The sequence below is a fragment of the Nibrella saemangeumensis genome (genome assembly GCF_039541915.1).
GTDB classification, from domain to species: Bacteria; Bacteroidota; Bacteroidia; order Cytophagales; family Spirosomataceae; genus Nibrella; species Nibrella saemangeumensis.
Map to the genome: position 1 here is coordinate 230685 of NZ_BAABHD010000022.1, position 229496 is coordinate 460180.

153 protein-coding genes, 1 tRNA gene and 1 pseudogene (1 of these 155 only partly in view) are annotated in these 229496 nt (G+C 53.9%); 78 read left to right on the forward strand and 77 right to left on the reverse strand.

Annotation, left to right across the window (positions count from 1 at the left end; genetic code table 11):
• Both ABD949_RS08900 and ABD949_RS08905 read right to left on the reverse strand, forming a co-directional pair.
• Positions 1-438, reverse strand: partial view of an SdpI family protein gene (locus ABD949_RS08900; protein ID WP_345242642.1) — the 5' portion only. Its footprint begins 225 nt before the window's first position; the window shows 438 of its 663 coding nt (coding positions 1-438); it begins with the start codon at positions 436-438; the stop codon falls past the left edge of the window.
• A gap of 12 nt (positions 439-450) precedes the next feature.
• Entirely contained in the window at positions 451-720 is a 270-nt protein-coding gene (locus ABD949_RS08905; protein ID WP_345242927.1) for an autorepressor SdpR family transcription factor, read from the reverse strand.
• A 196-nt stretch (positions 721-916) separates the two neighbouring features.
• Here ABD949_RS08905 and ABD949_RS08910 point away from each other — a divergent pair, with 196 nt between their 5' ends.
• The 4 genes from ABD949_RS08910 to ABD949_RS08925 all read left to right on the forward strand — a co-directional run bounded on the left by ABD949_RS08910 (position 917) and on the right by ABD949_RS08925 (position 5552).
• Positions 917-2110 carry a helix-turn-helix domain-containing protein gene (locus ABD949_RS08910; RefSeq protein WP_345242643.1) on the forward strand — a complete coding sequence of 398 codons (1194 nt, stop codon included), beginning with the start codon at positions 917-919 and terminating at the stop codon, positions 2108-2110.
• Positions 2111-2182: 72 nt separating this feature from the next.
• Positions 2183-3655 carry a S41 family peptidase gene (locus ABD949_RS08915; RefSeq protein ID WP_345242644.1) on the forward strand — a complete coding sequence of 491 codons (1473 nt, stop codon included), beginning with the start codon at positions 2183-2185 and terminating at the stop codon, positions 3653-3655.
• A gap of 14 nt (positions 3656-3669) precedes the next feature.
• Complete coding sequence (locus ABD949_RS08920; RefSeq protein ID WP_345242646.1) at positions 3670-4515, forward strand: hypothetical protein; 846 nt, start codon at positions 3670-3672, stop codon at positions 4513-4515.
• Positions 4512-5552, forward strand: a complete 1041-nt coding sequence (locus ABD949_RS08925) for a S41 family peptidase (protein ID WP_345242648.1) — start codon at positions 4512-4514, stop codon at positions 5550-5552. Before ABD949_RS08920 ends, ABD949_RS08925 begins: the two co-directional genes overlap by 4 nt.
• Before the next feature lie 47 nt (positions 5553-5599).
• Here the strand turns inward: ABD949_RS08925 and ABD949_RS08930 are convergent, their stop codons facing one another.
• Both ABD949_RS08930 and ABD949_RS08935 read right to left on the reverse strand, forming a co-directional pair.
• Positions 5600-6277 carry a hypothetical protein gene (locus tag ABD949_RS08930; protein WP_345242650.1) on the reverse strand — a complete coding sequence of 226 codons (678 nt, stop codon included), beginning with the start codon at positions 6275-6277 and terminating at the stop codon, positions 5600-5602.
• Between the two features lie 241 nt (positions 6278-6518).
• Positions 6519-7088: an SGNH/GDSL hydrolase family protein gene (locus ABD949_RS08935; protein WP_345242652.1), complete on the reverse strand. Its 570-nt coding sequence runs from the start codon at positions 7086-7088 to the stop codon at positions 6519-6521.
• Between the two features lie 242 nt (positions 7089-7330).
• Here ABD949_RS08935 and ABD949_RS08940 point away from each other — a divergent pair, with 242 nt between their 5' ends.
• The 11 genes from ABD949_RS08940 to ABD949_RS08990 all read left to right on the forward strand — a co-directional run bounded on the left by ABD949_RS08940 (position 7331) and on the right by ABD949_RS08990 (position 27979).
• A complete protein-coding gene (locus tag ABD949_RS08940; protein ID WP_345242654.1) occupies positions 7331-8719 on the forward strand; it encodes a BNR repeat-containing protein in 1389 nt (462 codons plus the stop codon).
• Between the two features lie 351 nt (positions 8720-9070).
• Positions 9071-9976 carry an ABC transporter ATP-binding protein gene (locus tag ABD949_RS08945; RefSeq protein ID WP_345242656.1) on the forward strand — a complete coding sequence of 302 codons (906 nt, stop codon included), beginning with the start codon at positions 9071-9073 and terminating at the stop codon, positions 9974-9976.
• On the forward strand, positions 9973-13611 hold the full coding sequence (locus ABD949_RS08950; protein ID WP_345242658.1) for an ABC transporter permease/M1 family aminopeptidase: 3639 nt from the start codon (positions 9973-9975) through the stop codon (positions 13609-13611). The genes ABD949_RS08945 and ABD949_RS08950 overlap by 4 nt, the downstream gene beginning before the upstream one ends.
• 113 nt (positions 13612-13724) lie before the next feature.
• Complete coding sequence (locus ABD949_RS08955; protein WP_345242660.1) at positions 13725-14894, forward strand: MBL fold metallo-hydrolase; 1170 nt, start codon at positions 13725-13727, stop codon at positions 14892-14894.
• A 362-nt stretch (positions 14895-15256) separates the two neighbouring features.
• Positions 15257-15952, forward strand: coding sequence for an RNA polymerase sigma-70 factor (locus ABD949_RS08960; protein WP_345242662.1), 696 nt, complete (start codon positions 15257-15259; stop codon positions 15950-15952).
• Positions 15953-16000: 48 nt separating this feature from the next.
• On the forward strand, positions 16001-17008 hold the full coding sequence (locus ABD949_RS08965; RefSeq protein ID WP_345242664.1) for a FecR family protein: 1008 nt from the start codon (positions 16001-16003) through the stop codon (positions 17006-17008).
• A gap of 26 nt (positions 17009-17034) precedes the next feature.
• The gene (locus tag ABD949_RS08970; RefSeq protein ID WP_345242666.1) at positions 17035-20445 is read left to right on the forward strand and encodes a SusC/RagA family TonB-linked outer membrane protein; all 3411 of its coding nucleotides are present in this window, start codon (positions 17035-17037) and stop codon (positions 20443-20445) included.
• Between the two features lie 53 nt (positions 20446-20498).
• Positions 20499-21977, forward strand: a complete 1479-nt coding sequence (locus ABD949_RS08975; RefSeq protein ID WP_345242668.1) for a RagB/SusD family nutrient uptake outer membrane protein — start codon at positions 20499-20501, stop codon at positions 21975-21977.
• A gap of 34 nt (positions 21978-22011) precedes the next feature.
• Complete coding sequence (locus ABD949_RS08980; protein ID WP_345242670.1) at positions 22012-23472, forward strand: FAD-dependent oxidoreductase; 1461 nt, start codon at positions 22012-22014, stop codon at positions 23470-23472.
• Positions 23473-23695: 223 nt separating this feature from the next.
• Complete coding sequence (locus ABD949_RS08985; protein WP_345242672.1) at positions 23696-23941, forward strand: hypothetical protein; 246 nt, start codon at positions 23696-23698, stop codon at positions 23939-23941.
• A gap of 132 nt (positions 23942-24073) precedes the next feature.
• Entirely contained in the window at positions 24074-27979 is a 3906-nt protein-coding gene (locus ABD949_RS08990; protein WP_345242674.1) for a DUF7149 domain-containing protein, read from the forward strand.
• A gap of 241 nt (positions 27980-28220) precedes the next feature.
• On the opposite strand, the gene ABD949_RS08995 is transcribed toward ABD949_RS08990, so the two are convergent.
• Together ABD949_RS08995 and ABD949_RS09000 are read right to left on the reverse strand one after the other, a co-directional pair.
• On the reverse strand, positions 28221-30152 hold the full coding sequence (locus ABD949_RS08995; RefSeq protein ID WP_345242676.1) for a PAS domain-containing sensor histidine kinase: 1932 nt from the start codon (positions 30150-30152) through the stop codon (positions 28221-28223).
• Between the two features lie 114 nt (positions 30153-30266).
• Positions 30267-32138: a pseudouridine synthase gene (locus ABD949_RS09000; RefSeq protein ID WP_345242678.1), complete on the reverse strand. Its 1872-nt coding sequence runs from the start codon at positions 32136-32138 to the stop codon at positions 30267-30269.
• Positions 32139-32345: 207 nt separating this feature from the next.
• Between ABD949_RS09000 and ABD949_RS09005 the strand changes: the two genes are divergently transcribed.
• Entirely contained in the window at positions 32346-34331 is a 1986-nt protein-coding gene (locus tag ABD949_RS09005) for an acetoacetate--CoA ligase (protein ID WP_345242680.1), read from the forward strand.
• A gap of 193 nt (positions 34332-34524) precedes the next feature.
• Positions 34525-36231 (forward strand): S41 family peptidase, encoded by a 1707-nt coding sequence (locus tag ABD949_RS09010; protein WP_345242682.1) that lies wholly within the window; start codon positions 34525-34527, stop codon positions 36229-36231.
• Positions 36232-36290: 59 nt separating this feature from the next.
• On the opposite strand, the gene ABD949_RS09015 is transcribed toward ABD949_RS09010, so the two are convergent.
• The 4 genes from ABD949_RS09015 to ffh form a co-directional block, all read right to left on the reverse strand.
• The gene (locus ABD949_RS09015) at positions 36291-36743 is read right to left on the reverse strand and encodes a hypothetical protein (RefSeq protein WP_345242684.1); all 453 of its coding nucleotides are present in this window, start codon (positions 36741-36743) and stop codon (positions 36291-36293) included.
• A 16-nt stretch (positions 36744-36759) separates the two neighbouring features.
• The gene (locus tag ABD949_RS09020; RefSeq protein WP_345242686.1) at positions 36760-39150 is read right to left on the reverse strand and encodes a T9SS type B sorting domain-containing protein; all 2391 of its coding nucleotides are present in this window, start codon (positions 39148-39150) and stop codon (positions 36760-36762) included.
• A gap of 102 nt (positions 39151-39252) precedes the next feature.
• Positions 39253-41643, reverse strand: coding sequence for a T9SS type B sorting domain-containing protein (locus ABD949_RS09025; RefSeq protein ID WP_345242688.1), 2391 nt, complete (start codon positions 41641-41643; stop codon positions 39253-39255).
• A gap of 112 nt (positions 41644-41755) precedes the next feature.
• Positions 41756-43075, reverse strand: a complete 1320-nt coding sequence (gene ffh / locus ABD949_RS09030) for a signal recognition particle protein (protein WP_345242690.1) — start codon at positions 43073-43075, stop codon at positions 41756-41758.
• A 150-nt stretch (positions 43076-43225) separates the two neighbouring features.
• Between ffh and ABD949_RS09035 the strand changes: the two genes are divergently transcribed.
• A complete protein-coding gene (locus ABD949_RS09035; protein WP_345242692.1) occupies positions 43226-43789 on the forward strand; it encodes a Uma2 family endonuclease in 564 nt (187 codons plus the stop codon).
• Between the two features lies 1 nt (position 43790).
• Here the strand turns inward: ABD949_RS09035 and ABD949_RS09040 are convergent, their stop codons facing one another.
• From ABD949_RS09040 to ABD949_RS09055, 4 genes are all read right to left on the reverse strand, one after another.
• Positions 43791-44147: a VOC family protein gene (locus ABD949_RS09040; protein WP_345242694.1), complete on the reverse strand. Its 357-nt coding sequence runs from the start codon at positions 44145-44147 to the stop codon at positions 43791-43793.
• A 90-nt stretch (positions 44148-44237) separates the two neighbouring features.
• On the reverse strand, positions 44238-44618 hold the full coding sequence (locus ABD949_RS09045; RefSeq protein ID WP_345242696.1) for a c-type cytochrome: 381 nt from the start codon (positions 44616-44618) through the stop codon (positions 44238-44240).
• Between the two features lie 4 nt (positions 44619-44622).
• Positions 44623-46029 (reverse strand): PQQ-dependent sugar dehydrogenase, encoded by a 1407-nt coding sequence (locus tag ABD949_RS09050; RefSeq protein ID WP_345242698.1) that lies wholly within the window; start codon positions 46027-46029, stop codon positions 44623-44625.
• A gap of 130 nt (positions 46030-46159) precedes the next feature.
• Positions 46160-47830: an amidohydrolase gene (locus ABD949_RS09055; RefSeq protein WP_345242700.1), complete on the reverse strand. Its 1671-nt coding sequence runs from the start codon at positions 47828-47830 to the stop codon at positions 46160-46162.
• Positions 47831-48005: 175 nt separating this feature from the next.
• On the opposite strand from ABD949_RS09055, the gene ABD949_RS09060 reads away from it, so the two are divergent.
• Complete coding sequence (locus tag ABD949_RS09060; RefSeq protein ID WP_345242702.1) at positions 48006-49235, forward strand: NADP-dependent isocitrate dehydrogenase; 1230 nt, start codon at positions 48006-48008, stop codon at positions 49233-49235.
• Positions 49236-49323: 88 nt separating this feature from the next.
• Positions 49324-49716: a Dabb family protein gene (locus ABD949_RS09065; RefSeq protein ID WP_345242704.1), complete on the forward strand. Its 393-nt coding sequence runs from the start codon at positions 49324-49326 to the stop codon at positions 49714-49716.
• 27 nt (positions 49717-49743) lie between these two features.
• Here ABD949_RS09065 and ABD949_RS09070 read toward each other — a convergent pair whose 3' ends face one another.
• From ABD949_RS09070 to ABD949_RS09080, 3 genes are all read right to left on the reverse strand, one after another.
• The gene (locus ABD949_RS09070) at positions 49744-50325 is read right to left on the reverse strand and encodes a Uma2 family endonuclease (RefSeq protein ID WP_345242706.1); all 582 of its coding nucleotides are present in this window, start codon (positions 50323-50325) and stop codon (positions 49744-49746) included.
• A gap of 92 nt (positions 50326-50417) precedes the next feature.
• On the reverse strand, positions 50418-52613 hold the full coding sequence (locus tag ABD949_RS09075) for a S9 family peptidase (RefSeq protein WP_345242708.1): 2196 nt from the start codon (positions 52611-52613) through the stop codon (positions 50418-50420).
• Positions 52614-52687: 74 nt separating this feature from the next.
• Positions 52688-53257, reverse strand: coding sequence for a YcxB family protein (locus ABD949_RS09080; protein ID WP_345242710.1), 570 nt, complete (start codon positions 53255-53257; stop codon positions 52688-52690).
• A 101-nt stretch (positions 53258-53358) separates the two neighbouring features.
• Between ABD949_RS09080 and ABD949_RS09085 the strand changes: the two genes are divergently transcribed.
• Both ABD949_RS09085 and ABD949_RS09090 read left to right on the forward strand, forming a co-directional pair.
• Positions 53359-53868 (forward strand): phosphoribosyltransferase family protein, encoded by a 510-nt coding sequence (locus ABD949_RS09085; RefSeq protein ID WP_345242712.1) that lies wholly within the window; start codon positions 53359-53361, stop codon positions 53866-53868.
• A gap of 68 nt (positions 53869-53936) precedes the next feature.
• Positions 53937-55346, forward strand: a complete 1410-nt coding sequence (locus tag ABD949_RS09090) for a T9SS type B sorting domain-containing protein (protein ID WP_345242714.1) — start codon at positions 53937-53939, stop codon at positions 55344-55346.
• Between the two features lies 1 nt (position 55347).
• Here the strand turns inward: ABD949_RS09090 and ABD949_RS09095 are convergent, their stop codons facing one another.
• The gene (locus tag ABD949_RS09095) at positions 55348-58302 is read right to left on the reverse strand and encodes a DEAD/DEAH box helicase (RefSeq protein ID WP_345242716.1); all 2955 of its coding nucleotides are present in this window, start codon (positions 58300-58302) and stop codon (positions 55348-55350) included.
• Between the two features lie 403 nt (positions 58303-58705).
• Here ABD949_RS09095 and ABD949_RS09100 point away from each other — a divergent pair, with 403 nt between their 5' ends.
• Positions 58706-61429 (forward strand): PAS domain-containing protein, encoded by a 2724-nt coding sequence (locus ABD949_RS09100; RefSeq protein ID WP_345242718.1) that lies wholly within the window; start codon positions 58706-58708, stop codon positions 61427-61429.
• Between the two features lie 232 nt (positions 61430-61661).
• Here ABD949_RS09100 and ABD949_RS09105 read toward each other — a convergent pair whose 3' ends face one another.
• Positions 61662-62294, reverse strand: a complete 633-nt coding sequence (locus ABD949_RS09105; RefSeq protein WP_345242720.1) for a YceI family protein — start codon at positions 62292-62294, stop codon at positions 61662-61664.
• Positions 62295-62424: 130 nt separating this feature from the next.
• Positions 62425-62742 carry a thioredoxin gene (gene trxA / locus ABD949_RS09110; protein ID WP_345242721.1) on the reverse strand — a complete coding sequence of 106 codons (318 nt, stop codon included), beginning with the start codon at positions 62740-62742 and terminating at the stop codon, positions 62425-62427.
• A gap of 195 nt (positions 62743-62937) precedes the next feature.
• Between trxA (ABD949_RS09110) and ABD949_RS09115 the strand changes: the two genes are divergently transcribed.
• The gene (locus ABD949_RS09115) at positions 62938-64101 is read left to right on the forward strand and encodes a zinc-dependent alcohol dehydrogenase (RefSeq protein WP_345242722.1); all 1164 of its coding nucleotides are present in this window, start codon (positions 62938-62940) and stop codon (positions 64099-64101) included.
• A 98-nt stretch (positions 64102-64199) separates the two neighbouring features.
• Here the strand turns inward: ABD949_RS09115 and ABD949_RS09120 are convergent, their stop codons facing one another.
• From ABD949_RS09120 to ABD949_RS09185, 14 genes are all read right to left on the reverse strand, one after another.
• Positions 64200-64688 carry a VOC family protein gene (locus tag ABD949_RS09120; protein WP_345242725.1) on the reverse strand — a complete coding sequence of 163 codons (489 nt, stop codon included), beginning with the start codon at positions 64686-64688 and terminating at the stop codon, positions 64200-64202.
• Positions 64689-64767: 79 nt separating this feature from the next.
• Positions 64768-65766: an alpha/beta hydrolase fold domain-containing protein gene (locus ABD949_RS09125; RefSeq protein WP_345242727.1), complete on the reverse strand. Its 999-nt coding sequence runs from the start codon at positions 65764-65766 to the stop codon at positions 64768-64770.
• Positions 65767-65784: 18 nt separating this feature from the next.
• Positions 65785-65949, reverse strand: coding sequence for a hypothetical protein (locus ABD949_RS09130; RefSeq protein ID WP_345242728.1), 165 nt, complete (start codon positions 65947-65949; stop codon positions 65785-65787).
• A 15-nt stretch (positions 65950-65964) separates the two neighbouring features.
• On the reverse strand, positions 65965-66981 hold the full coding sequence (locus ABD949_RS09135) for a pectinesterase family protein (protein WP_345242730.1): 1017 nt from the start codon (positions 66979-66981) through the stop codon (positions 65965-65967).
• Between the two features lie 24 nt (positions 66982-67005).
• On the reverse strand, positions 67006-68058 hold the full coding sequence (gene pelA / locus ABD949_RS09140) for a pectate lyase (protein ID WP_345242731.1): 1053 nt from the start codon (positions 68056-68058) through the stop codon (positions 67006-67008).
• Between the two features lie 100 nt (positions 68059-68158).
• On the reverse strand, positions 68159-69931 hold the full coding sequence (locus ABD949_RS09145) for a RagB/SusD family nutrient uptake outer membrane protein (RefSeq protein WP_345242733.1): 1773 nt from the start codon (positions 69929-69931) through the stop codon (positions 68159-68161).
• Positions 69932-69950: 19 nt separating this feature from the next.
• Positions 69951-73157 carry a SusC/RagA family TonB-linked outer membrane protein gene (locus ABD949_RS09150; protein WP_345242735.1) on the reverse strand — a complete coding sequence of 1069 codons (3207 nt, stop codon included), beginning with the start codon at positions 73155-73157 and terminating at the stop codon, positions 69951-69953.
• A gap of 329 nt (positions 73158-73486) precedes the next feature.
• Complete coding sequence (gene treF, locus ABD949_RS09155; RefSeq protein ID WP_345242737.1) at positions 73487-75007, reverse strand: alpha,alpha-trehalase TreF; 1521 nt, start codon at positions 75005-75007, stop codon at positions 73487-73489.
• 169 nt (positions 75008-75176) lie between these two features.
• On the reverse strand, positions 75177-75710 hold the full coding sequence (locus tag ABD949_RS09160) for a hypothetical protein (RefSeq protein ID WP_345242738.1): 534 nt from the start codon (positions 75708-75710) through the stop codon (positions 75177-75179).
• 39 nt (positions 75711-75749) lie between these two features.
• Complete coding sequence (locus ABD949_RS09165; RefSeq protein ID WP_345242739.1) at positions 75750-76334, reverse strand: hypothetical protein; 585 nt, start codon at positions 76332-76334, stop codon at positions 75750-75752.
• A 131-nt stretch (positions 76335-76465) separates the two neighbouring features.
• Entirely contained in the window at positions 76466-77242 is a 777-nt protein-coding gene (locus ABD949_RS09170; RefSeq protein WP_345242741.1) for a LytR/AlgR family response regulator transcription factor, read from the reverse strand.
• On the reverse strand, positions 77239-78270 hold the full coding sequence (locus ABD949_RS09175; protein WP_345242743.1) for a sensor histidine kinase: 1032 nt from the start codon (positions 78268-78270) through the stop codon (positions 77239-77241). The genes ABD949_RS09170 and ABD949_RS09175 overlap by 4 nt, the downstream gene beginning before the upstream one ends.
• A gap of 127 nt (positions 78271-78397) precedes the next feature.
• Positions 78398-79462, reverse strand: coding sequence for a sensor histidine kinase (locus ABD949_RS09180; RefSeq protein WP_345242744.1), 1065 nt, complete (start codon positions 79460-79462; stop codon positions 78398-78400).
• Positions 79463-79464: 2 nt separating this feature from the next.
• The gene (locus ABD949_RS09185) at positions 79465-80463 is read right to left on the reverse strand and encodes a sensor histidine kinase (RefSeq protein ID WP_345242745.1); all 999 of its coding nucleotides are present in this window, start codon (positions 80461-80463) and stop codon (positions 79465-79467) included.
• A 282-nt stretch (positions 80464-80745) separates the two neighbouring features.
• Between ABD949_RS09185 and ABD949_RS09190 the strand changes: the two genes are divergently transcribed.
• Positions 80746-81360: a DUF1684 domain-containing protein gene (locus tag ABD949_RS09190; protein WP_345242747.1), complete on the forward strand. Its 615-nt coding sequence runs from the start codon at positions 80746-80748 to the stop codon at positions 81358-81360.
• 4 nt (positions 81361-81364) lie between these two features.
• Here the strand turns inward: ABD949_RS09190 and ABD949_RS09195 are convergent, their stop codons facing one another.
• The 5 genes from ABD949_RS09195 to ABD949_RS09215 all read right to left on the reverse strand — a co-directional run bounded on the left by ABD949_RS09195 (position 81365) and on the right by ABD949_RS09215 (position 85397).
• Positions 81365-81820: a DUF2147 domain-containing protein gene (locus ABD949_RS09195; RefSeq protein WP_345242749.1), complete on the reverse strand. Its 456-nt coding sequence runs from the start codon at positions 81818-81820 to the stop codon at positions 81365-81367.
• A 76-nt stretch (positions 81821-81896) separates the two neighbouring features.
• A complete protein-coding gene (locus ABD949_RS09200) occupies positions 81897-82682 on the reverse strand; it encodes a GNAT family N-acyltransferase (protein ID WP_345242751.1) in 786 nt (261 codons plus the stop codon).
• 33 nt (positions 82683-82715) lie between these two features.
• Positions 82716-83474: a fatty acid desaturase family protein gene (locus tag ABD949_RS09205; protein ID WP_345242929.1), complete on the reverse strand. Its 759-nt coding sequence runs from the start codon at positions 83472-83474 to the stop codon at positions 82716-82718.
• Positions 83423-83686, reverse strand: a complete 264-nt coding sequence (locus ABD949_RS09210) for a hypothetical protein (protein WP_345242935.1) — start codon at positions 83684-83686, stop codon at positions 83423-83425. The genes ABD949_RS09205 and ABD949_RS09210 overlap by 52 nt, the downstream gene beginning before the upstream one ends.
• Before the next feature lie 235 nt (positions 83687-83921).
• Positions 83922-85397 carry a mandelate racemase/muconate lactonizing enzyme family protein gene (locus tag ABD949_RS09215; protein ID WP_345242753.1) on the reverse strand — a complete coding sequence of 492 codons (1476 nt, stop codon included), beginning with the start codon at positions 85395-85397 and terminating at the stop codon, positions 83922-83924.
• A gap of 165 nt (positions 85398-85562) precedes the next feature.
• On the opposite strand from ABD949_RS09215, the gene ABD949_RS09220 reads away from it, so the two are divergent.
• The 5 genes from ABD949_RS09220 to ABD949_RS09240 all read left to right on the forward strand — a co-directional run bounded on the left by ABD949_RS09220 (position 85563) and on the right by ABD949_RS09240 (position 90056).
• A complete protein-coding gene (locus tag ABD949_RS09220; RefSeq protein ID WP_345242755.1) occupies positions 85563-86495 on the forward strand; it encodes an RraA family protein in 933 nt (310 codons plus the stop codon).
• Between the two features lie 14 nt (positions 86496-86509).
• Complete coding sequence (locus ABD949_RS09225; protein WP_345242757.1) at positions 86510-87451, forward strand: RraA family protein; 942 nt, start codon at positions 86510-86512, stop codon at positions 87449-87451.
• Positions 87452-87487: 36 nt separating this feature from the next.
• A complete protein-coding gene (locus ABD949_RS09230; RefSeq protein ID WP_345242759.1) occupies positions 87488-87946 on the forward strand; it encodes a regulatory protein RecX in 459 nt (152 codons plus the stop codon).
• Positions 87947-88298: 352 nt separating this feature from the next.
• Complete coding sequence (locus ABD949_RS09235; RefSeq protein WP_345242760.1) at positions 88299-89834, forward strand: capsule assembly Wzi family protein; 1536 nt, start codon at positions 88299-88301, stop codon at positions 89832-89834.
• 27 nt (positions 89835-89861) lie between these two features.
• Entirely contained in the window at positions 89862-90056 is a 195-nt protein-coding gene (locus tag ABD949_RS09240; protein WP_345242762.1) for a hypothetical protein, read from the forward strand.
• A gap of 77 nt (positions 90057-90133) precedes the next feature.
• On the opposite strand, the gene ABD949_RS09245 is transcribed toward ABD949_RS09240, so the two are convergent.
• The gene (locus tag ABD949_RS09245; protein ID WP_345242764.1) at positions 90134-91123 is read right to left on the reverse strand and encodes a ribonucleoside-diphosphate reductase small subunit; all 990 of its coding nucleotides are present in this window, start codon (positions 91121-91123) and stop codon (positions 90134-90136) included.
• A gap of 381 nt (positions 91124-91504) precedes the next feature.
• Between ABD949_RS09245 and ABD949_RS09250 the strand changes: the two genes are divergently transcribed.
• Complete coding sequence (locus ABD949_RS09250) at positions 91505-92227, forward strand: glycosyltransferase family 2 protein (RefSeq protein WP_345242766.1); 723 nt, start codon at positions 91505-91507, stop codon at positions 92225-92227.
• A 162-nt stretch (positions 92228-92389) separates the two neighbouring features.
• Here the strand turns inward: ABD949_RS09250 and ABD949_RS09255 are convergent, their stop codons facing one another.
• Entirely contained in the window at positions 92390-92782 is a 393-nt protein-coding gene (locus ABD949_RS09255; protein ID WP_345242768.1) for an Hsp20/alpha crystallin family protein, read from the reverse strand.
• Positions 92783-93055: 273 nt separating this feature from the next.
• On the opposite strand from ABD949_RS09255, the gene ABD949_RS09260 reads away from it, so the two are divergent.
• The 4 genes from ABD949_RS09260 (at position 93056) to ABD949_RS09275 (ending at position 96565) form a co-directional block, all read left to right on the forward strand.
• A complete protein-coding gene (locus ABD949_RS09260; RefSeq protein ID WP_345242770.1) occupies positions 93056-93751 on the forward strand; it encodes a polysaccharide deacetylase family protein in 696 nt (231 codons plus the stop codon).
• A 108-nt stretch (positions 93752-93859) separates the two neighbouring features.
• Positions 93860-94783: a hydroxymethylbilane synthase gene (gene hemC, locus ABD949_RS09265; protein ID WP_345242772.1), complete on the forward strand. Its 924-nt coding sequence runs from the start codon at positions 93860-93862 to the stop codon at positions 94781-94783.
• A 3-nt stretch (positions 94784-94786) separates the two neighbouring features.
• Entirely contained in the window at positions 94787-95209 is a 423-nt protein-coding gene (locus tag ABD949_RS09270) for a GNAT family N-acetyltransferase (RefSeq protein WP_345242773.1), read from the forward strand.
• A gap of 105 nt (positions 95210-95314) precedes the next feature.
• Positions 95315-96565 (forward strand): ABC transporter permease, encoded by a 1251-nt coding sequence (locus ABD949_RS09275; protein ID WP_345242775.1) that lies wholly within the window; start codon positions 95315-95317, stop codon positions 96563-96565.
• Positions 96566-96618: 53 nt separating this feature from the next.
• Here ABD949_RS09275 and ABD949_RS09280 read toward each other — a convergent pair whose 3' ends face one another.
• From ABD949_RS09280 to ABD949_RS09290, 3 genes are all read right to left on the reverse strand, one after another.
• Entirely contained in the window at positions 96619-97371 is a 753-nt protein-coding gene (locus ABD949_RS09280; RefSeq protein WP_345242777.1) for a succinate dehydrogenase/fumarate reductase iron-sulfur subunit, read from the reverse strand.
• A gap of 92 nt (positions 97372-97463) precedes the next feature.
• The gene (locus ABD949_RS09285; protein ID WP_345242779.1) at positions 97464-99401 is read right to left on the reverse strand and encodes a fumarate reductase/succinate dehydrogenase flavoprotein subunit; all 1938 of its coding nucleotides are present in this window, start codon (positions 99399-99401) and stop codon (positions 97464-97466) included.
• 94 nt (positions 99402-99495) lie between these two features.
• A complete protein-coding gene (locus ABD949_RS09290) occupies positions 99496-100191 on the reverse strand; it encodes a succinate dehydrogenase cytochrome b subunit (RefSeq protein ID WP_345242781.1) in 696 nt (231 codons plus the stop codon).
• Positions 100192-100492: 301 nt separating this feature from the next.
• Between ABD949_RS09290 and ABD949_RS09295 the strand changes: the two genes are divergently transcribed.
• The 4 genes from ABD949_RS09295 to ABD949_RS09310 all read left to right on the forward strand — a co-directional run bounded on the left by ABD949_RS09295 (position 100493) and on the right by ABD949_RS09310 (position 103090).
• Positions 100493-100882: a thiol-disulfide oxidoreductase DCC family protein gene (locus tag ABD949_RS09295; RefSeq protein ID WP_345242783.1), complete on the forward strand. Its 390-nt coding sequence runs from the start codon at positions 100493-100495 to the stop codon at positions 100880-100882.
• A gap of 49 nt (positions 100883-100931) precedes the next feature.
• On the forward strand, positions 100932-101807 hold the full coding sequence (gene fabD, locus ABD949_RS09300; protein ID WP_345242785.1) for an ACP S-malonyltransferase: 876 nt from the start codon (positions 100932-100934) through the stop codon (positions 101805-101807).
• A gap of 139 nt (positions 101808-101946) precedes the next feature.
• Positions 101947-102017: transfer RNA gene (locus ABD949_RS09305), tRNA-Gln, on the forward strand.
• Between the two features lie 404 nt (positions 102018-102421).
• Positions 102422-103090, forward strand: coding sequence for a TetR/AcrR family transcriptional regulator (locus ABD949_RS09310; protein ID WP_345242787.1), 669 nt, complete (start codon positions 102422-102424; stop codon positions 103088-103090).
• A 72-nt stretch (positions 103091-103162) separates the two neighbouring features.
• Here the strand turns inward: ABD949_RS09310 and ABD949_RS09315 are convergent, their stop codons facing one another.
• The 8 genes from ABD949_RS09315 to ABD949_RS09350 all read right to left on the reverse strand — a co-directional run bounded on the left by ABD949_RS09315 (position 103163) and on the right by ABD949_RS09350 (position 120280).
• Positions 103163-105202 carry a kojibiose hydrolase gene (locus ABD949_RS09315; protein ID WP_345242789.1) on the reverse strand — a complete coding sequence of 680 codons (2040 nt, stop codon included), beginning with the start codon at positions 105200-105202 and terminating at the stop codon, positions 103163-103165.
• 110 nt (positions 105203-105312) lie between these two features.
• Positions 105313-106419, reverse strand: a complete 1107-nt coding sequence (locus ABD949_RS09320) for a hypothetical protein (protein ID WP_345242791.1) — start codon at positions 106417-106419, stop codon at positions 105313-105315.
• A 3-nt stretch (positions 106420-106422) separates the two neighbouring features.
• Positions 106423-107073 (reverse strand): ABC transporter ATP-binding protein, encoded by a 651-nt coding sequence (locus tag ABD949_RS09325; RefSeq protein WP_345242793.1) that lies wholly within the window; start codon positions 107071-107073, stop codon positions 106423-106425.
• A 68-nt stretch (positions 107074-107141) separates the two neighbouring features.
• On the reverse strand, positions 107142-108500 hold the full coding sequence (locus ABD949_RS09330) for a vanadium-dependent haloperoxidase (protein WP_345242931.1): 1359 nt from the start codon (positions 108498-108500) through the stop codon (positions 107142-107144).
• A gap of 99 nt (positions 108501-108599) precedes the next feature.
• Positions 108600-112001 carry a VCBS repeat-containing protein gene (locus ABD949_RS09335; RefSeq protein ID WP_345242933.1) on the reverse strand — a complete coding sequence of 1134 codons (3402 nt, stop codon included), beginning with the start codon at positions 111999-112001 and terminating at the stop codon, positions 108600-108602.
• A 6-nt stretch (positions 112002-112007) separates the two neighbouring features.
• Positions 112008-115442: a VCBS repeat-containing protein gene (locus ABD949_RS09340; protein ID WP_345242795.1), complete on the reverse strand. Its 3435-nt coding sequence runs from the start codon at positions 115440-115442 to the stop codon at positions 112008-112010.
• 221 nt (positions 115443-115663) lie between these two features.
• Entirely contained in the window at positions 115664-117136 is a 1473-nt protein-coding gene (locus ABD949_RS09345) for a RagB/SusD family nutrient uptake outer membrane protein (protein ID WP_345242797.1), read from the reverse strand.
• A gap of 21 nt (positions 117137-117157) precedes the next feature.
• A complete protein-coding gene (locus ABD949_RS09350; protein ID WP_345242799.1) occupies positions 117158-120280 on the reverse strand; it encodes a SusC/RagA family TonB-linked outer membrane protein in 3123 nt (1040 codons plus the stop codon).
• Between the two features lie 517 nt (positions 120281-120797).
• Between ABD949_RS09350 and ABD949_RS09355 the strand changes: the two genes are divergently transcribed.
• Complete coding sequence (locus tag ABD949_RS09355) at positions 120798-123863, forward strand: FAD-binding and (Fe-S)-binding domain-containing protein (protein WP_345242801.1); 3066 nt, start codon at positions 120798-120800, stop codon at positions 123861-123863.
• A gap of 199 nt (positions 123864-124062) precedes the next feature.
• Positions 124063-125907, forward strand: coding sequence for a M1 family metallopeptidase (locus ABD949_RS09360; RefSeq protein WP_425576739.1), 1845 nt, complete (start codon positions 124063-124065; stop codon positions 125905-125907).
• 80 nt (positions 125908-125987) lie between these two features.
• Here the strand turns inward: ABD949_RS09360 and ABD949_RS09365 are convergent, their stop codons facing one another.
• The 6 genes from ABD949_RS09365 to secA all read right to left on the reverse strand — a co-directional run bounded on the left by ABD949_RS09365 (position 125988) and on the right by secA (position 135811).
• Entirely contained in the window at positions 125988-126926 is a 939-nt protein-coding gene (locus ABD949_RS09365; protein WP_345242806.1) for a 3-oxoacyl-ACP synthase III family protein, read from the reverse strand.
• Between the two features lie 212 nt (positions 126927-127138).
• Positions 127139-129451 (reverse strand): M20/M25/M40 family metallo-hydrolase, encoded by a 2313-nt coding sequence (locus ABD949_RS09370; protein WP_345242808.1) that lies wholly within the window; start codon positions 129449-129451, stop codon positions 127139-127141.
• A gap of 40 nt (positions 129452-129491) precedes the next feature.
• On the reverse strand, positions 129492-130607 hold the full coding sequence (locus ABD949_RS09375) for a glycosyltransferase (RefSeq protein ID WP_345242810.1): 1116 nt from the start codon (positions 130605-130607) through the stop codon (positions 129492-129494).
• Entirely contained in the window at positions 130604-131257 is a 654-nt protein-coding gene (gene deoC / locus ABD949_RS09380) for a deoxyribose-phosphate aldolase (protein WP_345242812.1), read from the reverse strand. Before deoC ends, ABD949_RS09375 begins: the two co-directional genes overlap by 4 nt.
• Before the next feature lie 34 nt (positions 131258-131291).
• Positions 131292-132410 carry a hypothetical protein gene (locus ABD949_RS09385; RefSeq protein ID WP_345242814.1) on the reverse strand — a complete coding sequence of 373 codons (1119 nt, stop codon included), beginning with the start codon at positions 132408-132410 and terminating at the stop codon, positions 131292-131294.
• Positions 132411-132427: 17 nt separating this feature from the next.
• Positions 132428-135811, reverse strand: coding sequence for a preprotein translocase subunit SecA (secA, locus tag ABD949_RS09390; RefSeq protein ID WP_345242816.1), 3384 nt, complete (start codon positions 135809-135811; stop codon positions 132428-132430).
• Between the two features lie 284 nt (positions 135812-136095).
• Here secA and ABD949_RS09395 point away from each other — a divergent pair, with 284 nt between their 5' ends.
• The 3 genes from ABD949_RS09395 (at position 136096) to ABD949_RS09405 (ending at position 140351) form a co-directional block, all read left to right on the forward strand.
• Complete coding sequence (locus tag ABD949_RS09395) at positions 136096-137208, forward strand: redoxin domain-containing protein (RefSeq protein ID WP_345242818.1); 1113 nt, start codon at positions 136096-136098, stop codon at positions 137206-137208.
• Positions 137209-137263: 55 nt separating this feature from the next.
• Positions 137264-139729, forward strand: a complete 2466-nt coding sequence (locus ABD949_RS09400) for a DUF5686 and carboxypeptidase-like regulatory domain-containing protein (protein WP_345242820.1) — start codon at positions 137264-137266, stop codon at positions 139727-139729.
• Between the two features lie 160 nt (positions 139730-139889).
• Positions 139890-140351: a CHRD domain-containing protein gene (locus ABD949_RS09405; RefSeq protein WP_345242821.1), complete on the forward strand. Its 462-nt coding sequence runs from the start codon at positions 139890-139892 to the stop codon at positions 140349-140351.
• A gap of 92 nt (positions 140352-140443) precedes the next feature.
• Here ABD949_RS09405 and ABD949_RS09410 read toward each other — a convergent pair whose 3' ends face one another.
• A complete protein-coding gene (locus ABD949_RS09410; RefSeq protein ID WP_345242823.1) occupies positions 140444-144307 on the reverse strand; it encodes a hybrid sensor histidine kinase/response regulator transcription factor in 3864 nt (1287 codons plus the stop codon).
• A gap of 370 nt (positions 144308-144677) precedes the next feature.
• Here ABD949_RS09410 and ABD949_RS09415 point away from each other — a divergent pair, with 370 nt between their 5' ends.
• Positions 144678-148823, forward strand: coding sequence for a MopE-related protein (locus ABD949_RS09415; protein ID WP_345242825.1), 4146 nt, complete (start codon positions 144678-144680; stop codon positions 148821-148823).
• A gap of 85 nt (positions 148824-148908) precedes the next feature.
• On the opposite strand, the gene ABD949_RS09420 is transcribed toward ABD949_RS09415, so the two are convergent.
• A complete protein-coding gene (locus tag ABD949_RS09420; protein ID WP_345242827.1) occupies positions 148909-152937 on the reverse strand; it encodes an ATP-binding protein in 4029 nt (1342 codons plus the stop codon).
• A 251-nt stretch (positions 152938-153188) separates the two neighbouring features.
• On the opposite strand from ABD949_RS09420, the gene ABD949_RS09425 reads away from it, so the two are divergent.
• The 8 genes from ABD949_RS09425 to ABD949_RS09460 all read left to right on the forward strand — a co-directional run bounded on the left by ABD949_RS09425 (position 153189) and on the right by ABD949_RS09460 (position 165958).
• The gene (locus tag ABD949_RS09425) at positions 153189-156629 is read left to right on the forward strand and encodes an NHL domain-containing protein (protein ID WP_345242829.1); all 3441 of its coding nucleotides are present in this window, start codon (positions 153189-153191) and stop codon (positions 156627-156629) included.
• Between the two features lie 163 nt (positions 156630-156792).
• Complete coding sequence (locus ABD949_RS09430) at positions 156793-157965, forward strand: YncE family protein (protein WP_345242831.1); 1173 nt, start codon at positions 156793-156795, stop codon at positions 157963-157965.
• A 36-nt stretch (positions 157966-158001) separates the two neighbouring features.
• The gene (locus ABD949_RS09435; protein ID WP_345242833.1) at positions 158002-159780 is read left to right on the forward strand and encodes an L-lactate permease; all 1779 of its coding nucleotides are present in this window, start codon (positions 158002-158004) and stop codon (positions 159778-159780) included.
• Positions 159781-159801: 21 nt separating this feature from the next.
• Positions 159802-160539 carry a (Fe-S)-binding protein gene (locus tag ABD949_RS09440; protein WP_345242836.1) on the forward strand — a complete coding sequence of 246 codons (738 nt, stop codon included), beginning with the start codon at positions 159802-159804 and terminating at the stop codon, positions 160537-160539.
• Entirely contained in the window at positions 160539-161984 is a 1446-nt protein-coding gene (locus ABD949_RS09445) for a lactate utilization protein B (RefSeq protein WP_345242838.1), read from the forward strand. Before ABD949_RS09440 ends, ABD949_RS09445 begins: the two co-directional genes overlap by 1 nt.
• Entirely contained in the window at positions 161950-162564 is a 615-nt protein-coding gene (locus ABD949_RS09450; protein ID WP_345242839.1) for a LutC/YkgG family protein, read from the forward strand. Before ABD949_RS09445 ends, ABD949_RS09450 begins: the two co-directional genes overlap by 35 nt.
• A 17-nt stretch (positions 162565-162581) precedes the next feature.
• Positions 162582-164477: a malate synthase gene (locus tag ABD949_RS09455; protein ID WP_345242841.1), complete on the forward strand. Its 1896-nt coding sequence runs from the start codon at positions 162582-162584 to the stop codon at positions 164475-164477.
• A 65-nt stretch (positions 164478-164542) separates the two neighbouring features.
• On the forward strand, positions 164543-165958 hold the full coding sequence (locus tag ABD949_RS09460) for a sulfatase family protein (RefSeq protein WP_345242842.1): 1416 nt from the start codon (positions 164543-164545) through the stop codon (positions 165956-165958).
• A 207-nt stretch (positions 165959-166165) separates the two neighbouring features.
• Here the strand turns inward: ABD949_RS09460 and ABD949_RS09465 are convergent, their stop codons facing one another.
• Entirely contained in the window at positions 166166-166798 is a 633-nt protein-coding gene (locus tag ABD949_RS09465; protein WP_345242844.1) for a hypothetical protein, read from the reverse strand.
• Between the two features lie 301 nt (positions 166799-167099).
• Here ABD949_RS09465 and ABD949_RS09470 point away from each other — a divergent pair, with 301 nt between their 5' ends.
• From ABD949_RS09470 to ABD949_RS09495, 6 genes are all read left to right on the forward strand, one after another.
• Complete coding sequence (locus ABD949_RS09470) at positions 167100-171248, forward strand: ATP-binding protein (protein WP_345242845.1); 4149 nt, start codon at positions 167100-167102, stop codon at positions 171246-171248.
• A 225-nt stretch (positions 171249-171473) separates the two neighbouring features.
• A complete protein-coding gene (locus ABD949_RS09475) occupies positions 171474-174323 on the forward strand; it encodes a T9SS type A sorting domain-containing protein (protein ID WP_345242847.1) in 2850 nt (949 codons plus the stop codon).
• A gap of 236 nt (positions 174324-174559) precedes the next feature.
• Positions 174560-175156: an RNA polymerase sigma factor gene (locus ABD949_RS09480; protein WP_345242850.1), complete on the forward strand. Its 597-nt coding sequence runs from the start codon at positions 174560-174562 to the stop codon at positions 175154-175156.
• Positions 175157-175245: 89 nt separating this feature from the next.
• Positions 175246-176271: a FecR family protein gene (locus ABD949_RS09485; RefSeq protein ID WP_345242852.1), complete on the forward strand. Its 1026-nt coding sequence runs from the start codon at positions 175246-175248 to the stop codon at positions 176269-176271.
• A 3-nt stretch (positions 176272-176274) separates the two neighbouring features.
• Positions 176275-179880 (forward strand): SusC/RagA family TonB-linked outer membrane protein, encoded by a 3606-nt coding sequence (locus ABD949_RS09490; protein WP_345242854.1) that lies wholly within the window; start codon positions 176275-176277, stop codon positions 179878-179880.
• Between the two features lie 19 nt (positions 179881-179899).
• Positions 179900-181342, forward strand: coding sequence for a RagB/SusD family nutrient uptake outer membrane protein (locus tag ABD949_RS09495; protein WP_345242856.1), 1443 nt, complete (start codon positions 179900-179902; stop codon positions 181340-181342).
• A gap of 203 nt (positions 181343-181545) precedes the next feature.
• Here ABD949_RS09495 and ABD949_RS09500 read toward each other — a convergent pair whose 3' ends face one another.
• From ABD949_RS09500 to ABD949_RS09525, 6 genes are all read right to left on the reverse strand, one after another.
• Positions 181546-185190, reverse strand: coding sequence for a T9SS type A sorting domain-containing protein (locus ABD949_RS09500; protein ID WP_345242858.1), 3645 nt, complete (start codon positions 185188-185190; stop codon positions 181546-181548).
• Between the two features lie 116 nt (positions 185191-185306).
• Positions 185307-186299, reverse strand: coding sequence for a sulfotransferase family protein (locus tag ABD949_RS09505; protein ID WP_345242859.1), 993 nt, complete (start codon positions 186297-186299; stop codon positions 185307-185309).
• A 24-nt stretch (positions 186300-186323) separates the two neighbouring features.
• Positions 186324-187025: an aspartyl/asparaginyl beta-hydroxylase domain-containing protein gene (locus ABD949_RS09510; protein ID WP_345242860.1), complete on the reverse strand. Its 702-nt coding sequence runs from the start codon at positions 187023-187025 to the stop codon at positions 186324-186326.
• Positions 187026-187049: 24 nt separating this feature from the next.
• Complete coding sequence (locus ABD949_RS09515; RefSeq protein ID WP_345242862.1) at positions 187050-187568, reverse strand: phage tail protein; 519 nt, start codon at positions 187566-187568, stop codon at positions 187050-187052.
• Between the two features lie 41 nt (positions 187569-187609).
• Positions 187610-188236 carry a leucine-rich repeat domain-containing protein gene (locus tag ABD949_RS09520; RefSeq protein WP_345242864.1) on the reverse strand — a complete coding sequence of 209 codons (627 nt, stop codon included), beginning with the start codon at positions 188234-188236 and terminating at the stop codon, positions 187610-187612.
• A 115-nt stretch (positions 188237-188351) separates the two neighbouring features.
• Positions 188352-188876: a hypothetical protein gene (locus tag ABD949_RS09525; protein ID WP_345242866.1), complete on the reverse strand. Its 525-nt coding sequence runs from the start codon at positions 188874-188876 to the stop codon at positions 188352-188354.
• A 271-nt stretch (positions 188877-189147) separates the two neighbouring features.
• Here ABD949_RS09525 and ABD949_RS09530 point away from each other — a divergent pair, with 271 nt between their 5' ends.
• Together ABD949_RS09530 and ABD949_RS09535 are read left to right on the forward strand one after the other, a co-directional pair.
• Positions 189148-191901, forward strand: coding sequence for a glycosyl hydrolase (locus tag ABD949_RS09530; RefSeq protein ID WP_345242868.1), 2754 nt, complete (start codon positions 189148-189150; stop codon positions 191899-191901).
• A gap of 62 nt (positions 191902-191963) precedes the next feature.
• Entirely contained in the window at positions 191964-192986 is a 1023-nt protein-coding gene (locus tag ABD949_RS09535) for a formylglycine-generating enzyme family protein (protein ID WP_345242870.1), read from the forward strand.
• A gap of 1 nt (position 192987) precedes the next feature.
• Here the strand turns inward: ABD949_RS09535 and ABD949_RS09540 are convergent, their stop codons facing one another.
• The 3 genes from ABD949_RS09540 to ABD949_RS09550 form a co-directional block, all read right to left on the reverse strand.
• Entirely contained in the window at positions 192988-194271 is a 1284-nt protein-coding gene (locus ABD949_RS09540) for a DEAD/DEAH box helicase (RefSeq protein WP_345242872.1), read from the reverse strand.
• Positions 194272-194515: 244 nt separating this feature from the next.
• On the reverse strand, positions 194516-195760 hold the full coding sequence (locus ABD949_RS09545; protein WP_345242874.1) for a DEAD/DEAH box helicase: 1245 nt from the start codon (positions 195758-195760) through the stop codon (positions 194516-194518).
• A gap of 258 nt (positions 195761-196018) precedes the next feature.
• The gene (locus tag ABD949_RS09550) at positions 196019-198217 is read right to left on the reverse strand and encodes a B12-binding domain-containing radical SAM protein (RefSeq protein ID WP_345242875.1); all 2199 of its coding nucleotides are present in this window, start codon (positions 198215-198217) and stop codon (positions 196019-196021) included.
• Positions 198218-198393: 176 nt separating this feature from the next.
• Here ABD949_RS09550 and ABD949_RS09555 point away from each other — a divergent pair, with 176 nt between their 5' ends.
• Both ABD949_RS09555 and ABD949_RS09560 read left to right on the forward strand, forming a co-directional pair.
• Positions 198394-199386: a Gfo/Idh/MocA family protein gene (locus ABD949_RS09555; protein ID WP_345242877.1), complete on the forward strand. Its 993-nt coding sequence runs from the start codon at positions 198394-198396 to the stop codon at positions 199384-199386.
• Positions 199387-199464: 78 nt separating this feature from the next.
• Positions 199465-200526, forward strand: coding sequence for a hypothetical protein (locus ABD949_RS09560; protein WP_345242879.1), 1062 nt, complete (start codon positions 199465-199467; stop codon positions 200524-200526).
• Positions 200527-200697: 171 nt separating this feature from the next.
• Here ABD949_RS09560 and ABD949_RS09565 read toward each other — a convergent pair whose 3' ends face one another.
• The gene (locus ABD949_RS09565; RefSeq protein ID WP_345242881.1) at positions 200698-202176 is read right to left on the reverse strand and encodes a Gfo/Idh/MocA family protein; all 1479 of its coding nucleotides are present in this window, start codon (positions 202174-202176) and stop codon (positions 200698-200700) included.
• A gap of 243 nt (positions 202177-202419) precedes the next feature.
• Between ABD949_RS09565 and ABD949_RS09570 the strand changes: the two genes are divergently transcribed.
• Positions 202420-203574 (forward strand): MFS transporter, encoded by a 1155-nt coding sequence (locus tag ABD949_RS09570; protein WP_345242883.1) that lies wholly within the window; start codon positions 202420-202422, stop codon positions 203572-203574.
• A gap of 97 nt (positions 203575-203671) precedes the next feature.
• Here ABD949_RS09570 and ABD949_RS09575 read toward each other — a convergent pair whose 3' ends face one another.
• Positions 203672-203962 carry a hypothetical protein gene (locus ABD949_RS09575; RefSeq protein ID WP_345242885.1) on the reverse strand — a complete coding sequence of 97 codons (291 nt, stop codon included), beginning with the start codon at positions 203960-203962 and terminating at the stop codon, positions 203672-203674.
• 182 nt (positions 203963-204144) lie between these two features.
• Between ABD949_RS09575 and ABD949_RS09580 the strand changes: the two genes are divergently transcribed.
• Together ABD949_RS09580 and ABD949_RS09585 are read left to right on the forward strand one after the other, a co-directional pair.
• Complete coding sequence (locus ABD949_RS09580; protein ID WP_345242887.1) at positions 204145-205764, forward strand: S8 family peptidase; 1620 nt, start codon at positions 204145-204147, stop codon at positions 205762-205764.
• Positions 205765-206085: 321 nt separating this feature from the next.
• A complete protein-coding gene (locus ABD949_RS09585; RefSeq protein WP_345242889.1) occupies positions 206086-207357 on the forward strand; it encodes a hypothetical protein in 1272 nt (423 codons plus the stop codon).
• A 73-nt stretch (positions 207358-207430) separates the two neighbouring features.
• Here the strand turns inward: ABD949_RS09585 and trxA (ABD949_RS09590) are convergent, their stop codons facing one another.
• Both trxA (ABD949_RS09590) and ABD949_RS09595 read right to left on the reverse strand, forming a co-directional pair.
• A complete protein-coding gene (trxA, locus tag ABD949_RS09590; protein WP_345242890.1) occupies positions 207431-207760 on the reverse strand; it encodes a thioredoxin in 330 nt (109 codons plus the stop codon).
• A gap of 24 nt (positions 207761-207784) precedes the next feature.
• The gene (locus tag ABD949_RS09595; RefSeq protein WP_345242891.1) at positions 207785-208339 is read right to left on the reverse strand and encodes an RNA polymerase sigma factor; all 555 of its coding nucleotides are present in this window, start codon (positions 208337-208339) and stop codon (positions 207785-207787) included.
• Positions 208340-208488: 149 nt separating this feature from the next.
• On the opposite strand from ABD949_RS09595, the gene ABD949_RS09600 reads away from it, so the two are divergent.
• Together ABD949_RS09600 and ABD949_RS09605 are read left to right on the forward strand one after the other, a co-directional pair.
• Positions 208489-209151 carry a cytochrome b/b6 domain-containing protein gene (locus ABD949_RS09600; protein ID WP_345242893.1) on the forward strand — a complete coding sequence of 221 codons (663 nt, stop codon included), beginning with the start codon at positions 208489-208491 and terminating at the stop codon, positions 209149-209151.
• Entirely contained in the window at positions 209141-209962 is an 822-nt protein-coding gene (locus tag ABD949_RS09605) for a molybdopterin-dependent oxidoreductase (RefSeq protein WP_345242895.1), read from the forward strand. Before ABD949_RS09600 ends, ABD949_RS09605 begins: the two co-directional genes overlap by 11 nt.
• Positions 209963-210061: 99 nt before the next feature.
• On the opposite strand, the gene map is transcribed toward ABD949_RS09605, so the two are convergent.
• The 3 genes from map to ABD949_RS09620 form a co-directional block, all read right to left on the reverse strand.
• Entirely contained in the window at positions 210062-210820 is a 759-nt protein-coding gene (gene map / locus ABD949_RS09610) for a type I methionyl aminopeptidase (protein WP_345242897.1), read from the reverse strand.
• 410 nt (positions 210821-211230) lie between these two features.
• Positions 211231-212469 carry a carboxypeptidase-like regulatory domain-containing protein gene (locus tag ABD949_RS09615; protein WP_345242899.1) on the reverse strand — a complete coding sequence of 413 codons (1239 nt, stop codon included), beginning with the start codon at positions 212467-212469 and terminating at the stop codon, positions 211231-211233.
• 842 nt (positions 212470-213311) lie between these two features.
• Positions 213312-214331 (reverse strand): hypothetical protein, encoded by a 1020-nt coding sequence (locus ABD949_RS09620; RefSeq protein WP_345242901.1) that lies wholly within the window; start codon positions 214329-214331, stop codon positions 213312-213314.
• A gap of 750 nt (positions 214332-215081) precedes the next feature.
• On the opposite strand from ABD949_RS09620, the gene ABD949_RS09625 reads away from it, so the two are divergent.
• The 10 genes and pseudogenes from ABD949_RS09625 to ABD949_RS09670 form a co-directional block, all read left to right on the forward strand.
• Entirely contained in the window at positions 215082-216404 is a 1323-nt protein-coding gene (locus ABD949_RS09625; RefSeq protein WP_345242903.1) for a Gfo/Idh/MocA family protein, read from the forward strand.
• 215 nt (positions 216405-216619) lie between these two features.
• Positions 216620-217657 (forward strand): Gfo/Idh/MocA family protein, encoded by a 1038-nt coding sequence (locus tag ABD949_RS09630; RefSeq protein ID WP_345242905.1) that lies wholly within the window; start codon positions 216620-216622, stop codon positions 217655-217657.
• Between the two features lie 4 nt (positions 217658-217661).
• Positions 217662-218447 (forward strand): glucosamine-6-phosphate deaminase, encoded by a 786-nt coding sequence (locus ABD949_RS09635; RefSeq protein ID WP_345242907.1) that lies wholly within the window; start codon positions 217662-217664, stop codon positions 218445-218447.
• Entirely contained in the window at positions 218444-219628 is a 1185-nt protein-coding gene (nagA, locus tag ABD949_RS09640; protein WP_345242909.1) for an N-acetylglucosamine-6-phosphate deacetylase, read from the forward strand. Before ABD949_RS09635 ends, nagA begins: the two co-directional genes overlap by 4 nt.
• 55 nt (positions 219629-219683) lie before the next feature.
• The gene (locus ABD949_RS09645) at positions 219684-221003 is read left to right on the forward strand and encodes a sugar MFS transporter (protein WP_345242911.1); all 1320 of its coding nucleotides are present in this window, start codon (positions 219684-219686) and stop codon (positions 221001-221003) included.
• Between the two features lie 273 nt (positions 221004-221276).
• Positions 221277-222887 (forward strand): alpha-amylase family glycosyl hydrolase, encoded by a 1611-nt coding sequence (locus ABD949_RS09650; RefSeq protein ID WP_345242913.1) that lies wholly within the window; start codon positions 221277-221279, stop codon positions 222885-222887.
• A gap of 13 nt (positions 222888-222900) precedes the next feature.
• Positions 222901-224499 carry an alpha-amylase family glycosyl hydrolase gene (locus tag ABD949_RS09655; RefSeq protein WP_345242915.1) on the forward strand — a complete coding sequence of 533 codons (1599 nt, stop codon included), beginning with the start codon at positions 222901-222903 and terminating at the stop codon, positions 224497-224499.
• A 107-nt stretch (positions 224500-224606) separates the two neighbouring features.
• Positions 224607-226460 carry a malto-oligosyltrehalose trehalohydrolase gene (gene treZ / locus ABD949_RS09660; RefSeq protein WP_345242917.1) on the forward strand — a complete coding sequence of 618 codons (1854 nt, stop codon included), beginning with the start codon at positions 224607-224609 and terminating at the stop codon, positions 226458-226460.
• Positions 226461-226621: 161 nt separating this feature from the next.
• Complete coding sequence (locus tag ABD949_RS09665; protein WP_345242919.1) at positions 226622-228091, forward strand: M48 family metalloprotease; 1470 nt, start codon at positions 226622-226624, stop codon at positions 228089-228091.
• 871 nt (positions 228092-228962) lie between these two features.
• Positions 228963-229496, forward strand: a pseudogene (locus ABD949_RS09670) (hypothetical protein); the annotation flags it as partial.

Here is a 229496-nt window from a genome sequence, read left to right on the forward strand (position 1 = left end):
GATACCAACAAAGTAGTTGGGCCGGATACTATACATGACATTGCCGATTCCCGCCAGCATCAGACCCGCGCCGGCCAGGATGTAGCTCAGCAACGACTCGCCGGCCGATTCGGTAGTTATGGCATACCACATAAATGACATCAGCACTCCCCAGAAAACGGAGATCACCAGCCGGATTTTATAATAGGCGGAGGTGTTCAAATTTTGCTTCGGGTCAATAGCCGGAATTAACCGGAAAAGCAGGTATAAAAACACTGTCATTCCCCCAAAGATGCCGACCAAGCCGAGTTTTGGACCAAACCGGTCAGGCTGACCATCGGCCCCAAAATGAAACGGTACACTCTCAGGAAGCTGATTATATAGGAACAGGAGCGTGACAAAGGGTAAGGCCAGCGTCAGCAGCAATACCCACTCGGAGTACATTACATTCTTTTTCATAGTAGTAAACGGTTATTTAGGTTGAGAATCCTGACGAAAATGCAACAGCCACGCCAGCAACTCATCCAGCACCGTGGTGTTAATGGTGTAAAGGATAAACTGCCCTTTTTTGGTGGCCTCCACCAGACCCGCCTGCTTGAGCAGATCCAGATGGTGGGAGATGCTGGGCTTGGTCATGGCAAAGCGGTCGGCAATTTCACCGGCCGTCAGATCAGCCTCCCGGAGTAAGTCCAGAATCTGCCGTCGGGTCGGATCATTTAAGGCTTTAAACAGGACATTCATCATATTGCTATTAAATAATTAGACAAATATCTAAATAACTGTTTGAATTTGAAAGCACTTTTGGTTAAATGGTTTGCCAACCGGATAATTGGTCGTCGACAAACGAGAACTGCGTCTACGCAGATTGCTGTTTGGGAGGAATCATCAGGTACGCTACCATTTTACTACCTTTGTATATATACCTGATCTGGTAATAATGTCGCTTTCGTTTCTGCAACTGGTCCTGGTGTCCGGAGCCCTGCAGGGGTTCTGTCTGGCGGTGCTGCTGTTTACCCGGCCGGTCAATCGTCTGGCCAACCGGCTGTTGGGGGCAGTCATGGTATTGATGTCGTTACAGACCATACTTGTCTCCTTCGACAACCGGGAGTTTTTTATGCGGTTTCCGCACCTGAGCCATGTCGGGTGGCTGCTTCCCAGCCTGTTCGGGCCGCTGCTGTTTCTGTTTACGCAGAAGCTTATCAGTGAGCGGCCACGCTGGCAGCGGACCGACTGGCTGCATTTTGCCCCTTTTGTGCTCCTTCTGTTATACCTGATGCCCTACTACCTGCAATCGGCGGAGGCCAAGCGGGCCTATCTGTCGGATTTTGCCCAGTCGGTGCAGGATGATTTTGGTCCGGTGAACAGCCTGCTGAATGTGTTGCACATTGTGTATATCTCGGCGGCTGTGTACGGGCTGCGCCGGCACGAAAGGCGGGTACTCAATGAGTATTCTGAGGTGCAGCAATTGCGGTTGCGGTGGCTGCAGCAGTTTCTGTCGCTAGTGCTGGTGCTGCTCGTCTCGTCGGTCCTCATCTTCTACGCCCGCAAATGGAATATCCCCGGCCTGGGTGGACTGTATCGATACCACTACCTGGGTGTGATCGTGCTGATCTACTGGATCGGCTACAAAGCCTTGTCGCAGCCGGTTCTGTTCAATCAAAAACCAGTTGGTCCGGCTACCAAACAGGATAAACTGCTGCCGGTCGTACCCGAACCTATTGCCGACGATCTCTCGACCGAAACCGCCGAAAAGTACAAAAAGTCGGCCCTGCCCGACGAGCTGTCCGATCGCTACCAGGCCCGGCTGCTGGCGTACATGGACGAAGAAAAACCGTACCGGAACCAGACGCTGACGATCCATGAACTGGCCGAGGCTCTGAACATCTCCCGACATCATCTCTCGCAGGTCCTCAATGACCGGCTTGGCCGGAATTTCTATGATTTTGTGAATGAATACCGGGTGGCCGAAGTGAAGCGCCTGCTCACCGATCCGCAGTACAGCCATTACACCACCCTGGGCATTGCCGAAGAAGCGGGTTTCAATTCAAAGGCCACATTCAACGCCGTTTTTAAGAAAATGACCGGTCAGACTCCGTCCGAATACGTCGGGAAAGCCGCTAAACCGGTCTGATTCGGTCGGATTAGACGACAGACACCGTATTTAGCCGCAATTTTGTGCCATAAATCAAGTCCACACCACATCATGAAAACGTTTGTACAAATTGCCGCGTGCTGCCTCCTAACGCTGGTCGCTCACGCTCAGACCCACAAAACATCCCAGGAGGAACCACTGCTGACGGTTCAGCAGCTGACCGAAGATTTCACCCGCTTCCGGACCGCACTGGAGCAGGTTCACCCCGAAATGTACCGGTATACGCCTAAGCGGACGTATGACTCCCTGTTCTCTGCAACGGCTGGTAAGCTCAATCAGCCTATGTCGCGGAAAGCATTTTTTGTAACGATGAACCCGCTGGTGGCCGCCCTGCACTGTGGCCATACCAAGTGGCTGGTCTCCGGTCGCGATGAGCATTATCCCTTTCATCAGGACCGGCTGTTCCCCATAAAGTTATATTTTGTGGGAGACAAGGCGTGGGTTGTCGCCAACTATGGTTCAGGCACTATACCGGCCGGGGCAGAGGTAGTGTCGGTAAACGGCCAGCCCATAGCATCGGTGATCCGGCAATTGCTGCCCTGGATGACCTTCGCTGACGGCAATACCATCAACGGTAAATACGCCGACCTCAATGAGTTCTTCTCCGGCTTCTACGCTACGTATATTGGGGCACCGGCCTCGTTTGACATCGTCTATAAATCTAACGGAGGGGAAAAAATAGTAACGCTGCCGGCCATCTCTGAGAAGACAATTAAGGACGCTCAACAAAGCCATAAACCGGCTCCGCAAAAGCCTTTTCGCCTGACATTTACTGATAACCAGACCGCTATCATGACCATTGAACGGTTCTGGGGTATGGGCAAAGCCGAGGATTACAAAACGTTCCTAAAGGAATCGTTTCAGCAATTAAAGGAAAAACAAGTGCAAAATCTGGTGCTCGATCTGCGCAATAATGAAGGCGGAGAGGAGGCTTATGGCGTGCTGCTGTACTCGTACCTGGCCCAAAAGCCTTTCCGATACTATGACCACATTAGCATCCGGCAGAAGGAGAAATTCTCGTTTTCGGCCTGGACGCCAAAGTTTTACGGAATGCTTCGTCATCTGATCAAAAAAACCGATGAGGGGTATGTCTGGCCGTATCATACCGGTGTAAAGGAGCAAAAACCGCAGCGGGACGCCTTCCACGGCAAACTATATGTGCTGCTCAACGGCTCCAGTTTTTCGGTAACCACGGAGTTTGCCGCCCGTACCCATGCCGATGGTCGCGCTACGTTCATCGGGCAGGAAACCGGTGGCGGTTATAAGGTCAATAGCAGCGGGGTGTTTACCATTGTTCAACTGCCTCATTCTAAGCTGGACCTGGGCATTCCCATGTTCGGCTTTCACATGGCCGGCGTAGACCGGTACCCGCATGATGATCGGGGTATCATTCCCGATCATACCGTCGTGCCGACCATTGATGACATCATCAGCGGCCATGACCGGGTGATGCATTATACCCTGCAACTGGTTCAGCCGAAATCCGCTGGCGTCTCTACCGCTAATCTATCCACAACCAAATAACAATCCAGTACATCATGAAAATGCTTTTTTCGACAGCCCTGCTGTCGGTCGGGTGGCTTATTGCCTCCGGCCAACCATCTGCAACCCAGCAGTCTGCCAGTGAACTGCAGGTTGGACTTATCCGGGAAACCGTCAAAACCCGCGATCTACAGACTTCGCCGATGCTGTATATGGGCAACCTGAATGGCCTGCGGGTCGGCTTTACCCAGCGCTGGAACCGGCATCAGCTGCGGGTGAATCTCCGGGCGGCTACCGGCTCGTACGTAGCGCCCGGTTTAGGCGTCCGCTCGTTTAGCTTCGCCGATGAAGCGACGGAGGGCGGTACCCCGGCGCAGCCGCTGGTGCTGATCCCTACGCTGTATCGGGGTGGGGTAGACGTAGAATACCTGTTGCGCTTTCGCGAAACGCCAAACCACCGGCAGACCTGGTGGGGCATCGGTTTCCACGAACAGGCCGGCTATGCCGATGGGGTAGCCATGACGACCTGGGCTATGAACACCGCTTCGGCGAGTTTACTGCACCATACGCGCTGGCCATTCGGTCGCCGGCATCTGGTGGCGCTCAATGTGTCGTTGCCGCTCGTGGCGGCCGTTACCCGGCTGCCGTACAGCAATGTGGTGTCGTCGCCGGATGAGTCAAACGCCAAAGCGTTTATGCAGGGAACCCAGTGGGAAACGCTGCCCCGGTTTATCAATCCGCAGGTGGGACTGAGTTACCGCTTCCGGGTGAGTCCCCGCTGGTCGGCGCAGGCCGCGTACCGGTACAGTTATCTGCGGTACCCTGATCCTGAGCTTATCCGGACGGCTGCTCACACGGCTACTCTTTCCCTTGTTTACCATTTCAACTTTATCCAGCCATGAAAACGAACTATATCCTCAATACCATATTTGCTTTTCTGCTCCTGAGCCTGAGTGCCTGCAACGACCTGACACTCGGCCCGGAGCCGGCCAACAACCCCGAAACGAACTTTGAACAACTCTGGCAGCAATACGATCGCCTGTATGGCCTGTTCGGGGCGAAAAAAGTAGACTGGCCGGCCGTGTACCAGAAGTACCGGCCGAAAGTCACAAACGGCATGAGTGACGATGCTTTTTATACCCTGACAACGCAGGTACTTGATGAGTTGAACGATGGCCATGTATGGCTGCTGGCACCGGGCTCGCCCGCCCGTCGGCACGACAGCGGCCCGGATTACCAGAAAGGCGATTTTAATCTGAAACTCGTCCGTACAACGTATTTACAGGAGGTGCGTGAGTTTAGCCTGGCCGGGGACGTACAGCTTGTGTCGGGGACGCTCCCCGGTAACATCGGCTATATTCACTTCCGGGATTTTGGCCAGAGCCGTAGCTTTTACGAAAAGGCGTTCGAAGAGGCATTATCAGCGCTGCGCGATACCAAAGCGCTCATCGTGGATATTCGCGACCACGAAGGGGGGGATGATCGGGTAAGCCAGTACGTAGCCGGACGCTTTGCCTCTACTCGTAACCTGTTCATGACCAGCCGCCTGCGAAACGGCCCCGGTCACGGCGATTTTACGGAGCCAACGGAATGGTACGTAGCCCCAACCGGCTCCTGGCAGTACACCAAACCGGTTGCCCTGCTCACCAACCGCATTACGGAAAGTGCGGGGGAAACCTTTACCCTGGCCATGAACCAGAACGCCAGCGTGACGCAGATCGGGGATACCACCTATGGCATCTTCTCCGAAATTACCCGCCGGGAGTTACCCAACGGCTGGATCTTCTCCGTCAGCGTTGGCGACTACCGGGCCGCCGACGGCAAAAGTTACGAAGGTATCGGCATAGCGCCCGAAATTACGGTAGTAAATACACCGGCAGACATTGTCGCCGGCAAAGACAAGGTACTGGAGAAGGCATTAGCTGTGCTGGGACAGTAATACGTATGAGCGGGCATTTTGAGGTTCGTCGTCAGCCCGCCCCAGCATCACGGCTTTCTCAGGCCAAAACGTCCCCCGCCCACCGAAACGGCTACGTAAAACCCGTTGGTCGCGTAGGTAGGCAGGGACGCCATCTGGCCCAGATCGCTACTGCTTTTCCACTGGGCAGAACCGGGACTGACCAGGTAACCGGCGCGTAATCCCAGCATCAGGCCGCTGTAGTGTTCACGCTCGCAGGACCAGTTGGTGAGTTTCAGATCGGCGTTGAGGCTGACGTCGGTAGCGTAGCTGAACAGGTGCCGGATGGTTACGGTTCGATTGGGCTCGTGCCGGGTGAGACTGAGGGTTGACAGTCCAGGGCCGATGGCCGGATACACAAACCACCGTTTCCCTTCGTGAATGATATAGCCGAGTTTAACGGTTCCGGTGGATGCGGTGCGTTCGATAGCCTGATCCGCAAACCGGGTCGTGCGGGTTTGCATCGCCATGATGCCCAACCCCACAATGACCCGGTTATGGCGGTAGTAACCTTCGGCCCCGGCCAGGGCAAAGCCATCGCCCATGGCGGGAGACCCGTTGGGTGCAAAATGCCGGGCGGTAGCTCCGGCGTCGCGGAGGTTCATGTAGCCTGTCCGGAAAAAGCCCGCTCCGCCGACCGTAGTCTGGGCGAATGCCGGTGTCAGTCCGAGAAATATACTGAACAGGGTGTATAGTATCTGTTTCATAAGCCGCTGCGCTCCGGATGCTATCGCCGTTGCAGCGGTAAAGGTGCCGGTTATCAGCGGCTTACGGTATGACGCAGGTAGCCGGCCGGCCTGACTGTTGTCAGGTTGGAGCCGGAATGAGCTAACCGCACTTCGTCTGCAACGGCCTGGGAGAAAGACCCGCGAGGGGGCGTACGATGCAAGCTGTCGAACGCAGCAGGATAGGCCTGCCTGATTCCCTGACTTTCCAACCGCAAATCGGTTAATCGGCCAGGTGCGGCTCCAGCACTTTAATCCAGAGCTCGTACCCAGTGCGGTTCATGTGCAGGTTATCTTTCAGGAAGATGTCCGGCCTGGGCTTGCCATCGGTGCCCAGCATCACGGGTCCCACATCCACAAATTTCACCCGCGGGTGCCAGAAGGCATAGCGCTTTATCTTCCGGTTGGCCTTCTGCATAGCGGGGTATTGATTCCAGCGCGACACGCTGGGCTTCATGGAAATATACACCAGTTCGGCCTTCGGTAACTGCGTCTTCATGTTCCGGGCGAATACCTTAAAGCGCTCATACACCTGCTCCGGCGTTTGTTTGGCGGCTATATCGTTCTCACCCGAATACAGAAACACCTGCTTCGGCTGGTATTTGGCTACGATCCGGTCGAAGTAATGATTGGCGTCAACCAACTGGGAACCGCCAAAACCCCGGTTGACCAGAACCTTTCCTGGGAAATCCTGCTGGAGCGAGCGCCACATGGTGACCGACGAGCTGCCGGTAAAAACGATACCGCCGGGTGGCGGCATCAGCAGGCTGTCCTGCTTCTCGAAAGCCTTCATGTCTTTTAGCCAGCGATCCGGGCCCTGTGGTGTCTGGGCGAGTGCCGGTAGTACGAACGCAAAAAGAAATAGGGGTAAAAAAGTAAAAAATCGCACTGGATGCATAACGATGGAATACAGTAGGTCCGGAAACAGAAGTCAGGATTGGCCGAAAGCTACTTAAAGCGCCTGGGCCTTGCTGGCACACAGTAGATTTCACAAGTGTATGTGTCTTACTACCAGAGACTATAACACTGACTGTTTTGAAACGATACCTGCTTCTTTTTGGCCTGCTGCCTGCCCTCCTCCTAAACTGTACCGGATCGCGAACAACGCCCCGGACCGATGCCGGCACTGGGGACAAACAACTGGCAGACCGGCAATCCGGTAAGGCACCACAAGTGGTGGAACAACTCGACATTGCGAAGGTGTGGCCGGGGCACCCGGTCGGCTTTTCGCTGCTGACCCACCCGCCCCACCAGTACGTAGCCTACTACGACCAGGACCGGCACCTGACGGTAGCTTACCGGCGCCTGGGGCAGAATCGCTGGACCTATCAGGTATTGCCCACGCGGGTAGGCTGGGACAGCCACAATTACATCGCCATGGCGCTGGACCGGAACGGGCATCTGCACCTGTCGGGCAATATGCACAGCGATACCCTCAAGTATTTCTATGCAACCCGGCCGCACGACATTACCTCTATCCGGCGTATGCCGGGCATGACCGGGCGGGAAGAGCTGCGGACCACCTACCCGGAGTTTTTCAACGGACCGGCCGGCGAAATGATCTTTGCCTACCGGGATGGGTCCAGCGGCTCGGGCAACCAGATATACAACCGCTATGATCCGGCACAGAACGTATGGAAGCGGCTGCTCGATACACCCCTTGTTGATGGCGAAGGCCTGATGAACGCTTACCTGAAGGGACCGCTGGTGGGGCCGGATGGCTACTACCACCTGGTCTGGGTATGGCGCGATACGCCCGATGCCGCTACCAATCATGATCTGAGCTACGCCCGCAGCAAAGACCTCATCCACTGGGAGAAAAGTAACGGTACTCCGCTGCGCCTGCCCATCACCCTGGCCACCGCCGAAATTATCGATCCCGTACCGGCCAAAGGCGGGATGATCAACGGCAATACCGTGATTGGCTTTGATGCGCAGCAGCGCCCGGTTATCACATACCATAAGTACGATGGGCAGGGCAACACCCAGATTTACAACGCCCGCCGGGAGGCTACGGGCTGGAAGCTATACCAGGCTACCGACTGGCAGCACCGCTGGGAGTTTGGGGGTGGCGGCTCCATCGAAGCTGAAGTAGGCGTGCAACCGGTGCAGGTGAGCAGAAGCGGTCAACTCACCATGGCGTATAAAAGCAAAAGGGCCGGCGACGGCCTGCTGGTATTGGACCCGACTACTCTTAAGCCTGTCCAGACGCTGCCGTTTCCGGTCAAAACACCACCGGCCCTGCTAAACGCCGAAACGCTGTTCCCCGGTATTCAGGTAAACATCCGCGAAGATGATAATACGGTTCCGGAGCCGGACTCCCGTTATATCCTCCGCTGGGAAACGCTGGGCCGTAACCGCGATCGTCCCCGGCAGGGACCGATACCCGAGCCGGGTATGCTGCGGCTGTACCGGCTCCGGTAGGGTGCAGGTTATGACCATCATTGATTCATTTGTTAACCTGGCTCCACGAACCCTTTCGCCAAAGCCGATAGGCACGAGACACGATCCTTACTGAAAACGCCACGGCGTAGGCGGCTGTCGGCATACTTTTCGCTTTCCCCGCAGCGATCGGGAAATAGGTATTCTCCAGCGGGCTGCCCGCCTGGCCGGTCATCCCTAAAATTCTCCGCTCATACCCAAAATTCACCAACAAGACATAAATTTGACAAAGTACCTTGCCTTGCATAGTACTATATTATACATTCGTCCTGGCTGAGGTTAAATCGTGCCCCGCTACACCATTAGTTTGCTTCAGTTAGACGACGAAAAAGCATGGAGTTAAAAATCAATAACATCTCGAAGACCTATCCCAACGGCGTTACTGCGCTTAGCCAGGTTTCCCTCTGCATTCCCAACGGTATGTATGGTCTGCTCGGTCCTAATGGGGCGGGTAAATCTACGTTAATGAGGATTTTGGCAACGCTTCAGGACCCCAGTGAAGGAACCATACACCTGGGCGATATCGATATGCTCAATGATAAGGATGAGGTCCGTAAAACACTGGGCTACCTCCCCCAGGAGTTCGGGCTGTATCCCAAGGCAACTGCAGAAAACCTGCTGGATTATTTTGCGGTATTGAAAGGGTTTTCGCAAAAAAAAGCCCGCCGGGAGGTAGTCGAATCGCTCTTGAAAAAAGTGAATCTCTGGGATGCACGCCGGCAAAAGCTGGGCGGCTTTTCCGGGGGGATGCGCCAGCGTTTCGGCATTGCCGTGGCGCTGCTGGGTAATCCAAAGCTACTCATTGTGGATGAGCCTACCGCCGGACTTGACCCAACTGAACGGGTGAGATTCCTCAATCTGCTCAGTGAGCTGGGCGAAAACAGTGTGGTGCTCCTGTCGACCCATATCGTGGAGGATGTTTCCGAATTATGCACCAACATGGCCATTATCAACAAAGGGGAGATTCTGCTGGAAACGCAGCCGCTGGCGGCCATAAACGCGCTGCGGGGAAAGATATGGCGGCTGATGATTGAAAAAAGTGGGCTTCCGGAGCTTGAGCAGCATCACCAGGTGATTTCAACCAAATTATTCTCGGGAAAAACGGTGGTTCATGTGTACAGTGACATACAGCCGGGAAGTGGATTTGAGATGGTTGAGCCGGATCTGGAAGATGTCTATTTCAGCACCATGACCGGCCTTATGGGAACGGGCAGAAAGAAACAGGAGGCAGCCTTATGATATTCCGTCAGATCTTCCGCTATGAATTCGGGTATCAGCTCAGCAGCCCTTCTACCTGGGTCTATTTTTTCCTGGCTTTCATGGTTTCTTTCTGGTTCACCGCAATCGTACGACCCGGTGATGATACCATTTACCTGAACGCACCTTCATTTCTTGTCTTCGCGACAATTTTCAACAGTGTGATCTGGCTGCTCACGGCCGGTGTCATTGCCGGGCAGGCTGCTGCCCGGGACGTGCAGACCCGGATGTTTCCTCTCGTGTATACCACACCGGTAAGCAAATGGAAGTACCTCTCCGGACGTTTCACGGCTGCCTTTCTGCTTAACGCATTGATTCACCTGGTTATTCCCATCGGGTTTTTTCTAAGCTTTTACCTCCGCACAGGGCAGCCGGGGCAGATAGGTCCGTTCAGTCTGAAAGCGTTTCTATCCGCTTATTTCTACCTCTCATTGCCGCTGGCCTTTTATGTTACCGCCTGTCAGTTTTCTGTGTCAGTGGTACAGCGGAAAGCTATCGCAGCTTTACTGGTAAGTTTTCTCCTGTTTCCCATCCTTTCCCAACTCATCGGTTACTCGGTAGCCGTCTGGCTGGGAAAGTTAGAGCTGTACAATCTGGTTGATCTGGTCGGGGTTTCTCTTATCAAGGAAATCGAAACCTGGACGCCTTTTGAACGGAACAACCGGTTTATTCAGCTTACTGGTACGCTGTTGTGGAACCGGCTGATCTGGTTTGCCATAGCCACCCTGCTGCTGGCCTATAGTTACCACCTCTTTACGTTCACGCACCAGGTTGAAAATTCAGCCCCGAAAAGAAAGAAGAAAAAGACGGCTGCCGAAGTAGCGGTTACCGATCTTCCGGCGGTGGAGTCTACAGCGGCCTCTTTTTTTCTGCCTTCTTTTGGGCGTTCTGCCTGGTTCAGCCAGCTGCTGGCGATAACCCGGTCTTCTTTCCGGTATATCGCCGGGAGCAAAACCGGACTTACCCTTGTCGGTCTGTATGCCCTCCATCTGGTCGTTTTTGCGGGCGAATACCTGAAAGCAAAAGGGGTGCCGCAATATGCCACCCCCATGAACGTACTCCCGATGCTTACCGCATCCCTGACGAATACCGATTCGGGCCTGGTCCTCATTCCCATGCTCCTTACTTTTTTAGCCGGAGAACTGATCTGGCGCGAACGGGAGTCCAATCTGAATGCCATGTCAGATACTATGCCTGTATCGGAGTGGGGGCTTTTTCTTGGTAAGTTTCTGGGTCTGGCCCTGGTGATTGGCCTTTGGATGGGCTTTCTGCTGCTGGCGGGCATAGGGATACAGCTTATCAATGGGCAGACCAGTGTGGCACTCGGGGTATTTATCAAAGCCTTGTTTGGGATCCAGCTCATCAATTACCTGCTGTTTGCGATGCTGGTGATGGCTGTACATGCCCTGGTGAACCATAAATACCTGGGTCATCTGGCCGTACTGATGGTGTATCTGTGCCTGGTTTTTCCCGAAAAACTGGGTATTGAGCACAACCTGTTCCTCTATGGTTCAGACCCTGGCGGGTCCTATACGGACATGAGAGGGTATGGTCCTTTTCTCGCTCCCTTCCTTTGGTTTAAAGCCTACTGGTTTGGCTGGGCTCTGCTCCTGGCGGTAGTGGGCAAGTTACTGCTGGTTCGCACGATGCCGGAACACTTCAGGGGAAGAGTCCAGCTCATTAAGAACCGGTTCACACGGTCTACCACTTTAACCGCCCTGGCCGGGTTGGTCATTGTACTGGTTACAGGCGGCTATATCGTTTACAATACCAATGTGTTGAATGAGTATGTTTCTTCCGGTACATGGGTCGAGCAGAAGGCGGGCTATGAAATCCACTATCGGAAGTATCTCAACCGGCCGCAGCCCAGCGTTACCGGCACAAAAGTAAACGTTGAATTATATCCCCGGGAGCGAAAGGCCGAGATCCGGGGGCGTTATAAACTGGTCAATCTGACCCAGGTACCGGTTGACACCGTTTGTCTGGATATCAAACATGGCGTGGAAACCAGGAATATCCGCTTTAACGTGCCGGCGCGGGCGGTGGTAGACGATCGGTTTCACGGTTTTACTACCTACAAACTGCAAAAACCGCTACAGCCGGGAGACTCCGTGCAGCTGAATTTTGAGGTCGTGTGGCAGTCGAAAGGGTTCCGGAATAAGGGTATGGATGTGTCGGTGGTCGAGAATGGGACGTACTTTATCAATTATGAGAGGCTGCCGACGATCGGTTATAGTCTGAATCGCGAACTCCGGAACGACCCGGACAGAAAGAACTATGGCTTATCCGATTGGAAGCTGCCTTCGTTGTATGATCCCAATTCGCGCCAGGTAAGGTCGGGACAGGAACTGATCAGCTTTGAGGCTGTAGTCGGCACGGAGGCAGGACAGACCGCCATTGCACCCGGAAAGCTGGTACGGGCATGGAACGAGAAAGGCCGGAGCTATTTTCAGTATGCTACCCATGCTCCGATCCGGAATACCTTCTCTATCTTCTCGGCCCGGTACGAAAAATACGCTTCGGTCTGGAAAGACACGGTTTCCGGCAGAAAGCGGGATGTAACGTTCACGATTTATTATCATCCCGGCCATGCTGAGAACGTTAAGCGAATCGCGAGGAGTGTGCAGGCTGCTCTTCCTTATTTTACCCGGACGTTTGGGCCCTACCCCCACGATCATCTTACCATCACGGAACGTTCCGACTCGGAAGGGTTTTTGAATGCGGAGCCCTCCGCCGTTGACTTTGGAGAACCGTTTGTTCTGTTAAATCAGAACGACAATCCGCAGGCACTGGATGTTGTCTTTTTTGCCATGGCGCACGAAGTGGCGCATCAGTGGTTTGGAACAGGGCAGGTTATTCCGGCCGCTTCCGAAGGCGCACCCGTCGTGTCTGAGTCGGTGGCCAACTATTCAGGCTTACAGGTGGTAGAGCATACGTACGGTGAGGAGCAGGTAGGTCTGCTGCTTCAGATGTGGAGAGATGACTATGAAGTCCCCCGAATGTGGTACATGAACAGTTTGCTGCAGGCCAATGATCCATTTCTGGGTTACCGCAAAGGAGTAATGGCCTTGTACGCCCTGACCCGGTATACACATAAAGAAGCGGTAAACGACGCCTTGCGGCAAATGCTTACCAGGCATGGTACCGGAAAGCCACCGCTGCCAAACACCCTGGATCTGTATCGGGAGTTGAAGGCAGCGATGCCCGATTCACTGCATGGGCTGCTGAGCGATTATTTCGAGAAAAACCTGTACTGGCAGATGAAGACGGACCAGGTAAGTGCGGAGCAGATCGATGCCAGAAACTGGAAAGTCACCCTCCGGGTAAAAGCGAAAAAATACATCATTGACAGCACCGGATCGGACATTGCGCAGCCCTTAAATGACTGGATTGAAATAGGCGTTTTTGCTCCCGGTGTAAAAAGTAAGCCGCTTTACCGGCAGAAGCACAAAATCACCGCGGAAGAAACCACCATTACGGTACGGGTATCCGAAAAGCCGGCCCAGGCAGGTATTGATCCGTACTACCTGCTTTTCGATCTTTTCCTGGACGATAACCGGAAGAACGTGACGATCAAGGGGGATGGGGTGGAGAATTTGAAACAGGGCCTGTTGTAACCTTATGCCACAGAAATAAGTTGATACTGAACGAATCAGTAGCCCCCTGACGCAGACCATGTGGCTCTGGCGAAGTTAGTATAATGAAACAGAGCAGTTAGAAGCCATTCCGTATGAGTCAATTGAAGCTGATTCCTATAAAACGCCGGATTTGGGGGTTGCTGGTTGTCGGTATGCTGGCCGTTGTTGTCGTGCTGGCACAGGGTTGCAATCCGATCAGAGCACTGGGTAAAAATCCATCCGGGGAGGCCCTGAAACGAATTGAAGCGCTGCCTAATTACCAGGACGGCGCGTTTCAGAACCTGGATCAGATCGTTCAGAATGTCCAGACGGTGGCGCCGGCCACCACAACGCCGGTACGAAGAGGCCCACGCTGGTTACGGATGCTAAAGTACGTTACGGGGCAACCCAAAGAGCTGCTTCCGGCCAAACCGCTCATAACCGTTAAAACCGATCTGGTCAATGCAACCTACACCAGGCCGACGGTTGTCTGGTTTGGTCACTCGTCGTTTCTGTTGAAAACAGGTTCGGTTAACATTCTTTTCGATCCCAGCTTTAGTGGCTTTGCCGGTCCGTTCAAAGGGGCCATCAGGGCGTTTGACGGGAGCAATGTCTATGACCATGACGATATGCCGGTGATCGATGCGCTGGTCATATCGCACGATCATTATGATCACCTGGATTACCTGACGGTCAAAAGACTGCGAAAAAAAGTCAAACGAGTGATAGTGCCGATCGGGGTAGGTTCTCATTTCAGGCACTGGGGTTTTCCCGACGATATGATTACCGAACTCAACTGGAACGAGTCTGCCAGGCTGTCGGAGGCAATAACGATCACGGCAACCCCGGCTCATCACCGGTCTAACCGGACGTTCAAACAAGTCAGAAAGACCTTATGGGCATCGTACGTAATCAAAGCGGATGGCCATACGGTCTTTTTTAGCGGTGATAGCGGATACAGCCGGCACTTCAAACTAATCGGTGAGCAATACGGTCCCTTTGACCTGGCGTTGCTGGAATGTGGGCAGTACAATGTAAAGTGGCCGCAAAGCCATATGTTTCCCACGCAAACCGCCCAGGCCGCGCTGGATCTGCGGGCGGCTATGACCTTGCCCGTTCACTGGGGCAAATACGCGGAGTCGGAGCATGCCTGGAACGAATCGGTCAATCTGTACGTGAAAGCGGCCGATAGCCTGCACGTTCCGGTGACGGTGCCGCGCATTGGCGAACCGTATACCATTGGCACGGCGGCAAAGCGGACTGCCTGGTGGAATGAGTTCTAGCGGTTCGCTTTGGCTTATAAGGCTAAAATGCTTCCCGTGCGGAGTGCGATACGATTGATGCTTTCCCCACTTGAAACAGAGCAACCGATAGTCTCGGCGAATGCGATCCTTCTAAGTTTTCTGAAGAAGGGCGGCTGTCCCTAACCGGCTTACCTTCTTAACCAATGAGTAAAAGTAGTATTCTTCTGAGCAAATAAGCCTTTCGACGTAAATCCTCCCTGTAGTAAGCGACGAAGGCGTTTACGTTAACTGCAGCTTTTGCTTTTTTTCAAGAAAAAATTACAGTTGAGTAAGGTGATTTTGCGGAAAAGTTGTCTTGTGAATATACGACTGCAAATTCCTGACCTCCTAACTGACCGGCTATGCACATTCGTTCCTTAATGGATTCCACTCCACAACCTTACCAGGCAGACCTGATCGTCATTCGCTCATCCGATCCGCCGGGTACGTCCACGGAGGAGAGCCCGGTCCATACAGAAACGGAACTTTTCATCAGAAAGGCCTTCGCTGAAAATCCCCAGAAGGGATGCGAGTTGCTCTTTCAGCGCTATCACCAGGCTTTGTGCAGTCATGCCGTTCGGTTCGTCTATTCCAGAGAAACCGCCGAGGATTTGGTGAGTGAGGTATTCTGTACCTTTTGGAAGACAAAAGCGTACGAAAGCGTCAACTCATCGTACCGCTATTATTTATTTCGGAGTGTTCGAAATGCGGCCTACAATTACCTCCGGCTGGAATTTCAGCCCTTAGAGGATATTACGCTGGCAGAAAGCCGGGAGGAGATCGCCAGTTTGCGTCCGGATCAGGTCCTGCAGTATGAAGAAGTCTTTCACCGGGTAGAAGACCTGGTGGAGTCACTGCCTCCCCAGTGCCGCCGAGTGTTTTTGCTAAGTCGATTTGAAGGCCGGAAATACCAGGAGATCGCCCAGGAGTTGGGCATCTCCATTAAAACCGTGGAGGTGCACCTGGTTAAAGCCTTAAGCATCATTCGGAAAGGACTTAAGGATCATTGGCTCGTGGTCATGCTGGCTATCGGGCGATTGTTCCCTTTTGATTACTGAGAAGCAGGCGTTGATTCTAAGTTTTCTATCCTCAAGTAATCTGAAATTATGGAAGCTGATATTAATAAAGAGCTAATATTTAATCATTTCGCCCGGAAGTCGTCTCCTCTGCAACGTGAACTGATCGCGCAGTGGCTGCGGGAAAAAGAAAACGAGGAGCAGTATTACCGGTGGCTTGAGGAATGGGAGGCTGCCCACCCGCAATACCTGGCGCAGACGCAGCCGGCGCTGGCGGCTTTTAGTCAGTTTCTGGCGAAGAACCCGCATACGGATGAGCCTGTTGCCGCTATCTCCACGGCTGATCAATACCTGTTCAGGCAACGGACCATCCGGCGCTGGTTTGTGGCAGCCTCTATCCTGCTGCTTTTAGGAATGGGAGGCTTTCTGATGCGGGACCAACTACGGTATCATACGTATGCCACCAGCTTTGGCGAAACCCGTTCGATTCGGCTGGCTGATGGGAGTGATGTCGTACTCAACGCTAATTCTAGGTTACGCGTACCCCGCTGGGGGTTTGGCCGGGAAACACGGGAGGTACTCCTGAAGGGGGAAGCCCTTTTTTCGGTAACCCATACGGCCGATGATCAGAAGTTTATCGTTAAGACCGAGCGAAAGGTGGACGTAGTTGTCCTGGGAACCGAGTTTACCGTATTCGCCCGAAACCGCGGAGCCCGGGTAGCCCTTAACAAAGGAAAAGTAGAGATCCATTATCAGCAAAATAATACCGCGAAACAGGTTACCATGAAACCGGGCGACCTGGTCTCGATTGATAGCCGGAACCAGCTTGCCCATAAGACTACCAAAGATCCCCAGGAGCAGGCAGCGTGGCGGCAGAAACGATTCGTCTTTGAAGAGACAACCTTACAGGAGGTAGCGTATCTGCTGGAAGAGAATTACGGCATACACGTCGACATCAGTGATAGTACGTTAGCCCAACGTAAGCTGATGGGATCATTCCGGGCAGAAAATGTGGATCAACTCCTGCAATCTATTTCAGAACTGTTAGATATTACCGTTGTCCGTCAGGGCAATCATGTTCGGCTTTCCGACCAATAAGGAAGCAATCCTAAACCCTTAAACGTATGAACAAGTATCTGCAAAAAGCCAGTCAGGCCGGGCTTATGGCTATGTTTTTGCTCTTCGGACTGCGAAATAGCTGGTCGCAGTCGGTGGTGCTGGCGCACAATGTCTCACAAACACAGCCGGGCAAAGAAGCTACCCGGCAACTCAAAGACGTTCTGAATGAACTGAAGAGTCAATACGGTGTCGATATCCTTTTCGAAGTGCAGGCGGTGGAAGGGGTATCCGTTGCGAAAGGATTACTCAGCCCAACCGCATCCCTGGAAAAGAACCTCGATCGGGTATTACGCCCTGTGGGTTTCCGTTATAAAAAAGTAAACAGTACCTCCTATCTGGTTATTGCTGAAAAGAAGGAACGAAAAGTGGTAACCAATACCGGGTCAGCGGGGGAGTTGGTACCTGCGTCCCTACCGGCTTCCGGTGCCGGACCCGTTGAAAAAGCGGAGACTACGGCTGGCTTAACCAGTGATAAAATGGTGCGACAGACGGCCATAGACCGTACCATTACGGGAAGGGTCAGGAGTGAAACCGGCGAGGGATTACCGGGTGTGAGTGTGGTCGTCAAGAATACCACCCGCGGTACATCCACGGATGCCGCAGGCGAATTCAGGTTGAATGTACCGGACGACGCCGTTACGTTGGTCTTCTCCTACGTGGGTTATGTGAATCAGGAGGTGGTCCTTGGTACGAGAACGAACCTCGACGTTCAGCTGGTCCCGGATCAGAAGACCCTGGATGAAGTAGTGGTAGTCGGTTATGGTACAGTTAAAAAAAGCGACCTGACCGGATCGTTGTCGCAGGTAAAGGCAAAAGAACTCAACGCCTTCCCGACCACCAATGTGTTACAGGCTTTATCCGGCCGGGCAGCCGGGGTACAGGTGCTGCAAAATACAGGGGCACCGGGTGGGCCCGTCAGTGTCCGTATCCGGGGAACCAACTCTATTCAAGGCAGTAATGAGCCCCTGTATGTAGTGGATGGATTCCCCATATCCGGCAATAACCCTACGGTGTTAAATAACGCTGATATTGAAAATATTGAAATTTTAAAAGATGCCTCAGCCACGGCCATATATGGATCACGTGGAGCCAACGGGGTCATTCTGATTACTACCAAGCGGGGTAAAGCGGGAAAAACACGGGTTGATGTCGAGACCAGTTATAGTTCACAGACGCTTCGCAAAAAGCTGGACCTGATGAATGCCCGGGAATACGCTACCTTTTACAATGAACAGGCCCAGAACGATAACCTGAAGCCGTATTTTACCCAGCAGCAGATTGATGCGTTTGGTGAGGGTTTTGACTGGCAGGATTTTGTGTTCCGAAAGGCCCCTATGAAAACTCTGGCGCTGAATGTAAGCGGAGGGAATGAGAAAACGCAGTTTTCGCTGTCCGGAAGTATGTTCAATCAGGATGGTATTATTCGCGGCAGCGATTATAACCGATACTCGTTGCGCGCTAATATAAACCATGCAATCAGCCGCAAACTTCAGGTAAATTTTGCCGGTACGCTTACCCGGCTTAAAACCAATTCCCAAAACAGTCAGGGGGGTAACCGGGGAGGCTCATTAATTGCCGGCGCTATTTCAGCTCCGCCCATTCTTACTCCGTATACCGACGATGGTGCTTACCGCGTCTTTGGAACCGCCTATTCGTTTATTAACGCCCAGCTCATCAATCCGATCAATTTTCTAAACGAGCAATCCAGTCAGACCAGGGGCAACCGGGTCTTGAGCAATGCGGCCCTGATTTACAATCCGATACCGGAATTAACAATCAAGGTATCGGGTGGCATTGAAAATTCAGACGACCGTACTGACTCCTATACGACGAATAATTTTGTCAATTCCCAGGGAAGTGCCGGTGTAAACACGGCTCAGTTTACCAGCCTCCTGAGTGAGAATACTATCAGTTATAACAAGACCTTTAACCTGAAGCATAGTGTTGCGGCCGTAGCCGGCTTTACCTATCAGGATTTTGTCAGCACGTCCCTAAGCGGCAGCGGTATCGGGTTTCTGAGTAACACCAGCCAAACCTACGACCTGGCGGCTGCCAATACACCGGGTATTCCCAACTCCTCTTTCTCAAAATCAACCTTATTATCCTATCTGGGCAGGATAAATTACTCGTACGACAGTCGGTATCTGGCTACCGCCAGTTTTCGGGTCGATGGATCCTCTAAATATAGCCGGGGAAATAAATGGGGATATTTCCCCTCGGCCGCTCTGGCCTGGCGTATTTCGAACGAAGCGTTTTTGAAGAATAACACGACCATTACCGACCTGAAGCTGCGGGTAAGCTGGGGACTTACCGGCAGCCAGGCCATCAACGCATACGCAACGCTCAATCAGCTTTTCTCCGGAAAGACGGTCTTCGATGATGCCCTCTTTACCACGTATGCACCGGGAACCGTCTTGCCCGGCAACCTGAAATGGGAGACGACCGAGCAAAAAGACATCGGTATCGATCTGGGAATTTTGCAAAACCGCGTTGTCATCACGGCTGATTATTACATCAAAAATACCCGCGATTTGCTGAATACGGTTCAGCTTCCCTCTTCGCTGGGCTTTATCAACACCATCCAGAACATTGGCGAAGTGCAGAATAAAGGTTTCGAGTTCAGTGTTAACACCAATGTGTTAAATGGTCCTTTCAAATGGGATCTCAACGCCATTGTGTCACTGAACCGGAACAAGGTCATGAAGCTATACGGTGGCCAGGACATACTGGGCGGATATGTCGATATAAATACCATCACCGACACCCGGAATATTCTTAGAGAAGGGCAGCCCATCGGCCGGTTCTGGGGGTATCTGGAAGATGGGTATGATGAAAAAGGGAAAATCAGGTACAAGGATTTGAACGGGGACGGCACCATCACCGTGCTGGATAAAACCTATATCGGTAACCCGAACCCAAATTTTATTTACGGGCTTAATTCAAGTATGTCCTTCAAAAATTTTGACCTGACCATTTTTCTTCAGGGAACGCAGGGCAACGACATTTTTAACACCAGTGCTATCAACAATACCGTCGATTACAACAACGGCCTGAATATGCCACGGGAGGTATACCTCAATCACTGGAGCAGCGCTAATCCGACCGCGAAATATCCGGTCATCAGCAATACAAACCGAATCAATGTGTCGAACCGCTTCGTCGAAGACGGGTCCTATTTAAGGCTGAAGAATATTCAGCTGGCCTATAAAGTTCCGGTGCAGAACTGGGGGCTGAACTGGATTCAGAACGTACAACTTTACGCCAGCGGACAAAATCTGGTAACCTTTACCAGGTACTCCTGGTGGGATCCGGAAGTTAATTCAAACGGAGGATCGAACTCCACCGCGCAGGGGTTTGATCAGTTTAGCTATCCTACCGCTAAAGTAATAACGCTTGGTTTGAGGGCCGGTTTCTGAACCAGACGTTAATTCTCCACGGCATATATTGGTCAAATTATTCAGGTAAAATCATGAAAGACACTTATTTCTCCTGCGGCTTATGGCCCTATTTAAGCAGGCTTCTTTGGGGAGCGCTGTTGCTAATGAGTACCTCCTGTGAGGATATTCTGGAAGAAGAGACAAAATCGCTCGCCGTTGAAACCTTTTACAATACAAAGGCTGAGGTAGAAGCCGCTGTCAATGCCATTTATACTCCGCTTCGGAGCAGTAACACCAGTGGGATGGGGGTGTACATCGCCGTACTGGAAGCCCATATCGATTATGCCTACGGACGAGGCAGTTATACCGTACTCAATAACTTTCAGGGGCTTGATAATGTGAACGTCAGCCGCACCGCAGGGGCCTGGGAGGGATTTTACCTGAGTATCCGAAATGCCAATCTGGTCATAAAGAATGCGCCTAATGGTAAAGCGGTCAGCAAAGCCGATATAGCCCGGTACGTCGCCGAAGCCAAGTTTCTGCGTGCGTTCAATTACTTTCATCTGGTCAGAAACTGGGGAGCCGTACCGCTCCGAACCGAGCAGAATATGACCGAGATTAATGCCAAACGCAATCCGGTAGCCGAAGTATATGAGTTGATTGTGGCTGATCTGAAAGAGGCCGAAGCGAATCTGTCCGATCAGGTTCCACAATCCGGCCGGCCTTCTAAATGGGCAGCGAAAACGGTTCTGGCAGACGTTTATCTTCAGTTGGAGAAGTTTGCGGAAGCCCGCGATAAAGCCAAAGAAGTTATGGACTTGAAACGGTTTGCGCTGGTGCCGGTTGCCTCTACGGACGATTTTCAGAAAATTTTCGGCCCGGCTGTCATTACAACACCGGAAGAAATTTTTTACCTGAAGTACTCCCACCAGACGGGGCAGGGTAATTTGTGGCCATGGCTGACAAACCATCCCGGCACCCGCCTGCATGGGGGTGGAGGGGTTTATGGTCATCATAGTGATACCAGTAACCCCTTATATCAGAAGTGGGATAACAAAGATCTGCGGAAAGGCCTTTGGTATCCCTATAACATCGGTATAGGCACTACCTCTCTGTTAAACAAAAAATTTATTGATCCCGATGCTATCGGAGGTTCCGGAGCCGCTAACGATGCTCCCTGGTATCGTTACGCCGATTTACTGCTGATCTACGCCGAAGCCGCCGGCCGTACGGCAAATGGCCCAACGGCCGAAGCGATGGAAGCGTTGAACCAGGTACACCGCCGGGCGTATGGGCTGAATCCCACTACTCCGTCGGCCATTGATTTCAAACCGGCAGACTATAACGCGGCTACGTTCCTGGATTTGATCATCAAAGAACGCGGCTATGAGTTTCAGTATGAAGGCAAGCGGTGGCTTGAACTGAAGCGTACCGACAAAGCACAGGAACTCATCATGGCTACCAAGGGCAAGACCATCGCAGAAAAAGCGTATCTGTGGCCTATCGCCGTTTCGGAGCTCGGCTATAACAAAGCCATCGATCCGGTAAAAGATCAAAATCCTGGCTATTAATTATTTATTCCCTGATCCTTAACTTTCTGAATGCATGACCAGCAATGATTTGCAGAATGGCCTTTCAGCCATGTTTAATCTGAATCGACGGAAATTTCTCCAAACGAGCCTGGCCGGCGCGGGAGCCGCTGCCTTACCAACTCTGTCGCACGGAATGGATTCACCGGCAAAGGGAAGTGCGGAGTTCAAAGAGCCTGCGCGTAATCTGCCGATAAAAGCAGATGTTGATGTGATCGTATGCGGAGCCGGCCCGGCCGGTGTTTCGGCGGCTATAACGGCGGCCCGGGCGGGAGCTAAGACCCAGCTTATTGAGGTTCACGGTTGTCTGGGTGGCGTCTGGACCGCCGGGTTGCTAACCTACATTTTTGACTTCAATAAACCGGGCCTTACTAAGGAAATTAAGGAAAAACTGGACGAACGCGATGCCCGTCGCAACAAGATTGGCGATCAGTTTGTGTATCATCCGGACGAGATGAAACTACTGCTGGAAGAAATGTGCGCCGAAGCCGGCGTAAAATACCGTTTGCATACCCGGGTGGCAGCGGCTTACCGGGAAAAGAGCCGCCTGACCACCGCCATTACCGAATCGAAATCGGGGAGGGAAGCCTGGCGGGCCAAAGTGTTTATTGATGCCACCGGTGATGGCGATCTGGGGGCGCAGGCCGGTAATAGCTGGGAAATCGGGAAAGGAGGAGATACCTGCCCGTGCCAGCCCATGACGCTGAATACCCTGGCGGTGGTGCGCGATGCCTCCGCGTTGAAACGCTTTATCTCCTTTTACACCAACGAGGGGGATCGCAAAGACTGGCATGTGCCCGCCGTACGGGCCTTTGCGGAGGAAATTAAACGGACAGGAGTTTCACCTTCGTACGGAATGCCTACGCTGTTTCTGATTCGGGATAACCTGGTCATGATTATGGTCAATCATGAGTATAATATCAAGGCCTTCGACGCGGATGAGATTACCGAAGCTACCGTGCGAGCCAGGGCCGAGGTCTACAGCATTGTGCGGGGTTTGAATAAGCTCGGCGGACCCTGGGAGGGTATGCAGATTGTGGCTACTCCCGAGCAGATCGGTATTCGGGATGGGCGTCGTATTCATGGGCGGTATATGGTGACCAAAGAGGATCTGGTGATTGGTGCCCGACATGAAGATGCCGTTGTTCGTCCCACGTTTGGGGTTGATATTCACGCTACAGACCGCAAAACCAATGAGGTGGAAACCATTTCTAGGGGGGGAATCAAAATGATTCCGTATGATATCCCGCTCCGGGCGCTGATCGCCAAAGATGTAGATGGACTGATGATGGCGGGCCGTTGTATCAGCGGAGACTTTACGGCACATGCCAGTTACCGTGTTACCGGTAATGCGGTGGCTATGGGCGAAGCTGCGGGAGCGGTAGCCTCTATTGCCGCAAAAACCAACCGGCTTCCGCACGAAGTCCAATGGGGCGAAGCGTCACAATTGCTTAGTCAACTTAAGATGAGAACCTGATATTGGTGTAAAAAAAATTGAAGGATGGATGGCAGCTGAACGGTGTCGTACTGGCTGAACGGCGCGGCACCGTTCAGATTAATTTGGATGGTAGAATAAAACTTCTCCGACACCCAGTCGGCGGTCTTGTCCATTAACCGTTTTTAAATAGTCATTTAAGGCCTGCTTAATTTGCCCGATAGGTCTGTGGTCTACCTTTGCTTTAACAAAAACGACGACGATTATGAGACAGTATTGGGCCGTGTTCGCAGATGAGGTAAGTTCACACCGGTTGGATTTTGATACGCTGGCTTCCGCCATCAATTATCTTAATTTTCTGTTTCTGACCCGCCAGGGCACATCCGGCTACCAGGCCGGTATCTATGATCTGGTCAATGAGCGGCTGGTGCCTGTTCACGAACTCACCGGAGCCATGATTGCCAGCCGGACCACTACCCATACCTTACTGGATTCGCTGTCGTTCGAGTAATACCGCTGCCTGTGGGTAGCCTGCTTATTGACTGATGTTGACCTGCCCCGATGATCCGGGGCTTTTTGTTTGGTGTCGGTTTCGGAATTAGCCGTATTTTGCAAATCTGTTTCCGACTTGCCGTAACCGTTCATGAGTACCGCCAAACCATACAGTTCTCCCCGTCAGGCGCTCAACAAGGCGTTTCGCATCCGCCCCGTTGGTCGTGACGAGCTGGAGCAGTTTAAAGCGCAACTGCGCCTGCTGCTGAGCCGCATTGACGAAAACGAGTCGGAGGAGAACGTAAAAGGGCATTTAGCCGATTTTCTGAAAGATACCGGCTTCAAACCGGACTACCTGATTGCCACCAAAGACCATAAGGATCTGGTGATTCATACCGGACCGGAGGCCGACAGTGCGGTGGGTGTCATCTTTGAGGTAAAACGGCCGAAGAATCTCAACGATATGCCCACGCCTTACCAGCTTAACTCGCGGGCCATGCACGAGCTGATGCTGTATTACCTGCGCGAGCGGGTGCTCGACGGCAGCAACGACATCCGCCGGCTGGTCATTACCAATATCTACGAGTGGTATATCTTTGACGCTCACGATTTTGAGCGGCTGTTCGGGGTAAATACGCTGCTGGCCAAGCGCTTCCGGCAGTGGCAGGCCGGGCAGACCAGCAGCGCCAGCACCGAGCATTTTTACAACGAAATTGCCCGCCCGTACCTGCGAAACCTCAAAAACGATACGCTGCCGTTTACGTACTTCAACCTGAAAGAACACCTGAAGGCGCTGAACAGTACGGACCCCGCTACCGACAGTTCGCTGATTCCGCTGCTCAAAGTGTTCTCGCCTACGCACCTGCTGAAGCACGCCTTCGGTAACGACAGCAATAGCCTGAACCGGGAGTTTTACCACGAGCTGCTGCACATCATCGGGCTGGAAGAGGTTAAGGAAGGCGGCAAACGGCTGATCCAGCGGAAGCAGCAGCCCCACGAAGGCTCCATGCTCGAAAACACGATTACCATTCTCGATTCGGAGGTTAATCTGGACCGCCTGCCCGATCTGGCGAAATACGGTGACAGCCGGGCCGAGCAATTGTATACCCTTGCCCTGTCGCTGTGCATTACGTGGATCAACCGCATTCTGTTTCTGAAACTGCTGGAGGCCCAGCTTGTCAACTACCACCGCAACGATACGACAAAGCAGTTTCTGCGGCCCGACCAGATCCGCGACTACGATGTGCTGAACAAACTCTTTTTTCAGGTACTGGCCAAACGGCCCGAAGACCGCCCGGCCAGCGTGCAGAAGCAGTTTGGTTTTGTACCGTACCTGAACAGCTCCCTGTTTGAGATCAGTGAACTGGAGGAACAGACGCTGCGCATCAGCAGTCTGGACGATAGCCTGGTGATACCCTTGTATGGGCATTCGGTGCTTGGAAAAAACACCCCTCTTAATCCCCCCTTGTTTAAGGGGGAAGAGGGCAACGCCGACGCTATGGGCGTCCGGCGGGCGGGTGGGCAGGTTAGTACGCTGCATTACCTGCTGAGCTTTCTGAACGCCTACAACTTTGCGTCGGAAGGTGCGGAGGAGGTGCAGGAGGAGTCGAAGACGCTCATCAATGCCTCGGTGCTGGGGCTTATCTTCGAGAAGATCAACGGCTACAAAGACGGTTCGTTCTTTACGCCCGGCTTCATTACCATGTATATGTGCCGCGAGACCATCCGGCGGGCGGTGGTGCAGCGGTTCAACGAAACCTACGCCTGGAACTGCGCCAATTTCGAAGAATTGCAGGACCGCGTCGAATACGCCGATAAGACGGTACGCCAACAAACTAATCAACTAATTAACAAATTAACCATCTGCGACCCGGCGGTGGGTTCGGGCCATTTTCTGGTGTCGGCGCTGAACGAACTCATTGCCATCAAAGCCGATCTGCGCGTGCTGAGCTACCGCGACACGGGCGAACGGGTACGCGGCTACGACATCAGCATTGAAAATGATGAACTGGTGATCATTGAGCAGGAGACCGGCCAGCCGTTTGCCTACCGGCTCAACGAAAAAGGGCAGCCCATCACCGACCGTCAGCGCCTGCAGGAAACGCTCTTTCACGAAAAACAGACCCTCATAGAAAACTGCCTCTTCGGCGTCGACATCAACCCCAATTCCGTCAAAATCTGCCGCCTGCGGCTGTGGATTGAGCTGCTGAAGCATGCGTACTACAGGGCATGGGGCAAGGGGCCGGGGGCAGGGGGTATTGGGCAGGAGGAGAATGCACCCTCTTTGCCCCCCGCCCTCGAAACGCTGCCCAATATCGACATTAACATCCGGCAGGGGAACAGCCTGGTGAGCCGGTATCCGCTGGAAGCGCCGTTTGAGACGGCCGGCCTGGAACGGCGGCTGAACGATTACCGCAGCTTTATTCAGGAATACAAAAGTAACGCCGAAGGAGAGCGTAAACGGGGACTGCGCCAACTGCTGGCCGACATCCGCAGTGAACTGGTAAAGCAACTGCCCGACGAGGCCAAACCCCTGCGCGACAAACTCCGCAAGCTGGAAGTGGAGCTTTACCAGAAGTACGAAACGGGTACGCTGTTTGGCACCAGCCTGACTGCAGCCCAGCAGAAAGACCGCGCCCGGCTGGAACGGGAAATTGCGGATACCCAGCAGAAAATCCGGCTGATTGTCGATAATCCGCTGTTCCGGAATGCATTTGAGTGGCGGTTTCAGTTTCCGGAAGTGCTGGACGAAGCCGGGACTTTTGCGGGCTTCGATGTGGTGATCGGCAATCCGCCGTATATCCGGCAGGAGGAAATCAAAGACAGTAAGCCGCACCTGGCGCAGCAGTACCGCACCTACGCCGGCACCGCCGACCTGCTGGTGTACTTCATCGAAAAGGGTATCTGCCTGCTGAAGCCGGGCGGGCATTTCTCCTACATCATCTCCAACAAGTTTACCCGCGCCGGTTTCGGCAAGCCGCTCCGGCAATGGCTCCGGCAGTGGCAGCTTACCGAGCTGTACGACTTCGGTGACCTGCCCGTGTTCGACGAAGCGACCACGTACCCGCTCATCCTGTCGGCCCGGAAAACGGCTCCGACCCAGCCGATCCGGGTGGCCAACGTACAAACGCTGAAGTTTGGCAGCCTGGCGGGTTACCTCAACGAAAATGCCTTCCAGACCGCCCCGGCCGCCCTGAACGACGACGGCTGGATGCTGACAGATTCGGCCGTACACGACCTGCTCGAAAAGATCAAACGGCAGGGCGTACCGCTGGGTGAATACGTGCAGGGCAAAATCTATTACGGTATCAAAACCGGCCTGAACGAAGCCTTCGTCATCAACGACGAAACCCGCCGGCGGCTCATCGTCGAAGACCCCCGCAGCGCGGAGGTAATTAAGCCATTTCTGGCCGGGCGGGATGTGAAGCGGTATCAGGTGCCCAGACAAGGTACCTATCTGATTCTGTTGCCCAGCGGTTTTACGGTCAGGCGGTACGGCAAATTGCCGGAGGCCGAGGCCTTTGCCCGTTTAAAGCAGGATTTTCCGGTTATCAGCAGTTACCTGGAGCCTTTTGCAGAGAAGGCCCGCAAGCGTACGGACAAAGGAAATTACTGGTGGGAGTTGAGGGCTTGTGATTATTATGATGAGTTTTCCAAACCCAAACTGGTGTTCCCCGATATAGCGGTTGCTATGCAGGTTTGTTATCTTCCTAAAGAAGCATTCTTTGCGAACACTTGCTATATGATCCCGTGCGATGATAAGTATCTACTGACGGTCATGAATAGCTCACTCATGCTTTTTGTTTACCAGAGCTTAAGTGCATCCATCCGGGGTGGGTATATGCGCTTTTTCAAACAATACGTTGAGCAGCTACCAATAAAGAAACTATTGCCAGCGCCTAAAAAACCTTTCATCGAAAAAGTAGACGCTATTTTATCGGCGAAGCAGCAGGACCCGTTGGCGGATACCTCCGCCCTTGAAGCCGACTTAGACCAGATGGTGTATGCGCTATATGGCCTGACGGCGGAGGAGGTCGCGATTGTTGAAGGGCGGTAAGCGGTGCTGGTTAGGATTTCCGAATCGCCGGGCGACCCGCCTGACTCCAGCTCGTCCGCGTTTATAACGCGAGACGGGCGAGGTGCGCGATTGTATCGCGATTTTAATCAATAGGCGCACGACTCACTCGCGAGACAGACGCGAATCTCGCCCGTCTCGCGTTATAAACGCGGACGAGCGGACGCGTCACAGACCCGGACGAGCCGGGAACGGGTATGGTGGTTGCGGGGCCTTAACTCAATCAATTTTCCTGATAAGGCAGGTATACCGTAAAGGTTGATCCCTGGCCGGGGGTGCTTTGGGCCTTGATGGTGCCGCCGTGGAGCTCGGCTACTTTTTTGCAGAGTGCCAGCCCAATGCCGGTGCCGTCGTACTGGTTACGGCCGTGCAGGCGCTGGAAAAGCTGAAAGATACGCTCATGGTGCTTCTCCTCGAAACCGATGCCGTTGTCGGTAACGTCAATAACCACCCACCGGCCTCTGCTCTGGTCAATGGTGAGCATAGTCAGGTCTCTGGCATCGGTTATCTGGCAGGTAATGGTTACGGCGGGTGTTTTATCGCGTTGCTGGAACTTCAGGGCATTACTGATCAGGTTGCGGAAGAGCTGCTGCAGTTGGGTGGCATTCCCCTGCACAATGGGTAAGGAGCTGAAGCTGATATGAGCCCTTTTTTCGCGGATGATCTCATCCAGATCGAGCAGTACCTCGGTGAGTATCCGGTTCAGCGGCACACTGCGCATCTGTTCGTTGCCGACCGTCAGCCGGGAGTACGCCAGCAGGCTCCGGATAAAGGTTTGCAGCCGGGCCGACGACTTGCTGAGCCGGGCCAGGTAATCGCGGGCGGTTTCGTCCAGCGAAGCTGCGTAGTTCTGAGTCAGCAGATTGCCGAATGCTTCAATCTTGCGCAGGGGCTCCTGCAGGTCGTGAGAGGCTATATAGGCAAATTGTTCGAGGTATTCGTTGGAGCGTTTCAGTTCGCCGACCATCTGCTCCAGCCGGTGCTGCATAATCCGGCTCTCCGAAATGTCCATATATGAGAGTACCAGCGTATTCTCGTCCATGCGGGAGATTGCCAGGTCATACCATTCCTGGTAGCCATCTACGTTGTAGAAAAACTGCTTACGCTGCGACTGCCCGGTTTCCAGCACCTGAACGTACACATCAAACAACTGGAATTCCTGGGCGGAGGGAAAAAGCGCACGCAGGGAGCCGCCAATCAGTTTCTCCTTGGCAATGTGGCTCATCTGACACGCCATCTGATTGGCCATAACAAACCGGAAATCCTGCACTGCGCCGTTGGCGTCGCGTACCGGTTCCATCGCCAGCATGCCATTGATCGCCCCATTGAGCAGCCCTTCTACCCGTTCAGTCTGTTTAACCGCCTGCCGGACAGCAAGCCGGGTCGCGGTAATGTTGACAAAAGTGATGACCAAACCGTCGCCCATCTTGACGGCCGAAATCTCGTACCAGAGATTCTGGAGCGGGTAATGTCGTTCGGTGTGGTGCGGTACGCCCGTCTCTACAACCTGGACATAAGCCTTAAACAGGCCCTGCTCCTTACTGGCTGGATAAACCTCCAGCAGTGTACGGTTAAGAGGATCATACCCGAATTTTTCCAGCAATTCCTGGCGGGCTATACGGTTGCATTGCACGACCCGGAAATCGGCAATCTGGCTGGTAGCATCCCGGACCGATTGCATGACATAGATACCATTCAGCGAGGAATCGAATACCTGCGTCAGCAATTGACTTTGCTCCTGGAGCGCCAGCGAAACCTGTTTGGCATCGGTGACATCCTTAACAACCGTCAGCAGGCCATCATTCAGTTTGGTGGCTGTAATATCATGCCACCGTGTGTGTCCGTTAAACTCGTAGGCCCGTTCAGCCCGGTAGGGCGTGCCGGTTTCGATCACCCGCACGTAATTGGTAAATATCTCCTCGGTGACCATCTGGAGCTGTTTCAGCGAATGGCTCACCAGCACCTCATGCGTTAAAGAAAAAGTATCAAGAATGCGCGGGTTGTATAACGTCAGCCGGAAATCGACAATGGTTTCGGAGGTATCCCGAATGGGTTCCCACAACAGGATATAGTCGATGGAGCTGTTCAGAATGCTCTGGAGGATGTCTGTCTGGGGCTTAGCAGCCGTATGAGAAGAGTGGTTGCTTTCGACCATGATGAACGGTAATATCGGCTGCGACTTTGCGTAAAAACAGTTGAATATCAGAATTATTTCTGAATAAATTGCCTGTCAAAAAAGAAAACCCCGGCCAGAGCGCCGGGGTAGCTTTTAAATCAGATATTTTAATTTGACCACTTCTTTGGGCTCCAGAAAGCGCCACTTCCCGCGCGGCAGGTCTTTTTTGGTCAGGCCGGCGTACATGGTCCGGTCCAGCTTGGTTACCTCATAACCGAAGTGTTCAAAGATCCGGCGCACGATGCGATTGCGGCCGCTGTGAATCTCGATACCGACAACCTGAGCATCCGGCGTTACCAGCCCAAGATCATCGGGCTTGATAAGTCCATCTTCCAGCTCAACACCGGCCTGAATGGCTTCAAAATGCTCTTCGGTGATTGGCTTATCGATTTCTACCTGGTATATTTTCTTGATGTTGTGCGACGGATGCGTCAGTTTTTCGGCCAGTTCACCGTCGTTGGTCAGCAGCAGCAGACCGGTCGTGTTGCGGTCGAGCCGCCCCACCGGATAAATCCGGAACGGACCGGCATCGGCTACCAGTTCCATCACGGTTCTGCGCTCTTCCGGGTCATCCGTGGTGGTGATGTAATCTTTCGGCTTGTTCAGCAGCACATACACCATCTTCTCCGGATTCAGCACTTTGTTGCCGTATTTAACCACATCAGTGGGCTGTACTTTGTAGCCCATTTCGGTTACGACCTTGCCGTTCACCTGGATGTCGCCCCTGGCAATCAGATCGTCGGCCTCCCGGCGGGAGCAGATACCGGCATTGGCAATGTAGCGGTTCAGGCGGATCACCCCATCGGCTTCGGCGGCTGTCTGCCTTTTAGCCAGCGCCGTCTGCTTCTGTTTCTTCCTCGCCAGCCCTTCACGGATGGCGTCCAGATTATAGGTAGGGGCCTTATCGAAGCGTCCTACACGCCGTTCGCGGCTGTCTTCCCGGAACTTGTCACGGTTGTCTTCGCTACGACGGCTATCGCTACGCTGGTTGTCGCCCCGGCGGCCAGATCGATCATCGGCACCCGGCCGGCGGTTGTCTCCTCTACCGAAAGGACGTTCCTCATTCCGGTTGTCACGTGGTCCGTCATTACGGCCAAACCGGTTGCCACCGTCCCGGCGGTCATCCCGATCAAAGCGGGGACGGTCTGGTCTATCGGAACCTGGTCTATCGCGACCCGGTCCGTCGAAGCGCGGTTTGTCATGGCGATCATCCCGGCGGTCGTTGCCACGCTGGAAATCCGTTCTGTCGTTATCTCGGCGGCTGTTGAAGCCTCGGGCGTCGTCACGTCGGGCGTCGCTACGCCGGTCATCACCAAATCGTGGTCTATCGTGTCTCGGTCTGTCGTCGCGTTTGAAACCCGGTTCATCGCGACGGTCAGAACGGTTAGGCCCACCAAAGCGCGGACCGTCGTTGCGTGACCCGCCACTGCGTGGTCCGTCATTGCGTGGTCCGTCATTACGGTTGTCGCCAAAACGGGGTCTGTCGTGACCCGGTCTGTCGTGACCCGGTCTGTCTTCCCGGTCTCCGCCAGACCGTGAGCCACCAAAGCGTGGTCCGTCACTGCGTCGGTCTGATCCGCCGGAGCGCTCATCATCGCGCCGGCTGTTTCCGAATCGCGGACGATCTTCCCGCGGTCTTTCGTGACCCGGTCTTTCGTGACGCGGTCTATCGCGACGCGGTCCGTCGTTACGGTTATCATCCCGGCTGAAGCGGGGGCGGTCATTATCTTCCCGACGATTTTCTCCACCAGTAGGGGCGTCGCGACGGTCGTCGTCCCGACGGCCAAAGCCTCCGCGGTCGTTGTTGCTGCGGGCGTCATCATCACGACGTCCGAAAAAAGGTCGTCCACCTTCCCGGCGGTCGCCACCACGACGGTCATTGTCATCACGGTTCTCTCCGCGGTTATCACGGGAGTCATCGTCGCGCGGTCCGCCGTCGCGGTTAAAAGGATTGTTTTTCTTCATGAAAAAGTACAGTAATCACTACTGTAAAAATATACTAAACGTGTTATTTTCAGAGTTTTAAGGGAGCGGCAGGGATAAAAAGGGCTGCAAAGTTACAGCTTTTAATGCTGGTATTCGTTATCGTCCCGGTTGATAACGTAATTTGTCCTGAAAGAATTCAGGATACCGATTCGTCGTTAGTCGATAGTTATTCACTTCTCTTTTCTCATGACTCCTACCTCTATCCGTCCTTTATGGAAACCCGACCAGCGGTTTATGGAACAGTCGATTATGAAGCAGTACATGGACTGGCTGTTTGTCAAAAAAGGACTTTACATCCGTACCTACAACGACCTGTGGGATTGGTCGGTAACTGATCTGGAAGACTTCTGGGAGAGTATCTGGCAATTCTTTGATGTGCAGAGCCATACCCCTTACCGGCAGGTTATTATCAAACCCGACCGGGGCATGATCGGCACCCAGTGGTTCGACGGAGCCACGCTGAACTACGCCGAACACATTTTCCGCCACAAAACAGCCCAGCGGCCGGCCATTCTGTTTCAGTCGGAGCGGCAAACGACTACCAGGCAGATCTCCTGGGCCGACCTCGAACGGCAGGTAGCTGCCGTATCGGCTTACCTGCGGCAAAACGGCATCGGCCCTGGCGACCGGGTGGTGTCGGTGCTGCCCAATATTCCCGAAGCCGTCGTCGCCTTTCTGGCCACCAATGCCGTGGGCGCCGTGTGGTCGAGCTGCTCGCCCGACTTTGGTACGTCCAGCATCGTCGACCGGTTTCAGCAGATCGAGCCCAAGCTTTTGTTTGCGGTAGATGGCTACACCTACAACGGCAAGCCCATCGACAAAACCGATGCGTTCCGTGAGCTGCGGCTGGCGCTGCCTACGCTCAAAAAGGTAATCTGGCTCCCGTACCTCGACCCGGAGAGCCGCCTGGAGCGGGCCACCCTGTGGGAAGAAGTATTGTGGACGAGCCCGATGGGGCTGGAGTTTGAGCCCGTGCCGTTTAACCACCCCATCTGGGTACTGTACTCGTCGGGTACCACCGGCAAGCCCAAAGCCATTACGCACAGCGTGGGCGGCTGCCTGCTCGAACACCTGAAGGCCCTGGCGCTGCACCAGGATGTCTGCGCCGGGGACCGCTACTTCTGGTACTCGACCACCGGTTGGATGATGTGGAACTACTCGGTAGCCTCGCTGCTGGTGGGCGCTACGCTGGTCCTCTACGACGGCTCGGCCGGGTCGCCGGACCTGAATGTGCTCTGGAATCTGGCCGAACGGGCGCAGATCAACCATTTTGGCGGAGGAGCCGCCTACTATCTGTCGTGCATGAAAGCCGGAATTGAGCCGGCCAAAACGCACAGGCTGGGAGCCCTCCGCTCGATTGGGTCCACGGGTTCACCGCTGCCGCCCGAGGGGTACCGGTGGATCTACGAGTCGGTCAAAAAAGACGCCTGGCTGATTTCGCTGAGTGGGGGTACCGACGTCTGCAGTGGTTTTGTGGGAGGCTGCCCGCTGCTGCCCGTTTACGAAGGAGAGATTCAGGCGCGGCTGCTCGGCTGCAAGGTAGACGCGTTCAACGAGGCCGGCCGGCCGGTGCGGGACCAGCTCGGCGAGATGGTCATTCTGGAACCCATGCCGTCTATGCCTATCTACTTCTGGAACGACCCCGGTCATAAGCGTTATTTCAGCAGCTATTTTGAGCAGTATCCGGGAGTCTGGCGGCATGGCGACTGGATCAAGATCACCGAGCGCAACAGCGTTATTATCTACGGCCGTTCGGATGCCACGCTGAACCGCGACGGCGTCCGGATCGGTACGGCTGAAGTGTACAGCGCTGTAGAAAATATTCCCGAAGTAGCCGATAGCCTGATTATCGGTATCGAGAAGCCGGGCGGGCAGTATCTGATGCCGCTTTTTGTGGTGCTGCGGGAGGGGCAGACGCTGTCTGACGAGCTGGTTGCCCGCATCAAAAAGACCCTGCGTATGCAGTGCAGTCCCCGGCACGTTCCCGATGTCATATACGCTATTCCTGAGGTACCTTACACCATCAGCGGCAAGAAAGTAGAAGCGCCCGTCAAGAAGATCCTTTCCGGTGCCGATGCGGCCTCGGCCGCCAGCAAAGACACGCTGCGAAACCCGGCTGCCCTCGATTTTTTTGTAAAAATGAGTGCCGACGGATTAGAACAAAGTGTGTAATTTTAACAACAGTCGCTGGGTCAGTTTTCCGCAATCCTTTCCTGTCAGCTATTTTATCTACCTTTTAGGTAGATAAAATAGCTTCTGGCATAGGTTTAGCAGGGATAAATGGTGAAACGCGTCTGCCGGCAAACACTATTCACGAAACAGCGCGTTTTTACGTTTTATCCAACTTTGAACTATTGATTGACCTATGGCAGAGAAAGAGGAGTTCGGCGGGGCCGCAAAGAAGCGGATTCAGAACGACAAGGCAACGGTTCGTTTGCCGATGATACTGGGGGTCACACTGGCCTCGGGTATGCTGATCGGAGCGACCTTTTTTGGAGGGACCAAAAGTTTGACGAACATTGGTCGGGGTTACACGAAATACAAGGAGATTCTGCAACTGATTGAAAACAACTACGTTGATACCGTTAATACCGAGGAACTGGTCGATTACTCGATCGCCAAAATGCTGGAGAAGCTTGACCCGCACACGGCATACCTGAATCCGCAGGAAGCCGTGGCCGCCCGCACCCAGCTCGAAGGGGGCTTCGACGGCATTGGGGTTGAGTTCAATATCTACAAAGATACCGTGTATGTGGTAACGCCCCTGGCCGGCGGTCCTTCCGAAGCGGCCGGCATCCAGAGTGGTGATAAGCTCATCAAGGTGAACGACACCCCCCTGACCGGCGAAAAAGTGGATAACGGGGTGGTGTTTAAAACGCTGCGCGGCCGGCGCGGTACCGAAGTGAGCCTGACGATTATGCGGAAGGGTGAGAATGAGCCCCGTACCATCCGGGTCATGCGCGACCGCATCCCAACCTACTCCGTGGATGCTGCCTATATGATTGACGACAAGACCGGATACATCAAGGTTAACCGGTTCTCCGAAACTACATACGATGAATTTAAGAATGCGCTGGCTTCGCTGAAACAGCAGGGCATGACCCAAATGATGCTCGACCTGCGCAACAACCCCGGCGGTTATATGGACCGGGCCACCAGCATGGCCGATGAGTTTCTGGCGGGGAACAAACTGCTGGTATACACCGACGGCAAAGACGATCGCTACGACCGCCGGATTCACGCCCGCATTGCCGGTCAGTTTGAAGAAGGCCCGCTGGTGGTGTTGGTAGACGAAGGGAGTGCCTCGGCTTCTGAAATTGTGGCTGGTGCGCTGCAGGACCACGACCGGGCGTTTATCGTGGGTCGCCGGTCGTTCGGCAAAGGGCTGGTGCAGATGCCGGTTCAGCTGACTGATGGCTCCGAACTGCGCCTGACGATCTCCCGCTATTTTACGCCGAGTGGCCGCAGTATCCAGAAACCCTACGTACCGGGTAAGGAAGGCGACTACGAAAAGGAACTGGAGTTACGCTCGAAGCGGGGTGAATACTTTATTGCCGACAGCATCAAGAATGATCCGAAGCTGAAGTTCAAGACATCGGCCGGCCGGGTCGTATACGGTGCCGGTGGCATTACGCCCGACTACTTTGTGCCCCGCGATACCCTCTGGCAGACCAACTACCTGGCGCAGTTGCTGGCCAAGAACATCACCCGCGAGTATGCCCTGGAATACGCCAACGACAACCGGAAGAAACTGGAAAAAATGGCGTTTGCCGATTTCAACCGGTCGGTCAGCATCACCGATGCCATGCTGCAGCAACTGGTTAAAGATGCTACAGAGCAGGGAATCAAGTTCAACGAGAAAGAGTATAACCGCTCGAAAGACTTTATCCGGACACAGGTAAAAGCCTACATAGCCCGGTATGTTTACCAGAGAAACAGCCGGAATGGTCAGCAGAATGAGTTCTTCCAGGTCATGGGCGACGCCGATGATACCTATCAGAAGGCCCTGACCCTGTTTGACCGCGCCCGCATGCTTGAGCGGGGCATCCTGACTACGCAAGCCAACAAATAACGGGATACACCCAAACGTAACCGGAAGCGGATGCCCTGCTGGCGTCCCTTCCGGTTTTTTTATTCTTTGGGGCCAAATTGATACACTACGCCCAGGTACGAGTACAGAATACCGCTTTTGAAGTTCCGGCGGGCGAACGGCGACATTTCAAACGCTACCCGCAGGTTAGGAATCGAAGCGATAGGTGCTATCCGCACCCCGGCATGCAGGGAGTACCCTTCCAGCACCTGCTCGTTCACCAGCGTATTGAGCGCGTTGAACCGGATGCCGGCTCCGGCATAATAAGCTGCCGACTTCTGCCGGCTGATGGTAACCATGGGGGCCAGGGTAGTGCTGAGTGAGCCAAAGAGGGTATTGGTCTGCACACGGGCATCGAGCCAGAGCTGCCGGTTGGGGTTTGTGCTGACTGAAAAGAGGGAGTTAAACGGGTAATAGGCAACCGAAGCCTGGCCAAAACCGGAAAAGGTAACGAAGAAGAGCAGTACGGTGAGCACCGAAACGGTTTTTTTCATGGCGCAAAGATAGCCCTCAGTACAATACCGTAATGTTGCCCCGGTACTGAATTCCCTTGCGGTTCGTATCAATCCGGAACGGATAGGAACCGGGCTCTACCCGCTCACCCCGGTAGGTGCCGTCCCAGGGTTGCTGGTAGCCTTTGGAGTAAAAGATAACGCTGCCCCAGCGGTTGAAGATATACACGTCGCAGTCGGGGAGGTACTGGATACCCCGTATATCCCAGGTGTCGTTGGTACCGTCGTTATTGGGCGTAAAGGCCGTGGGATAGAGGAGTTGCTCCATAACCGTTACCTGTATTTTTTCTGCGGCCCGGCAACCCAGGGGTGTAACTACCTGAATGGTATAGATTCTTGAATCGACGGGATTAAGCGTTGGAAGCAGGCTATCCGGATCACTCAGGCCATCGGGTGGCGACCACACCGCCTGTTCCACAGGCGTGTTAATCGTTACCGGCATCACCCTGGAATCACCCCGGACGATGACCATTTCTTCCGGCATACTCAGGCCAATATCGTCCTGAACCGCAATGATGCGCGTTTGCTGATTTCGACATCCGTTGGCGTCGGTATAGGTATAGGTAATTGCGTGCCGGCCGGCTCCCGCTGCGGTCGGCACGAACTGATCACCCGTAATGCCCTCGCCGGTAAACTGTCCGCCGGTGGGTGAAGCGGTCAGCGTAACACTGCGCTGCACATCGCAGATGGGGTACAGGGTGTCGAACACGATGCCGGGGAGCGGGGTTTGGGCCAGGCTGAACGGGGGGGAGGTTGCCTGACAGCCATGCTGGTCCTCAACCGTAACCTGATAGGTGCCGGGCAGGGTAGTGGTCACTGTTTTCTGGGCGGTCAGTAACCAGGGCGAGCCGTTGCGCGACCACGCGAACTGAACGCCTGTATTACCATCTGCGGTAAGCTGCACCGGAAGGGTGTCACAGATTACTTTCTGGGGGGATACCAGAATCGCTGCTTTTGGAAGCGGATGAACCGTTACCCGGAGGCTATCCCGGGCGGGGCAGACGTTGCCGGTTTCGGTAAACTCGACGGTATACATACCACCAAACCGGGCCGTTACGGTCCGGGCGTCTGGCTGGTCGAGGCTGACGGTATCCCGAAACCAGCGGAGAGTACCTTCTGTTGCCTCGGCTTTCAACTCGACAGAGCCACCTTCGCAAAACGCCAGCGGACGGGCCGCGGTCAGTTTCACGGTCGGGTAGGGGAAGAGGGTAACCTTTACCCCCTGGGAGGTAGTGTCTCGGGCGCATATATCCGCCCGGCTTTTTACGACGGTATAAACACCCGGCTCCCGAATGGTGATTGTGGCGCTGGTAGCCCCGGTGATGTTTATGCTGTCCCGCTGCCACTGGAGCGACCACTTCGGATCGGGCTGTGTTTCGAGCTGGATACTGCCACCCGTGCAGAAAGATACCGCATCGACGGGCTTATCGTTGCTGGTAATAATCGGGGGAGGGGGTGTGGCCGGGTTGCACTCCTTAACCAGTAACTGGAACTCCCGGCGAACCATACCGATCTGGACGCCATTCCGCAGCTCGGTAACTTCTACGGCAAAGACAAATAAACCCTCCTGACTGGCCCTCAGGGTTAGTTCGCCCGTGCGGGCGTCTATCTCCAGCGGAACCGGTCCCGGTATCATTATCGCATCACTGTAGCCGGGGTTCCAGACCGCAGCCGGGTAGGTAGTATGGGACTGCGGACTGGTCACGACACTTTGGCCGGTTTTGGTGTATCCAACAAGCGGGGTCACCAGTCGGTAGCGCAGTTCATCTTTGTCCGGGTCCGTAGCCCTGAACGACATCTGGAAGGGCAAGTTGACGCAGGCGTATTTTCCGTTCGGCAAAACAAAGTCCGGCGTTGAATTTATGAAGTTTTTGTTATTCTGGAGCATGGCCGGAAACTCCAGGTAAAAGGCCATACCCACTTCGGCGGGTTTGGCAATATTGTTGATAACGGCATTCCGGCAGCATCGCTCCCAGATAATGTAGTAGCCATCGGGATCGGCGTAGCGGGTTACGTCGAATTTAACATCGGCCGAATAGCGCACTTCCGACGTCAGGAGGCCCTGGAGTTTGGCGCAGACAGGATTGTCGTAGGTGAAATTCTGTTTACTGGTCCGTTTGAGCGTAAACTCATCCATGAACTCACGGGTGCGTAAACTGAATACATAAATGACCAGCTCCGTTTCGTACTGGTCGACGTTACCGCTTTTGGCAATACCGTCTTCGTCCCAGAACTGATTTACGGTGATTTTATATTGCCCTAACCGGCCCAGATGGATCATACTGATGTCGCCACCCACAATATGATTACCTGTTGCCTGTTTTGCCGATAACAAACAACCGAAGAGGAGTAATATACCAATCCATTTCTTTTCAATAGAAATGTCCATACAAACGCTGCGTCACTACTTAAGAGGTGTATAAGGTGACTAAGATAAGAAGTGACATATAAATAAAACGGCCAGAAGCTGTTTTTTTATTATTCCGGCATTTCAGTACAGGACCGTAATGTGCCCCCGGTACTGAATTGACTTGAGGTTCGTGTCGATCCGGAAGGTGTATGTGCCGGGCTCTACCCGCTCACCCCGGTAGGTGCCGTCCCAGGGCTGCTGGTAGCCTTTGGAGTAAAAAATGACGCTGCCCCAGCGGTTGAAGATATATACGTCGCAATCGGGGAAATTATGGACACCTCTAAGCTCCCAGGTATCGTTGGCACCGTCGTTATTGGGCGAAAAGGCCGTGGGGAGGAACATCCGCTCAACTACTTTGACGTGGATTTTCCCTTCTGCCTGGCAACCCGACGCTGTCACCACGGCGATCGTATAGGTTTTTGAATCCTCAGGTCGGGTGGTCGGTTGCAGCACATCCGGATTATCCAGATCATCGGGGGGCGACCACGTAGCCTGCACAACGGGTATCTTAACCGTAACGGGCATTACGCCGGATTCTCCGCGCAACACGACCAACTCCTCCGGCATATTCAGCCCTACATCTTCCTGGACCAGAACAATCCGGGTCTGCTGGTTTTTACACCCGTTCGCGTCGGTATACGTGTAGGTGACGGTATGCTGGCCGGGACCGGCGGCCGCCGGGTCGAACTGGTTACCGGCCGTGCCTGTACCCGCATACTGGCCACCGGTGGGCGTAGCGGCCAGGGTAACAGCGTTACGGGTGTCGCAGATGGGAGCGATTGAATCAAACCGGATGAGGGGGAGCGGGGCCTCGGTTATGTCCAGCGAAGCCGAGGTGCCCCGGCAGCCGTTGCGGTCGGTAACGGCTACCTGGTAACGCCCTTTCCGGGAGGTAGCTATCGCAGGCTGGGTGGTCTCTTGCCAGGGAGCGCCATCGCGCAGCCAGGCGTACTGTACACCGGAGGAACTGGTAGCGGTAAGCTGAACGGGGGTGGAACCGCAGACAACAGGCCGGGGCGATGCCGCAAGCGACGCTGTTGGTGCCGGATTAACCAGGAGACGGACACTGTCCCGCCCTGGGCAGGCGTTACCCGTTTCGGTATATTCAACCAGGTAGGTGCCGCTAAGCTGAGCCGTAATGGCGGGAACGTTTGGCTGATTAAGATCGGTTTTGTTGTGAAACCAGCGCAGGGTTCCCTGGGCCGGGCTGGTTTGGAGCCGGACAGATTCGCCCTCGCACAGTGACAGGGAGCCCGACGGGGTCAGCTTCACCCTGGCCGCGGGCGTGAGGGTGGCGTTAACCTGCTGGGAGACGGTGTCTTTGGCGCAGACATCCGAGAGGCTTTTAACCACCGTATAAACGCCAGGTTCCCTGACGGTCAGCGTTGGGCCGGTTGCGCCGGTAATATTCACTTTGTCTTTCTGCCACTGGAGTAGCCATTTGGGGTCGGCCTGGGTTTCGAGCCGGACGCTGCCGCCGGAGCAGAACGACACGTCTGTAGCCGGCAGACTGTTGCTGGTGACGACCGGGGCCGGGGCCGTAATCGGATTACAGTCCTTAACCATTAATTGAAATTCCCGGCGTACCAGCCCGATGGGCACGCCATCCCGGAGTTCGACCGCTTCAACGGCAAAGACAAACAAGCCCTCCTGGCCGGCAGTGAGCGTGAGTTCGCCGGTACGTTCGTTGATTTGCAGGGGGACAGGCCCCGGAATCATAACCCGGTCGCTGTAGCCGGTTCGCCAGGTGGCCGTGGGGTAGGAGGTACGCGACTGCGGAGTGATTACCAGACTTTGCGTGGATGAGGTGTAACCGACCAGCGGGGTAACCAGCCGGTAGCGGAGTTCATCGCCGTCGGCATCGTTGGCTTTAAAAAGCAATTGAAACGGTTTGTTTACGCAGGCGTACTTACCGTTCGGCAATACAAAATCAGGCGAAGAGTTGATGATGGTGCGGCTGTTGGGACGCATGGCCGGAAACTCCATATAAAAGACCATACCTACCTGGCCGGGCGTGGCAATGTTACTGACGGCGGCATTGCGACAGCAGCGTTCCCAGACTATGTAGTAACCGGAGGGATCCGTGTAGCGGTCGGGGTTGAACCGTACGTCGGCGGAATAGCGTACCTCGGAGGTGCGTAGTCCCTGCGAACGGGCGCAGGTGGGGTTTTCGTAGGAGAAATCCTGCTTGCTGGTACGGTTAAGCTGAAACTGGTCCATCAACTGCCGCGTACGCAGGCTATAAACAAAAACGGTCAGATTTGCTTCATAATTACCGTTATTACCACTCAGGGCAATCCCTTCCTCGTCCCAAAACTGGTTCAGGGACAGACGGAAATAACCCGGCTGGCCCAGGTTGACCATGCTGATATCACCGCCGACAATATGATGCCCGAATGCCTGCTTTACAGGAATCAGATAAGCGAGTACGAGAAGTAAACAAACCCAGTTAGGTCTCGTAAAAATGTTCATATAAACATTATATACTTTTGCGCTATAGGATTACTATACTAATGTACTCAATATATAACAAAATAGCGGCCTGAAGCCGCTATTTTGTTATATAATCTGTCGGACGGACTGCTTAGCGCATCATTTTGTTCAGCTTGCCGGATGCCTGCATCTGGTTCATCTTCTTCATCATTTTGCGCATTTCATCAAATTGCTTCAGCAGATTGTTGACCTGCTGGATGGTGGTACCGCTACCGGCGGCAATCCGGCGTTTGCGGTTGTTGTCAATCATGTCTGGCCGTTCGCGCTCCTTGGGCGTCATGGAGTTGATCATGGCTTCGATGGGCTTGAAGGAGTCGTTGTCGATGTCCAGGTCCTTCACCATCTTGCCCATGCCCGGAATCATACCCAGCAGGTCCTTGACGTTACCCATCTTTTTGATCTGCTGCAGCTGCGACAGGAAGTCGTTAAAGTCGAACTGGTTCTTACGCATTTTGGCGTTGATCCGCTTGGCTTCATCTTCGTCGAAAGCCTGCTGCGCCCGCTCGACCAGCGATATGACGTCGCCCATCCCCAGAATCCGGCTGGCCATCCGGTCGGGGTAGAACACGTCGAGCGCTTCCATTTTCTCGCCGGTGCTGATAAACTTGATCGGCTTGTTCACGACCGTCTTGATCGATAGGGCCGCCCCACCTCGGGCATCACCGTCGAGCTTGGTCAGCACTACGCCGTCGAAGTTCAGCCGCTCATTGAAGGTTTTGGCCGTGTTGACGGCATCCTGTCCCGTCATAGAGTCTACCACGAACAGCGTCTCCGAGGGAGCCAGCGCTTTTTTGAGGTTTTCCACCTCCTGCATCATGGCTTCATCGATGGCCAGACGACCGGCGGTATCGACAATCACCACTTTCTTACCCGTTTTGCGGGCGTGGGCCAGGGCGTTCTGCGCAATCTGAACGGCATTTTTGTTCTCGGGTTCGGCGTATACCTCTACGCCTACCTGCTCACCCAGTACTTTCAACTGGTCGATGGCCGCCGGGCGGTAAATGTCGCAGGCGGTAAGCAGGACGTTGCGGCCCTGTTTTTTCAGGTGAGCCGCGAGTTTGCCGGAAAAGGTTGTTTTGCCCGAACCCTGCAGACCGGCGATCAGAATAATAGCCGGATCGCCTTTGACGTTGATGCTTTCGGCTTCACCGCCCATCAGCTCGGTCAGTTCCTCCTGCACGATTTTTACGAACAGCTGGCCCGGCTCTACAGCGATGAGTACCTTGCGGTCGAGTGCTTTCTGCTTGACGCGGTCGGTTACTTCTTTAGCCACTTTATAGTTAACGTCGGCGTCGGTCAGTGCCCGGCGCACCTCTTTCACGGTGGTGGCGACGTTGATTTCGGTAATCCGGCCCTGCCCTTTGAGGGTCTTGAAGGCCTGATTTAACTTATCCTGAAGATTCTCAAACATACAATGCTGTCTTGTCTATGCCTCAAACAGGGCGAAGTGCCTTATTTGAATCGTAATCGCAAAGTTAGTGATTTTTGGCGGGACGTTGTGAATCCTAACGGGTTAAGTTATCTTTGGGATATACCCGTTAAACCCGTTGTTTCTAAAGTTATGGCTGTTGCGTTGGGCGTGAAAAAGATGACCGTACACGAGTTCCGGAATCTGGAGTTCGCAGAGAACGACAGGCACTGGTATGAACTCTTAGATGGTGAACTTGTGAAAAAGAAGGCCCCAACGCCCGCCCACCAACGCGTCGCCCGGAAGCTTACCCTGGCCCTGGACGCATTTATCAGTCAGAATAATCTGGGCGAGTTGTTTTTCGCTCCGGTTGATGTTTTTCTGGATGATACCAATTCTCCCCAACCTGACTTAGTGTTTGTGGCGACCGCAAACGAGGCAATTGTCACTGATAACGGCATCGAAGGTGTTCCCCAACTGGTAGTCGAGATCATTTCGCCAACCTCGGTGGTGCGGGACCGGTTCACGAAGAAAGACCTGTACGAACGATTCGGCGTTAAGGAATACTGGATAGTAGACCCCTCTAACCAGGAAATAGAAATTTATACGCTCAACAACGAGCGGTATGAACTGCTGAGTGCCGCTTCGGTACTGGAAGGCGAACTCAAGTCCGCTGTGCCGGATGATCTGGTACTGGATGTAAAGACGCTGTTTTAACCTACTGCTGCGACCGAAGCCCCAGCCGGTTGCCTTCCGAATCTTCGAACAACCCCATAAATCCCTGTTCCGGGCTAATCTGCGTTTTCGTCCGGATGACCTTACCACCCGCCGGCTCTACCCGGTCGAGCAGCTCCGCCAGATCATTACCCCCGTCGAAAAACAGAAGCACACCTTCGTGGGAGGGCTTATAGGCGTGGTGTTGTACCAGCGCTCCCTGACCACCGGCAAGCAGGCCCATTTTCAGATCGCCCAGGTCCAGATGCATTACGGGGGTGTCAAACAACTTACCGTAAAAACCGGCGGCACGGGCCAGGTCCGACACGGGTATTTCGAACCATTTTACAGAAGGCTGCATACGTTTGAGTGATTAATTGAAATACTGCTTTAAGTTACTGTTTTCCACTGGAAAGACGGGCTTTTCGCCCGTCTTTCTAGTGTAGAAAAACTATCGTTTTGCCATATTTGCGTATTCGTTATTCGTCCGCATGGCTTTCAGGTAATCCACCAGATCGTCCAGCTCCTGTCTGGATATTTTGTTTTCCTTGAAAGACGGCATCTTCCCTAACCCCAGCGAGAACGCCTTGCTGCGGACGCGGAACTTGTAGGCAACGCCCGGAAGGGGCACCTGCGGGAATGGCCACCCGGCCGCTCCTTCGCCCTGCGGATGACACGGCTGGCAGTGCATCATATATACCTGCTGGCCATGAACTGCTTTATCATTCAGGGCCAGTGGCTTTCGGACAGGCTGGCGTTGCCGGTAGCTGCAGGATGACAGTGACAGGAGCAGAACGGTTACTATCAGTAGGATTTGTTGTCTTAGTCTCATGGTTTTACTGTTTAGTGATTCGCCAGATAACGCCGGTTTGTTTTTTAGGAGCCGGTCCGCTTTTCGTAATTTCCATCACCCCAAAATCGGCGATGTACATAGCGCGGTCGTCGGGCGAGAACTTTACATCGACCGGCCGTTCCAGACCTCCGCTTTTCTGCCGGGATGCGGGTCCATTCTTCCTACCTTTGTTGACGGCGAAGTCGGTGATCACGCCCGTGCCTGGGTTTACCCGCACTACCTTATAGCCAACATGCTGATAGATCTTGCCGACATCCGGTGCCTGATCGCCAAACTGGGCCACAAACACTTCTCCCCGGTATCCGAAGGCGTCACTATCGGAGAAGTCCATACCCACCGCCGACGAATGACAGCCAAACCGGGCCAGTGGGGTCGGCACCTGATTAGGCTGCGAAGCCAGTAGCTGGCCCTGCGGTTGCACAGAGAAATCGGCGGCATGGTCGGGCCAGCCGTACCAGCGGCCCCGCTCTACGCGCCACAGGAAGTCGGGCGCGGCCCAGACGGGCCGGCTGCCCCGGTCGTCGAAGCCATTGTCAGTCAGGTAAAGCTGGTTGTTGTGGAAGAGCAGGCCAAAGGGGTTACGGAAGCCCCACGCCACCAATTCTGGCTGCCCGCCTTCCAGCGGTATGCGCATGACGGCTCCACTGCACGGTATCTGTCCCTTGATTACCTGATTGGGCGTGGATGGCGTACCGTAAGGCAGAAACGCGCCGGTGGTTACCTTACCCTCGGCCAGCACGTTCTTTTCGGTGTAGTTCCGGCCGGTTAGCGTGATATCCTGACAGGGAATATCGTGGAAGTTGGGATGGCGCTTCAGCCAGCCGAATTTGAAATTGTCTTCGCCCACTATACCACTGTTCGTAGCGGTGCCGGTAGAAAAGTACAGGTAGTTGTCATTACCGATGACGGGGCCGTTGGTGTGATGGTCACCCATAGTGGGCAGGTTGGCGATAAGTACCCGGCGTTCGCCGGTGCGGGAGACGCGAACAATATTCCCACCGGCAGTTTCGCCCCCTTCGGCAATGTAGAAGTAGCCGTTGCGGTACGTGACACCATTCCAGGGAGCCGTTTTGGGGTCACCCTCCAGAATGGTCTGCTTGCTGCCGTCGGCATTGATTCGGACAAGGCGGGGTGTCTGAAAGTCTTCCCCGTAGCTGTAACCTGCCTCAATGACGTAGAGCGTCCCGTTTTCATCGAAGGTAATTGCAGAAGGGTAGGTGAGTCCCTGGGCAACGGCCTCTAGTTTGTAACCTTCCGGCAGGGCTACATCGGCCGGATTGATCGTTCGGGTGACGGGGTTAAAATTCTTATCGCCGTAAGGACCAATTCGGATGCAGGAGGTACAGGCGGTAAGTAAACCAATAAAACTAAATAGTCTATAAAGTCTCATACACAACTAGGAAAAAAGTATGAGACCGTAACGCGTCGTTAAAGTCGATGGTTATCCATCGTATCAAATACCTGATGGAATGGTCTGAAAACAGAAAAGCGGGTGATTGCCCGCCTTGCTGTTTTCAGACTTACTTACCTTTTGATTCTTTCTGTTTTACCAGTTCGGCCCGCTGGTCGTCGCGTAGCGTTGGGTATTTGATTCCTAACTGCTCCAGATACGTCTTATACTTGCTGGGGTCGTAGTAGTATTTTTTTAGCTCCGGTTTGAATTTGGCCATGATCTCGCGATTCAGGTACACGGCCGGTATCTCCTTCGGTGAAATCAGCGGAGTGTACTTCACCTCTTTAGTTTGCTCTTCCTTGTAGTAGGCCCAGGCGTTTCTGATGAGGTCCGGTTTGGTAAGCAGGTCGAGCAGCGTCATGGCTTCGGCCTTGGCCCCGGCCACGATCCCTTTGTGGGCAATGGGTGTCGCCATCGAAATGGCGTTGGACCAGTGGTGGCCGGGCAGCCCCGGAATGTTGGAGGGATAACGCAGCACCACCGTCGGCAGCGACCAGGAAATATCCGCAATGTCGTCGGAGCCACCAGCCATGACCATCATGGTTTGTCCTCCCATCATTACCGTTGGGGAGGCTGCTGGAAGCCCAATAGAGTCTAATCTCGTGTTTAAACCTGCTGTTTTGGGGGCCTGAATTTCGAGCTGAATAGCTTTTGCCAGCAATTGGTCTTCTTCCGACCAGGTAGGCAGACCTACCTTTTTTATATTTTCGAACATAGCTTCAGCAATGGGCTTATTAAAGTGCTGTGGCCATGCTGATCCTAGTATTTCATACGTAAACTTAGTGTCTGTCATCAATGCGGCTCCTTCAGCTGTCTTGAGGCCAGTTTCAAAAAGTTTTCTGATTTTAGGATACGACCGCTCACGGAAGTAATACCAGACAGAGGCTTTGGATGGCACAACATTAGGTTGATCTCCACCATCCGGGATGACATAGTGCGATCGCTGACTTAACTCCAGATGCTCACGGCGAAAATTCCAGCCAATGTTCATTAATTCTACTGCGTCTAACGCACTACGGCCCCGCCAGGGAGCTCCAGCAGCATGGGCAGCCTGTCCTTCAAAAGTAAATTTTGCTGAGATCAGTCCAGTAAAGCTTGCATCGCCGTACGATACGCCTAAGTTGTTGTCAACGTGGGTGAAGATGCAGGCGTCTACGTCTTTGAAGTAGCCGTCGCGGACGTAGAAGGCCTTGGCGGCCACGAGTTCCTCCGCCACACCGGGCCAGAGCATCAGCGTGCCCGGAATTTTCTCCCGCTCCATCAGTTGCTTGACGGCCAGGGCGGCTACGATGTTGAGCGCCTGCCCCGAGTTATGGCCTTCGCCGTGGCCGGGGGCTCCTTCAACCAGTGGCGAATGATAGGCGACACCCGGTTTTTGATTTGCTTTTGGGATGCAGTCGACGTCGCTGCCGATGGCGATCACCGGCTTGCCCGAACCCCAGGTGGCAATCCAGGCGGTAGGCATGTTGGCAATGCCTTTCTGCACGGTAAAACCTTCTTTCTCCAGCAGGGTGGTCAGGTACTTGAACGTTTCTTCTTCCTGAAAGCCCAGTTCGGAGAAACTGAACAGCATATCGTTGATCTGCTGGCCCAGTTCTTTTCGTTTTTCAACTTCAGCGATGGCTTCCTGTTTCAGCTTGTCGAGGCCGCGGTCGGCGGTTCTGGCTTTTTTTGGCTGGGCGATCAGCAGGCCTGGGAGCAGGGTAAACAGCAGCAGCCCTTTGGTAAAGATTTTCATGAAAGGCCAAATAATAAGAGGTCGTTGGGGATGTATTACCGATAAATATACGGAAAACTGCTAAGATGGTAGCAAACGGTAGAACTTGGGAATATTGTTTTCCCCGTTCGGGCATAATTACTACTTTTGCGCGTTGATTCCCGAATCGTTTCATCTGATTTACAAATCGAAGCACATGGAGAAAATTAAAGTGGCCAACCCGGTAGTCGAGCTGGATGGCGACGAAATGACCCGCATTATCTGGAAGTTCATTAAGGACAAGTTGATTCTCCCCTACATCGACGTAGACATCAAATATTATGACCTGGGTGTTGAGTATCGTGATGAGACCAACGACCAGGTAACCATCGACGCGGCCAATGCGATCAAGCAGTATGGTGTTGGTATCAAATGCGCCACCATTACGCCCGACGAAGACCGCGTGAAAGAATTCAATCTGAAGCAGATGTGGAAGTCGCCGAACGGTACCATCCGGAACATCCTGGACGGTACGGTATTCCGCGAGCCGATCGTAATTCAGAACGTACCGCGTCTGGTAACCAACTGGAAAGCGCCGATCATCGTGGGCCGTCACGCCTTTGGTGACCAGTACCGCGCCACGGATTTTGTGGTGCCGGGTCCGGGTAAGCTGACCATCAAATTTGAGGGTGAAGACGGTCAGGTACAGGAGTACGACGTCTATAACTTCAAAGGTGCCGGTGTGGCCATGGGTATGTACAATACCGAAGATTCGATCCGTGGTTTTGCTAAAGCGTGTTTCAACATGGCCCTGCAGAAAGGCTGGCCGCTGTACCTCTCCACTAAAAACACCATCCTGAAAAAGTACGATGGTCGTTTCAAAGATATTTTCCAGGAGATTTACGAAGCCGAATTCAAAGAGAAGGGCGTTCACTACGAACACCGCCTGATCGACGACATGGTGGCTTCCGCCCTGAAGTGGGAAGGTAACTTTGTTTGGGCCTGTAAGAACTACGATGGCGACGTTCAGTCGGACACCGTAGCGCAGGGCTTTGGCTCACTGGGTCTAATGACTTCCGTTCTGGTTACGCCGGACGGCAAAACCATGGAAGCCGAAGCGGCCCACGGTACCGTAACGCGCCACTACCGCGAACACCAGAAAGGTAACCCAACCTCTACCAATCCCATTGCCTCGATTTTTGCCTGGACCCGTGGTCTGGCGTTCCGGGGTAAACTGGATGGCAATCAGCAACTGATCGACTTCTGCCACGCGCTGGAGCAGGTATGTATCGAAACCGTAGAGAGCGGTAAGATGACCAAAGACCTGGCAATTTCCGTATATGGAAACGACGTAAAGCATGGTCTGCACTTCCTGTATACTCAGGAGTTCCTGGAAGCTTTGGATGCTAACCTGAAAGAGAAACTGGGACAGCCGGCGGAGCAGTAATGCCAGTATATTGGCCTGATCTGATACTTTTTGAAGCGCTGCCCTGTTTGGGGTGGCGCTTCTCATATCAAATCTACCTGTATAACCCATGAAACGAATTGTTGCGCTACTGGCTTTTACCTGCCTGTTGTCTGTAGGCGCGTATGCCCAAACCGGAAAGAAAATGAATGGAAATGTATTGCAGCACGTGGTGCTGTTTAAGTTTAAGCCGGAGACGACGCCGGAGAAAGTAAACGAGATTGTAGCCGCTTTTGAAGCGCTGCCCTCCAAGATCAAAGAAATCAAAGGCTTTCAGTGGGGCACCAACAATAGCCCCGAGAAGCTTGATAAAGGTCTAACCCATGCCTTCATCCTGACCTTTGACAATGAGAAGGATCGGGATACCTACCTGCCACACCCCGCCCATAAAGAATTTGGTAAAGTGGTTGGCCCGTGGCTGGCGGATGTAACAGTAGTTGATTTTACGAATAAGGGGAAGTAAGTAGACCGGAATTGTATTCCGGTCTACTTACGATTCAAATACCTCTTTTACATTTAACTCAAAACCTTCCAGCACACCTTCTCCAGATAAGGCTTCAGCGAAAGAACGCATTTCCGGCTCTTTACCAGGACGGTAGATATGCGTTTGCTCCGTCTCTGGATCAATCAGCCAGGCCAGACGAACGCCGTTCTGTAGCCACTTCTCCATCTTCCGCTGCAAATCAATCAGCGTATCTGATTCAGAACGGAGTTCGATAACAAAGTCGGGGCAGACGCGGGCAAACTTTTTCAGGTCATCGGGTGGTACAGTTGCTAAACGTTCATTGCTTACAAATCCTACATCTGGTGCCCGCATAGATGTGTCGGGCAAGGTATAGCCGCCGTTAGAGTCGGTTACAACTCCTGCTTTTTTGCGGTGGTTCCATTGCCAGACGGAACTCCCTAAACTCATATTTCGGCGGCTACTCTCAAGTCCGGTGGGGGGCATAATAATGATTTGTCCGTTTTCGTCGCGCTCGATGCGGAGGTCCGGGTTTGCCTGACAAAAGGCATACAACTCCTCATCCGAGAACACATCAATCCGCCGGGGTATCTGCAACGTGACCTGCATAAAGGAGAAAGGCTGTTTAGACAAATATAACAAAAGACGTTGGACAATAGACATCAGACGTTAAACTACAAACTGTCTGGTCCAACGTCTTCTTACAAATTCTTCTCCACAAAATCCGTCATCATCCGGTACAGGTGCAGGCGGGTATTGCCGCCGGAGATGCCGTGGGCCCGGTTGGGGTAGTAAAAGGACTGAAACTGTTTGCCGGCCTTGATCAGCGCATCCTGAAACGCCACGGCGTTCTGGAAATGGACGTTGTCATCGCCGGTGCCGTGGATGAGCAGGAAGTTGCCTTTCAGTTTGGCCGCGTGGGTCAGCGGAGAGTTGTCGTCGTAGCCGGACGGGTTGTCCTGCGGGCGCTTCAGGAAGCGTTCCGTATAAATGGTATCGTAGAAACGCCAGGTAGTAACCGGGGCAACTGAGATACCCGCCTTGAAGTAGTCGGCTCCGATAGTCATGCAGAGCGCCGACATATACCCACCGAAACTCCAGCCCCAGATACCAATCCGGCTTTTATCCACGTACGGCAACGTACCCAGGTATTTAGCCCCTTCGATCTGATCCTGCGTTTCCAGTTTACCTAACTGGCCATAGGTAACTGTCCGGAAATCTTTACCCCGGCCGCCGGTACCCCGGTTATCAACGCAGACCATCAGGTACCCTTTCTGCGCCAGCGTCTGGTACCAGAAAAAGTCACGGGCCTCCCACGTATTGCGTACCTGCTGGGAGCCGGGACCGCCGTACACAAACATCAGTACCGGGTACCGGCGGGTGCTGTCGAAATTCACGGGGCGAATCATCCAGCCGTTGAGCGAGACGTTTTCGGAGGTGGTAAACTGAAAAAAGCGCTTTGGCGAAATGCTGTATTCCTGCAAACGGGCTTTTAACGCATCATTATTTTCGGCGGTCCGGACCAGTTTGGCGGCAGTTTCCTTCCCGCGGGGAGCCTGCTGCACACTTACCGTATACGGCGATGCCGTAGTGGTATGGTATTGCAGGTAGTAGCTGTAATCCGGACTCATATTGATGCTATGCGTCCCGGCCTGCGGGGTCAGTCTGATCTTATTTTTACCGTCGAGTCCAACTCGGTACAGGTGGCGCTCCATGGGCGACACTTCTGTGGAGGTGAAGTAAACCACCTTGCTAGTCTCATCGACGCCCAGCACATTATCTACCTCCCAGTTACCGGTTGTGAGTTGCCGGATCGCCTTGCCGCTCATGTCGTGCAGGTAGAGGTGCTTGTAGCCGTTGCGTTCGCTGGAGTTGAGGAAGGTTTTGCCGTCTTGCAGGTACGTCAGGTCATCGGTCAGTTCTAGGTCCACGTAGGTGGGGCTTTTTTCGGTCAGCACAATTGACGTTTTGCCGGTCATGGCGTCGGCGTGGAGCAGATCCAGCCGGTTTTGCAGGCGGTTTAACCGGCGGACTGACAGTAGATTCGGGTTCTGGGTCCAGCGAATGCGGGGCAGGTACATGTCGGTTTCGGTGCCGGTATCGATCTGTACTTTCTTTTGCTTATCCAGGTCAATTACCCAGATCGTTACAATAGCGTTGGCTTCGCCGGCTTTGGGGTACTTGAAGCGGTAATCGGCCGGGTAAAGTGAGCCCCAACGCTGCATGTTGAATTCCGGTACGCGGCTTTCATCAAAGCGCTGCCAGGCAATCCGGCGGCTGTCCGGCGACCAGTCGAAGGCCCGCGACATGCTGAATTCTTCTTCGTACACCCAGTCGGCCGCACCGTTGATGATTTCGTTCCGCTTGCCGTCGGTGGTGAGCTGCGTCTCTGTCATGGTGCCGAGGTCGGTCACAAACAGGTTGTTGTCGCGGATAAAGGCGACTTTGCGACCGTTGGGGGAGAAGGTTGCATACATCTGTTTCCCTTTGGCCGACAGCCGGGTCAGTTTTTTTGTGTCAAGGTCGTACATGTAAAACTCCGCCTTGGACGACCGGCGGTAGATTTGTTCTTCATCGGTGGTGATCAGCAGCTTCCGTTCGTCGGCGCTGAGCTGGTAGTCTTCTATCTGAATGGCCTGCCCGGCTTCCGTTTTAGCCTGTTTTTCATCAAACAGCGTCTCAGCGGCCTGGCCTGAAGCAATGCTGTAGCGGACTACCCTGCCGCTTTCCAGGGAGGTATAATAGCCACCGGCTTTCATCCAGTTGACACCGGCAACCGTTTTCTGGGCGAAAGCATTCTGGCCCCAGACCTCATCCAGGGTAATCTGTCTTTTAGTTTGGGCGGTAACCGGCACCGTCAGGCTCAGCCACAGCCACGCAACAGCAAGTTTTCTCATGGGTAAAAAATCGCCCCTGACCGGGCGGATCGCAGGTCAGGGGCAGATACAGGGTTTGTATGAAGAAGTATAGGTTATTTCTCGGTCTCGGCCAGCAGCCCTTTCCGCTTCAGCAGGATATCCATAAAGCGGAGGTCGTTTTCGGTGGTGAAAATGCTGTAGGGCAGGTATAGAAACTGGGCGCGGGCCATTTGCTTCGCCAGCGCTTTCATGAAGAAGTTCATCGACAGCGACGAGATGGCGTCTTCGTTGGCGAGCATCAGCACATAGGCGTCTTTCTCCTTTTGAACTCCCCGGATCTGGTTCCATTTCAGAATGCCGCCTTCTTTGGCGTTGATGCGCATCAGGATCTGGCGGCTGTCAATTTCATATACGTACTTCTGGAACATCGGCTTAAACTGCTCCGACTGCGTAACCCCCGTAAACTGAATGGCCCAGAACACAACATACAGAATGGTGAGCAGGACCACCACGATGTAGATCCAGATGTTGGGGTAAACGCCGGTTACGTTCAGAATTACGTTCAGGATAATCAGCCCTAGCGGGATAAAACCCCAGTACCAGTTTGTTTTTAACCAGTTCCGAATGGCCAGACTGATGTACGTTTTGGTGTCTAAGGCGTATTTTTTGGTTTTAATAATCATAATCACTCATCAACCGACAGGTACCTCGGCAGCCTCTTTAAAATGAAGGCACAAAAATAGACAACTTCGGTGTAATTTGCAGCCAAATCTTTTATGAGCGCATGAGTTCGCAGCCTACGCAGATCCTGACTGCTGAGCAGTTACAGCAGAAAATCCGGCGCATTGCCTTTCAGATATATGAGAACAATTTTGAGGAGTCGGCGCTGGTGCTGGCGGGCGTATCGGGCGAGGGGTATGTATTTGCCCAACTGCTGGAGAATGAACTGAAACAGATCGCTCCGCTGGCCGTGACGCTGCTGCATCTGGACCTGGACAAAACCAGAAAAGCCCAGCCCCCGATCCAGATTGACAATCCGGCGGCTAACTACACAGATACCGTAGTGATTGTGGTAGATGATGTCTTGAATTCCGGCCGGACGCTGGCGTTCAGTCTGCAACCCTTTCTGACGGTTGCCGTGCGTAAACTCCAGGTGGCTGTGCTGGTCGACCGCAACCACCCCCGCTACCCGGTGGCCGCCGATTACATCGGCTATGAACTGTCGACGACCTTGACGGAGCACGTTGAGGTCGTGTTAAGCAATGAGAGCCGGATTGGGGTCTACCTGCACTAAGTGTCCGGATTTGATTCGTTTGCCGGATTTGTGTAACATTATTTCATTGTTGACAGAGAGTTTACGCCGTGCTGCTGACCACCCTTCGATACTGCCTGCTTATTCTCCTGGCCGGGGCGGGTTCGGTAATGGGGCAGAATCTGGTGCCAAACCCGGGTTTTGAAGACATCAAAAAGCCGCAATGTGATTTTACCCGCCAGAATGAAAACGTCAGTGAATACATCGTCGATTGGTATGCGCCCACGGCCGGTACGCCTGACATCTGGTCTGCTGCCGGCATATTACCGCAAAACTGCCAGCAGCGTTTAGATCAGGTTGAACCCCAACCCCGTACCGGTAGTAAATGCCTTGGGGTTTACACCTACGTGGCCCGCACCGGTTCGTACCGGGAGTATATACAGGTAAAGCTGAAACAACCGCTGAAACAGGGCGCTACTTATTATGCCGAGATGTACGTATTGCTGCTTGACCGCTCCCCGGGAGGGACATCGACGGAAGTAACCAGCAATACGGCTTCCAACAACCTGGGCCTGTTTTTCTCGGTCAATCCGGTGGGTATCCGGACGGGGCCGGTCAATTTCGGCTATGTGCTGACCGGTACACCGCAGATCAACCGGACCGAATTGGTCAGGGATACCAGACAGTGGGTAAAGGTTTCAGCCTGTTTTGTTGCCGAAGCTGCCTATAGCTACCTGACGATCGGAAACTTCTTTGCTGATGCGCAGACCCGGCTTCAGGTGGTGACGGCGGATTTACCCCGTAACGCAGCCTACTACCTGATTGATGATGTGTCGGTGACTGAGGTTTTCGACAGGATTCCGGTAGCTGACCTAGGCGCAGATACGACCCTGTGTGCCGGGCAGTCCGTGGCCCTGGATCTGCCCGATTCTGTAAATACAGCCTTTCGCTGGCAGGATGGCACCACCCGGGCCCGCTACCTGATCCGACAAACCGGGGTTTATTCCGTCACGGCGACCCGTGGTATCTGCAGCGTCAGCGATAGTTTACGCGTGGAGGTGGAGCCGGCCATTTCGTTACCGGCCGATACCGTGCTGTGTCAGGGAGAGCAACTGGTACTCCGCGCTAATCACCCGCTGGATGCGTACCTGTGGAGTACCGGTTCTACGTCCTCACAACTGAGCGTCACCACAAAAGGGGAGTACGTCCTGACGATTCCGTCCCGGTACTGCCTCATCACCGATACCATCCGGGTTGATGTGGTGGATTGTCCGGGCCCAATACCGAATGTGTTTACGCCCAACGGCGACGGACGCAACGAAACCTTCTACATCGATAACATTCAGTTTCTTCCCTGGCGGCTCTCCGTCTACAACCGCTCGGGGCAGCGCGTGTATCAGACTGAAGCGTACACCAACGACTGGGACGGTGCCAACCTGCCCACCGGGCTTTACTATTACCGACTGCAAAACACAAGGCTTAGGCGGGAACTAAAGGGGTGGGTGGAGTTGATGCGGTAGCTTATTCGAGCAGTGCCATTACATCTTCCTTTGTTAGTGACTTCACGAAGCTTTCTTCGCTGGAGATGAGGTCGCTGGCCAGCTTTTGCTTGGAACGCTGGAGCGCCAGAATCTTTTCCTCGACCGTATTTTTGGTAATAAACTTATAGGTGAATACCGTCTTCTCCTGCCCGATACGGTGCGCCCGGTCGACGGCCTGCGCTTCAATGGCCGGGTTCCACCAGGGGTCCAGGATAAAGACATAATCGGCGGCCGTCAGGTTATGGCCCAACCCGCCGGCCTTGAGCGAGATCAGGAATAGTTTGATGGAGTCGTCGGTCTGAAACAGTTTCACCTGCGACTGCCGGTCCTGCGTAGAGCCGTCGAGGTAGGCATAGCTGATCTGATTTTCTTTGAGGTACTGCCGGAACACGTTAAGGTGTTTGATGAACTGGCTGAACACCAGAACCTTGTGGTTGTCAGCCATGGCGCTTTCCAGACGCATCAACACATCTTCGAGCTTGCCGGAGTCCCCCGCATACGCTTCGTCGATCAGGCGGGGGTGGTTGGCAATCTGCCGCAGTTTGGTCAGGCCCTGCAGCACCACCATCTGTGATTTGGCCATGCCGTTCTCTTCAATCTGCTCCAGTATCAGGTTGCGGTAGTAGGATTTGGCTTCTTCGTATTTATCGGCCTGGTCGCCGGTCATCTCGCAGTAGTGAATACTTTCCACCTTTTCGGGCAGGTCGGTGGCCACCTGGGCTTTGTTGCGCCGGAGCATAAACGGCTTGATGAGGCTGTAGAGCCGTTGCGTCTTCTGCTCGTCATTGCGCTTCTCAATCGGCACCTGGTATTCGTTGCGAAAGAAGGTCTGGCTCCCCAGCAGGCCGGGGTTGATGAAGGTCATCTGGGCCCACAAATCCATGGTACTGTTCTCCAGCGGGGTACCGGTCAGAATAAGCCGGTGCCCGGAGTTGAGTTGCATGACCGCCCTGGTGATGTGTGAGGATGGGTTTTTGATGGCCTGCGACTCATCCAGAATGACGTAATTGAACCGGTACTCTTTTAACAGATCAATGTCGATCCGGACAATGCCGTAGGAGGTCAGGATCAGGTCGTATCCGTCGAACTGTTCGGTGTTTTTGTCGCGGTACGTGCCGGTGTAGACCATGACGCGCAGATTGGGGGTAAACTTGCGGGATTCCAGTTCCCAGTTGTACAGCAGGGACGTAGGCATGACCAGCAGCGATGGCTCCGGTGCGCCGGCTTCCTTCTGGGCCTGCAACATGGCTAGTGTCATGACGGTTTTACCCAGACCCATATCGTCGGCCAGGCAGCCACCAAAGCGGTACTGGTTCAGGAAATTCATCCAGTCGTAACCGGCTTTCTGGTAAGGCCGCAGCGCTCCCGCAAAGCCGCCGGGTAACGGATTGCTCTCGATCTCCTCGAAGTTACGCAGCCGTTCGAGTTTGCGGCTGATCACGGTGGTGGCCAGACTGTCGCGCTCCAGGTCCTGCACCAGGGCCAGGTGGTGCTTGCGCAGGACAAGCTGGTCGGTGCCGTCGGGGTGTTCCAGAAACGCCAGCAGCTCCGAGTATTTGGTAAACCAGGTGTCGGGGATTACGGCGATCTCACCATTGGGCAGGGTAAACTCCCGCTTCTTGTTGAGAATCAGCGAACGGAGCTTAATAAACGGAATCTCGAATTCTCCGAAACAGACCTTGGCGTAGATATCGAACCAGTCGCGGCCTTCCTGAATCGACACTTCAATCGACGAATAGCCTAGGAAATAACGTTTGGCGTTGGCTACCGGTTGCCGGACCACAAAGCCGGCATGATGCAGGGTATTGCCGCGGCTGGATAGCCACTCAAAAGCTTCTCCTTTGCCCAGGGTGATAAAGCCCTGCTTCAGGTCAAGGCCATTCTCTTTCAGCCAGAGCAACTTTTGCGTTTCGGTGCGGGCATCGCGTTTTACTTTGTAGAAGATGTACTCGTCTCCTTTTTTTTCCAGACTTACGTTGGCCGTGGCTGATGGCGAATTGTCGTACCGGAACAGAAACGTGCCATACTGGAAGAAAAGCTCAAACCGCATCCGGTCGGAGTCCTGCCGCTCCACGTCGTCTTCCTCCTCACCAGACCCGGCAAACAGCGCGGTCGTGACCGGCTGGCTGGTTGTCGGCTGCTCGGCTACGGTCAGTACCGGTACCGGGGCCAGCGTTTCGGTCCGGATTTCGAACCCTTTGGCGAAGACATCATACGAAGCAATGAGCGGGGCCACAAACCGCTGATAATACTGATCCTCAATATTTTTGGGGATAACAATGTGGTTTTTGTTCAGAAATGGCCGTAGCTTTTTGCCATCTACCTGTTTATCGAAGTGATAAAGGCGGTTGTTGACCATCATCCAGGCCGGGTCATCACACAGCAGCAGGGCGTTTTTGAACTGAAACTCCACGCGGGTATCCTCGTAGCGGATGATCGGGAAGTAATGCGTGGAGTCGGCATTCCGTACAAAATGAAAAAACACCCTGGCGGGTTCGGTCATCCATTCGACCGGCTGCCAGGCCGGGTTGCCGTCGTTGCCCATGATGTACAGCGGCTTACCGACAATGCTGGGCAGGATTCTGGCTTTCATCCGTTCCAGATAATCGGCAATGGCCTCCTGAATCAGTTTATCGCCTTTGTGCGGATCATACGTCTTCAGGAAAAAGTCTACGGAGGGGAGCTTTCGGGTATTGTACTTTTTTAGAATAACATCCTGCTGAATGGCTTCAATAAGCCGGACCGATTCAAAATCCCGTTCATCCAGCCCATCGGCAAACTCACCCGCGTTCTGAGTCGACAGCGTCTGGTTGAGCAGCGTGAGTTCGCCCCGGCCGTTCAACTGAACAACAAAAGCTTCGATCAGGTAGCCCAGAAATTCATGTTCCAGCAAGGAGTAAACAATCTGATACGGTTCGGTTGGTGAGACCTTCATAGAGAGTAAGGATGATAACGGTCAAATAATCAACAGAATGCGCACCAGAATAAACCACTATTCAACTTTGGACAAGCACACGGACAGGCAGGCAGCGCAATGAATGAAATTGCTTAAAACGAGCAGAATTGCCAACGTTTTGAAAAGCAACGATTTCAAATATACAAACCTGAATCAAAAGCACAAATGAAGAAAAAAGGAAAAAACAGAAAGTTTACGTTTCGGGTACACTTTAAAAGGAAAAACTACCCTACCCCTGCGTTCATCTGCCACGCCGAAATAGTTGTTCATCTGGGGATTACCCTATCTTTACCTGCCCGTTTCGTTGTTAAATGGAAGAGGATACAGTTTTATCAGAGCGGCCGCAGGCCGCGAGCCGTTATCCTATAAACGATCTACCCTTATGAATGCAGTGCCAGTAGCTTTGGTGACCTTGCCTTTCCCGTTACCCGTCAGTGGAACCATCACCCTGAGGGCTGTAAGAGACAAAGAAGGAGGGATTGCCGACCTGATCCTGGATGGACTCAACCCGCCGGCCGGACCGGAGTGGGCGGGGGATAGTCCGTTTGTATCCGGTGCAAAGCTATCTGCTTTTAAAGAAACCGCCGGGTGGGCACCGGTTGCTTCCTGGTTTGTCCGGCAGGCAGACGAAGTGATCCGGACCCAGCGGCCCGCCCGTTTCCCGCAGGGTTTTGGCACGCAGGATGGGGCGCTGCACTATGACCTGTCCGTTTTTCCGTTAGCGGATGGCATTATGGTCATGTATCAGCGCTGCCCCTTACAAGACACGAGGGTGACGGATGGGCTGCTACGCCAGATGCTGGAAACCGCTACCTGTGGGCTACTCTTTAGTAGCCCGTTGCGGGATGCTGAAGGCCAGATCATCGATTTTCAGGGCGAGGAGTGTAATCAGGCTATGTATGCCCTGGCCGGGTTTTCCCGCGAGCAGATGCTGACCCAGACGATGCTGACCTGCGACCCCGACGGACGGGTGAGTGGTATCTTTGACCGGTGGGTTCAGGTTGTTGAAACCGGTATTGCTCAGGAGGTAGATCATTATTTTGCGCAGCGGGGGCGGTGGCTGCGGCAACACCTGACAGCGTACAATGGTGGGGTACTGGCCTGCTTTGAGGATGTTACCGATCAGCGCAGGAACCAGCAGGTTGACCTGCTCCAAACCGTGATTGATAACATTCAGGCCGGGTTGCTCCTGGTTGATGCGGTACGGGAGCCGCAAACGGGCCGGATAACGGATTTTCGCTACCGGGTTACCAATGCGTATAACGCCCGGCTGGCCGGCAAAACCGTGGAGCAGATGAACGGGCGGCTAATTCATGACGTCTTTCCCGGCTGGCAGCATTCGGATTTGTTCCGGAGCATGGTGGCGGTGGTGGAGTCGGGTCAGCCGCAGAAGGCCATATTTCCCTATAGCGATTATGGCTGGAACGGGTGGTTCGATGGGTCGTTTATTCCCGTCGGCGATGGTCTCCTTTACACGTACATTGACGTCACCCAACTAAAGAAATCGGAACTGGAGGCCCGTCAGGCAGAGCGGGAGCGGCAGTATCAGGCCGAGACGTTTCAGGCGGTACTGGCCTCTATGCTCCACGCCATCGCTATTCTGAAAGTGGTGCGTGATCCTGCCGGTAAGCTGGAGGATCTGTATTATGAGTACATCGGCGACAAAGGTTTACGGGAGACGGGAATGCGCCGGGAGCAGATCGTGGGTCAATCCATGCTGCGGCTGTTTCCGGGTGTCCGGCAATCCAGGTTCTGGGCAGCCTACGAAGCCGTGCTGGAAACAGGTGAGCCGCAGCAGTTTGAGGAACACTACCAGCACGATGGCTACGACAATTACCTCAACTGCCAGGTGGTGCGGCTCGATGATGACCGGATCGTATCCATGTACCAGGTGATCAATGACCTGAAAAAGGCACAGCGGCAGACGGAGGAACAGGCCCGGACGCTACGAACAGTGCTGGACGGCTCCCAGAACGGAATTATCGCCTTCGAGGCCGTACGGAACGAGCGCGGAAAAATCATCGATTTTCGCTATAGGCTGCAGAACGAGGCCAACCGACAGCGGGTGAGCCGGACGGATGAACAGCTGCTTGGTCATACCATGCTGGAGTTCTTTCCGGATGTTGCAGCTAATGGATTGCTCGATAAATACATTGCGGTAGTGGAAACCGGAGTGCCCTTTCGGGAAGATATAGAGTATGACTATGGCCAGGGTAAAGGCTGGTATAACCTGTCGGTGGTGAAGCGCGACGATGGTATGGTGCTGACGGTTATGGACAAAACGGCCGAGAAGCGGGCCGAAGAAAGCCTGCGGGCCAACCAGCGTCAATTGGAAGCGGCCAACGAGGAGCTGCGCCAGTCGAACGAAAACCTGCAATCGTTTGCCTACGTGGCGTCGCACGATTTACAGGAGCCGCTGCGGAAGATACAAGCCTTTGGCGAACTGCTGGTAAACCAGTATGCGTCGCAAATACCCGCCGACGGCCAGGATCTGATCCGCCGAATGCAGTCGGCCTCGGCCCGGATGTCGAGCCTGATCCAGGACATTCTGGCATATTCCCGCATATCAACGCACGGTCAGCCGTTTGCCCCTGTTCCATTGAAGGAAGTGTTGCAGCAGGTAGAAGGCGATCTGGTGCCGGTGATCAATCAGGCCGGGGCGATTCTGGAGGTTGATCCGCTGCCGACCGTCTGGGGCGATCCTAGCCAACTCTGGCAGTTGTTTAATAACCTGTTGGGCAATGCATTGAAATTTACAAAGCCTGGTCAGCCGCCTTACATCCAGATCAGGGTCCGTGCTCTTCGGCAAGGCGAATTGCCTCAGGCTCTTCGAAAGCGGTCCGAGCCGGTATGGTGGGAGATCAGCGTCAGCGACAACGGCATCGGCTTTGAGGAGAAGCACCAGGAGCGCATCTTTCAGATCTTTCAGCGCCTGCACGGCCGCAGCCAGTACCCCGGCAGCGGCATTGGGCTGGCCATTTGCCGCCGGGTTGTCGAGCGGCATCAGGGCCTGCTCACCGCCAGCAGCCAGCCCGGCCAGGGTGCCACCTTCCGGATTTATTTGCCGGTCATGAGCGAGGAAGCACCCGCTCGTCCGCGTTTGTAACACTGTTCGTCCGCGTTTGTAACGCGAGACGGGCGAGGAGCGCATTTGTAATGCGCGTGTACTGGCTGGTAGCAGAAGTACGGAATCAGCGCGTCACAGACGCGGACCTCGCCCGTCTCGCGTTACAAACGCGGACGAGCAGCCGGTAAGGCAACAAAAAAGCCCAGGCGACCAACGGAAGCCTGGGTAAGTGTACGGTGGGTAAATTAGTTGGTGCTGAGCAATCGTCGGATTACTTAGCCGATGCAGTTGATACGGTGCTACCTGCTTTGCTGGCAACCAGATCAATGTTCAATTCGAAATCATTGTTGATGGCCTTGTCGCCGAGGTTGTCGAAGAAGCTGCCGGAACCGTATTTGATATCGTATTTGGTACGGTCAACAATCACTTTTGCTTTACCACGCAGTTGATTGCCATCCATTGTAATGGTAGCGGGGAACTCAACAGGCTTCTTGATACCCTTGATGGTCAGGTCACCGTTCACTTTGTACTGATTCTTACCCGTCGGTGTTACTTTGGTCAGCACCAGTGTTGAGGTGGGATACTTATCGGTGCTGAAAAAATCGTCTGACTTCAGGTGGCCTACCAGTTTCTGGTTGTAACCAGCATCGGTTAGGTCAGCGTTGGTGATCGAGCTCATGTCGATGGTAAAGAGACCGCCGATGATGGTGTTGCCTTTAGTGGTCAGCTTGCCGTCGGCCAGGTTGATCGAGCCATTGTGCTCGCCGGTTACTTTCTTACCTAACCAGGAAATTTTGGTTTGCTGCTTGTCCGCTTTGTACTCAACCGCTTTCGGGGTATTCGGCGTGAAGCCCATGGCCGTTACGGCTACTGCAGTCGACAGGAAAATGTTACGTAGATTCATAACTCTAAGTGATAGTTGGGTTAAAATTTTAATACTGTGTGTTTGCACATCTAATGTATATACATTTAATTTTTCCGAAAAATTCCCGGCTTCCAAAATTTTTTGATAATTTTTGGAAGCCGGGAAAAAGTCAATCGGCGTGCTGTTTGACCAGGGCTTCCAGCTTATGCAGCGGCTGCACGCCCGACTGCCGCCAGACGATCTTTCCTTTGTGAAACATAATCAGTGTCGGCACACTCTGGATCTGGTATTGCGTAGCGGCCGCCCGGCTCCGGTCAATGTCTACCTTCACGATCCGGACCTTATCGCCGGCCCGTTCGGCCAGTTGCTTCAAGGTTGGGGCCATCATCTTACAGGGGCCGCACCACTCCGCAAAGAAATCGACCAGCACCGGCTTGTCCCCCCGGATGATATCCTGAAAAGACTCTTTCTGCTGTGTATGGCTCATCGTTATGCGCTGCTTATGGTTGAACAGGTTGTTATCATCTGTAAAACAAAGGCGAACCGCAGACAGTTCGCCAGGTTTCAGATGTGATTCTCCAGTTAATCTGTCGGATAATCATTTTTGTTAAACCACCACTGATTTTCCGGGTTAACCTTCGTATCCGATAGACCGGAACAATCTCTCCAAATCATTTTCTTTATGAAAGCAGCAGTTTTTCACAAGCCTAAAGACATTCGCGTGGAGACGGTAGATGATCCGCGCATTGAGCAATCCCGCGATGCCATTCTCCGTGTTACATCCACTGCCATTTGCGGCTCCGACCTGCACATCTATAACGGCATGGTGCCGCAGCCCCGGAGTATGGTGCTGGGCCACGAGTTTATGGGTATTGTTGAAGAGGTAGGCCCCGGCGTTCCAAATCTGAAAGTAGGCGACCGGGTGGTGGTGCCGTTCCCGATTTCCTGCGGAGGGTGTTTCTTCTGCACGAATAATCTGCCTACGCATTGTGAAAACTCCAACCACAAAACCTACGGTCCTGAGGGGGAACTGATCAAAGCGAAGGGTGCCGGCGCTGCCTTGTTCGGCTATACCGATCTGTACGGCGGCTACGATGGCGGTCAGGCCGAGTACGTACGGGTTCCCTACGCTGACTACGGTCCGCGCAAGGTGCCCGATAACCTGACTGATGAACAGGTACTGTTTCTGACCGACATTTTCCCAACTGGCTGGGCTGCTATCGACTGGGCCGAACTGAAGGGGGGAGAAACCGTTGTGGTATTCGGCTGCGGTCCGGTCGGTATCATGGCTATGAAATCGGCCTGGATTCAGGGGGCTGGTCGGGTAATTGGTGTCGATATTGAGCCGTACCGGCTGGAGATGGCCCGCAAATCAGCCAATGCTGAAGTACTGAATGCCGATGAGATGGACGTAATTGAGGTGATACGCGCAATGACCGGTGGCTACGGAGCCGATGTGTGCGTGGATGCCGTAGGTATGGAAGCGCACCGGTCTGCTTTCGAAAAGGCTATGAACGTAGTGCAGATGGAAAAAGGCTCGATGAAGGTGCTGGAGATGTGTCTGGATGCCGTCCGGCGTGCCGGTGTGGTCACAGTCGTGGGTGTCTATGGTTCGCCTTACAATAATTTCCCTCTGTATAAATGGTTCGACAAAGGTATTAAGATGATGGGTGGTCAGGCGTGGGTTCATCGGTACATTGACCACCTGATCTCGCTGGTGCAGGATGGTAAGGTGGTGCTCAACGACATCATTACCCACGAAGTACCGCTGAGCGAAGCCTCCCGCATGTATGATATCTTCAATAAGAAGGAAGATAACTGCGTAAAGGTGGTGCTGAAGCCTTAAACTAATAGCCTTCTGCTATACGCTTAGAAGCCCCGACCAGCACTGGTCGGGGCTTCTGTATGAAGAAAATCACCACAAGCAAAAAGCAGCTGATTTCCCTATTGTTGCAACTCCCGAAGCAGACTTTCCAGATTTAGCGGCCGGGTAAACATATCCAAACCGCCTTCATCATTCACCGGCCATTGGTCGCGGGGACGATCCCAGTACAGCTCGACGCCATTCTGGTCGGGATCATTCAGGTAAAGCGCTTCGGAGACGCCATGGTCGGAGGCACCTGTCAGCGGATACCCGGCTTCGTGCAGGCGCTGAAACACTACTGCCAGGTCTTTGCGCTCCGGGTAAAGAATGGCCGTATGGAACAATCCGGCGCTTCGCACGGGTGCCGGCGGGGCATTCTTGCTGTACCAGGTATTGAGCCCGATATGGTGGTGGTAACCACCCGCCGAAATAAAGGCAGCATCTTTGCCGTACATCTGCGTGAGCGTAAAGCCCAGCAGATCGCAGTAAAAGGCCAGCGCACGGTCCAGGTCAGCTACCTTCAGGTGGACGTGACCAATGCGGGTCTGAGCAGGTATTGTGTAGGACATAGTCTGTTGGCTCACGAAATAGCCTCGTAAACCGCAGCTGCAAACTACGAATACATTGGGGATTCAGACGCAGCATTGCCTATTTCTTACTGAATACCTTATTCAAAAAGTTAACCGTGTAGCTCACTGTTGGCTCAAACCAGGGATGGAACAGCCAGAACGGGTGTGGCGCATCGGCAAAGGTGTGGACTTCGGAATAAATGCCCAGTGCGTTTAGCTTGCCAATCATATCGTCACGGCCGGCGTGCATGCGGTCCACCGAGCTGTTCAGGAACAGAATGGGCGGGGTGCTTTTATCGACGTAGGTAAGCGCAGACGCTTCATGCCATAGCTTCGGCTTTTCGGTTTTGGACGCGCCGAACCAGTAGGTAGCGGCTGAGGTGGAGCGGCTATCATCGCCCTCACCGGACTCGGGATGGATAAACGCCAGAACGCCATCCACATCCACAATGGCCTGCACGGCGCTGGATTGTTCGGTGTGGCAGCTGGTACCTTCCAACTCCTTGCGGTTACCGGTAGTGCCGAGCAGAGCCGCCAGCTGTCCACCCGCCGAGCAACCCAGTATAGCAATCCGATCAGGATCAATGTTGTATTCGCGGGCGTTGGTGCGCAGCCATCGGATAGCCGCTTTCAGATCGTGTACGGCAGCGGGGTAGAGGGCTTCGGTCGACAGGCGGTATTCAGCAGTGACGGCCACGTAACCATTGGTGGCCAACTGCTGCGCCATCGGAATCTGCTGCGACCGATCACCCGAACGCCAGCCCCCGCCATGGATAAGCAGCACTGCCGGGAGTTGGTTGCGATTAGTTGATTGGTTAACTGGGTAAAAGGCGTCGATGTGGAGGTCACGGCCGTTCTGGTTGCAGTAGACCACATTTAGGTTAGCCTGTACAGTTGGCGGCAGGGCAGGGGCGGCAATGCGGATATCGGGATGGGTTTTCTTCGCTTTTGAGTAGGCGCTGTGTACCGTAAATGAGGTGTCAGGTACGCCGATCAGCCCACTGGTGCGCTGCCCCATCGTCAGACCAGGACTCAGCCAAAGATAAAGCGAACCAGCAATAACCGCGATCTTACTCATTCCTGATTAAAGAGGTATTTAGTTGTTCTCCGGGGCCGTCAGTCGGTCGGAGAGGTCAAGGTGTAAGGCCCGGATATTTGCCAACACCAGCAGGTCTGTGTGGACTGGACAGACAGTCGGTTGGGTAAGATGCGGGGTATCTTCCAGATTGTCGGAGATAGTTGATTCAATACCTGGCTCCACGGGTTTAGGGTAGATTTAAAAATTGGCTTTGGTTATTTTCGATAAAGGCTTCCACTGATCGTCGCCGGCCAGCACGTGGTTCCGGTCGTAGCGCTGGACTTCTGCTTTGGTCAATTGCTTCGACCAGGCTACCCGCGTCTGCGGAGAGGCTCCCGGTCCTTCTGAGTTGTATTCAGCGTAAAAAGCAGTTTTTTCGGCGTCCGGCTTGCTCCAGTTGTGCCATCCTTCGGGCCGGATGTGTTCGCCCATGCGGGTGCGGATAAAGACGGTCTGCGCAAAGTTGCGCCAGGGCCGGCCCAGATACACACTCGCTTTGGGCGCGTCACCTATGAGGTTACAATCCACGAAAACATACCCGAACGGTTTGCCTTCCGGCGTTGACGCGGCCGTGATGTATTGGCCGCCTTTTTTGCTGAAGATGGTGCAGGTTTCGAAAACCGCCGTAGCCGAGCCAAAGATGAAATCGGTGGTACCCTCAATGTAGCAGTCCTTGTAATACTGGCGACCGTAATGACGCGGACTGCCGGTATATAGCGTGTCCTGAAAGCCCAGAAATCGGCAGTTGATAAATACCGCTCGGTCGCCGGTGACAAAGGCGGCTACGGCCTGTCCTACCGGTCCGGCGGTGTTTTCAAACGTGAGGTTCTCGGCCCGGAAGTCGTTGGCAAAGATGTAAAACGAGCCGGAAGTGGAGGTGGTGAGTTTCGTGCCATCGGCCAGCGTTTTGCCGGAGTAATCGTCGTACGTCAGGATGGTCGACGCTTTATCTTCCCCAATCAGGGTGACAAAATGCTTTGTGGAGTCGAGAGAGAGCTTTTCTTTGTAAGTACCCTTTTTAATTAGGATGGTGATCCGGTTGGGGTTGTTCTGTGGAATGGCATCCAGGGCAGCCTGTACCGTTTTGTAATCGCCACTGCCGTCCTGCGCTACCACCAATTGCTGTTTCTGCGCAACAGCAATTGAAGCAAATATAGTGCAGCAAAGCAGCAGAAAGAGCGGAAGGCGAATAGTGCCTGGGTTTACACGAATCATAGTCGGGAATCTGGTTGGAAAAGGTTAGTGTCCCCACTTTTTTACCCAATCCGGATACTCTTTTGCGAGGAGTTTTGCCGGCCAGGTGCCATACCAGGCATAGCCGGCCCGGCGCTCATTTTCGATTTCGGCCAGACTTTTCTTCTTCACGCCATCGCGGCCGGAGAAGAAGGGGGTATTGGTGTCAAGATCGTAGAACCGGGCCCAGAGGGTGGAGGAAGGATCCTGCACCACAATGACGTCCTGACCTTTGGGCTGCGACGGGTCTTTTATGCGCTTAGTAGCAATGCCGGTCAGCTTCACCGATTCCAGCCAGGCTACAGCCGCATGAACAGCCTGCCGAACTTCCGGTGAGGGGTTGTCCAGGCTCATCAGAAATTCCACGATACCTACACTCTCACTGCCACTAAGGGAGGCTAATTCAAAGGCACGGGCGTTGGCCGGCAGGAGCGTTTTCCGGTCGTGCTGGGCACACCAGGCGGTCAGTTTGCCTTGCTGTTTGTACTGCGTTTTGAGGATGCATTGTACTCCCCAGTTGACGGCCTGACGAGCCTGAGGAATTAAAGCCTTATCGATTGCCTCAAAGCCATTACTGGCGTCGGCGGTGTACTTCATCACCCACATCACATTAATCATTGCCTGATCATTGTAGGTGATGTGCTTGTGATACCCGCTGGTATCGGGGTAAAACTGCCCCCAGCCACCAGCGGCATTCTGGGCCGTAATCAGGTAACGAATGCCCCGTTCGGCGGCCTGGCGATACGCCGGATTCTGCGTTTGCTGAAACGCCTGGACTAAATGATTTATTTCCCGCGTGGTGGCCTGGTCGTCGATGGTCGCGTCCAGCTTTCCCTTCTCTTGCCTGAGCTTGTTCTGCTGGGCTTCCGTCAGCGGTTTCCGGTAATTGATGGGATCGCCACCCGGCTGCGGCCAGCCCCCGTTTTCCCGCTGAAACAGCAGCATCCGCTCAGCTACCGAGTCAATTTGTATCTGAACTTCAGGTCCGATAGGTGGCGACCCATACGACAGACCGTACTGTAGAAGGAATACAAGCGTAATCCAGATTCTTTTCCTCACTTGTTGATAGCTTCTCATCTCTCTTATCCAGTACGGCCCATCTGATGGTTCCTCTTTTAACGCTCAATTGCCGGGCAATCGCGTCTTAACGCATTACCCATTAGTACCCGTAATCTTGCTTCAGCTTCGGATTGGCATCCAGAGCAGCCTGGTTGATGGGAAACAGCTCACTCTTGTTCGGGGTGAAGTACTGCGCTACACTGTTGACGTATGTTGTGGTAATGTTCTGCCGCCAGTCTACGCGGGTCCAGCCGGTGGGAGCGGTCGTCAGCGTCGTTGGCTTGTACAGCGAGTTCAGAAAGACCATCTCCTCACCGTTGTTGCGGTAGAACAGATACCGCGGTACGTTGGCGTATTTACCGGTGGCGTTCAGCATATCGGTCAGGTTGGCGCGAGTTTCCTTGATCTTCGCGTCCAGCAGGTTCCAGCGGATCAGGTCGTACTTGCGGATGCCTTCACCCCCAAATTCCAGATAGCGTTCGTTAGCTACGGCGTTAAAGAACTCCTGTTTAGTCGTGGGCGTCACCCCGATCTTGCTGGCGTCACCTTTGAAGGCCCGCTTCCGGACTTCTTCGTAGGCGGCAATAGCCTCGGCAGTGGGGCCGTTCTTGAGTTCGTTCTCGGCTTCCGCAAACATCAGCAGCACGTCAGAGAAACGGATCAGCGGCCAGTTGATTCCCAGGTTTTGGGCCGAGCCAGACAGCAGCGGACTACGCCAGTCCCGACGGAACTTACCATCGGTGATGGTAGTCAGACGCTGCGGACTCTTCAGGTTATTGGCCGCCACCTGGTAGATCGTGATGGTTACATCCCGGCGCACATCCGTCGAGTCGAAGGCGTAGAAGTACGTCGGTAGCGCATTGATACCGCCCCCGCCCTGACCATAGCGTGAGTTTGCATCGAGCCGAGGACCGTTGTAGTAGCCCAGCTTGCTATCCGACTGCGCACTGTTACCGGCTGAACCTACTTCAAACATAATTTCGTAAGCCGGATCGGGTTGTAAGCCGTTCACGTATTTCTTGAACAGGTCTTCGTAGCTGGCGTTCAGGGTGTGCTGATCCCGGCGCTGCATCAGTTCGTGCGTTTCGTCGCGGGCGATTTGGTAGTATTTCTGGTGATCGGCTCGGCGCTCCATCTGTTTGGTGTCGCGCCGGAGCGAGTAACCGCCCCGGTACAGGGCCATCCGCGCCCGCAGGGCTTTCACGGCTCCTTTGGTAATCCGCTCATTACGCACCCCGGCATCCGTCCGCCAGGGAACCAGCTCGGTAGCCGTTTTCAGGTCGTCGAGCAAGAGGTCGTATACCTTGTCGCGATCTTCTTTCTCCAGAAACAGATCCGGCTGCTGGTACGAGGGTTTCAGCGGAGCCGGTACATCGCCCCAGGTACGAATCAGTTCAAGGTAGTATTGCGCCCGCAGTGTCAGAGCCTCACCGTGCAGCCGGCGCAGTTCCTTTTGCTCTGCGGCTGTGCCGTTGGTGTACAGCGACATCTGCGGGATTTGTTCAATGCACAGGTTGGCCCGCTCAATACCCCGGTAGAGCTCATTCCAACTGGAGGTAAGCTCCGTATTTCCGGCCCGGAGGTCGTACCGGCCGATACCCCGCCGACCATTGTCCAGGTTACCGCTGGTCATCATCTCATCGGAGTCGTACGGGTAGTACATGCTGATGCGGATACCATATCCGGCATCGCCCGAGAGGGGATCATAGGCTCCGAGTACGGCCAGCGTTGCGTTGCTGACGTTGGAGAAAACCGCCTGGTTGTCGAATTGCGAGATCGGTTCAACGGCCAGGTATTCTTTGCAGGCCGACAAACCACCCAGGGAGAGGACAGCGGCCAGGGCCAGTATTTTATAGGAACGAGTTGATTTCATTGCGTTTCGGGGTTGGAAATTAGAACGTGATATTGACACCCATGACGTATGTACGCGTTTTCGGATAGGCCGCAAAGTCGACACCCGGGGTCAGCGGGTTAAACCGGCGGGCGTTTACCTCCGGATCGAAGCCGGAATAGTTCGTCAGCGTAGCCAGGTTGTTGATCGTCCCAAAGAATCGGGCGTTCTGCATCTTTACTTTATTGATCAGCGTTTTCGGCAGGGAGTAACCCAGCGTTACGTTATTGATCCGCAGGAACGAGCCGTCTTCAATGGCCCATGAGTGCAGGTACGGCCGGTTGTTGGTAATGGGCTGCCAGATGCTGGCGTTGGCGTTCAGCGCGGCTAGTTCGGCCGGGTCGGTCACCACCTGCCCCTGTGCGTTTACAGTCCTCCACCGGTCGGCCATCACATCCAGCATGTTCACATTGCGGTAGAAGCCGGAGGTTAGTTCGATCTTGTTGGCGTTGTAGATGTCGTTGCCGTACACCCAGTTCATAAATACGCTGAAGTCGAAGTTCTTGTAGGTGAATTGGTTGTTGAAACCACCGATATGCTTCGGGTTGGCATCGCCGATGATCGTCCGGTCGTCTTCCAGCCGGATTACCCCGTCGCTGTTCAGGTCTTTCAGTTTGATAGTGCCGGGCTGCGGAGCACCGAAGATGGCGGCTGCCGTTGGTACGCCTTCTTTCAGCGTATACGTGCGGGTGGCCGCGTTGTAGTTGAAGTCATCCACTTTGTAGAAACCATCCGTGACGAAGCCGTACATCTGGCCCACCGGCTGACCCACCTTCAGAATGTAGTCGTCGGCTCCGTCGCTGCCTTGCCAGCCTGAGTTGGTCGTTTGCTGCTGCACCGGTCCCAGGTCTTCAACGCGGTTCCTGTTGAACGAAACGTTGAAGTTGGCAGTCCAGTTGAAGTCACGCGTCCGCATCACGTTGGCGCTTACTTGTAGTTCGACACCCCGGTTTGAGGTAGCACCCACGTTCTTGATCTGCGAGGTATAGCCGGAGGTAGACGGGATCGGAAGGTTGACCAGCAGATTTTTCGTCAGGTTGTTGTACACGTCGGCCGACAACTGCACCCGACCGCTCCACAGGCTCACATCCAGACCAATATTGCGGGAGTAAGTCGTCTCCCACGTCAGGTTCTGCTGTGCCAGCGAGGCCGGTGCAAACGCGGGCAGCACCGCATCGCCGAGGGCATACTGGCCGCTGGTGTTGTATAACTGCGCGAACAGGAAGTCACTAATCCGGTTGTTACCGGCGGCTCCGTAACTCAGGCGGAGTTTGGCGTCGTTGACAAACGCCAGGCCCTGCATAAAGTTTTCCTGCGAGAAACGCCACGCCAGCGATGCCGACGGGAAGTAGCCCCACTGATTAGCCGGTGCGAACTTAGACGAGCCGTCGGCCCGCATCGTGACCGTAGCCAGGTACTTCTTGTCGTAGGCGTAGTTAATCCGCCCAAAGAAGGACAGCAACCGGCTCTGCGACTCGGAACTGGTCGGCTGCGGCTGCACCGAACCCGGCGGAGGTGAGCCCAGGTTCATGTTGGCCAGCGCCTTCCCGGCAGAAATGTCCGATGGGAAGTACCGGGTCTCCAGACCCGTAGCGCGTGAACTGGTCTGGTAAATTTCCTGCCCTAATAAGGCGTCGATGTCATGCTTCCCCGCAATACCAGACCGGTTATACGTCAGCACGTTGGAGTTGTTGATGGTGACGCCGTTGGCGTTCCGGATCATGGCAACGGGTAGCCCAGAGTAGTTGCGGGCGGTACCCGTTACCTTGCTGTAGAACAGGTCGTCCCGGCTCACGTTGTTGTCGTAACCCGCCGTTACGCGCAGGGACAGACCCGGAATAAACTGGTAGCTGAAATACCCGCTGATGTTGGTCGCGTTGGTGTACCGCTTCTGATACTCGGCTTCCGTCAGGATGACCGGATTGCTCAGCCGGGTAGCGTTGTAGTAATCTTCGTCGAAGTCCATAACCGATGCGGCACCCCGGCGATTCAGTTCCAGCGGCTGGTACTGAATGGTGTGGCGGAGTCGGTTGTTACCGGCCGACCCGCTGCTGGAGGTACCGGCACCGTCGACCCGCTGACCGAGGTAGCGGACCACAAAACCTACTTTGGCCTTGTCGGAAATGGTATGGTCTAATTTGAAGTTGGCCAGTTTCCGGTCAAACGCCGACTGCAGCATCACGCCTTCTTCGGTGTTGCTGGTCAGACTCAGGTTGTAACTGGTGGTCCGGTTACCGCCGTTGATGGAGATATTATGGTTCTGGTAAGCGGCTTTCCGGCCGAAGATCTCATCCTGCCAGTTGATAAACGGGGCATTGCGGTAGTTGGACAGTGTATCCCAGGAGGAACCGTACTGGTTGGCAAAGCTGGTACTGTCGGTAGCGTTATTACGGGTTTTTTCGTACTGGTAGAGCACGTAATCGTACGGCTTCAGCACGCCCAGGTTTTTGAGGTTCTCCCGGAAGCCAAACGAGCCGTTATAGTTGACGGTGGTGCGGCTGTTGGTCTTTCCCGATTTGGTGGTGATGATGATAACTCCGTTCGCACCCCGTGCGCCGTAGATGGCGGTTGCCGACGCATCTTTCAGGACGTCGATGGTTTCTATATCCTGCGGGTTCAGGGTGTTGAGCGCGTTTTCTAACTGAATACCGTCTACTACATAGATCGGCGAGTTATCCTGCGTAATGGAGTTGCCCCCGCGTACGCGGATGCGGATATCGGCACCCGGTCCACCTTCGGAGGTCGTGACCTGCACCCCCGCCAGCCGGCCCGTAATGGCTTCGGCGGCATTGGTGATGGGGATATCCCGTAACTGTTTGGACCCCACCGACGATACTGATCCGGTCAGGTCCCGGCGATTTACGGTTCCGTAGCCAATCACAACTACCTCATTCAGCGTCTTTTCGTCGGGGCTCAGCGTAATATCAACCGCGCTGCGGTTGCCAACGGCTACCTCCTGGGGCGTATAGCCGATAAAGCTGAACGTCAGCGTAATGTTGCCGCGCTCGGGAACACGGAGCGTGTACTTGCCGTCGGCGTCGGTCGACGTACCAGTGGAGGTGCCTTTCAGAACGATGCTGACACCGGGGAGGGTTCCGCCGGAGCCGCCGTCTTTTACCTGACCCGTGATCGTCCGGGCCTGCTGGGCGTAGACAACGACAACGCAGCCAAGTAGGAGCAGGGTGAGAAATAGTTGTTTAATTTTCATAAGGTAGAACGTAAACAGTTAGACATAATCAGATCAAACTGTAATAGAAATTTTTTAAGATATAATAGGTTGGTTGTTGTTGCTGGTATAAGGAAGTACCGCTATGAAGCTATAGACGTATTTTGGAGGGAGCAAGCAAAATACAGACTCTTTTTACGCAATCGTTACCGGGAACGTTGTCATTCGGTACAATTTCGAGTAGGTGTTGTAACGTGCCGGGAAAATGGCTGGCAAGAAGGTAGGGTTAGACGATAGATAGCGCCTGGCTGACTTACAATTATTTTTTGGACAAAAGGTAGAATGCTTTAGCGGAAAGCAGAGGGAATAGGTTACTCCGACAGCAGGCGCAGGTAAACGCCGTTGGTCCAGCCGAAGCCGTCCTGGTTCGGGTAGTTGCCGCCCCCGGCCAGTAAGGTGGTATCTACGACGTTGTATTTCTCCATCATCTTGCCCGTTTCTTTGTAGACCTTATCGTTCAGGGCCAGCCAGCGGCTGCGAACTTCCCGCGCCGTTTCGGTGAAGCCATAGTTCGTCAGGCCCCGGTACGCCATCCACTGCAACGGTGCCCAGCCGTTGGGCGCATCCCACTGCTGGCCGGAGTTAACCAGCGTAGTAACGAGTCCACCGGGCTGCAAAAATTCATGCCGGAGCCGTTGGTGTACATGATTGGCCTGTTCCTCGGTAGCGATCCTGAAGAACAGCGGATACACGGCGGCTACCGTTAGTGAAGAAGTTGGCTGGCTGGTAGCGTGCTCATAGTCCGCGAAGAAATTAGTGTCAGTATTCCAGAACACAGTCTGAATAAGACGCTTCCGTTCTTCGGCAGCCTGCTCAAACTGGTCGGCTTTGTCCGGATTGCTCGTTTGACTGAAGGCAGTAGCCAGCGTGAGTTCCAGATAATACAGCAGGCAGTTGAGGTCTACCGGCACCAGATCGGCCGCCCGAATGGTAGTCATGGATTTCCCGTCGGCAAACCAGCGGCTGCTGAAGTCCCAGCCCGATTCGCACGCAGCCCGGTTGTGGCCATAAAATACTTCTGTTGGCATGCCCAACTCCTGGGCCTGTTGTTGAGCAGGTACTTCTTTGGGGTAGGCTTCGGGCCTTGGTGTTCCCTTCGGATCCCAATGGCGGTTCAGCACCGAGCCGTCCGGCAGTTGTACCACCCGCCGACAGACAGGGTTTTCGGCTGAAAGCTGGTCGTGGCCGCTCATCCAGAACTCGTATTCCTGTTCCAGTTGGGGCAAGTACTTTGTCAGTATGTTGCGTCCATCAACCTCGGCCAGCAACTGCACCATCAGGGCAAAGAAGGGCGGCTGCGACCGGCTCAGAAAGTACGTTCTATTACCATTGGGTATAAAACCATACAGGTCGATCAGGTAGGCAAAGTTGTTGACCATACTCCGGATCAGGCTAACCCGCCCCGACTGCTGCAGGCCGAGCATGGTAAAGTAGCTGTCCCAGTAAAATATTTCCCGGAAGCGCCCGCCGGGAACTATATAGGGGTAAGGCAGAGCCAGCCGCGAGCTTCCTTCTACGTCTGGATCGGGTGGGCGGGTCAGGTGGTCCCATAGCCGTTCGATATGCTCGGCGGTGGAGATGGACCGGTCGCTGACGTAGTCCGACGCCGGCTGGCTGGGGAGGGTGAAGTGTTGATGAACAAACGCCGATAAATCAAAGTCGGGTTTTGCTTTCTGCTCGTTGTACAGGGTTACAATATCGGCCGGGGCCATCATCGGAACACTGTCTACAAAGGTTTTAGTATCACCCAAGACCCGGCTTTGCTGAACAGCCTCGAATAAAGGCCCGTAGAGTTCGTCGGGCGTAGGCGTATAAAGTGACTGGATTATCATGCCGTCTTGTAAGGGTAACCAGGCAGGCGTACGTTCCGCTGCTTTCTGACAATAAACCGCCCACTGGTTTGGATGTTCATTCACCCGGAAAAGAAAAGGTGAGCCGTATTGCGGCTCACCTTTTCAACTACCAAACAGTTTCTCTCCGTTTCTTTTCAGAATCTGCTGCTTACCAGCTCGTCGCCTTCAGGGTCATGGCCTGCGTGTCAGACGGTGTATCTTTGATCAATAGTTTCTTCTGGCCGTTTTGTACAACTACTTCGTAGTAGAATGTACCCCCTTTTAGTTCGCTCTGTTTTGCATCACGCTTGAAATTTTTGCTAGGTGCGCAGGAGTAGTTACCCCGGTAATTACCCGATTTGGGCGTTAGCGTAAACGTCTGCTCATCTTCGTCAAACTTCACCTTGCCTTTGATGTACGTATAGGCTTCGGTGCGGCAGTTGTAGCTTGTGGTGGCGTTGATGACGTACTGTTCGTACTCGCCGTTCGGCTTGAAATCAAACACGACTGATTGCTCATAGGGATTGCCAGCGTATTGGCCTTCCTTCCAGAAGTTACTCATTGAGAACGTACCCCACATCCATTTGCCCGATACGTCGCCGGGTACTTTACTCTGGATGGCAGGTTCAATCTGGTTGTCTGGATTCGTGCAGGCAGTAGCCAGGAATGACAGCGTAAGCAGTGATAGAATTAACTTTTTCATGGTTGTGTGGATAGAATTGTGGTTGAAAAAAAGAGGTAATTAATAGGCTTGATAAATCAGGCGGCCGGTGGTTGCCTGCTTCAGGTTCGACTCGATCAGGACGCTGATGGCCAGCAGGCTCCAGGCGATAGCCGAGTAAAAACTACTGATGGTACCCACGGTGCCCACGCGACCCAGGGTGATCATCAGGACAAGCATGGTTGGTAACCATAGCCCGACGAAGAGGGGAACGTACCGACGCCAGCCTGATAAACCTTTTTTGACAATAACGGTAATCCCAATGACCAGCATAAGCAGGTTGCTGATGGGCCAGAATGCATCGAGTATGATAAACAAGAGGGGTCTGTCACCGGGGAAGAGGCCGGCATACACGTTCGAGAAATTGGCCAGAATCAGCGAACCAATCGCAATCTTCAGAATGGCTTTGCCGAAACGGCTGCTACCGGTCGCCTGAAGCCGCTGCATGACAAGAAGGCTACAAATCCAGGCCGACATGTACACGATCCCCCAGACTCCGTAGAACCAGGTGTTCTTCAACTGAGGATAAACACTTTCGAGGTATGAGCAAATGCCCAATGTGGGGGCTCCAATGAGGGCAAGTAGCCCTAGAACGCGGTTGTTCATTGTTGTTTTTGTTTGTGGTGTGAATAGATGTATTGAAAAAAGGGTATTGACGAATTCAAGACCGGGCTAAAGCCGCAGTGGCGGACCACCGGGTGGCGGACCACCGGGTGGCGGACCACCGGGGGCCGTTCTCAGCCGCCCAGCCATTCTTTAAAATCACGGGCGCGGTCGCGGCTCACGTACAGGGCTTCGTCGGAAGCGGGCTTCAGCGTTACCTTTAGCTTGCCGTTCAGGTGAACGTATACCGCTCCGATAGCTCTCCGGTCAACCAGGTGCTGGCGGCTTGCCCGGAAGAACTGTTTGGTATCAACCTGATCCTCCACATCATCCAGTGAGAAGTCGAGCGGGAAATACCGGTTGTCGTGGGTTTTCAGAAACGTTACCCGGTCTTCGCTGTAGAAGTAGGCCACCTCGCCGATGCCGATGGAGATCAGCCGCTGCCCCTGCCGTACCAGAAAATGCTCGCGGTGCGTAATGGGAGCCGGTGCTGACGAACGACGTAACTCCTGAATCAGCGACTCTACATTGAGCGCCGGGGCCGCCTGGAACATACTGCGCAGTTGCCGGAATTTGGCGATGCTTTTCTGCAGGTCATCTTTCTGGATGGGCTTCAGCAGGTAGTCGATGCTGTGTACCCGGAACGCCTGGAGGGCGTACTCGTCGTAGGCCGTCGTGAAGATGACCGGGCAGGTTACCTCGACCTCCTGAAAGATCTCGAAGCTTTGCCCATCTACCAGTTCAATATCCAGCAGGATCAGATCCGGCATTGGCCGGGTTTGCAGAAATTCCACCGTATCCTCAATGCTGTCGGTGCAGCCGACAATCTGCGCGTCGGGTGCCGTTTGCTGCACCAGTTCCTGAATGCGCTCGGCTGCTACTACCTCGTCTTCGACAATTAATACCTTCATGGCGTGGTCACTTGAATTAAGGGTATCTTTACGTTGAAACGCTTGGGCTCTTCCGTGACGACAATGTCGGGCTGGTTGAGCAGTTTATATTTGGTGGCGATGTTGGATAGTCCCATGCCGTTGGTTGGCACCGCTACCCGCTTCCGCTGAATGTTGTTCGTTACCACGAGCCACCGGTTCTGCTCGATCAGAACGTTCACCTGCAGTGGCTTCCGCACCGAAACCTGGTTGTGCTTCACCGCATTTTCTACCAGAATCTGGAGGGTCAGCGGTGGAATCAGCGTGTCCAGACAACCATCCGCCACATCTACGTTCAGCGCTATGCCGTTGCCGAAGCGGGTTTGCAGCAGGAAGAAGTAAGCCTGGGTGAACTCCAGTTCGCTGGTCAGCGAAATCAGCTCCTTCTCGTTACTCTGCAAGAGGTACCGGTACACTTTCGATAGCTCTGCGATGAACTTCACCGCCTGATCCGAATCCTTTTCCACGAGTGCCGTCAGCGTGTTAAGGCTGTTGAACAGAAAGTGTGGTTTTACCTGATTTTTCAGCGAATCGAGCTGGCTGATCAAGTTGGCTTTCTTCAGTTGCTCCGCTTCCTGATTGGCTTTCTGCCAGGCTTCAATGAACAGCAGCATTTTGTAAAAAGCCGCCACCAGTGTACTGTACAGAAGTGTATCCAGCAAGCCGTACAGCATAAAGCTGATCGGCGTGGGGTTATCCAGATGCGTTACCTCATACGCGAACCGATGCACACTGAACAGTGCCGTGGTGACCAGCAGCAGCGTCAGCGCTTCCGCCGTAAACCGACGCCGGGAAAGCTGCTCTGTCGGGTACCGTCGCTGGAAGTACACCACTACCAGCCGGCTGGATTCCCAGATAATCACGGAGGCCAGGAGAATGTGGTCCAGCAGACCCAGCAACGGAGCTGTTTCTTCGCCCCCGGCCCTTGCCGCCTGCATCAGCCCAAACCGGTGGATGGCAATCACCAGGATGCCTATCAGTCGGATTCGGAAATCGGTGGCAAGTTTCACGTTCTTATCTCAGCAGGTACGTTACAAAGTAAACAGATTGATTTTGGCTGCGAAACAGCCGGTTGCCCGACTCGTTGGATGGAGCTACCGACTCGTAGGTATCGGTGCCCGACTCGTCGGCAATGGGTCACGAATTTACCTGCTCCAGCAGGGGCACCGTGACGATAAAATGGCTCTCCGTCTCCCGGATTTCCATCTCATCTTTCGACAGGAGCTGGTACTTGGCGGCAATGTTCGATAGGCCCACGCGGTTCGAAGCGACCGGCGTGCGTTTGCGCTGCAGGTTATTACGGATCATCAGCCGGCCCTCGGGTGTTGACTGTATCTCGATCAGCAGCGGCTTATTGCTTTTGACAATGTTGTGCTTCACCGCATTTTCTACCAGCAGTTGCAGCGTCAGGGGAGGGAGGTAGCGGTTCAGGTACCGGTCATCAATAGCAAGGTCCATTGAGACACCATTGCCGAAGCGGGTCTTCAGCATATGGTAGTACGACTGAATAAACTTTAGCTCTGTTTCGAGGGTGGTCGTCTCGTAATTGTTGGTCTGCAACAGATAGCGGTATACCTGCGACATCTCGGTGACGAACTCCTCGGCTTTGTCGGGATCTTTGGAAATCAGGGCCGTCAGGGAATTCAGGGAATTGAACAGAAAGTGCGGATTGACCTGATTTTTGAGCCCGTCGATCTGGCTTTGCAGATTAGCCTTCCGGAGCTGCTCTTTCTCAATGGTACTGGCTTTCCATTCGGTAATGGAATAGATGCCTTCATAGATACCCACCGATACCACATTGGCCAGCAGATTAAGCAACAGGATCTGTTTGATGGCGTTGTAATCGGCTACATAGTTGAGGATACTGAAATGCGTGTACACCCAGAACGTGGAGATGATCACCGAGGAGGTCACGATGGCGAACGCCAGAAACATGAACAGGATACGCCGACCCGTTTGCTTCATGCCCGAAAAACGGGTGGAAATGCCCAGTACCAGCGCATCCATGGTGAAAAACGTGATCGTCGCTACCGACAGGTTGATGGCCGTGGCGGTGAAAAAGACACGCGGCTGGGTCAGGTACGGGTTGCCCAGCAGCAGATAGCCGATCAGCGGAATAAACCACGGGAACAATAAGCCATAGACCCATTTACAATGAGCGCTGAACCGGATCTGTGGCAATCGACTTCGGTAAGATTCCATAGTCAGGCGTTAGTCGGGTTAGGGGTAAGTAACGGTAGCTGCACGATGAACTGATTATCTTTTTCCAGAATAAGAGGCTCTGCTTCTACTAATTGACGGTATTTGGCGCTGATGTTGACCAGCCCCATACCGCCCGAGGATACCCGCAGGTTTTTACGCTGCAGTGTATTGCTGACGGTGAGTTGATCCTCTTCGTCCGTGCGAATAGTAATCGTCAGGGGCGACGCGGCATCCACAATGTTGTGTTTGACCGCATTTTCGATCAGCAGTTGCATCGTAGCCGGAGGCAGGCAATAACCAAGATGGTGTTCTTTTACTTCGTATTGAAACAGGATACCCTGCCCGAACCGGATACCGAGCAGGTGGGCGTAGGAGTGAACATAGTTCAATTCGGCTTCCAGCGTGGTGAGTTCGATATGGTTGGCCTGAAGCTGGTAGCGATAGACTTTTGATAGTTCACCCACGAATTTCTCGGCTTCTTCCGTGTTCTCCCCAATCAGTGCCGTCAGCGTGTTGAGCGAATTGAACAAAAAATGCGGGTTCACCTGTCCCTTGATCTTATCAAACTGCTGTTGCAGCGCGGCCCGCTTTAGCTCCTCTTTCTCCTGCAGATTGTCCTGCCATTTGGCATACATATACGATACACCCAGAAACAGGCAGTAAACGATAGCAAACACCAGACCCAGGGTGCAGATGGCACGGAGGGTAGGCCAGTCGAAGCGGGTGCCAAAGAGTGGGATCTGGCTGTAGAGAAAGGTATAAACGACACAAACGGTCAGTGTCAGCAGAATCAGGGAGACCAGCATCACCACCGACCGGATAAACGTCTGATGCATCTCCGGAAACCAGCGAAAAATTTGCCGGACGTTAACCGCCAGTAAGGCCAGGCCAATAACGTAGAGTGGTATAAGCAGCAGCGTAGCCAGCACGAATACGGTAAGGTTGGAGAAGAAGCGGGGGCCAATAAAGATATAATTGCCGATCGGAAGAAAGACCGGCATAATCAGCAAGTGGTACCAGAGTTCAAATCTGGCATTGGCCAGAAATTTTGCAAGGTTGGTTAAGGGCATACCTCGAATCGCAGACCGTCATCGCGCACCCGGCTGTATTTCACGGTTACTGTTGACCGTCGGGTGGTAAATACACAGCTAATTTCGAAAAATTAAGGCACAAAGTCCACCTGATTTGTTAGCTATTGTATAAACGGTCATCTGATAAAACCTATGTGGCTTTTTCCGGCTTTACATTGTAGCTTTATCGGTCGGTCTATGCGCATTTATTGTATGAAGCTTTTGTGGTGTTTGTTTCTGTATAGCCTGGTGTCTGGCGTATATGCTCAATCCAAACCGGAAACGTACGCCGGCCAGATCCGGCAGCATCGGGAGGAGTATAAAGCGGGCTTTCTGAAGTCGCCCAACAGTCCGCTTAAAACCGAAACCGACGTATCTTACCTGCGGTTTTATGAGCCAGACTCGACTTATCGCTTTGAGGCAGATGTCCGGCTGACACCCGAAGCCGAGCCGTTCGATATGCCGACATACGAAGGATTGCATAAACCCTACGTTCAGTATGCCGTACTAACGTTTACCCATAAGGGTAAGCCATACCAGTTGGCGTTGTTCCGAAGTTTGCAACTGATGCGGACTCCCCAATACCGTGATTACCTATTTTTACCGTTCAAGGATATAACCAACGGAGAGGAAACCTACGGGGGCGGCCGCTACCTCGACTTCAAATTGGGTGATATAAAAAACGGCAGACTCACCCTTGATTTCAACAAGGCGTATAACCCGTACTGTGCCTTCAGCGACGGGTATGCCTGCCCGGTGCCACCCAGAGAAAACCGGCTGCCCATTGCTATTACGGTGGGTGAGAAGAACTACGGCAAACCGCATTAACTCCCTACCGCACCCGCGTCCAGACCGATGTTTTCCCCAGAAAACTCATCCCCATCAGATACCCCCTGATGTGAAGGGTATTCGGGTCCTTAAGCAGCAGTTCGCAACTGTAAGTTCGACCATCCTCCGGATTGTAAATCTGGCCATTACCCCAGACGTTTTCCCCTTCAAAGGTGAAATTGGTCATTATATCCAGGTTCAGTAACGGACGGTTGCGGAGTTTTTCGTTGGGGTTTTTCAGATCTACTTTAGGTCTTTGAGTAGCCGGGTCATGCGAATCCTGCATCCAGACCAGTCTGCCAAAATACCGGTCTCCCCGCTTATACACCTGAACCTGATTCTTTTTTCGGGCGCTCAGCCAGGTGCCAACCACCGCATCGGAATGGTTGGCCTCGGGCGCAAAGCCAGTCGAAAAGACCAGTATGAGTAGCATCCAGAGGCTATACCGCAGTACGTTCATGAGTAATGTTGTTCTGTGTTTTGTAGTCGTCCGTATATAAACGCAGTTTAGCCCGAAATAAGTTTACGCCGGCGCGTTACTGATGCCTTAAAACGATTGGCGGTGCGCCGGAAACAGAAAAAGCCGGCGCGACTTTGGTGCCCTGTCGGGTGGTGGCATGCCCCCGCGTTTGCTCCTGACGGCACAGCGAGGCAACCTGTAATGCCTGTTGCAGAATTTGATGGGGCGCATCGATCACGCTGGCTACGACGGCCACACTGGGCAGCGTAAATGTAAAGCCGAGGAATCCATTTTTCTCCGGGCGCTGATCCAGGTAACAAAGGGTGGGTGTGATACGTGCATAGCGGCCTAACGCCTGCGCGGGGCAGGAGTAGAGTACCGAATCGATCCCATCCAGATACGTTAACCCCATAGCGGCCAGGTAAGCCAGGTAATAAACTCCACTATGCCGGAACTCTTTCAGCACACAGATCCGGCTGAATTCAGCCTTTGGGTCCAGATAGCTCTGTCTGGTGCCGGGCTGGTAATCAAATACAGCTTCCGAGGGTAACCCATATCCGGTGGCCGGGCGCACAGAAAGGTCCCACTCCGCCCGGATCTCATCGAGAGCATAGGCTGTCTGAGGAACAATCTGGCGCTTCACGACCCGTATGCCGGCGATCTGCCGCCCCTTATGGAAAATTCCGACTAAGTGAGAACGCCAGTCGTACGGGTCCAGATCCAGATTACCTTTCTTGTCGTCAATGCCAAACGCATCTTTAAACAAGGTGTACCGAAGCCGTAAGTGCTCAACAATATTTTCTTTTTGAGTCAATTCACGTATTTCCAGCGTTTCCAGCATGGATAGAATGTCGTAGTACATGGTTTTGTTGGTGTGGTGTGGATAAATGGTGTATCACTTCTGAATGAACTCCCGGAATTTGCTGGTAAACGACTCCGACCGGCGGTTGAGGAACCAGGAGAATTCATTGGTGTTTTCGTGGCCCAGTTCAGGCGTGTAGCGCTCAATATGCTGCTGCGTCCTGGGCAATTTGTACCAGGGCACCCACGGGAACAGGTGGTGCGCCGTGTGCATGTTGAAATTGAGCAGCACCCAGTCGGACCAGAAGGGAATGGTGTCGCAGGAGTGGGTCGTTACATCCTGCTCCCACAGCGCCAGGGGCTTCTGCGTGTCGATGTGCGGAGCGTCGATATGGTGCGGCAGGTTAATATTTTCTTCGATCACCAGTAAGAGCAACGAAGCGGGCAGAAACCAGATCAGGAAGGTTGTGAAGATACCCAGTTGCCAGATAGCCAGCCCAAAGCAGGCGTAAGCGAGCAGGTAGCCGATCTGATAGGTGATTTCCTTCTTTGTTCCTTTGCTGCGGTCACTTTGCTGCCACTCTTTAAACGGCAGCATCCAGAGCGCGAGCCGTTCGTTGAAAGCGATGAACGGAACGTAGATCGACCACATGAAGTTGAAGCGCTGCAACTTGGCGTCGGAGGCACTCGACAGGTAAGCGATCATGCGCTTGTGGGTGGGGTCGCCCATACTGCCCGACCAGCTGTGGTGATCCAAATGCGATTGCCGACGCGGCAGGAAAGGCAGGCCAATAAACAGGCTCAGAAAATGGCCCAGTGCCTCGTTGTGCGCTCTCCGTTTAAAGACCGCCAGATGACAGCATCGTGGTGAATAACATACAAATGAATCAGCGCAACGATCAGTAACAACTGACCAATCAGCCAGCTCATCCATTGGTAGTGAGTGGTAAGCTGCCAAGAAGCGGTAAGTAGGGCCGCATCAACGAATAAAATGAGCAGGCTGGGCAGCGCTGTGTAGGATTCTTTGACTTCAGCGCGAATCTGAGTCCAGGTAACTTTGTTCATGATAAACAGGTGTTGGCGTGGATGATGTTGTAAAGGTATCATCCAGCCACACCCTGAGCCAAGCGACCGCAGCCCCACTCGTTGAACCGGGCGACCCACTCGTCAAATTCAATTGCCAAATCGTAAAAAAGCCCCGACACCAAAGCGCCGGGGCTGATACTGCTAACTTCAAGCCGGAGTGAACAACCTGCTTACCGGAGCACCGGCCGCTGCAAATTGCCCACTGCCCGGTGACTTAACTCCATTCGCGGTCGTTGGAGTCGCGGGTATTCCAGGAGTCGGTCGGGGCGAACCACTGCGTATCTTTCTTGAGGAACTTCTTGGCGGCTTCTTCGTTTAGTTCGACGCCCAGGCCCGGTCTGTCAGGTACCCGAACAAAGCCTTTGTCGGCTATGGGCTTCAGGCCAGTAACGATGTCTTCCCAACCGGCCACATCGACGCCATGGTGTTCCAGCGCCACAAAGTTTTCGGTAGCGGCCGCGCAGTGTATGTTGGCCATCATTGAGATGGGCGAGCCGGCAAAGTGCATCGCCATCGGAATACCCCGCTCTTCGGCATAATCCCCGATCTTCTTGGTCTCCAGAATACCGCCCGACGAAGCCAGATCCGGGTGAATCATATCAATGGCCTTCGCGTCGATCAATTTGATGAATTCTTCTTTCAGGTAAATATCTTCACCGGTCAGCGTCGGTGTTTCAATAGCGTCCGAAATCTGTTTCCATTGGTCGGTGTAGAACCAGGGCACCAGGTCTTCGAGCCATGCCAGCCGGAACGGCTCCATCGCCTTACCAATCTGAATAGCCGTGTTTACGTCGAAGTGACCGAAGTGGTCGGCCGCCAGCGGTGTTTCGTAGCCGACAATTTCACGAACTCGACCGACATGCTCTACCAGTTGGTCCATGCCTTTTTTGGTCACCTGAATGCGGGTGAAGGGGTGCTTGGTATTCGCATAATTACCAAACTTGCCCGGAGCGCTGTCATTCCACTGCTGCCGGACACTCCACTGCTTGGCACCGACCAGCGCATCTTTCTTATCTGCCAGCATCCCGATACCGAAGTCCATCTTCAGGAAGGTAAAGCCCTGATCCCGGCGTTTTTCCATGTTTTTGGCAAACTCCTCATACGTTTTACCTTCCGGGGTATCGGCATAAATCCGGATGAAGTCGCGGAATTTGCCGCCCAGCATCTGGTAGACCGGGACATTATAGGCTTTACCGGCCAGATCCCACAGCGCCATTTCAACGCCACAGACACCCCCGGCCGCCCGGCTATGGTTACCAAACTGTTTAATCTCCTTAAAAATTTTCTCTACGTTACAGGGGTTTTTACCCAGCAGCCGGCTCTTGAGCATGAGCGCGTAGTTCGGGCTGGCTCCGTCGCGCACTTCGCCCCAGCCAACAAGGCCCTGGTTGGTATCAATACGGATAATCGGACTGCCGAAGGGTACACCCACCAAATGGGCAATGCGCAGGTCGGTAATCTTCAGGTCGGAGGGCTTGGAAGCTTTCTGTACCTTCTGGGTCAGAAACTCCATTTCCTGCTCCACCTTACCGTCGAACAGCATCCCCAGCGAAAGGCCACCCAGCGCCGAGTTGCGCAGGAAACTACGGCGGTCGCCCGCGGGCAGGTCAGTATCAGCAGCTTGTTTGGTGGAAGTACCTGGCCCCGGATGGTTCTTGGGTAACTGAAACAGGTGCTTGAAATTTTTCATGGGTCTATAAGGGTTTTTAGGGAATTAGCGCTACTTCAACAAAAAAGCGGAAAAATATCGAGATATAATTCTATTAATCGTGAAATTTATACATTTACCTGCTTTACTCAAAAAAGTGGCGTGCCTGATTGAATCACGTAAACTCCTTAAACCTTTATAAGAATTATGAATAAGAAAGCACTACTGGTGCTGGCATTGATGGTCAGTGGATTCTGCGCCAGTGCCCAGCGTGTAGGTTCAAGTCCTGAGCATATTCAGGCGCTAACGTCTAAGTGGCAGGGCGAGCGGTTTCCGGATGGGCGCCCGAAAGTACCTGATATCGTTGTGGAACGGCTGAAAAATTGTACGCTGGAACAAGTCTGGGGGTATATGGAGCGGAAAGGCTACCGCAACCAGGTTGAGCGCGACTGGATTATCCTGAAGCCCGGTGAAACCATGACCGGCCGCGTGGTAACCGCTCAGTTTATGCCTACCCGTCCCGACCTCGACAGCCTGGTGCGGGCGCAGGGCAAAGCCGAAGGCCGCTCTCAGAAAGGGGGCATCAACATCTGGCCCATCGATATCCTGACCAAAGGCGATGTGTACGTTGCCGATGGCTACGGCAAGATCAAAGACGGTACGCTGATCGGCTCCAGCCTGGGTAACGCCATCTACGGCAAAACCGGCAATGGCGTGATCTTCTACGGCTCCATCCGGGATATGCAGGAGCTGAGAGATACCAAAGGCTTTAATGCCTGGGTAAAAGGTCATCACCCTTCGTACATCAAAGACATGACGCCTACCGCCATCAACGCGCCCATCCGCATCGGCGAGGTGACGGTACTGCCGGGCGATATAGTGTTCGCCAACGAATACGGGGTTGCCTTTGTACCGGCTCATCTGGTCGAAGGGCTGGTTTCCGCTTCGGAAATGACCGCGTTGCGCGACGAATTTGAGCGTTACCTGTTGCAGCAGAGTAAATACCCGTCGGGGGAGATCCACGGCGACTGGTCCGACAAGATCAAAAATGAATTCAGAACCTGGGTAGGCAAATACCCCAAAAAGCTGGCGGTAACCCAGAAAGAGATTGAAGCCTATCTGGCCAAAGATGGTCATTAATTCAAGAGCTGACGATGAATGTAAACCGGTTTTCTATTGCAGTCGTATTATCACTCCTCTTTACTACGGTAGGAGGAGTTTCTTTATTTGCCCAGACAATTTCCAGAGACGAACTGGTCTTCCTGACCTCGGAGTGGAAAGGGGAGCGGTTTCCGGATGGGCGCCCGAAAGTGGCGGACAACCTGCTGGGGCGGGCCAGAAACATTGGTATTGCCGATGCCTGGACGGTGCTGAAGAACGAAGGCTACCTGAACCAGTACGAAGGTAACTGGAAGATGGTGCGCGACGATGTGCCGGTAGTCGGGCGGGCTGTTACGGCCATGTTTATGCCCAGTCGGCCGGATGTTGAAAAAAACATCAAGGAGCGCGGTATTAGCAAACAGGGCCGCAAAGGCAACACCAACTCCTGGCCGATTGATGTCTTGACCAAAGGCGATGTGTACGTAGCTGATGGTTTCGGCAAAATCGGCGGAGGAACGCTGATTGGGGCCACCCTGGCGAACTCCATCTTCAGCAAGTCCGGCAACGGCGTTATTTTCAACGGAGCCGCCCGCGATCTGGCCGAAATCCAGACCATTCAGGGCTTCAATGCCTTTGTCCGGGACTTCCACCCATCTTTTCTGGAAGAAATGGTGCTGATGGGCCTGAACACGCCCATTCGGATCGGCAGTGCGATGGTGCTGCCCGGTGATCTGGTCATGGCCCAGCGTGAAGGCGTGCTGTTCATCCCGGCGCACCTGGCCGAGCAGGTTATCAGCACCTGCGAGTTTGTGACCCGTAAGGATAAGTTTGGGTTTGAAATGGTGAAGTCCGGCCGCTACACCGCCGGCCAGATCGACAGCCAGTGGAACGACGATCTGAAAAATGAATTTCTCAAATGGCTTGCCCAGCACCCTGAACTCGGCAGCATGAACCGCGCCGACCTGGACAGAGTAATGAGTAAGCGAACGTGGTAAACCGAACTGGCCGCCTTTCCCGTGTGTTTTACAAGTATGACTGATCGCTTAAAAGATGCGCTGCGAAAGGCGGCTTCGTTCTGTGCCTATCAGGAGCGTACCCAGCAGGAGGTGCGCGAACGGCTCGATGACTGGGGGATTTACGGCGACGATGCCGATGAGGTAATCGCTGAACTGATTACTCTGAATTACCTGAACGAAGAGCGATTTGCCAAAACATTTGCCGGTGGAAAGTTCCGGGTGAAGCAGTGGGGAAAACGAAAGATCCGGCAGCATTTGCAGCAGCGCGGCATTACCGGCTATAATTTGGATCAGGCAATGACCGAGATCGGGGCAGACGACTACCGCGAAGCGCTGGCGGCCCTGCTCGATAAAAAGCGCCGGAGCCTGCGCGACGATAATCCGCTTGTAATAAAGCAGAAACTGGCCCGCTATGCCATGAGCAAAGGCTACGAATCCGACCTGATCTGGCAGGTGCTGGGCGAGGCAGAATAACCAACATCCCTCCTAAAGTCTACTGTATTCAATTGCCATTCCGGGCTTATCAACCGGATGTTTTCCCCTGGGTGCTTAAAAACCGATACCTGCGTCATAATGCATTTTATCACCCTGTAAACGTATACTCCTACCGTTAATACGGCGGCTTTATCCCGCTGAATCAGTTTTCTGCTTTGGAAAGTCCGTACATGCTGATTGCCTGAACAAGGTAACACTTCATGCGTTAATATAAAGATTTGCTACTATCTGAATGCCCGCCGGTTCCGGCAGCGTGTTTAGACTCTGCCTCAGTTCATCAGCTTATACGTTTTACCACCTGACTATGCGTGCAACTATACTACTATTTGTTATGGGGCCTTTGACCGCGTACAGCCAACAAACCCTGCCGTCTCTCAGGCCCACGCACCTGTTTGGCGAAGTTGGGGGATTCTTCGCGCCGGCTAAACCTACCCCTTTCTGGTTACAGGCCAATCAGTACGGTATTGTACCTGACATCCTGCCGCAAAGTACGTTTCGCCTGGGTTTACGGCATGACGAGGGGCATTTGTACAAAGAGCCGGATGGTCGCCAGCCTAACGGTGTTGTTCGACGATCCTTTTTCCGGCTGGGCTACGGGCTGGAGGCCGTGGTGAACAGCCATGCAGGTAAGAGTCCCCAATTGATACTGCCGGAGGCCTATGTGAAAGCGAGAGCAGGCGTGTGGGAAATATGGGCCGGCCGCCGGCGGGAAGTGATTGGCCTGGCCGATTCAACGATTGGTATTGGGCCCTATAGCTGGTCAGGAAACGCCCTGCCGATTCCGAAAATACAGATTGCCCTGCCGGAGTATACGGCAATCCCTTTTACAGGGGGGCTGTTGGCGGCTCGTGGTTTGTACGCCCATGGCTGGTTTGCAAACCAGGGATATGTCAGGGGGTCAAGGCTTCACCAGAAGGCGTTGTATATTCGGTTTGGTAAACCTGTCTGGCCTGTAAAGTTTTATGGTGGCATTAACCATCAGGTGCAGTGGGGGGGACAAACAGAGAACCTGCCGGGCGGCTACATTCGTAACGGACAATTACCTTCTGGGTTTGGTGACTACATCGATATTGTGACGGCAAAAAGCCTGGGGGCGCGGCCGAATGTTGATACGCTCAAGTACAGTCCCTTTGACCGGGAGAACCGCATCGGCAACCACCTGGGTACTGTTGATGTCGGTGTAGAATTTACGAATACCAACTTCTCTCTATCGGTGTATCGCCAGTCGATCTACGAAGATGGCTCACTGGTTTACCTGACCAACATTACCGATGGGCTGCATGGGCTGCGCTTTGTAAATAACCGTCCGGCACAGGGACTCTTCACCGTTCAGCGGGCGTTGCTGGAGTTTCTCAACACGACAAGTCAGGGCGGTGCCGTGTTTCAGGACTCGCCCGCCAAATTACGAGGCAAGGATAACTATTTTAATCACGGGCAGTACCGCGATGGCTGGGCGTATCAGGGGCGCACCATCGGGACCCCTTTTATAACACCCGCCTCGGCAACCCTTGCCGGACTGCCGCGCCACTGGTTCAGCAATAATACCCGGGTAATGGCTTTCCATGGTGCGCTGGTAGGCTCAATAGCGTCCAGATATACCCTTACGTTCAAATGCTCGGTCAGCGAAAACCTGGGCACGTATGATACGCCCTTTTCGGAGCCGATCTGGCAACTATCGTCGATGATGTCGCTTCAAGTGCCCCTGGCCCAGAGCGGCTGGCAGATCAATACAGCGTTTGGGCTTGATCGGGGCGCCCTTTACGCCAACAGTACAGGGCTTTATATTGGCGTCCGCAAGAGCTGGGAGAAGAAGGTATCCGTCGATAAAAAGTCTCCCAACTACTTTTTACGGGGTAGAGGTTTTTAGTCAGCCGTCTGTTACTAACATGGAGCTATGCCGTACTATGTGGTCGAGGTAGGGACACCCGAGGGCGAATGGCTACCTATTGCCGGGTTCGGAGAGGATCATTCTATCCTTCTACCGGATTCGCACCAGCGAATGACTTTTGAGGAGGCCAATCGCCGGTACCGGCAGTTAACCGCTACCTTTCCGTTCGAGGAGTTCAGGATAAGCCGGAAAGACGAATAGGTTACCTTCCGCTTCTAGTAGTAAAAAGCCCCCGACTGCTCGGAGGCTTTTGGATATTGAAACAAGAAACAGACTTTTCAAAAGTCCTCCTCAAGCGTAAACTTCGCCGTTTCTCGCTCGTTCAGATTCGACATCACACCCGCTTTTTGGTATTCGCCGACGCGCTTCTCGAAGAAGTTGGTCTTGCCCTGCAATGAAATCATATCCATGAAATCAAACGGGTTGGTTACGTTATAGACCTTCTGCAGCCCCAGCGAGACCAACAGGTGATCGGCGACAAATTCAATGTACTGCTTCATCAGGTCGGCGTTCATTCCGATCAGCGATACCGGCAGTGCATCGCTCACAAACTCCTGCTCGATGTCGACGGCATCCTTGATGAGCGTGTATACCTGCTCATCCGGTAGTTTGTTCCGGATGTGATCCGTGTAGAGCAGGCAGGCAAAATCGCGGTGGAGCCCTTCGTCGCGGGAGATCAGCTCATTGGAGAATGACAGGCCGGGCATAAGCCCCCGCTTTTTCAGCCAGAAAATAGAGCAGAATGAACCCGAGAAGAAAATACCCTCTACGGCCGCGAAAGCCAGCAGGCGCTCTACAAACGAGCCATTGTCAATCCAGCGAAGTGCCCATTCGGCTTTCTTCTGTACGCAGGGAATGGTGTCGATGGCGTTCAGCATCTTGTCTTTCTCGACCGGATCTTTAATATAGGTATCGATCAGCAGCGAGTAGGTTTCCGAGTGGATGTTTTCCATCATGACCTGGAAGCCATAAAAACATTTGGCTTCGGCGTATTGCACCTGCGACAGAAAGTTGACGGCCAGGTTTTCGTTGACGATCCCATCGCTGGCGGCAAAGAAAGCCAGGACATGGGAAACGAAATGCCGTTCGCCGTCGCTCAGGTTTTCCCAGTCTTTGAGGTCTTGCGAAAGGTCTATTTCTTCGGCAGTCCAGAACGAAGCCTCGTGCTTCTTGTACATCTGCCAGATGTCGCCGTGCTGGATGGGGAACAGCACAAACCGGCCCTTATCCTCTTCAAGGATTGGCTCAATCGCATTATTCTGTATCATAAAAACGAGAGTTTACAAATAGCGCTTTACGATTTCCAAAAACCGTAAATGGTCATTAGTAGGCTTGCTGACCAGCCAACAAAAATAGCCGATTCAACAGGATAGTCAAGGGTGAAAACTGGTCGTTTGCTAAGTAGTAAACTTACTAAACTGGTAACGCCTACTGTATCAGCGAGTTGGGTGTTTTGCCGGAAAGCAAGTTCTTTGTTTAGTGCTATAAAATTATAAGGCGTTGATTATCAAGAAGCTTATACGTTCTCAATCTCAATCTAAATAACTCAGATGCCCTGGGACTACCTCTTTATTTTCTCCAATTCCTGTGTATTTTTGCTTATTTCCTTTACATCGTAATCCATCTTGACTATTCCTATCTCTGCTGTAATGATCACGTTCAACTCCGAGCGTGTGTTGCCTGATGTGCTGCAGGCTTTGGCCTGGTGCGACGAAATTGTGATTGTTGATTCGGGCAGTACCGACTGCACCCTGGGTATTGCCGGGCGGTTTGGCTGCCGGGTTATCCATCGTGCCTTCGACGGGTTTGGTGCCCAGAAAGGCTTTGCCGTGACTCAGGCCAGCCACGACTGGGTGTTAGTAGTTGACGCCGATGAGATAGTGACCCCTGAACTGCGTGACGAGATGCGGCAACGCGTCGGGCGCGAGAAAGCGGTAGGCTACGCGGTTCCGATCTCGCTGGTATTTCTGAACAAACTGATGCGCTACGGGGGGGAATACAAGATGCCCCATCTTCGGTTGTTCAACCGGCAGTACGGCAACTACAACACCAACCGGGTACACGAAGATGTAGTGCTGAACGGCCCGGTAGCCCGGTTGCAAAACCATATGCTGCACCATAGCTATGGCTCGTTGCACGAGTATTTCGAGAAATTTAACCGCTATACCACCGCCGGCGCCAGGGATCTGGCCAGCCGGCAAAAGAAAGGTTCACTTGTGCAGGTTGTATTCCGGCTACCTATTACCTTTTTCAAGGAGTATATTCTTAAACTAAACCTCCTGAACGGGTATCCCGGTTTTCTCTGGTCGCTGTTTTCGGCTATGTACCCGGTGGTGAAGTATGCGAAACTGCGGGAGATGCAGAAGGGGTAGACCGGTCTACAACTAAAAAAGGCCCGATTCCGTAGAAGCAGGCCTTCGATATATGTTGACAGAGCCAGAGAGCGGCTCCGGATACGGGAAGAAAGAATTCAGGAGTATAAACTCTTCAGTCGGATAAAACGCTGGTCAGTAAATTGACAGAGACTCCCGAATTTAGAATAAACCTTCAATGTCGATCCGGCGGTTGAGGTGCTCTTCATTCTTGAAGGGCAGCGACACCATTACCCGGCCGTGTTCGTGAACGGCTTCAATCTGCTCGGCGTCAACAAACGTCGGAATGTCCAACACCCGTAAAAACATCGGCACAGCCAGACGCTGACCTACTGTATCGTTATCCTGTACCAACAAGGTGTATAGTACAAGCTTATTTCCTTCAATCAGGACGTTAAACGCATTGGCGTCTACGCCTGGGGCAGATAGTGTAATGATTAAACGATCTTCTTCGCGCTGAACATCCATGGTTGTCATACTCGAACCACCGTAAAGCGTGTTCAACAGATCTATCTGACCTCCCGTTCCACTGAATACATTCTCTATCGCTCTCATGGTATCTGTTGTTTACTGTTCAACTTAAGTTTTACAAAACCCGTGCCTACTTTTTAAAATGGTGTGTGTAAGCCAAGCTGTCAGTTGATGTAGGCCAAAAACTGTGCAAACCTGTCCTTTTGACTTAAAAATTTTCTAAAAGTTTAATATAATTGCCAAATTTGTCGTATAATGGGGATTTTGGGCCTTCTAGTATCATCAGCTATCCTGTTGCTCATTGGGGCATATGTGTGGTTCAACTTCCACAGGCAAGTCAACAGTTTGCGGGTGTTAATGTACCACAAAGTGGACCCGGAGCGGACAGACAGGCTTACGGTAACCGTATCGCAACTACAGGAGCAGCTTACCTATCTCCAGTCAGCCGGATACCATTTTGTGCCTCTACGGGCCGTATTGGCCAGTTTGGCCTCTCCCGGCGCTGCGTTGCCACCCCGCTCCGTGCTGCTTACCTTCGACGATGGGTACCAGAACAATCTGACGTATGTCCTTCCCATTCTACAGTCTTCCACAATTCCGGCTGTCGTTTTTGTCCCCACCGATTTTATCGGTAAGACCAATGAGTGGGATGGGAGCCCAGACCCACTGATGACTGTGGACGAATTGCGCCACCTGGTTAGCCACGGTGTGGAATTGGCGTACCACTCCCACCAGCATCTGAACTACAAACACCTGACGGCCGCCGAGATCCGGATGGATTTACAAGCCAGCGTGACAACTGCGCGGCAACTTGGCTTACCCTTATTGCCGGCATTTGCCTATCCGTACGGCGGGCGCCCCAAAGACGCGGCAAGTTACCAGAGCATGCAGGCCGCCCTGCGGGAAGCTGGTATCCAGCTGGCGTTCCGGATTGGTAACCGGATCAACCCACTACCCTTCCGGAAGCCGCTGGAGGTAAACCGCATCGATGTGCGGGGAACGGATTCATTCACGGCGTTCAAACGGAAGGTGCGCTGGGGGCGTTTATTCTGATCGTGTTACTGAAAACTCCCGCCGGTAGTTTCTTTTTTCCTAATTCCAACGGAAGTTTGCACCGGCTTAGCCATAGCCGGGTTACTGACTTATAGAAGAAGGAGAAGTATGCACATAAAAATTGGAACACGAAGCAGCCGGCTGGCCTTATGGCAGGCGGAACATATTCAGGCGTTGCTGGGCAGGGAGGGAGTAAGTTCTGAGTTAGTGCTGATTGAAACAAAGGGGGATAAAATATTGGACCGGTCCATTGCCAAGATCGGCAGCAAAGGCATTTTCACGCAGGAACTGGAAGATCAGCTCCGGGCCGGTACCATCGATATTGCGGTACATAGCGCCAAAGACCTGCAGTCATCGCTGCCGCCTGATCTGGGTATCATTGCTTTTACAGAGCGGGAGCAGGTGAATGATGTTCTGGTGAGCCGCAATACGAACGTCTCGCTGACGAGCGGACAGCCGTTTATCATCGGTACGTCTTCCACCCGGCGCGTGGCCATGATCAAACATTTCTGTCCGCACCTGACTACCGTTGATATGCGGGGGAACTTACAAACTCGGCTGCGCAAGCTGGATGAAGGGCAGTGTGATGCCCTGCTGCTGGCGTATGCGGGGGTCCACCGGATGCAGTACGACGACCTGATTGTGGCGTATCTGCCCGTTAGTGAGTTTACCCCGGCCGTCGGGCAGGGGAGCGTAGCCATTGAAGCGGCCATGAGCCTGCCTACTGATAAGCTGCAAACCATCCGGCGGCTGACCAACCACGAGGCAACAGAAGCCTGTCTGAAGGCGGAGCGGGCGTTTCTGCGCCGGCTGGAAGGGGGGTGTAGTATCCCGGTCTTTGGTCTGGCTACCTGGGCCGGTGACGAAATCAGCCTGACGGGCGGTATTATTAATCTGGAAGGTAATCAGATGCTGCGGGAGACCTTCACGGGCGCACCGGCCGTGGCTGAGCAGTTGGGTCACCAACTGGCCGAAAGCATTCTGGCTCAGGGTGGAGACGAGATTCTGCTGACCATCCGCGAAAAACTATAATCCATGGTAAAAATAGCCACGACCGAAGCCGACATCCGGCGCTGTCTACCGGCCATGCTGGCGCTGAGGCCTCACCTCTCAGAAGAACAGGCACTAACCCAGATTCCGGTGCAGCAGGAAGAAGGATACACACTGGCATTTGTTGATGCGGGCGAGCGGGTTCCGGCGGTGATTGGCTACCGGATCATGCACCTGCTGCATACTGGTAAAACCCTGTATATCGATGACCTGTCGACGCTGCCGGAGGCTCGCGGAAAAGGGTATGCCGGTATGCTGCTGGATTTTGTGATTGAGCAGGCCCGGCAGGCCGGTTGCGCCTATGTTACTCTGGATTCAGGGCATAGTCCGCAGCGGTACGATGCCCACCGCTTGTATCTGACCAAGCGGTTTAATATTGTCAGTCACCATTTTGCGTTGCCGTTGTAGCGCTGTCCGGCTCTGCGCCCGGCTGGCCTTTAGCTAAATGAAGGCCCGTTCGTATATTTGTTCGCCCGCGCATCAGCAAGGATGCTGATGCCGACACCATTCACTATGAACCTATTCCGAATTAGCTGGAGTAACCTGAAGGATAAACCGCTGAGCAGCTTTCTGAGCGGGTTGCTGATGACGCTGGGAATTACCATTATCTCGCTGCTGCTGCTGCTAAACAAGCAGCTGGATGAGCAGTTCGCCAAAAACATCAAAGGCATTGATATGGTACTGGGTGCCAAAGGAAGTCCGCTGCAACTAATCCTGTCGAGCATTTACCAGATTGATGCGCCTACCGGCAATATACCGATGGCCGAGGCTGAGCGGCTGACCCGCAATCCCATGATCAAAACGGCCATTCCGCTGGCTATCGGCGATAATTACCGTTCTTTCCGCATTTTGGGCACGAACAAAAAGTATCTGGACCATTACGAGGTCACCGTTGGTCAGGGCAAGCTGTTTGCCGACGATATGGACGTGGTCATTGGTCCACGGGTGGCGGAAGTAACAGGGCTGAAAATTGGTGATACGTTTTCCGGCTCCCACGGGCTGGACGAAGAAGGGGAAGCCCACAAAGAGGCAGAATACAAGGTGGTTGGTATCCTGAACCGCAGCAACACCGTTACCGACCAGCTTATCCTTACTAATATTTCCAGCGTTTGGGCCATCCACGAACACCACGAAAACACGCCGGGTACCCCGGCCGGTAGCGAAGAGGCTCATGAACACGAGGAGGGAGAAGACCATGACCACGAAGCTGCCGCCGACGAAGATCGTGAAATCACCAGCATGCTGATTCAGTTCCGGAACCCAATGGGCATGATGCTGGCGCGGGGAATTAACAATAATTCGAAGCTTCAGGCAGCGCTGCCATCTATTGAAATCAACCGCTTATTCTCCTTATTGGGTGTTGGTGTAGAAACGCTCAGGGGACTGGCCATTGTCATTATGCTGATTTCCGGCATCAGCGTTTTCGTCTCCCTCTACAATTCACTGAAGGAGCGACGGTATGAAATGGCCCTGATGCTCTCGATGGGGGCTACCCGAACGCAGCTGTTCGGTATGCTGCTGCTGGAAGGACTGGTACTGGCGCTGATCGGCTTTGGGCTGGGAATACTGTTCAGCCGCATTGGGCTGATGCTGTTTTCGGCCAGTGTGCAGCAGCAATACCACTACAGCTTTGCCTCCTTCAACATTCTGCCCGAAGAATGGGCTTTGTTGGGCGTTGCCGTTCTGATTGGCCTTCTCGCAGCTGCTTTACCCGCGATCGGCGTTTACCGGATGAACATCTCGCGGACGCTGGCGGAGGAATAAAAAAGTTTCAGCGGGGCCGCCCGGCGGCTCCGCTGAAACCTGAAACAATAAGATTATACGTTCGTCGACGTCAGCTTCGCACCCAGGTACTCACGGTTCAGGCGGGCAATGTGGTCGAGAGAAATTGACTTGGGACATTCAACGGAGCAGGCACCGGTAAAAGAGCAGGCACCGAACCCTTCATCGTCCATCTGCGCCACCATCTTCTCGGCCCGCATCTTCCGCTCCGGCTGTCCCTGCGGTAACAAAGCGAAATGCGATACCTTAGCCGCCACAAACAACATAGCTGAGGCATTTTTACAGGCCGCTACGCAGGCTCCGCAGGCAATACACGCTGCCGCATCCATGGCTTCTTCCTGTACCTCTCTTGGTATCGGAATCTCGTTGGCATCGGGTGCCGAACCCGTATTTACCGAGATGTATCCGCCCGCCTGTGTGATCCGGTCGAACGAGGTACGGTCGGTTACCAGATCTTTGATAACCGGAAATGCCCGCGCCCGCCAGGGTTCTACTACAATGGTGTCGCCGTCGTTGAACGAGCGCATATGCAACTGGCAGGTTGTGGCACCGGTTTGCGGACCATGCGCCCGGCCGTTGATGTACATTGAGCACTGGCCACAGATACCTTCGCGGCAGTCGTGGTCAAACGCTACAGGTTCTTCTCCCCGATGGGTCAATTCGGCGTTCAGTACGTCGAACATCTCCAGGAAAGACATATCGGGCGAGATATTATCCAGCTGGTACTCCACCAGCTTGCCCGGTGTCTGATTATTCTTTTGTCTCCAGACTTTCAGTGTTACTTTCATGGTTGTAAAGCCAGTCTACAGTGGGCAGTTTTCAGTAGGCAGTATGCAGACTTGTTCTGCATACTGCCTACTGAAAACTGCCCACTGTAGACTTATTTATAGCTACGCTGGGTTAGCTTCACGTTTTCGAATACTAAGTCTTCTTTGTGCAGTTCAGACTGCTGGTTTTCACCTTTATACTCCCAGGCGGCAACGTAGGTAAAGTGAGCGTCGTCGCGCAGGGCTTCACCTTCTTCCGTCTGGTATTCCTCCCGGAAGTGACCTCCGCAGGATTCGTTCCGGTGCAGGGCATCATCCACCATCAGTTCGCCAAGCTCCAGGAAGTCGGCTACGCGTCCGGCATGTTCGAGCGACTGGTTCAACTCTTCGTTTTCGCCCATCACCCGCACGTTCATCCAGAACTCCCGGCGCAGTTCCTGAATCATCCTCTTGGCTTTCTTCAGGCCTTCGGCGCTTCGCGACATACCACAGTACTCCCACATGATGTGACCCAGTTCGCGGTGGAATTCGTCGGTAGTTTTGTCGCCTTTGATGGCCAGCAGCCGGTCAATCATATCTTTTACACTCTGCTCTGCTTCTTTGAAAGCCGGGTGTTCAACCGGGACCTTGTCGCCGGGACCAATCGTAGCCAGGTAATCACCAATGGTGTACGGAATTACGAAATAACCGTCGGCAAGGCCCTGCATCAGCGCACTTGCACCGAGCCGGTTGGCACCGTGGTCGGAGAAGTTCGCTTCACCCAGGGCATAGAGTCCCGGAATATTGGTCATCAGGTTATAATCAACCCAAAGGCCACCCATGGTATAGTGTACAGCCGGGTAAATCATCATCGGCGTCTCGTACGGATTGTCATCAACAATCTTTTCGTACATTTCGAAGAGGTTACCGTATTTAGCCTCAATCGTCTTTTGGCCGTCGCGCTTGATGGCATCGGCAAAGTCGAGATAAACGGCCAGACCCGTTGAGGCTACTCCACGGCCTTCGTCGCAGACGTATTTGGCGTTGCGGGAGGCTACGTCGCGGGGCACCAGGTTACCGAATGAGGGATACCGGCGTTCCAGGAAGTAATCCCGGTCTTCTTCCTTGATATCCGTTGCCTTCAGCTCGCCTTTACGAACACGCTCCGCCATTTCCTTCGTCTTGGGTACCCACACCCGGCCGTCGTTCCGCAGCGACTCCGACATCAGCGTCAGCTTTGACTGATAGCTGCCTTTTACCGGAATACAGGTCGGGTGAATCTGCGTGTAGCAGGGGTTACCAAACAGGGCTCCTTTCCGGTGGGCTCGCCAGGCTGCCGTTACATTGCAGTTCATGGCGTTTGTGGACAGGTAGAACACGTTGCCGTAGCCGCCGGTACACAGCAGCACGGCATGTGCTGAATGCGATTCGATCTTACCGGTAATCAGGTTACGGGTGATAATACCGCGAGCTTTACCCCCTTCGACCACTACATCGAGCATTTCGGTACGTGGGTACAGCTTTATCTTACCGTTTGCAACCTGCCGGCTCATGGCATGGTAAGCACCAATGAGCAACTGCTGGCCGGTCTGACCACGGGCGTAGAACGTACGCGATACCTGCGCACCCCCAAAGGACCGGTTGGCCAGCAAGCCGCCGTACTCCCGCGCAAAAGGAACTCCCTGCGCTACACACTGGTCAATGATATTGACGCTGACTTCAGCCAGGCGATACACATTGGCTTCGCGGGCACGGTAGTCACCGCCTTTAATGGTATCGTAAAACAGCCGGAAAACGCTGTCACCATCATTCTGATAATTTTTAGCCGCATTGATACCGCCTTGTGCTGCAATACTGTGCGCCCGGCGGGGGCTGTCGTGGAACGTAAACGCTTTTACGTTATAGCCCAGTTCAGCCAGTGAGGCTGCGGCCGAGGCACCAGCAAGGCCGGTGCCGACAACAATAATATCGTACTTACGCTTGTTGGCCGGATTTACCAGCTTCAAGCTGAACTTATGCCGCGGCCACTTTTCTGCGAGTGGGCCTTCAGGGATTTTTGAATCCAGTTTCATAAAGCTAAACAGCGAAAGAGTGATTGAGCGAAACCGGGCAGCCGGTGCGGAGTGATCAAGCGAGCGTATCGTCGCTCATTCACTCGTTCGCTCTTTAAATAATACCGTTAACTTTCAAAAAAATGTAAACAGGCATGGCCGCAAATAATGCCGGAATCAGAATGGCAAATACGTACATACCAAGGGCCTCAATGAGCGGAGTGTATTTTTTATGACGAACACCCAGCGACTGAAAGCCGCTCTTGAAGCCATGCACCAGGTGATAGCCAAGTGCTACCATCGCCAGCACGTAAAACAGCACATACCACCAGTGTGAGAAGGCTTCAACCACGACTTTATACAAGTCTTTATACTGCTGTCCATCGTACTCCGCCATCGGAATTGGGCCGAAGTGCATCGTGTACCAAAACGTTCGCATGTGGATGACGATGAAGATAAACAGGACGGTACCCAGAATACCCATATTGCGTGACGACCAGGGGCTGTTAGCCTCCGGCCGGGCAAATGCGTACTTTACCGGCCGCGATGCCTGATTGTGGCGCGTTAGAATGAGCGACATCAGCGCGTGAGCCAGAATGGATGTGTACAGCAGGTACGATACCGTCATGATAAGCGGATTATGCGTCATGAAGTAGCTGTACTCATTAAATGCCCGACCTTCATCCCCTTTAAACAACTGGAGATTACCGGCTGCATGAACTACCAGAAACGTACACAAAAACAGCCCCGTCGCAGCCATAATTACCTTGCGGCCGAGGGAGCTGGATAGTGTTTGAGTTACCCAAGACATACGGTCTATTGCACGAAATTTTAAGGATAAATGTTAAGTAAACAGCCGTTTAAGCTGTGGTTTTCAACCCGAGGGCCAAAACTAAACCACAAACCCGAGGCAAACAACTAAGTACTTTCTTTTTTCAGGTTAGCCGGCCTATTTTGTAATTACTTCCTCTTGGATGTACCCTCTGATTCACTAACAGAGCGTTTTAAATTTTTGTTTGTCGTATATACTTAAAAATTTATAACAATTTAAAGTCTAGTTAAAGATCTGATAATCAGTATATTTTATTTAAATTTTTGTTGTTTTTTGCACGATGGATATTGTACTTTTTGACGGTGTATGCAATCTCTGCAATGGAGCAGTCAACTTCATCATTGACCACGATCCGCAGCACCGGTTCCGCTATGCATCGCTGCAATCCGAAACCGGAAAACAACTGGTAGCCCGGCACCCGGAACTGGCCGGTATGGATAGCATTGTGCTGCTGTCAGGCGATCAGGTTTTAAGTAAGTCAGGGGCTGTATTACGGATTGCCAGTCTGCTGTCAGGCCCCTGGCGGTGGCTGGCTGTATTTCGGATCGTACCCCAGTCCCTGCGCGACATTGTGTACGACTGGGTGGCCCGCAACCGGTACCGCCTGTTTGGCCGCACCGATGCCTGCCGGATACCGACGCCTGAACTTCGGGACTTGTTTTTGGAATAGTCGCCCCGGCCCGGTTATTTTGCGCCCACCTTATTTAACCTCATTTATTATGAAGGCATACGTATTTCCCGGCCAGGGCTCCCAGTTTAAAGGAATGGGTCAGGACCTGTATCAGCAGTCCGACAAAGCCCGTGCGCTGTTCGACCGGGCCGATGAGATTCTGGGCTTTAGCCTGACGCGGGTCATGTTTGAGGGCACCGACGAAGAACTGAAACAGACTAATGTAACCCAGCCGGCCATTTTTCTTCACTCAGTGGCTCTCGCTCTGACAACAGACTCATTCTCGCCCGATATGGTAGCCGGCCATTCCCTGGGCGAGTTTTCGGCGCTGGTTGCCGCCGGTGCATTGTCGTTCGAGGACGGACTGAAACTGGTGTCACAGCGGGCATCGGCCATGCAGCGGGCCTGCGAGATGAACCCCTCCACGATGGCCGCCATTCTGGGGCTGGACGATGCCACTATTGAGCGTATCTGCGCCGACATTGAAGGCGAAGTGGTGGTGCCGGCCAACTATAATTGTCCGGGCCAGGTGGTAATCTCGGGAACTAACGAGGGCGTACGGATTGCCTGTGAGCGGCTAAAAGAAGCGGGTGCCAAGCGGGCGCTGCCCTTGCCCGTAGGTGGCGCTTTTCACTCACCCCTGATGGAACCGGCGCGCGAAGAACTGGCTAACGCGATTGAGAATACCCCCTTCCGCCAGCCGGACTGCCCGATCTACCAGAACGTAAATGCGCAACCGTCGACGGATGTTGACACCATCAAAGCAAACCTGATCGCGCAGTTGACCGCTCCGGTGCGCTGGACCCAGTCCGTTGAGGCCATGGTATCTGATGGTGCTGCGCAGTTTGTGGAGTGCGGACCCGGTAAAGTGCTGCAGGGCTTGGTGAAGAAAATTGCACCTTCGGCGGAAACACAAAGTCTGTGACAGAGAATCTGATAAATTTTTTGTCTTTTTTTGAGACTGAGAATTAAGGATTTGTCGGCTGATTGCTTCAGAAATGACAAAAGATTTTAAAAAGACTCTTGCGTAGTGCTATCGGATCAGCTATCTTTGCACTCGCAATTGCCGGATCGTCTAAGGGTAGGACGACAGATTTTGGTTCTGTTTGTGAGGGTTCGAATCCTTCTCCGGCAACTGTTCAGGCCAGCCTTTTTACCGGGGCTGGCTTTTTGTTTTAGCGCCCACAGCACACCCTTCTCCTTTCCGGGAACTTGCGGCCCGGCCCGCGTCTCTCCAATTTACCGTTCAGTAAATACATTGCTTAATATTTACGTAATAACAACAATTTAAGTTACCCTAAGGTAACTTGGTTTGCATAGTAATTTTTTCCTATTTAATTTGTATCTTAAATACCGGATAAGGAGCGTTGTATTTATGTATTCGGCTTATTTTCAGGTTAGCAGCGGAATAAGTGTAGTTCAAAAAAATAGGTATTTATCCAGAGTTGATTTATGGATCATCTGATTGCCGGAAGCTAACTTAAGTGACTATTTGAATATAAAACCGTCAAATTTATACACCGTCATAGCATATCATTTATGGAGAAAATAAGGAGAAATCGGGCAAAGACCACCCAACGGATTATTGACGCACTGGAAGAAGTAATAGCTGAGCGTGGCCTGGAAGGGATAGGCGTAAACCGTATTGCCGAAAAGGCGGGGGTCAGCAAGGTGTTGATTTATCGCTATTTTGGCGGATTGGACGGCTTGCTCGAGTATTATGTGAAAATGGGCAAACTCTTTCCGATGTTTACCCCTGCCGTGCTGGACCAAATCCGTCCCCTTCACGAATCTGACCTCGCCAGAGTATGGTATCGGCAGGTTATTCAAACGTTCCGCTTTTTCAGGACGTTTAAAGCCGCCCGTGAGATTCTGAAGGCTAATATCATTGAGAATGACACCACGGCCGAAGTGACCAGCAAAGCCCAGGATGAGGAACTGACCCGACTGGTGGAGCAGTTATCGTTTGTAAAAGGCGCTGATGTGCAGGCGGTATCGGCCGTCATGATCGGAGCGATGTCTTATCTGACGCTCCTGGCTCAGAACAACCGGACGATGATTGGTATTGACCTGCGGAGCGAAGAAGGCTGGAACCGGATCGAAAATGCCGTAAAGACCATTTACATCGCCCTGAACAAAATTGTCGTGCAGTCTAAAGACACTACGCTGGAACTACAGTCATCCGGGCTGCCGACCGGCTATTGGTAAAACCTAAACTAAACGTCTGTAACCGAAAAAAGCCTCCGCTGACTCGTGGAGGCTTTTTTCGGTTACAGACGTTTAGTTTACCTGCACTGTCTTCTGCTGCGTACCGACTCCCTTTATGGTAAGTGATTTCCACTTCTTTGGCAATCGGGTCTTTAACTGGACAATACCGTTGTCGTTAATATCAATGCCAGCAAAGCCGTTTAACAGCGTTTGCAGCATACCACCCGCGCCGGTGGCGAAGTAGGGATTCGTTCCGCCGGCCGTCTCCGCCAGTACGCCGAAGGGTGGGACCTCGTTAGGCTTGTAGCTCTTCACAAACAGATCATAGGCTTTTTCGGGCTCACCCAGCCGGGCATACAGCGTAGCCAGTACGGCATGGCCCATCGCGGGGCCATCCTTCGACATTCGGGGTTCGTAATACTTCAAATCTCTCCGGATCTGGGCTTCTTCGGCAACCAGTCGGAGCGGATAGGCTAGCAGGTTGGCATCGGCCTGCTTGATCTCTACGCCATCGTAGGTGCGGTTTTCTTTCGTGACACCGTCCGGGAACTTCAGAATTGGAATGTTATCAGCGACGTGTTTCCAGTCGGGATCGGGCGTCATGCCGAGTTCCTGCGCGGCCTGGACGGCAAAATTCAGGACCGTTTTGGCCATGCCGTTGGTGAAGGCATTGTTATCGATGTTCTCCTGCCATTCGTTGGCCCCGATCACATTGTTAATGTCGTATTGGCCGGGCCCTTTGCGCTCGACCCGGCTTGTCCAGAAATCGGCTACTTCTTTCAGCATCGGATACCCCCGCGTCCGGAGCCATTCTTTGTCCTTCGTTACCTGGTAATATTTCCAGAACGCCCAGCCGACACAGCCCGTAATATGGTGCTGAAACGGTCCCGTCAGGGCCCAGACCGGGGTGGCTTCCTGGCCGTCGGCATCCGATTCCCAGGGGAACATAACGCCCTGGTAGCCGTGACTGAAGGCGTTTTGCCGGGCCATCGGCATCCGCTCGAAGCGATACTCCAGCATCGACTTTGCCAGTTCCGGTTTCATGACCAGCACAGCGGGGTACATCCAGAGTTCAGTATCCCAGAATACATGGCCGTTGTACCCTAATCCGGATAACCCCATCGGCGACAGGCTATAAGCGGTACCTTCCCGCGCAAAAGAATACAGATGGTACAAGGCCGACCGGACTGCCTTTTGCGACTGCAGATCGCCTTCGATAACAATGTCACTCTGCCAGAGCTTGGCCCACTCGGTCTCGTGGCGCTGGAGCAGCCGGGGCGTCCGTTCCAGAGCGGCAAAGATGGTGAGCCGTTCGGCTTCGTTATGCGGGTCTGGCGTACTGGCGGTGGAGGTTACCGAACCGACGACGCTAAAGCGGTATGTTTGCCCTGCCTTCAATCGCTTCTTAAACTTGGCCAGGTGCATGTTGTAGTCCCAGTCTTCGTGGATGACGTCGGGCTCCTGGCCGTGGGGTTCCTCAAAAATAAAGCTGTTGGACGCTGCCACAGTTAACCGGCCGGTAGGGCTTTTGGCCACGGAGGTAAGCAGGCGTATTGTCACGTGTGGCCGGTCGATTTCCGAGTAAAAGTTTTTTACCTCCTTCAGGTTCTCCGGCGATTCAATGACACTCATCGGAATGATTTCGCAGTCCTTTTTCGCGGTAACCTCAAAAGTTGACAGGGTGGTGTAGGGCAGGTGGCGAAGCGCCATCATGGTCTGGCGAACGCTGACCTTATCCCGGTAGTCAAATGTGGTCGTCAGGGCCGCTTTCTGCATGTCGAGCGTCTGGCGATAATTGGCTATGTCACGCGGACCGAGCCGTTGGCCGTCGACATCCAGGTTCATGTTGGCGAAGTTGAACACCTTCAGGATGTTGGAAACACGGCCACGTCCGTAGGTATCAAATGCGCCATTAAGCACTACATCGCGCACTTTCATCGGCTCCGGCGACGAAACCAAACCAATGATACCATTGGCGACGGTGATGCCGTAATAATTGGCGGGATTGATATTCTGGCCGACAATGTGCCAGGGCGAGTTGGTTAAATCCTGCTGGGCCTGGGTTGGGAGGGTGGCAACCAGACAGAGTAATGTAAATAGCCTTTTTTTCATAAATACATCATAGGAAAATTAAGACTTAAATTTAGACTTTTTGCCCATATGGGTCGACTACCCTCCGCATTTTGTTATAACAGGGGCGGTGCCTGAGAATGGGTCAACCTTCAGGATCCTGCTCCTGAAGACCAGGCCGCGTTGTAATAGTAGCGGATAAAGAGACCAGCCGCAGCGGCATAACAGGCGAGAGCCAATCCCCAGATTGGCAGTCTGTACATGATCAGGAAGAAAAAGCCAATGACTGCCCAGAACACCACAGGCATAAAGCGGTCAGGCGGGCGGTGATGCATGAACAGCACCGGGAAAAGGCCCAGTAGCAGACTATGGGCAAATACCCAAACGCTGAAAATAGCTGCCAGGGGGACATTGGCCGGGCTATTGCGCAACAGGATAAAAAGCTCCGGCAGGATAAGAAGCGCGAGCACAAAGGCGTATTGGGCAAATCGGTAGCCTAAAGGAACGGGCAGGTTGCGGAGCAGGGGTAGTTGCGTCAGGTCAAACTGGTATAACTGATAGACCACCGCCCCATGAAAGGCACCCGTCAGCAGTGCGCCCAGGGCGAGCAGTCGAATGTCGTACGCATCGGTGGGGTAGAGCCAGCATAAACCCATCAGCAGGAGGCAGGTGCCGCCTTTTGTCAGTAACAGCAGTACCGGCTGACGGTGAAGCAGATGCCGGATGAAGAATAGGTTATACGGTGTGGTAAATCGGTTCTGAATGGTCAGACGAAGCGCACTCAGCCGCCGGTCAGGATTAGGATGACGCAGGGTATGCTCAACCCAGGCAAGCGGAGCGGTGGTTAGTACGAACAGGCTGGCGATAATCATAACGGTGGCTGTAATCGTATGCGCCTGCAGGCTGAGCGATAGCACAAAACCGGCATAGGCCATGATAGGTACCAGCAGCGACACCTGGCTAACCCATAACGCGGCCAGCCGATTGGTAGCTGGTTGCAGGCGCAGCAACAGCAGGAACTCATTAGCGCGGAAAACGCCCACCATAAACCGGGTGGCATGAACGGTGTATACTGCCCAGAGGCCTATATAGCCCAGTAGCATACCTGGTGAGTGGATGGCATACGTAGCCAGGGCAATGTGTTCGGTGGAACGCATAAAGCTACCAGCAATAAACAGCACAACCAGCAGCAAACCGGCATTCTGGCGGTAAAATGCCTGCACAATCGTTTTTCGCAGAACAGTCAAGACTGGGTTCATCGGTCAGACGGTCTGGGAAACAGAAGTAAGGGTCTGCCGGGCCACCTGCCAGACAGATTCGACCGGCAGACCCGATAAACTGAAATCCTGGTGGGAGGAGAGCAGGAAATTGACGCCCTGTTGTCGCCCGGTTTGAATAAGATCCGCAACGGTATGTGTTGCGTTCTGGTCGAGGGTGATCAGCGGTTCGTCGAGCAGGATCAGTCGGGGGTTGCCCAGAAAAGCCATAATCAGCGATACCTTTTTCAGCATTCCGCTGGAGTACGTACCAACCGGCGTTTTCAGGAAGTCCGCCACGGCAAACCGCCCGATCAGTTCGCTAATCTGGCTTTGGGGAGCCTGTTTGGCCGAGGCAACCCAGTTTATCAGCTCCCAGCCGGTTAGAAACTCCGGATAGAAAGGCTCCGCTTCGCCGTAATTAACCCTAAGCCGGTACGCCACCGGATGCCGGCGCAGGTCATACTGACCATCCAGCAGCACCGTGCCATCATAGGGTAACAACCCGGCAATAATCTTAAACAGGGTGGTTTTGCCGGAGCCATTCTGACCTTTCAGCCAGTGAATGCCGGGAGCAAAGTCGATGGCTGGCACCGACAGCACTAACCGGCCACTATATGATTTATTCAGGTTTTGAACGGATAGAATAGGGGGCATACCAAAGTTAGTTCACATAAAAAAGCCGGAAGAGATTCTTCCGGCTGATGAATGTATGTCAAATCTGGTTATTTTGAGGCAATGGTGCCGTCTTTTTTGGCTTTCAACTTGTGAAAAACGTAGGCACCCAACTGCTGGCCCTGTAGGTTTCCCAGCTCCAGGGCATCGCGGAAGTGGATACCACCGTAAAGCCGGCTGTACGATGCCTCAACCGCAGCTTCCCGCAGCGACTTGAACGAACGTACGCCATGGCCGTATGGATGCTCAGTTGAATCAGTAAATGCTACATTATCGCCGAACAGGTTTGTTAATACCTCGGCGGCTGCGGCCGAAATTACGCTGTGGCCGCTGGTATACTCGGGGAAGGCCGGCGTTTGCAGGTAAGGCGTCCATTTCGGGTCAATGTACTTATTGATGACCGTCTCCGGCCGGACGCGGTTGGTGCGGTATTTTTCGTCCCAGCAACTGATAAATCCGTCGGATAGAGCAAACGATGTCAGGGCGTAGGCCTCCACCGTCTGACCGAAATCCGCTTTCTTCTGACGGGCTATTGTTTGCGTAATGGCCAGCCAGTGCCCACCGGGCGTCATTTTCTTGGAAGCGTATGACACGTGACCGGCTACGTTCATAACAAAAGCGTTGTCGTCCCAGAAATAGGCGATTTTTTTCTGCTCTTCGGTCAGGTTTTTGCCAAGTTCGTATACCTCTTCGGTAAGCTTACTAAAGGGGCTTCCTTTCTTTACATTATAAGCGGCCGGACGGGGCGGCATGAACTGGGAGCAGGTATCCATCACCCAGCAGCGGATTTTGGCCCACTGCGGCTCGGCGGCATCCATGTAGGCGGGTGGCGTTGGTACCCAGGTCCCTTCTTCGTTAGTCACCGTATGCTTAAAGCCCCGGGTTTGCTTATAGGTATCTTTGCTGGCGAAATCGAGAATATGTTTGGCCACGGCATCGCCGTACGCAACCGAGCGCTCGTAGACTTCGTCGGGCATACCATCCTGCCTGTACTGCTCGTAAAAGTTCTTTTCAAAGTCGTCAAAGAAGTTGGCGGAGAATGTCAGCGCCCGGCCTACGACCAGAAAGGCCCGCGTACTGGCAAGCGGATAGCAATACTCCTGACCAGCTTCCGGCTTTGGTGGGGTGTCGTATTTCTTCAGCTTGCCGGCCATCGATTCGTACTTTGGCTGACCGGGCAGCATAGCTTCATAGCCTGCGAGATTGGCGTACGAATAAATCCGGCTGGCAACGGGAGGGGAGAAAATATCGTGGATGACAACCTCCGTCAATTTGTTAAGGCACTGGTTGTAGCGCTCCGGGTTAGAGGCTTTAGCATTGTACTCGTCGGGGGTGGCTTTCTTCTGGCAACCGGCTGCGCTCCACAGGACAATGAGCAGCAACCAGCCAAGCTTTCGGTACGTATTCATCTTCATCATACAAGTTGTCCTTAAGCGGAATACAAATTTACCCTAAAAAAACTATATTATCTTGGTAGGGTACTGATTAAAATCAACTTAAAGGCTGATTTATGGACGCCAGGCTGCCAACAGGTTGGCTTGTCTGAGGGTCTGAAACACCTGTAAAGGGGCTCCATTCCGGGCTACCAGCCACAGGGGACCTGCCGGTGTTCTCACGGGTTTTATATCCCGGATTTCCCCGTCGAGCCAGAAGCCTGAGTCTGCCGGCGACAGGGCCGAGAAGCCTCCCTTGCCGTTGTTGCGGAGTATAAGACCGTAATTGGCATCATACCGGCCCTGGTAGGTGCTGACACCGTAGAAGTTACCGCCCGCCAGGATGTCGAGGTAGCCGTCATTATCGACATCTGCGGCCTGTAAGGCGAACAGTTTAGACACCTGCGCCAGTAATGGCAGTTCATGGACCACAAATTGCCCACCCTGATTTTCCAGATACACAGAGGCAAACTGATTCACCTGGTATTCTTCGGCGCTTTTGAGCTCATCTCCTTTAAAGATGTCATCGATTGGTTTACCGGCAATGGATTTGTAATCAGTAAACCGTTTGTTGATAATGCCCGGCATCTGTTTACCCAGCTCATCTTTGAACGCAACCGGGTACCAGCTGCCGTCAATATCGTAGGCCAGTATCTGCTCCAGGCTCTGATTATTATCCACATCTTTTACCCACATCCGCAGTTGAGAGTCCGGCCGTTTGCGGAATTTGGTGTTGGTGCCCAGGTTACCGGCAATCAGGTCCATGTCGCCGTCTTTATCGAAGTCAGCCGCCAGCAGGCTCTGATAGAAGCCGTTGAGGGGTGTCTTATCAGCCACCAGGTTTTCAACGGCCTCCAGTTTTCCGCCCTGATTGGCGAAGATGCGGATGGGCATCCAGTCGCCGGCCAGAATCAGGTCGAGGTCCTTATCGCCATCGTAATCGGCCCAGACCGCATCGGTAATCATGCCGGCCTTGCGCAGGTCGGGGGCCCGTTGGTCCGTCTGGTCGGTAAAGCGTCCCTTGCCGTCGTTAATCAGCAAATACGAATCCGGAATCCGGCCGTACTGGAAGGCAATGACCCGCCCGCCGACAAACAGATCCAAGTCACCATCCCGGTCAATGTCTACCGGTCGAACACAGCTTTTGTGGACATACATGGGCGGCAGGCCGTTGGAGCGGCTGAAATTACCCTTGCCGTCGTTCAGGTAGAGCCGGTCGAGCTGCTCGGGCATTTTGTCGTAGAACTCATTGCCACCAGACACTACGTACAGGTCCAGATCTTTGTCGCCATCGGCATCAAAAAAGGTCGCATCCACATCTTCGTAAACCGAATCGGCGGCAAATACCGGCTGGGTAGCGGCCACAAAACGGCCGTTGGCCTGCTGGAGCATCAGACTTCCTGCCTGCCATTTGGCTCCGCCGGCGTAAAAATCCTCCAGACCGTCGCCGTTGACATCGCCCACCGCCAGCTTCGGCCCTTCGGTCGAAATTTTAAACGGTATCAGCGACTCGCGGACCATATCATAATAGGCGACGTTTTCCTTATGGGTATAACTCATACCTGCCTGACCGGAAATATCGGCAAACAACGGCTGCTGCGCCGGAGCCGTGTAGCGGAACCCTTTGGCGTCCAGCTGCGCATCGGTTTGTTTCAGCGTCAGCGTTTGATTAGTCTGTACATTGGTCCGGACCTCCATCCGCTGGTTAGGCCAGATCACGATCAGTGAATCAAAGGTAGCCGTTTCGCCCATCCCGAAGTTCAGCACCGGCTCTACCGACGATTCAAATCCACGTGTCGGCATCAGTTGCTGCACCTGTATACCGACTTTCGTCTTGATAACCACCTTCGCGCCAATGCCAAACGTATTCGGAGTTTCACCGGCCAGGCGAACTTTCAGGAAGCGGTTGTTCGGGAACAGCGTACTGGCCTGATTCTGGTGCAGACCGGCGGGGTCGTTGATGTTGTTCGTAACCAGATCCAGGTCACCATCGTTGTCCAGATCGGCATAAACGGCTCCGTTGGAGAACGTCGGCATATCGAAACCCCAGACCTGCGACTTGTCTTCAAACCGGAGACTGGCTGTGCCCCGGTACAGGTAGTTATGGACCTTCCCCTCCGGCATCATGGCGATTGCCCGCTGGTCGAGCGAGTTGGAGGTCTCCATGGCGTACCGCAGCGAATCGTCGGAGGCAAACTTGGTGTAGTCGAGGTTATTGGGCCGGTGAACAATGCCGTTGGAGACAAACAGGTCTTTATGGCCGTCGTTGTCGTAGTCGGCCAGCAGGGGAGACCAGCTCCAGTCGGTAGCGGCAATGCCCGCCATTGAGCCCACTTCCATGAACTTCTGGCCCGACAAACTAAGCTGCAGACAGTTCCGGCTGTACTGGTTCATGTAGCCATAGGCCAGCTTGTACTGGTAGATGTCCAGCGGATCTTCGCCCATGGATGATTTCTCGACGGTTTCATCTTCCGGGTACATATCCAGGGTCACTATATCCGGGTAACCATCATTGTTGACGTCGGCAATGTCGTTACCCATCGAAAAGCGGCTGACGTGGGCAAAGGCCTGGCGGCTGGTTTCGGTAAAAGTACTGTTGCCGTTATTGAGGTAATAATAGTCGTCTTCGTGGAAGTCGTTCGATACGTAAATGTCTTCCCAGCCATCGTTGTTGATGTCGGCAACCGAGATTCCCAGGCCATAGCCCATGGCCGCGCCATAGATCCCACTTTTCTCGCTCACATCCACAAACTTTACCGGCTTCTTACTGGCCAGAGAGTCCTTGCCGCCTGCCATTGGGTTCATAAATAACCGGTCCCCCGACTCATTATGCCGTAGGTGACGGGTCGATACGCGGTCGTAGCTGCGGGAGGTGTGTACCGCATGGTTGAGCAGGTAACAGTCCAGATCACCATCGTGGTCGTAGTCGAAGAAGGCAGCCTGGGTAGAGAAGCCGGTGAAGTCCAGCCCATAATCGGCGGCTTTTTCGGTAAAGGTTGGCGGACCGCCGTTGCGGGAACCGTTGTTGATATAGAGTTCATTAGACCCCTCCAGGCCCCGGAAATTACCCACCGCCGAGACATAGATGTCCAGCAGGCCGTCGCCGTTGACGTCGGCCATGGTTACGCCGGTCTGCCAGTCGGAGAAGCCCTCCACGCCGGCTTCTTCGGAAATGTCTTCAAAGGTAAAGTTCCCCTTGTTCAGGTAGAGCTTGTTTTTACCTTGGTTGGAGACAAAATACAGGTCAGTGAGTCCGTCGTTGTTAATGTCGCCGGCTGCCACCCCGGCCCCGTTGTAGAAGTACAGGTAATCCAGCAGGTTTAGTTTCTCCGTTTCCTTAAGCTGATTGACAAAGCTGATCCCGGTCTGGGTGGAATCGAGGGTTTCAAAAAGCGGTTTTTCAGAAATTGATCTCAATTGCTGGCACCCGACGAGCAGCAGGGCTCCGGCGGTTACCACACTTATAATACGTTTCATCATAGGTTAGTTGACGTTACGGGCGGCTATCAGCCTTTCCTGGTTACGCAGGGTAAGCACCTGCACCCGATCGTTATTTTTTGCAATGATCAATTGCCCCTGGGCCAACCGCTTCAGGTGCCGTACCTGCCCCCGGATCAGTAAGCCGGACGTTGCTGGCGTCATTACCTCAAATGAGGGTTTCCCCCGGCTCCCGGTGCTGCGTAGTAGTAGGCCGTAACTGGCATCGTAACGGCCTATTTCGGGCAGTACGTCATAGAAGTTGCCGGCCAGCAGCAGGTCAGTGCGTCCGTCGCCGTCGTAGTCCAGCATTTCCACCCCACATACGGGCGAGAACTGTACCTCCGTCGGCAGGGATGAGAACGTTAACTGACCCTTGCCGTTGTTGAGGAGTATCGCCGACTCGCCGGTGAATGCCTGTTGTACAACGGCCTTGCTTAAGGCATTTTCATCCACAATGTCCTTCAGCTTCTTGCCTGAGTAGTCGGCGTACTTGATGTATTTTTTCTTAATAGCGGGCATGGTCTTTTGCAGATCCTGCTTCAGCACCATGGGGTAAAGTTCACCCGTTTCGTCGGCGCAGTTGATGATCTGTTCGTACACGCCATTTCCGTCGAAATCATTGGTGTACAGTTCGGCCGGTACAGATTGCGTCGCTCTGATGCGGGAGTTCTGCCCCAGGTTACCCACTACCAGGTCCATATCGCCGTCGCCGTCCATATCGCCGGCTTTCACGCAGTTCCACCAGCCGTTGGTCTTCAGGGTTTCGCCGTTCGGGGCCTGAATGGCCAGGGCCGGATTCAGGCTTAGCCTGCCCCGCTTGTTTTCGAATACCTGGATGGGCATCCAGTCGCCCACCACAATCAGTTCGGGATAGCGGTCGCCGTTAAGGTCAGCCCAGGTGGCGGCCGTCACCATGCCCAACTGCTCCGCTTCGGGGAGGTAGCGTTTGGTATAGTTTTTAAAATTGCCCGTACCGTCGTTGGTGAGCAGGTAGCTGGGCGGATTGTAGCCGTACTTTCCTGGTATCAGCCTTGAGCCTACAAACAGGTCGATATCGCCATCCCCATCGAAATCGGCGGCTGCTACGCAGGAGCCGCTGGCTTTCAGGCTCGGCAACCGCGTATCCGGCGTAAAGTTGCCCTTGCCGTCGTTCAGGAACAGCCGGTCGAGCAGTTCATCGGCTTCGCTATCGTACTCGTTGCTGCCCGTGACCACATACAGGTCAAGGTCCTTATCGCCGTCGGCGTCAAAGAGAACGGCGGCTACGGCTTCGGCCGTGGTATCCTGCCGGATGGCCGCTGGTGTTTTCTCGGCGAAGGTGCCCCCCGGCTGTTGCAGGTAAAGGCGGCTGGGTTTGCCGTTGGCTCCCCCAAAAAAAACATCATCCAGGTTATCGCCGTTTACATCACCCGTTGCCAGGGCCGGCCCCTGGGTGGAGATCATCTGCTTGAGCAGTGGGTCGCGGTTGTAATCGACAAAACCGCTTTCCTGGTGTACAAACGAAAGACCGCTTTGCGACGAAATATCCCGGAAAGGCCCATCGGTAGTCGGATTGACTGGTTGCCAGATAGCCCTGGCGTCCTGGTGACGAAGGGTTAGCTGCTGGTTCGCCTGTGGCTGGCGGATAACCTGCATCCGGTCATCGGGCCAGATCACCCGCACGGAATCGATCCGGCTGTTGTCGCCCAGGCCGAATACCAGATTCAGGTCTACGGAGGACTGAAAGCCCCGGTTGGGCATTTGTTGCAACACCTGTAACTGATCCGCCTGGTACACATACACTTTGGCCCCAATCGCATCCGGATTTTTGCCGGCCCCGGCCAGTTTTACCCTCAGAAAATTGGCTTTGCTGGTTTGCTCCGTCCGGTTCTGAAAGATAGATACAGGGCTATTGACGTTGTTGACAATCAGGTCCAGGTCGCCGTCATTGTCGAGGTCACCGTAGGCAGCTCCGTTGGAAAAGCCGGGTTCGCCCAGTCCCCAACCGGCGGCTTTGTTGACAAAGGTCAGATTGCCTTCGTTTCGGAACGCGTAGTTGGGTATGGGTTCTGAGGGAGCCTTATCCAGAAACTCTTTAAAGTTGAACTGGCGCTGCCGGGCAATCTGCGCCATATTTTCCCGGTCGGCCAGAAAATTGACAAAGTCCTGATTGGTTACATCTTTGGCAATGCCGTTGGCCACGAAGATATCTTTCCGGCCGTCATTGTCCATGTCAAAGAGCAACGCCCCCCAGCTCCAGTCTGTCGAGTGAACCCCCGCAAAGCGGGCCACATCGCTGAAGATGGGCGTGGCACTTGGGGCCTGGGATGAGCCAGTTTTGACGCCCTGCCTGCCTGCCGGACCGCTACGTTCCCCCGCATCCTGCACCACCCCCCGGTTTAGGTGCAGCATATTCTGCATGTACTGGTAATGGAAGTCCCGTTCGAGCTTGATCTGAACAAGCTCATGGCTTTCAAACGTAGAAACCTTTTTGAGCCGCTGGTCGTTGCCGGGCAGCATGTCTGTTACAAAGATGTCGAGCAGGCCGTCGTTATTCACATCCGCCACATCGGCTCCCATCGACGACAGACTGATATGATTCATGGCGTCCTTTACCGACTCCCGGAAGGTGCCGTCCTGGTTGTTGATGTACAGGTAATCGCGTTCGTAGAAGTCGTTGGAGATAAAAATATCGGGCCAGTTGTCTTCGTTGACATCACCGATGGTTATGCCCAGCCCGAAACCAATCAGGCTGCCGTAGATACCGGCCTTTTCGCTGACATCCGTGAACAGCTCCCCATCGTTGCGAAACAGTTTGTCGCCACCCAGGGAGTCCCGCTGCGCCCGCAGGTTAGCGTAGCCCAGCCGGCCTACTGGTGTGAAGCTGTTATTGAGCAGGTACATGTCCAGATCGCCGTCGCGGTCATAGTCAAAGAAGGCGGCATGAGTTGAGAAACCGTGATCATCCAGACCATACTCTTTAGCTTTCTCCGTAAAGGTGCCGTTACCGTTGTTGAGGTAGAGTTCATTGCCGCGTTCGTCGCCCGGACGGATACCAGCATTGCAGACGTATAAATCCAGCAGGCCATCACCATTGACATCGGCGAAGGTAGCGCCGGTACTCCAGTCGTGTTTGCCGGCTACCCCGGCTTTGGCGGTGATGTCTTCAAACGCCAGGTTGCCTTTGTTGAGGTAGAGCTTATTGTCGCCCATGTTGGCGATCAGGAAGACATCCGGCAACCCATCCTTGTTGATATCGCCGATGGCTACGCCACCGCCGTTATAGAAGTTGCGGTAATTGAAGATGTTGAAATCTTTGTCGTCGGTAACGGTATTGGTGAAGTGAATATGGGTCTGCTCAGCCGAAAGCTGTTTAAAAAGCTGGTCATCGGAGGTAGTTTGCCCGAACCGGCAACCTGCCGCAACAACCAGAAGGAAAAAGACAAGCCGGTGACGCATGTATCGCTTTATAGGGTAAAACAAATTCAAATTTACGGAATATTAGCGGGTAATAAAGGACTTGTACTGACAATCAGCGGGGTCCCTTTCAGATAACGCTGGCAGTGGACGGAATAATGAGTTCTAACCAATACTTAATGTGCCGGCTGATGGCATGACCGGTAATCAAAAAGCCCTCCCCGACCGGGGAGGGCTTTTGAACTGACATTCGGGAACCAGGCTTAGTAGCCGGGGTTCTGCTTAAGCTTTGGGTTCAGCGACAGCTGGTCCTTCGGAATCGGGAACAGTTCGCGGAACTTCTGCGAAGCCGGTTTAAACTGCCATGCTCTTGTATACTGATCAAAGCGAATCAGGTCCTGACGACGGTGGTATTCCCACGCCAGCTCCCGGCCCCGCTCGGCCAGAATATCGTTCAGGGTCAGTGCTGAGAACGCCTGAACACCTGCACGTGACCGAATCCGGTTGATGTCTGCAAGGGCATCCGCTGTTTTGCCTAAACGGAAATTTGCTTCACCCCGCATCAGGTAGGCGTCGGCCAGACGATAGATCACAAAGTCATTGCTCTGATCGTTGGTCGTGTTATTCCGCTGAATCTCATACTTCTGACTACGGGCCCCTGCCAGACGGGCAACAGGGCCAGCCGGCATTTCAAAGGCGGGAATTTCCGGGGTGATCACCAGGGGTAATTCGCCATCCTTCAACGGAGTGCCGGCTGCATCAAATTGCTGGCCAACGATCCACATTTTCTTCCGGGCATCCTGATCGGTAAAGGTGTTGTAGAACTCAGCAATGGTAGCGTAACCATTCCAGGGACTTGCAGGCAGATTGTAGGTCAGTTTATGATCATAATGCAGCGTCCGCATGTGAATATTCATACCGCCCCGCTTGGAGTTGTCAAAAGGAGTAGCCAGAATAATCTCCGGTGAGCCCTGGTTCTGCACCTTAAAGTTATCAAAGAAATCACCAGACAGCGAGAACTTGCCTGAGTTAATAATGGTGTTCAGCCGGTCGATAGACTTCTGCCACTGTGGCGTGCCGGTGTACACCTGCGCGTTCAGGTACATCTTGGCCAGGATCATATCGACCACGTACTTGTTGAAACGACCGTAGTAGGCACCACCTACCGTTTCGCTCAGCTTAGGATAAACCTCCAGCAGTTCCTTTTCTACCCAGTTGAATACCTCTGTACGGGATTTCTGATCAGGCGAACCCGTGCCAACGTTTTCGGCAATAATGACATTGCCGAACAGATCCATGGCCACATAATGGAAAAAAGCCCGAAGTGCCCGTAACTCAGCGCGGGTATTTTCATCGGTGATCGTACCTAACTGCTGGTTGATGGACGTAATACTGTTGTAGATCCAGTTCCAGCGGCCGTTGAACTGATTATTGTCAGTAATCGGGTCCCAGGTATGGGTATACAGACGCTTCCAGTTATCGCCATCTTTCCAGTCACCACCCCGAGTCGGCACAATCTGCTCATCCGTAGTGGCATTCAATTCGTTGTAATTACCAAAATATTCCCCCAAACTGTTGTACAGGGGACCGATAAGGGCAGCTTGTTGTTCAGGCGTGGTCCCAAACTGATCCGTTGGGATAACGTCGAATGTCTTTTCATTCAGATCTGTACAGGCCTGCCCGGCAAGGAGCACAGCCGTACAGCCGGCAAAGACTAGTATGTTGAAACGAAACATAGGTTTGTGTTTATTGATAAATTAGAATGTCAGGTTAACACCCAATTGGAACGAACGCGTTTTCGGGTAGATACCACCCGCATCCATACCAATGCTTTCCGGTGCACGACCCCGGCCGTTGTCTGAGAGATTCCCTCTCACTTCCAGTTCCGGATCAACACCTTTATACCCCGTCAATACAAACAGGTTGTTACCACCAGCATAAATCCGGGCGTTGGTAATGTACTTACCAGGCGTTAGCGGTACATTGTAACCGATCTGCCAGTTGTCCAGACGCGCAAACGAGCCGCTCTCCAGCCAGTAGGTCGACAATACGTTGGTGCTGTACTCTTTCGGCAGCGTGGTTACGTCGCGCAGCATATTAGTCTCCAGGATCGAGCCGGGAATCATCAGGTTCGAACGCAGGTTGTTCAGGATCTTGTTGCCGAACACTCCGCGAATCTGGAAGTTCAGGTCGAAGTTACCAAACCGGAAGCTGTTGATAAAGGCACCCGTCAGGAACGGCTGGGGATTACCCTGGTTCAGCGGGTTACCGGCGGCAAAGCGAACAGCTGCGTCAGCCTTGCTCACATCAGTTACCGGCTGATCGCCACTACCCGATACCAATAATACTTTGCCATCTGATGAGAAGCCAGCAAAGGTTGGTACGTTGTTGAACGTGCCCAGCGGACTACCCGGCTGTACAATAGACGCAAATACGTCTGACAAACCACGACCACCAAAGGCATTGAATCGAACGATACCTGAATCGAACTGGTCATTCTTCAGGGAGACAATCTCGTTGCGGTTCAATGATCCAACGATGCGTGCCGTCCAGACAAAGTTCTCTTTGGCAATCACATCACCACCCAATGAAAGTTCAATACCCTGGTTGCGCATCGAGCCTACGTTGGCCGTAATGCGGTCGGTAAAATAGCGAACACCATCGGCGGGTACAGTATAGTTGTAGAGCATGTCGCGGGTCAGCTTGTTATACACCTCCAGTGTACCCGTCAGGCGGCTGTTGAACAGCTGGAAGTCGAGACCAACGTTGGTCTGCTCGACCACCTCCCACTTCAGATCCGGGTTGGCGTTCTGGGTGATACCATAACCCGGCAGGAAGTCGCCAATAGAACCGTTGTAGTACGTACCACGCGGACCATACAACTGCAGCGACTGGTATGGGCTAATCCCTTCGGTGTTACCCGTCTGACCCCAGCCGGCGCGCAGCTTCAGGAAGTTCAGCACGTTGCCTTTGGGGAAGAAGGACTCGTTGGTCAGCGTCCAGCCGGCAGCCAGGGATGGGAACAATCCCCACTTGTTATTAGCACCCAGTTTAGAGCTGCCATCCCGACGCAGGGTAGCCGTTACGTTGTACTTGTCGCCCAGGTTAACCGTTGCCCGACCGAAGAACGAAGCCAGCTTGAGCTGGTTACGGTACGACGACGCATAATCAGAACGCGGACTGGTCAGTGAACCGGCACCTAATCCCAGGTTATTATAGCTGATCGCGTTGGTGAGGAACTGAGAGTTGTAGGCTCCGAAACCATCATAATCCACCTGCTGGTACGAATAACCACCCAGCACCGTAAAATTGCTGTTGTTCTCACCAAAGCCACGGGTATAGTTTGCGGTCAGTTCGAGCAGGCGGTCATTGGTGGTGTTCAGGTAACGCTCTGCACCACGTACTTCACCCGCATAGGCCTTAATGTTCCGGGCCCGGAAACGACTGGTTGTGTTATTTTCATTCCGGTATTGGCCATTAACGCCAAGCGTCAGGCCATCCAGAACTTCGTACCGCACGTTCATACCCCCAATAATCTGCCGGTTCGACTGATCAAAGTTTTGATTTTCCAGCATGGCAACCGGATTGAACAAATCGAAGCTGCCAGGAATCTCATAATAAGATCCATCGGCATTACGTACCGGTAGGGTAGGCAGGAAGGTAACAGCACGCCCAATAATGCCCCAGTCAGCCAGTTTACTTTCGCGGCTCTGTACTGACAGGTTATAGGCGATGTTCAATCGGTTGTCCAGCGCTTTCTGATCAAGGTTGATCCGGCCGGTTAACCGGTTGAATCCGGTGTTCTTTACAGTACCCTGCTGGTTAATGTAGTTTAATGAACCCCGGTAACTGAATCCCTGTGAACCACCAGAAACGGCCAGATCATGGTTGTTGGTATAAGCCGTCCGGGTGATTTCTTTAACCCAGTCGGTGTCATAGTTACCATCCGGGAAACGCTGCTTATCGCTCAGGTTGGTAGACCCTTTAATGGCGGTTACAGCATCTCGGTAACTAGGTCCATCGAGCAGATCGAGCCGGTTCGAAATGGTTTCCATACCCACGTAGTTATTGAAGTTAACCACGGTCCGGCCTGATTTACCCCGCTTGGTCGTAACGATGATAACGCCGTTGGCCGCGCGTGAACCGTAGATCGCAGCCGCCGAAGCATCCTTCAACACATCCATTGACTCAATGTCTTCCGGCGCGATGGTGTTAATTGGCACACCAATCATGCCATCGACCACGTACAACGGATCAGAGCCACCGGCCAGTGAGGTATAACCCCGCAAACGAACGGTTGGGTTCTGGTTGGGGTCGCCGGAAGGCCGGGTAATAACCAGACCGGCTACTTTACCCTGAATGGCCTGCAGCGGGTTCGGGTTGATACCAGGGTTAAAATCCTTAGCGCTCACCTGAACTACGGAACCCGTTACATCTTTACGACGCTGGGTACCGTAACCCACCACCACAACTTCCTCCAGTGCTTTAGTGTCGGAGGAGAGGTTAACATCAACCGTCGAGCGGTTACCCACGGCTACTTCCTGCGTTGTCAGACCGATAAAGCTGAACACCAGAGTAGCGTTATCGGGTACGTTACTGAGGGTGTACACCCCTTCTCCGTTGGTGGTGGTACCCCGATTGGTACCTTTGATCTGGACCGTTACACCGGGCAGGCCCGTGTTGTCTTCTGCCGAGACAACTTTACCGGTAACGGTTCTGTCCTGAGCTAAGGCCACCTGGTTACCGAGTAGTAAAAACAAAGCAAAAACCGTCAGCAAGCCGGAGAAAAGGCTTTTCTGTCCGGTTCGCCGGTACCAGGGAACTCTGGTCTGACCTACTTGGCCGCATGAGCGAAACATCCTGTAGGATTTGTGCATCATAGGATTAGATTAATTGGTTAGTAATATATGTGAAAAAAGCGGGGCGCTTATGTAGCCTACAATCAACCGTGACGCGGAACGTCCATAGCCAAATCCAGTCAACGTATATATTGTGCGAAGGAGTAACTGTCTGCAAATCAGTTCGTTTATATGGCGCCTTGACGGGTAATTATAGAATATCAACCTGACCCCAGCCGGCAAATTACAAAAATTAAACTCTATAATACAAATGCCATTTTGCAAAAATTTAATTAGATTTTGGTTAAATAAAGTCAGTTAAAATCAGTAGATGCGTCGCTCATCGCGGACAGAGATTCTGTGAGCAGCACCCAGGGTATAAATAAACCTGATTATCAAAGCGGTAAAGGCTCGATAGGCGGCCAGTAGATGCGCCCCCAGGCCGGTAAAAGGTTGTGGGTTTCTGCCCCCATTTACCGATAATTTCTTATTTTTAGGGCTTAATTGGCGGGCTTCTCCGGCTGCTTTACTTTCTCTCCTGCCTGTCAGGTAAATGCTTATGACTTCAGATGCGCTCCGGCAACTGGCCGGACAATTGGAGGGTACACTCTACGATGATACCACCATGCGGACGCTCTACGCCACCGATGCGTCGGCTTACCGCGAAATGCCTCAGGCGGTGGTGGTGCCCCAAACAACCCGCGATCTCAAAACACTCATCGCGTTTGCGACCCAGCACAAGACGTCGCTGATCCCCCGCACCGGCGGCACCTCGCTGGCCGGTCAGGTAGTCGGCAATGGCATTGTGGTCGATCTTTCGGTGCATTTTACGCAGATTCTGGAGCTGAATCAGGCCGAAGGCTGGGTAAGGGTGCAGCCCGGGGTGATCCGCGATGAACTGAACATGTTCCTGAAGCCATATGGCCTCTATTTCGGGCCCGAAACGTCGACTGCCAACCGCGCCATGATCGGGGGGATGGTCGGCAACAATTCCTGTGGTTCCAACTCGGTGGTTTATGGCTCTACACGGGAACATCTGCTGGAGGTGAAGGCGATACTGGCGGATGGGAGCGAGGTTGAATTTAAAGAAATTAAGACGGGGTCGACCGGCGATGAAGCGTTAAGAGTTAAGAGTCAGGAGAGCACGCTGGAGGGGGCCATTTACCGGCAGGTGGTGAATGCGCTGGCGGAGCCGGCCACGCAGGAGGAGATCCGGCGGAATTTTCCGAAGCCGAGCATCGAGCGCCGGAATACCGGTTACGCGCTGGATATGCTGCTGGGTTGTGAGCCCTTTACACCGGGCGGGGAGCCGTTCAACTTCTGCAAGCTCATTGCGGGTTCAGAAGGTACGCTTTGCTTCCTGACCGAGATAAAACTGAACGTGGTACCCCTGCCGCCGAAAGAGGGCGGGGTGGTGTGTATCCACTTCAACACCATTGATGAGTCCTTGCGGGCCAACCTGATCGCGCTGAAGTACCAGCCTCAGGCCGTGGAACTCATAGATCATTATATTCTGGAATGTACCAAAGACAATATCGAGCAGCGCAAGAACCGCTTCTTTGTACAGGGCGATCCCGGCGCCATTCTGGTCGTCGACCTGTCGAGTGAAAACCGCGCCGAGATTGAGCGCCAGGCGGCCCAGTTGGAAGCCGAGATGCGCGAAGCCGGGCTGGGATACCATTTTCCGCTGCTCTTTGGCGACGACGTTAAAAAGGTGTGGACGCTGCGGAAAGCGGGCCTGGGCCTGCTGGGCAACCTGCCCGGCGACGAAAAAGCGGTAGCGGTGATCGAAGACACCGCCGTAGACGTGCGCGATCTGCCCGATTACATCCGTGATTTCAACGCCATCCTGGCGAAGCACGGCATGTACTCCGTCCACTACGCCCATGCCGGTTCCGGCGAATTGCACCTGCGGCCCATCATCAACCTGAAGACTCAGGAGGGCCATCAGCAGTACCGGATGATTGCCGAGGAGATTGCTATGCTGGTTAAGAAATACGACGGCTCGCTCTCCGGCGAACACGGCGACGGCCGGCTACGGGGCGAATTTATCCCACAAATGGTGGGCCCGAAGAACTACGAACTGATGCGTCAGTTGAAGTATACCTGGGATCCGCAGAATATCTTCAATCCCGGCAAGATTGTGGATACGCCCCCGATGGATACCTTCCTGCGGTACGAAGCGGGGCAGTCGTCTCCTCAATTTAATACGGTGTTCCGCTACCACGACCAGACGGTGCTACAGCATGCCGAGCAGTGCAACGGCTCCGGCGACTGCCGCAAAACCCAACTGTCCGGCGGTACCATGTGCCCCAGCTACATGGCTACGCGTAGTGAACGCGATACCACCCGCGCCCGTGCCAATATGCTGCGCGAAATGCTGACCCGCTCGCCCAAAGAGAACCGCTTCGACCATGAGGAGATTAAAGACGTAATGGACCTCTGCATCTCCTGCAAAGGCTGCAAGTCAGAGTGCCCGTCGGGCGTGGATATGGCGAAACTAAAAGCTGAATTCCTCCAGCATTATTACGACGCAAACGGCGTGCCCGTCCGCTCCCGGCTGATTGCCAACTTCGCCCGGCTGACGAACCTGGCGTCGCTGGTACCCTGGGCCTACAATGCCATATTTGATACCGAGCCGCTCCGGCGCATCGCCAACCGGGTGGTCGGCTTCCATCCCGACCGCACCATGCCGCTGCTGCATAAGACGACGCTGCGGAAGTGGTTTGCCGGCAGGCAGCACACCCCCCCGGCCCCCCTTGACAGGGGGGAGGGCCGCTTCGTTCCTGCGGCTTCGGATCAGGAGCATATACCAACCGCTGCTATTCCAACTCAGGGTGTCAATAGCCCTACTCATCCCATGCCGGGGACGCCTTTCCCCCCTAACAAGGGGGGCAGGGGGGTGTACCTCTTCTGCGATGAGTTCACCAACTACAACGACGTTGAAATCGGACAGAAGGCCATATTGCTGCTGGAGAAACTGGGCTATAATGTAATCATTCCCGAACACGGCGAAAGCGGCCGGGCACCCATCTCAAAGGGCTTGATTCGGTATGCCAAAACGCTGGCGGAGCGGAATGTGCGGGACCTGAAAGACCTCATCACCGTTGAAACACCCCTGGTGGGTCTGGAGCCGTCGGCGATCCTGACCTTCCGGGATGAGTACCCCGACCTGGTTGATCAGTCACTGCTGCCCGACGCCCGACGGCTGGCCGAAAACTCTCTGACGTTCGAGGAGTTTATAGCGAGAGAGATCGACAAGGGGAACATTACCAAGCAGCAGTTTACGTCGGAGAAACGATTAATAAAACTGCACGGGCATTGCCAGCAGAAAGCGGTATCGTCGCTGGTGCCGGCCAAGAAGATGCTGTCGCTGCCGGAGAACTTCACGGTGCATCTGATTCCGTCGGGCTGTTGCGGTATGGCGGGTTCGTTCGGGTACGAGGCCGAGCATTACGAGGTATCGATGAAGATTGGCGAACTGGTGCTGTTTCCGACGGTACGGCAGCAGCCGGACGATGTGATCATTGCCGCACCGGGAACCAGTTGCCGGCATCAGATCAAAGACGGAACCGGTCGCAAGGCAAAACATCCGGCCGAGATTTTATACGAAGCCCTGCGGTAAGGCAGAATACCATTTCGGGCAAGAGCGCGTTTATTGTAACATATATTTTAGCTATAGTTTTCTTAACGACCACTTCATGAGAAAAGCAGGTATCTGGGCGGGGCTTCTTTGCCTTAGCATCAGTATCGGAGCCTGGGCCCAGTCCGGCGCATCCACAGCCAAATACGATCCGAAAGAACTCTTTCACCCGTTGTTCAATATGCAGCCGGGCAACGATTACCGCACCGGCAGCGGAGCCCCCGGTCCCCGCTACTGGCAGAACCGGGCCGACTACAAAATCAACGCCAGCCTGGACGATGTGCAGAACGTGCTGACGGGCAACGTAGAAATTACCTACACCAATAACTCACCGGAGGATCTGCCGTTTCTGTGGCTGCAGCTCGACCAGAATGCCTTTGCTGATACCTCACGGGCTGCCAAGACAACGCCCGTGACGGGTGGCCGCTTCGGTAACGCGAACTTCGCCGGAGGGGTGGTCATTACCTCCGTTACCGTAGAACAAGGCAAGAGTAAACCGGTTGCGGCTTCGTACACCATCACCGACACCCGGATGCAGTTGCGGCTGACGGAACCCTTAAAAAAAGGGGGCGATAACCTGAAAATCCGCATCGCCTATTCCTTCCGGATACCGGAGTACGGCTCCGACCGGATGGGGCAGCAGCGTACCCGCAACGGGATTATCTACGAAATAGCCCAGTGGTATCCGCGTATGTGTGTGTTCGATGACGTTGAAGGCTGGAACGTGCTGCCCTACCTGGGCGCGGGTGAGTTTTACCTGAATTACGGCGATTTTGAATACGCGATCGATGTACCCTGGAATCATATCGTCGTTGGCTCAGGTGAGTTACTGAACCCGAACGAAGTGCTCACACCGGAGCAGATCCGGCGGCTGGCGCAGGCCCGGCAGAGCGACAAAACCGTCATTATCCGGGGTAAAGATGAGGTAAATGATAACACCACGCGGCCTAAGCAGTCGGGCCGGCTGACGTGGCGGTTTCGCTGCCAGAACGCCCGCGATGTGGCTTGGGCTACCTCTAAGGCGTTTGTGTGGGATGCCGCCCGTATGAACCTGCCGAGCGGCAAAACGGCGCTGGCTCAATCAGCCTACCCGGTCGAAAGTGCGACCACCGATTCGTGGAGCCGGTCTACCGAGTACGTGAAGGGCTGTATCGAGTTTTATTCAAAGTACCTGTACGAATATACCTATCCCGTGGCCACGAATGTAGCCGGCATCGTTGGTGGTATGGAATATCCGGGTATTGTCTTTTGTGATTTCCGGGACAAAAAGAGCGCGCTCTGGGGGGTAACCGACCATGAGTTTGGCCATAACTGGTTCCCGATGATCGTGGGTAACAACGAGCGGAAGTTTGGCTGGATGGACGAAGGCTTCAACACCTTCATCAATATGCTCTCGACGGCCAATTTCAACAACGGCGAGTACCACAATGAGCGGGCAACCATGCACGATGTGGCCCCGGCGCTGTTTGGCCCCGTTGAGCCGATTATGACCCTGCCCGACGTGCAGCAGTCGCGTAACCTGGGTATTCTGGCGTACTACAAACCCGGTATGGGACTCAAACTGTTACGCGACGTTGTGCTGGGTCCGGAGCGGTTCGATTACGCCTTTCGGGAGTATATGAAACGCTGGGCGTTCAAACACCCGACACCGTACGATTTCTTCCGCACCATTGAAGACGCAGCCGGTGAAGACCTGGGCTGGTTCTGGCGCGGCTATTTCTACGAAAACTGGCGACTGGACCAGAGCGTAAAAGAAGTGAAATACGTGGAGCAAAGCCCGCAAAAAGGAGCATTGATTACGATTGAGAACCTGGAGAAAATGGCTATGCCGGTGACGGTGGAAATTCAGGAGAGCAGCGGCAAAAAAACGCGGATCAATCTGCCGGTTGAAGTCTGGCAGCGGGGCGGCACCTGGACGTTAAAACACAATTCTACCTCACCCCTCCGCGCCGTCATTGTCGACCCCGACAAAGTCGTTCCTGACATCAACCCGAAGAACAACGTCTGGCGGAGTGAAGCGAATTAACTGATTGTTTCAAGTTCCAGGTTTCATGTTAAGCGGCTAGTGTTAGCCATTCTAACTTGAAACCTGAAACCTGGAACAATTTAAACTTCTACAAGCATCGCCCCATACGAATACCCCCCGCCAAAGACGGTAACGATGATGCGCTGGCCTTTTTGGAATATATCCCAGTTTTCGGAGAGGCCGATGGCACAGCCGGCGCAACCGGTATTACCCAGCCGCTGAATGTTCGAGATGAGTTTTTCTTCCGGCAGACCGAGCGTCTGCATCACGTTGCGGCTGATGCGCAGGTTGGCCTGGTGGGGCAGGATGTAGTCGACGTCGTGGAGCGTCAGGCCGCAACGGTAGAGCACCTGCTGGCTGACCTTCGGCATGTATTGGCAGGCGTTGCTGAAAACATCGCGGCCGTGGGGCATGATAACCCCCCGCTCCAGCGGCTTCAGCACCACGGCGGTGGTGGCCTTACCGCTGGTGGCGGCTCCGCCGGTAATAACGCAGTGAATCGTTAAATCTTTCGGACTCTGGCGGTCTTTCGTCAGCAGCAGGGCCGCCGAACCATCGCCCCAGAGGTGACCCGATACGGTGTCTTCCTCGTTGTAGTAAGCGGTGTTATGTTCAGATACCACAACCAGCGCCCGGCGAGCTTTTTTCAGGGCGAAATACCCTTCTACAATCTCGATGGCGTTGAGCAGCGACGAGCAGGCGGAGGAGATGGAAACCACCGGAATATCCGGAATATGCAGATGATGCTGCACCACATGCGCCAGCGTAACAATGGTATCGTGCGGAGTATATGTAGCCCCGACAATTAAATCGACTTCCGATAAATCGACCTTTTCCTCTAAGGCGCGAACCGCTTCGACAGCCATGGTATTGGCGTTTTCGTCGGGACCGGCTTTGCGCCGTTCCTCAATGCCGGTTCGCTCGATAATCCATTCGCTGGCGAGGCCGTTAAGTTGAGTGAAGTGTTCATTACCAACTACCTGCGCTGGAAGGTAGTGGCTGACCGCATGAATATACATTATGCCAACGGTTAAGGCTGGTGGCGGAGACCGCATTTCAGGCCGCAAAGGTACTCAATTTTTGACCCATCCGGACATTTTTGCCGGAATAATACAAAGATGGCTCAATAAAGTGTAAGGTATTAGCGCAGGCCACTTTTAAATAGCCTTGTCCGTCAACCGATTGGACCAATCTGTATAGATTCGGCAGCGTGTGCGCTTTTCGGTTGAGATTAAAATTGATACGCTTTCCTGACCACGGTGATATTACTGGTTCGGCCCTGCTCCGGGATCACGTGAGCAGGCATAGGCGTTTTAACCAACTGCTGAGGCAAACCAATAGACTGGTCATACAGCAGCAACCGCAGCGGACTGTCCTTCTTCAACTGTACCAATAGCGTTACCTCTTTGGACACGGGTAAGCCGTTAAACAGGATATAAAAGGCCGGTCCTTCGGGCGTATCGGTGAATTTGCGCAGCAGCCGTTCGCCATTCATCGTTACGGCAAATACATCGCTTTCCTGTTGGGGCAACAGTACAATCTGCACATGCGCGGCCTGCCGGGGTGAGTGCAGGCGGATGGTCAGCACGTGGTCCTGCCCGGCTGCGGAGTCGGATATAAGTTGGGCAACGGGGGGCTGAACAGGGATGGGCTGCGCTTTATCTTTCAGGTAAACCGCCGATGCCATGGGGTAAAACTCTGCGAGGGTACCGGTAGTCGGATTGGGGAAGAATTGCCTGTTCCAATCGTCGGTGGTCTGGTAATCCGACGCCCACCAGGCCTGCCCGTTGTCGGCATTCAGGTAATAGCCAACATGGCTGTGGAGCGGGTGTTCCGGGCCAGGCTGCTCCTGTTGGATGGCCCAAACGGTTTGTAGGACTCCTGCCAGCAGGAGCAGCAAAGAAAGTATCGGTATGCGTCGCCAGTTTGTCTGTCGCTCTGACACCATCAGCAAAGGGAAAGCCAGTCCCAACACAAGCAGAAACAGGCCTACCGAAGCCACCGGTAATTGCAGCGCGAAGATCACGGTTAACAGCCGGACAATCGGCATCAGCATAAAGATGGCTGGCAGCAGTGCGATCAGCAGAATACTCACGTATGGCAAAGAGGTCTCCTGCCGGTGCCGGTTCTGGACAAAGACAATCAGGGTACCGACCAGACAAAACAGGAGGGGAAATAAAAAAACAAAGGTAGCCGACGGAACAAAGGCAAACAGGGTGAGAGTCAGCCCGTACAGCAGCAGATACACGCCCATCGTGAGCGAAAATACTCGGAGCCGGCGCAGGGCAAGCCGGCTTACCAGCAGAAACAGGCCCGTTGCCACTAAGAGGTACGCGACCCAAAAGAGATTGGAGCTATATACGCCATTAAATGGATGGGTGTAAGGCAGCAGGCGCAAGATGAGCCTATTTATCAGGAAAATTGACCCGGCGACAATGACCAGCATTACTAAATAAAGGAGAAAGCCACCGAGTACCTGCGGCAGGGTAATGGCTTTCCTACGCAGTCCGGCAATCAATACACCTATTAGCAGCCCGGTTACCAGGGCAATCCACAGCCCGTTCAGCGTCATGGGGTATTGAACCAGCCAGCTGCCCGCCGGATTGAAAAACACTTTATCCGGCGCTTTGGTCTGGGTGAGGGAAATGGTCCCGAAATGCCGCGTCAGCGCCAGCATATTGTCACCATGGTGCTGGAGGCTATTCTGATTCAGATTATCCGGAGAATCCGTGAGTTTATGGTAGTGAACAAACCCATCAGCAAAAGCGGAATTGACGCCCGTATACCCTGCCTCCCGGAAGACCGAGAAATCGGTATCATTAGGTAAGGCGCGGTAGACTTCATACATCAGTGAACTGGCAAACGGGTACGGTGCCGCCTTCGCGAACTCTTCAATCACCCAGCCGTTTTCAGGGCTTATTTCAAAGGTCATGCTCGGGCCGCTATTGCCCCTGGCTTCCAGGTTTATAACAAGCCCAACGTCTTTGGCGAGCCGGTGGCGAAGAAAGGCACTCGCGCCGAAGAGACCATATTCTTCGCCATCGGTGAGCAAAAAAATGACGTCGTTTTGCAAGGGAGGGCCTTGCCGGAGTGCCCGGGCGGTTTCCAGGATGGCGGCTACGCCGGCCCCATCGTCGGCGGCACCGGGTGTATTGGGCTGGGAGTCGTAGTGGGCCATCAGGAGTACGGCTTTACCGGCTGTACGCCCTTTCAACCGTCCGATGATGTTGTAGACATATCCCGTCCGGCTGGCCCCAAAAGCTTCCGCGCTCACGGTACGCTCCTGCACCTCGGGCTGTAAGCCAAGCCGACGCATTTCATCGACCAGATACCCCCGTACCTGTGCATGTGCCGGCGTACCCATGGCGTGGGGTACAGCGGCAATCCGGCGTATATACTGCATCGCCCGCTCCGCCGAAAACTCGTTGGCCAGGGCCGAAGCCGGACGGGCTTCCGGCGGTCTGACCAGCAGCGTACTCCAGACGGAAAAACCGGTTAAGGCTAGCAGGACGAATATCGCCAGGAGAAGACGGGGCTGTGGCATGCAGTGAAGGGGGTAGCCTGATGTCGATAATGCGGGTAAATTAACGCAAAGACGAGTAGAGGTCAAGCAATTTGCGGGCTTCCGTATCCCAGTTGTATTCCCGCAGCACGGCTTCATAGCCGCGCTGGCCCATGGCTTCGGCTTCGTCACGGTGTTCGATCAGCCAGATTAGCCGGTCGGCAACGGCTGTGGTGTTGGTGGGGTCCACGCAGAAACCGCACTGGTGCCGCTCGACTACATCCTGGTAGAGGGGAAAGTCGGAGGTGAGTACCGGCAGGCCGAGCGCCATGTACTCAAACATTTTGGTGGTGTACGAGTCCGGGTAATCACCGACAGGCTTGAGCAGGGCAATACCAGCAACGGCGTTGCTAGCGTAGGGCAGGGCTTCCGGTTGGTCGGTATATCCGTAGAAGATCAGATCTTCTTTGACGGCATGGTAGGCCGGAATGCGTTCCAGATCTTCCTGGGTAAATGTCTGCCGACCAAATAGATGGACTTTGAAGGAAGGATATTGCTTTTTCAGGCGTACAAAGCCTTCGAGCATGGCATCAAAGGCGCGCTCGAAGGTTAACCAGCCGATGTAGAAAAAGGTGATGGGTTCCTGCGACTGGCGATAGGGACGGCGATAGGGGAGGATGTCGTCGAGCAGAGGGTAGTTGTAAATGACGGCGTAGGGTTTGACCAGATTGGAATAGGTATCCAGGTAACCGTGTTCGGTAAAAATGAGCGTAAAATGCTGCCGCGCCAATTGATCGAAATACCGGAAGGCCTGCTCCAGCAGCCAGCCCCGGTTGAAGGTCTTCAGGTGCATTTTCTTGTATAGATTCTCCTGTACCTCATAAATGACCACGGCACCCAGCCATTTGAACAGAAACGCAAAGGGGATGAACTCCGGTACGTAGATATGAATTACGCGGGGCCGGATCCACAGGCAGCGCAGCACGATGAGCGGACAGGTAAGCAGGGTGCGCCAGATTACCCGTTTAAAATACGGCAGCCGGATAAACCGAATCTCCGGTGCTACACTCGGTATGGCGTTCGGGATGGCGCAGTAGACATCATAAACTTGCGCCAGCGTGCGGCATTGTTTATACACGACCCTGGGGTCGGTGGGTTGGTGAGCGGTACTGATGTGCAGGATACGCCCTTTCTTCATACAGTTTGCTGCACAATAGCGACACCCGATGAGGTACCGATGCGGGCTGCACCGGCTTCTATGAAGGCCAGGGCCTGTTCGTAGGTTTTGATGCCGCCGGAAGCTTTTACCTGCATGGTGTCCGGCAGCAATGACCGGATCAGTTTTACCTGCTCAATCTCCGCCCCGGCCGGGGCAAAGCCGGTGGAGGTTTTTACAAAATCAGCGTTGGCTTCGACGCATAACTCGCAGGCAATCCGGATTTCGTTGTCGTCCAGGTAAGCGGTTTCAAGAATGACCTTCAGCAAGGCGCCCTGGCTCTGGGCCAGACCGGCCAGCGTACTGATTTCCTCCCGCACGCTCAGATACGCCATGGACTTGAACCGGGTCAGATTGATGACCATATCCAGCTCGGTCGCGCCATCTTCCAGCGCCTTCTCGGATTCAGTCACTTTTACCGTCAGGCTGTTGTACCCCAGCGGAAACCCGATGACCGTGCAGACGGTAACCGGCGACCCCGCCAGGATGTCACTGGCATATAAGACATAAGAAGGAGGGACACAAACCGTCCGGAACCGATGCTGATACGCTTCAGCGCAGAGTTGCCGGATGTCCGTTTCGGTAGCGGTGGGCTTTAGATTGGTGTGGTCGATGTAGGTTTCAAGTTTCATGTTTCAAGTTGATGGAGCGGTGCGATAGGCCTCATTACTTTATACTATATTTCCGTAAATCGGCATCAATCCGTTGGTTCCAGCGCTCCTGGACCGACTGATTAATGCCGTGATTCGTTTCACCGTCGTACTGCTCCTGGAGCCGGTTCATCTCCCGGAACGCTTCCAGGTATTGGTATTGAATGATGCTGTTGTAATCGTCGATGGTCAGGCTGTCGGCGGGTACCCGCTGCTTGAACCGTTCGGCTACGATCTTGACAATGTCGAAGTGCCGCTGCTCGTGGTTAAGGGCGTAATCATTTCGGGCCACTTCTTTCACCCAGGACGAGCTTTTCAGGACATAGACTTTCAGGATCAGCTTTACATTCAGCACCCCGTTTACCGTTTCGCTGCCGCCTTCGTAGCCGAAACTCGGAAACACGGCGGCTGCGTACCGGCTGATCCCCGACGGTTTGGCCCGGAAATCATTCCAGGTCAGCGGGCGGTTGACGGCGTAAAATACCGAATCGGTCTCGGCCGTGTTCACATAATCCGTGAAGGTAACCTTCAGGTCTTTAGCCAGTTTCTCGTTCTGATTTGCCTGCTGGTTCATCCAGGTGTTCAGGAACTTCAACGCATCCGTTAATGACTGCCGCAGCGTCGGCTCAATGGACGTAAGCTGACTGGCCGGCCGGTTATAACGCGCTCCACCCTGATACTCCACCAGCCGGACCGACTCGCCATCGCGCAGGATGTCAAACGCCATGCCTACCACAATGCGGCCTTCAACCCGGTTGCCGGTGGCCGCCGTCTCGGTGATTTTGCACTGTTTCAGCCGGATGGCAATAGCCCGCAGCGACTGATTCTGCCGCAGACTCTGGCGGACAAACTGCCGGAGGGCCGGCACGGTACCGCCCTGCAAATCGACCCGCTCCGCTGGCCGGCCGGGTGTTGTTATCAGGTGACCTATCCCTCCACGCTCCGGGCGCTCATCGATAACGTCGGCAATATAAAACTCTTTCGGGGTAAACGGCAGCGGCTCCGCCTTCAGGACAATCGGTTCGGCCGCAGGCTTTAAACCCACAAAGAAGTAAACCGTAAAAAAGGCCGAAAGCCAGACGGCCACACGCTGTTTTCGCTTCGTATGACTACCTGACTTCCGGCTTCTATTCATGGCTTCTATCAACGTCTCTATTCAATTAACACCGCCCGACCGGTCATAATGTCGTTTTCGACGGTCTTGTATTTAACGTCGCGCTTCACGGTGCCGTCGGCGTACTGTACACTCACCTTCTCATTGCGGTTGGCAATTTTGGTGACGCGTACCGGAGCCTGGCGCTCGGGTGGCCGGTTGTTGGCGGCCATCCGGCGGGCGTACTCTTCCGGTCCGCCGGCTACCGGCTCATCGTGGTCTTCCTTGTTGGTATGCAGTTCGGGCTGCGGCTCCGGACGATGGGCCGGGGCCTGCATTACTTCCTGCCGCACCTCCTGAGGCTCCTGCGCTGGAATATCAGCTTTACTCAGGAAGCTGATCGTATCGAAGTTAACCTTGTTGAGAAAGCGTTTGAACAACTCCACCGACTCAAACTTATACACCAGCAGCGGATCTTTCTGCTCGAACACGGCATTTTGTACCGACTGCTTCAGGTCGTCCATCTCGCGCAGGTGTTCTTTCCATTCCTGGTCAATGATAGAGAGCGTAACGGCTTTCTCCATCTCGGTTACCAGTTCGCGGGCCTGTGTGTCAACGGAGCGCTGCAGATCGCAGACGACCGTTAGTTCGTGTACACCGTCGGTAAACGGCACCACAATGTTCTTAATGATGGCACCCTGCTCCTGCAGTACCTGCTGAAGCACCGGCAAGGCCTTTTCAGCAATGGCGTGGTTCTTTTCGTGGTACTTTTTCTCGGCTTCTTCGTACAAGCGCTGCACTTGCTCCGGCTTTTTCAGCTTGGCAAATTCTTCGCGGCTGATCGATACGCTTACGCCCATCGCGGTCAGCATTTGCAGCGAGATCTCGTCGTAGTTACCTTCCGTATTGGTAACGATTTCGTCGCAGACATCGTACATCGTGTTGGCAATGTCCAGCGGCAGACGATCCCCGAAGAGGGCGTTCCGGCGACGCTTGTAGATCGCTTCCCGCTGGTAGTTCATCACGTCGTCGTATTCCAGCAGGCGCTTCCGGATACCGAAGTTGTTTTCTTCTACCTTTTTCTGCGCCCGCTCAATCGACTTGGTAATCATCGAGTGCTGAATCACCTCGCCTTCTTCCAGACCCATCCGGTCCATGACGCGGGCAATGCGATCGGAGCCGAACAGACGCATCAGGCTATCTTCCAGCGACACAAAGAACTGCGTGGTACCGGGGTCACCCTGACGACCCGAACGACCGCGCAACTGCCGGTCGACCCGACGTGACTCGTGGCGTTCCGTACCGATGATGGCCAGACCACCGGCACTCCGCGATTCAGGGGTCAGTTTAATGTCGGTACCCCGGCCGGCCATGTTGGTGGCGATGGTTACCGCTCCCGGCTTACCGGCTTCGGAAACGATTTCGGCCTCGCGCTGGTGGTACTTGGCGTTGAGGACCTGGTGCTGAATCTTCCGGAGCATCAGCAAACGGCTGAGCAGCTCGGAGTTTTCAACGGAGGTGGTACCTACCAGGACCGGGCGCCCCTTCTCGACCAGACTCACAATCTCGTCGACAACGGAATTATATTTCTCCCGTACCGAGCGGTATACTTTATCTTCTTCATCCTTCCGGACGATCTGTCTGTTGGTTGGAATGACTACCACATCCAGCTTGTAGATCTGCCAGAATTCAGAGGCTTCCGTTTCGGCCGTACCGGTCATGCCGGCCAGCTTGTGGTACATCCGGAAGTAGTTTTGCAGCGTAACGGTGGCGTACGTCTGGGTCGCGTCTTCCACCTTCACGCCTTCCTTGGCTTCTACGGCCTGGTGCAGACCATCTGACCAGCGACGACCTTCCATAATCCGGCCCGTCTGCTCGTCAACGATCTTTACCTTCCCGTCCATAATCACGTAATCGACATCCTTCTCAAACAGGCTGAAGGCTTTCAGCAACTGGTTGACGGTGTTGATGCGCTGCGTCTTGACGGAGTAATCACGGATAACAGCCTCTTTGTGCAGGATTTTTTCCTGTTCCGACAACTCGCTGTTTTTATCAACGGCGTTCAGGTCGATAGACAGGTCGGGCAGGATAAAGAAGTTCGGGTCTTCGCCGGAGCCGGTGATGTAGTCGATTCCTTTCTCGGTCAGGTCAATGCTGTTGTGCCGCTCGTCGATGGTAAAGTACAGGGGAGCATCGGCTTCCGGCATCAGCTTCTGGTTTTCGGCCAGGTAAATAGATTCTGTTTTCTGCAGAATCTGCTTCATACCGGTTTCGCTCAGGTACTTAATCAGCGGCTTGTATTTGGGGAAGCCCCGGTGCGCCCGAAACAGGGCCACGCCCCCTTCCTTCTCGTCGCCGGCGGCAATTTTCTTCTTCGCTTCGTTCAGCAGGTCCATCACCAGCTTGCGCTGGGCTTCGACCACCCGGGCTACGCGGGGTTTCAATTCAATAAAATCCTGCTCGTCACCACGGGGTACGGGACCGGAGATAATCAGGGGCGTCCGGGCATCATCGATCAGGACGGAGTCAACCTCATCGACCATGGCGTAGTGGTGTTTCCGCTGCACCAGTTCTTCCGGGGTGCGGGCCATGTTGTCGCGGAGGTAGTCGAAACCGAATTCGTTGTTGGTTCCGTAGGTGATGTCGGCCAGGTAAGCGTTCTTGCGGGCTTCGGAGTTCGGCTGGTGCTTATCAATACAATCGATGCGCAGGCCGTGGAACTCAAACAGCGGGGCCATCCACTCGGAGTCACGCTTGGCAAGGTAGTCGTTTACCGTCACGACGTGTACACCACGACCGGCCAGGGCGTTCAGGAAGGCCGGGAACGTAGCCACGAGGGTTTTACCTTCACCCGTAGCCATTTCGGAGATCTTGCCCTGGTGCAGCACCACCCCACCGATGATCTGCACATCGTAGTGGACCATGTCCCACTTGATGAGCGTACCGGCGGCTTCCCACTGGTTGGCCCAGTAGGCCTTGTCACCGTCGATGGTTACGTTCTTTTTCCGGAGGGCTAGTTCTCGGTCGAGCGGAGTGGCGGTAACGTCGAGTTGCTCGTTCTGCGAAAAACGGCGGGCAGTTTCTTTAACCACGGCAAACGCTCTGGGCAGGATGTCCAGCAGCACACGCTCCAGTTCTTTGTTGCGGTCGGCCTCCAGTTTATCGATCTGGTTGAAGATCTGTTCTTTCTGGTTGACATCCATGTCCGGCTGGCTGCTTACCTGGTGGTTCAGGTCAGCCACTTTGGTATCGATGTCCTGCAACTCGCGGGCGATCTGCTGCTTCAGTTCGGCCGATGCATTCCGCAGTTCGTCGTTGGAAAGGTCCTTCAACCGGTTAAATTCGGTATTCACCTTTTCCACATACGGGTACAGGTCGCGCAGGTCCCGTTGTGACTTGGTGCCGAAAAACTTGGTTATACCTTTAGTGATAAGATTAATCATTTTCTGGGATAATAGGCATTTGTCAGTGTCAGGCCGCCGGGCGGTCGCCACTGACTATATAGTTTACGTAATTTTGCACAAAATTAGTTCATTACGTCGGTACTGCAACAAGCCCGTCTATTGAATTCTACTTCCTTATTAGCAAGTGCTTCGCAAAGCCGGCGGAAAACAAAGAATCAACTATCAGACCAGGCCGCGGTGCCTGAAGGTTTTACGCCATAATGGCAGATAAATTTGTATCTTTCTCTTACAAAAGCAATGTATTTCCTAACCCTGCTTCCAATATGAAACGGCTGCTACTCCTTTTGATCATGGGGTCGCTGGTGGCGAATACCTACGCTGAAGAGCCCAAAACGCTGGCGATTGGCGCAAAAGCTCCAGATTTTAGCCTGCCCGGCGTTGATGACAAAACGTACAGCCTGGCCAGCTTCGCCAAAGCCGATGTGCTGGTTATGGTCTTTACCTGTAATCACTGCCCCACGGCCCAGGCGTACGAAGACCGACTGATCCGGTTTACTACCGATTACAAAAACAAAGGGGTACAGGTCGTGGCGATTTCGCCCAACGCGCCGGAAGCGGTCAGCCTCGACGAACTGGGATACTCTGACCTGGGCGATACCTTCGAGGAAATGAAAATCCGGGCCAGCGGGAAAGACTATAACTTTCCATACCTCTACGATGGTGCTACCCAGGCTACTGCCCGGGCCTACGGTGCCGTGGCTACCCCGCATGTATTTATCTTCGACAGGAGCCGGACGTTGCGGTACATCGGGCGGTTTGATGATGTGGAGAAACCAACGGGTAAACCGAACCACAACGACGCCCGCGAGGCTGTAGAGGCTCTGCTGGCCGGCCGGCCTGTTGCCAACCCGACGACTAAATCGTTCGGTTGTTCGATCAAGTGGAAAGATAAAACGGAGTGGATTCAGAAGACCAGGGAGCGATGGGCCAAAGAAGAGGTGAAGCTGGAGAGCATCAACGAAGAATCGTTGCGGAAGTTGCTGAAAAACGATACCGATAAGCTGCGGGTGGTCAACGTCTGGGCAACCTGGTGCGGGCCCTGCGTGGTGGAGTTTCCGGATCTGGTGGATACCTACCGGATGTACCGCGGACGCGATTTTGACTTCGTCAGCATCACTACCGACAAACCCGAAGCACGGGAAAAGGCGCTGAAGTTCCTGAAAAGCAAACAGGCGTCCAATGCCAATTATATTTTGGAGGGGTTAGACATCTATACCTTCATTGAACTCGTAGATCCCAAATGGCAGGGTGCCCTGCCTTACACATTGGTGATTGAGCCGGGCGGCAAGGTAGCCTACCGCAAACAGGGGGCTGTCGACCTGCGCGAATTCCGCCGGGCTATTGTCGATAATGCTGTAATTGGGCGGTATTACTGACCTCGTATACGAAACGGCCTGCCAGTGCGTATTAGTGATAGTAAACACATTACTAATGAATCGGATTGGGCTTTTCCTCTGTCTGCTGTTGGGGCTGCTGACGCCGGGATACGCCCAGCAACTATACAAAGGGGTGGTGCGCGATGCCCGCACCCGCGAGCCGCTGGCGTTTGTGAGCCTGGCGGTGCAGGGTACAAAACAGGGTACGCTGACGGACCTCGACGGACGTTTTCAAATTAAAGCTACAGCGGGGCAGACGCTGCTGGTCAGTTATGTAGGGTATCAGCCCCGAGCTGTCAGGCTGGCAGATGAAGGTGATCTCCTCCGCATTGACCTGGTGCCAACGGTGACGCAGCTGAGCGAAGTAGTGGTGCGGCCGGGCGAGAATCCGGCCTGGGCCATTGTCCGGAACGTGCTGAAGAACCGGTCGCGCAACGATCCCGAAGCGTATTCAACCTATACCTGTAAGACCTACAACAAGTCATATTACACTATTGATAACTTCGTTACGGATACCTCTACTGAGGCTTATCGCAACCAGGTAAAACGGCGGCCGTACAGCCCCATGCTGATGGAAGCGTTTACGAGCCAGATGCACGTCTGGCTCAAGGAGTCCGTCACCGAGATCCGTTACCAGCGGCCAAACCAGCGCAAGGAGATCATTCTGGCTACAAAATCTTCGTTTCCTGGTGATTTCTCAATGGGGATCACGCCGACCGATTTTCAGCCGTTCGGGTTTTACCAGGAAATCATTCAACTGCCAATAATGGAGCGCAATTACCTCAACCCCATCGCCGAGGGTACCTTTTCCCGCTATGATTTTGCAATTGAAGATACCTTGTTCCACGAGCACGACAGCACCTATGTCCTGTCGTTTCAGCCGTTTCCGAACAAGCACTTTGAAGGGCTCAAAGGCGTGGTGTACATTAACACCGACGGCTACGCCATCGAAAACATCATTGCCATGCCGGCAGACACGAATCAGAAGGTCTGGTTCCGGGTGCAACAGCAGTACCAGCGGCTGGGTGGGCGCTGGTTTCCCGACTGGCTGCAAACCGACCTGAAGATGCCGCTGGCCAAAAGTTCGACCAAACTGGATGTGCTGATCCGCAACCGCAGCCAGGTCACCGAGGTGCAGATCAACCCGATCCTGCCCATGAAAAGTTTTGACCACCTGACCCGCGAGCAGCGCCCTGGTGCAGCCTCTACTCCCGATTCGGTCTGGCAGCGGCTGCGGGCCGACTCGCTCGACCATCGCGAGCGGGCGTCGTATGCCATGTGGGACTCGCTGCCCCAACTGCGCCGGATTGGCCGGTTCCTGCACGGCTTCAGCGATGTGATGCAGGTATTGACTACCGGTACGCTTGAAGGGGGGGCGGTCGATCTGGTGGTGGCCGACCTGCTCCGCTGGAACCAGTACGAAGGCACGCGTTTAGGGCTGGGGGTGCAGCTGACCCCACCGCCACTACCCTGGGCGAAACTGTACGGTTACGCTGCGTTTGGCACGGCGGATAAAGCGCTCAAGTACGGTGGGAGTCTGGAGGCCAATCTGCTACCCCGGCGTGACCTCCGGCTGGGCGTCAGCTACCGGCAGGACATTGCCGAACCGGGCCAGCTTACTTCATTGAGTCAGTCCCTGATTGTGCTGGGGCGGCCGCAGCCCCGCAACTGGCTGCGCAGCCGCATGGACAGTGTGCAGGCCTGGCGGGTCGACGGCTATTTTCGCCCGCTGCCCCATGTGCAACTCAATCTGTATGGCTGGCGTGAATACCGGCAGGTGACGTCGTATCCCTATCAGTTTTCGGTGGAATCGGTTAATCCCCATCGCTTCTATAACAGTGAACTGGGTCTAAACGTCCGGATTGCCCCCCGCGAGCAGATGCAGAAAGCGGGTAAGCTGGAGACCATTCTGGCAGGATCCTTTCCGATAGTGGATGTGCAGGTCGCTATCGGGATACCTGCGCTGGGTGGTCAGTTTACCTACACCAAAACCGTTGTTCAGGTCGACGATGAGGTGGTGAGCAAGGCGCTGGGTACGTCCCGGTTCCGGCTGCTGGGGGGATGGCTCAACGGCACGGTGCCATATCCGTACCTGTTTGGCGCACCCGGCAGCAGCGCGGGCGGCAACGGCTTTTACTACTACTCGCCCAATACCTTCCAGACGATGGGGCTGTACGAGTTTGCCTCCGACCGCTTTGCCTACCTGTTCTGGGAGCACAACTTCGGCCGGTTGCTGTTCCGGCTCAAAACGAAATACAGCCAGCCGGAAATCAGCGTCTCGCAGCATGTGGGTTTCGGGCAACTGAGCAACCGCAAACCCCATGAGCCGCTGGTGTTCCGGACGCTGGAGAAGGGCTATTACGAAAGTGGTTTGTCTGTGTATAACCTCCTGCGGTTCCCCTTTATGCAGTCGCTGTACATGGGATTGGGCGGCAGCGTTTTCCGGCGCTGGGGCCCCAATCAGTTCCCGCTCGCCCGCGACAATTATGCCTACCGGCTTACCGTAACGCTGTCAATCTGAAAGCAGGTCTGCCGGATAATAAACTTTTTCTGATTTTTTGTCGGAGAAGTTTCATATAACCGTATATAGATTACCTTTAACGGTCTGTTTATTACCGGGACTAGCGGGAGCCAGGCAACATCCGGTAAACTTACAACCCTCTCTCAAAACCTTCGTTCGTATGAAAACCTCTAACGTACTTGTGGCGGCCGTTGTCGTTACCGTTTCCACTCTGTTTACTGCCTGTGTTCAGGATCACCAGGTACCGCTTATCCGGGTAGCCAACGTGACCCTGAGTCCGGATCAGGAAGTGCCACCCAAAAATAGCCCGGCTATGGGTACTGCCAATGTGGTCTTTGATCGAATCACCCACGTGATGAGTTACACCGTTACCTGGAATAATCTGACGGGCAACCCTATTGGGTCTCACATTCACGGGACTGCACCACGGGGTAGAAATGCCGGTATCAGACATGATTTTACCACACCACTGCCTAAAACAACCTCGGGCACTTTCTCCAATAGCGTTATGGTGGATGGCGTTGCTATCAAAGAAGATAGTCTATTGGCCGGCTTTTATTATTTCAATATCCATACCCCTGCCAATCCAGGTGGTGAAATCAGAGGGCAAATAGAATTCTAATTTACCTTACTATACAACGCAAAAGCGCCCGACAGTCATTGGGCGCTTTTGTCTTTAAGCAACTGGCTGGTTTTGCCGTGTAACCCTATGCGTTACTTTGATGGTCGTTCTGACTGCTGTACTACGTAGGATGACGGGGTACAATCGTACAACTCTTTGAAACAGGTCGAGAAATATTGTGGACTCTCAAAGCCTACAGCATAAGCGGCTTCGGCAATGCTGGTACCCGACCTGAGCAACTCGGCCCCGCGTTGCAGCCGGTAGTTGCGGATCAGTTCATTAGGCAGCAAATTACTGACCGCTTTGAGCTTTCGGTTTAACGTCATCCGGCTCATGTTCAATTCCTCTGCCAGGGTATCTACCCCAAACGAAGCATCGTCCAGGTGCCTGCCCAACAGGTCATAAATCCGCTGGAGGAACGGATCGTCTAACCGGGCAGGAATCACATCAGCCGTCAGCGTTTGGCGGATATGGTCGCGCAGCCGCTGCTGGTAGGTTAACCGGTTCTGGATGCGCAGCAGCAGTTCTTCGGCCCCAAAAGGTTTGGTGATGTAGTCGTCGGCACCGTGGCGCAGGCCCGTCAGCCGGCTATCAGGAGCCGAACGGGCCGTCAGTAGCAGCACGCCGATGTGGTTGGTACGCTCGTCCTGCTTCAGGTGCTCACAAAGTTCGAAACCGTCCATTTGCGGCATCATCACATCGGAGACGATCAGGTCGGGAATATTCGTCTGAGCGATCTGCAAGGCATCCTGACCATTATCGGCCCGCCAGACGCGGTAATCGACCTGCCGCAGCAGGTTTTCAATAAAGTCGGCCAGTTCGGTATTATCCTCCGCCAGCAGGATCATCGGACCTTCGGCCAGCGTAGCCGTTTTTGAATTTTCTGTAACGGCGCTGCCCGGTGCCAGATCGGGTTTCTGGCGTATCGGAAGCGATTGGTTTTCAGAAGGACTTATCACGGCCGCTGCCGGTTGTGATAGTAGCGGCAAGCGAACGCTAAACGTAGTGCCTTTACCAATTTCGCTGCTAACCTGCACCTCGCCTTTCAGGAGATCCACCAGTTCCTTCACCAGCGCCAGACCAATACCAGTACCCCGGTAAAGTCGGGTAGACGAGTCATCGCCCTGGTAGAAGCGGTCAAAAATGTGGGGTAACTGCTCCGGGCGGATACCAATGCCGGTGTCGTGGACGGTCAGCATCAATTGCCCATCTGCCCGGCGAGCCTGTAGGTGTACTTCGCCATGAGCGGGGGTAAACTTCAGCGCATTGGCCAGCAGGTTAAACACAATCATTTCCAGCTTTTCCCGGTCAAACCAGCTCTCGTTGACAGTGGGCTCCATATCGGCAGTCAACCGGATCGATTTCTGTTGGGCCTTCGGCTGAAAAGGCTCCACCAGGGAAGTCAGAAACAATCCCAGATCTCCTCTGGACAGGGTTACGGTCATCGCGTCCGCTTCCAGTTTGGCCAGATCCAGCATCTGGTTAATCAGGCGCTGAAGCTGATGGGCATTGCGCTGAATTGTCTCCAGATTTCTGACCTGCTGCGGTTCCCGGATTTCGTTCAGCAACTGCTCGGTAGGGGCTTGAATGAGCGTGAGTGGAGTGCGGAATTCGTGGGTGATATTGGAGAAGAAGCGGGTTTTAATATCATTCAGTCGCCGGAGTTGTTCGGCTTCCCGGCGCTGGAACAACGCTTCCTGCTGTAAACGGGTTTGCTTCAGGCGATACGTAATAAAGCCGTACAAACCAGCGCCCGCTAGCAGCACATAGCCCAGGTAGGCCCACCACGTAGCCCACAACGGTGGCCGGATCGTGATCCGCAGCGTCTTAATGTGAGAACTCCAGACGCCCAGCGTATTGGTAGCGTTTACGCGGAATGTATATTCCCCGGGTGGCAAACCCGTAAACACGGCTGTGCGGGCTTCTCCGGCCGGAACCCATTCGGTATTATAGTTTACTAATTGATAACGATAACGAGTAGCCGAGGGGTCATTGTACTGCATGGCCGCAAATCCCAGGCTGAGGAAATTCTGGTTGTGGGGTAGCGTTAGCTGGTCAGTTTCGTTGATTAAGTGTTGCAGGGGTGAGTTTTCCTGATTGGGTTCTGCCACCTGGTTGTTGATCCATAGTTCCGTTAGCGCAACGGTAGGCTGGTAGTGGTCCTGTTTTTGAATCAAACGTGGTAAGAAACGGGTGATCCCGTCGACCCCACCCATGAAGATAGTTCCGTCGGGCATTCGTACCCCGTGATAGCGATTGAACTCATCGCCCTGCAGCCCATCTTCGGCATAAAATGTAATAACCTTTCCGGAAGCAGGGTCGAAGCGACAAATACCCTTTTTCGTACTCAGCCAGAGAAAGCCAGCTTCGTCGGGTATAATGCAGTAGACCACATCATTAGGCAGGCCATTCTGGGTAGAGTAGCGTGTACATCGTCCCGTTCGTTTGTTGAAATGGCACATGCCCGATTCGGTCGTGGATAGCCAGAGGTAATCGGAACGCTTTGGGTCCTGTACCACCATGAGCAATTTATCGGAGGGCAGTGAAGTCGGTGAATCGGAATGCCGGTACCAGCGTGTCTGACCCGTTCGGCGGTCATAAGCCCACAGACCAGAACCCCAGGTAGGAGCCCAGCAGGTTTGAGCATCTACACTCAGATACATCCGTACAGTGGGAGAAGGTTCTATCGGTAGTAATTGCCATTTCCTGATGTCAGGCTGATAGGAGAACAGGTAATTATCCTGGACTCCCCATAGCGTTTCCTGTGGATCTGACGCTAGGCTGAAGGAACCCAGATTGTCGGCGTTAGGGGGTGGGTTAGGAATTGGTGGCAGACTGATTTCTTCGAACGTTCGGGTTTGGGGACGGTAGTGGTACAGAAAACTTGGATTCGACAGCCACATACTACCGTCGCTTTGTGTCAGGTACCGGATCTGATAAGCCGAGGTCGATTGAAGCCGAGCGGGTATTTGCTCTGGCTTTAAACCGAAATAGCTTGTCAGCAAGTCGGTATGGAAATTTACCTGGTATGGTCCTGGCTGAAACTGAGGTTCCCGCAGGTTAATATAGACCAGACCATAGCCTATTGTCCCGAGCCAAAGCCCCTCGGAGCGGTCGAGCAACAAGCTGGATACGAGTTTAAAGCGGTCACTCTCGTTTGGTAAAGTACCTTTAGGTTCCCAGTTTATCTCTTCCAGGACGGGCTGGTCCCGAAACCGGTAAAGCTGATTGTTGCCGTAGATGTAGGTGTATCCGTGCTGATCATGGGCAATCTGAGTGACTCGTCTGGCCCGCTGGTTGTGAATAATGGGCTTTTCGGGCAAGGTTATGTCCCATTCGGCCATGCCTTGCCGGGACAAAACGACTACCCGTTGCTTCAGACCGGCTACCAGCCGACCGTCCGGCCGGCGCGAAACTCTAAAGACGATGGGTGACGTATTGCCGGGTAGCGGAACAGGCTGAAAACTTCCCTGGTCAGACCGTCGCCTGAAAAGTCCCTTCTCTGTACCAACCCAAAGCGTGCGGTCTTTGTCCTGCCAGATGCCCCATACCGTGTCGGCGGGAAGGGCATTGGGCGATGGCCGGTGAAATGAGGTCAGGTAGGTACGGTCGGGTGAGATGTACTGTAAACCGTGTGAAGCCATACCCAGCCACATGCCGCCGTCCAGATCCGGATGCAGGCAGTTAATGTTGGTTGGTGTACTGAAAAGCTGATTCAACCGGGGAATGTCTACGGACCGAAAACGACCGGTGGCATTGTCCTTAACTGCTAATTGAGTTGTCTCACTCTTAACCCAGAGCTGCTGATGCGCATCCTCCACCAGCATACCAATGTTGCTAAAGGGCAGTGAGGTAGAGTCGCCGGGTACATGGCGGTAAACTTTCACGGTATGCCCATCGTAGCGGCACAACCCATCCTGCGTAGCCGCCCAGATAAAACCACGATGATCCTGCATCAGATTAGGGACAAAGCCCTGGGGTAGCCCGCTGCGCGTATCGAGCAGCCGAGCCGAATGAAACCGTACCTGATTTTGGGCAAGCGCTGGGTAACTAAACAGCAGCCAAAACCACCAATGCTTAAGAAACGAAAAAGCCACAGACCAGACGTCGGAAAAAAAGTTACAAGTACCAAGGCATTCTTACTCGGTAGTTAGCCGGTTGGAGTAGCCGAAGGAGAGTAGTAAGATACGACAAATCCGATACCCTACCAAAGGCCATTTTTTTGGTCTGTTACAAATTTGAACAGATCTGTTACGATTTTGAACGCCCTTTTTCGATTTGAAACAGACCTTTAGGCCAATCATTCAACTAAAGCTCACATTGTATATGACAGGACAATTTACTCAACCGAAGTTGTCTAAGCCCGTACTCCATTTGTACGTCAGAGTTATCCTAAAACGGGTTTTTCTATTCGGCTGGCTACTCACTTTACCGGTATTGGCCTCCGCTCAAACCATCCGCTACGTTAAGGAGGGTGGTACCGGTGATGGTACCAGTTGGGCCAGTGCATCGGGCGACCTACAGGCAATGATCGATGTCTTAGCAGGTACTACGACAGGCGGGGAGGTATGGGTAGCGGCTGGCACCTATAAGCCCACCACCGGCACCGACCGCACCGTGAGCTTTCGGATGAAGAACAATATAGCCATCTACGGGGGCTTTGAAGGAACCGAGAAAGCCCTCAGCCAGCGCCCCGCCATTAATCTAACAACCCCTTCATCTACTACCCTTAGCGGAGACATCGGCACAATAGGGGACAATTCGGATAACAGCTATCATGTTATTTATAACAGTGGAATAAGTAATGCTTTGATGAATGGTTTTGTCGTTACGGCGGGCAATGCTAACCAAAACTTTACTATCTATGGTAATGGGGGAGGTATATACAATAGTAATTCCACTCTAACTGTGGCTAACTGTGTGTTTACCTTTAATCAAGCAGTCGCAGGTGGAGGTATGTACAATAGCAGTGAACAGGGTAATTTTCAGCGCCCTATTGTGTCTAATTGTAGTTTTATCTCGAATAATGCATCGTCGCAAGGTGGGGGCATGTACAATCTCAATTCAATCCCCAGAGTGGATAACTGTAGTTTTAAAGCTAATACAGCCAGTCAAGGTGGGGGGGTAAAAAATGAAAATAGCCATGGAATTTTCTCAAACTGCAGCTTTACATATAATGGTGGTAATGGTGGCAACGGTGGAGGAATGCACAACACTGTTTCTAATCCGGAATTGAATAATTGTGACTTTATCTCGAATACAGGTGGTCTAGGTGGAGGAATATGTAATATTAATTCTCCTTCAAGGCTCACGAACTGCAGCTTTACACTCAATTCGGCTGGTTCTGGCGGAGGGATATACAGTTATCAGAATGGTGTCGATTTTATCTTAACGAACTGCAGCTTTACACTCAATTCGGCTGGTTCTGGCGGAGGTATGTTCAATACTAGTTCCATGGCATCCCTTATTAATTGTGGCTTTATATCCAATACAGCTAGCCAAAATGGCGGTGGAATCTTTAATCGAGCAACCAGGGCTAACTTGACTAATTGTAGTTTTACATCAAATGACGCTGCGTATGGCAGTGCTATATCGGGCGAGTATGATTCGTTTTACCCACCTCCTGTCATGACTAACTGTATCGCCTGGGGAAATGGGGGCAGCCGCACATTTCATAACTCATTGACATCTATGCCAACAACGGTAAGTTATTGCCTGTTTGATGATGCGGTAACAGGTTATACTGGTTCAAATAACATTATCACCACAACTTCGCCTTTTGCCAGCGACGCAGACCTTCGTCTCCGGGCCTGCTCTCCGGCCATTAATGCGGGCAATAATAACTCCAACAGAACCTCAACCGATCTGGCAGGTAACTCTCGTAAAGTAGGTACGATTGATCTGGGAGCTTACGAGTATCAGGAAACCTCCGGCGTACCTATTACCTTTTACGCGGATACAGATGGGGACGGCTATGGCGATGTGTCTCAGACTACTCGGGATTGCTCAGCGCCTGTGGGCTATGTAGTTCAGGCGGGTGACTGTGATGATAATGACGCCAGTGTATATCCGGGAGCTACAGAGGTTTGCGATGGTAAGGATAATAACTGCGATGGGCAGATAGATGAGGGAGCTACGTTAACATTCTATGCCGATACGGATGGAGATGGCTACGGCGATGCTGCTAAAACTACTCAGGCTTGTTCAGCGCCAGCAGGCTATGTGGCTCAGGCAGGTGACTGCAATGATAAAGATGCCAGCATCTACCCAAGGGCTCCGGAAGTTTGTGATGGCAAGGATAATAACTGTGATGGACAATTTGATGAGGGGGTAACGCGCACTTTCTATGCGGATGCGGATAGAGACGGCTACGGCGATGCCAACAATACCATCCAAGCTTGCTCAGCGCCTGTGGGCTATGTAGTTCAGGCGGGTGACTGTGATGATAATGACGCCGGTGTATATCCGGGAGCTACAGAGGTTTGCGATGGTAAGGATAATAACTGCGATGGGCAGATAGATGAGGGAGCTACGTTAACATTCTATGCCGATACGGATGGAGATGGGTATGGTGATGCTGCCCAAACTACTCTAGCCTGCTCAGCACCTAGCGGGTATGTAGCCAATTCTGGGGACTGTAATGATATGGATAAAACCATTTATCCGAATGCCCCCGAGCTTTGTGATGGCAAGGATAATAACTGTGATGGACAGGTAGACGAGGGGGTTAAGCTTACTTTCTATGCCGATACGGATAGAGATGGTTATGGGGATGCCAACAATACCATCCAAACCTGCTCAGCGCCTGTGGGCTACGTAGTTCAGGCGGGTGACTGTGATGATAATGACGCCGGTGTATATCCGGGAGCTACAGAGGTTTGCGATGGTAAGGATAATAACTGCGATGGGCAGATAGATGAGGGAGTTACTATAACCTATTACGCAGATGCCGACGGAGATGGCTATGGCGATGCTGCCAAAACTATCCAGGCCTGCTCAACTCCTGTCGGTTACGTGTCCAATTCGGCAGACTGTAATGATACAGATAAAACCATTTATCCGAATGCCCCCGAGATTTGCGACGGAAAGGATAACAACTGCAATGGGCAGATTGATGAAGGTTTGCCCGGACCAGCCATTACTCTACAACCTGCTAGTACCTCAACTATTTGTGCCGGTTCTACTGCGAGTTTGGTGGTGGCAGCCACAGGTATTGATCTGAAGTATCAGTGGTACAGAACCGGTAGCAGCAACCAACCGGTAACCGGAGCTACTTCTGCCTCTCTAACGTTGAGTAACGCGCAAACGGGTGATGCCGGTACCTACTACTGTGTAGTCACGGGTGCGTGTGGCAATCCCATCAGTACTACTTCCACTGGCTTTACCTTAACGGTTAATTCAGCTACTAGTATAACTATACCACTCCCCGGGACGGCTGTTTTCTGCCCAGGTTCCAATGCAACGTTAACCATCATGACAATGGGTACGAATTTACAGTACCAGTGGTTTAAGGATGGTAAGCGTATGGTTGGGCAGACCTCAGCGACACTGACGTTGCCTAACTTCCAGAACAAAGATGCTGGCTCGTACAATTGCACCATCACAGGCAGTTGCGGCTCAGTGACATCTACCGCCTGTATGCTGTCACTAGGGTCCCCAACGGTAATTACTACTCAGCCCATTGGCAGTATTGCCACCTGCCCCGGTAATACGGTCACCGCTTTGGTCAGCGTCAGTGGTACAGAGTTGCAGTACCAGTGGTATAAAGATGATTTATCAGATGCGAACAGAGTGGTAGGTCAGACTACGGCTACCTTAAGCCTAACCAATATACAGCCCACACAGGCAGGCACCTACTACTGTGTAGTAGTTGGGAAGTGTGGCAATGCAATAGCTTCTACTGGTGTTGTGGTAAGTTTCAAACCAGCTACTTCTATCGCTACTCAACCCGCCAGCAACTCAACTGTTGCTCCCGGATCTTTAGTCACGATTTCGTTAATGGCATTAGGCACAAATTTAAAGTACCAGTGGTATAAGGATGGAGCAAAGATAGGTGGACAGACTACGGCTACACTTAAAATAACCAAGGTGACTAAGAGTGATGAGGGTAACTACACTTGTGTGATAGTAGGAGATTGTGGTACGGTAACCTCATCGGCTTTTGCACTGGCCGTGAGCAATTCGGCTACTCGTATAGGTGTCAATGAGGTTGCCATCCCATTAGAGGTAGACGTGTATCCTAACCCGGCGGTGACCAATACAATTTTGGTACATATCCAAGGGGCGGCTCAGAAGCAGATTTGGCTGCAAATAGTTGATCTGACAGGCAGAGTACTGGCGGAGCATAGCATCAAGGTACAGACGCATCTGCATACCGAAAAGCTGGATATTAGCGGCTCACCAACTGGCATGTTCCTGCTACGGGTAAGTACATCGGAGCAGAGTCAGACCAGGAGGCTGCTCAAACAGTAACTAATAAATTTTACCCGTGTTGTAAACAAGCCCCGCATCTTATAAGGTGCCGGGCTTGTTTTACGAAAAGTATGGGGGTGTTCTATTACTCCACTGATTTCTCCGACCATTTCGCTACGTAAGCAGAGGGGGTACAATCATATAAGTCCTTGAAACAGGTGGCAAAGTACTGCGGACTCTCGAAACCAACAGCATAGGCCGTTTCCGAAATACCCTGGCCCGCCTTCAGCAGCTCAACAGCCCGCTGCAGCCGGTAATTGCGGATCAGTTCATTCGGCGATAAATCGCTGACGCCTTTCAGCTTGCGGTATAGGCTGGTCCGGCCTACCCCAAGTTCTTCGGCTAACTGGTCTACGCCAAACGTACTATTGTCCAGGTGCCGGCCCAATATGTTGTATACCCGCTGTAAAAACGGATCTGCCAGTTGGTTCGGTACAACATCGGCGGTGAGGGTTTGTCGCAGGTGTTCGCGCAGCCGCTGCTGGTAGGTTAACCGGTTTTGGATGCGCAGCAGCAGTTCTTCGGCCCGGAAAGGCTTGGTAATATAATCATCCGCACCCTGCCGCAGACCGGTCAGGCGGCTGTCGGGGGCGGAGCGGGCCGTGAGCAGCAGCACCCCGATGTGGTTGGTGCATTCATCCTGCTTCAGATGCTCACAAAGCTCGAAGCCGTCCATGCGGGGCATCATCACGTCGGAGACGATCAGGTCGGGAATGTTGGTCCGGGCAATTTCCAGCGCATCCTCGCCGTTGTCGGCCCGCCAGACGCGGTAGTCGGCCTGCCGCAGCAGACTCTCCATAAAATCGCCAAGCTCGGTATTATCTTCGGCCAGCAGGATCATCGGTCCTTTGGCCAGCGTGGCCGGGTCTGGGGCATTGGCCCTATCCTTACCGGAAAGAGCCACTATGGATTCCGGCTGGAGGGGAGGGAGAACCACACTCTCGGGCAGCGTCGGCAAGCCTTCCGGGGCATGGGTCAGTATAGGGATGCGAACGACAAAAGATGTACCCTTGCCCGGTTCACTGCTAACCTGCACTTCGCCGTTCAGTAAGTCCACCAGTTCTTTCACCAGCGCCAGCCCAATACCTGTTCCCTGGTACAGTCGGCGGACAGAAGTATCGCCCTGGTAAAACCGGTCAAAGATATAGGGCAACTGCTCCGGGCCGATACCAACGCCCGTATCACGGACGGTAAGCGCCAATTGTCCGGACGTTTGGTGTGCGGTGAGGTATACTTCGCCGTTGGCGGGGGTAAACTTTAGGGCGTTCGACAGCAGGTTATAGACAATCCGTTCCAGCTTCTCCTGGTCAAACCAGCTTTCCTCAGGCGTGGGGGTAATGTCGACCTGTAGCCGGATCGATTTCTGCTTCGCCTTCGGCTGGAAGGGCTCCGCCAGACTACTCAAAAACGTACCCAGGTTACCTCGCGACAGGCTCACCGTCATGGCCTTGGCTTCCAGCTTGGCCAGGTCCAGCAGTTGATTAATCAGCCGCAGCAACTGGTCGGCGTTGCGGTGGATGGTACCAGCCAGTTTCCGACGGGCCGGTACCGGTATGTCGGCTTCCTGCTCCAGGGTTTCGGCCGGGGCCAGAATGAGCGAGAGTGGAGTCCGGAATTCATGGGTAATGTTGGAGAAGAAACGGGTCTTCAGCTCATCGACCGCCCGGAGCTGTTCGGCTTCCCGGCGTTGGAACAGGGCTTCCTGCTGCAACCGCGTCTGCTGGAGCCGGTACCGGATAAAACCGTACAGGGCACCAACGGCCAGCAATGCATAGCCCAGGTAGGCCCACCAGGTAGCCCACCAGGGCGGCCGGATGGTAATCCGCAGTGTTTTGACATGTGGACTCCACACGCCCAGCGTATTGGTGGCATTGACGCGGAAGGCGTACTCGCCCGGTGGCAGGCCCGTAAACACGGCCGTGCGGGATTCTCCGGCCGGCACCCAGTCATCAGTATAGTTTTCCAACTGGTACCGGTAGCGGATCGCCGAGGGATTATTATACTGCATGGCCGCAAACCCGAGGTTGATAAAGTTCTGATTGTAGGGCAGCGTGATTCGCTCTGTTTCATTAACCGTCTGCCGGAGCAGCGAACCTGTGGACTTTGGTTCCACCAATTGGTTATTCACCCATAACTCAGTCAGCGAAACGGCAGGCTGGTAGTTGTCAAGTTGCTGAATGCTGCGGGGCGAAAACCAGGTGCTGCCGTCGACGCCACCCATATAGATAGTACCATTCGGCATGCGCAGGCCGTGAAAGCGGTTGAACTCATTGCCCTGCAGCCCATCTTCGGCGTAGAACGGAATGACCTGCCTGGTAACAGGGTCGAACCGGCAGATGCCTGTGTTGGTACTCAGCCATAGGAGACCAGCTTCATCGGGAATGATGCAGTAGACCACATCGTTGGGCAGGCCGGTCTGGGTCGAGTAGCGGGTACAGGCTCCCGTTCGTTTGTTAAATTGGCACATACCCGCTCCGGCCGTAGCGATCCAGAGCAAATCGGGCTGTTTGGGGTCCTGTACGAGGCTCAGCAGATTATCCGAGGGCAGCGAGGTGGGCGAGGCCGACTGCCGGTACCATCGGGTCCGGCCGGTTCGGCGGTCATAGGCCCATAAGCCGGAGCCGGCGGTGCTGACCCAGCAGGTCTGGTCATCTACGACCATATCCAGCCATTCGGAAGGGGGTGGACTTACCCGAATAAACTGCCACTGACGGGTGGTGGGCCGGCAGGAAAACAGGTAACTGTCTTTAAACCCCCAAAGCACGCCCTGCCGGTCTGTGGTCAGGGTGAGCGTACCAAAGCCCCCATGGGCATGCCTTGTTGTTGGGTCGTCGGCAGGTTCAAGCAGTTCAAAGGTTCGGGTGTTGGGCCGGTAGTGGTAGATGGACCCCCTCGATGATATCCACAGGCTGTTATCGGGTTGGGGCACGTACCGTATGTTGTAGGAGTACGCTATCTGAAGCCGCTCGGGGATTTCGGCCGGTTTCAGATTATAGTACTTGGTCAAGAGGTCAGTATGAAAATTGATGGTATAAGGTTTCGACTGAAATAAGGGTTCCCGCAGGTTTATATAGACCAGGCCGTAGCCGATGGTGCCGATCCAGAGCCCTTCGGAGCGGTCGATGAGCATACTGGCCATGAGCTGAAAATATCCTTTTCCGGCCTGTGCAATACCCTGGGGTTCCCAGTCTACTTCTTCCAGTGTTTGCGGATTCCGAAACCGGTAGAGTTGCCGGTCGTTATAAATATAGCTGTACCCCTGATGATCGTTGGTTATGGCACTGACCCGGCCAATATTATCTGTACCAAAATGATTCACCTTGATACTGCTGGGGAGTGACGCCGAAGGCGAGGCCGGCAGGCTGATATCCCACTCGGGGCGGTTCTGTTTGGATAGCACCAGAACCCGGTTTTTCATACCAAGCACCAGACGTCCGTCGGGCCGGCGGGCGAGGCTAAAAACGGTCTGCCGGCTGTCGCCCGGCAACGCAAGCCGGCCAAAACGGGTCTCGCCCGGTTTACGGCGAAACAATCCCCCGTCGGTTGCGGCCCACACGGTTCGGTCGGTGTCCTGCCAGAAGGCATTTACCCCCTGATCTGGCTCCGGCGACAGGGAATGGAGCGTCAGGTGCTTTTGATCGGGTGAGATGTACCCAAAGCCGTGCGGCCGTACATCCAGCCACATACCACCGTCGGCATCCGGGTACAGGCAGTTGCTTTCGGCTTTAGTGTCCTGTATTTGCTGCAGGCGGGGGATAGTAACCGGCCGGAAACGGCCAGTTTCATACTCCATCACCGCCAGTTGATGGGATTCGCTCTTCACCCAAAGCCGGTGCCGGGCATCCTGGACAACCATCCGTACATTGTTGAACGGTAAGGAAGTTGAGTCGCCGGGGATATGCCGGTAGACCGTAAACGTATGGCCATCGTAGCGGCACAAGCCATCTTTAGTAGCGAGCCAGATAAAGCCCCGGTGGTCCTGGATCAGGCTGGGAATAAAACCCTGAGGGAGTCCGCTGCGGGTATCGAGCAGCCGCGCCGAATGAAAGCGTATCGGACTTTTCGCCAGGCTGGTATAGCTAAGCACCAGCCATAACCACCATACGTGCCTCATAGATCAACCAGGATTTTGCTAAGTAAAACTGACAATAAAAGTCCGGAGTTTTATGAACGTAATCGCAACCTGAAAGCCGTGCAATCGGCCCCTATCAGCAATATACGAAAGTTTTGGCCGAAACAACCCCGTAAGTAGATTCCTGTATTTCAGCCAGTGGTACAATTTTGAACAACTCTGGAACGCGTTTGAACGCCCTTCTGCGGTCGGAACGGGACCTTTAGTCTGTTCTTTAACATTTTTTTATCGCTATGAACAGACAATTTACTTCCTCCCGGCCGGCCGGTCGACTCGGTTCTTTTAACCTCAAGCATTTCTTATTATGCGTATTTCTGCTGGGGTGGCTATTCAGCATTCCTTGCGGTGTTTCTGCTCAGATTATCAGTACCTTTGTCGGTGGAGGAGTTGGGGACGGAGTAATCGCTACAGGTGCCGTAATAAACAATCCAACCGGCGTAGCGGCAGATGCCTTCGGAAACATATACATCGCCGACAAGGGAAATCACCGTATACGCAAAGTAGATGCCAGCAATGGAACCATCAGTACCATTGCTGGTACAGGAGTACCTGGCTTCAGTGGTGATGGCGGATACGCTACCAGTGCTCAACTGAATAATCCAATCGGTGTGGCGATAGATGGCGCTGGTAATCTCTATATCGCGGATAATGCCAACCATCGCATTCGTAAGGTTAGCACCTGCGGTATTATTACCACCGTAGCGGGCACGGGTACGGCTGACTTTGGGGGTGATGGCGGAAATGCCACGCAGGCGACACTGAACGGACCTGTAGGCGTTGCCTTGGACATAGACGGTAACATGTTCATTTCCGACATCAATAATGGACGTATCCGCAAGGTCAACACTAGTGGTATTATCAGCACGGTAGCCGGTGGAGGCACTACACTCGCTGATGGAATAGAGGCCACGACTGCCAAGCTGCAAAGCCCTTCAGGGATTGCTCTTGACGCTACTGGAAATCTCTTCATCGCCGATCAAGTCAATAACCGCATTCGTAAAGTCAATCCGAGTGGAATTATCAGTACTGTAGCCGGTAGTGCACCGTTTACGCCTGGTTTCAGCGGTGACGGTGGAAGCGCTACCAGTGTACGCCTATTCTACCCGATAGGTTTAGCTGTCGATGAAGCTGGCAATGTTTTTTTTGCCGACTATGGTAATGAGCGTATTCGTATGGTCAATACCAGCGGGATCATCAGTACCATAGCTGGTGGTGGCAGTAGTACTGGTGATGAAACAGCTGCGACCAGTGTAAGCCTGGCAGGCCCTACCGCCGTAGCTATTAATGGAACCGGGAGACTGCTTATTGCAGAGTTAGATAATAACCGAATACGCAGGTTTACCATTGGTGGTATAATTAGTACGGTTGCCGGTAATGGCAGCACTACGTTTGGGGGAGATGGGGGCAGTGCTGTTGAGACCATTTTAAACAGTCCGGTTGCCATAGCCGCCGATGCCGCCGGTAACTTCTTTATTGCGGATGGAGCGAACAATCGAATCCGTAAGGTAAACGTGAGCGATGGTACCATCAGCACCGTAGCTGGTACGGGATCAGCCACCGCCAGTGGTGATGGAGGCAGTGCGCTCAATGCCGGGCTGAGACCAAGCGGTCTGGCTTTCGATGCCGCTGGTAACCTGTACATTGCTGAGCGGTTCAACCACCGTATTCGCAAAGTCACAATCGATGGAATCATTAGCACAGTGGCGGGCACCGGAACAGCCGGTTTCTTGGGTGATAACGGACTCGCTACCAGTGCCCGACTAAATGAGCCGCTGGCCATTGCGGTGGATGGTGCCGGTAACCTCTACATTGCCGACCGGGCAAATAACCGCATTCGTAAAGTTGATAAAGATGGATTCATCAGTACCATAGCCGGTACAGGGACAGCTGGCTTCAGCGGTGATGGGGACAAGGCCAAATTGGCTCAATTAAACAAACCTAATAATGTAGCGGTGGATGGTGCCGGTAATTTGTACTTCTCCGATGATGCTAACAATCGTATTCGCAAGATTAATGCCGATGGAGCCATCAGCACTGTAGTCGGAAATGGAACAGGTGGATTTGGTGGAGATGGCGGAGAGGCCCTTAGTGCAAGTCTTCACAGCCCTTATGGGGTTGCGATAGATGCGTTAGGGAATATATTTATTGCCGATCTGCAAAATCACCGCATCCGCAAAGTTCTGATCCATAATAACAGGATCAGCACCGTAGCGGGTAAAGGTGGGCCTTCATTCAGTGGTGATGGTGGAGCAGCGACTAGTGCGAATATCAACCAGCCAACGGGAGTATTCGTTGATGCCGCCGGTAATCTCTTTATTGCTGACAGGCTTAACAATCGTATCCGCAAAGTTACAGTGGGTCCAGCTCCGACAATTATCATAGGGACAATTCCAGGTATATGTCCGGGCTCAGCCTCCTTCCAGATTCCATTTACCAACACCACCAACGATCCTGATCAGTATCGGGTAACGGGTGTGGGTATCAACAATGAGCAAACCGGTAGTTTGTCGGGTTCGTCAGGAGTTATCACCGTTAATATTGATCCAACCACATTTACAGGGAGCTATACCCTGCTGGTTAGCAATACTACTACCGGTGCTATTTCCTCTCCTATTTCCGGTAGTGTGGCTATAGAGCATTCGCTTGCTGCTGTTACCAGTATTGTAACCGGTACTAATCCGCAGGCGATTTCTACTCCGTTTGCGATTACGGCTACGGTAAGTAGTCCGGGAAACAACGAAAGCGTTACCGTTAACTGGGGAGACGGGACTTCCTCCGTGGCGAGTGTTTTGCCGGACGGGAGAGTTTCTGCGACGCGTAGTTATTCGGCTGCGGGTGTGTACGTAATCCAAATTACTGCCAAAAACGTTTGCGGAGTAACTGTACCCGAAACGTTTAAATATGCAGTGGTGTACGACCCCAGCGCTGGATTTGTCACCGGTGGCGGCTGGATTAACTCGCCAGCCGGGGCCTATAGTGACAATCCGGCCTTGACGGGCGTAGCCACCTTTGGCTTTGTAGCAAGGTACCAGAAGGGGGCCACCAAACCAACCGGTAACACTGATTTTCAGTTTGAGGCCGGGGCGCTTAGCTTTAAGAGTACAGCCTATGAATGGCTGACGGTGGCCGGTGCCAGAGCCCAGTTTAAAGGAACGGGTACCATCAACGGGGCGGATATCTATAGCTTTATGCTGACGGCCGTTGATGGACAAGTCAACGGGGGCGGTAATAAAGATAAATTTCGGATCAAGATCTGGAACGGGGCTGGTGTGTTCTATGATAACAAGATGGGTGCAACAGATGACTACGACATAACGCAGGATAACAATCTGCTAATTGGTGGCGGGTCTATTATGGTGCATACTACTGACAGCAAAAAAGCACGGGAGGGACTGGAGCCGGTGCTGACGGCAGATGCCCTGGTGCTCCGCAACTATCCGAATCCGGTCGAAGGACAGACTAGCATCGAATTCATGCTGCCGCAGGGGGGCGCGTACTCGCTGGATATTCAGGATTTGAAAGGGGCACTGGTGCGGCACCTAAAGGCCGGACAGGCACAGGCAGGTGAGGTACAGCAGGTGAACTGGGAAGCCCGGCAGAAACCAGCCGGATTGTACATTGGACGACTCACAACGGAGCATGGGGTTAAAGCGATCAGGATGCTGGTGAAGTAATCTTAATACCAGCAAAGAGTCGGTAAAAGCAAAAAGGCTATTCACCTGCCGGGTGGGTAGCCTTTTTGCTTTTGTGCCGAAAAGGGGGTAGTTTAAGACCAGTTTGCTCTTATAGTAACAATACCATTTTATCGATAAAAAAGACTATTTGCCTGACCCTGCTATGAACGTAATTAAAACTGGTTTGCTACTGATCTGTGGTGCGTTACTGCTGCTGACCACCCCGGCGTGGGTAGTTGTCAAACAAGGAAATCCATCAACGCTTTCCGACAAACCTGCCCCCAGGGTAAAACGCTATCTATATGTGGTGACCCCTGGTGTCCGGAACTACCTGGGTTACGGCGGTCATGGTATTCAGGTGTTCGACATCGACAATAATCACCGCTTTGTCAAGTTCATTCCGACCGGTGGCTTGCGGAAAGACGGAACCCCGTCCAACGTCAAAGGCGTGGATATCAGCTTGGCTACCAACTGCATTTATATCAGCACCCTGGAGGCCCTGCAGTGCATCGACCTGACCACCGAGAAGCTTGTGTGGGAGAAACAATATGAAGGCGGGGTGGACCGGATCTCTATTTCGCCGGATGGCAAGATCATCTACATGCCTTCCCTGGAAAAAGAGTTCTGGACGGTAGTGGACGCCAAAACCGGCGACATCATCAGCAAGATTGTGACCAATTCCGGCGCACACAATACCATATACGGTCCCGATGGCAACTTCGTTTACCTGGCCGGCCTGAAATCGACTTACCTGAACGTAGCCGATACCAAAACGCATACCGTAACCAAACAGGTTGGCCCTTTCAGTGCGGATATTCGGCCGTTTACCATCAATGGTTCCCAGACGCTGGTGTACGTCAATGTCAACGGCCTGCTGGGCTTTGAAGTAGGCGACCTGGTCACGGGCAAGAAACTGCACCGGGTGCAGGTGCAGGGCTTCAATATCGGGGAAGTAAAACGTCATAGCTGTCCAAGCCACGGCATTGCGCTAACTCCCGACGAGCGGGAACTGTGGCTATGCGACGGGGCTAACAACCGGGTGCATGTATTTGATAACACGGTAATGCCGCCGGTTCAGCGCACCACCATTCAGGTGAGAGACATGCCCGGTTGGATTACCTTCAGCGCCGACGGGAAATATGCTTATCCGTCAACCGGCGACATCATCGACGTAAAAACCCGCAAAATCATTACTACGCTCGAAGACCAGCACTATAACAGTGTTCAGAGCGAGAAAATGGTGGAAATTCACTTCAGCGGCAAGAAACCTGTTTTTGCCGGGGATCAATTTGGCATTGGACAGGTAAAGCAAAAGCAGGTAGCCTCCCGCAACTAATTCGCCTTTTTTCTAACCCTTCTCCATAAAGCTGCCATGAAGTGGACGCAACTGGTAAACCCGCTCGACAATATTGCTTTATCAGCTTTAGTGGCGGTCGCCCCCATCCTGTTTATCTTCTGGGCGCTCATCATTCGCCGGATGAAAGGGTATAAGGCCAGTCTGCTGACGCTGCTTTTGGCGTTGCTGCTGGCCATTTTTGTGTACAACATGCCGGTTTACCTGGCGGTGATGTCGGCGGTACACGGTGCCTTGTACGGCCTGTTTCCTATCTGCTGGATTATCATCGGGGCCGTTTTTCTATACAACATTACCGTACAGAGCGGGCAGTTTGAGATCATCAAAAGTTTTATGGCTTCGGTGACCACCGACCGCCGGTTGCAGGCGCTGCTGATCGCGTTTTCGTTCGGGGCGTTTCTCGAAGGGGCCGCTGGCATGGGGGCACCCGTGGCCATTACGGCGGCTATGCTGGTGGGTCTGGGCTTCAATCCGCTGTATGCTGCCGGTATCTGCCTGATCTCGAATACCGCGCCGGTGGCGTTTGGGGCGGTGGGTACGCCGATTATTATTGCCGCTCAGGTGTCGGATCTGCCCGATATGGCCATTTCGCAAATGGTGGGCCGCACGCTACCCATCCTGTCGGTGGTGGTGCCGCTGTATCTGGTGGTGATTATGGCGGGTTTTCGCAAATCAATGGAGGTGCTGCCGGCCATTCTGGTGTCGGGTATCTCCTTTGCCTTCTTTCAATGGCTGACAGCTAATTACCTGGGACCGATGCTGCCGGATGTGATTGCCGGCCTGGCCTCCATCATCTGCCTGACGGTATTACTGCGGTACTGGAAACCTAAAGCGAACTGGCGCTTTCAGGAGGAGCCTCCGCAAACGATTGAAACCAGCCGGCGTTATTCGGCCGGGCAGGTGCTGCGGGCCTGGTCGCCGTTTCTGATGATGACCATCATGATTATTGCCTGGGGCCTGCAGCCGGTGCGGGATGCGCTGAATTTTGTTGGCCAGTTGAAATTTTACGTCCCCGGTTTGCAGGATGGACTGCTGAAAGCCGATGGCAGCCCGCTGGTGATCAAGCCTTTTGACTTGAACTATCTCTCCAATTCCGGAACGGCCCTGCTGCTGACGGGCATTATCTCCCTGCCGCTGGTGGGCATGAGTTTCCGGGAAGGGGCGAAAGTGTACCTGATGACGCTGAACCAGTTGAAGTTTCCCATCATCACGGTAGCCTCGGTAGTAGGTTTTGCGTTTGTGGCCAACAACTCCGGCATGTCGATTACCATGGCCATGGTGCTGGCGAGTACGGGCGTTCTGTTTCCGTTCTTTTCACCGATGCTAGGCTGGCTGGGGGTGTTTCTGACCGGTTCTGATACCTCCTCCAACGCCTTGTTCTGTAAGCTACAGCACACGTCGGCCACCGCCATCGGCATTGATCCGGTGGTGACGGTAGCGGCCAATGCCTCGGGTGGGGTAACGGGTAAGATGATCTCCCCACAGTCCATTGCGGTGGGTGCGGCTTCGGTGGGGCTGGTGGGGCAGGAGTCGGCAATTTTCCGGTTTACGGTGAAGCACAGCTTTATCATGCTGTTTGTAATCTGTGTGATTACCATGCTTCAGGCTTACGTCATCACCTGGATTATTCCTGCGTATCAGGTAGTTGAAACGGCAGCTAAAACGGTGGCTACTGATCTGACTACCGGCTTTGCCTATCTGTTGTTGCTGACTGCGGTGATGCTTATGCTGGCGCTGATGGTTTACCTGCTCAACCGCCGGCAAACCAAAGATTCCGTAGCAACGCTTAATTCTTAACTCATCACCCTTAACTGAAAAATGACTGTCGGTTTATTTATACCCTGTTACGTTAACCAGCTATACCCTAAAGCGGCCATTGCGACGCTGCGTCTGTTGCAGCGGTTGGGCGTGGATGTGGTGTATCCGCCCAAACAGACCTGCTGCGGACAGCCCATGGCCAACTCCGGTTTTGAGCACCTGACGCAGGGCTGCAACGACCGGTTTATTGAAAACTTCGCCGGGTTTGATTATATCGTGGCTCCGTCGGCCAGTTGCGTGCTGCACGTAAAAGACCACCTGCACGCGCAGGGCAACCAGGAGGAGGCCGAGCATATCAGATCCCGCATCTATGAACTGGTTGAGTTCTTAACCGATGTGCTGAAAGTAGAAAACCTCTCCGCCCACTTTCCACATAAAGTGGGTATTCACCAAAGCTGTCATGGTCTTCGCGGGTTGCACCTGGCTCAAATGAGCGAACTGAATGCTGAGCCTTTTTCCAAACCGGTTCACCTGCTCAATATGGTGGAGGGATTGGAACTGGTACCGCTGGACCGGCCCGACGACTGCTGCGGTTTTGGCGGCACTTTTTGCATTGCCGAAGAAGCCGTGTCGGTGAAGATGGGGAAAGACCGGGTGAAGGATCACCAGAAGAACGGAGCCGAATACATCACCTCGGTGGACATGTCCTGCCTGATGCACCTGGAGGGTATCCTGCACCGCAACCAGAGTGCGGTGAAAGTTGTACACATTGCCGAAATCCTAAACGCTGGCTACTGATGAAAACCCTGACCAAAGACCATCCTGCCTTAGCTGAAGAATTTATCAAAGACGAAGAGCGCACCGACTGGCACGATGGTGCCCTGTGGTGGATTCGGCAGAAGCGCGATATGGCGTCTAAACAGATTCCCGAATGGGAAGCCCTGCGTGATGCCGCGTCACGTATCAAGAGCAATGTACTGTCTAATCTGCACGACTACCTGCTGGAGTTTGAAGCCAATCTGATCAAAAACGGCATTACCGTCCACTGGGCCGCCGATGCAGAGGAGCACAACCAGATCGTGTACTCGATCCTGAAAGAAAAGGAGATTACGCAACTGGTCAAGAGCAAATCCATGCTCACCGAAGAGTGCCACCTGAACGAATACCTCATCGAGCGCGGGGTAGATGTGATTAACTCCGATCTGGGCGAGTACATTCAGCAGTTGGACAACGAACCGCCGAGCCATATTGTCTTGCCCTGTATCCACAAGCGCAAAGAAGAAATCGGCGAGATTTTCCACGAACACATTGGTACCCCCAAAGGCGAATCTGACCCGACTACGCTGACGCGGTTTGCCCGCCGGCACCTGCGCAACGTATTCATGACCCGCCGGGCCACGCTGACCGGTGTAAACTTTGCCGTGGCTGAAACCGGCGAATACGTGGTCTGCACCAACGAAGGCAACGCCGATATGGGGGCTCACCTGTCGGATGTGCAGATCGCGTCGATGGGCATCGAAAAGATTATTCCACAGAAGCAACACCTGGGTATATTCCTGCGGCTGCTGGCCCGCAGCGGCACTGGTCAGCCGATTACCATTTACTCCAGCCACTTTAAAAAGCCCCGCAAAGGGCAGGAGATGCACCTGATTCTGGTGGATATGGGCCGCACACGCCAACTGGGGCGCCCCGACTTCCGCGACTCGCTGAAGTGCATCCGCTGTGGGGCCTGCATGAATACCTGCCCCGTGTACCGCAAGAGCGGAGGGCTCAGCTACCACAATACCATAGCCGGTCCCATCGGGGCAATTCTTGCCCCCAACCTGGACATGCAGAAACACGCCGATCTGCCCTTTGCCTCCACGCTCTGCGGCTCCTGCTCCAACGTATGCCCCGTTAAGATTCCGATTCATGAGCAGTTATATAAATGGCGGCAGGTGATTGTGCAGGAGGGCTATGCGGCCAACACCAAAGTGCTGGGCATGAAAGCGATGGCCTGGACGCTGTCCTCGCCCGCTTCGTACCTGACCGCCGGTAAAGCGGCCCGGTGGGTGCTGAACAACATTCCGGTTGCGATCAACAACAAGCTGAATCCCTGGTACAAACAGCGCGATATGCCCGACAGTCCCAAAGAATCCTTCGGCGAGTGGTACGCCCGCAACCAGTCCAGCAGCTCAGTGAACCACCGCGACGGCGGACCGTTCACCAATGAACCAGTTAACCAGCCCACCAACCATGAATAGCCGCGAGAAGGTACTGGCCGCCGTGTTGCAGAATCAGCCGGCGCTCAGCCCCCTGCCGGATATGTCCATTTTCCGGGGCGAGCCGGCGGATCTGGCTGCCCGGTACTGCGATATGGGTACCTATATCGGCAGCAAGGTCTACCGGGCAGGGAGTCTGGCGGAGGTTGCCTCCCTGATTCAGGCAAACTTTGACACCGATAAGCGCATCATCACCACGCTGCCGGACCTGAGCGATTCGTTTGAACTGCTATCGGACACGGCTGATCCGCGTACCTTTAATGATGTCAATCTGGCCATCATCAAAGCCAAATTGGCCGTAGCCGAAAACGGCGCAGTCTGGCTGACGGAGCAGCAGATGGGTCAGCGCATCATTCCGTACATCTGCCAGCATCTGGCCGTGGTAGTGTTGGAAAGCAGCATTGTACCGACCCTGCACGAAGCCTATGCGCAGATTGGGGCCGGCGACTACGGCTTTGGGGCGTTTATCGGCGGCCCTTCCAAAACGGCCGATATTGAGCAGGCGCTGGTGCTGGGCGCGCACGGCCCCATTTCCATGAGCCTTTTTGTTGTAAACGATTAACCCTGAACGATCCCGCTATGACGGCATCCACCCTCACGATTCGCGATAACCTGAAAGACACCTATTCCGACGTTTATACCCCCGAAGCACTTGCCGCTTTATCCGCCCTTGCTCTCTTCAATAAACCCATCAAAAAAGTTATGGCCGCCCGCATGCAGCGCCGGGCCGAACGCCAGCGGCTGAAGGAGCGTATTACCTTTCTGGACCCGGAGAGTTCTATACCCGGTACTCGGATCCGGGTGCAGGATGCCCGCGACGGTAACTTTGAAGGAGCCGTGATCCCGCCCGATTTGCAGCGGCAGTGGATTCAGGGCACCGGACCGGCTGCCAAACCCAACGCGCCCGTCGAAAGCAGCATCCGCAACGTTGCCTACGCCCTGCTCTCCGGGGCCGACGGCTGGATGTTCGACGGTGAAGATGCGCTGGGACAGATTACGACCATGTCCCTGGATAACCAGCGCAACCTTAAACTGGCCATTCACCGCGACCCCTTGTTTCTGAAGGTAGCGGAGCAAGTAGCGGGCGAGATGAATACCTGGGCGCGGGGCTTTCTGGGCCGCGAAACCATTACCGACTGGCAGAAACAACTGGATTTTACCACCAAGATCTTTCGCGCCCGCGGTCTGCACCTCGACGACCGCCACATCCGCGATGCCGATGGCGTTGCCATGGCAGCCTCCATCGTAGACCTTACGCTGTATGTCACCAACAACTACCAGGCTCTGCAACAGGCCGGCTCATCGGTGGTGCTGTACCTGCCCAAGATCCAGAAAGCGAGCGAAGCGGCCCTGTGGAATGAGATGCTGACGGCACTGGAGCATCATCTGGGCATGGCTAAGGGCACCATCAAGGTCTACGTGCTGGTAGAGCAGTTAGAAGCTACTTATCAGCTGATGGAGATCCGGGCCGCATTGAGCCGGCATTTTGTCGGCTTCAATACCGGTCGCTGGGATTACATCAACAGCGTCTCGGATGCGATGGCGTGGGACAGCAGCTTTATTAACCCCAACATCGAAGCCATTACCATGACATACGGCTACATGCGTAACTACGAGGACCGGGTTCGTCGGGCCGTAAACACCCCCGACCGCAACGGCAACTACGCGCTGTGGCAGGGCGGTATGGAACCCAATATACCAGTAGGTTCATCCGAGGGCGTAGCCGCCAGCATGAAAAAAGCCGTAGCCGGTGCCGAGCGGGAGCAGCGCGAAGGAGCCAGCGGCAAGTGGGTGGCCCACTGGAAAATGGTGCATATTGTCCGACCGGTTTGGGAGAAGGTGGGTGCCGCCAATCAACTGGGCCGTGAGTTCCCCCGGCTGACCTATACCCCGGCCGATGCCGACGGCCTGATCCAGCTGGAGCCGGCTCCCAGGGACATCCGGGGGGCGCGCAACCTGCTGAGCGTAGCCTTGCAGTACGGCAACGCCTTCGGGCAAGGGATGCAGGCAGCCGCCCTAAAAGCCGCCGACTTCTTCGGCAACGACGACATCCTGTACCTGATGGAGGACATGGCCACGGGCGAAATCCGGCTGAGTATTCTCTGGGAGTGGCTGCACAAAGGCGCAACCCTGACCGAGAGCGACCCGGCCACCGGCGTTCAGGCGGGCGATACCTTTACCGAATCGCTCTACCGCCGGCTGCTGGACGAAGAATACGACAAACTGCTGAAGGCCTCCAGCAAAGACGTTTTCGACTCGTCCAAGACCACCACGCTGCCCATTGCCCGTGCCATTGCCGATACCTACATTCTGAGCGCCGTAAAGCCGCCCTGGTTCATCGACCTGCTGAACATTAACCTTAACAATCTCGACCTGGCCGAAGCCAGCCGCCGAATTAGCCTGTATATGGATACGCTGAATCGGGAGGGTACACGCATTACGGAGAATCTGGATTTTAAACCAGTGGGGCAATAGGTCTGAGGGAGGATTTTGGGCTGGCAAAGAGTAGCATACGTTTTAGACTTTTAATTCTGACACCCTTGAAGCGAATCACACTGCTGGTTCTGGTTATCGCTACCGCCACCGGACTCCGCCCGTCGAATCACCAGCGGGTTATGCCTGCGCCGGCTCCCAACATTATTTTTCTGCTCGCCGACGATCAGCGCTGGGATGCCCTGGGGGCGGCCGGTAACCGGATTATTCAAACCCCAAACCTTGACCGGCTGGTGAGCGATGGGTTTTATTTCCGGCGGGCCTACGTCACCACGCCGATCTGTGCCATTAGCCGGGCGAGTATCCTGAGCGGTCAGTACGCCCGACGCCACGGTATTGTCGATTTTGCCACGCCTTTTTCCGATTCAGCGCTGGCGCAGACGTACCCCGTATGGCTACGAAAGGCAGGGTACCGGACCGGGTTTATCGGTAAGTACGGGGTAGGAGATGAGATGCCGGTCGGCGAATACGACTACTGGCGGGGTTTCAAAGGCCAGGGCAACTACGCTGCCCGCGATGCCCAGGGGAACCCCATTCACCTGACCGATCTGATGGGCCGGCAAATGGAAGAGTTCATTCAGACAAATCCGGCCGGGAAACCCTTCTGTCTGTCGGTAAGCTTTAAAGCACCCCACGCCCAGGACGCGGCCAATCCTGAATTTCCGTACGCGGAGCGTTTCGGCGAACACTACCGGGAATCTGTGCTGAAGCGGCCGGCGGCAGCCGATGACCGGTATTACCGGCAATTTCCTGACTGGTTCCGGCAGAACGATCGCAACGAATCCCGTGTACGCTGGAGCCGGCGCTTTGCCACCGATTCCATGTTTCAGCAAACCACCAAATCCTACTTCCGGCTGATTACGGGAATCGACGATGTAGTGGGTCACCTGCGCCAAACCCTGCAGGCGCTTGGGCTGGCCGACAATACCATCCTGGTCTACACGAGTGACAATGGGTTCTACGTGGGTGAATACGGTTTCGCCGACAAATGGTACGGCCACGAACTGTCTATCCGGGTACCGCTTATCGTCTATGACCCGCGCCGTTCCGATTGGCATGGCCGTGTCACCGACCGGTATACCCTCAACATCGACATCGCCCCGACGCTGCTCACCCTGGCGGGCGTACCGGTACCGGCAGGTATGCAGGGCCGCTCCCTGACGCAGTTGATGGATACCCGAAACGGCGAGATGTCCCGGACGCCCTGGCGTACCGAATTCTTTTTCGAGCACCTGTTCAATACCCCCGCCGTGTTTATTCCCCAATCGGAGGGCGTGCTCAGCGCCGACAGAAAGTACGTCCTGTACTTTAACCTCCGGCAGCCGGGCGACAGCTACGAAGAGGTATACGATTTGCGCAAAGACCCGCAGGAGCTGAAGAATCTGGCCGCGCTGCCCGCCGGCCAGCCACTAAAGAAAGCCCTGCTCCCCGCGTTCAAGCGGTTGAAAAAACAGGCACAATGAAGTTAAGGGAGCATTGGTTACATGATGGAAAATGCAATGCTATTGGTACTGACTGGGGATAATGCTGTAGATAATGCATGGAAAATAATTCGTCAGGCATAACGGAATACGCATCGCAGCAACGTATCGATGCTATACAACAGGAAGCTTCCAGGAACGGGTTAACCCCTGTCTAGTAGACGAATTGCTAGGGGACAATTTACAAGCCTACCTGCCGCAATCTGCGTGCGCGTTGTAGCCTTTGGCGGTTTTAACCGAAAAGCTTCTGACAAACTGCCGCTTGCAATTGTCATCGTAGGTAGGTTCAATCACGCTTTTCGCTTCAATATCGTCGTTCTTCCAGGTGTAAATAAAGAACTTCTCCTGAAACTTTTCTTTTTTTCCGGGGCCTGAACATTCTACTTCCCGCTCTTCAATGGTACTTTGCGGGGCACCGTACCGCGAAGGCATCGCTTCCAGAATGTCCGGCGTAATCTTGGCCTCCAGTTCCACCAGCACATCATTGTGGAAGGTCAGGTAAGCTTCTTTGAGATTAACCCCCGAGAAGGAGTAGTCGCCTACCCGGTACACCTTCGATTGAGCGCACTTGCTGGCACGGGATGGTTTATTGGCTTCGCTCGGGTCATACACAACTTTGTATATTTTTCCCTTCTCAAAGTCTTTTTCGGCCAGAAATGCCTTCTGCTCTACTACCTTGGCGTTCAGCTCTTTCGTGAGTTCGTCAATTACATCAACGGTCGTGCTGCCCGGCTTGAATTTTCCCAAACCCTCTACTTTGGGCGGACGCTGGCCAACCAGGCAGATCGGCGCTAACAGAAGCAGGCAAACTAATGTTTTCATTGTACTGGTTACAAATTGATTCAGTTCGATGGATCGTTCCGGCATCTGGTCTCCTGGACAGTACCCGCAATTGCGTACCCACCAGCCCGAACGATTCGGGCTGCAAAATAACGGGAAGTTAGTGATAAAATGCGTTAAAAAACAATCTAATGAGCAAATGGTATGAAGGCTGTGGCCAGACCGGCAGACAAATTTAAAGCAGGCGGGTGCCTGAGTTATAATCCTGTTGTCCTTAGAAAAAATACTTAAAGTCTGCCTTTTCTGCGTATCTTTAAAACTATTCTTTACTCTTGGGCTTCTTTTGAGATTTGCAGTAAAAATTTTTATCTTTTCTGTTGTCCTGTTGATGGGCTTGTGTACGCTGGCAACCGCCCAGTCCTATACAGCCTCGGTGAAACACTATGGCCCGGAGCAGGGGCTGGCGCACCGGGAGGTGAATGCTATTCTTCAGGACCGCCAGGGGTTTATGTGGTTTGGTACCCGGTTTGGACTGAACCGCTTCGATGGTCAGAAATTCCGGGTCTACACAAAAGCGAAAAACGAACTCGATTTCGATGATGTGCAGTCGATTGCGCAGGATGCCGATGGTATACTGTGGCTGATGGGGTCACACGATGAATCAAAAATTTCCCTGTTCAATCCGCTGACCGGTACGGCAATCTCCTTCGCGGAAAAGTTTAAGAAAAAACTATCACCCACCGCCTATAATTTTCCGTCGCGGTTGTTTGGCAGCGACAGCGGAAGCATCTTTTTTGCTACTTACCAACCCGCTGCACTCGTTTCTTACCACCCTAAGTCAGGGCTGAGGTCTGTTTCCCTCCCCCAGTTCAAGACACTAACGGTCGAACGGGTAACCGCCCGAAACACGGTATGGGCCATTGCCAATGACAATATACTGGTAGAACTAACGCCGGATGGGCGTGTGCTGCATCAGTTCTCTCATCCACAAAGCGTGGTCAGGGTTTGTTACGGGCAGCGAAACGCCGGAATCGACTTGTTCTATTTTACGTACGGCAGCGCATCCCGGCCCGAATCTTTTTTTAGTGTTGATGAACAGGGGAATCGCCGTGAATTGCCTTACTCTTTTCTCAAATCCCTCGCACAGTACCTATTGCCGGTTTGCTACGCCTACGATACCAATGGACTTGTTTGGGATGGTATCCATCTGCGCGACATCCAGAAGGGTACGCTGCTGGACATTACCCCTCAGACCGGGGGAGAGTCTATCACCAACCGGAGTTTCTTCCGGGACCGCCAGGGACGCTTCTGGCTAGGTACCAGTTTTGGCATTTATCAGGTAAAACTAACCAGGAATCATTTCCAACGCTTGTTTTACGAACCCTCAAACCAGGGAGAAAAGGTGGCCGCCGTCCGGGGTATCCAGGTTATTGGGGATGAGGTATACGCCAATCTGGAGAAGTTGGGCCTCTACAGGAGCAGCCGTTCGGGCGGACCGGTGCAGTCAATCTATCAGCAAAATGTCTTCGCGTTTGCCTACGGCCTGGGTCAGCCTTATCCGGGTAAATTAGTTGCCGGAATCAGAAATCAGCTTCTCCAGGTCAACCTGGCCAGCCGTTCGGCTACCGAAATTGTTTTACCGAAAGGATTGTCGTTATGGACTTTTTATCCGGTAAACCAGGAACAGTTTCTGATTGGCGGGCGTTTGGGGTTATGGCTGTTTCAGACCAGGGATAACCAGGTTGTTACGTTTACCCGCTATAACCAGTTTTCTGAACTTGCCCAGGCGCATGTGCTGCATATCGGGGCCGACCGGCAGGGTGCTATCTGGGTATGTGCGAATACCGGCCTTTATACGCTCGATCCGGCCAAAGGCGTTACCGCCCGCTATTGGAGCGGTGGCAAGGGACAGTTCTTCCTGCCTGCCGATGATTACCAGCACATCTACCAGGATAAGCAGCAGGTCTACTGGCTGGCTACCGCCAACAGCGGCCTGATTCGCTGGGATCGCCGGCAGCACCAGTACCGGCAGTTCCGGCGCAGCGAGGGTTTGTCCAATGACAACATCTATGCCGTGTACCCCGCGCAGGGACACCTTTGGCTAAGCAGTGATTTTGGCCTGATGCAGTTTGATCCCCTTCGCCTGACTACGCGAACGTACTTCGTGGAAGATGGCATTACCCATAACGAGTTCAACCGGATTGCGCATTATCAGGATGAGCGCGGCCGAATCTACTTTGGTGGTTTAAACGGTGTAACGGCCTTTGATCCGCGTGATTTTCAGGGCGAGAAACCGGTGGAGGGTGCCCCCTTGCGTATTACTTCGTTTCGCCAGTATGACCCTGCTACGAAAACGATTCTCGATAAAACCGAGGAGGTGATTAACACCAATACCCTTACCATTGAGCCGGATGACCGTTCCAGTGTGCTGGATTTTGCCCTGCTGAATTATTCGAGTGCCGAGAAAAATATATATACGTATCGGTTTACGGATGTCGATACAAACTGGACCTACCAATCGGAACCCTCGTTACGATTGAGCAATTTGCCGTATGGTCAACACCAGTTGCTTATTAAGGCGCAGGCGGCCAACGGGCAGTGGTCGGCCAATACCCTGGCTATTACCTTGCTTGTTGAGCGCCCCTTTTACCTGCGTCTCTGGTTTCTGCTGGTTCTGGCTCTGCTGGCAGGTGCTGGCATTCGCTGGCGTATCTGGCGGCAGAAACTCAAGCAGGTTCGGCTGGAAACCGAGATCCGGCAGGCCACCGCCCGAATCGAACAGGACAAACAAACGATAGCGCAGGATAAAGAAATTATTGCCGGGCAGGCTAGTGATTTGCTGCGGCTCAACGAAACCAAATCGCGTTTTTTTGCCAATATCTCGCATGAGTTTCGTACCCCGCTCACGGTCATTCTGGGCATGGCAACCGAACTCAGAAAAAAGCCGGACCAGGGCCCTCGGACCGTCGAACAATTGGCCGGTCTGATCGAACGGAACGGGACCAATCTGCTGCGGCTAATCAACCAGATTCTGGACCTCTCGAAGCTCGAAGCCGGCGAGATGCACCTGCACCCGGTGCGTGCCGACCTGATCGGCTTTATTCGCTACGTGGGCGAATCGTTCCACTCAATGGCGAAGGACAGGGATATTCAGCTTCATTTTCTCTTTGAGGAGGATCAGGTTGACGCTGACTTCGACCAGGAAAAACTCCAGCATATTATCGCCAATCTGCTGGCCAACGCCTTGAAGTTTATCCCCGCCGGCGGGCATGTGTACTGTCAGTTGAAGACACCTGAGCGCTGGCAGCCACTAAGCCCGCGTGGATACTACGAAGAACTTGTGCCAACAACCCATCTGGATGGCCCCTGGATTCAGTTCAGCGTCAGTGATACCGGTCCCGGCATTGATCCGGTGAGTCTGCCCAGAATCTTTGACCGGTTTTACCAGACGGAGACTCAGGCCGGAGGGACAGGTATCGGTTTGGCGCTGGTGCGTGAACTGGTGGTGCTGATGCAGGGCGGATTGGCGGTTCGGAACCGCTCCGGTCAGGTCGGACAGGGAGCCGAGTTCGTGATCAGCTTACCGTTCACCCGTCAGGCTGACCCGGCTACGCATGGCCCAGGCGAAGGCCTGTTACCCGCCCCCCGCCTGGTTGGCTCAACCCGTAACGATTGGGCGGACCCTGATCGGGAAGTGGTCGGCCATCAGCCTGTCTTGCTGCTGGTAGAAGACAACAACGACGTAGCGGACTACATTTATTCCTGTGTGCAGGCCGATTACCACGTAATCCGGGCCGAAAACGGACAGGCGGGTATTGACCTGGCGCTGGAGAAGGTACCGGACCTGATTCTGAGCGACGTGATGATGCCCGTGAAAGATGGCTTTGCTTTATGTGATACATTGAAAAATGATGAGCGGACCAGCCATATTCCCATCGTGCTGCTGACGGCCCGGGCGGCTGTCAGTGACCGGATTGCCGGTTTACGGCGGGGGGCGGATGCCTATCTGGTAAAGCCGTTTGAGCGGGAAGAGTTACTGGTGACGCTGACTAATATGCTTCAGACCCGGCAGCGGCTCCAGTCGTATTTCAGTCAATTGGCGCTGGGCCGCAGCCGGCTGGGTATGGCTGCGCCAGGGCCGGATCCGGCGGATGCGGACCAGGCCCTGGAAGACCAGTTTTTGGTCAATCTCCGAACGACCCTGGAAACTCATTTTACAGATCCTGACTTTTCCATCGATACCCTCTGCCAGTTAGTGGGGATGAGCCGCCCAGTCCTGAATCAGAAACTAACGGCCCTGACCGGCATGTCAATCAGCCGGTATCTTCGTTCACTGCGACTGCACAGAGCAAAGGAATTATTGGCGGCCTCCGACATGAACATTTCGCAGGTAGCCTACGCTGTCGGTTTTGAAGATCCCAAATACTTTAGCCGCCTGTTCTCGGAGGAGTTCGGCATAGCGCCCGGTACTTTCCGGCTTTCGACTAAATAGGAAAAAAAACACTCCGGGAGGCCATTTTTCCACCATCCTGTCTATTTCTCCACCATGTTCTAACCGGTTCTCCACCTTTTTGCTGAAGATCTCCACCTGGTTTATAGGTGAATACGGGTAAAATTGCCTTGCTATTGTAAGGTATTTTTTAACTAAATGTAACGTATGAATTTGAACGCTACTCTTTTACGCGGGCTACTCTTTTTAACCTGTTGCTGTATAAGTGTGACAGCAGTTTGGGCAACCACCTTTCCTGTCACCACTACGGCTAATACTGGTCCCGGTTCACTGCGGCAGGCAATCTTAGATGCCAATGCCGACAATACGGCCACCGCCGACAACCCGCATGTAATTAACATTACCAGCACGGGGACCATTACACTGGAAAAGCCGTTTCTGGTGCTCACCAACCACATTACCATTCAGGGGCCGGGCCAGACCAGCCTGACGATTAGCGGGGCTAATGCCACCCGTATTTTCTGGCTTCAGAACGGAACCATCACCATCAGGGATGTAACCATGGCCGATGGCCTGGCCAAAGGTGGCGACGGTGGGGGTGGCGGTATGGGCGCGGGCGGAGCCATCTTCATGCACGAGGGACGGGAAGGAGGCAGCGGTTCGCTTAGTGTCAAATTGATTAATGTTACCCTGAACAATAACAAAGCGGTGGGCGGAACAGCCATCAGTAGTTCGGATGGTTACGGGCCTGGTGGCGGTATGGGCGGAGACGGTGTCCGCTCAGGCGGTGGTGGCGTTTTAGGCATGGGTGGCGGGGGTGGGGGGGGAAGCGTAGAAGATGCTTCCAATTCGGCGCCTGGCGGCAACGGGGGCATCCCTATCTTTGGCAATGGTGGCTGGTACGGCAGTGGAGCCGGCGGTTTTGGTGGGGGCGGTGGCAACGGATTGCAGGCACGGTCTGTGGAAACAAGTGCACCTAGTGGCGGAGCCGGTGGTTTTGGCGGGGGCGGTGGCGAGGGGGGTATTGGCTACTATGAGTATTTTATGGGTAACCTCATCCTCCATAAACCAAATGGAGCGGGCGGAATTGGCGGCTTTGGCGGGGGTGGTGGTAATTCTCCGGGCCTACATGCCACCGCCGGCGGCCGTGGGGGTTTCGGCGGTGGTGGCGGTTATCCTTACGGCAGTGCAGGCTTCGGCGGTGGCGAAGGAGGGGGGAGATCTGACGGACGCTTTGAGGATGTATCCGGCGGGGGCGGTATGGGCGCGGGCGGAGCCATTTTTGTTGCCAGTGGTGCCCTTCAACTCGTCAATGTTAGCTTTACGGGCAACACTGCTATAGCTGAATACAATCCTTACGGAGGTGGTGGCAGCGCCTTTGGCGGTGCTATCTTTATTTTCAATAAAGCCGATAACTACGGGTATCCTGCGCCGGGTACCACTAATGATCCCACCGTATCAGGCTGCAATTTTACCTTCACCAACAATGAAGCACGGGAGGGATATCAGACTAAATCAGATAATACGTACGGCACGATCAGTGGTTATACCGGAAGCGCTATCACACAGCAACCCCTCAGCGGTACCGCCATCTGTCCGGGAGGAAGTGCTACCACTTCCGTCAGTGTAGAGGGGACCGGCCCATTCAGTTACCAATGGTATAAAGACGGACAGAACCTGGGAGCCGCCCAGCGTACGGCAACCCTGTCGCTGACGAACCTGCAGGCCAGTCAGGCCGGGAGCTATTCCGTGGTTATAACCGGTGAGTGTACCAGTTTAACCTCTACCGCTTTTAGCCTGACGGTCAATTCGGCTCCCGTACCAACCCTGTCTGTTAGCGGCACACTGACTTGCGCCCAGACCAGCGTGACTTTAACCGTAGGTGGGGGGAGTTCCTACCAATTCAGCGGCCAGGGCATTCTCAACCAGAATAGCAGTTCGGGTGAAGCGGTCGTTAATGCAACAGGTACTTACTCGGTAACGGTAACATCAGCCAATGGCTGCACGGCGGAGACAAGCGTTACCGTTAGTGAGGACATCACAGCCCCTCAGCCCCTCATCAATCCCAGCTCGTACACACTTTCCTGCGCCACGCCATCGGTAAGCCTGACAGCCTCGGGTGGGGTGAGCTACCGCTGGGAGAATGGGAGTAGCAATCCTGTACGCACGGTGAGCAAGGCGGGTACCTACTCGGTAACGGTAACCTCGGCCAATGGCTGCCCGGCCGTGGCGAATGTCCAGATCAGTGGCAGTACGGCCCCGGCCAGTGCCTCCATTACGGCTTCCGCTATCTGGGTGAGCACCGGTCAGTCCGTAACCCTTACGGCCAGCGGAGGTACTTCATATCAGTGGAATACCGGAGGGCATGGCAACACCGTCACGGTGATACCGCCTACGGGTACTTCGGTCTACTCAGTGACCGTCACCGATGCAGCCGGCTGTTCGGGCACGGCTTCCATCAGCATCACGGCCACCGAGCAAATCCAGGTAACCGGACCTGCCAGCTTGTGTGTAAAGACGTCTCCGCCGGCAAGAGACCAGGTTAGCCTGCCGCTAACAATGACGGTAATAGGGGCACCCGCAGCCTACGTGTATACCTGGTCGTACAAAACGCCTAAATCGACCAAATATAAAGCGATCGAAGTGGGAGGGACCTCCATTGGGACGGTTGAAATGCTACCCGTAGCAGGCGAGCCTGAGCTGACTATCAAAGGAGCAAAGGGTAATCTCAATTCGTTGCAGGGCTATCGGGTTCGAATGACAGTTACCCTGGCGGGACAGATGGTTGGTAGTGCAGAGACGCTGCTGGATGGCAGTTGTCCGGTAGGCAGCAGTAATAGTCGTCTAGGTGCACTCTCGGCAGAAACGGTTCAGGTCCTTATCTATCCGAATCCGGTAGCAGATCGGTTGCAGGTCGAGATACGCGGCCTCGGCCAGACCGCTAAGGTCGGCATCTTTGATCTGCAGGGTCGTCAGCAGGGCCAGTGGACAGTAGAGCCGGTCGAAGGGGCAGGACAACTGAACACCCCGTTATCAGACCTGCCCGGAGGGCTGTACCTGCTACAGGTCGAGACGGCCAATGGCGTGTTGCATCGCCAGCGCGTGCTCAAGCATTAGTAAGTATAAAGTAAATACATTCACGAAGATAAGAGGCTGCTCTGCTGGTAAAGAGGGCAGCCTCTTATGTCGTGAATAATCTTCTGGAATGTTGTCAACTCTGTTTTTGTACTGCAAGTAGAAGGAACTGACCTTTTTGTTTATACCTTAGCTATTCAGTATGGCGATAGCTCGTGCAGCTGTCGCTCATATACACAGGCTATAGTCGTAACGACCAACCGCCATAGGTATGTGTCATGAACAAGACGCCGGTTAACGATGCGGTGTGGGAGGCCTTTCAACAGGGCAGCGAACCGGCGTTTCGGGCGTTGTATGTCGCGCATTACAAGTTACTGGTCAACTATGGCCGCCGGTTTGGGGCGGAAAATGCCCTGATCGAAGATGCCGTCCATGACCTGTTTCTGGAACTATGGCACTACCGGCGCACCCTTACCAAACCACAATCCATTCAATCGTACCTCCTGAAGTCATTCCGCAACCGACTGCTAACCCAACTGGCACAGCAATACCGTTTTCAGAGCAATGGTGAAGAAGACGCCGGCTTTGGTTTATTACCAGCTGAGCCTTCTGCCGAAGACCGGCTGATTGAAGCGGGGCTGAGCCATGAACAGCAGCTGCGGGTACAAAAAGCCATGGCGTTGCTGTCGCCCCGGCAGCAGGAAATCCTTTACCTTCGCTATTTCAGCGACTTCGATTACGAGCAGATCTGCGCCGTTATGGGCATTACCTACCATACCGCCCGAACCCAGATGCATCAGGCGCTTACGGCACTGCGGAGACGCTTACAGGAAAACTGGCTGGTCTGCCTTCTGCTGATGCTGACAGCTCAGTAGGCTGAAGCTGGTTGCAGAAAAATTTTTTCTGCCGTCATACTACAAATCGTTGGCCGCTATCTCTTATAGGCGATTATCATCTCTGCTGCATGAAATCGCTGGACTACTATGCATCGTTAACTGCCGATGACCTGGCCGCCGAACCAGCGTTCCGGGTATGGGTTTTGTCGCCTACACCCGCTCTGAATCTGTTCTGGGAATCTGTCAAAGCCATCAATCCGGTCGGTATCGAGCGGGCTCGCCTGCTGGTATATGGATTAGAGATGGCCTGGGATGAGATGCCGGAGGAGGCTGCCGACGCTTCGTATACGCGGTTGCGTGAACGTTTGTCTGAACAGCCGCCTACCGTTCGGCCACTGTCGGCGACCCGGCCCTGGTTTTATCGGTACAGTTCCGTGGCTGCGGCCGTAGTGGTACTGCTGCTGGCCGGTGTAGGGGGGTGGCTGCTGAGCCGCCCGCCCGAAACGCTGACCTACCAGACTGCCTACGGGAAAATTCAGACGGTAACGCTGCCCGATGGTTCCGTGGTAACCCTCAACGGTAACTCGACCCTCCGCCTGACCGACAATTGGGCAGCGCAGGGTCGCCGGGAGGTCAACCTCACCGGAGAGGCTTTCTTCGAGGTAAACAAACAGCCCAACGGCCAACGAATGACCTTTATCGTTCATACCAGCACGATGGATGTGGTGGTGCTGGGAACCCGCTTCAGCGTAGCAACCCGCCGGAAAAAAACGCAGGTGGTTCTGCAGGAGGGTAAGGTGAAGCTGCAACTGGACCGCCAGCCCGACATTGTGATGCGCCCCGGCGATCTGGTTGAGGCCTCCGCCGGTCAGCAGACGATTCGCCACACCCGTGTCAACGCCGACCGCTACATAGCCTGGCGGGCGAATCAGCTAATCTTTGACGACGAACCTTTACGCACCATCATCCAGCGGATGCAGGATCTGTACGGCCTGCAAATTTCTGTGACTGATAGCTCCCTGCTCGACGAGCGCTTTACCGGGGTAACCCCCACTGACCAGCCGGATCTCCTGGTTCGCCTGCTGGCGGAGACATTTAAATGCCAGGTTACCCGGCAGGGTAATGACATTGTATTTACGCCTATAACCAAGTAAACCATGAAAAAAGTATTTCCTAACCTGATGGGTTTAGCCTTCTGCCTGAGTGTGGGGAGCCTGTGCTCCACCGCCGAAGCACAGGGGCTGGCATCATCGTCTTTGTACGCACAGGCACGCCCAGGGGCTGATCGTAACCAGCCTGATAACAGCAGGGCCGGCCGCCCGGCCTCCAAAACCCTGAGTGACGTGCTGCGCGTTATGGAAAACCGGTACGGAATCCGGTTTGCCTTTCAGCGCAAAACGGTTCAGGATAAAGTGGTGCGGATGCCGCTGCTGGCTTCCGCCGACCGGGATGCCGTGCTGCGATCGGTGCTAAAGCCACTGAACCTGACCTACCGGAAAGTGGATGAACAGTATTACGTTATTGTGGAAGCCGATGAAGAGAACAGCAAACCAGCGGCTCCGGTTACTCAATCGCCGGTATCGGACGAGCGGGTATTGCCGACGCGGCCGGTCAACGGCAACGAACTCCGGGAGAACAGCCTGGTCGCGTCTATGACACTGCGCCAACCGGTTGAAGAACTCCGGCAGGAGCGACGGATTACCGGAAAAGTGACGGCGGACGAAAACGGCCAGGGCCTGCCCGGCGTCAGTGTGACCTTGAAAGGGACCAGCCGGGGAACTTCCACGGATGCCGACGGTAATTACGTGCTGAACGTTCCCAACGGGAGCATCGCCACCCTGGTATTCTCATTCATTGGTTATGCGTCGCAGGAGGTAACCCTTGGCAGCCAATCGACCATCAACGTTACGCTGAAGGCATCCGACCAGACACTGGACGAGGTAGTGGTGGTGGGGTACGGTACGCAGCAACGGCGCGATGTAACAGGGTCAATTGCTTCGCTGAATACCCGCACCATCCGCGATCAGCCGGTGCCGAATATCGTTGAGGGGCTAACCGGGCGGATGCCGGGTGTCTTAATTCAGCAGAATACAGGTGCGCCGGGCAACAGCCCTTCCATCAAAATACGAGGGTTAGGCTCCATCAGTGCCGGCAACGGCCCTCTGGTTGTGATTGACGGGCAGCCCCTGGATTCGGGATCGCTGACTAATGGCGGTGGGCTCAACCAGCTCAACCCCAACGATATTGAGAAAATCGATGTCCTGAAAGATGCATCGGCCACGGCTATTTACGGTTCGCGGGGTGCTAATGGCGTGGTTGTGGTAACTACCAGGCGGGGGAAGGCCGGACAGACCCGGCTAAACCTGGACTACTACACCGGTGTGCAGGAGGTAACCAAAAAGATGGATATTCTGAACGCCCAGCAGTTTGCGGAGTTTTCCAAAGAAGCGTTCAACAATGCTTATCTGGAGCGGGTATCGGGTGCTAAAATTGAAGACCCCAACAGCGCCCGTCCGGCTGGCCAGCGCTATCGCTATCCCCGTGGGGAGGTGGGCGGTATTAATTTTGATAACCCGTCCAGTCTGACTTCCTACGACTATCAGGATATGATTTTCCGGAAAGCTCCGATTAGCAGCTATCAGCTTACAGCGTCGGGCGGCTCTGAGAAAGTGCAGTTTATGGTGTCTGGCAACTACCTGAGCCAAAAGGGTATTATTAAAAAATCAGGGCTGGATCGCTACACCGTCCGGACCAATGTCGACGCCCAGATGACCTCTTTTCTGCGCATGGGGGTTAGTCTGAGTCCTTCCATTTCGGTCGAGGACCGGGTAAATACCGATGGGCACTGGGCCAGCAATGGCGTCATCAACTCAGCCCTGAACCTGCCGCCCTTTATTCCCATTTATCAACCCGGAACTACGGTTTATAATTCTCAGGCTTTTTATGCCGCGCCGTACGACTGGCCGGGGATTACCAACCCTGTAGCCAACATCAACGAAGTAGATAACAAATTCCGCACCACCCGCTTGCTGGGTAATGCTTATATGGAACTGCAACTGCCCCTGAACATCCTGTATCGGGGTACCATAGGCGGAGATGTTCAGCACCAGCGGCAAAATAATTTCCTGACTTCGGCGCTGCCACTGAACCAGCTGCTGCCCCCGACCGTCAGCACCGGTCTGTCCAATACGTTCCAGAGCATGAACTGGGTAACCAACCACACGCTGACCTATAGCCGGCAACTTGCCGAGACGCACCGGATTGAAGTGCTGGCGGGTCTGGAGAGCCAGAAGAATGACTTTGAGAGCAACCGGGTCAATGCCAACAACTTCCCGAACGATATTGTCCGGACCATCAACGCCGGCACCATCACCGGGGGCGCTTCTTTCCGGGATCAGTGGTCGCTGGCGTCTTATTTTGGCCGCGTAGCGTATTCGTTTCAGGACCGATATTTGTTCAATGCTTCGTTCCGGCGCGACGGCTCCTCGCGTTTCGGCCGCAACAACCGCTGGGGTACGTTCCCCTCGGCATCGGTCGGCTGGCGGGTATCTGAAGAACCTTTTCTGCGGAACAACCGGGTTGTCTCCGAGCTGAAACTGAAAGCCAGCTATGGGTTGTCGGGCAACAACGCCTTTACCAGTAATTACCCGGCTATCGGCCTGTTAGGCAGCGACAACTATGTGTTTGGGAATGTGCTGGCGAATGGCCTGGCGGTAAGCTCCATCGGCAACGATAACCTGACGTGGGAAAAAAGCCGCCAGACGGATATCGGTCTCGAACTGGGTATCCTGAACAACCGGGTTTTTCTGACCGCCGACTACTACAGCCGCATCACCACCGACCTGCTGCTGGCCGTGCAGGTACCGACACTGACGGGCTTCTCCTCGGCGGTGCGGAACATCGGTAAAGTAGAGAACAAAGGGATGGAGTTTGCGCTGAATACCCGGAACCTGACCGGTGCCTTTACCTGGTCAACAGACCTGAATATCTCGTTTAACCGCAATAAAGTCCTGGCACTCGGACCTACCGGCGACCCGATCCGCAGCGGCACCGGCGTGGGCGAAACCAACATTACCGTTATCGGCCAGCCGCTCGGTAGTTTCTATGGATACCGACAGTTAGGCGTTTTCCGCGATCAAGCCGATCTGGACAGTTACCCGCACTTTGCTGATACCCGTCCCGGTGATGTAAAGTACGAGGATGTAAACGGCGATGGCCGGATCAACGCCGACGACCGGACCCTCATCGGCAATAATCAGCCCGATTTTATCTATGGCTTCACCAACAGTTTCAGCTATAAGGGTATCGATCTGGGCATCGTTATACAGGGCGTCCAGGGGGGCGAGATCCTGAACCTGTCGCGCCGGTTCTACGAGAACCTGGAGGGTAACTCCAATGCGCTGACGACCGTGCTGGACCGCTGGCGGTCTCCGCAGGATCCCGGCAACGGCAAAACACCCCGTGCCAATACCCGGACGACCGGTAATAACAACGCCATATCGACGCGGTGGGTAGAAGACGCCAGTTACCTGCGGGTGCGGAATATCACCATCGGGTATAACCTGCCGAAGGCCCTGACGCAGCGTGCCCGGCTCCAGGGTGTACGGGTATATGCCGGGGTACAAAACGCCCTGACGTTCTCGAAATACCTGAGTTTCAATCCGGAGGTGAGCGGCTACGAAGGTCCGCTAACGGGTGGGGTTGACTACGGAAGCTACCCGCTGGCGCGTACCTACACGATTGGCGTTAATATCGGACTCTAACCCTCAATCTTTGACCTCTATGAAACGAACATACTTGCTGGCCGCCCTGCTAACGGCCGCGCTCACCGGTTGCAAAGAGCAATTCCTGGATTTGTCGCCAATATCACAGGCCAATACCGGCACGTTTTATAAAACCAGTGCCGACTTACTTAATGCCCTGAATGGTGCCTATGGGGCGCTTCAGTTCGGCGGGCAGTACGGTAGTTACTATGTTGTGTCTGAGATACCGTCGGATGATACCACCCCGGTTTTGTCGGGGTCGGTGACGGATCAGGATGAATTCGATAAGTTCTACCTCCGCACCACCAATCCGTTCCTGGCCTCCCGTTGGTCAGACGGCTACCGGGGTATCTACCGGACCAACGCGGTGATTGACCGCAGTGCCGGCATTCAGATGGACGAGGAACTAAAGAAGCGGATCGTGGGTGAGGCCAAGTTTCTGCGGGCGCTCATGTATTTCAACCTGGTGCGGGTGTTCGGCGATGTGCCGCTGGTGGTAAAAGAAATTACCGATCCGCAGGAAGGCTATACGTTTGGCCGTACCCCGGCAGCTGAGGTTTATAACCAGATTATTAAGGACCTGACCGAAGCCGAAGCCGCACTGCCGGCCACCTATACCGGTGTCAATGTAGGCCGGGCTACCCGCGGAGCTGCCAAAGCGCTGCTGGGCAAGGTGTACCTGACGCAGAAAAAATACGCCGAAGCGGCCCAGAAGCTGAAAGAAGTGATTGATTCCGGTACATATGAACTGCTGCCAAATTATGCCGATGTCTTCCGGGCGTCGAATAAGAACCATAAGGAATCTATTTTCGATGTGCAGTACAAGAAAGGTAACATTGGCGAAGGCAGCGGTTTTGCCAATGCCTACGCGCCCGAAAACTCTGGCAATGCGGTGATTCAGTTCGGTGGGGGTGGCAACAACCGGCCCACTCCGGATATGGTTCAGGCCTATGAGCCGGGTGATACCCGTAAAGATGTATCGCTGGCTACCAGCTACGTCAATGCCAGTGGTACAAAGATTGACTACAACTTCGTTCGGAAGTTTCGGGATACGCCCGTCGTGAACGGCGATTCGGAAGACAACTGGCCGGTGCTGCGTTACGCCGACGTGCTGCTGATGTACGCCGAAGCCCTGAACGAGCAGGGCCGCCCGGCGGAGGCCCTACCGTACCTGAACCAGATTCGCAAACGGGCCGGGCTTGCCGAAAAAACACTGGCAGACACAGGTGCCCAGGCGGCTATGCGGCAGGCCATCGAGCAGGAACGGCGGGTAGAACTGGCGTTTGAAGGCCACCGCTGGTTTGACCTGGTGCGGACTGGTCGGGCGCTGGACGTCTTGAAAGCCAAAGCCCAGGCCATCGGCATTAAAACCGACCTGAAAGAAAGCAACCTGATCTTCCCGGTGCCGCAGAGCCAGATTGATATTAACCCGACGCAGATCAAGCAGAATCCGGGGTATTAAGTCATACGATTAACCAGTTAAACGGCCTTACATCATGTGTTAATGATGTAAGGCCGTGTTGTTAGGGCCGGCTTGGGTAATACTTCGGCGCGCAGGCGAACGACTGACAAGCCTGCGTAAGCTAGATTCGTTTACTCACCAGCAAAAAGGCCGCCCTGCCTGTAAGCAGAACGGCCCTCCTGATTCAGGGAATACAGTAGTGATTATCGCTGCTTCAGGACCCGCTGGCGGTGCAGTACGCCTTCGGCCGTTTCTACCTGCAACAGATACAGCCCTTCTGATAAATTGGTAACGGAGGTCTTTAACTGACCTGTACCCTCTACCGGCTCCACTGCCCACTTACCCTGTTGTATACCCCGCAGATCAAATAAACTGACTTTTGCCGGTTTGCTTAACCCCCGAATCTCTACCTGCAACTGATCTGCAATCGGGTTCGGATATACCCGCACCTGAACATCCTCCGAGGTAATTACCCCTTCACGGGCATTCGGGATCGCCAGCGGACAACTGCCGTCCAGCAGCGTCTCAAAACTGCCAAGAACGGTGTTGCCCAGCTTCACGGTGAGCCGGATTACGTTGTTTTGCAGGCTGTTGAGATTCCCCTTGGTACCTGTTATCAGGAGCGTAGGCTCTCCCGGCACAGGTTCCAGTTCTACCTTACCAATAGAAGTACCTTTCGGTCCGATGTCCTTGTAGTTCTTTGATTTGGCGGCTTTATACGACCAGCTATAGGTATACGCGGGTGAGGCTCCCACTACCGTCATGGTTAATGGCAAAGTAACCTCGCCATCTAACGGTGGTGCGGTTTTCACACACAGACTATTGGGCCCTGATACCGCTACTCCCGTCAGGGTCACTGAGGCTGTCTGGCTACAACCGGCGGCATTGGTTACCGTTACCGAATAGACTGTACTAGCCTCGGCTGCGGACACCGTTATTCGATTACCCGAATCTCCGGTACTCCACTGATACGAGTCTCCTCCGCTGGCCGTTAATGTCACGGATTGACCCACGCTTACCGCAGTTGCTGAGGCTACTATACTAACTACCGGCAGAGGATTTACGGTTACCATGGCCGTAGCCGTGTTGGAGCAGCCGTTGGCCCCGGTCACCGTTACGGAATAGGGCCCGGCGGCACCGACGCTGATAGACTGGCTGGTGGCCGCATTGCTCCAGACATAACTACTGCCTGCGCTGGCCTCCAGCGTAACCGACTGCCCGGCACAGATGGTGGGCGAGACCGGATTGATGCTGACGCCTGGCAACGGGTTCACCGTCACTGTAGCGGTGGCCGAACAGCCGGAACCGTCAGTGAGGGTTACCGAATAGCTGCTGCTGGCCGTTACACTGATGGAAGCCGTTGTTTCGCCGGTACTCCATAAATACCCGGTACCGCCGGTGGCGGTCAAAGTCGCCTGCTGCCCGGCACAGATGGTGGTACTGGAGGGCGTAATGCTGACAACCGGTGCGGGACTCACCATCACCATCGTGGTGGAGGTGCAGGCGTTGGCATCGGTCGCCGTGACGGAGTAGACGCCGGCAGTGAGTACCGTAGCGGTGTTACCTCCGGAGCCTCCCTGCTGGGTAGCGCCCGCACTGAAGCTGTAGCTGGCAAAACCGACGGTAGCCGATAAGGTAACGGGTGCGCCGGTGCAGGGTACCGGACCGCTGACAACCAGATCCACCGGCTGACCAGTGCTGCTGCCGGTGACGGTCACCATCGTGGTAGAGGTACAGGCATTGGCATTCACGGCGGTCACTGAATAGGTGCCGGCTGTGCTTACACTGGCGGTGTTACCGGCCGGGCCGCCCTGCTGGGTAGCGCCTGCGCTGAAGCTGTAACTGACAAAGCCCGGTGTGGCGGCCAGGGTAACCGTAGGCGTTGCGCAGCTAATGGCACTACTGGCCCTCAGGTCCACCGGTGTGGGTGTACTGCTGCCAGTGACTGTTACGCTGGTGATGGAAACACAACCGGTCGCATTGACGGCCGACACTGAATAAGTACCTGCCAGTGTGACCGTAGCGGTATTGCCGCCGGCACCGCCCTGTTGCGTAGCACCCGCGCTGAAGCTGTAGCTGATAAAGCCTGGGGTAGCCGTCAGGGTTGAGGTGGGCGCTGTGCAGCTAACAGGACCGTTTGCGGAGAGTTCCACCGGTGGCGGAGTGCTGCTGCCAGAAACAGTCACTATGGTGGTGGATGTACATCCATTCGCATCGGTCGCCGTTACCGAATAGGTACCCGCCAGCGTGACTGTGGCGGTGTTGCCCCCTGAGCCCCCTTGCTGACTAGCTCCAGCACTGAATCTGTAGCTGGCAAAACCGGCGGTGGCGGTCAGGGTAGCCGTTGGTGCTGTACAGGTGATGGGAGCGCTGACAACCAGATCCACCGGCTGACCAGTGCTGCTGCCGGTGACGGTCACCATCGTGGTAGAGGTACAGGCATTGGCATTCACGGCGGTCACTGAATAGGTGCCGGCTGTGCTTACACTGGCGGTGTTACCGGCCGGGCCGCCCTGCTGGGTAGCGCCCGCGCTGAAGCTGTAACTGACAAAGCCTGGTGTAGCGGCCAGGGTAACCGTAGGCGTTGCGCAGCTAATGGCACTACTGGCCGTCAGGTCCACCGGCGTGGGTGTACTGCTGCCGGTGACTGTTACGCTGTTGACGGCGGTGCAACCGTTGGCCGCGGTAGCGGAAACGGAATACACCCCGGCAGTCGAAACCGTAGCGGTGTTACCGGCCGGACCACCCTGCTGCGTGGCCCCGGCACTAAAGCTGTAGCTGACAAAGCCCGAGGTAGCTGTCAGGGTTGCGGTGGGCGCTGTACAGCTAATAGGACCGCTGCTACTTAGCGTGAGGCCTGGCGCATTGGGGTTGGTTAGCGTGATCGGGGTAGCGAGTGAGCCGGTACAGCCGTTGTAGGTTATTGAAAAGTTAATGTACGTACCGGCGGATAAGCCTGTCAGACTAAAGGTATTACTGCTGACCGTTATCTGGCGGGGACTGCCCGCGCCGGTATACGTGAGGGTGTAACTGCCGTTGGGAACATTGGTCGTGGTGAAGGCAATGCTGCCGTCGCTACCCCCGCAGGTAGTGGGGTTGGTCTTCACCCCTGCCGTTAAAGTAGGGGAGGGCTTCACCACAACCTGCGTGCTTGCCGTTGCGCTGCTCGGGCCACTCGTAGCCGTAACGGTAATCAGGTAAGTCGTAATGCCGCTCACACTCGGTGCATTCTGGGTCAGAATAGCACCGGAACCTGAAATGCCGGCTGGACTACTGCTCCAGGCATAGGTGACCGGCGAGGCCAGGTCGGTTGGTGTGGCGGTCAGGCTCACGGGCGAACCGGCGCAAATGGTAGCGACCGCCGTTGGTGTAATCCGGACGGTGCCGCTTATCACTGTCACGGGGGCACTTCCCTCACAGGTTCCCACAACGCCCGTTGTTACCGCTACCCAGCCCGACGTAGGAGGTACTGTAGCCGTAGACGGATTGGACAGGTATGCCCCTCCATCAAACGTCAATACCCAGGCCGGTCCGGCGGGTTCGTAAAAAACGGCCATAGCGACACCATCGTACGTGGTTCCGCCAATACTAACCGTACCCGTCCCTGAATAAGCCGGACGCCCGGTACCCTCGTAGTTATCAGCATATTTGGTTAAAACGTAGGTGTTACTCAGGCAGGCCCCCGAAACGGTGATGGAAGCGGGGGCGGTCTGGGCGTTGACCTGGCCGCTTAACGCGATAAAAAAGAGGAGCGTACCCCAGACCAGCCACAGTGGGTGGTTTGGGTTTCTTGCGTTAGCCAGGCAGACTTTTCCGCCTGTAGCCAATAGTGAGTATTTGTGGTTCATAAGAAAGAAGGTAAAGGTTAAAAAACGCTGTGAACTTTGTTGCTGTGTTAAACGCCCTGGGTAAGGCTGAACAATAGTATGGAAACCAGAATAGCGTCCTGCCTATTGGCGTATCATTAATGGCATAAAGAGCTGACCGGCTGTAGTCGCTTCTCTTCCAGTTGGTGATACAGCAATAAGGCAGGTTGCAGGTAGGTAGAGAACTCCGCTACCGGGTTCTCCGCTGTGAATTCCCGATCAGGGTATTTTCCATGGTAGCCACACCGATCCTCCATGGCGGCATAGTCAGCTTCGGTTAAGGTCAGTTGAAGGAAGGGTATCAGTTCATGCATCATGGTCATGCCATCGGCCTGATAGTTGATCAGTAAGCAGTTGGCATCTTTTTCCGCCACCGCCAGCATGGCCTCAAAATAGCGCTGTAAGACATAAGCCATGTAAACGTCTAAGTCCATGCCGGTGACCAGGCCTAGCGGTGAACCGATAAACTCAGCCGGTATTAAGCCGGGAATGGCCTGCATGCCGCGTTGATTCCGGTGCGAACGAAGGACCGCATCCGGAGCGCGGTATAGCAGAACAAAGGGCGTAGTTGGATAGAGCCGCCGGATGGTTTCGTAAGCGAGAATATGCCAGCTATCCAGCTTCACAAAAACATGCGTTTCCTGACCCGTGCGCGGCTGACTCAGCAACCGAAGGATAGCCTGAAATGCCTGCCCCTGTTGACGCGCCGGTACATTTTTTTCGTTATCAGAAAGCCGCAGTACAGTGTCCAGCAGGGGTACTTCAGATAATACAATATGGCGGTTGTTTAAACTCAACAATTGGGCCAGCAACGTGGAGCCACAGCGCGATACGTGGAAGATAAACGCCGATGGCGCTACCGACGGGACTGTCTGTGCCATATTGATCAGCCCATCCAGCGAACTGATAACGGCTGGCGAACCGGCATTAAACGGATGCTGTAAACACCGTTGCCGGGTGTCCTCAAAAAAAGGAGCGTTCAGCGGCTCATCCGCCAGATACAGCCAACGGAAGAGCAGTTGCCCCTCGGATGACAGTAATTTGTAGGGTATCCAGTGTCGAAGCGGATGGGGTTCAGGACAATTTACCATAGATGGGCCTGGTTGAAGAGCCGTTCAGGCTAATTCGCCGAGTTCCTGCTGAAGCTGCACAACTAACTGGCGGGCCGAGTCTGACTCCATCCGGGATAGTTCGTCGATCATCAGGCGTTTGGTATCCCTGGAATAAGCCGCCTGGCGGGCTTCTTCGTCAAAGTCGTAACCTGCCTGCCTGAACAACGCGTCGGACCAGGCATTGCGCTGGCAGTCCAGAACCAGATGAATCCGCTCAATCGGACCGGCATTGTGTACGCTGTGCGGGAGATGAAAATCAGCATACCAGCATTCACCCGGTTGCATGGGCAGGTCGGCACCGGCCACCCGAAATTGTACGGCATCGGCCGTCTGGATCGGGATATGCAGGCGAAATACGCCGTACCGATAGCCGGTGCCGGGATCGGTGTGTTCCCTGATCAGGCTGCCAGGTGCCAGCGACATTAAACGAATCGATTCTTTTTCGCAGGCAAACCAATCGCAAACCTGGCGGAAATAAGTACATTGGTCAAGCAGGGGCGTGTCGGCGTACGTGGTGAGGGTCGGGTGGGCATATATATCGTCTTCACGTCCCGAGGCCGAGCGCAGAGCAATACTGGTCCACCGGCCCACATAATCTTTCTGATTAAAATGCAGCCCCCATTGTATGCGCAGGCAGGTAGTCAGATCCTGAACCAGCGCAGCTTCATTGAACGTGACGGGTAGTTTAAAATAGCTGTTTATCATACAGAAGCAGACCAGATACGCTGATTAATTGCGGGACGGGAAAATCCCCTGTAAACAGATTATGTAATTAAGGGCCAGGTAAGGCTGTATGTTGTTAAACGGCTGGTTACCCCCGGTCATACCAATGGCACCTGCCGCCATTGGTATCTCGGAGCCCGTTGTCCGGTATTCAGGATCGAGTCCGCCTGTTGCCGCCAGAAAATTACTCTGAGGTGAGGCTTTATCACCGTTTTCAGAGAAGGCTTTGAGGGTGTGGGTGTGAGCAGGTAAGTTTGCTGTCAACAGCGTTGTTGTCTCAAAACCACCCATTTGTCCCAGACTGTAGGGAGAAAGGCCCGGACCTTGTCCCGGATGGATGGGCACCCGGCCCCGCAAATCGGGTAAAGCAAAGGTTGTCTGGCCGTTGCCGCCGTACGTTGTCCCGAGAAGGGCAAATAGGGCGGTGTTCTGAGCAATAGACAGGATCTGTCCCTGACAGAAGGCCCAGCCCCGAGGGGCATAAGTACCACCGAAGAGAATGATTGAGGCAATAAATGCTTCCATAGACGTAAAAAGGTTAAGAAAATGAGTGATAAAAAGATTGGTTAAAGGGATCGGCACCGAATACCCAGCGTTCGTTCGACGCGGATAATCTCCCGATCTGCCAGATGTTCATTGGGCAGGCAAAAGAAAGCTTTTATGGTTTGGGCGTGTTGTCGTGTAAGCCCCTTGAGGGATGTCAGCGCGTTCCCACTTACGTAAACTTCCCGCAGGTGGGTTAAATTGCGGATAGGTTCGAGTGAGTCGATCTGGTTGGCCTGCGCATACAATTGCTCCAGTTGGGTTATGCCATCTATTCCTGCCAGACTCCGAATAGCGTTGTCACTGACAAACAGACTTTTCAGCTTAGTGAGATGGGCCAATTCCCAAATGGATTCAATCGCGTGATTGGTGAGTACCAGCGTCTCCAGCCTGCTCATGCCTGTCAGGCCCGAACAATTAGTCAGCGCAAAACGCATATTTGGGAAGGGAGCCGTGGGTCCGGCAAGCCGAAGCGCCGGCGTTTGCCGGAGGTTTTCCAGTTCCTCGTCGGCTGGCGGATTGGTATGGCCCAAAAAAGCGGCCTGAAAAGCGGCCTGCCACTGAGGTTCCAGCCCGGACCACCAGGTCTGGTGGTTGGCCGGAGTATCCGCTACGGGCAGAGGAGATTGGGCAGGCGGGGTATCGTTCATCGTTCATGAGTTTATTCGTACTGGGGTAAACCAAACCATTGACGGAGCAACGCGTCAGCGCCGGAAACCCTGTCCAGCTGTTGCCCGAAAGAAAGCTGAGGGATTACTATACATCCTATACGACCCGCACGAGTTGCCCCCGTAAATTAATCAGTTGGTAACTCCCGACGTCGATCGCAATTTGCAGAACCCCCTGGCTTCCCATAACCCGCAGCGTACGGGTGGGCTCAGTCGCCTGATGGCTAATGCGGGCCAGGCACTGCCAGGTCATGGTCATGCCGGCCTGGTAAAAACAGGTTGAATACGAACCAAACAGAGACGATGATGACTCTACAAAGAGAGTGTCGGGATCAGGCGACAGGTTTGTTCTCAGCAGGCGACCCGCCAGGTCGAAATCCTGGCCGGCCATCGCCCGTAAGGTGGGAATAGAGGTAAGCTCAGGACTATAGATACGCGAAATAGTTAAGCGTTGAGGAGTGCCAAGACTCCCATCCCATATTATCTCAGATGCCTGGTCCAGCCAGGATGCCGATGGCCGGTTTGGCGGGACTATTGAGGCAGAACCGGCTAGGAGAGAAGCTGGGATAAATTGAAGGGCCAATCCTGCCGTGAACTGGCCAACAAATGTACGACGTTTCATAAGTTAAGGTTAAGAAAATCAAGTAAATGGTGACGTAATTTGGTAGTAACGCTTTTCGGTGGGCTGCACAATAGTAGGAAAAAATATAATATAAAATACAATGTTTATAGTGAGCGGTAGCCAAATAAATAATCCAAAAATTTTAGTTAGGTGATCCGGTTTGGCTTTACAGGCCTGATCACATTTTCGCTGCCGTACGACGTCTCCCGGCATAGGTAGGACATACCCCACTTATGCCTTTCTATAAGGTACTCACCCACTGTTTTCCAGCATGCTTTCAGCTTTTCGTTGGCTTTGCCTTTTCGGCTTACTCTTTACTTTCGTATACATCGCACAGGCACAGCCCAAACCCAATACAACCCGCACAACCGTCGACACCGCCAGGCCCTGGGCGTACTGGTGGTGGATGGGTAGCGCTGTTACGGAGGACGGTATACGACAGAACCTGCAGGATTATGCCAAAGCAGGTTTGGGCGGGGTGCATATAATTCCCATCTACGGTGTCAAAGGCTACGAGAAGCAGTTTGTGCCGTTTATGAGCGACCGCTGGCTGCAACTGCTCGAATATACCCTTCAACAGGCTGCGACCCTGAGGATGGGCGTTGACCTGACGCTCGGCACCGGCTGGCCCTATGGCGGTCCGCAGGTAACGCCCACGATGGCGGCTCAGCAATTTCAGGTTGAGGAGTACCCGTTTCAGCCGGGGCAGACGATCCGCCGGGCCGATCTGAAAGGCAAAGGTGAGGTTTTGGCGATTACCGCTATTATGACCAACGGCGATACCCTGGTTGTGCCGAAACCGTTCGGGCCGGAGGTACTGTGGCAGGCAGAGAAACGAACAGGGAAGGTATATGTGCTGCGAATGACACCCACGGGGCAGCAGGTGAAGCGGGCTGCTCCGGGTGGCGAAGGACCTGTACTGGATCATTTCGATACACAGGCTGTGCAGACGTATCTTCAGGGCTTTACTAAGCTCAAAACCTATTTCGCCAATAAACCAGACAAAATCCGGGCGGTATACAACGACTCCTATGAAGCGTACGGGGCCAACTGGACACCTGGGTTCCTGAACGAATTCAAACAACGGCGGGGCTACGACCTGCGCCAGTACCTGCCTGTTCTTCAGAAAGAAGGCCAGCTTTCGCTGGCGGAAAAGCGTGTTCTAGGCGATTACCACGCCACCATTGCCGATCTGCTGCGCGATGCCTTTACCAAAACCTGGACGAACTGGGCAAAGCAACAGGGCTATCTGGTTCGTAACGAAGCCCACGGCTCACCCGGTAACCTGCTCGATCTGTATGCGCTATCCGATATGCCCGAAACTGAGTATTTCGGCAGCAAACCCTTCGACATTCCCGGCTACCGCATGGACCCCTCGTACGAAGAGTCTCGGTTTGGCCGGCCCGATCCCATGATTCTGAAGTTTGCGTCGTCGTCGGCCCACGTAGCCGGAAAGCCACTGGTGACGTCGGAGACCTCGACCTGGCTGGCCGACCACTTCAAGGTATCGCTGGCGCAGATCAAGCCGATCATTGACGAGTCGTTTATCTCGGGCATTAACCACGTCTTTTACCACGGCATCCCGTATTCACCGCCCGGCGAAGCCTGGCCGGGCTGGCTGTTTTATGCCTCGACCAACTACAACCAGCAAAGCCATTTCTGGCGCGACTTCCCGGAACTGAACCGCTACATCACCGATTGCCAGCGGCTCCTGCAAACCGGCAAGCCGGATGGCGACGTATTGCTCTATTTTCCGATTCATGATCTGTGGCATTCGCCCGGTACGTCGGGAGGCACCCACGCGCTGGATGTACACGCCAACGCCAACCGCTGGCTGCTGGGACGTCCCATCGGGCAGACGGCTGCCGACCTGCAACGGCAGGGTTTTCAGTACGACTACATATCGGACCTTCAGTTAACCCAGTGCCGCCCGGCCACCAACGGTAGCGTCACCACCAGCGGAGGGGCGAACTACAAAATGATTGTGGTGCCGCCAACGGAGTTTCTGCCCCTGGAAACGCTACAAGCCCTGGATAAACTGGCGAAGCAGGGAGTAAAGGTGCTGTTTGTGAAGAACCGCCCGAGCCTGGTAGCCGGCTATCATCAGGTGGTTAACCGGCAGAAAGCGCTGGAAACCCTGAACCAGCAGATGGCCAGTCGGAGCCGGGTGGCGGACGATGTAGTGCAAGGTCTGAATGGCTGGCAAATTCGCCGGGAGCCGCTGGTGGATAACGGCCTGGCGTTTATCCGCAAAAAGCAGGCGGATGGCTGGCAGTATTTTGTAGCAAATCTTCAAAACAAGTACAACACCGGCCGCATCCGGCTGGCGGTAAACGCGAATAGTATTGAATTGGTGGACCCGCTGCACCAGCGCCGGGGCTTTGTGCCGAAGGAGCGGGTTGGAGCGGGTATGATTGAGATCCCGCTGACGTTAGCGCCCGGCGAGTCGGTATTCATCAACGCGTTTGAATCTATGCGTAAGGGCAGTCCGTGGCCGGGGCAACCGCTGGCGACAAATGGCTATTCGTTGACTGGTAATTGGTTGATTCGTTTCATAGATGGGGCACCTTTTATTCCAAAGCCCGTGTCTACCAGCAAGCTGGTTTCCTGGACCACGTTGGGCGATACAGCAACGCAATGGTTTAGCGGTACCGCACGCTACAGCCTGAACTTTACAGTACCCGACAATCTGCGCAGCCAGCCGAACCTGTGGCTGGACTTAGGCGATGTGCGTGAAGTAGCCGAAGTGCGGCTGAACGGGCAGCCAGTGGGCAAAGCCTGGTCGCTACCCTACCGCCTGCCGCTGCCGAACGGCTTGCTGAAGCAGCAGAATACGCTGGAGGTGGATGTGCGCAACCTGTCCTTTAACCGCATGCGCTACCTGGACAGCCAGAAAGTGCCCTGGCGGAAGTTTTACGACATCAACATGGTTGATATTCAGTATAAGCCGTTCGATGCGTCTAAACGGCCACCTGTTGAATCAGGGCTCCTGGGGCCGGTGCAGTTGGTGGGGGAGCAGCGGTAGGGGTATGCTGGAAAAGCGGTGGAATTTGGGTAAATTCGGGAAAAAGGTAAATAAGACTAAACATGAAATTCACAATATACATACTTGCCATCCTGCTAATCCTCTCCGCCTGCGGCAGCGAGTCGGGCTCCGACCGGCTGTCAGAACATGAGCATTACCACGAAAGTGGTGCGGCAGAAGCTACGCTGCCCGAGAACATCAAGCCGTATCAGTTTTCGGACGGGGTGACCATTCTGGGTGCCATCAAGCCGGAGGAGGAAAAAACAGAAGCGAAGCCAGCAACTGCTCCGCCCAAAGGGATGGTGTTGGTGCCCGGTGGGTATACGCAGATTGGGTCGGCCGAGGGGCTGGCGCAGGAGCAGCCGGTATTTTGGGTGGAGGTAAAGCCGTTTTTCATGGATGAGCATCCCGTTACGGTCGGGGCGTTCCGGCAGTTTGTGACGGCAACCGGCTACAAAACCGAAGCGGAGAAATTTGGCAATGCCGGAATGATCGACGAGAGCACCGACAAGCAGTGGATTCTGAAAGAGGGCGCTAACTGGCGCTACCCGCAGGGACCGGACTTTCCACCTGCGTCCGATAATCACCCCGTCACGCAAGTCTCCTGGAACGATGCACAGGCTTATTGCAAATGGGCTAAAAAGCGCTTGCCAACGGAGTTTGAGTGGGAACATGCCGCCCGCAACGCCCGTAATGATCGCACCATATACCCCTGGGGCAACGACATCGATAAAGCGGGAGCCTACAACGCCAATATCTGGCAGGGTAAGTTTCCGGAGCACAACTACGTGACCGATGGCTATAAATTTACCTCACCCGTGGGCAAGTTCGGAAAGACGCCGTTGGGATTGACGGATATGTCGGGGAATGTCTGGGAGTGGTGCGACAACTGGAAGCAGGAGTACCGCGACGTATTGACCCAAACCAAAATGGACGTAAACGAGAAGGCGGAGCGGGCGCAGCGGGGCGGTTCGTTTCTGTGTGAGCCCGGCTGGTGCCATGGCTACCGGGTATCGGGGCGCTCTTCCTCCACACCGGAAACCTCGCTCATGCACGTCGGCTTCCGGTGTGTGAAAGATGTATAGCTTACTGCGCCTGTGGTTTCGGACGGCGGTTGTTGTTGCGGTTAAACGGCCGTGAGTTGCCGCTGCCGCTGCTGCTCCGACGGTTAAATCCATTGTTCCTCTGTTCTCTCAGCGCCTGCTGGGCCTGCGCCGGCTCGGCCACCGAAATACCCAGCGGGTAGGGATGATCGCTGACAGCCGGAATCTGCTTGCCAATCAGCTTGTGAATGTCCTTCAAATACGGTTTTTCTTCGGCATCGCAGAACGAAAACGCAATGCCGCTGGCACCCGCCCGGCCGGTCCGGCCAATCCGGTGAACGTACGTCTCCGGAATATTCGGCAGTTCGTAGTTGATTACGTGCGAAAGCTCGTCGATGTCGATACCCCGTGCGGCAATATCGGTAGCCACCAGCACCCGGATCTCCCCGGATTTAAAGTTGCTCAGCGCCCGTTGACGAGCGTTCTGCGACTTATTGCCGTGGATCGCTTCGGCTTTGACACCGGCCTTGACCAGGTCTTTCACCACCTTATCCGCCCCATGCTTCGTGCGAGCAAACACCAGCGCCGACTGAATGGCGTTGTCTTCCAGCAAGTGAATCAGCAGCTTTTTCTTGTCGTTTTTGTCGACGTAATACAGCAACTGCTGAATCGTGTCGGCCGTTGACGATACCGGAGTGACCTCTACCTTAGCGGGTTTCGTCAGGATGGTATCGGCCAGTTTGGCAACGTCCGGCGGCATGGTCGCTGAGAAAAACAGCGACTGCCGCTTCATCGGTAATTGCAGAATCACCCGCTTCACATCGTGAATAAAGCCCATATCCAGCATCCGGTCGGCTTCGTCAAGGACAAAGATCTGGATGTGCTTCAGGGAAATAATGCCCTGGCCCATCAGGTCGAGTAGCCTACCCGGTGTAGCGACCAGAATATCAATACCCGATTTAATGGCGTTCACCTGCGCGTGCTGCGATACCCCGCCGAAAACGACGGTATGCTTCAGACTCAGATTACGGCCGTACGCGGTAAAGCTCTCGCCAATCTGAATGGCCAGTTCGCGAGTTGGAGTCAGAATCAGACACTTAATGCGCCGGGGGCCTTTTTGCGGTCCGGCTTCATCTTTGAGCTGTTGCAGAATCGGAATGGCAAAGGCGGCTGTTTTGCCGGTGCCGGTCTGGGCGCAACCGAGTAAATCTCTGCCCTGGAGGATAATGGGGATAGCCTGAGCCTGAATGGGTGTAGGGGTCGTGTATCCTTCTGTTTGAAGAGCCTTTAGGATGGGCTCAATCACATTTAATTGTTCGAATAACATGTATATGTTTTGAGGAAAGCTGATGTGTGCATCCCGCAGGCGCGGGCCAACCAAAAAATCAGCTTCTGTATGACTGCCGGGGACTGTGGATGGATGCGAAATATCACCGGCATTGTATGATAACGTAAAAATCGGCAAATAAATCCGTATTGCTGCTTTTTATATGAGATCAGCAGCATAATAGTGATTTAGCGGTAGCTGGTATGATCCGGCTTCGGCACCTTAAACAAACGAAACCTGCCCTTTATTTCTTTTTCTTTTTCCGGTTCTTACGCTCCAGTTCGGCCTGCTCGGCTTCGCGCATCAGGGCGTCCAGATCGTAATTGACGGTCTCGTTGCTGAAGTCGATGGTGGCTGCGTACTCTTTTTTGCTGATATCGACGACGTGGATTGGCTTCGTCAGGTACTGCTCGATTTCTGCCAGCAGCGGTTTTTCCTCCGTGCTGCAAAACGATACGGCCAGCCCTTTCTGCGTGCCCCGGCCCGTGCGACCGACGCGGTGAACGTAGTTCTCCGGTTGCTCCGGCAGGTCGTAGTTGACTACGTAATCGACGTTGGGAATATCAATGCCTCGGGCGCTGACATCGGTGGCAATCAGAATTTTGGTTTCTCCGCTGCGGAACTGCTGCATGACCTGGAGCCGGTCGTGCTGCTCTTTGTCGCCGTGAATGGTCATGCTTTTGATACCCACTCGCTCCAGCGCTTTGTAGACGCGCTCGGCCCGGACTTTGGTGCGGACAAAAATCAGGATCTTACTGTCGGGATTCTCGTTGATCACCCTCTCCAGAAAGAAGCGTTTGTCGTCCATCTCCACAAAAGCAACGGAGTGGGTAATGTTTTTGGCAACCGGGTCTTTGGGCGAAATCTGGATTCGGATGGGATTATGCACCAGCGAATAAGCCAGTTTCTTAATAGTCTCGTTGATGGTAGCCGAAAAGAACAAGGTCTGCCGCTTGCGGGGCAGGAATTTGATTAGGTCCTGAATGTCCCGGATAAAGCCTAAGTCCAGCATATGGTCGGCTTCGTCGAGGATCAGGATCTCCGTCCGTTGCAGCCGGATATATCCCTGACTGACCAGGTCGAACAGCCGGCCGGGCGTGGCCACCAGAATGTCAATGCCCTTTTCGAGCCGGGCAATCTGCGGCCCCTGTTCTACTCCGCCGAAGACGCAGAATGTTTTTACCCGCGTATGTTTCCCTATTTGCTCGAAGACCCCGGTAATCTGAATGGCCAGTTCCCGCGTGGGCTCCATCACGACGCATTTGATCCCCTCGGTGCGGCTTGAGCTTTTGCGGTCGTGTAGCATGCTGATGACCGGAATGGCAAAGGCGGCCGTTTTGCCGGTGCCGGTTTGGGCAATTGCCAGCACGTCCTCACCCTTGAGAATGGGAGGGATAGACCTGAACTGGATATCCGTCGGGCGCCTGAAGCCCAGCGTCTCCAGATTTTGTTTTATCTCCGGGGCAATGCTATAATCGTCGAACTTCATAGGGACACAGGTTAGCAACAGGCAAAGATACGGTCGGGGCACTTGTAGGGACGCAAAATTTTGCGTCCCTACAAAAGGAAATTATTGGATGAACTCTTTTTTCTGGCTACCTTTCTCCGTAAACTAAACTCCTGTAGCTATGTCAAAAGATAAAGGTTCAGCTTCTAAGGGAAGTGTTAAAAAGACAGCGGAAAAAACGCTGAAAGAAAAGCGAGCCGCCAAACAGGCAAAAAAGAGCAGCAAGAGCGATTATTAATTTTACACGATCAGCAGCCCATTCGTCCGGAGCTCCTCCCACGTGGAGGAGCTCATAAAATCCTCAAAACGGCCCGGTCCAGCCTGCTCAAAGGCTGCCTTTACCTGCTGGAAAGACCGCAGTTCCTGCTTGCCAATCCGTAACTGCGCCAGGACTTCTGTCAGCCATTGACCTATGGGCAAACTGGTTTCCAGCACCCAATCCTGCTGTTTGTTGTAAAACGTCAGCTCGGCTACCTCAACTATCTTCTTGCCCTTCTTCAATTCAACAACCTCCAGCGCCGGTACATTGCCCAGCCAGATGGCCAGCGCATTCGGTCGGGGTGCTTTGTCAGGTATCTGTTTAAGGCACTTTTCGATGTAGCGCGGAGGAATGGTCGTGGGCGGTATCTTAAAATCGAACCACTGCTGCAGCGGGTACTCAAAGCAGACGCCGTGCATGTAGTTGAACAGCGATTTGCGCAGCCCTTCGGCAAACAGATCATGGTTGGCACCCAGTGGGTCGTCGTGGTCCAGGTCGTTGTCGGCAAAGCCGCCGAAGTCGGGGTCTATGCGCATCACATCGAATTCAGCCGGATGCATACCCACCGGACTGTGGGCCGTCATGGCAAAGCGGTGCCAGAACCCCGACTGCACCACCCCGTTCAGAAAAAGCTGCCGAACCATCTCCAGCGAATCTACCGTTTCCTGCACCGTTTGGGTCGGAAAGCCATACATCAGGTAAGCATGGACCATGATACCGGCCTGCGTAAACGCATCGGCGACGCGGGCTACCTGTGCCACTGTCACCCCTTTCTTCATGCGTTCGAGCAGCCGGTCGGAGGCTACTTCCAGGCCACCGGATACGGCGATACAGCCCGACGCTTTGAGCAATTGGCATAAGTCATGCGTGAAGCTGGTCTCGAACCGGATGTTGGTCCACCAGACCACCGTCAGCTTCCGGCGGATGATCTCCAGGGCCAGATCACGCATCAGGGCCGGGGGAGCCGCTTCATCCACAAAATGAAAACCGTTCTGGCCCGTCTGTTCAATAATTTCTTCGATACGGTCGCAGAGGAGAGAGGCCGTTAATGGTTCATAACGTTTAATATAATCGAGCGAGATGTCGCAGAAGGAGCATTTGCCCCAGTAGCAGCCGTGGGCCAGCGTCAGCTTATTCCAGCGGCCATCGCTCCACAACCGGTGCATGGGGTTGATTACTTCAATGACCGATAGGTAGTGGGGCAGCCGCAGGTCGCGGTAGTCGGGTGTGCCAGTTTCGCGCTGGGGCACGTCGCGTTCTTTCGCGCCGTTGTAATAGGTAACGACGCCGTTGGTGCGGGCAAAAACGCGTTTCAACTGGCTTTGGTCACGCTCGCCGGATAGATACTCCAGCAGGTTCTGCAACGGTGCTTCGCCATCATCCAGACTAACGTAATCCACGTAATCAAATACCCGAGGCTCTTTGAGCGTTCGGAGTTCCGTATTGGCATAGCCGCCACCCATGACGACGGCGATATGCGGGTAGTGTTGTTTAAGGTATTGCCCGCATTTCAGCGCACCGAAGAGGTTGCCCGGAAACGGTACCGTCAGGCAGACCACATTCGGCTGCCACTGCTGTATCTGCTGGTCGAGTAGCCGCACGAGCGTAGCGGAAATGAAGGTATTGGGAGCCTGTAAGGCTTCGTGTAATTCATGAAAATGGGTGGCTGAACGGCCCAGGCGTTCGGCGTAGCGGCTGAACCCGAAGTGCGGGTCAACGGCCTCTTTAATAAGATCAGCCAGGTCTTCGAGGTAGAGGGTTGCCAGGTGCCGGGCTTTGTCGTGGATACCCATGGTACCGAAGGCCCAGTCCAGTTCTTCCAGATCGTCGAAGCGGGATGCTTCGGGCAGGTAGGTGCGGTCGCAGATGCTGTGGGCGAGCGTCGGGTTTTTGTTTTGGAGGAAGCGGATAACCGGGCCGATGGTGGTGATATAGTCGTCTTTCAGGGTATAGATCCGGTAGCTGTTTTCGGATAGCTCAGCTTCAGCGGCTTCCAGCGCATCAAACAGTGCGGTTAAACCTTTGGCAGAAAACACCTCCAGAATCACATCGATGCCCAGATCAGCCTGGCGGGATTCGTAGCCCTTCGTGTTCAGAAATCCCTTGAGGTAAGCCGTTGCCGGATACGGGGTATTCAGTTGGGTGAAAGGGGGCGTAATCAGGAGAATTTTCGTTTTCAAAGCCGCACCGGGTCATTAGTCTGAACAAAGGTAACGTATGTTGGGGGTAGCCGGGTTCCGGGGAGGGAAGTGAAAGAGCGAATGAGTGAAAGAGTGGGGCGCGTAGCTCTGCATGATTGCGCACTGAGTAGATGGTCTTGGCAGGGCTGCTTTTTCGGGTATTAGTATCAAAATCTATGGAAACAGTACGTTGGGGGATTATCGGCTGCGGTGATGTCACCGAGGTGAAGAGCGGCCCAGCATTCAATAAAATAGCGAATTCGTCACTGGTCGCGGTCATGCGCCGAAATGGCGACAAAGCCCGCGATTATGCCGAACGGCATGGCGTGCCCAAATGGTACGACGATGCTGAACAGCTCATTAACGACCCGGACATCAACGCTATCTATATTGCCACTCCGCCTTCGTCGCATGAGGCATACACGGTTGCCGCGCTGGCAGCCGGAAAGCCGGTGTACGTGGAAAAGCCGATGACGGTCTCCAAAGCCTCGGCCGAACGAATGCTGGCAGCCGCGCAGCAGTACAACCAGAAACTGTGCGTAGCGCATTACCGCCGGGAGATGCCCATGTTCCGGCACATCCGGCAACTGGTGCAGGATGGAACCATCGGAGCGGTTCGCTGTGTCAACCTGCGGCTGCTGCAACCACCTAAACCGGCGCTGGTGGCGAATACGGAAGAGAACTGGCGGATCAATCCGACCATATCCGGAGGTGGTTACTTCTTCGATCTTGCTCCGCACCAGCTTGATCTGATGCGCTACTACTTCGGGCCGGTGAAGGAGGCTTACGGCCTGTGTGCCAATCAGGCTGGGCTGTACGATGCGGAGGATATCGTCACTGGCGTGATGCGGATGCAGCGTGGGGTGGTCATCAACGGTATATGGTGTTTTACCATGCCCGAGGGCATTGCGGAGGATGTCTGCGAAATTATCGGCTCGGAAGGCCGTATCCGGTTTACGGTTTTCAGTAATCAATACACGGTGTGGGTCAACGGCGGAGAGCAAGCCGTGACGGTACAGCATCCTGCGCATGTGCAGCAGCCTATGATTGACGCCGTGGTTCAGTATTTTCTCGGCAAAGGACCGAATCCCTGCCCCGCCGAAGAAGCGATTGAGATGATGGGTGTGATGGAGACGTTTGCCGACGCTCGGGGTGTGGCTGTGGTATAAGTAACCGTTTAATATACTGTCACTACCGTTTGCTAAAGCACGCTTTGTTCCCGCTGCGTAATTAAGTAGCATTATGCTATGCGAGAAAACATAAGAATCGTAGCCCTCTGGGTCGCGCTAATCTGGTTACAGGTAGCCTGCCAGCAGGATCATCCAGACGCTTTTGAGTCCCTGCAGGTTACCCTCATCGGGCAGGGACAGAGCACGTTACCGTTATCAGACAATCTGTCGGATGGCATTAGTCCTATTCGTCAGGATAGTCTGGGCGGCTATTACCGAAGCCAGCTGAGGTTTACTGAAACGCAACTTTCGCAGATACGTCAGACGCTAAAGGAGCCGGTAGTGCTGCGGGTTGCCCTGGGCGTAAACGATAGTGTCCTGACGGCAGACGTACATCCCCTGCCGCTGAATACCCTGGTTGACCTACCCGGCGAGCAATTGATTCCGCTGGGGGCCGTCACGCTGATGTATCGGGTGCTGGACTATCAGGGGCTACCTCAGTTGAATCTCCAGGATCAGCAGATCCTCAAAACGTATTTGTCGGTGCGACCTTACGGAAATCTACTTGTGCGTTTTCCATTCAAGTTTTCCTGCTATATAACCGAGACGCAGATTTGCGCCCGGGAGCGGTGCTTGAGTTTTCCATCTGAGTTCAATTTTGAACGTATCGAAATTCTGAATAAAGACGGGGGTATCCTCAAAACACTGACTTCCGAGGATTGTGCCGTAGGCTTATCGGCTAGTCTGGCCTCCAGTACGTCTGGTCCGTTGGCAACCTTCAATGTCCGGGCTTATATAAAACGGTTGAACACGGCTCCGACCGGACCAACGCCCACCTATTCCCTGCGCTATGCAAATGTATCGGCTCCGTCGCGTGAAGAAGCCTCCAGTATGGTTACGGGTGACTTTTCCAGCCTGGCTACGCTGGCGGTAGGTGCGACCCAAATGCTGTCGTTTCAGCTGAGTTGGAACCTGGGCATGGGTTCAGTTATCGGACCAAAAGACTTTTTCGTGGTCAATAATGCCACCTACGATGCTATCCTGGCCAAGGGTGGTTGTACCTCGCCCAATACAATGCAGTATTATGCCGAGGATCGGTTTCGGTTCAATGTAAATGGGGCACCGGGCGGGTGCCTGTAATCTTCGTCAGGTTCGCACAGCTATTGGTGGGATTTAATGACAGAAGCGGGTGCAAACATTGGTTTATTGTTTGCACCCGCTTCTAAAATGATGGACGTGTATTTCGGCTTTAACATCCAGTCTTTCTGGAAAGTTGGATCTAAGCCGGAGTACACTTCCGGGATACGGGTCCTACTTCTTTGCCGTGGCCGCTGCCGCCGGTTTCTTCGCCGGCGTAGTCGACTTTTTGGCAGCCGGAGCCGCAGGACCTGTTTTTTGGGTCATGGTTACGGGGTCCCAGTACACCACTTTGTTCGAGAAGTAGCTCTCGTTGCAGGCCAGCACGGGGGCGGCTGCACGGAAGCCGAAGACGGGGTCCTCAATGGTGCCCTGGCTACCGGCCCGTACGTTGGTAAAGAAATCACCGAAGTGCCTGGCGTGCGCATCATCGTCTTTTGGCGCTTCAAAGCGTACTTCTTTCGCTGGTTCGGCCTGCCGGGTTTCGGGCGGGTATTGGGCGTCATACTGTTTCACGAACTCCTGCTGGACTTCCGGCGTAAAGGTGAAATAGCTGTCGTAGTTGCCGTAACCGGGGGCAGTCGCCAGCTTTTTCTTGGTCAGGATCAGGTTATTCTCCGAGAACTCGATCTGGCCTTCATTGCCGATGATACGCGTTACGTTCTGAATCTTACCGGCATTGGCAAAGTTTACCCGTAACACCATCTGGAAGGCTTCGTGCTGGTCGGTCTTGGGATAATCCATAATGCTGGTCATCACATCGGGTACGTCGCGGCCGTCTTTCCAGTAAGCCAGGTTCCCCGACGAGAAGATGCGGTTCGGTCCCAGGGAGTTTGTGACGAAATGGACACCCGTAATCAGGTGGACGAACAGGTCACCGGCTACGCCCGTGCCGTAATCCCGGTAGTTCCGCCAGCGGAAGAATCGCTTGGCGTCGAACGGTCGTTTGGGCGCATCACCCAGAAAGCGGTCCCAGTCTACGGTTTTTGGCGACGCATCAGGCGGTATAGAATAGTTCCAGGCACCGATGGCGTTGAAACGGTCGTTGTTGGATTCGATGTAGTTGATGGCACCAATGTCGCCGGCCTGTACCATGCGCTTGGCTTCCTGAAAAGCCGCGCTGCTGATCCGCTGGCTACCCACCTGCATCGTCTTGCCCGACTTTTTCCAGGCGTCAATGACGGCTTTACCTTCGTTGATGTGGTGAACCATCGGCTTTTCGCAGTACACGTGCTTACCGGCTTTAAGGGCCGCAATGGTGATATGGTCGTGCCAATGGTCGGGCGTTACAATCAGAACGGCGTCAACGTCCTTGCGGGCCAGAATCTCCCGGTAGTCGCGGGTGGTAAACAGGTCCGGATTGTTGAAAGCCGTTTTGGCCGTTTCGAGCCGTCCCTGGTATAGGTCGGCAACGGCAACCAGTTCCACATCGGGATTGCGCAGGGCTGCGCGGGTATCGTAGTTACCCTGGATACCCATGCCGATGGTGGCAATGCGGATTTTGTCGTTGGGGCTGACTGATTTCAGGTTAGGAATATAGGCCGGTGCCTGCGGCCGAATCACCTGCACAATAGGCTTGGCTACAGCCTGAGTGGCTGCCAGTGCCGAAGCCGCCGTCAGGCCTTTTATAAACTTCCGTCTGGATGATGGCATAGGGTTATGTTTGTCGGTTAGAGAATATAAATATAAAGCATTTATGTTGCACCATATACTATCTCTCCTGACCTTTATAAAAACCTGGCCCCCATCGCTCCTCTTTACCTATGCCAACATAAAGCATCAATAAACCAAGGACTTTACCTCTATACGCAAAATTCCAGAACTCTGCTAAATCCTGCTGGGTTATGTAGCCAGTGCGGTATAGCGGTATAAGTGAAGACTTTGGCAGGTAAGGCAGTGAATCTGAATCTTTCAACAACAATAGTATCCCTCCGGATCAGCCGGCTGGCGATTGCCAGCTTTTTCTTTATATCAGGCTTTGGTTTCTCCACATGGGCGTCGCGGATACCTTCGCAGCAGCAGTTGCTCGGGCTGAATGAAGCACAACTGGGAACCGTTCTGTTTGCGATGCCGCTGGGGCTTATTCTGACCCTGCCGGTAACGGGCATGCTCATTGGGCGCTACAATAGCCGCGCCGTGTTGCTGGCGGGCGCACTGGCGGTGAGTGGCATCCTGAGTGTTATGGGTTGGGTGAACCAGACCTGGCAACTGGCGTTTATGCTGTTTTGCTTCGGGGCCGCCCGGAACATGCTGAGTATTTCGGTCAATGCCCAGTCGGTGAGCTTGCAGGCCATGTACGACCGGTCTATTATCTCGTCGTTTCACGGCATATGGAGCGTATCGGGTTTTGCCGGCGCAGGCCTGGGTGCGCTGATGGTGGCGCTCAATATCGCACCTTCTTACCATTTTCTGGGGGTTAGTCTGCTGCTGATGGCGGTGGCTATCCTGTTATTTCCCTACACCCTGCCCGAGCCACCGACCCGCGGAGCCGTCCGGTCGGGGTTTGTGCTGCCGGATAAAACGCTGGTGAAATTTGGGATGATGTCCTTTGCCGCAATGGCCTGCGAGGGAACCCTGTACGACTGGGGTGCAGTTTATTTCCAGAAAGCAGTGCAGGCGCCCAAAGCTTATATAACAATGGGCCTTATCGTGTATATGATCGCGATGACAGTAGGCCGGTTCTCCGGCGACTGGCTGGTGAATCAGTTTAGCCAAAGGGTTATTTTAAGAGCCAGCGGGCTGCTGATGACCGCGGGATTATTGCTGGCGGCCGCCTGGCCGTCGCTGCTTCCGGCCAGTATTGGCTTTATCATGGTAGGCTTCGGCGGGTCCTGCGTTATTCCACTCGTGATGCGCATGGCTACCACGCAAGACACGGGAGCCGCTACCGGCTCGGTGATCACGGCCGTTTCCACGGTCTCTTATTTCGGCTTTCTGATTGTGCCGCCCATCATCGGCTTCCTGGCCGAAGCCCTGAATCTGCGCTGGTCATTTGCCCTGATGAGCCTTTTCGGAGTAGTCATCATCTGGCTGGTGGGGCGGGTAAAGTAAGTGGATGCCTTTCTACAAGGCATCCACCGGATTTCTTTTCTTTGCACCAGAACCGATAGCGTCCTCGTGCAAGGGGTCAGCCATACATCAACCGTATTTACGAATTGACCGGCTCCTCTGAGGTCTTTTCGATAGCCCCTAAACTTTTGGCCGCCCGCATTTTTTCAATGCAGTCGTGATCTTCAACCCGTACATTCAGTTGCCGGGCCAGCATGTTTGCGTCCTGGTAAGCTTTTAGATAGCTGTTGAAGCCCGAACTCCAGTTACCGGTTGTGGTGCCCCGGCCGCTGCGGGTTTGTTTGCCTTTGCCTTCGTTGCACTCCGGACAATCGCCGTGATGAATTTTTACGTGCCTGGCCTTATTATGGTGAAAATGATAAAATGCCATGTAGAGGATTTCTTTATTAGGTATAACAAAGGTACAACCGAATCAGTTGCAGTACCTGCTTGACAATCTGCAAAAAGGCTGTATAGAAATAAAACGATTATCCGGCTTTACACGTTATAGTACAAAAATTAGCCTCAATCCTGTCGGGGGCATCGCCCATACCCGGTGCAACACTGCATTCTATGTCCATAAAAAATTCGTTAGCCCGCTTATTTAGTCTTTATACGCTGGGCCTGCTCATCCCTGTTGCCGGGATGGGCCAAAGCTACCAATGGTTTCATTCAGATCCTAAAGGCGATACCGCGCTCGGCATTAGTACGGAACGTACGTATCAGGAACTTTTAAAAGATCGTAAGGCTACGCCTGTGATTGTGGCCGTGATTGATGGGGGGGTAGACACCACCCACGACGATCTGAAGCGCATTCTCTGGCGAAATCCTAAAGAAATTTCGGGCAATGGTCGCGACGATGACGGTAACGGATACGTCGATGATGTTTTCGGCTGGAATTTTATCGGTGGCAAAGATGGCCGTAATGTGCGCTACGAGCAGGCCGAAGAAACCCGGTTATATGCTAAACTGAAACCGTTGTACGAGGGGAAAGAGCGCTCGGCGGTGCCGGCCGACAAACAAAAGGAATTTGATCAGTTTGTGAAAGCCCGGACCGATTACCGGAAGAAACTGGCCGAATATGCCGCCTATAAGCAACCCTATAATCAGCTCTACAGCCGGGTTAAAACCTCGGCGGAGGAACTGAAAAAAGCGTTGCAGGTAACTAAACTGGACACGACGCTGCTGCGCAACCCGAAGTCGGCTGATGCCAGGGTACAGCAAAATGCCCTGTTTCTGTACAGCTTTCTGACAAGCGCTGATTATGCCGACACGGATGTGGCCATCGAGGATCTGTCCAAAGCGGTGGAGCAGATCAACTCGCGGGTTGATTATGCCTATAATCCGGATTATAACCCGCGCTCTATCGTGGGCGACGACCCCGAGAACTGGAAGGAAACCAAATACGGTAACAGCGACGTGATGGGACCAGATGCCGATCACGGTACCCACGTAGCCGGTATCATTGCCGCCGACCGGGAAAATAACCTGGGCATCAAGGGGGTGGCCAACCAGGTACGCATCATGGCAATTCGGGCCGTACCCGACGGCGATGAGCGTGATAAGGATGTCGCCAACGCCATCCGGTATGCTGTTGATAACGGAGCGGCTATTATCAACATGAGCTTCGGCAAAGGCCACTCGCCCCAGCGGGAAGCCGTGGACCAGGCCATCAAATATGCCGAAACAAAAGGGGTACTGCTGGTACACGCGGCCGGCAACGATCATCTTGATCTGGACGCCAAAGACCAGTACCCTTCGGTCGCGTACATGAACGGGCAGGAAATTCCCAATATGATTACCGTTGGTGCCACTGGTCGCGAGAAGGGCCGGACCATGGTTGCCGATTTCTCGAACTACGGCCGGCACAAGGTCGATGTGTTTGCACCGGGGGTGGATATTTTCTCGACGGTGCCCGGCAGCGAGTACCAGAACCACAGCGGAACCAGTATGGCTGCGCCGGTAGTGAGTGGCGTTGCCGCCGTGCTGAAGTCGTACTTCCCGCAGTTGAGTGCCGAAGCCATCAAAAAAATTATTGTCGACTCCGCCATCAAATATCCGGTTCAGGTAGCCAAACCCGGCTCCAAAGAGCCGGTCAGCTTTGCGGAACTGTCGAAAACCGGTGCGGTAGTGAACCTGTACGAGGCCGTTAAGTTAGCTATGGCACAGACGGCGAAGACCCCCAGACAATAGTTTTCGTTATCCCGACGATGGAGGGGTCTTCTCTCGCAGGAGAAAATGTGAGCCTCACCCGAAGATCTCTCATTCTTCGGGACGACAAAAACAGCAAAAAGCCGCAGAGGTTACCTCTGCGGCTTTTTGCTGATAAAGAGTATCAGGCGAACATCAGTTCATGTGCCGTTTCTGACAGTTCAGGTAGTATTTTGATGGATTGATACAGCAGGTGAGTGGATTCGCGAGGGCAAAAGGCCAATTTTGATGCACAAAGCCGATGGCCGGCAGCCCAGCAGCCGGGCGTTTAGCGCCTAACCGAACACAAATCCACACTACACCATGAAAAAAGTGAATCAGTACCTGCTGATGGCCTGGATAGGACTGGCCAGCCTCACCGCCTGCAAACACGCAGAGACCGAAATTAAGCCGGGCACTACAACAGAACTACCCAGTGCCTACACCGAAGTGGGTCAACCCAAAGGCGCAGTCGTCAGCAAAACCATCGGGCCGAATGGCGGTACCATCGCCACCACCGACGGACGGGTACAACTGGTACTGCCCGCCGGAGCGCTCGATAAAGAAACAACCATCTCCATCCAGCCCATCACCAGCCATACGCCCAACGGTCTGAATCTGGCTTACCGGTTCTCTCCGGACGGAACGCAGTTTAAGAAACCCGCCACACTTACGTTTCAGTATAACGCAGCGGGCGTGACCATCAACGACCCGGATGCCTTTGGGGTCGCTTATCAGCGGTCAAACCGCGCGTGGTATGCGGTAGATGGCGTGCGGGTCGACACGGAGAAGCGGCAGATTACCGCGCCAATGAAGCACTTCAGCGACTGGAGTCCGTTTGAAGAAGCCCAGCTGGATTCGCTCACGATTGACAACGGAGCCCGAAACTTTGATGGGTTAGTCGATTACGGTGAAAGTATAAACCTATATGTGCGCCAGATGCGACGGGGGACAACGGATGAATCGGGCGAAGCCATGCTGGAACTGGATAACAGCCGTCAGCAGCAGTGGAAGCTGGCCGGCGACGGCAAACTGGAATCCAACGGCTGGATGGCTACCTACACGGCACCCAAAACAGAGCCGAAACGAAACCCGGTTACCGTATCCGTACAGGTGAACTTCGTGGGTAAAAACAAAAATGTGACCCTGGCCAGAGACATTTATGTCGGAGCCGGTTACCTGAAAGTCACTTTTAAAGGACAGACACGCGTATATACCGGTCTTACCCTGAACGACGATACGACCCCCTGGCAAATCTCGGGTGGAGAAACGGAGGATGACTACGTGTATATTCATCTGAATACCCATCAGCCCGGCGAATATTCGTTCGGCGAGTGGGGGAGCCGCAAAGCCAGCGATAGCTTTATTAAATATCAGTATGGCGATAAAATCTATGCATCCGACAAAGGCTGGTGTATGAGCAAGGGCAACTATGCTTTCCCGGCTAAAGGGAAGGTTACCCTGACAGAATACGTGAGAGGCAAAGTAGCACGAGGAACATTTGAAGGCAATCTGGTCGATATGGACGTAGAAGATTGTATCAACAGTGGCCCCGGTATTAGCGGGGAGTTTTTTGTCAGGGGTACAAAAAAGTAATCAGTATTGCATTTCGATATAACGTGTTCTGCTAGGCAGCTTTTGGCACCCAGCAGAACACGTTTCTTTAGACTTAAACTGCCAGCGCCGATTGCAGTTTTTGCTCTAGCACGGCTTTCGGAACAGCCCCAACAACTTTGTCGATCAATTGCCCGTTTTTGAAGAACAGCAGCGTAGGCGCACTGCGAATTTTGTATAGGGAAGGTGTGTGGGCATTCTGGTCAATATCCATCTTGGCAACAACTGCCTGATCGGCGTATTCATGAGCCAATTGGTCCACCAGAGGGCTGACCAACCGGCAGGGGCCGCACCACTCCGCTGAGAAATCGACCAGTACAGGCTTATCGGAGTTGATAAGATTAGTAAAATTAGCATCGGTTGCTTCAATTGTTTTTGAGATCATGATGATGGTTGTTTTCGTGTGTAATTAATCATTATCCTGTTCGGCCACCCGTTTCAGTTGCTGAATACACTTATACTTTTGGTTGTTGGCCGTGTGCCGGTTTTTCCAGCCCATGGTGAGCATCAGCGTATCCATTGGCTCCTGCGAGAAGTAAACCGAGTGCAACACCCGCTGACAGTTACCCGTGATCTTCGCCAGCCAGGTATGAACCTGCTCTTCCGGTGCTTCCCTGACCAATGATTCCGGCAGCGCTGCCGGATCCTGTAAACTGGCAAGGAAGGTTTCATCACTGGTCGAAATTAGCTTATTGTCGCGTAGTCGCTTGAGCCAGCCGTTGCGGGCAATGGCGTACAAATAGGTTTTCAGCGAGGCCGTAAGCTGAAAATCCGGTTGTGTGATTTTCTCCAGCAGCACAAGGATTGTCTCCTGAAATAGGTCTTCCGCATCCCTGTCATTGCCTTTATTCTGTTTGACCAGATGAGTAATGGAAGGGAAATATACCCGGTACAATGCCTCATAGGCGGAACTGTCGCCGGTTCTGAGCTGCTCCAGAAAAGTATGTTCACGGGGTGTAGCCATAGGTCTTTCCGAATTGGTAACAGTTAATACCCCACCAAGCCAAAAATCACCCGGATGATTCCTTTTTATTTTTAGAGTTAGTAAGCGGTAGCGGGTAAATCCAAAATCCGGTTTTGTCGGTATATTGTACAGGCAACTTATTGATCCCCATGAAACGAATTGTTGAAAACAAGCATCCGCTGGCGGTCCGGTGGTTCCATTGGGTGAACTTCCCGCTGCTGGCCGTCATGATCTGGAGCGGCCTGCTGATCTATTGGGCCTATCATCCCTACAAAGTACAAATCGGCGATGCGGTGCTGCTCAACTTTTTTCCGGACTGGTTCTTCCAGTCGCTCAACCTCCGGCGACGGCTGGCGGAGGGGATGGCCTGGCATTTTGTCTTTATGTGGTTGTTTGCGATCAATGGCGTGCTGTATGTAGGGTATACCCTGTTTTCGGGTGAGTGGCGGTACCTGGTACCCAACCGGCACTCGTTTCGCGAAGCCTGGCTGGTGCTGCTGCACGACCTGGGTATTCGCCGGCAGGCTCCGGAAGCGGTGAAGTACAATGCCGCGCAGAAGGTTGCGTACTCCGCCGTTATTCTGATGGGCTTAGGGTCATTGCTGACGGGACTAGCCATCTATAAGCCGACCCAGCAGGCCTGGCTGACGACTCTGCTCGGCGGCTTCGAAAGCGCCCGGTTGATTCATTTCGCGCTGACAATTGGCTACGTGTTGTTTTTTATCATTCATCTGGTGCAGGTAATCCGGGCCGGCTGGAGCAACTTCCGGAGCATGGTGGCCGGGTTTGATGTCGTTAACTATGGAAAATAAGCCAAACCAGCCCGCCGAAAAGTCGCAACGCGACGAGTTGTCGACTGACCAGCAGATTCGCCGGCGAACGATTAAAGCCTTTGCTCTCTTCGGCCTGGCCAGTCTGGTGCCCTACGGTGTCTGGAAGTGGATCGGCTCACGGCCGAAAGTCAACGGCCTACCGGATGTGTTCCGGCGGGTGCTGGATGCCAATGAGCAGGTAAACAATGCCTTTTTTAGCCACCGGAAGCTGGCACCCACATTCCCGGTAGAGCGGGCCGCCCGGCAGGTGCGCGTTAACGGCCGGATCGGTCTACAGCCAGGTGCCAATCCAGCCGACTGGCAGTTACGGGTAGAGCAGCCGGCCCTGAACGCTCCGCCCCGGCAACTCACCCTGTCGCTCGACGATATCAAAGCCTTGCCAAAGCACGATCTGGTGTTCAACTTCAAGTGCGTCGAAGGCTGGAGTCAGATTCAGCACTGGTCCGGTGCCCGTTTCGCTGATTTTGTGGCCGAATACAAACTGGGCACTCGTAACGGAGAAACTAAGCCGGTAAGCGAAGACTGGTTTCGGTACGTGGGGCTGGAGACACCCGACGGCAAGTATTATGTGGGCCTGGATATGGAGAGCGCTCTGCATCCGCAGACGCTACTTGCCTACGAAATGAACGGTGAGCCGCTGACCGGGCTGCACGGCTCTCCCCTGCGGCTGATGATACCCGTCAAATACGGTGTGAAAAGTTTGAAGTGCATCGGACGCATTGTCTTCTCCGACGAACGCCCCCGCGACTTCTGGCACCGGCAGGGTTACGATTATAATCTGGCTTTGTAAGCTCGTTTGCAACTGTTTGTCCACGTTTGTAACGTGAGTTCTTTATTTCCAGGCTCGTCCGCGGCACAGTCGTGGACGAGCAAGCTAGCTGTCTCAATTTCAAATCCCATTCATCGAAGTCAGTACAATGGGTTTGCCATCGGTCACGATCAGCGTATGTTCGTGCTGGGCGACAAAGCCGCCTTTGTTACCGACCAGTGTCCAACCGTCGCTCTGGGTATCGGCTTGGGTGGAGAGAGTTGAGATAAACGTCTCAACGGCGACAACGGAGTTTTTCCGGAAGCGGGTCTGGTTAAACCGGTCGTAGTAGTTGGCAATTTCGTGGGGTGCTTCGTGCAGGCTCCGGCCGATGCCATGACCGGTCAGGTTCCGAATAACTTTATAGCCGGATTTTTTAGCTTCAGTTTCAATGAGTCGTCCCAGGTCGGCAATGCGCAGGCCGCCTTTGATGTGGTTGATAGCCCGCTGCAGGATGCGTTTGGACGCGTCTACCAGGGGCTGGTGCTGATGTATGTCCTGACCTAGTACAAATGAACCGCCGTTGTCGGACCAGAATCCGTTCAGTTCTGCTGATACATCAATATTGACTAGATCGCCTTCCTGCAGTACGCTCCGGTCGGACGGTACGCCGTGGGCAACCTCATGGTTGACGCTGATGCAGGTCCATCCCGGAAAGCGGTAGGTCATTTTGGGAGCTGACTTAGCGCCCAGACTCGTGAGGATTTTCCCGCCGAAATTATCGAGTTGCCGGGTTGTCATACCCGGCCGGGCGTACTCCCTCATTTCCTTTAGTGTGGTCGCTACAACTTCACTGACGTGCTGCATACCGATTAATTCGGACTCTTTGGTGATGGACATACTGGTAAGTGTTTAACAAAAATAAAAAGTCGGCAATCACAGACCGAAAAGATCCTAATAAAATCTAGTCTCTGATTTATGGACGGGATTTCGGCAGCTAAAGCCACAATTATATTCAAACTTTAAAAATTACAATAAATGTGTCTGATTATTAATATAAAACAAAAGAAGAGTATAAAATTCTCAATTATTGAAGTTGGTCTGTAAATTGGTGAATTGAGAGAAGCGATAGAATGGTTACTGACCATTCGAGTACTAAAGCAGAAGAGTTGGAGTGATCCTAATTTAGATGCCAACCCATGCTTGGGCGACTAGAAGTGCAACATCATTACATCCTGTGGTATCACGTCCTAAAAAGAAGAAGCCCATCAAATTGATGGGCTTCTTCTTTTTAGGACGTGACTTATTTTTTATGGATTGATAAATTGTTTGTAAAAGTCACTATAAGCACAATGGTTAGCTTGAATCCACTTACCTATTTCTCCCCCTGCTGTTCCTATAGGCTTCGTTGTGGTACTATTTGCATCTACATTGAGGGTGCCATTAGGCTTAACTTCAATTTTAGGTTTACTTAAAAGATATGTGTTGATCTGGTTAACATAAGCCATTACTGTAGCGTTATTTTGAACACTTGATCCACTGAGGATTATGGTAGATGCTTGAAGGAATGCTTTCTTAATGTCGAGCATACCTTTACCATTCGACGTGTTCCAAATAGCTCTGGCTTCTGCTAAGGTATATACTTTTCCGCCTAAAGTGTATGTATAACTTAAAGCTTCCTGGCTTGCAGGTTTGGCAAAATAGTAACCTTGCGACATAGAGCATCCGTTCTGGCAAACAGTACCGGTCAGAGCGGTAAAGTTAACAATGGCACTAGTTGTTGCAGAAACAGTAGCAGTAGCAGGAGTAGGATCTGAAATTACTGAAGCTACATTATCTGGTGTTGTAATGGATAATGTATAAACAGTTCCTCCTCTAAGACCGCTAATAGAATAATTTCCGCTTCCATCGGTAACTGCAGTGAGACTTCCAGGGCCAGCGGTAACGGTTACATTGGAATAAGATGAAGGCGTTGCTGTAGCACACGCTGCTTTTGAGACTGTTCCGGTTATAGGTGCACAGCCAGGACCTTCCATGCTATCTCCAAAAGGCATATCTACATTTCCCTCACCTTTAATTACAATCCCTACTGCACCAACACTTTGATACGCATCAAAGCCTAGTTCAAAAGTAAATTTCCATGGTTTACCAGGTGAAAAGTTACCGATACCGTCTACAGTTAGGATAAGGTTGCCATTACCGTCTGTAGTTTTGGTATAGGTCAAAGGATTAACCTTTTCAAGTACATCATTATTATTAGGTTTGTACAAGGAAGCATCAATTACATCTGCTTCAGTAATACAATTACCAAGGTTAAATGAAAATCCTTCAATGTTATTATCTGCGATTCTTGTAATATTATACTCCCAAACCTTATTACTGGTCCCTAAAAAAGTAACATCGTATCCGGAACTTCCAATCAATTTAGCTGATCGATTTTTGTCTTTTGAAGCTGCCGGCTGCAACTCCTGCGTCGGCTGACAGCGTTGGAACATCAGCACCGAAACAATGAGGGTTAAAAAGAGACTGAGGTAATGCCTAAGTTTCATTTGATTTAAAATTTAGTTGAAAATTAATAGAGTTGATATTAGCACATCTTTTGTAGTACTACTTCCATTTAGCACCTGCTTGGCATAATTACAGACTACATTTAGAAATTTAAATGAGACACCAAATTGAGCAAGCTTATAGTTGTAACTACTTAAACTATGTTACAAAGTTGACGCTGAAAAGTGACATGGGCAAGAGAGGGGAGTTAAAAGAAAATTAAATGATAATTAGGCAATTATTAGAGAGTGTGGTTGCTTTTCTAATGTTTTATATGATTTTTCCCTTGATAAAATCTGATTTTTATCAGCTTATAAGATACTTTTTATGAAAAAGTGTAAAGTTATAAAGCTTATAACTCCTTAGATAGATTTTTCTACTTAAGTATTTTCCGGTCTTGTGATAATAATTGTTGAATGCCGATTAATAAGACGGTTCAAGCTTTAAAAATATTGGCATGTTTATTGATATATTAAAATAAATTTAAATTAAAGATTAACTAGATTATCAGATAGCACAATCAACCTCATCAAATGGGGCTTCTTTGGATCTGCCCTGACCTGGAATTATGGTCATCCACCGTCGAACCTTTCAGGTTGGATCGGTCGTCGAACACCTTTGCAGTGTTCGCTTGCTGCCTGAAACGGCTCGATTATTTAGCTACTACTAACGTTAACGTAGGATTTTGAGGTAGTCCAGATGTATACCATTCTGACTAATAATCCTGTTTGGAATGAATGATCTTAAGCGGTGAAACCCATCGATAGTGGCATCGGACGCCAGAAACAGAAAACCCCGCCCGGAAGCCACCGGCGGGGTTTTCTGTTCTTATAATTGTCTTCGTTTATTTCGGGCAGCCGGGCAGGCCTTCCAGACACTCTTCCAGGGCAATAGCTTTGGTTTCTAATGCTGACAAGCTATCATTGGTCGGAAGCGGAGTGCCAGACAGCCAACTTACCACCAGCGCCTGCAATGCATCGTAATCAGCACCGGAGCAGGTGGTCGACGCCAGATCGCTGCCGTCGCTGATACCGCTCAGGTTGGCCGCCACAATTAGCCGGATGAAACTGATGGCAACGTTCCGGTTATTGGGACCACTACCCAGCGTGGTATAGGCAGTGAGCTGATCCTTGGTGTAGGTCGCTCCGTCTATGGTAACGCTTGTCCAACTATCTGAACCAGATCCATTGAACCAGTAGCCTTCTCCCTGGTAGCAGACATTAGTCGGGCAGGGGTAAGTTACCGTAAAGCTGGTACCCGTTGTTACAGAATTAGGGCCTACTACGATTACCTGTGACTGGGGAGCCGCGCCAGCCGGAGCAATGCTAATGGTATATGATGTACCCGCAGTACCGTCGTAAGCAGCAACTACATGGTCGAACGTATAGTTACCGGCTGCGTCTGTAGTGGTGGTATAGCTGTTGGTAGCGCTTGCCAGCGTCACAGAGAGGCCAGAGAATGAGGTCGGAGCCGAGTTACATTCCTGCTTCTGGACATTACCTTCCACATGGTAGCAGCCGGGGGCCAACAACGATGTTGTAGCTGTCAGGGTGTTTGGTGGACTCGAAACTAAAGCCTGGACATTGTTTGCGCTTGCGTCAACGTTTACATCCAGCGTAAGCTCAATTCTGATGGCGTCGCCTGGAGCATTGCCGCCCGGTAGATCATCTATCGTCAGGATCGTGTTACCACCCGAGACACTGTAACGGGTAGTGAAATCGGTAATAGCATTGCCATTTTTGTTGTACACGGCTATAGCGTCAACATTAGCCTGACTCACACATGGTCCCAGATTAATGATGAACTCTCGTACCTGCTGATTCGCAGCTCCACTGGTTTTCTGGATCCTGTAGGTCCAGAGCATAGTGTTAGTGGCATGGGTAACGGTAACGGAATGATAGGCACCGAGGGTGCTGCTTGTCGGTCCAGCATTGTGTCTGGCTGATGAATGCCCGTTGTCCGCGGTAGGGGTAAGGTCCTGCGCCGGTTGACAGCGTTCAAAAAGAAAAACACAAAGGCTTAGCATGAACGCTAAGTAAATAAAGGATTTTGGTTTCATATGTTACTAGATTTTAAAATTAAAGTGGTAAGCGCTGTTCAGACGTTCAAATGTTGAGGGAATACGCTTCAGTCATCCTAATGCAAATCTGAAACGGTACTCTGGTTGTATGTATTAACGTAAAGGATAGTTACTTAGAAAGCTTCGATAAATAGCATGTGCAAATATTATAGTTTTTTCTAATATGGAGTAATCATATAGATTTAAAAGTTGTTTTTAAATCTATATATACAAAATATTGAAAAATTATCGATTCAGTAATTACTTATATATTTTCAAATAATTAATATTAGTTAATCAACCAGTTAAGTTCTGTAGCTTGCCAATTTATTAAGTAGTTTGACAGGGTTAAGCAACTAATACATTATTTATTCTGTGGCCATAGTTGATACATCAAATAAATTATAAGGAGACAAGCCAGTCTTTTGCTATACAGAGCGGCAATGGGGAGTGTCATTCGTTCAGGTATCTGCTTTATAGTATACGGTAGTTCTCCGCCAAATCTTCCTTTATCAAACAACTGCTTAGCTATTCCTCTATAACCCCTTACTCTCTATGACAGACGCTATTCAACGCAGAGATTTTATCAGACAGGCGGCTCTGGCCACGGCCGGTATAACCGGTATGCCGGCCGTGCTGGCCAACGGCTCGGCCAACGAAAAGTTGGTCGTCGCCATTATGGGCACCAATTCCCGTGGATCAGCCCTGTGTGAGGGCTTCGCCAAACTCCCCGGTGCCGAAGTTGCCTATGTGTGCGATGTCGATGATAAGGCCATGGCCAAAGGGCTCAAGGCCGTGCAGCAGGGCGGCCAGAAAACAGCCCCAAAAGGCATTAAAGATTTTCGCCGGGCCCTGGACGATAAAGCCGTAGACGTGCTGGTGATTGCGGCCCCTGACCACTGGCACGCACCAGCCTCCATTCTGGCCCTGAAGGCGGGTAAACACGTATACGTCGAAAAACCCTGCAGTCATAATCCCCGGGAGGGCGAAGTGCTGCTCGATGCCGCCCGCCGGCACAAGAAGGTAGTCAATATGGGGAATCAGCGCCGGTCGTGGCCCTATGTTGTCGAAGGCATTCAGGCTGTAAAAGAGGGCGCTATCGGCCGGGCGTATTACGCTAAGGCCTGGTACGCCAACACCCGGCAGTCCATCGGTAAAGGCAAACCGGCTCCGATACCGGCCGGGCTGGATTACGACCTCTGGCAAGGACCGGCCCCGCGTAAGGATTACCGTGACAATTTGATCCACTACAACTGGCACTGGTTTTGGCACTGGGGGACCGGCGAACTGCTCAACAACGGCACTCACTTTATCGACCTTTGCCGCTGGGGTTTGGAGGTCGACTACCCGACCCGCGTCAGCTCCCAGGGCGGACGCTACGCCTTTGACGATGATTGGGAGACACCCGACACCCAACTCACCAGCTGGGATTTTGCCGACCGCAAATCGATTTCGTGGGAAGGGCGGAGCTGCAACGGCCGCAACGTGGAGGGGATCTCCGGCGGTGTCGCCTTTTACGGAGAAAAGGGCACACTGGTGATTAACGGGAATGGTTATACGATCTATGATAACAGGAATAAAGAGTTAAAGAAGGTGTCGGGCGACACTACCAATCAGCTCAATGCTACAGGACCGGGCTTTGATCTGGATGTTGATCACCTGACCAATTTCCGGGAGGCCGTCCGCCAGGGAAAACGGCCCAACTCTTCCATCGAAGAGGCTAACAAAAGTGTGCTGTTGTGCCACCTCGGCAACATAGCCCACCGAACTGGCCGCCTGCTGAATTGCGACCCCGCTACCGGTCGTATTGTCAATGATCCGGACGCCATGAAACTTTGGAGCCGGACGTATGCACCCGGCTGGGAACCGCTGGTATAGTCTAGTCTTTAGTTCGTCTGCCTGACGCTGGCCACTGCGCCGGCTCGTCCGCGTTTGTAACGCGAGACGGGCGAGGTTCGCATTTGTAATGCGATTATAACGTCCAATGCCGTGCGTTACAAACGCACTTCTCGCCCGTCTCGCGTTACAAACGCGGACGAGCGGAGACACAGTCGCGGACGAGCTATACATACACCAAATATTGAAAACTGCTCATGAATCAACCCTATAACCGCCGAAAATTCATTCAACTAACCGGGGCTGCCGGCATAGGCCTGGCCCTGCCGCTTACGGCTAAACCAGCACCCATACGTGACGTGCCGCCCGGTCGCCGGGTGGGTATCATCGGGCTGGATACCTCGCACAGCCCGGCGTTTACCAAACTGCTCAACGCCCCCGATGCGGCTTCGGATCTGGGTGGCTACCGCGTGGTGGCCGCGTACCCGAAGGGAAGTCCGGATATTGAATCCAGCGTCAGCCGGGTGCCGGGCTATACCGAAGAGGTAAAGAAACTGGGCGTGGCGATCGTCAGCTCCATCGCCGACCTGCTGACCAAAGTAGACGTGGTGCTGCTGGAAACTAACGACGGTCGCCCGCACCTGGAGCAGGCCCTGCCGGTGCTGAAGGCCGGCAAGCGGCTGTTTATCGACAAGCCCATTGCCGGAACGCTGTCCGATGCCATCGCTATTGTTGAGGCCGCAAGGCGGTACAATGTTCCGGTGTTCAGTTCCTCGTCGCTGCGTTACATGACCAGCGCTCAGGAAGCTGCACAGGGGAAAGGGGTGGGGAAAGTACTGGGGGCCGAGGCCTATAGCCCGGCGCACCTGGAAAAGACTCACCCTGATCTGTTCTGGTACGGCATCCACGGCGTCGAAATGCTCTTTACGGTGATGGGTACCGGCTGCCGGCAGGTAGTACGGGTACATAGCGACAAAACCGACGTGGTGGTGGGTACCTGGGCCGATGGCCGCGTCGGGACGTTTCGCGGTATGCGCGGGGGCAAGAGCGATTATGGCGGAACGGTGTACGGCGAGACCGGTAATGTCAAAATAGGCCCGTACGATGGCTACCGGCCGTTGCTGGTTCAGATCATTCGCTTTTTCGAAACCGGTACACCCCCGGTGAGCCCGGAAGAAACGCTGGAGATTTACGCGTTTATGGAAGCTGCCGACGAAAGCAAACGGCGAGATGGCGTACCGGTTACCCTGGAAAGTGTCATGGCGAAAGCCCGTACCGTAGCCAAAGCCCGATAACCGCATGAGTCAACCGCTGAAAAGTGAAACTGTCGATTCACTCCGGGTCAACGTGTATGAAAACCGGCAGGTTATGGGAGCCGCAGCCGGTCGGGACGTAGCCGCTAAAATAAACGAAGTCCTGGCGCAGCAGGAAACGATTCGCCTGATCTTTGCCGCTGCGCCCTCGCAGAACGAATTGCTGGATTACCTCGCGTCGGCACCCGGTATCGACTGGTCGCGCATCGACGTCTTCCACATGGACGAATACGTAGGATTGCCGGAAGACGCTCCGCAGCGTTTTGCCCTGTTCCTGCGCCGTAAGTTGTTCGACCAGGTGGCGCCCCGCAACGTGTACCTGATCGACGGCTCTGCCCCGGATGCGGATGCCGCCTGCCGGGATTACGCGGAACGGCTTCGGCAGGCACCCATTGATCTTGTTTGTCTGGGCATTGGCGAAAACGGTCATATTGCCTTCAATGATCCGCCGGTGGCTGATTTCGACGATCCAAACCTCATCAAACGGGTAGAACTGGACGAGGTTTGCCGGCAGCAGCAGGTCAACGACGGCTGCTTTCCCACCTTTGATGCGGTACCGAAAGAGGCCCTGACGCTGACGATACCCGCGTTGATGGCGGGACATTATCTGTTCTGTGTAGTGCCGGGTAAGACCAAAACGGCGGCTGTACAGAACGTTCTTACCGGGCCGATTACCACCGCCTGTCCGGCTTCCATCTTGCGGACACACCCGGCCTGTACCTTATACGTGGATACCGATTCGTATGGATGGGCAGAAAGGAGGGAGGGATGACAGGGGAACCGCGCCTGACCGGTATTCATTACCGGACCCAACAACCGGTTGAAATCAGCATTGAAGATGGAATTATTACTAAGATTGAGCCACTGTCTGGCCAACAGACGCAGGATTTGCCCCTTATCGCTCCCGGTCTGACGGATTTGCAGGTTAACGGGTACCGGGGTATTGATTTCAACAAGCCGGGACTGTCGGATGCCGATATCGAAGCGCTGGTAAGGGCGTTGTGGGCGCAGGGCGTTACCTCGTTTTGCCCGACAATAATCACCAATGATCACGAGCGGATGCGGTCGGCGCTGGGGACTGTTCACAAAGCCTGCGGACGGTCAGAAATCGTTGGGCAGGCCGTGGCGGGTATTCACCTGGAAGGGCCGTTTATCTCGCTTGATGAAGGGCCGGTGGGGGCTCACCCGGTCGAGTATGTGGTGGCACCGGATGAGGTCCTGCTACAGTCGTTTCTGGACGCAGCGGGCGGACAGGTAAAGATTCTGACGCTTTCGCCGGAGTGGGCGGGGGCGGGGGACTTTATCCGGAAGTGTATCAAAAACGGGTTAGTGGTCTCTATCGGGCACACAGCTGCCACACCCGAACAGATTCAGGAGGCCGTCAGGGCCGGAGCCACCATGTCGACCCACCTGGGCAATGCCACGCACCAGATGCTGCCGCGCCATCCCAATTACATCTGGGAGCAACTCGCGCAGGATAAGCTGACGGCCAGCGTCATTGCCGATGGCTTTCACCTGCCCGATTCGGTGCTGAAGATCATCTTCCGGGTCAAGAAACAAAAAGTTATGCTGGTCAGCGACAGCACCGTACTGGCGGGTATGCCGCCGGGCTCCTACGAATCGCCGGTGGGCGGCAAGGTGGTGCTGACCGGGGAGGGCAAGCTCCACATAGCCGGCAAACCGAAGGTGCTGGCGGGTTCGGCGCAGTCGCTGCTATGGGGGGTGCAGCACCTGGTCCGGCAGCAGATTGTCCCGCTGGCGCAGGCCTGGGATATGGCCTCTCTGTACCCGAACCGGCTAATGAAGCTGCCGCAGAAAGCCGGGTTGCAGGCAGGCGCACCGGCCGATCTGGTCCGGTTTCGGTATAAGGAGACCTCCCTTCAGCTTTTAGAAACATACAAGGCCGGTCAGTGTGTCTGGCAAACAAACCGCGCCGGGATTACCGCCGGATAGCCGGGGTTGTAACCCCCGGACTTCGGCATGAGCCCACTCCTAAACCCATACAAGCATGATTGCCAATAAGGTTGAAAACACCCATACCCTGAGCCAACGGGATACAACGATCTCTATCGCCATTATTGCGGTATTGTTCTTTGTGTTCGGTTTCGTTACCTGGATCAACGCCATTCTGATCCCGTATTTCAAAATCGCCTGCGAGCTGACCAATTTTCAGTCGTACCTGGTGGCCTTCGCTTTTTATATCTCCTATTTGGTGATGTCGGTACCGGCCTCGCGGCTGCTGAAGCGGGTGGGTTTCAGGCGGGGGATGATGTATGGGTTTTTTGTCATGTCGCTGGGAGCCCTGATCTTCGTGCCGGCCGCCCTGACCAGGACCTACTTCACGTTTCTGACCGGCCTGTTTACCATCGGTACCGGTCTGGCCATTCTGCAAACGGCCGCCAACCCGTACATCACCATCCTGGGACCGATCGAACGGGCAGCCCAGCGGATCAGCATCATGGGTATCTGCAACAAAGCGGCCGGTATCCTGGCTCCGCTGCTGTTTGCGGCCGTTATTTTACGGGCTACCGACAGCGACCTGTTCAAGCAGTTGCCCACGATGGCACCGGCCATGAAAGATGCCGCCCTGGACGAACTGGTCCGGCGGGTAATTACCCCCTATGCCTGCGTGAGTGCGGTATTGCTGGGCCTGGGGCTGATGGTTCGCTTTTCGAAGCTGCCGGAAATCGATACCGAGCGGGAGTCGGAGGAGGTGGCCGTGGCCAATTCAGACAAGACCAGCATCCTGCAATTTCCGCACCTGATTCTGGGTGCCCTGGCGATCTTTCTGCACGTAGGGTCGCAGGTGATTGCCATTGATACCGTGATCGGCTATGCCGGGTCAATGGGTATCTCGCTGCTGGAAGCCAAAGTTTTTCCCTCCTATATCCTGACGGCTACCATCTGCGGCTACATCATCGGCATCATTACCATTCCGCGCTGGATCCGGCAGGTCAATGCGCTGCGCATCTGCACCATCCTGGGTATGGTGTTCAGCCTGGGTATTCTGTTGCTCAGCGGCCCGGTTCGTTTTTTAGGCCACACGTCCGATCTGTCACTCTGGTTTGTGGTAGCGCTGGGGTTGCCCAACTCGCTGGTTTGGGCCGGTATCTGGCCGCTGGCGCTGACGGGGCTGGGGCGTTTTACCAAGGTGGGCTCGTCGGTGCTGATTATGGGCCTCTGCGGCAACGCCATCATGCCGCTGGTGTACGGCTACTTCGCCGACGCGCTCGACCACCGGCTGGCCTACTGGGTGTTGCTGCCCTGCTACGGCTATCTGGCCTTCTATGCCTTGTACGGACATAAAATCCAGCGGTGGAGCCGCTAAGGATGCCGCTCGTCCGCGTCTGTGACTGCTGCTCGTCCGCGATTGTATCGCGAGACGGGCGAGGTTCGCATTTGTAATGCGATTTTGACGTCCAATGCCGTGCGTTACAAACGCACTTCTCGCCCGTCCCGCGTCACAGACGCGGACGAGCAGGGGTTACAGGATAAGAAAACCCGGCCGGCTGTGCCGTCTCTCTGTTATTCCTTTTATTTCGCGCTCTCAACGTATATGCTGCGAATAAGCTGGTAAACCAGCAGGAAAAACAGATTCATAATGGAGGAACAACAGCAACAGCATCTCTGGTGGCAGACAGACGTTATCTACCAGATTTACCCCCGGTCGTATCAGGACAGCAACGGCGACGGCATCGGCGATTTACAGGGTGTGATCCAGCGGCTCGATCATCTCAAATGGTTAGGCATTAACGCCGTCTGGCTGTCGCCCATTTACCCGTCACCCATGGCTGATTTCGGCTATGATATCGCCGATTACACCGGCATTCACCCACTCTTCGGCTCCCTCGACGATTTCGATCAACTGCTGAACGAAATACATAGCCGGGGCATGAAGCTGATTCTGGACCTGGTACCTAACCATACCTCCGATCAGCATCCCTGGTTTCTGGAGTCCCGCTCCTCCCGCGACAACCCCAAACGCGACTGGTATATCTGGAAAGATCCCCTGCCCGACGGCCTGCCGCCCAACAACTGGCTAAGCGTGTTTGGCGGGTCCGGTTGGGAGTGGGATGACCAGACCCAGCAGTACTATTACCATGCGTTTCTGAGGGAGCAGCCCGATCTCAACTGGCGCAATCCGGAGGTGCAGCAGGCCATGCTGGATGTCATGCGCTTCTGGCTCGATAAGGGCGTCGATGGCTTCCGGGTCGATGTGATGTGGCACATGATCAAAGACAGCCAGTTCCGCGATAATCCGGTCAACCCCGATTACCAGTCCCACATGGCTACCTATGAGCAGCTTTACCCGGTGTATTCGACCGATCAGGCGGAGGTACACGACATTGTCCGGCAAATGCGCGATGTGCTTGATCAGTACGATGAGCGGATGATGATTGGTGAGATTTATCTGCCGATCCAGAAATTGATGATGTACTACGGCATTGATGGGAAAGGCGCTCATCTGCCGTTCAACTTCCAGCTGCTTTCGCTGTCCTGGGATGCCCAGTTAATTGCGGGAGCCATCGACCAGTACGAAGCGGCCTTACCACCCACGGGCTGGCCCAACTGGGTGTTGGGCAATCACGACCAGCCCCGCATTACCAGCCGTGTGGGCGTGCAGCAGGCCCGCGTAGCGGCTATGTTGCTGCTGACCCTGCGCGGCACGCCTACCATTTACTACGGCGACGAAATCGGGATGCGCGATGTACCCATTCCGTTTGAGGAAGTGCAGGACCCCCAAGGTCTGAACATGCCCGACAAGAATCTAAGCCGCGACCCCTCCCGTACGCCCATGCAGTGGGATAACAGCGAACACGCCGGTTTTACTACCGCAAAGCCCTGGCTGCGACTCGCCCGGAATTTTGCCCGGGAGAACGTGCTGGCTCAAAAGAATGACCCCTTCTCTATGTTAACATTGTACCGGCGGCTGATTGAGTTGCGGCAACAGGAGCCGTCGCTGATGATCGGTAACTATGTTCCGGTGCATTCCGACAACCAGGTGATGGCCTTTATCCGGCAGGCCGAAGGGCATCCTGGCTTCCTGATTGTGCTCAACCTCAGCCACCGTCCCTGTTACGTCAAACCCAAACACGGGCCGCTGAAGGGAACTATCGTGCTGGCTACCTATCCCGAACTGGAAGGAGGAACTATCGAGGAAACCATCAGTCTGGCCGGCGATGAGGGTATTATTGTCCGGTTGAGCAGTTAAAATCAACGTTATAATGGCTACGCAACAGAACAAAAGCCTCTGGTGGCAGCAGGGAATCATCTACCAGATCTATCCCCGCTCGTTTCAGGACAGTAACGGCGATGGCACCGGCGATCTGCGGGGCATCCTGAGCCGGCTCGACCACCTGAAAGAGCTCGGCATTGATGCCATCTGGGTATCGCCCATCTACCCTTCGCCTATGGCCGACTTCGGCTATGACATCGCCGACTACCGGGGCATTCATGAGCTGTTCGGGACCATGGATGATTTTGACGAATTGCTGCGGGAAACGCACAAGCGGGGTATGAAGCTGCTGCTGGACCTGGTGCCTAACCACACCTCCGATCAGCACCCCTGGTTTCTGGAGTCCCGCTCCTCCCGCGATAACCCCAAACGCGACTGGTACCTCTGGTACGACGGCAAGGAAGGGGGCGAACCACCCAACAACTGGGTGAGTGTTTTCGGGGGCAGTTCGTGGGAGTGGGATGAGGCTACGCAGCAGTTCTATTACCATGCTTTTCTGAAATCCCAGCCGGATCTGAACTGGCGCAACTCCGAGGTAGAGCAGGCTGTGTTTGAGGCCATGCGCTTTTGGCTCGATAAAGGCGTTGATGGATTTCGGGTCGATGCCATGTGGCTGATGATTAAAGACAAACAGCTGCGTGATAACCCGCCTAATCCGGATTTTAAACCCGGTATGAACGAAGACCAGCGGCAACTGCCCATCTACTCGTCTGATCGGCCGGAGGTACACAAGGTCGTAAAAAAAATGCGGGAGGTACTCGATCAATACCCCGAACGGATGATGATCGGCGAGATTTACCTGGCTGTCGATAAAGCGGTAAAATACCACGGAAAAGACAACCAGGGGGTACACCTGGCGTTCAACAACCAGTTGTTTTTTCTTCCCTGGGAGGCTAAGCCGCTCGCCGAAGCCATTGACAAGTACGAAAAGCTGCTGAAGCCCGGCGACTGGCCCAACTGGGTACTGGGTAACCACGATCAGTCTCGCATCGGCAGTCGGGTTGGCCTTGAACAAGCCCGTGTGGCGGCCATGCTGTTGCTCACCCTGCGCGGCACCCCGACGATCTACTACGGGGAGGAAATCGGCATGCGTGATGTGCCGATTCCGAAGGAAGAGTTTCAGGATCCGCAGGGTATTAATTTGGGTAAAAGCCGTGACCCTGGTCGCACCCCCATGCAGTGGGACGACAGCGACAAGGCCGGGTTTACCACCGGAAAACCCTGGCTCCGGATAGCGGAGGATTTCCCTCGAGTGAACGTAAAAAAGCAGCAGGAGGAGCCCTCGTCCATGCTGGCGCTGCACCAGCGATTGATCCGTTTGCGCCGGCAGGAACCTGCGCTGCATGAAGGCGATTACAAAACGATTCAAGCCGACGAACAGGTATTTGCCTTTTTGCGGAAAGCCAAAGGACACCCCAGCTTCCTGATCGTACTGAACATGGGGCATAAGACCGCCGTCTTCAAACCGGAAACCATAAAGCTAAAAGGCACCGTGGCGGTTGCTACCATCCCGGAGCGCGACGGCATCCAGGTAGACGGGGTGCTGAATCTGGCCGGTGATGAGGGGCTCCTGATCCGGCTGGACTAACCGCATAATCGTTCATTCGGTGCCAGACCTTATACTCAGAAAGGAGAACGCCGGCAAACATAACGGCACAGGCGGCTATTTGTATCAAAGAATTTACACAGAACGTTATGAAAACTATTGGTGCGAACTATGAAGGCGGTGGCCGCTGCACCTTTACCGTCTGGGCACCTGAAAAAGAGAAGATGATTCTGCACCTGGTTCATCCCAGAGAGCAACAGATAGCCATGCAGCCGGATGAGTTCGGCTATTTCCAGACGGAGGTAGCCGACGTGGACCCTGGCACCCACTATTTTTTCCGGCCGGACGACGAACAGGATTACCCGGACCCGGCCTCTCACTTCCAGCCTGAGGGCGTACACGGACCCTCGGCGGTGGTGGATCACGGGACCTATGCCTGGCAGGATAGTGATTGGCGGGGATTACCGTTCAAGGACCTGGTGCTGTACGAACTGCACGTGGGGACGTTTACCCCGGAGGGAACGTTCGAGGCCATCATTCCCCGGCTGGATTACCTGGTTGATACCGGGATCAATGCCCTTGAACTGATGCCGGTATCGCAGTTTTCCGGCAACCGAAATTGGGGTTACGATGGCGTATTTCCGTATGCCGTGCAGGACTCATACGGAGGCCCGGAAGGCTTGAAGAAACTGGTTGATGCCTGCCACCAGCGCGGCATTGCGGTATTTCTCGATGTGGTGTTTAATCACCTCGGCCCGGAGGGGAACTACCTGGGTAAGTTCGGTCCTTATTTTACCGATCAATACTGCACCCCCTGGGGCGACGCTTTGAATTTTGACCACGACTGGTCGGACGGCGTCCGGGATTATTTCTCGAATAACGCCCTGCACTGGTTTGAGCAGTACCATATCGATGGCCTGCGGCTGGATGCGATCCATACCATTTTTGACATTGGTGCGATAAGTTTTTGGGACTTGCTGCACGAGAAGAAAAGCCTGCTGGAGCAGCAACTGGGCCGGCCGCTGTACCTGATCGCTGAGAGTGACCTGAACAGCGCCAAGGTGGTCAAGCACCCCGAAGCGGGCGGGTTTGGGTTTACCGCGCAGTGGCTCGATGATTTCCACCATGCGCTGTACGTGCTGATCGACGAGAGCGGCAAAGACCGCTACGCGGATTTCGGCCGGATGGAGCAACTGGCCAAGGCCTACACCGACGGCTTTGTGCACAGCGGAGAGTGGGTCAAATTCCGGAAACGGCGCTATGGCGCTTCGTCGGCAGGGGTAGCGGGCGACCGCTTTGTGGTCTTCAACATGAACCACGACCAGGTGGGTAACCGGGTAAAAGGCGAGAGGCTGTGCCTGCTGGTCGATTTTGATCGGTTAAAAGTAGCGGCTGCGGCTGTCCTGTTGTCGCCCTACGTGCCGATGCTGTTCATGGGTGAGGAATACGCCGACGAGTCTCCTTTCTTCTATTTTATCAGCCACTCCGATGAGGCATTGGTAAAGGCAGTACAGGAAGGGCGGAAAGAAGAGTTTGCTGCTTTCGGCTTTGATGTGGCCCCGCCCGATCCCCAGGCTGAGGATACGTTCAACCAGTCGAAATTACGGTGGGAAGTCCGTGACAAAGGCAAACACCGGTTGATCCGGCAATGGCATAAAGAACTGATCACCCTGCGCCGGACGCATCCGGTGCTCCAGAACGTCAACAAAAGCGACGTCCACGTCAACACCATGGGTCAGGAAGGGTTCGCGCTGCACCGGCAAAGCGCCGACGGGCAACAGCATTTGGTCTGCCTGTTTAATCTGTCGGACCAGGAAATTGCCTACATCATGCCGGTCTGGGCGGAGACCTGGGAAAAGCTACTGGATTCCACCGATGCGCAGTGGCAGGAGGAAGGAGCGGCAGCTGGTGTACGTTTGCCGGCTCAGGCTGAAGCCGGTCAACCGGTTAGCCTGCCGCCGGTGAGTTTAACGCTTTACCGGTCATTAGCCAGGTCAAGTTAAACGTTACGGCTTCAGGTTGGTCTAACCTCTGCGTAAACTAATAAACAAAACATACATCATTATTAGTTTACGTGGTAGGTGCCCGCGTATATACCAGCCTCCCGGGCACTGAATGGTTAAATCCCCCTCAGGAGGTTAAGGGATCATTTACTAATCTGACAATGCGCACCATACAAATAACACGTTTCGTTTTGCTGACCCTGTTAATCGGGTTGCAGTCCTGTACGCGCAACCCGGTCACCGGCAAGCGCCAGGTAGTATTTATGTCCAAAGAGCAGGAAATTGCGATGGGACAACAGGCCCACCCTTCCGTGGTGGCTACTATGGGTGTTTACGAAGACAAAAAGCTGACTGATTTTATTAATCAGAAGGGAAAGGCTATGGCGCAGATTTCGCACCGGCCCGACCTGCCTTATCAGTTTTACATCGTCGACTCGCCGGTCGTCAACGCCTTTGCGGTGCCGGGCGGATATGTGTATTTTACGCGGGGTATTATGGCCCACTTCAACAACGAAGCGGAATTTGCCGGAGTACTCGGCCACGAAATCGGCCACATTACGGCCCAGCATTCGGCGCGGCAGCAGAGTTCACAGATTCTAAGCACCATCGGTATCATTGCCGGAGCCGTTATTTCACCAACGTTTGCCCAGTTTGCCGAACAGGCTCAGCAGGGCTTAGGGTTACTGATGCTTAAGTACAGCCGCGATCACGAGTCGGAGTCCGACAAACTGGGGGTCGAGTATTCCAGCAAGATTGGTTACGATGCGCATCAGATGGCGAATTTCTTCGCCACCATCAAGCGTATTTCCGAAAAGTCGGGCCAGATGGTACCGAACCTGCTGTCGACGCACCCCGATCCGGGTAACCGCTTCGGTAAGGTGCACGAGATGGCCAAAGATTATCAGGCCAAAAATCCCGGCAACTACCAGGTCAACCGCGAGTCGTACCTGCGGATGATCGACGGTATCCTGTACGGCGAAGATCCCAAGCAGGGCTTTGTAGAGAATAATATGTTTTACCATCCTGAGCTGCGGTTCCAGTTTCCGGTACCCAGCGGCTGGCAGCATCAGAACTCCCCGATTCAGTTCCAGATGGCTCCCCAGCAGGGTAACTATGCCATGATCCTGATGGGTGCTCAGGGCAACTCAATCGATGAAGCGGCCCAGAACATGGTGAAGCAACTCAACCTGCGGGTGCTGGAGAGTACCAAAACGACCATCAACGGGATTCCGGCTGCGGTTGTCGTGTCGCAGCAGTTACCGCAGGAAGGACAGCAGCAGCAGCAAACGGCACAAAATACGCTGCAGATTGCCTCCTGGCTGTATCAGATGGGCAACAGCATTTTTGTGATGCACGGACTGACTTACGCGGCTAATTTCAACGGAGCCTTCCCGACGTTCCGGTCGGTTGCCGAGAACTTCCGGCCGCTCACCGATCCCGACAAGCTGAATCGTCAGCCGGAGCGGGTTCGCGTACAGCCGGCCCCCCGCGACGGCACATTCCAGGAGGTTATCACCGCCATGGGTATACCCGCCAACCGCGTTGAGGAAATAGGAACACTCAATAGCCTGAAGGCCAGCGACCGCGTTGCTCGTGGTTCGCTGCTGAAAGTAGTAACCCGGGGCCGGTAACGGAGCATAAAGCTTGATACAATAGCGCCCGCAGCGCCTTGGTCTTTCGCAGACCGGGCACTGCGGGCGTTTTTCAATTAATCGGTTCAGTATTCATATGTGCGGTAACGGGCTGGTTAATAAGATTTTCAATAAATGAAATTCTCTGGCATTTTTTTGGTAGTGGGTTTAAAGTAGCCAGGAACGTTATGGTTATATACGTCTTCATTATTAATTTTTATGAATTAAGCAGGAAGTTATTAAAAGGCATATACGCCAGTATACGCGTTTTAATGAATTGATCGTGGTCTGTAAGTAATATGACGCCTATATGTTACCGGTAAATGTATTATCGGAATACTATTGTATTTGTACGGTCTGATTTTTGGATTAGTTCTTGCGTTAGGTTACCCGGAAGTAAAACCTAGCGCCAATGGTACACCTTTATCGTCGTTTTAAGGGTAGAAAAGCTATCTACAAATTCAGTTGTTTATTGGTTGGGAGACTGCTCTTCCTGCTTTATTCAATCGCTGCCACAGCCCATAATTCGGACCCTGCTTCTCTGCCAGGAACGAAGAGTACGGATCGAACGAGTGCTACGGGCAAGAAAGCTACCGGGCGAACAGCTCCCAAAATTGTAACGCTCACGGCGAGTGGGCCTATTAGCTGTACAGCGCCTACGGCAGTCCTAACCGCTACCTCTACGGATTTAATCGGGCTGATTAGTTTTGACGGGCCATTAGGTTTACTGTCCGGCAGCCTGATCAGTCCAACCAGTGCAACAGCGCTTGTATCTGAGCCAGGTACTTATACGGTCACTACAACCTCATTATTAGGCGCTATTTCCGTGTCCACAGTAGAGGTACTTGACGAGACGAGCCCTCCACAAAATTTGAGTCTGACGGTAAGTAATCCGCTGACCTGTCTGCTGCCAGAGGCCACCATCAGTGTAGGTTCTTCGACCACGGGTCTTTCCAGCTTCCTCTTCAGCGGTCCTGGGTTACCCCTTGAGGGTTTGTTAAACCCAGTAAATAGCCTGACGGTCACCGAACCGGGTCTGTTCTCAGTGGTGGTCACGGGTCCCACGGGCTGTACGGCCTTAGCCACCGTGGAGGTGGTGGATCAGACTACCCCACCGGCCAATCTGAGTTTAACCGTGAGCAATCCCCTGACGTGTCTGCTGCCCAACGCTGTCATCAGTGTAGGTTCTTCAACGACGGGTCTTTCCAGCTTTCTCTTCACCGGACCGGGCCTGCCTCTGGAAGGTCTGCTGAGCGGTGTAGGCAGCCTGACGGTCACCGAACCGGGTCTGTTCTCAGTGGTGGTCACGGGTCCCACGGGCTGTACGGCCCTGGCCACCGTGGAGGTGGTGGATCAGACTACGCCCCCGGCCAACCTCTCGCTGACGGTGAGCAACCCCCTGACG

What these genes read in the sequence shown, in the direction of transcription:
- ABD949_RS08905 (WP_345242927.1), bottom strand. Translation starts at nt 720, where the DNA reads ATGAATGTCCTGTTTAAAGCCTTAAATGATCCGACCCGACGGCAGATT.
- ABD949_RS08910 (WP_345242643.1), top strand. Translation starts at nt 917, where the DNA reads ATGTCGCTTTCGTTTCTGCAACTGGTCCTGGTGTCCGGAGCCCTGCAG.
- ABD949_RS08915 (WP_345242644.1), top strand. Translation starts at nt 2,183, where the DNA reads ATGAAAACGTTTGTACAAATTGCCGCGTGCTGCCTCCTAACGCTGGTC.
- ABD949_RS08920 (WP_345242646.1), top strand. Translation starts at nt 3,670, where the DNA reads ATGAAAATGCTTTTTTCGACAGCCCTGCTGTCGGTCGGGTGGCTTATT.
- ABD949_RS08925 (WP_345242648.1), top strand. Translation starts at nt 4,512, where the DNA reads ATGAAAACGAACTATATCCTCAATACCATATTTGCTTTTCTGCTCCTG.
- ABD949_RS08930 (WP_345242650.1), bottom strand. Translation starts at nt 6,277, where the DNA reads ATGAAACAGATACTATACACCCTGTTCAGTATATTTCTCGGACTGACA.
- ABD949_RS08935 (WP_345242652.1), bottom strand. Translation starts at nt 7,088, where the DNA reads ATGAAGGCTTTCGAGAAGCAGGACAGCCTGCTGATGCCGCCACCCGGC.
- ABD949_RS08945 (WP_345242656.1), top strand. Translation starts at nt 9,071, where the DNA reads ATGGAGTTAAAAATCAATAACATCTCGAAGACCTATCCCAACGGCGTT.
- ABD949_RS08950 (WP_345242658.1), top strand. Translation starts at nt 9,973, where the DNA reads ATGATATTCCGTCAGATCTTCCGCTATGAATTCGGGTATCAGCTCAGC.
- ABD949_RS08955 (WP_345242660.1), top strand. Translation starts at nt 13,725, where the DNA reads ATGAGTCAATTGAAGCTGATTCCTATAAAACGCCGGATTTGGGGGTTG.
- ABD949_RS08960 (WP_345242662.1), top strand. Translation starts at nt 15,257, where the DNA reads ATGCACATTCGTTCCTTAATGGATTCCACTCCACAACCTTACCAGGCA.
- ABD949_RS08965 (WP_345242664.1), top strand. Translation starts at nt 16,001, where the DNA reads ATGGAAGCTGATATTAATAAAGAGCTAATATTTAATCATTTCGCCCGG.
- ABD949_RS08970 (WP_345242666.1), top strand. Translation starts at nt 17,035, where the DNA reads ATGAACAAGTATCTGCAAAAAGCCAGTCAGGCCGGGCTTATGGCTATG.
- ABD949_RS08975 (WP_345242668.1), top strand. Translation starts at nt 20,499, where the DNA reads ATGAAAGACACTTATTTCTCCTGCGGCTTATGGCCCTATTTAAGCAGG.
- ABD949_RS08980 (WP_345242670.1), top strand. Translation starts at nt 22,012, where the DNA reads ATGACCAGCAATGATTTGCAGAATGGCCTTTCAGCCATGTTTAATCTG.
- ABD949_RS08985 (WP_345242672.1), top strand. Translation starts at nt 23,696, where the DNA reads ATGAGACAGTATTGGGCCGTGTTCGCAGATGAGGTAAGTTCACACCGG.
- ABD949_RS08990 (WP_345242674.1), top strand. Translation starts at nt 24,074, where the DNA reads ATGAGTACCGCCAAACCATACAGTTCTCCCCGTCAGGCGCTCAACAAG.
- ABD949_RS08995 (WP_345242676.1), bottom strand. Translation starts at nt 30,152, where the DNA reads ATGGTCGAAAGCAACCACTCTTCTCATACGGCTGCTAAGCCCCAGACA.
- ABD949_RS09000 (WP_345242678.1), bottom strand. Translation starts at nt 32,138, where the DNA reads ATGAAGAAAAACAATCCTTTTAACCGCGACGGCGGACCGCGCGACGAT.
- ABD949_RS09005 (WP_345242680.1), top strand. Translation starts at nt 32,346, where the DNA reads ATGACTCCTACCTCTATCCGTCCTTTATGGAAACCCGACCAGCGGTTT.
- ABD949_RS09010 (WP_345242682.1), top strand. Translation starts at nt 34,525, where the DNA reads ATGGCAGAGAAAGAGGAGTTCGGCGGGGCCGCAAAGAAGCGGATTCAG.
- ABD949_RS09015 (WP_345242684.1), bottom strand. Translation starts at nt 36,743, where the DNA reads ATGAAAAAAACCGTTTCGGTGCTCACCGTACTGCTCTTCTTCGTTACC.
- ABD949_RS09020 (WP_345242686.1), bottom strand. Translation starts at nt 39,150, where the DNA reads ATGGACATTTCTATTGAAAAGAAATGGATTGGTATATTACTCCTCTTC.
- ABD949_RS09025 (WP_345242688.1), bottom strand. Translation starts at nt 41,643, where the DNA reads ATGAACATTTTTACGAGACCTAACTGGGTTTGTTTACTTCTCGTACTC.
- ffh (WP_345242690.1), bottom strand. Translation starts at nt 43,075, where the DNA reads ATGTTTGAGAATCTTCAGGATAAGTTAAATCAGGCCTTCAAGACCCTC.
- ABD949_RS09035 (WP_345242692.1), top strand. Translation starts at nt 43,226, where the DNA reads ATGGCTGTTGCGTTGGGCGTGAAAAAGATGACCGTACACGAGTTCCGG.
- ABD949_RS09040 (WP_345242694.1), bottom strand. Translation starts at nt 44,147, where the DNA reads ATGCAGCCTTCTGTAAAATGGTTCGAAATACCCGTGTCGGACCTGGCC.
- ABD949_RS09045 (WP_345242696.1), bottom strand. Translation starts at nt 44,618, where the DNA reads ATGAGACTAAGACAACAAATCCTACTGATAGTAACCGTTCTGCTCCTG.
- ABD949_RS09050 (WP_345242698.1), bottom strand. Translation starts at nt 46,029, where the DNA reads ATGAGACTTTATAGACTATTTAGTTTTATTGGTTTACTTACCGCCTGT.
- ABD949_RS09055 (WP_345242700.1), bottom strand. Translation starts at nt 47,830, where the DNA reads ATGAAAATCTTTACCAAAGGGCTGCTGCTGTTTACCCTGCTCCCAGGC.
- ABD949_RS09060 (WP_345242702.1), top strand. Translation starts at nt 48,006, where the DNA reads ATGGAGAAAATTAAAGTGGCCAACCCGGTAGTCGAGCTGGATGGCGAC.
- ABD949_RS09065 (WP_345242704.1), top strand. Translation starts at nt 49,324, where the DNA reads ATGAAACGAATTGTTGCGCTACTGGCTTTTACCTGCCTGTTGTCTGTA.
- ABD949_RS09070 (WP_345242706.1), bottom strand. Translation starts at nt 50,325, where the DNA reads ATGCAGGTCACGTTGCAGATACCCCGGCGGATTGATGTGTTCTCGGAT.
- ABD949_RS09075 (WP_345242708.1), bottom strand. Translation starts at nt 52,613, where the DNA reads ATGAGAAAACTTGCTGTTGCGTGGCTGTGGCTGAGCCTGACGGTGCCG.
- ABD949_RS09080 (WP_345242710.1), bottom strand. Translation starts at nt 53,257, where the DNA reads ATGATTATTAAAACCAAAAAATACGCCTTAGACACCAAAACGTACATC.
- ABD949_RS09085 (WP_345242712.1), top strand. Translation starts at nt 53,359, where the DNA reads ATGAGTTCGCAGCCTACGCAGATCCTGACTGCTGAGCAGTTACAGCAG.
- ABD949_RS09095 (WP_345242716.1), bottom strand. Translation starts at nt 58,302, where the DNA reads ATGAAGGTCTCACCAACCGAACCGTATCAGATTGTTTACTCCTTGCTG.
- ABD949_RS09100 (WP_345242718.1), top strand. Translation starts at nt 58,706, where the DNA reads ATGAATGCAGTGCCAGTAGCTTTGGTGACCTTGCCTTTCCCGTTACCC.
- ABD949_RS09105 (WP_345242720.1), bottom strand. Translation starts at nt 62,294, where the DNA reads ATGAATCTACGTAACATTTTCCTGTCGACTGCAGTAGCCGTAACGGCC.
- trxA (WP_345242721.1), bottom strand. Translation starts at nt 62,742, where the DNA reads ATGAGCCATACACAGCAGAAAGAGTCTTTTCAGGATATCATCCGGGGG.
- ABD949_RS09115 (WP_345242722.1), top strand. Translation starts at nt 62,938, where the DNA reads ATGAAAGCAGCAGTTTTTCACAAGCCTAAAGACATTCGCGTGGAGACG.
- ABD949_RS09120 (WP_345242725.1), bottom strand. Translation starts at nt 64,688, where the DNA reads ATGTCCTACACAATACCTGCTCAGACCCGCATTGGTCACGTCCACCTG.
- ABD949_RS09125 (WP_345242727.1), bottom strand. Translation starts at nt 65,766, where the DNA reads ATGAGTAAGATCGCGGTTATTGCTGGTTCGCTTTATCTTTGGCTGAGT.
- ABD949_RS09135 (WP_345242730.1), bottom strand. Translation starts at nt 66,981, where the DNA reads ATGATTCGTGTAAACCCAGGCACTATTCGCCTTCCGCTCTTTCTGCTG.
- ABD949_RS09145 (WP_345242733.1), bottom strand. Translation starts at nt 69,931, where the DNA reads ATGAAATCAACTCGTTCCTATAAAATACTGGCCCTGGCCGCTGTCCTC.
- ABD949_RS09150 (WP_345242735.1), bottom strand. Translation starts at nt 73,157, where the DNA reads ATGAAAATTAAACAACTATTTCTCACCCTGCTCCTACTTGGCTGCGTT.
- treF (WP_345242737.1), bottom strand. Translation starts at nt 75,007, where the DNA reads ATGATAATCCAGTCACTTTATACGCCTACGCCCGACGAACTCTACGGG.
- ABD949_RS09160 (WP_345242738.1), bottom strand. Translation starts at nt 75,710, where the DNA reads ATGAAAAAGTTAATTCTATCACTGCTTACGCTGTCATTCCTGGCTACT.
- ABD949_RS09165 (WP_345242739.1), bottom strand. Translation starts at nt 76,334, where the DNA reads ATGAACAACCGCGTTCTAGGGCTACTTGCCCTCATTGGAGCCCCCACA.
- ABD949_RS09170 (WP_345242741.1), bottom strand. Translation starts at nt 77,242, where the DNA reads ATGAAGGTATTAATTGTCGAAGACGAGGTAGTAGCAGCCGAGCGCATT.
- ABD949_RS09180 (WP_345242744.1), bottom strand. Translation starts at nt 79,462, where the DNA reads ATGGAATCTTACCGAAGTCGATTGCCACAGATCCGGTTCAGCGCTCAT.
- ABD949_RS09185 (WP_345242745.1), bottom strand. Translation starts at nt 80,463, where the DNA reads ATGCCGGTCTTTCTTCCGATCGGCAATTATATCTTTATTGGCCCCCGC.
- ABD949_RS09190 (WP_345242747.1), top strand. Translation starts at nt 80,746, where the DNA reads ATGAAGCTTTTGTGGTGTTTGTTTCTGTATAGCCTGGTGTCTGGCGTA.
- ABD949_RS09195 (WP_345242749.1), bottom strand. Translation starts at nt 81,820, where the DNA reads ATGAACGTACTGCGGTATAGCCTCTGGATGCTACTCATACTGGTCTTT.
- ABD949_RS09200 (WP_345242751.1), bottom strand. Translation starts at nt 82,682, where the DNA reads ATGTACTACGACATTCTATCCATGCTGGAAACGCTGGAAATACGTGAA.
- ABD949_RS09210 (WP_345242935.1), bottom strand. Translation starts at nt 83,686, where the DNA reads ATGAACAAAGTTACCTGGACTCAGATTCGCGCTGAAGTCAAAGAATCC.
- ABD949_RS09215 (WP_345242753.1), bottom strand. Translation starts at nt 85,397, where the DNA reads ATGAAAAATTTCAAGCACCTGTTTCAGTTACCCAAGAACCATCCGGGG.
- ABD949_RS09220 (WP_345242755.1), top strand. Translation starts at nt 85,563, where the DNA reads ATGAATAAGAAAGCACTACTGGTGCTGGCATTGATGGTCAGTGGATTC.
- ABD949_RS09225 (WP_345242757.1), top strand. Translation starts at nt 86,510, where the DNA reads ATGAATGTAAACCGGTTTTCTATTGCAGTCGTATTATCACTCCTCTTT.
- ABD949_RS09230 (WP_345242759.1), top strand. Translation starts at nt 87,488, where the DNA reads ATGACTGATCGCTTAAAAGATGCGCTGCGAAAGGCGGCTTCGTTCTGT.
- ABD949_RS09235 (WP_345242760.1), top strand. Translation starts at nt 88,299, where the DNA reads ATGGGGCCTTTGACCGCGTACAGCCAACAAACCCTGCCGTCTCTCAGG.
- ABD949_RS09240 (WP_345242762.1), top strand. Translation starts at nt 89,862, where the DNA reads ATGCCGTACTATGTGGTCGAGGTAGGGACACCCGAGGGCGAATGGCTA.
- ABD949_RS09245 (WP_345242764.1), bottom strand. Translation starts at nt 91,123, where the DNA reads ATGATACAGAATAATGCGATTGAGCCAATCCTTGAAGAGGATAAGGGC.
- ABD949_RS09250 (WP_345242766.1), top strand. Translation starts at nt 91,505, where the DNA reads ATGATCACGTTCAACTCCGAGCGTGTGTTGCCTGATGTGCTGCAGGCT.
- ABD949_RS09255 (WP_345242768.1), bottom strand. Translation starts at nt 92,782, where the DNA reads ATGAGAGCGATAGAGAATGTATTCAGTGGAACGGGAGGTCAGATAGAT.
- ABD949_RS09260 (WP_345242770.1), top strand. Translation starts at nt 93,056, where the DNA reads ATGTACCACAAAGTGGACCCGGAGCGGACAGACAGGCTTACGGTAACC.
- hemC (WP_345242772.1), top strand. Translation starts at nt 93,860, where the DNA reads ATGCACATAAAAATTGGAACACGAAGCAGCCGGCTGGCCTTATGGCAG.
- ABD949_RS09270 (WP_345242773.1), top strand. Translation starts at nt 94,787, where the DNA reads ATGGTAAAAATAGCCACGACCGAAGCCGACATCCGGCGCTGTCTACCG.
- ABD949_RS09275 (WP_345242775.1), top strand. Translation starts at nt 95,315, where the DNA reads ATGAACCTATTCCGAATTAGCTGGAGTAACCTGAAGGATAAACCGCTG.
- ABD949_RS09280 (WP_345242777.1), bottom strand. Translation starts at nt 97,371, where the DNA reads ATGAAAGTAACACTGAAAGTCTGGAGACAAAAGAATAATCAGACACCG.
- ABD949_RS09285 (WP_345242779.1), bottom strand. Translation starts at nt 99,401, where the DNA reads ATGAAACTGGATTCAAAAATCCCTGAAGGCCCACTCGCAGAAAAGTGG.
- ABD949_RS09290 (WP_345242781.1), bottom strand. Translation starts at nt 100,191, where the DNA reads ATGTCTTGGGTAACTCAAACACTATCCAGCTCCCTCGGCCGCAAGGTA.
- ABD949_RS09295 (WP_345242783.1), top strand. Translation starts at nt 100,493, where the DNA reads ATGGATATTGTACTTTTTGACGGTGTATGCAATCTCTGCAATGGAGCA.
- fabD (WP_345242785.1), top strand. Translation starts at nt 100,932, where the DNA reads ATGAAGGCATACGTATTTCCCGGCCAGGGCTCCCAGTTTAAAGGAATG.
- ABD949_RS09310 (WP_345242787.1), top strand. Translation starts at nt 102,422, where the DNA reads ATGGAGAAAATAAGGAGAAATCGGGCAAAGACCACCCAACGGATTATT.
- ABD949_RS09315 (WP_345242789.1), bottom strand. Translation starts at nt 105,202, where the DNA reads ATGAAAAAAAGGCTATTTACATTACTCTGTCTGGTTGCCACCCTCCCA.
- ABD949_RS09320 (WP_345242791.1), bottom strand. Translation starts at nt 106,419, where the DNA reads ATGAACCCAGTCTTGACTGTTCTGCGAAAAACGATTGTGCAGGCATTT.
- ABD949_RS09325 (WP_345242793.1), bottom strand. Translation starts at nt 107,073, where the DNA reads ATGCCCCCTATTCTATCCGTTCAAAACCTGAATAAATCATATAGTGGC.
- ABD949_RS09330 (WP_345242931.1), bottom strand. Translation starts at nt 108,500, where the DNA reads ATGAATACGTACCGAAAGCTTGGCTGGTTGCTGCTCATTGTCCTGTGG.
- ABD949_RS09335 (WP_345242933.1), bottom strand. Translation starts at nt 112,001, where the DNA reads ATGAAACGTATTATAAGTGTGGTAACCGCCGGAGCCCTGCTGCTCGTC.
- ABD949_RS09340 (WP_345242795.1), bottom strand. Translation starts at nt 115,442, where the DNA reads ATGCGTCACCGGCTTGTCTTTTTCCTTCTGGTTGTTGCGGCAGGTTGC.
- ABD949_RS09345 (WP_345242797.1), bottom strand. Translation starts at nt 117,136, where the DNA reads ATGTTTCGTTTCAACATACTAGTCTTTGCCGGCTGTACGGCTGTGCTC.
- ABD949_RS09350 (WP_345242799.1), bottom strand. Translation starts at nt 120,280, where the DNA reads ATGATGCACAAATCCTACAGGATGTTTCGCTCATGCGGCCAAGTAGGT.
- ABD949_RS09355 (WP_345242801.1), top strand. Translation starts at nt 120,798, where the DNA reads ATGACTTCAGATGCGCTCCGGCAACTGGCCGGACAATTGGAGGGTACA.
- ABD949_RS09360 (WP_425576739.1), top strand. Translation starts at nt 124,063, where the DNA reads ATGCAGCCGGGCAACGATTACCGCACCGGCAGCGGAGCCCCCGGTCCC.
- ABD949_RS09365 (WP_345242806.1), bottom strand. Translation starts at nt 126,926, where the DNA reads ATGTATATTCATGCGGTCAGCCACTACCTTCCAGCGCAGGTAGTTGGT.
- ABD949_RS09370 (WP_345242808.1), bottom strand. Translation starts at nt 129,451, where the DNA reads ATGCCACAGCCCCGTCTTCTCCTGGCGATATTCGTCCTGCTAGCCTTA.
- ABD949_RS09375 (WP_345242810.1), bottom strand. Translation starts at nt 130,607, where the DNA reads ATGAAGAAAGGGCGTATCCTGCACATCAGTACCGCTCACCAACCCACC.
- deoC (WP_345242812.1), bottom strand. Translation starts at nt 131,257, where the DNA reads ATGAAACTTGAAACCTACATCGACCACACCAATCTAAAGCCCACCGCT.
- ABD949_RS09385 (WP_345242814.1), bottom strand. Translation starts at nt 132,410, where the DNA reads ATGAATAGAAGCCGGAAGTCAGGTAGTCATACGAAGCGAAAACAGCGT.
- secA (WP_345242816.1), bottom strand. Translation starts at nt 135,811, where the DNA reads ATGATTAATCTTATCACTAAAGGTATAACCAAGTTTTTCGGCACCAAG.
- ABD949_RS09395 (WP_345242818.1), top strand. Translation starts at nt 136,096, where the DNA reads ATGAAACGGCTGCTACTCCTTTTGATCATGGGGTCGCTGGTGGCGAAT.
- ABD949_RS09400 (WP_345242820.1), top strand. Translation starts at nt 137,264, where the DNA reads ATGAATCGGATTGGGCTTTTCCTCTGTCTGCTGTTGGGGCTGCTGACG.
- ABD949_RS09405 (WP_345242821.1), top strand. Translation starts at nt 139,890, where the DNA reads ATGAAAACCTCTAACGTACTTGTGGCGGCCGTTGTCGTTACCGTTTCC.
- ABD949_RS09410 (WP_345242823.1), bottom strand. Translation starts at nt 144,307, where the DNA reads ATGCAGGATCATCGTGGTTTTATCTGGGCGGCTACGCAGGATGGGTTG.
- ABD949_RS09415 (WP_345242825.1), top strand. Translation starts at nt 144,678, where the DNA reads ATGACAGGACAATTTACTCAACCGAAGTTGTCTAAGCCCGTACTCCAT.
- ABD949_RS09420 (WP_345242827.1), bottom strand. Translation starts at nt 152,937, where the DNA reads ATGAGGCACGTATGGTGGTTATGGCTGGTGCTTAGCTATACCAGCCTG.
- ABD949_RS09425 (WP_345242829.1), top strand. Translation starts at nt 153,189, where the DNA reads ATGAACAGACAATTTACTTCCTCCCGGCCGGCCGGTCGACTCGGTTCT.
- ABD949_RS09430 (WP_345242831.1), top strand. Translation starts at nt 156,793, where the DNA reads ATGAACGTAATTAAAACTGGTTTGCTACTGATCTGTGGTGCGTTACTG.
- ABD949_RS09435 (WP_345242833.1), top strand. Translation starts at nt 158,002, where the DNA reads ATGAAGTGGACGCAACTGGTAAACCCGCTCGACAATATTGCTTTATCA.
- ABD949_RS09440 (WP_345242836.1), top strand. Translation starts at nt 159,802, where the DNA reads ATGACTGTCGGTTTATTTATACCCTGTTACGTTAACCAGCTATACCCT.
- ABD949_RS09445 (WP_345242838.1), top strand. Translation starts at nt 160,539, where the DNA reads ATGAAAACCCTGACCAAAGACCATCCTGCCTTAGCTGAAGAATTTATC.
- ABD949_RS09450 (WP_345242839.1), top strand. Translation starts at nt 161,950, where the DNA reads ATGAACCAGTTAACCAGCCCACCAACCATGAATAGCCGCGAGAAGGTA.
- ABD949_RS09455 (WP_345242841.1), top strand. Translation starts at nt 162,582, where the DNA reads ATGACGGCATCCACCCTCACGATTCGCGATAACCTGAAAGACACCTAT.
- ABD949_RS09465 (WP_345242844.1), bottom strand. Translation starts at nt 166,798, where the DNA reads ATGAAAACATTAGTTTGCCTGCTTCTGTTAGCGCCGATCTGCCTGGTT.
- ABD949_RS09480 (WP_345242850.1), top strand. Translation starts at nt 174,560, where the DNA reads ATGAACAAGACGCCGGTTAACGATGCGGTGTGGGAGGCCTTTCAACAG.
- ABD949_RS09485 (WP_345242852.1), top strand. Translation starts at nt 175,246, where the DNA reads ATGAAATCGCTGGACTACTATGCATCGTTAACTGCCGATGACCTGGCC.
- ABD949_RS09490 (WP_345242854.1), top strand. Translation starts at nt 176,275, where the DNA reads ATGAAAAAAGTATTTCCTAACCTGATGGGTTTAGCCTTCTGCCTGAGT.
- ABD949_RS09495 (WP_345242856.1), top strand. Translation starts at nt 179,900, where the DNA reads ATGAAACGAACATACTTGCTGGCCGCCCTGCTAACGGCCGCGCTCACC.
- ABD949_RS09500 (WP_345242858.1), bottom strand. Translation starts at nt 185,190, where the DNA reads ATGAACCACAAATACTCACTATTGGCTACAGGCGGAAAAGTCTGCCTG.
- ABD949_RS09505 (WP_345242859.1), bottom strand. Translation starts at nt 186,299, where the DNA reads ATGGTAAATTGTCCTGAACCCCATCCGCTTCGACACTGGATACCCTAC.
- ABD949_RS09510 (WP_345242860.1), bottom strand. Translation starts at nt 187,025, where the DNA reads ATGATAAACAGCTATTTTAAACTACCCGTCACGTTCAATGAAGCTGCG.
- ABD949_RS09515 (WP_345242862.1), bottom strand. Translation starts at nt 187,568, where the DNA reads ATGGAAGCATTTATTGCCTCAATCATTCTCTTCGGTGGTACTTATGCC.
- ABD949_RS09520 (WP_345242864.1), bottom strand. Translation starts at nt 188,236, where the DNA reads ATGAACGATACCCCGCCTGCCCAATCTCCTCTGCCCGTAGCGGATACT.
- ABD949_RS09525 (WP_345242866.1), bottom strand. Translation starts at nt 188,876, where the DNA reads ATGAAACGTCGTACATTTGTTGGCCAGTTCACGGCAGGATTGGCCCTT.
- ABD949_RS09530 (WP_345242868.1), top strand. Translation starts at nt 189,148, where the DNA reads ATGCTTTCAGCTTTTCGTTGGCTTTGCCTTTTCGGCTTACTCTTTACT.
- ABD949_RS09535 (WP_345242870.1), top strand. Translation starts at nt 191,964, where the DNA reads ATGAAATTCACAATATACATACTTGCCATCCTGCTAATCCTCTCCGCC.
- ABD949_RS09540 (WP_345242872.1), bottom strand. Translation starts at nt 194,271, where the DNA reads ATGTTATTCGAACAATTAAATGTGATTGAGCCCATCCTAAAGGCTCTT.
- ABD949_RS09545 (WP_345242874.1), bottom strand. Translation starts at nt 195,760, where the DNA reads ATGAAGTTCGACGATTATAGCATTGCCCCGGAGATAAAACAAAATCTG.
- ABD949_RS09555 (WP_345242877.1), top strand. Translation starts at nt 198,394, where the DNA reads ATGGAAACAGTACGTTGGGGGATTATCGGCTGCGGTGATGTCACCGAG.
- ABD949_RS09560 (WP_345242879.1), top strand. Translation starts at nt 199,465, where the DNA reads ATGCGAGAAAACATAAGAATCGTAGCCCTCTGGGTCGCGCTAATCTGG.
- ABD949_RS09565 (WP_345242881.1), bottom strand. Translation starts at nt 202,176, where the DNA reads ATGCCATCATCCAGACGGAAGTTTATAAAAGGCCTGACGGCGGCTTCG.
- ABD949_RS09575 (WP_345242885.1), bottom strand. Translation starts at nt 203,962, where the DNA reads ATGGCATTTTATCATTTTCACCATAATAAGGCCAGGCACGTAAAAATT.
- ABD949_RS09580 (WP_345242887.1), top strand. Translation starts at nt 204,145, where the DNA reads ATGTCCATAAAAAATTCGTTAGCCCGCTTATTTAGTCTTTATACGCTG.
- ABD949_RS09585 (WP_345242889.1), top strand. Translation starts at nt 206,086, where the DNA reads ATGAAAAAAGTGAATCAGTACCTGCTGATGGCCTGGATAGGACTGGCC.
- trxA (WP_345242890.1), bottom strand. Translation starts at nt 207,760, where the DNA reads ATGATCTCAAAAACAATTGAAGCAACCGATGCTAATTTTACTAATCTT.
- ABD949_RS09595 (WP_345242891.1), bottom strand. Translation starts at nt 208,339, where the DNA reads ATGGCTACACCCCGTGAACATACTTTTCTGGAGCAGCTCAGAACCGGC.
- ABD949_RS09600 (WP_345242893.1), top strand. Translation starts at nt 208,489, where the DNA reads ATGAAACGAATTGTTGAAAACAAGCATCCGCTGGCGGTCCGGTGGTTC.
- ABD949_RS09605 (WP_345242895.1), top strand. Translation starts at nt 209,141, where the DNA reads ATGGAAAATAAGCCAAACCAGCCCGCCGAAAAGTCGCAACGCGACGAG.
- map (WP_345242897.1), bottom strand. Translation starts at nt 210,820, where the DNA reads ATGTCCATCACCAAAGAGTCCGAATTAATCGGTATGCAGCACGTCAGT.
- ABD949_RS09615 (WP_345242899.1), bottom strand. Translation starts at nt 212,469, where the DNA reads ATGAAACTTAGGCATTACCTCAGTCTCTTTTTAACCCTCATTGTTTCG.
- ABD949_RS09620 (WP_345242901.1), bottom strand. Translation starts at nt 214,331, where the DNA reads ATGCTCTGGACCTACAGGATCCAGAAAACCAGTGGAGCTGCGAATCAG.
- ABD949_RS09625 (WP_345242903.1), top strand. Translation starts at nt 215,082, where the DNA reads ATGACAGACGCTATTCAACGCAGAGATTTTATCAGACAGGCGGCTCTG.
- ABD949_RS09630 (WP_345242905.1), top strand. Translation starts at nt 216,620, where the DNA reads ATGAATCAACCCTATAACCGCCGAAAATTCATTCAACTAACCGGGGCT.
- ABD949_RS09635 (WP_345242907.1), top strand. Translation starts at nt 217,662, where the DNA reads ATGAGTCAACCGCTGAAAAGTGAAACTGTCGATTCACTCCGGGTCAAC.
- nagA (WP_345242909.1), top strand. Translation starts at nt 218,444, where the DNA reads ATGACAGGGGAACCGCGCCTGACCGGTATTCATTACCGGACCCAACAA.
- ABD949_RS09645 (WP_345242911.1), top strand. Translation starts at nt 219,684, where the DNA reads ATGATTGCCAATAAGGTTGAAAACACCCATACCCTGAGCCAACGGGAT.
- ABD949_RS09650 (WP_345242913.1), top strand. Translation starts at nt 221,277, where the DNA reads ATGGAGGAACAACAGCAACAGCATCTCTGGTGGCAGACAGACGTTATC.
- ABD949_RS09655 (WP_345242915.1), top strand. Translation starts at nt 222,901, where the DNA reads ATGGCTACGCAACAGAACAAAAGCCTCTGGTGGCAGCAGGGAATCATC.
- treZ (WP_345242917.1), top strand. Translation starts at nt 224,607, where the DNA reads ATGAAAACTATTGGTGCGAACTATGAAGGCGGTGGCCGCTGCACCTTT.
- ABD949_RS09665 (WP_345242919.1), top strand. Translation starts at nt 226,622, where the DNA reads ATGCGCACCATACAAATAACACGTTTCGTTTTGCTGACCCTGTTAATC.